At 59.0% G+C, this 230686-nt stretch carries 211 protein-coding genes and 3 riboswitches (1 of these 214 cut by a window edge); of the genes, 152 read left to right on the top strand and 59 right to left on the bottom strand.

Annotation, left to right across the window (positions count from 1 at the left end; genetic code table 11):
* The 3 genes in view from HNR38_RS11250 to dnaA are tightly spaced (at most 49 nt apart) and all read right to left on the bottom strand, a layout consistent with a single transcriptional unit that may run on beyond the window.
* On the bottom strand, positions 1 to 1224 hold the 5' portion of the coding sequence (locus tag HNR38_RS11250) for an ABC1 kinase family protein (protein WP_183704017.1). Its footprint begins 60 nt before the window's first position; only the first 1224 of its 1284 coding nucleotides appear in the window; its start codon is at positions 1222 to 1224; its stop codon lies beyond the left edge, outside the window.
* Positions 1225 to 1241: 17 nt separating this feature from the next.
* On the bottom strand, positions 1242 to 2345 hold the full coding sequence (dnaN, locus tag HNR38_RS11245) for a DNA polymerase III subunit beta (protein WP_183704014.1): 1104 nt from the start codon (positions 2343 to 2345) through the stop codon (positions 1242 to 1244).
* 49 nt (positions 2346 to 2394) lie between these two features.
* Positions 2395 to 3846, bottom strand: coding sequence for a chromosomal replication initiator protein DnaA (gene dnaA / locus HNR38_RS11240; protein ID WP_221275792.1), 1452 nt, complete (start codon positions 3844 to 3846; stop codon positions 2395 to 2397).
* Positions 3847 to 4499: 653 nt separating this feature from the next.
* Between dnaA and rpmH the strand changes: the two genes are divergently transcribed.
* The 5 genes from rpmH (at position 4500) to mnmE (ending at position 8501) form a co-directional block, all read left to right on the top strand.
* A complete protein-coding gene (gene rpmH / locus HNR38_RS11235; protein WP_091704626.1) occupies positions 4500 to 4634 on the top strand; it encodes a 50S ribosomal protein L34 in 135 nt (44 codons plus the stop codon).
* A gap of 14 nt (positions 4635 to 4648) precedes the next feature.
* A complete protein-coding gene (gene rnpA / locus HNR38_RS11230; protein WP_183704008.1) occupies positions 4649 to 5035 on the top strand; it encodes a ribonuclease P protein component in 387 nt (128 codons plus the stop codon).
* A gap of 11 nt (positions 5036 to 5046) precedes the next feature.
* Positions 5047 to 5340 (top strand): membrane protein insertion efficiency factor YidD, encoded by a 294-nt coding sequence (gene yidD, locus HNR38_RS11225; RefSeq protein WP_221275774.1) that lies wholly within the window; start codon positions 5047 to 5049, stop codon positions 5338 to 5340.
* Between the two features lie 4 nt (positions 5341 to 5344).
* Positions 5345 to 7060, top strand: coding sequence for a membrane protein insertase YidC (gene yidC, locus HNR38_RS11220; RefSeq protein WP_183704003.1), 1716 nt, complete (start codon positions 5345 to 5347; stop codon positions 7058 to 7060).
* Positions 7061 to 7130: 70 nt separating this feature from the next.
* The gene (gene mnmE / locus HNR38_RS11215) at positions 7131 to 8501 is read left to right on the top strand and encodes a tRNA uridine-5-carboxymethylaminomethyl(34) synthesis GTPase MnmE (protein WP_183704000.1); all 1371 of its coding nucleotides are present in this window, start codon (positions 7131 to 7133) and stop codon (positions 8499 to 8501) included.
* A 247-nt stretch (positions 8502 to 8748) separates the two neighbouring features.
* Here the strand turns inward: mnmE and HNR38_RS11210 are convergent, their stop codons facing one another.
* Positions 8749 to 9651 carry a LysR substrate-binding domain-containing protein gene (locus HNR38_RS11210; RefSeq protein ID WP_183704344.1) on the bottom strand — a complete coding sequence of 301 codons (903 nt, stop codon included), beginning with the start codon at positions 9649 to 9651 and terminating at the stop codon, positions 8749 to 8751.
* Between the two features lie 88 nt (positions 9652 to 9739).
* Between HNR38_RS11210 and HNR38_RS11205 the strand changes: the two genes are divergently transcribed.
* On the top strand, positions 9740 to 10816 hold the full coding sequence (locus tag HNR38_RS11205) for an NAD(P)H-dependent flavin oxidoreductase (protein WP_183703997.1): 1077 nt from the start codon (positions 9740 to 9742) through the stop codon (positions 10814 to 10816).
* Here HNR38_RS11205 and HNR38_RS11200 read toward each other — a convergent pair.
* The gene (locus HNR38_RS11200) at positions 10800 to 11321 is read right to left on the bottom strand and encodes a cytochrome b (protein WP_183703994.1); all 522 of its coding nucleotides are present in this window, start codon (positions 11319 to 11321) and stop codon (positions 10800 to 10802) included. The two genes, HNR38_RS11205 and HNR38_RS11200, sit on opposite strands and share 17 nt — an antisense overlap.
* 36 nt (positions 11322 to 11357) lie before the next feature.
* Positions 11358 to 12179, bottom strand: a complete 822-nt coding sequence (locus HNR38_RS11195) for a DODA-type extradiol aromatic ring-opening family dioxygenase (RefSeq protein WP_183703991.1) — start codon at positions 12177 to 12179, stop codon at positions 11358 to 11360.
* 114 nt (positions 12180 to 12293) lie between these two features.
* Between HNR38_RS11195 and HNR38_RS11190 the strand changes: the two genes are divergently transcribed.
* Positions 12294 to 13205 carry a LysR family transcriptional regulator gene (locus HNR38_RS11190; RefSeq protein WP_183703988.1) on the top strand — a complete coding sequence of 304 codons (912 nt, stop codon included), beginning with the start codon at positions 12294 to 12296 and terminating at the stop codon, positions 13203 to 13205.
* Here HNR38_RS11190 and HNR38_RS11185 read toward each other — a convergent pair.
* Together HNR38_RS11185 and HNR38_RS11180 are read right to left on the bottom strand one after the other, a co-directional pair.
* Positions 13202 to 14431, bottom strand: coding sequence for an MFS transporter (locus HNR38_RS11185; protein ID WP_183703985.1), 1230 nt, complete (start codon positions 14429 to 14431; stop codon positions 13202 to 13204). The two genes, HNR38_RS11190 and HNR38_RS11185, sit on opposite strands and share 4 nt — an antisense overlap.
* 78 nt (positions 14432 to 14509) lie before the next feature.
* The gene (locus tag HNR38_RS11180) at positions 14510 to 15763 is read right to left on the bottom strand and encodes a gallate dioxygenase (protein WP_183703980.1); all 1254 of its coding nucleotides are present in this window, start codon (positions 15761 to 15763) and stop codon (positions 14510 to 14512) included.
* A gap of 116 nt (positions 15764 to 15879) precedes the next feature.
* Between HNR38_RS11180 and HNR38_RS11175 the strand changes: the two genes are divergently transcribed.
* Complete coding sequence (locus HNR38_RS11175; RefSeq protein WP_183703977.1) at positions 15880 to 16803, top strand: LysR family transcriptional regulator; 924 nt, start codon at positions 15880 to 15882, stop codon at positions 16801 to 16803.
* A gap of 182 nt (positions 16804 to 16985) precedes the next feature.
* On the opposite strand, the gene HNR38_RS11170 is transcribed toward HNR38_RS11175, so the two are convergent.
* The 4 genes from HNR38_RS11170 to HNR38_RS11155 are packed head-to-tail and all read right to left on the bottom strand — an operon-like array spanning position 16986 to position 20378.
* Positions 16986 to 17447, bottom strand: coding sequence for a MarR family winged helix-turn-helix transcriptional regulator (locus HNR38_RS11170; RefSeq protein WP_183703974.1), 462 nt, complete (start codon positions 17445 to 17447; stop codon positions 16986 to 16988).
* A gap of 41 nt (positions 17448 to 17488) precedes the next feature.
* On the bottom strand, positions 17489 to 18808 hold the full coding sequence (locus HNR38_RS11165) for a TRAP transporter large permease (protein WP_183703971.1): 1320 nt from the start codon (positions 18806 to 18808) through the stop codon (positions 17489 to 17491).
* On the bottom strand, positions 18805 to 19323 hold the full coding sequence (locus HNR38_RS11160) for a TRAP transporter small permease (RefSeq protein ID WP_183703968.1): 519 nt from the start codon (positions 19321 to 19323) through the stop codon (positions 18805 to 18807). The genes HNR38_RS11165 and HNR38_RS11160 overlap by 4 nt, the downstream gene beginning before the upstream one ends.
* A complete protein-coding gene (locus HNR38_RS11155) occupies positions 19320 to 20378 on the bottom strand; it encodes a TRAP transporter substrate-binding protein (RefSeq protein WP_221275772.1) in 1059 nt (352 codons plus the stop codon). Before HNR38_RS11155 ends, HNR38_RS11160 begins: the two co-directional genes overlap by 4 nt.
* A 276-nt stretch (positions 20379 to 20654) precedes the next feature.
* On the opposite strand from HNR38_RS11155, the gene HNR38_RS11150 reads away from it, so the two are divergent.
* The 7 genes from HNR38_RS11150 to HNR38_RS11120 all read left to right on the top strand — a co-directional run bounded on the left by HNR38_RS11150 (position 20655) and on the right by HNR38_RS11120 (position 30244).
* The gene (locus HNR38_RS11150) at positions 20655 to 22220 is read left to right on the top strand and encodes an acyl CoA:acetate/3-ketoacid CoA transferase (RefSeq protein WP_183703965.1); all 1566 of its coding nucleotides are present in this window, start codon (positions 20655 to 20657) and stop codon (positions 22218 to 22220) included.
* 38 nt (positions 22221 to 22258) lie between these two features.
* Positions 22259 to 23476, top strand: a complete 1218-nt coding sequence (locus HNR38_RS11145) for a thiolase family protein (RefSeq protein WP_183703962.1) — start codon at positions 22259 to 22261, stop codon at positions 23474 to 23476.
* A 105-nt stretch (positions 23477 to 23581) separates the two neighbouring features.
* Positions 23582 to 24346 carry a crotonase/enoyl-CoA hydratase family protein gene (locus HNR38_RS11140; protein WP_183703959.1) on the top strand — a complete coding sequence of 255 codons (765 nt, stop codon included), beginning with the start codon at positions 23582 to 23584 and terminating at the stop codon, positions 24344 to 24346.
* Between the two features lie 33 nt (positions 24347 to 24379).
* Positions 24380 to 25147, top strand: coding sequence for a 3-hydroxyacyl-CoA dehydrogenase (locus HNR38_RS11135; RefSeq protein WP_183703956.1), 768 nt, complete (start codon positions 24380 to 24382; stop codon positions 25145 to 25147).
* A 15-nt stretch (positions 25148 to 25162) separates the two neighbouring features.
* Entirely contained in the window at positions 25163 to 26926 is a 1764-nt protein-coding gene (locus HNR38_RS11130; protein ID WP_183703953.1) for an acyl-CoA dehydrogenase family protein, read from the top strand.
* 88 nt (positions 26927 to 27014) lie between these two features.
* Positions 27015 to 28874 (top strand): feruloyl-CoA synthase, encoded by a 1860-nt coding sequence (locus tag HNR38_RS11125; protein WP_183703950.1) that lies wholly within the window; start codon positions 27015 to 27017, stop codon positions 28872 to 28874.
* A 143-nt stretch (positions 28875 to 29017) separates the two neighbouring features.
* Positions 29018 to 30244, top strand: coding sequence for an MFS transporter (locus HNR38_RS11120; RefSeq protein WP_183703947.1), 1227 nt, complete (start codon positions 29018 to 29020; stop codon positions 30242 to 30244).
* On the opposite strand, the gene HNR38_RS11115 is transcribed toward HNR38_RS11120, so the two are convergent.
* The 8 genes from HNR38_RS11115 to HNR38_RS11080 form a co-directional block, all read right to left on the bottom strand.
* The gene (locus tag HNR38_RS11115) at positions 30241 to 30936 is read right to left on the bottom strand and encodes a dienelactone hydrolase family protein (RefSeq protein WP_183703945.1); all 696 of its coding nucleotides are present in this window, start codon (positions 30934 to 30936) and stop codon (positions 30241 to 30243) included. The two genes, HNR38_RS11120 and HNR38_RS11115, sit on opposite strands and share 4 nt — an antisense overlap.
* A 99-nt stretch (positions 30937 to 31035) precedes the next feature.
* On the bottom strand, positions 31036 to 32160 hold the full coding sequence (locus tag HNR38_RS11110; protein ID WP_183703943.1) for a porin: 1125 nt from the start codon (positions 32158 to 32160) through the stop codon (positions 31036 to 31038).
* Positions 32161 to 32339: 179 nt separating this feature from the next.
* Positions 32340 to 33179 (bottom strand): class III extradiol dioxygenase family protein, encoded by an 840-nt coding sequence (locus tag HNR38_RS11105; protein ID WP_183703941.1) that lies wholly within the window; start codon positions 33177 to 33179, stop codon positions 32340 to 32342.
* Complete coding sequence (locus HNR38_RS11100; RefSeq protein ID WP_183703939.1) at positions 33172 to 33534, bottom strand: protocatechuate 4,5-dioxygenase subunit alpha; 363 nt, start codon at positions 33532 to 33534, stop codon at positions 33172 to 33174. The genes HNR38_RS11105 and HNR38_RS11100 overlap by 8 nt, the downstream gene beginning before the upstream one ends.
* Before the next feature lie 30 nt (positions 33535 to 33564).
* Positions 33565 to 34437 (bottom strand): amidohydrolase family protein, encoded by an 873-nt coding sequence (locus tag HNR38_RS11095; protein WP_246362639.1) that lies wholly within the window; start codon positions 34435 to 34437, stop codon positions 33565 to 33567.
* A gap of 16 nt (positions 34438 to 34453) precedes the next feature.
* Positions 34454 to 35518 (bottom strand): 4-oxalomesaconate tautomerase, encoded by a 1065-nt coding sequence (locus HNR38_RS11090; protein WP_183703937.1) that lies wholly within the window; start codon positions 35516 to 35518, stop codon positions 34454 to 34456.
* The gene (locus tag HNR38_RS11085; protein WP_183703934.1) at positions 35511 to 36188 is read right to left on the bottom strand and encodes a 4-carboxy-4-hydroxy-2-oxoadipate aldolase/oxaloacetate decarboxylase; all 678 of its coding nucleotides are present in this window, start codon (positions 36186 to 36188) and stop codon (positions 35511 to 35513) included. The genes HNR38_RS11090 and HNR38_RS11085 overlap by 8 nt, the downstream gene beginning before the upstream one ends.
* A 15-nt stretch (positions 36189 to 36203) precedes the next feature.
* Positions 36204 to 37220, bottom strand: coding sequence for an amidohydrolase family protein (locus HNR38_RS11080; RefSeq protein WP_246362637.1), 1017 nt, complete (start codon positions 37218 to 37220; stop codon positions 36204 to 36206).
* Positions 37221 to 37366: 146 nt separating this feature from the next.
* Here HNR38_RS11080 and HNR38_RS11075 point away from each other — a divergent pair, with 146 nt between their 5' ends.
* The 9 genes from HNR38_RS11075 (at position 37367) to pobA (ending at position 46866) form a co-directional block, all read left to right on the top strand.
* Positions 37367 to 38584, top strand: a complete 1218-nt coding sequence (locus tag HNR38_RS11075) for a LysR family transcriptional regulator (protein ID WP_183703931.1) — start codon at positions 37367 to 37369, stop codon at positions 38582 to 38584.
* A gap of 161 nt (positions 38585 to 38745) precedes the next feature.
* Positions 38746 to 39693, top strand: coding sequence for a Gfo/Idh/MocA family oxidoreductase (locus tag HNR38_RS11070; protein ID WP_183703928.1), 948 nt, complete (start codon positions 38746 to 38748; stop codon positions 39691 to 39693).
* Between the two features lie 56 nt (positions 39694 to 39749).
* Complete coding sequence (locus tag HNR38_RS11065) at positions 39750 to 40745, top strand: aldo/keto reductase (RefSeq protein ID WP_246362635.1); 996 nt, start codon at positions 39750 to 39752, stop codon at positions 40743 to 40745.
* Between the two features lie 80 nt (positions 40746 to 40825).
* Positions 40826 to 41854: a TRAP transporter substrate-binding protein gene (locus HNR38_RS11060; protein WP_183703925.1), complete on the top strand. Its 1029-nt coding sequence runs from the start codon at positions 40826 to 40828 to the stop codon at positions 41852 to 41854.
* A 26-nt stretch (positions 41855 to 41880) separates the two neighbouring features.
* Positions 41881 to 42393, top strand: a complete 513-nt coding sequence (locus tag HNR38_RS11055) for a TRAP transporter small permease (protein WP_183703921.1) — start codon at positions 41881 to 41883, stop codon at positions 42391 to 42393.
* Positions 42390 to 43676: a TRAP transporter large permease gene (locus HNR38_RS11050; RefSeq protein WP_183703919.1), complete on the top strand. Its 1287-nt coding sequence runs from the start codon at positions 42390 to 42392 to the stop codon at positions 43674 to 43676. Before HNR38_RS11055 ends, HNR38_RS11050 begins: the two co-directional genes overlap by 4 nt.
* A gap of 1 nt (position 43677) precedes the next feature.
* The gene (locus HNR38_RS11045) at positions 43678 to 44568 is read left to right on the top strand and encodes a helix-turn-helix domain-containing protein (RefSeq protein ID WP_183703916.1); all 891 of its coding nucleotides are present in this window, start codon (positions 43678 to 43680) and stop codon (positions 44566 to 44568) included.
* A 1-nt stretch (position 44569) separates the two neighbouring features.
* Positions 44570 to 45508: an AEC family transporter gene (locus HNR38_RS11040; protein ID WP_183703913.1), complete on the top strand. Its 939-nt coding sequence runs from the start codon at positions 44570 to 44572 to the stop codon at positions 45506 to 45508.
* Positions 45509 to 45645: 137 nt separating this feature from the next.
* Positions 45646 to 46866, top strand: coding sequence for a 4-hydroxybenzoate 3-monooxygenase (gene pobA, locus HNR38_RS11035; RefSeq protein WP_183703910.1), 1221 nt, complete (start codon positions 45646 to 45648; stop codon positions 46864 to 46866).
* A gap of 56 nt (positions 46867 to 46922) precedes the next feature.
* Here pobA and HNR38_RS11030 read toward each other — a convergent pair whose 3' ends face one another.
* Entirely contained in the window at positions 46923 to 48857 is a 1935-nt protein-coding gene (locus HNR38_RS11030) for an FAD-dependent monooxygenase (RefSeq protein ID WP_183703907.1), read from the bottom strand.
* Between the two features lie 123 nt (positions 48858 to 48980).
* Between HNR38_RS11030 and HNR38_RS11025 the strand changes: the two genes are divergently transcribed.
* The 6 genes from HNR38_RS11025 (at position 48981) to HNR38_RS11000 (ending at position 57244) form a co-directional block, all read left to right on the top strand.
* Positions 48981 to 49904 carry a LysR family transcriptional regulator gene (locus HNR38_RS11025; protein ID WP_183703904.1) on the top strand — a complete coding sequence of 308 codons (924 nt, stop codon included), beginning with the start codon at positions 48981 to 48983 and terminating at the stop codon, positions 49902 to 49904.
* Between the two features lie 204 nt (positions 49905 to 50108).
* Positions 50109 to 50207, top strand: a riboswitch (guanidine-I (ykkC/yxkD leader).
* Between the two features lie 58 nt (positions 50208 to 50265).
* The gene (locus HNR38_RS11020; RefSeq protein WP_183703902.1) at positions 50266 to 50991 is read left to right on the top strand and encodes an urea amidolyase associated protein UAAP1; all 726 of its coding nucleotides are present in this window, start codon (positions 50266 to 50268) and stop codon (positions 50989 to 50991) included.
* A gap of 13 nt (positions 50992 to 51004) precedes the next feature.
* Entirely contained in the window at positions 51005 to 51643 is a 639-nt protein-coding gene (locus HNR38_RS11015; RefSeq protein ID WP_183703899.1) for an urea amidolyase associated protein UAAP2, read from the top strand.
* Positions 51634 to 55260, top strand: coding sequence for an urea carboxylase (gene uca / locus HNR38_RS11010; protein ID WP_183703896.1), 3627 nt, complete (start codon positions 51634 to 51636; stop codon positions 55258 to 55260). Before HNR38_RS11015 ends, uca begins: the two co-directional genes overlap by 10 nt.
* 51 nt (positions 55261 to 55311) lie before the next feature.
* The gene (locus tag HNR38_RS11005; RefSeq protein WP_183703893.1) at positions 55312 to 56379 is read left to right on the top strand and encodes a putative urea ABC transporter substrate-binding protein; all 1068 of its coding nucleotides are present in this window, start codon (positions 55312 to 55314) and stop codon (positions 56377 to 56379) included.
* Between the two features lie 238 nt (positions 56380 to 56617).
* Complete coding sequence (locus tag HNR38_RS11000; protein WP_183703890.1) at positions 56618 to 57244, top strand: TetR family transcriptional regulator; 627 nt, start codon at positions 56618 to 56620, stop codon at positions 57242 to 57244.
* Here the strand turns inward: HNR38_RS11000 and HNR38_RS10995 are convergent.
* Positions 57241 to 58578, bottom strand: a complete 1338-nt coding sequence (locus HNR38_RS10995) for a ferredoxin reductase family protein (protein ID WP_183703887.1) — start codon at positions 58576 to 58578, stop codon at positions 57241 to 57243. The two genes, HNR38_RS11000 and HNR38_RS10995, sit on opposite strands and share 4 nt — an antisense overlap.
* Positions 58579 to 58770: 192 nt before the next feature.
* Between HNR38_RS10995 and HNR38_RS10990 the strand changes: the two genes are divergently transcribed.
* Together HNR38_RS10990 and HNR38_RS10985 are read left to right on the top strand one after the other, a co-directional pair.
* Positions 58771 to 59241 carry a MarR family winged helix-turn-helix transcriptional regulator gene (locus HNR38_RS10990; protein WP_183703873.1) on the top strand — a complete coding sequence of 157 codons (471 nt, stop codon included), beginning with the start codon at positions 58771 to 58773 and terminating at the stop codon, positions 59239 to 59241.
* Entirely contained in the window at positions 59223 to 59972 is a 750-nt protein-coding gene (locus HNR38_RS10985) for a siderophore-interacting protein (protein ID WP_183703870.1), read from the top strand. The genes HNR38_RS10990 and HNR38_RS10985 overlap by 19 nt, the downstream gene beginning before the upstream one ends.
* Before the next feature lie 59 nt (positions 59973 to 60031).
* Here the strand turns inward: HNR38_RS10985 and glnT are convergent, their stop codons facing one another.
* The gene (glnT, locus tag HNR38_RS10980) at positions 60032 to 61390 is read right to left on the bottom strand and encodes a type III glutamate--ammonia ligase (protein WP_183703867.1); all 1359 of its coding nucleotides are present in this window, start codon (positions 61388 to 61390) and stop codon (positions 60032 to 60034) included.
* A gap of 149 nt (positions 61391 to 61539) precedes the next feature.
* On the opposite strand from glnT, the gene HNR38_RS10975 reads away from it, so the two are divergent.
* From HNR38_RS10975 to HNR38_RS10960, 4 genes are all read left to right on the top strand, one after another.
* A complete protein-coding gene (locus HNR38_RS10975; RefSeq protein WP_183703865.1) occupies positions 61540 to 62574 on the top strand; it encodes an alpha/beta fold hydrolase in 1035 nt (344 codons plus the stop codon).
* Positions 62575 to 62773: 199 nt separating this feature from the next.
* Positions 62774 to 62887: riboswitch (guanidine-I (ykkC/yxkD leader) on the top strand.
* A gap of 51 nt (positions 62888 to 62938) precedes the next feature.
* Positions 62939 to 63754: an ABC transporter permease gene (locus HNR38_RS10970; RefSeq protein WP_183703862.1), complete on the top strand. Its 816-nt coding sequence runs from the start codon at positions 62939 to 62941 to the stop codon at positions 63752 to 63754.
* On the top strand, positions 63754 to 64539 hold the full coding sequence (locus HNR38_RS10965) for an ABC transporter ATP-binding protein (protein ID WP_183703859.1): 786 nt from the start codon (positions 63754 to 63756) through the stop codon (positions 64537 to 64539). Before HNR38_RS10970 ends, HNR38_RS10965 begins: the two co-directional genes overlap by 1 nt.
* A gap of 421 nt (positions 64540 to 64960) precedes the next feature.
* The gene (locus HNR38_RS10960) at positions 64961 to 67033 is read left to right on the top strand and encodes a hypothetical protein (RefSeq protein ID WP_246362659.1); all 2073 of its coding nucleotides are present in this window, start codon (positions 64961 to 64963) and stop codon (positions 67031 to 67033) included.
* Between the two features lie 79 nt (positions 67034 to 67112).
* On the opposite strand, the gene thpD is transcribed toward HNR38_RS10960, so the two are convergent.
* Positions 67113 to 68048, bottom strand: coding sequence for an ectoine hydroxylase (gene thpD, locus HNR38_RS10955; protein ID WP_183703857.1), 936 nt, complete (start codon positions 68046 to 68048; stop codon positions 67113 to 67115).
* A 244-nt stretch (positions 68049 to 68292) separates the two neighbouring features.
* Between thpD and HNR38_RS10950 the strand changes: the two genes are divergently transcribed.
* The 3 genes from HNR38_RS10950 to HNR38_RS10940 are packed head-to-tail and all read left to right on the top strand — an operon-like array spanning position 68293 to position 73100.
* Positions 68293 to 68853 (top strand): DUF3833 domain-containing protein, encoded by a 561-nt coding sequence (locus HNR38_RS10950; RefSeq protein ID WP_183703854.1) that lies wholly within the window; start codon positions 68293 to 68295, stop codon positions 68851 to 68853.
* Positions 68854 to 68904: 51 nt separating this feature from the next.
* Positions 68905 to 69999: an efflux RND transporter periplasmic adaptor subunit gene (locus HNR38_RS10945; protein ID WP_183703851.1), complete on the top strand. Its 1095-nt coding sequence runs from the start codon at positions 68905 to 68907 to the stop codon at positions 69997 to 69999.
* Positions 70000 to 70001: 2 nt separating this feature from the next.
* Positions 70002 to 73100 (top strand): efflux RND transporter permease subunit, encoded by a 3099-nt coding sequence (locus HNR38_RS10940; RefSeq protein WP_183703849.1) that lies wholly within the window; start codon positions 70002 to 70004, stop codon positions 73098 to 73100.
* A 95-nt stretch (positions 73101 to 73195) separates the two neighbouring features.
* Here HNR38_RS10940 and pcaF read toward each other — a convergent pair whose 3' ends face one another.
* The 3 genes from pcaF to HNR38_RS10925 all read right to left on the bottom strand — a co-directional run bounded on the left by pcaF (position 73196) and on the right by HNR38_RS10925 (position 76024).
* On the bottom strand, positions 73196 to 74407 hold the full coding sequence (gene pcaF / locus HNR38_RS10935; RefSeq protein ID WP_183703846.1) for a 3-oxoadipyl-CoA thiolase: 1212 nt from the start codon (positions 74405 to 74407) through the stop codon (positions 73196 to 73198).
* Positions 74408 to 74433: 26 nt separating this feature from the next.
* A complete protein-coding gene (locus HNR38_RS10930) occupies positions 74434 to 75225 on the bottom strand; it encodes an enoyl-CoA hydratase-related protein (protein ID WP_183703843.1) in 792 nt (263 codons plus the stop codon).
* Positions 75226 to 75379: 154 nt separating this feature from the next.
* Positions 75380 to 76024 (bottom strand): IclR family transcriptional regulator, encoded by a 645-nt coding sequence (locus HNR38_RS10925; RefSeq protein ID WP_183703840.1) that lies wholly within the window; start codon positions 76022 to 76024, stop codon positions 75380 to 75382.
* Between the two features lie 111 nt (positions 76025 to 76135).
* Here HNR38_RS10925 and HNR38_RS10920 point away from each other — a divergent pair, with 111 nt between their 5' ends.
* Genes HNR38_RS10920 through HNR38_RS10910 form a run of 3 tightly spaced genes read left to right on the top strand, consistent with a single transcriptional unit; the run spans position 76136 to position 79387 of the window.
* Complete coding sequence (locus tag HNR38_RS10920; RefSeq protein WP_183703837.1) at positions 76136 to 77302, top strand: CaiB/BaiF CoA transferase family protein; 1167 nt, start codon at positions 76136 to 76138, stop codon at positions 77300 to 77302.
* Complete coding sequence (locus HNR38_RS10915; protein ID WP_183703834.1) at positions 77299 to 78138, top strand: citryl-CoA lyase; 840 nt, start codon at positions 77299 to 77301, stop codon at positions 78136 to 78138. The genes HNR38_RS10920 and HNR38_RS10915 overlap by 4 nt, the downstream gene beginning before the upstream one ends.
* 22 nt (positions 78139 to 78160) lie before the next feature.
* A complete protein-coding gene (locus HNR38_RS10910; RefSeq protein ID WP_246362633.1) occupies positions 78161 to 79387 on the top strand; it encodes an MFS transporter in 1227 nt (408 codons plus the stop codon).
* Here the strand turns inward: HNR38_RS10910 and HNR38_RS10905 are convergent.
* Entirely contained in the window at positions 79384 to 80280 is an 897-nt protein-coding gene (locus HNR38_RS10905; RefSeq protein ID WP_183703830.1) for a LysR substrate-binding domain-containing protein, read from the bottom strand. The two genes, HNR38_RS10910 and HNR38_RS10905, sit on opposite strands and share 4 nt — an antisense overlap.
* A gap of 179 nt (positions 80281 to 80459) precedes the next feature.
* Between HNR38_RS10905 and HNR38_RS10900 the strand changes: the two genes are divergently transcribed.
* On the top strand, positions 80460 to 81536 hold the full coding sequence (locus HNR38_RS10900; RefSeq protein ID WP_183703827.1) for a porin: 1077 nt from the start codon (positions 80460 to 80462) through the stop codon (positions 81534 to 81536).
* Between the two features lie 68 nt (positions 81537 to 81604).
* Here the strand turns inward: HNR38_RS10900 and HNR38_RS10895 are convergent, their stop codons facing one another.
* The 3 genes from HNR38_RS10895 to HNR38_RS10885 form a co-directional block, all read right to left on the bottom strand.
* Positions 81605 to 82501 (bottom strand): alpha/beta fold hydrolase, encoded by an 897-nt coding sequence (locus tag HNR38_RS10895; RefSeq protein WP_183703824.1) that lies wholly within the window; start codon positions 82499 to 82501, stop codon positions 81605 to 81607.
* A gap of 85 nt (positions 82502 to 82586) precedes the next feature.
* Positions 82587 to 84677 carry an acetate--CoA ligase family protein gene (locus HNR38_RS10890; protein WP_183703821.1) on the bottom strand — a complete coding sequence of 697 codons (2091 nt, stop codon included), beginning with the start codon at positions 84675 to 84677 and terminating at the stop codon, positions 82587 to 82589.
* Positions 84678 to 84695: 18 nt separating this feature from the next.
* Positions 84696 to 85844: an acyl-CoA dehydrogenase family protein gene (locus HNR38_RS10885; protein ID WP_183703818.1), complete on the bottom strand. Its 1149-nt coding sequence runs from the start codon at positions 85842 to 85844 to the stop codon at positions 84696 to 84698.
* A 505-nt stretch (positions 85845 to 86349) separates the two neighbouring features.
* Here HNR38_RS10885 and HNR38_RS10880 point away from each other — a divergent pair.
* The 4 genes from HNR38_RS10880 to HNR38_RS10865 all read left to right on the top strand — a co-directional run bounded on the left by HNR38_RS10880 (position 86350) and on the right by HNR38_RS10865 (position 92806).
* A complete protein-coding gene (locus tag HNR38_RS10880) occupies positions 86350 to 87315 on the top strand; it encodes a TAXI family TRAP transporter solute-binding subunit (RefSeq protein WP_183703816.1) in 966 nt (321 codons plus the stop codon).
* A gap of 63 nt (positions 87316 to 87378) precedes the next feature.
* Positions 87379 to 89238, top strand: coding sequence for a TRAP transporter permease (locus HNR38_RS10875; protein ID WP_183703814.1), 1860 nt, complete (start codon positions 87379 to 87381; stop codon positions 89236 to 89238).
* 44 nt (positions 89239 to 89282) lie between these two features.
* Positions 89283 to 90650, top strand: coding sequence for an MmgE/PrpD family protein (locus tag HNR38_RS10870; RefSeq protein WP_183703811.1), 1368 nt, complete (start codon positions 89283 to 89285; stop codon positions 90648 to 90650).
* A 56-nt stretch (positions 90651 to 90706) separates the two neighbouring features.
* On the top strand, positions 90707 to 92806 hold the full coding sequence (locus HNR38_RS10865; protein ID WP_183703808.1) for a 3-hydroxyacyl-CoA dehydrogenase NAD-binding domain-containing protein: 2100 nt from the start codon (positions 90707 to 90709) through the stop codon (positions 92804 to 92806).
* On the opposite strand, the gene HNR38_RS10860 is transcribed toward HNR38_RS10865, so the two are convergent.
* Complete coding sequence (locus tag HNR38_RS10860) at positions 92796 to 94061, bottom strand: EAL domain-containing protein (protein ID WP_183703805.1); 1266 nt, start codon at positions 94059 to 94061, stop codon at positions 92796 to 92798. The two genes, HNR38_RS10865 and HNR38_RS10860, sit on opposite strands and share 11 nt — an antisense overlap.
* A 227-nt stretch (positions 94062 to 94288) precedes the next feature.
* Here HNR38_RS10860 and HNR38_RS10855 point away from each other — a divergent pair, with 227 nt between their 5' ends.
* The 21 genes from HNR38_RS10855 to HNR38_RS10755 all read left to right on the top strand — a co-directional run bounded on the left by HNR38_RS10855 (position 94289) and on the right by HNR38_RS10755 (position 115163).
* Positions 94289 to 95584, top strand: a complete 1296-nt coding sequence (locus tag HNR38_RS10855; protein ID WP_183703803.1) for an MFS transporter — start codon at positions 94289 to 94291, stop codon at positions 95582 to 95584.
* 350 nt (positions 95585 to 95934) lie between these two features.
* Positions 95935 to 97821: a tRNA uridine-5-carboxymethylaminomethyl(34) synthesis enzyme MnmG gene (mnmG, locus tag HNR38_RS10850; RefSeq protein WP_183703799.1), complete on the top strand. Its 1887-nt coding sequence runs from the start codon at positions 95935 to 95937 to the stop codon at positions 97819 to 97821.
* Between the two features lies 1 nt (position 97822).
* Positions 97823 to 98467 carry a 16S rRNA (guanine(527)-N(7))-methyltransferase RsmG gene (gene rsmG, locus HNR38_RS10845; RefSeq protein WP_183703795.1) on the top strand — a complete coding sequence of 215 codons (645 nt, stop codon included), beginning with the start codon at positions 97823 to 97825 and terminating at the stop codon, positions 98465 to 98467.
* Positions 98468 to 98489: 22 nt separating this feature from the next.
* The gene (locus HNR38_RS10840; protein ID WP_183703792.1) at positions 98490 to 99284 is read left to right on the top strand and encodes a ParA family protein; all 795 of its coding nucleotides are present in this window, start codon (positions 98490 to 98492) and stop codon (positions 99282 to 99284) included.
* Positions 99285 to 99344: 60 nt separating this feature from the next.
* On the top strand, positions 99345 to 100220 hold the full coding sequence (locus HNR38_RS10835; protein WP_183704331.1) for a ParB/RepB/Spo0J family partition protein: 876 nt from the start codon (positions 99345 to 99347) through the stop codon (positions 100218 to 100220).
* Between the two features lie 269 nt (positions 100221 to 100489).
* A complete protein-coding gene (locus HNR38_RS10830; protein WP_183703789.1) occupies positions 100490 to 100891 on the top strand; it encodes a F0F1 ATP synthase subunit I in 402 nt (133 codons plus the stop codon).
* A gap of 19 nt (positions 100892 to 100910) precedes the next feature.
* Positions 100911 to 101783: a F0F1 ATP synthase subunit A gene (gene atpB, locus HNR38_RS10825; protein ID WP_183703785.1), complete on the top strand. Its 873-nt coding sequence runs from the start codon at positions 100911 to 100913 to the stop codon at positions 101781 to 101783.
* 87 nt (positions 101784 to 101870) lie between these two features.
* Complete coding sequence (atpE, locus tag HNR38_RS10820; RefSeq protein ID WP_012138088.1) at positions 101871 to 102128, top strand: F0F1 ATP synthase subunit C; 258 nt, start codon at positions 101871 to 101873, stop codon at positions 102126 to 102128.
* Positions 102129 to 102193: 65 nt separating this feature from the next.
* Positions 102194 to 102664: a F0F1 ATP synthase subunit B gene (locus tag HNR38_RS10815; protein ID WP_183703782.1), complete on the top strand. Its 471-nt coding sequence runs from the start codon at positions 102194 to 102196 to the stop codon at positions 102662 to 102664.
* A gap of 15 nt (positions 102665 to 102679) precedes the next feature.
* Positions 102680 to 103216: a F0F1 ATP synthase subunit delta gene (locus HNR38_RS10810; protein WP_183703779.1), complete on the top strand. Its 537-nt coding sequence runs from the start codon at positions 102680 to 102682 to the stop codon at positions 103214 to 103216.
* A 28-nt stretch (positions 103217 to 103244) separates the two neighbouring features.
* Positions 103245 to 104789, top strand: a complete 1545-nt coding sequence (gene atpA / locus HNR38_RS10805) for a F0F1 ATP synthase subunit alpha (protein WP_183703776.1) — start codon at positions 103245 to 103247, stop codon at positions 104787 to 104789.
* Positions 104790 to 104863: 74 nt separating this feature from the next.
* Complete coding sequence (gene atpG / locus HNR38_RS10800) at positions 104864 to 105733, top strand: F0F1 ATP synthase subunit gamma (protein WP_183703773.1); 870 nt, start codon at positions 104864 to 104866, stop codon at positions 105731 to 105733.
* Positions 105734 to 105787: 54 nt separating this feature from the next.
* Entirely contained in the window at positions 105788 to 107179 is a 1392-nt protein-coding gene (atpD, locus tag HNR38_RS10795) for a F0F1 ATP synthase subunit beta (protein ID WP_183703770.1), read from the top strand.
* 48 nt (positions 107180 to 107227) lie between these two features.
* Complete coding sequence (locus HNR38_RS10790) at positions 107228 to 107650, top strand: F0F1 ATP synthase subunit epsilon (RefSeq protein ID WP_183703767.1); 423 nt, start codon at positions 107228 to 107230, stop codon at positions 107648 to 107650.
* Between the two features lie 125 nt (positions 107651 to 107775).
* Positions 107776 to 109140, top strand: a complete 1365-nt coding sequence (gene glmU / locus HNR38_RS10785) for a bifunctional UDP-N-acetylglucosamine diphosphorylase/glucosamine-1-phosphate N-acetyltransferase GlmU (RefSeq protein WP_183703764.1) — start codon at positions 107776 to 107778, stop codon at positions 109138 to 109140.
* A 25-nt stretch (positions 109141 to 109165) separates the two neighbouring features.
* Positions 109166 to 110998 (top strand): glutamine--fructose-6-phosphate transaminase (isomerizing), encoded by a 1833-nt coding sequence (gene glmS / locus HNR38_RS10780; RefSeq protein ID WP_183703759.1) that lies wholly within the window; start codon positions 109166 to 109168, stop codon positions 110996 to 110998.
* Between the two features lie 717 nt (positions 110999 to 111715).
* Positions 111716 to 112246 carry a helix-turn-helix domain-containing protein gene (locus tag HNR38_RS10775; protein WP_183703756.1) on the top strand — a complete coding sequence of 177 codons (531 nt, stop codon included), beginning with the start codon at positions 111716 to 111718 and terminating at the stop codon, positions 112244 to 112246.
* On the top strand, positions 112243 to 112962 hold the full coding sequence (locus tag HNR38_RS10770; RefSeq protein ID WP_183703753.1) for an AzlC family ABC transporter permease: 720 nt from the start codon (positions 112243 to 112245) through the stop codon (positions 112960 to 112962). The genes HNR38_RS10775 and HNR38_RS10770 overlap by 4 nt, the downstream gene beginning before the upstream one ends.
* 4 nt (positions 112963 to 112966) lie before the next feature.
* Positions 112967 to 113314, top strand: coding sequence for an AzlD domain-containing protein (locus HNR38_RS10765; protein WP_183703750.1), 348 nt, complete (start codon positions 112967 to 112969; stop codon positions 113312 to 113314).
* A gap of 173 nt (positions 113315 to 113487) precedes the next feature.
* Positions 113488 to 114099 carry a hypothetical protein gene (locus tag HNR38_RS10760; protein WP_183703747.1) on the top strand — a complete coding sequence of 204 codons (612 nt, stop codon included), beginning with the start codon at positions 113488 to 113490 and terminating at the stop codon, positions 114097 to 114099.
* Entirely contained in the window at positions 114096 to 115163 is a 1068-nt protein-coding gene (locus HNR38_RS10755; RefSeq protein ID WP_183703744.1) for a rhomboid family intramembrane serine protease, read from the top strand. Before HNR38_RS10760 ends, HNR38_RS10755 begins: the two co-directional genes overlap by 4 nt.
* A gap of 99 nt (positions 115164 to 115262) precedes the next feature.
* Here the strand turns inward: HNR38_RS10755 and HNR38_RS10750 are convergent, their stop codons facing one another.
* On the bottom strand, positions 115263 to 115832 hold the full coding sequence (locus HNR38_RS10750) for a porin family protein (RefSeq protein ID WP_183703727.1): 570 nt from the start codon (positions 115830 to 115832) through the stop codon (positions 115263 to 115265).
* 209 nt (positions 115833 to 116041) lie between these two features.
* Here HNR38_RS10750 and HNR38_RS10745 point away from each other — a divergent pair, with 209 nt between their 5' ends.
* From HNR38_RS10745 to HNR38_RS10690, 12 genes are all read left to right on the top strand, one after another.
* Positions 116042 to 116566 (top strand): lipocalin family protein, encoded by a 525-nt coding sequence (locus HNR38_RS10745; RefSeq protein WP_183703724.1) that lies wholly within the window; start codon positions 116042 to 116044, stop codon positions 116564 to 116566.
* A gap of 162 nt (positions 116567 to 116728) precedes the next feature.
* Entirely contained in the window at positions 116729 to 117880 is a 1152-nt protein-coding gene (locus HNR38_RS10740) for an iron-containing alcohol dehydrogenase (RefSeq protein WP_183703721.1), read from the top strand.
* Between the two features lie 72 nt (positions 117881 to 117952).
* Positions 117953 to 118942, top strand: a complete 990-nt coding sequence (locus HNR38_RS10735; protein ID WP_221275769.1) for a helix-turn-helix transcriptional regulator — start codon at positions 117953 to 117955, stop codon at positions 118940 to 118942.
* Between the two features lie 94 nt (positions 118943 to 119036).
* The gene (locus HNR38_RS10730; RefSeq protein WP_246362631.1) at positions 119037 to 121157 is read left to right on the top strand and encodes a TonB-dependent siderophore receptor; all 2121 of its coding nucleotides are present in this window, start codon (positions 119037 to 119039) and stop codon (positions 121155 to 121157) included.
* Positions 121158 to 121485: 328 nt separating this feature from the next.
* Positions 121486 to 121950 (top strand): putative pterin-binding protein, encoded by a 465-nt coding sequence (locus tag HNR38_RS10725; RefSeq protein ID WP_246362629.1) that lies wholly within the window; start codon positions 121486 to 121488, stop codon positions 121948 to 121950.
* Entirely contained in the window at positions 121950 to 123902 is a 1953-nt protein-coding gene (locus HNR38_RS10720; protein ID WP_183703715.1) for a GGDEF domain-containing phosphodiesterase, read from the top strand. Before HNR38_RS10725 ends, HNR38_RS10720 begins: the two co-directional genes overlap by 1 nt.
* Positions 123903 to 124083: 181 nt before the next feature.
* Complete coding sequence (nhaB, locus tag HNR38_RS10715) at positions 124084 to 125589, top strand: sodium/proton antiporter NhaB (RefSeq protein ID WP_183703712.1); 1506 nt, start codon at positions 124084 to 124086, stop codon at positions 125587 to 125589.
* A 243-nt stretch (positions 125590 to 125832) separates the two neighbouring features.
* A complete protein-coding gene (locus HNR38_RS10710) occupies positions 125833 to 127281 on the top strand; it encodes a YfcC family protein (RefSeq protein WP_183703695.1) in 1449 nt (482 codons plus the stop codon).
* 24 nt (positions 127282 to 127305) lie between these two features.
* The gene (locus HNR38_RS10705; RefSeq protein ID WP_183703692.1) at positions 127306 to 128535 is read left to right on the top strand and encodes an arginine deiminase; all 1230 of its coding nucleotides are present in this window, start codon (positions 127306 to 127308) and stop codon (positions 128533 to 128535) included.
* Between the two features lie 18 nt (positions 128536 to 128553).
* Positions 128554 to 129555 carry an ornithine carbamoyltransferase gene (locus HNR38_RS10700; RefSeq protein ID WP_183703688.1) on the top strand — a complete coding sequence of 334 codons (1002 nt, stop codon included), beginning with the start codon at positions 128554 to 128556 and terminating at the stop codon, positions 129553 to 129555.
* Between the two features lies 1 nt (position 129556).
* Positions 129557 to 130465 carry a carbamate kinase gene (gene arcC, locus HNR38_RS10695; protein WP_183703684.1) on the top strand — a complete coding sequence of 303 codons (909 nt, stop codon included), beginning with the start codon at positions 129557 to 129559 and terminating at the stop codon, positions 130463 to 130465.
* A gap of 191 nt (positions 130466 to 130656) precedes the next feature.
* Complete coding sequence (locus HNR38_RS10690; RefSeq protein ID WP_246362627.1) at positions 130657 to 131439, top strand: substrate-binding periplasmic protein; 783 nt, start codon at positions 130657 to 130659, stop codon at positions 131437 to 131439.
* A 3-nt stretch (positions 131440 to 131442) separates the two neighbouring features.
* Here the strand turns inward: HNR38_RS10690 and HNR38_RS10685 are convergent, their stop codons facing one another.
* Positions 131443 to 132066 (bottom strand): DUF3047 domain-containing protein, encoded by a 624-nt coding sequence (locus tag HNR38_RS10685; protein ID WP_246362625.1) that lies wholly within the window; start codon positions 132064 to 132066, stop codon positions 131443 to 131445.
* Between the two features lie 181 nt (positions 132067 to 132247).
* Positions 132248 to 132497, top strand: a riboswitch (cobalamin riboswitch).
* Between the two features lie 101 nt (positions 132498 to 132598).
* On the opposite strand from HNR38_RS10685, the gene HNR38_RS10680 reads away from it, so the two are divergent.
* From HNR38_RS10680 to HNR38_RS10665, 4 genes are all read left to right on the top strand, one after another.
* Positions 132599 to 135394, top strand: coding sequence for a ribonucleoside-diphosphate reductase subunit alpha (locus HNR38_RS10680; protein WP_379919063.1), 2796 nt, complete (start codon positions 132599 to 132601; stop codon positions 135392 to 135394).
* 84 nt (positions 135395 to 135478) lie between these two features.
* Entirely contained in the window at positions 135479 to 136666 is a 1188-nt protein-coding gene (locus HNR38_RS10675) for a ribonucleotide-diphosphate reductase subunit beta (protein WP_343068289.1), read from the top strand.
* A gap of 104 nt (positions 136667 to 136770) precedes the next feature.
* The gene (locus tag HNR38_RS10670) at positions 136771 to 137766 is read left to right on the top strand and encodes a 2-hydroxyacid dehydrogenase (RefSeq protein ID WP_183703670.1); all 996 of its coding nucleotides are present in this window, start codon (positions 136771 to 136773) and stop codon (positions 137764 to 137766) included.
* Positions 137767 to 137829: 63 nt separating this feature from the next.
* Entirely contained in the window at positions 137830 to 138603 is a 774-nt protein-coding gene (locus tag HNR38_RS10665) for a CLCA_X family protein (RefSeq protein WP_183703667.1), read from the top strand.
* A 62-nt stretch (positions 138604 to 138665) separates the two neighbouring features.
* Here the strand turns inward: HNR38_RS10665 and HNR38_RS10660 are convergent, their stop codons facing one another.
* Positions 138666 to 138956, bottom strand: coding sequence for a hypothetical protein (locus HNR38_RS10660; protein WP_183703664.1), 291 nt, complete (start codon positions 138954 to 138956; stop codon positions 138666 to 138668).
* Between the two features lie 400 nt (positions 138957 to 139356).
* Here HNR38_RS10660 and HNR38_RS10655 point away from each other — a divergent pair, with 400 nt between their 5' ends.
* The 4 genes from HNR38_RS10655 to HNR38_RS10640 all read left to right on the top strand — a co-directional run bounded on the left by HNR38_RS10655 (position 139357) and on the right by HNR38_RS10640 (position 142859).
* The gene (locus HNR38_RS10655; protein ID WP_183703661.1) at positions 139357 to 140373 is read left to right on the top strand and encodes a DUF3644 domain-containing protein; all 1017 of its coding nucleotides are present in this window, start codon (positions 139357 to 139359) and stop codon (positions 140371 to 140373) included.
* A gap of 100 nt (positions 140374 to 140473) precedes the next feature.
* Positions 140474 to 141400 (top strand): hypothetical protein, encoded by a 927-nt coding sequence (locus HNR38_RS10650; protein WP_183703658.1) that lies wholly within the window; start codon positions 140474 to 140476, stop codon positions 141398 to 141400.
* Between the two features lie 393 nt (positions 141401 to 141793).
* The gene (locus HNR38_RS10645) at positions 141794 to 142375 is read left to right on the top strand and encodes an Sbal_3080 family lipoprotein (protein ID WP_183703655.1); all 582 of its coding nucleotides are present in this window, start codon (positions 141794 to 141796) and stop codon (positions 142373 to 142375) included.
* Between the two features lie 10 nt (positions 142376 to 142385).
* The gene (locus HNR38_RS10640; RefSeq protein WP_183703651.1) at positions 142386 to 142859 is read left to right on the top strand and encodes a DUF6998 domain-containing protein; all 474 of its coding nucleotides are present in this window, start codon (positions 142386 to 142388) and stop codon (positions 142857 to 142859) included.
* A 58-nt stretch (positions 142860 to 142917) separates the two neighbouring features.
* Here the strand turns inward: HNR38_RS10640 and HNR38_RS10635 are convergent, their stop codons facing one another.
* Positions 142918 to 144060 carry an aminotransferase-like domain-containing protein gene (locus tag HNR38_RS10635; RefSeq protein ID WP_183703648.1) on the bottom strand — a complete coding sequence of 381 codons (1143 nt, stop codon included), beginning with the start codon at positions 144058 to 144060 and terminating at the stop codon, positions 142918 to 142920.
* A gap of 124 nt (positions 144061 to 144184) precedes the next feature.
* On the opposite strand from HNR38_RS10635, the gene HNR38_RS10630 reads away from it, so the two are divergent.
* Entirely contained in the window at positions 144185 to 145057 is an 873-nt protein-coding gene (locus HNR38_RS10630; RefSeq protein ID WP_183703645.1) for an AraC family transcriptional regulator, read from the top strand.
* Between the two features lie 155 nt (positions 145058 to 145212).
* On the opposite strand, the gene msrB is transcribed toward HNR38_RS10630, so the two are convergent.
* The 4 genes from msrB to HNR38_RS10610 all read right to left on the bottom strand — a co-directional run bounded on the left by msrB (position 145213) and on the right by HNR38_RS10610 (position 149064).
* Positions 145213 to 146406, bottom strand: coding sequence for a peptide-methionine (R)-S-oxide reductase MsrB (msrB, locus tag HNR38_RS10625; protein ID WP_183703642.1), 1194 nt, complete (start codon positions 146404 to 146406; stop codon positions 145213 to 145215).
* 101 nt (positions 146407 to 146507) lie between these two features.
* Positions 146508 to 147998 (bottom strand): sensor histidine kinase, encoded by a 1491-nt coding sequence (locus HNR38_RS10620; RefSeq protein ID WP_183703630.1) that lies wholly within the window; start codon positions 147996 to 147998, stop codon positions 146508 to 146510.
* 3 nt (positions 147999 to 148001) lie between these two features.
* Positions 148002 to 148703 (bottom strand): response regulator transcription factor, encoded by a 702-nt coding sequence (locus tag HNR38_RS10615; protein ID WP_183703626.1) that lies wholly within the window; start codon positions 148701 to 148703, stop codon positions 148002 to 148004.
* A 67-nt stretch (positions 148704 to 148770) separates the two neighbouring features.
* Positions 148771 to 149064: a hypothetical protein gene (locus tag HNR38_RS10610; RefSeq protein WP_183703623.1), complete on the bottom strand. Its 294-nt coding sequence runs from the start codon at positions 149062 to 149064 to the stop codon at positions 148771 to 148773.
* Between the two features lie 440 nt (positions 149065 to 149504).
* Between HNR38_RS10610 and HNR38_RS10605 the strand changes: the two genes are divergently transcribed.
* The 9 genes from HNR38_RS10605 (at position 149505) to HNR38_RS10565 (ending at position 155071) form a co-directional block, all read left to right on the top strand.
* Positions 149505 to 150710, top strand: coding sequence for an ankyrin repeat domain-containing protein (locus HNR38_RS10605; protein ID WP_183703620.1), 1206 nt, complete (start codon positions 149505 to 149507; stop codon positions 150708 to 150710).
* A 39-nt stretch (positions 150711 to 150749) separates the two neighbouring features.
* Entirely contained in the window at positions 150750 to 150920 is a 171-nt protein-coding gene (locus tag HNR38_RS10600; protein WP_183703617.1) for a hypothetical protein, read from the top strand.
* Positions 150921 to 150957: 37 nt separating this feature from the next.
* A complete protein-coding gene (locus HNR38_RS10595; RefSeq protein ID WP_183703614.1) occupies positions 150958 to 151290 on the top strand; it encodes a YnfA family protein in 333 nt (110 codons plus the stop codon).
* Positions 151291 to 151387: 97 nt separating this feature from the next.
* Positions 151388 to 151801 carry a hypothetical protein gene (locus tag HNR38_RS10590; protein WP_183703611.1) on the top strand — a complete coding sequence of 138 codons (414 nt, stop codon included), beginning with the start codon at positions 151388 to 151390 and terminating at the stop codon, positions 151799 to 151801.
* A gap of 59 nt (positions 151802 to 151860) precedes the next feature.
* Positions 151861 to 152406, top strand: coding sequence for a nucleotidyltransferase family protein (locus HNR38_RS10585; protein ID WP_183703608.1), 546 nt, complete (start codon positions 151861 to 151863; stop codon positions 152404 to 152406).
* A gap of 75 nt (positions 152407 to 152481) precedes the next feature.
* Positions 152482 to 152973, top strand: coding sequence for a GNAT family N-acetyltransferase (locus HNR38_RS10580; protein ID WP_183703605.1), 492 nt, complete (start codon positions 152482 to 152484; stop codon positions 152971 to 152973).
* A 202-nt stretch (positions 152974 to 153175) separates the two neighbouring features.
* Positions 153176 to 154033 (top strand): hypothetical protein, encoded by an 858-nt coding sequence (locus HNR38_RS10575; protein WP_183703601.1) that lies wholly within the window; start codon positions 153176 to 153178, stop codon positions 154031 to 154033.
* Between the two features lie 32 nt (positions 154034 to 154065).
* Positions 154066 to 154614 carry a hypothetical protein gene (locus HNR38_RS10570; RefSeq protein WP_183703598.1) on the top strand — a complete coding sequence of 183 codons (549 nt, stop codon included), beginning with the start codon at positions 154066 to 154068 and terminating at the stop codon, positions 154612 to 154614.
* A gap of 10 nt (positions 154615 to 154624) precedes the next feature.
* Positions 154625 to 155071, top strand: coding sequence for a hypothetical protein (locus HNR38_RS10565; RefSeq protein ID WP_183703595.1), 447 nt, complete (start codon positions 154625 to 154627; stop codon positions 155069 to 155071).
* Here the strand turns inward: HNR38_RS10565 and HNR38_RS10560 are convergent.
* Entirely contained in the window at positions 155068 to 155781 is a 714-nt protein-coding gene (locus HNR38_RS10560) for an SGNH/GDSL hydrolase family protein (RefSeq protein ID WP_183703592.1), read from the bottom strand. The two genes, HNR38_RS10565 and HNR38_RS10560, sit on opposite strands and share 4 nt — an antisense overlap.
* 159 nt (positions 155782 to 155940) lie before the next feature.
* On the opposite strand from HNR38_RS10560, the gene HNR38_RS10555 reads away from it, so the two are divergent.
* The 4 genes from HNR38_RS10555 to HNR38_RS10540 all read left to right on the top strand — a co-directional run bounded on the left by HNR38_RS10555 (position 155941) and on the right by HNR38_RS10540 (position 161271).
* Positions 155941 to 157029: a sugar diacid recognition domain-containing protein gene (locus HNR38_RS10555; RefSeq protein WP_183703589.1), complete on the top strand. Its 1089-nt coding sequence runs from the start codon at positions 155941 to 155943 to the stop codon at positions 157027 to 157029.
* Positions 157030 to 157173: 144 nt separating this feature from the next.
* Positions 157174 to 158517 (top strand): GntP family permease, encoded by a 1344-nt coding sequence (locus HNR38_RS10550; RefSeq protein WP_183703586.1) that lies wholly within the window; start codon positions 157174 to 157176, stop codon positions 158515 to 158517.
* A 1-nt stretch (position 158518) separates the two neighbouring features.
* Positions 158519 to 159670, top strand: a complete 1152-nt coding sequence (locus tag HNR38_RS10545; RefSeq protein ID WP_183703584.1) for a glycerate kinase — start codon at positions 158519 to 158521, stop codon at positions 159668 to 159670.
* A 128-nt stretch (positions 159671 to 159798) separates the two neighbouring features.
* Complete coding sequence (locus HNR38_RS10540; RefSeq protein ID WP_183703582.1) at positions 159799 to 161271, top strand: DASS family sodium-coupled anion symporter; 1473 nt, start codon at positions 159799 to 159801, stop codon at positions 161269 to 161271.
* Positions 161272 to 161289: 18 nt separating this feature from the next.
* Here the strand turns inward: HNR38_RS10540 and HNR38_RS10535 are convergent, their stop codons facing one another.
* Positions 161290 to 163968, bottom strand: coding sequence for a DUF2339 domain-containing protein (locus HNR38_RS10535; protein ID WP_183703579.1), 2679 nt, complete (start codon positions 163966 to 163968; stop codon positions 161290 to 161292).
* A 182-nt stretch (positions 163969 to 164150) separates the two neighbouring features.
* Here HNR38_RS10535 and HNR38_RS10530 point away from each other — a divergent pair, with 182 nt between their 5' ends.
* From HNR38_RS10530 to HNR38_RS10505, 6 genes are all read left to right on the top strand, one after another.
* Positions 164151 to 164843 carry a LysE family translocator gene (locus HNR38_RS10530; protein WP_221275768.1) on the top strand — a complete coding sequence of 231 codons (693 nt, stop codon included), beginning with the start codon at positions 164151 to 164153 and terminating at the stop codon, positions 164841 to 164843.
* 16 nt (positions 164844 to 164859) lie between these two features.
* On the top strand, positions 164860 to 165282 hold the full coding sequence (locus tag HNR38_RS17510; RefSeq protein ID WP_183703574.1) for an LbetaH domain-containing protein: 423 nt from the start codon (positions 164860 to 164862) through the stop codon (positions 165280 to 165282).
* Between the two features lie 18 nt (positions 165283 to 165300).
* Complete coding sequence (locus tag HNR38_RS10520; RefSeq protein ID WP_183703571.1) at positions 165301 to 165597, top strand: antibiotic biosynthesis monooxygenase family protein; 297 nt, start codon at positions 165301 to 165303, stop codon at positions 165595 to 165597.
* Positions 165581 to 166177: an O-methyltransferase gene (locus HNR38_RS10515; RefSeq protein ID WP_183703567.1), complete on the top strand. Its 597-nt coding sequence runs from the start codon at positions 165581 to 165583 to the stop codon at positions 166175 to 166177. Before HNR38_RS10520 ends, HNR38_RS10515 begins: the two co-directional genes overlap by 17 nt.
* 28 nt (positions 166178 to 166205) lie before the next feature.
* The gene (gene hxpB, locus HNR38_RS10510; RefSeq protein WP_183703564.1) at positions 166206 to 166874 is read left to right on the top strand and encodes a hexitol phosphatase HxpB; all 669 of its coding nucleotides are present in this window, start codon (positions 166206 to 166208) and stop codon (positions 166872 to 166874) included.
* A 107-nt stretch (positions 166875 to 166981) separates the two neighbouring features.
* On the top strand, positions 166982 to 168250 hold the full coding sequence (locus HNR38_RS10505) for an MFS transporter (protein WP_183703561.1): 1269 nt from the start codon (positions 166982 to 166984) through the stop codon (positions 168248 to 168250).
* A 1-nt stretch (position 168251) separates the two neighbouring features.
* Here the strand turns inward: HNR38_RS10505 and HNR38_RS10500 are convergent, their stop codons facing one another.
* Positions 168252 to 168476: a hypothetical protein gene (locus HNR38_RS10500; RefSeq protein ID WP_183703558.1), complete on the bottom strand. Its 225-nt coding sequence runs from the start codon at positions 168474 to 168476 to the stop codon at positions 168252 to 168254.
* A 149-nt stretch (positions 168477 to 168625) separates the two neighbouring features.
* Between HNR38_RS10500 and HNR38_RS10495 the strand changes: the two genes are divergently transcribed.
* Both HNR38_RS10495 and HNR38_RS10490 read left to right on the top strand, forming a co-directional pair.
* On the top strand, positions 168626 to 169546 hold the full coding sequence (locus tag HNR38_RS10495) for a LysR family transcriptional regulator (protein WP_343068288.1): 921 nt from the start codon (positions 168626 to 168628) through the stop codon (positions 169544 to 169546).
* A 46-nt stretch (positions 169547 to 169592) separates the two neighbouring features.
* On the top strand, positions 169593 to 170537 hold the full coding sequence (locus HNR38_RS10490; RefSeq protein WP_221275767.1) for an EamA family transporter: 945 nt from the start codon (positions 169593 to 169595) through the stop codon (positions 170535 to 170537).
* Here the strand turns inward: HNR38_RS10490 and HNR38_RS10485 are convergent.
* The gene (locus HNR38_RS10485; RefSeq protein ID WP_183703552.1) at positions 170516 to 171424 is read right to left on the bottom strand and encodes a LysR family transcriptional regulator; all 909 of its coding nucleotides are present in this window, start codon (positions 171422 to 171424) and stop codon (positions 170516 to 170518) included. The genes HNR38_RS10490 and HNR38_RS10485 overlap by 22 nt on opposite strands.
* Positions 171425 to 171585: 161 nt before the next feature.
* Here HNR38_RS10485 and HNR38_RS10480 point away from each other — a divergent pair, with 161 nt between their 5' ends.
* The 3 genes from HNR38_RS10480 to HNR38_RS10470 all read left to right on the top strand — a co-directional run bounded on the left by HNR38_RS10480 (position 171586) and on the right by HNR38_RS10470 (position 173590).
* Positions 171586 to 172038, top strand: coding sequence for a DoxX family protein (locus tag HNR38_RS10480; protein WP_183703548.1), 453 nt, complete (start codon positions 171586 to 171588; stop codon positions 172036 to 172038).
* Positions 172039 to 172100: 62 nt separating this feature from the next.
* The gene (locus HNR38_RS10475) at positions 172101 to 173048 is read left to right on the top strand and encodes a glutathione S-transferase family protein (protein WP_183703545.1); all 948 of its coding nucleotides are present in this window, start codon (positions 172101 to 172103) and stop codon (positions 173046 to 173048) included.
* 53 nt (positions 173049 to 173101) lie between these two features.
* The gene (locus HNR38_RS10470; RefSeq protein ID WP_183703542.1) at positions 173102 to 173590 is read left to right on the top strand and encodes a hypothetical protein; all 489 of its coding nucleotides are present in this window, start codon (positions 173102 to 173104) and stop codon (positions 173588 to 173590) included.
* A gap of 41 nt (positions 173591 to 173631) precedes the next feature.
* Here HNR38_RS10470 and HNR38_RS10465 read toward each other — a convergent pair whose 3' ends face one another.
* Positions 173632 to 174714 carry an aldo/keto reductase gene (locus HNR38_RS10465; RefSeq protein WP_183703539.1) on the bottom strand — a complete coding sequence of 361 codons (1083 nt, stop codon included), beginning with the start codon at positions 174712 to 174714 and terminating at the stop codon, positions 173632 to 173634.
* Between the two features lie 186 nt (positions 174715 to 174900).
* On the opposite strand from HNR38_RS10465, the gene HNR38_RS10460 reads away from it, so the two are divergent.
* The 9 genes from HNR38_RS10460 (at position 174901) to fhuF (ending at position 184746) form a co-directional block, all read left to right on the top strand.
* Entirely contained in the window at positions 174901 to 175830 is a 930-nt protein-coding gene (locus HNR38_RS10460; protein ID WP_343068286.1) for an AraC family transcriptional regulator, read from the top strand.
* 12 nt (positions 175831 to 175842) lie between these two features.
* Positions 175843 to 176535 carry a DUF4336 domain-containing protein gene (locus tag HNR38_RS10455; RefSeq protein ID WP_183703536.1) on the top strand — a complete coding sequence of 231 codons (693 nt, stop codon included), beginning with the start codon at positions 175843 to 175845 and terminating at the stop codon, positions 176533 to 176535.
* Positions 176536 to 176604: 69 nt separating this feature from the next.
* Positions 176605 to 176931, top strand: a complete 327-nt coding sequence (locus HNR38_RS10450) for a hypothetical protein (protein WP_183703533.1) — start codon at positions 176605 to 176607, stop codon at positions 176929 to 176931.
* A 2-nt stretch (positions 176932 to 176933) separates the two neighbouring features.
* Entirely contained in the window at positions 176934 to 177542 is a 609-nt protein-coding gene (locus HNR38_RS10445; protein WP_183703530.1) for a hypothetical protein, read from the top strand.
* Between the two features lie 113 nt (positions 177543 to 177655).
* Positions 177656 to 178534 carry an AEC family transporter gene (locus tag HNR38_RS10440; protein ID WP_183703529.1) on the top strand — a complete coding sequence of 293 codons (879 nt, stop codon included), beginning with the start codon at positions 177656 to 177658 and terminating at the stop codon, positions 178532 to 178534.
* A gap of 109 nt (positions 178535 to 178643) precedes the next feature.
* Positions 178644 to 180677: an iron ABC transporter permease gene (locus tag HNR38_RS10435; RefSeq protein ID WP_343068285.1), complete on the top strand. Its 2034-nt coding sequence runs from the start codon at positions 178644 to 178646 to the stop codon at positions 180675 to 180677.
* Between the two features lie 11 nt (positions 180678 to 180688).
* On the top strand, positions 180689 to 181633 hold the full coding sequence (locus tag HNR38_RS10430) for an iron-siderophore ABC transporter substrate-binding protein (protein WP_183703527.1): 945 nt from the start codon (positions 180689 to 180691) through the stop codon (positions 181631 to 181633).
* A 77-nt stretch (positions 181634 to 181710) separates the two neighbouring features.
* Positions 181711 to 183903 carry a TonB-dependent siderophore receptor gene (locus HNR38_RS10425; RefSeq protein WP_221275766.1) on the top strand — a complete coding sequence of 731 codons (2193 nt, stop codon included), beginning with the start codon at positions 181711 to 181713 and terminating at the stop codon, positions 183901 to 183903.
* A 75-nt stretch (positions 183904 to 183978) separates the two neighbouring features.
* Positions 183979 to 184746 (top strand): siderophore-iron reductase FhuF, encoded by a 768-nt coding sequence (gene fhuF / locus HNR38_RS10420; RefSeq protein WP_183703524.1) that lies wholly within the window; start codon positions 183979 to 183981, stop codon positions 184744 to 184746.
* Positions 184747 to 184759: 13 nt separating this feature from the next.
* On the opposite strand, the gene HNR38_RS10415 is transcribed toward fhuF, so the two are convergent.
* Complete coding sequence (locus HNR38_RS10415; protein WP_183703521.1) at positions 184760 to 186037, bottom strand: NAD(P)/FAD-dependent oxidoreductase; 1278 nt, start codon at positions 186035 to 186037, stop codon at positions 184760 to 184762.
* Positions 186038 to 186166: 129 nt separating this feature from the next.
* Complete coding sequence (locus HNR38_RS10410; RefSeq protein WP_183703518.1) at positions 186167 to 186847, bottom strand: DUF4396 domain-containing protein; 681 nt, start codon at positions 186845 to 186847, stop codon at positions 186167 to 186169.
* Positions 186848 to 186987: 140 nt separating this feature from the next.
* Here HNR38_RS10410 and HNR38_RS10405 point away from each other — a divergent pair, with 140 nt between their 5' ends.
* The 7 genes from HNR38_RS10405 (at position 186988) to ahpF (ending at position 195130) form a co-directional block, all read left to right on the top strand.
* Complete coding sequence (locus HNR38_RS10405; protein ID WP_183703515.1) at positions 186988 to 187197, top strand: acetyltransferase; 210 nt, start codon at positions 186988 to 186990, stop codon at positions 187195 to 187197.
* A gap of 142 nt (positions 187198 to 187339) precedes the next feature.
* Entirely contained in the window at positions 187340 to 187933 is a 594-nt protein-coding gene (gene betI, locus HNR38_RS10400) for a transcriptional regulator BetI (protein ID WP_183703512.1), read from the top strand.
* 61 nt (positions 187934 to 187994) lie between these two features.
* Entirely contained in the window at positions 187995 to 189470 is a 1476-nt protein-coding gene (betB, locus tag HNR38_RS10395; RefSeq protein ID WP_183703509.1) for a betaine-aldehyde dehydrogenase, read from the top strand.
* 28 nt (positions 189471 to 189498) lie between these two features.
* Positions 189499 to 191184: a choline dehydrogenase gene (betA, locus tag HNR38_RS10390; RefSeq protein ID WP_183703505.1), complete on the top strand. Its 1686-nt coding sequence runs from the start codon at positions 189499 to 189501 to the stop codon at positions 191182 to 191184.
* A gap of 201 nt (positions 191185 to 191385) precedes the next feature.
* Positions 191386 to 192603, top strand: coding sequence for a BCCT family transporter (locus HNR38_RS10385; protein WP_183703488.1), 1218 nt, complete (start codon positions 191386 to 191388; stop codon positions 192601 to 192603).
* Positions 192604 to 192781: 178 nt separating this feature from the next.
* The gene (gene ahpC, locus HNR38_RS10380) at positions 192782 to 193345 is read left to right on the top strand and encodes an alkyl hydroperoxide reductase subunit C (protein ID WP_343068284.1); all 564 of its coding nucleotides are present in this window, start codon (positions 192782 to 192784) and stop codon (positions 193343 to 193345) included.
* Positions 193346 to 193564: 219 nt separating this feature from the next.
* Entirely contained in the window at positions 193565 to 195130 is a 1566-nt protein-coding gene (gene ahpF / locus HNR38_RS10375; protein ID WP_183703485.1) for an alkyl hydroperoxide reductase subunit F, read from the top strand.
* A gap of 89 nt (positions 195131 to 195219) precedes the next feature.
* Here ahpF and HNR38_RS10370 read toward each other — a convergent pair whose 3' ends face one another.
* Positions 195220 to 196251, bottom strand: coding sequence for a histone deacetylase family protein (locus HNR38_RS10370; RefSeq protein WP_183703482.1), 1032 nt, complete (start codon positions 196249 to 196251; stop codon positions 195220 to 195222).
* Between the two features lie 119 nt (positions 196252 to 196370).
* Between HNR38_RS10370 and HNR38_RS10365 the strand changes: the two genes are divergently transcribed.
* On the top strand, positions 196371 to 196913 hold the full coding sequence (locus HNR38_RS10365) for a YgjV family protein (protein ID WP_183703479.1): 543 nt from the start codon (positions 196371 to 196373) through the stop codon (positions 196911 to 196913).
* On the opposite strand, the gene HNR38_RS10360 is transcribed toward HNR38_RS10365, so the two are convergent.
* Positions 196894 to 197805: a LysR family transcriptional regulator gene (locus HNR38_RS10360; RefSeq protein ID WP_183703476.1), complete on the bottom strand. Its 912-nt coding sequence runs from the start codon at positions 197803 to 197805 to the stop codon at positions 196894 to 196896. The genes HNR38_RS10365 and HNR38_RS10360 overlap by 20 nt on opposite strands.
* Before the next feature lie 102 nt (positions 197806 to 197907).
* Here HNR38_RS10360 and HNR38_RS10355 point away from each other — a divergent pair, with 102 nt between their 5' ends.
* From HNR38_RS10355 to HNR38_RS10315, 9 genes are all read left to right on the top strand, one after another.
* Positions 197908 to 199266: an aminotransferase family protein gene (locus HNR38_RS10355; protein WP_183703472.1), complete on the top strand. Its 1359-nt coding sequence runs from the start codon at positions 197908 to 197910 to the stop codon at positions 199264 to 199266.
* 10 nt (positions 199267 to 199276) lie between these two features.
* On the top strand, positions 199277 to 199978 hold the full coding sequence (locus HNR38_RS10350) for a CoA transferase subunit A (protein ID WP_183703469.1): 702 nt from the start codon (positions 199277 to 199279) through the stop codon (positions 199976 to 199978).
* Positions 199968 to 200621 (top strand): 3-oxoacid CoA-transferase subunit B, encoded by a 654-nt coding sequence (locus HNR38_RS10345; protein WP_183703466.1) that lies wholly within the window; start codon positions 199968 to 199970, stop codon positions 200619 to 200621. The genes HNR38_RS10350 and HNR38_RS10345 overlap by 11 nt, the downstream gene beginning before the upstream one ends.
* On the top strand, positions 200621 to 201904 hold the full coding sequence (locus tag HNR38_RS10340; protein ID WP_183703463.1) for an ArgE/DapE family deacylase: 1284 nt from the start codon (positions 200621 to 200623) through the stop codon (positions 201902 to 201904). Before HNR38_RS10345 ends, HNR38_RS10340 begins: the two co-directional genes overlap by 1 nt.
* Positions 201901 to 203079, top strand: a complete 1179-nt coding sequence (locus tag HNR38_RS10335; protein WP_183703460.1) for an acetyl-CoA C-acyltransferase — start codon at positions 201901 to 201903, stop codon at positions 203077 to 203079. Before HNR38_RS10340 ends, HNR38_RS10335 begins: the two co-directional genes overlap by 4 nt.
* A 75-nt stretch (positions 203080 to 203154) precedes the next feature.
* Positions 203155 to 203808 (top strand): amino acid ABC transporter permease, encoded by a 654-nt coding sequence (locus HNR38_RS10330; protein ID WP_183703456.1) that lies wholly within the window; start codon positions 203155 to 203157, stop codon positions 203806 to 203808.
* A complete protein-coding gene (locus HNR38_RS10325; RefSeq protein WP_183703453.1) occupies positions 203805 to 204527 on the top strand; it encodes an amino acid ABC transporter ATP-binding protein in 723 nt (240 codons plus the stop codon). The genes HNR38_RS10330 and HNR38_RS10325 overlap by 4 nt, the downstream gene beginning before the upstream one ends.
* A 3-nt stretch (positions 204528 to 204530) precedes the next feature.
* Positions 204531 to 204989, top strand: coding sequence for a GNAT family N-acetyltransferase (locus HNR38_RS10320; RefSeq protein ID WP_183703450.1), 459 nt, complete (start codon positions 204531 to 204533; stop codon positions 204987 to 204989).
* 28 nt (positions 204990 to 205017) lie between these two features.
* Positions 205018 to 205791 carry a transporter substrate-binding domain-containing protein gene (locus HNR38_RS10315; RefSeq protein WP_183703447.1) on the top strand — a complete coding sequence of 258 codons (774 nt, stop codon included), beginning with the start codon at positions 205018 to 205020 and terminating at the stop codon, positions 205789 to 205791.
* A 59-nt stretch (positions 205792 to 205850) separates the two neighbouring features.
* Here the strand turns inward: HNR38_RS10315 and gabT are convergent, their stop codons facing one another.
* The gene (gene gabT, locus HNR38_RS10310; RefSeq protein WP_183703444.1) at positions 205851 to 207122 is read right to left on the bottom strand and encodes a 4-aminobutyrate--2-oxoglutarate transaminase; all 1272 of its coding nucleotides are present in this window, start codon (positions 207120 to 207122) and stop codon (positions 205851 to 205853) included.
* Positions 207123 to 207148: 26 nt separating this feature from the next.
* Positions 207149 to 208615 carry an NAD-dependent succinate-semialdehyde dehydrogenase gene (locus tag HNR38_RS10305; protein WP_183703441.1) on the bottom strand — a complete coding sequence of 489 codons (1467 nt, stop codon included), beginning with the start codon at positions 208613 to 208615 and terminating at the stop codon, positions 207149 to 207151.
* 123 nt (positions 208616 to 208738) lie between these two features.
* Between HNR38_RS10305 and HNR38_RS10300 the strand changes: the two genes are divergently transcribed.
* Both HNR38_RS10300 and HNR38_RS10295 read left to right on the top strand, forming a co-directional pair.
* Complete coding sequence (locus HNR38_RS10300) at positions 208739 to 210172, top strand: aminotransferase-like domain-containing protein (protein ID WP_183703438.1); 1434 nt, start codon at positions 208739 to 208741, stop codon at positions 210170 to 210172.
* Positions 210173 to 210244: 72 nt separating this feature from the next.
* On the top strand, positions 210245 to 211552 hold the full coding sequence (locus HNR38_RS10295) for a hypothetical protein (RefSeq protein ID WP_183703435.1): 1308 nt from the start codon (positions 210245 to 210247) through the stop codon (positions 211550 to 211552).
* On the opposite strand, the gene HNR38_RS10290 is transcribed toward HNR38_RS10295, so the two are convergent.
* Positions 211533 to 212351 (bottom strand): TlpA disulfide reductase family protein, encoded by an 819-nt coding sequence (locus tag HNR38_RS10290; protein ID WP_183703432.1) that lies wholly within the window; start codon positions 212349 to 212351, stop codon positions 211533 to 211535. The two genes, HNR38_RS10295 and HNR38_RS10290, sit on opposite strands and share 20 nt — an antisense overlap.
* Before the next feature lie 301 nt (positions 212352 to 212652).
* On the opposite strand from HNR38_RS10290, the gene HNR38_RS10285 reads away from it, so the two are divergent.
* On the top strand, positions 212653 to 213969 hold the full coding sequence (locus HNR38_RS10285; protein ID WP_183703430.1) for a DEAD/DEAH box helicase: 1317 nt from the start codon (positions 212653 to 212655) through the stop codon (positions 213967 to 213969).
* A 112-nt stretch (positions 213970 to 214081) separates the two neighbouring features.
* Here HNR38_RS10285 and HNR38_RS10280 read toward each other — a convergent pair whose 3' ends face one another.
* Together HNR38_RS10280 and HNR38_RS10275 are read right to left on the bottom strand one after the other, a co-directional pair.
* Complete coding sequence (locus HNR38_RS10280) at positions 214082 to 214792, bottom strand: OmpW/AlkL family protein (protein WP_183703427.1); 711 nt, start codon at positions 214790 to 214792, stop codon at positions 214082 to 214084.
* A gap of 180 nt (positions 214793 to 214972) precedes the next feature.
* Complete coding sequence (locus tag HNR38_RS10275; protein ID WP_183703424.1) at positions 214973 to 215410, bottom strand: winged helix-turn-helix transcriptional regulator; 438 nt, start codon at positions 215408 to 215410, stop codon at positions 214973 to 214975.
* Between the two features lie 96 nt (positions 215411 to 215506).
* Here HNR38_RS10275 and HNR38_RS10270 point away from each other — a divergent pair, with 96 nt between their 5' ends.
* On the top strand, positions 215507 to 216613 hold the full coding sequence (locus tag HNR38_RS10270; RefSeq protein ID WP_183704315.1) for an NADH:flavin oxidoreductase: 1107 nt from the start codon (positions 215507 to 215509) through the stop codon (positions 216611 to 216613).
* Between the two features lie 84 nt (positions 216614 to 216697).
* Here HNR38_RS10270 and scpC read toward each other — a convergent pair whose 3' ends face one another.
* Positions 216698 to 218209, bottom strand: coding sequence for a succinyl-CoA:acetate CoA-transferase ScpC (scpC, locus tag HNR38_RS10265; protein WP_183703421.1), 1512 nt, complete (start codon positions 218207 to 218209; stop codon positions 216698 to 216700).
* 153 nt (positions 218210 to 218362) lie between these two features.
* Between scpC and HNR38_RS10260 the strand changes: the two genes are divergently transcribed.
* The 9 genes from HNR38_RS10260 (at position 218363) to HNR38_RS10220 (ending at position 226741) form a co-directional block, all read left to right on the top strand.
* Complete coding sequence (locus HNR38_RS10260) at positions 218363 to 218926, top strand: gamma-glutamylcyclotransferase (protein WP_183703419.1); 564 nt, start codon at positions 218363 to 218365, stop codon at positions 218924 to 218926.
* Between the two features lie 131 nt (positions 218927 to 219057).
* Complete coding sequence (locus HNR38_RS10255; RefSeq protein WP_183703416.1) at positions 219058 to 219942, top strand: LysR family transcriptional regulator; 885 nt, start codon at positions 219058 to 219060, stop codon at positions 219940 to 219942.
* A 116-nt stretch (positions 219943 to 220058) separates the two neighbouring features.
* Positions 220059 to 220850 (top strand): putative hydro-lyase, encoded by a 792-nt coding sequence (locus tag HNR38_RS10250; protein ID WP_183703413.1) that lies wholly within the window; start codon positions 220059 to 220061, stop codon positions 220848 to 220850.
* 32 nt (positions 220851 to 220882) lie between these two features.
* Complete coding sequence (locus HNR38_RS10245) at positions 220883 to 221944, top strand: TRAP transporter substrate-binding protein (RefSeq protein WP_183703410.1); 1062 nt, start codon at positions 220883 to 220885, stop codon at positions 221942 to 221944.
* Positions 221945 to 222007: 63 nt separating this feature from the next.
* A complete protein-coding gene (locus tag HNR38_RS10240; RefSeq protein WP_183703407.1) occupies positions 222008 to 222601 on the top strand; it encodes a TRAP transporter small permease subunit in 594 nt (197 codons plus the stop codon).
* Positions 222601 to 223884 carry a TRAP transporter large permease gene (locus HNR38_RS10235; RefSeq protein WP_183703404.1) on the top strand — a complete coding sequence of 428 codons (1284 nt, stop codon included), beginning with the start codon at positions 222601 to 222603 and terminating at the stop codon, positions 223882 to 223884. Before HNR38_RS10240 ends, HNR38_RS10235 begins: the two co-directional genes overlap by 1 nt.
* 33 nt (positions 223885 to 223917) lie before the next feature.
* Positions 223918 to 224595: a DUF2848 domain-containing protein gene (locus HNR38_RS10230; protein WP_183703401.1), complete on the top strand. Its 678-nt coding sequence runs from the start codon at positions 223918 to 223920 to the stop codon at positions 224593 to 224595.
* Positions 224592 to 225965: an amidase gene (locus tag HNR38_RS10225; protein ID WP_183703399.1), complete on the top strand. Its 1374-nt coding sequence runs from the start codon at positions 224592 to 224594 to the stop codon at positions 225963 to 225965. Before HNR38_RS10230 ends, HNR38_RS10225 begins: the two co-directional genes overlap by 4 nt.
* Entirely contained in the window at positions 225959 to 226741 is a 783-nt protein-coding gene (locus HNR38_RS10220) for a hypothetical protein (RefSeq protein WP_183703395.1), read from the top strand. The genes HNR38_RS10225 and HNR38_RS10220 overlap by 7 nt, the downstream gene beginning before the upstream one ends.
* Positions 226742 to 226783: 42 nt before the next feature.
* Here HNR38_RS10220 and HNR38_RS17615 read toward each other — a convergent pair whose 3' ends face one another.
* From HNR38_RS17615 to HNR38_RS10200, 4 genes are all read right to left on the bottom strand, one after another.
* On the bottom strand, positions 226784 to 226993 hold the full coding sequence (locus HNR38_RS17615; RefSeq protein WP_183704313.1) for an AAA family ATPase: 210 nt from the start codon (positions 226991 to 226993) through the stop codon (positions 226784 to 226786).
* Complete coding sequence (locus HNR38_RS10210; RefSeq protein ID WP_183703392.1) at positions 226993 to 227610, bottom strand: LysE family translocator; 618 nt, start codon at positions 227608 to 227610, stop codon at positions 226993 to 226995. The genes HNR38_RS17615 and HNR38_RS10210 overlap by 1 nt, the downstream gene beginning before the upstream one ends.
* A gap of 80 nt (positions 227611 to 227690) precedes the next feature.
* A complete protein-coding gene (locus HNR38_RS10205; protein ID WP_183703389.1) occupies positions 227691 to 229361 on the bottom strand; it encodes a methyl-accepting chemotaxis protein in 1671 nt (556 codons plus the stop codon).
* 449 nt (positions 229362 to 229810) lie between these two features.
* The gene (locus HNR38_RS10200; RefSeq protein WP_221275779.1) at positions 229811 to 230302 is read right to left on the bottom strand and encodes a 2-thiouracil desulfurase family protein; all 492 of its coding nucleotides are present in this window, start codon (positions 230300 to 230302) and stop codon (positions 229811 to 229813) included.
* Between the last annotated feature and the right edge of the window lie 384 nt (positions 230303 to 230686).

The raw sequence follows: 230686 nt of genomic DNA, 5'->3' as shown, positions 1-230686 counted from the left end.
AACATAACGATCAAAATAAAGAAACTGTTTCAACAACAACGCAAATTCCCGGGGGAAGTGTAACCCGTGCCGTTCTCCGGTGCGGACAATCTCCATCAACAGGTTATTGACCTGATCCTCCGCCTGCCGGGCGGCATTCTCTCCCGGTTCGGACGAGGCGGCGGTGCCCATCGTATCCATGCGCCCATAAAGTTCCTTCAGGTCCTCTGCCAGCGCCGAGGCATCCACCTGATCACGGGTTATCCCAACCCGAACCATCGCATCCGCCATGCCGTCAAAACTGCCGGCCATGATCGCTGCGACAAAGTCATGAACTGCGGCCCAGGTTTCCGGCCGGATCCGGCCCACGATGCCAAAGTCAATAAACCCGACGCGCCCATCATTCAGAACCATCAGGTTACCGGCGTGAACATCCGCGTGAAAAAACTCACAGCCGGTGAGGCTGGCGAACCAGGTGTTCATGGCGGTAATCAGCGCGGCTTCCGGGTCTGCGGTAATGTTCTGAAGTTTTCTGGGATCCGTCAATGAAACCCCGTGAAAACGCTCCATGGTCAGAACACGACGACGACTGAAATCGCTATAGACCTGAGGGACCGTCGCCTGGTCGATGCCATGATCCTGAAGAAACTTCCGGAACACCCGGAGGTTATCGGCTTCCCGGTTAAAATCACATTCCTGGAGCATGGTGCTGCGGATTTCATCCACGACTGCGGACAATGAAGTCCAGGACAACCGGGGTGCCAGGGTTTCCACAACCCGCGACGCAATCTGCAGAAAGCCAAGGTCCGCCTGAAGAATGGTTTCCACCCCCGGTTTCTGAACCTTGATCACCACGTCCTCGCCGGTTACCAGCCGGGCGGCGTGCACCTGGGCTATGGATGCGGAGGCGAGGGCAACCGGATCAATCTCGGCATACACCTGATCAACCGGCTGGCCCAGTTCACTTTCTACAATGTCACGGATCTCGGAGAAGGGGAGGCTGGGCGTGTGATCCAGGCAGCTCTGGAACTCCTCCACGTACTCGGGTGGAAAGAACGTGGGGGAGCTGGCGATGAACTGGCCCAGCTTTATATAGGTGGCGCCAAGCTGCTCAAACGTCTGGCGTAACAGTCGGGGCGCGGGAGGACGCTCCCCCCTCGCCCAGTCGACACCGGTGCGCCCGAGCACGGACAGGGTCTGGCCCATTCGCAAGACCCCTTTCATGCCTTTTGCCAGGGAAACCATCCGTTGAGCAGAATGGCCTAGAGGCGCATGGGCATGACGACGTACAGGCAGCCGTCATCCTGACCGGACTCGATCAGGGCACTGCTGTTCGGGTTGGACAGCGTGATCTTCACCGAATCGTCATCCAGGGCGTTCATGACATCCACCAGATAGCCCACATTGAAGCCAATCTGCAGGGGTTCGCCCTGATATTCCACCGGCAGGGCATCTTCAGCCTGTTCCTGGTCCGGGTTATTGGCAAACACCTGAAGCTCACCCGGCGCCAGGTTCAGACGCACGCCACGGATGTTTTCGTGGGAAAGGATGCCGGCCCGCTGCAAGGTACTCTTGAGTGTCGAACGGTCCGCAATGACTTCCTTATCACCACCCCGGGGAATCACCCGGTTGTAATCGGGGAACTTGCCTTCAATCAGCTTGGAGGTGAAGGTATAGCTGCCCACCGTGGCACGAAGGTGGTTGTCACCAATAACCAGGGTGACGGGCGCCTGTTCATCATCCAGCAGACGGGCCAGTTCCAGAACCCCTTTACGGGGCACAATCACCTGACGCAGCTCCGGACACGCGGTTTCCATGTCCATATGGGCCATCGCCAGGCGGTGGCCATCGGTAGCCACGGTACGGACATGTCCGCTGTCGACTTCCAGCAGCAGGCCATTCAGGTAATAACGGACATCCTGCTGGGCCATGGCGAAGGCGGTGGCGTCCAGCATGCGGCCCAGCTCTTTGCGGGGCAGCTCAAGCCGGAAGCTCTCTTCGTCATCTTCCACATTCGGAAAGTGCTCTGCCGGCAATGTGGACAGGGTAAAGTGGGACTTGCCAGCCCGCAGGTGCAGCCGGTCGCCTTCCAGTGCCAGATCAATCGGTGCTTCGTCACCCAGGGCCCGGCAGATATCGGCCAGCTTGCGGGCCGGTACGGTAATGCGGCCTGGCTGATCCACGTGAACCGGGGCCACCCGCGCCACCAGCTCAACCTCCATGTTGGTACCGGTCAGGGTCAGGGTGTTGTCTTCCGCTTCCAGCAACACGTTCGACAGGACCGGCATGGTCTGTTTCTTTTCCACAACCCCGGCAATGCTCTGCAGCGGGGTGATCAGGGATTCACGGCTGATTGTCAGTTTCATGGCACTCGGTTATCGCTATCGGAAGTGAATGGTCCGCAGCCACCCGGCCTCAGGTGGTCAGCAATCTCATGAAATTCTGGTAGTCCTCGCGGATTCCAGGATCCGATTCCTGGAGTTCCACAATTTTCTTGCACGCATGCAGGACCGTGGTGTGGTCCCGTCCGCCAAAGGCATCTCCAATCTCCGGCAGGCTGTGGTTGGTCAGTTCCTTGGCCAGGGACATCGCAACCTGCCGGGGACGGGTGACTGTCCGGGTCCGGCGTTTGGACAGCAGGTCAGCCACCTTGATCTTGTAATACTCAGCAACCGTACGCTGAATGTTATCGATACTGACCTGTTTTTCGTGCAGTGCCAACAGGTCTTTCAGACTCTCCCGGATAAACGGAGGCGTGATCTCCGAACCGGTGAAGTGAGCATTCGCTATCACCAGTCTCAGCGCCCCTTCTAGTTCACGCACGTTCGAGCGTATTTTCTGTGCGATAAAGAAGGCCGCTTCACTACTGAGTTTGACGTTCGCCTGGTCCGCCTTTTTCATCAGGATGGCGACCCGCGTTTCCAGTTCCGGTGGCTCGACCATCACCGTCAGGCCCCAGCCAAACCGGGACTTCAACCGCTCCTCCATATCGGAAATTTCCTTGGGGAAACGGTCACAGGTCACGATCACCTGTTGCCCACCCTCAAGCAGCGCGTTGAAGGTGTGGAAAAACTCCTCCTGTGAGCGTTCCTTGCGGGCAAAGAACTGGATATCGTCGATCAGCAGAGCATCAACTGAACGATAATAGCGTTTGAATTCATTAATGGCATTGAGCTGGAGAGCCTTGACCATATCCGCCACAAACCTTTCCGAACGCAGGTAGGCCACCTTGGCCCTCGGGTTGCGGCGCACAATCTCATTACCAATGGCATGCATCAGGTGAGTTTTACCCAGGCCGACGCCGCCATAGAGAAACAACGGGTTATAGGCGCCCCCCGGGTTCTCCGCCACCTGCATGGACGCGGCCCGCGCCAGCTGGTTCGATTTACCCTCAACAAAGGTGTCAAAAGTGAAAGTCTCGTTCAGGAAGCTCTGGTGCTTGATGTCACCTTCAACCTGAACATCCCGGCGTTCACTGTTTTCCACAGGCTGCGCCTGAACCGTTGGTGACGGTGGCGCCGGCACCGTGGCCGCCACGCTCTTCTCTTCTTCCGTCACTGTCCGGCCGGCATCCTCCCCTCCAGAGGCCGGTTCGGTTTCCTTGACCGCCGCTTTTACCGGTGCGTCTTTCTTCGGAGCGGAGCCCACTTTCATCATCACACGCGGCGCCTGGCCCCCGTTGATGTCCTTGAGCACTTCCTCTATACGGCGCAGGTACTTCTGATTGACCCAGTCCATGACGAAGCGGTTCGGGGCAAACAGCATCAGCTGCCCCTCCTGCTGATCGGACTGCAGGGGCCTTAACCAGGTATTGAACTGTTGTGCAGGGAATTCATCCCGAAGCACTTCCAGACATTGATGCCACATCGTGTTAGGCACAACCGCCCACTCCTGAAACCTGCTTGGCAGACACCGGCAAAATACCGGCCCGCTGGCGTGAAAGTAATCCCGGATTCTAACCCCTGGTGACCTTCAGTAAAAGCCCGCAATCGAAGGTCATAAACAGCCTGTGGAAAAAATAAACAACGATTTTCAGTCGCTTACCAATGTATCAACAGGGTTGTGTACATAATTCCGGCAAAAAAAGTTACCCACAGGATCCTGTGTAAACCACGGTGACGACCCTGTGTGAACATCCTGTATCAAAACGGGGATAACCTCGACTTTCGGCCGGTTCCGCTTTTTCCCACATTTCACACCAGCGCTTTCCACAGGGCTCAGGACGACTCATCAAGACCCTTGTCCAACATCCAGGACTCTGATGAAAAAAGAAAAAAATGGCTTATCCACAAAAATAGACCTGCCTAATAACAGTAATAAATAATCCTTTAAAAGAATTAAAAAAGACTTACTGACTCTAGTTATTGGTCCATCGGTTTTCCCTGACCCACCCCGTTGATCTCTCTGTCAGATCAGACATTGAACTTGCCACCGCTTTTGACTAGAATGCCGCTCCTGCTTTGGCTGCCTGTTTTTCAGCCAATCAACCATATCCATCGACGATTTGTGAGAAGATCACCATGAAAAGAACATTCCAACCGAGCGTCCTGAAGCGCAAGCGTGCTCACGGCTTCCGTGCCCGTATGGCCACTGCCAATGGTCGTAAGGTACTGTCCCGTCGCCGTGCCAAGGGTCGTGCGCGTTTGTCCGCATAAGCTGACAACGGCTTATGAAGACTTTGGGGTTTCCGAAAACCGTTCGTTTGTTGAAACCTTCGGATTACAGCAAAGTCTTCGATGACGTACAGCTGAAAGTTCCCCACCGGAACTTTCTGATCCTGGCGACTCCGAATGCCCGGGGTTACGCCAGGGTCGGCCTGATTTTCTCGAAGAAGAACCTTCGACAGGCTGTCCAGAGAAACCGGGTCAAGCGGCAGGTGCGGGAAACCTTTCGTCACCAGCAGGACCTACCGGGACTGGATATCATTGTTATCGGGCGACAGGGCCTTGCGACACTGGATAACTCCGTCATCCGGTCATCGCTTAACGAACTCTGGCACCGATTGAAGAAAAAGCACCGCCAGAAACCGCCTGAACACGCCAGTGCACGGCCATGAGGTACGGGTTTATGCGCAAGCTCCTGCTCCTGCCGATCCGGTTCTACCAATACGCCATCAGTCCGATGATGGCCAGCCATTGCCGGCACTATCCAACCTGTTCACAATACGCCATCGAAGCCATCCAGCATCATGGGGCCATCAAGGGTTCCTGTCTTGCGGGTGCCCGTCTGCTCCGGTGTCATCCGTGGGCCGAAGGCGGTTATGATCCGGTACCGGGGACGGAGCCAACGGCATCCGACAGTACCAGCCGGGATACCAGTCCCGTAGAGCGCTCTCACACTACCACCCAGACCAGACATTAAGTTTATGGATATTCAACGTATTGTTCTGTTTGCCGGCCTCGCCATTGTCAGTTATATGATGGTTCTGGCCTGGAACGAAGACTATCACCAGCCAGCACCACAGACTGAGCAGGTTGTCCAGAGCGACTCCGCGGCCGGCACTGACGGTTCCGGTGATGATATGGTCCTGCCGGAGAGTTCGGGCGCCGCCAGCACAAACGACGAGTTCAGCACGCCGGATGCCGATAGCCAGAACCTGCCGGCTGGTAACGCCGACAGCGAGGAATCGGTTGCCAACCGCTACATCACCGTCCGTACCGACGTCTACGAGCTGACCATTGATCGCGTGGGTGGCGATCTGGTTTCCAGCTCCCTGCTGGACTATGACAAATCCCTCGACAGCAAGCAGCCGCTGAAACTGCTGACCAAAGGCAACGGCCGAACCTACATGCTCGAAAGCGGTCTGATTGGCCAGGACGGTCCGGATGGTCGCAACGCAGGCAGTAAACCGGTTTATAACACCAGCGCCGGCAGCTATTCGCTGAGTGAGGGTGAGAACCAACTGAACGTGGACCTGACGTTCACCACCGACAGCGGCGTTAGCATCACCAAGCGTTACGAGCTGGACCGCAGTTCCTATGAGATTCAGGTTCGTTACCTGATCGAAAACAACTCGGATGCGCCCTGGAAGAGTAATTTCACCGGCAAGATTGTCCGTGACCAGTCCGCCGATCCGACGGCGCAGACCAGCATGGGTATCCGTGCCTATCTGGGCATGGTGATCAGCACCCCGGAAGATCCCTACGAGAAACACGATTTCGACGACCTGACCGAAAACCGCATCAACCAGTCTGTGACCAACGGCTGGCTGGCGTTTCTCCAGCATTACTTCCTGACCGCCTGGGTGCCGGACCGGGACCAGCCGGCCCAGTTCCAGACAACCCGTCGTGGGCCGCTGCACGTGATGGGCTTTGTTTACCCCGCCACCACCGTTGCCCCGGGTGAAAGCGCCGAAGTGGGCGCAAAAGCGTACGTTGGTCCCAAAATCATTGAACGTCTGGAAGGCGTGGCCCCGAACCTGGACCGCACGGTCGATTTCGGCTGGCTGTTCTTCATTTCGCTGCCGCTGTTCTACATCCTGCAGTGGTTCCATGGCCTGGTCGGCAACTGGGGTGTTGCGATCATCCTGCTGACGGTTCTGGTGAAGGCGGTGTTCTTCCACCTGTCCGCCACCAGCTACAAGTCCATGGCCAAGATGCGCGCCGTGGCTCCTCAGCTCAATCGCCTGAAAGAGCTGTACGGCGACGATCGCCAGCGCATGTCCCAGGAAATGATGGCGCTGTACAAGCGGGAGAAGATCAACCCGCTCGGCGGCTGCCTGCCAATCCTGGTGCAGATGCCGGTGTTCATTTCCCTGTACTGGGTACTGTTTGAAAGTGTGCAACTGCGCCATGCGCCGTTCATGCTGTGGATCCAGGATCTGTCCCAGATGGATCCGTACTTCATCCTGCCGATCCTGATGGGTGCCAGCATGATGCTGCAGATGCACCTGAACCCGACACCGCCGGATCCGATGCAGGCGAAGATCATGAAGCTGATGCCGCTGGTGTTCACCGTGTTCTTCCTGTGGTTCCCGGCCGGTCTGGTTCTGTACTGGCTGGTGAACAACATTCTGTCGATCTCCCAGCAGTGGTACATTACCCGCAAGATCGAAGCGGAAACCGCAGGCAAGAAATACTGACGCAACGGTATTTCTGACCCGACAAAGGCTCCTGTGTGGAGCCTTTGTTGTTTCAGGAGCAGGAAAAATCATGCAAGCAGCCACTGACACCATTGCCGCCATCGCCACCGCGCCCGGCCAGGCCGGCGTCGGTATCGTGAGAGTGTCCGGCCCGGATGCCCGGGCCATTGCCGCGCGTATGCTCGGCTACGAGCCGAAACCCCGGTATGCCCATTACGGCCCCTTCCTGGACAGTCAGGGTGAGCTGATTGACGAGGGCATTGGCCTGTTTTTCCCCAACCCGCATTCGTTCACCGGCGAGGATGTCTTCGAACTGCAGGGCCATGGCGGCACGGTCATCCTTGACCTGTTGCTACGGGAAGTGTGCAGCCAGGGGGCAAGGCTCGCCCGCCCGGGCGAGTTCTCCGAGCGCGCGTTCCTGAACGACAAACTGGATCTGACCCAGGCCGAGGCCATTGCCGACCTGATTGAAAGCAGTTCGGAACAGGCCGCCCGCTGTGCCGTGCGGTCCATGCAGGGGGTGTTTTCTCAGCGGATTGATCAGTTGGTGGAGGCGGTGACCCACCTGCGCATTTACGTGGAAGCGGCGATCGATTTTCCGGAAGAAGAGATCGATTTCCTCGCCGACGGCAAGGTGGCGGGAGACCTGCAGGGACTGCTGGACCAGGTTCGGGCGATTCTGGCCGAGGCGGAACAGGGCACCATTCTCCGGGACGGCATGAACGTGGTGATTGCCGGGCGTCCCAACGCCGGTAAATCCAGTCTGCTCAACGCCCTGGCGGGCCGGGAAACTGCCATCGTCACGGCCATCGAAGGCACCACCCGGGATGTCCTCAAGGAACATATCCACATTGATGGTATGCCCCTGCACATCATCGATACCGCCGGCCTGCGGGAAAGCCCGGACGAGGTGGAACGCATCGGCATCGCCCGGGCCTGGGATGAAATCCGCCGGGCGGACCGGATCCTGCTGCTGGTGGATGCCACCACCACAGACAGGACCGAGCCCCACGACATCTGGCCGGATTTTATCGATCAGTTACCGGACAATGCCCCGGTAACCGTTATTCGCAACAAGGTGGACCTGTCCGGTGAGACGGTGGGAATCTCCGGGGAATCGGGGGCGTCAGCCCCGGTGATCCGCCTGGCGGCAAAATCCGCCGATGGCCTGGACATTCTCCGGGAACATCTGAAGGAGTGCATCGGCTTCGCCAGCTCCACCGAAGGCGGCTTCCTGGCCCGTCGACGCCATCTGGATGCCCTGGAACGGGCCCGGGATGCCCTGGCACAGGGCCAGTCCCAACTGGAGGGCTACGGCGCCGGGGAACTGCTCGCCGAAGACCTGAGAGCCGCCCAGGACGCCCTGGGGGAAATCACCGGGCACCTGACTCCGGACGATCTGCTAGGCAAAATCTTCAGTTCTTTCTGTATCGGGAAGTGAAAAATATCAACCCGCACTTCGACGCAAACCGATGAACTGCACTAACATCCCAACCGCCGCCACAAAACCGGTGCCGAGGGGCAGTGACCAGATCGGTAGGCTCAGCGCCACACCGCCGATTGCCGCGCCAATCGCGCTTCCCAGATATAGAGCCGATTCGTTGAGTGCCGCCGCCATACGCAAGCTGGAGGCCGGTGCCGTGATAACCGGCTTCCCTCTGTCCACTTGATAATGCGTTGATTCCACATCAACGACCTTGGGTGGCGTGGGCACCTGAAAGGATGCTAATAAGCTCTCTGAGGGCCGGAGTGTCATAGTTTTCCCGCCAAACCAGCCAGGTATCAATCGTTTTCAGTGGGATCTGTTGAATGCCGACTGGTTCGTGCAGCAGCTCAATGACGCTCTTAGGAATGACACAGGCACTGGTCCCCGCGCAAACGCAGGCAATCATCCCGTGATAGGAGCCAACTTCCTGAATGTTGGGAATGGATGATGGGTTAACGCCTCCCTTGCGAAACCATTCTTCTGCTATTGATCGGTAGGTACACCCTGGTCGAAATGTGGCCAGTGAACCAACGGCCACATCAGCAGCAGAGGTTATTGGTGGATGAGCTTCCGGCAGCACCAGCATCAGTTCTTCCCTGAAGACTGGCTGGCCAACCAGGCCCATAGATGACAACTCCGAGTTTTCCTTCCCTTCAGTACCCACCGCTGGCGCAATAAAGGCGCAATCGACCGATCGCGCCTGCACGGCCTCCAGCATTGGGGCGGAAGGGCCCGTGGTTACCGAAAGTGCCACTTCCGGCCACTTGCGGTGATAGCTCGCAAGAGCCTCCGGTAAACGACTCGCGGCGGTACTTTCCATGGCACCAATACGCAAGGATCCCCCTGGTTTATCCGGATGAAGGATCTGGCGGGCCTCTTCGGATACCGAGAGGATTTTTTGCGCATACACAAGAAACTGCTCGCCTTCTGGCGATAGATGCAGGCGCTTGTTTTTTCTTAGGAAAAGTGAAACCCCAAGTTCGCTTTCCAACTGCTGTATGCGGGTGGTGACGTTGGACGGAGCACGGCCCAGTCGTTGCGCGGCAAGGGTAATGCTGAGCTCCCGGGCCACCGTACAAAACAGTTCCAGGGCTTTCAGGTCAATGTTCATTTCTTGATTCCGAAATAAAAATGTAATTTAATTCTTAAATAGAGAATATTGAAAGAATCACCTTTGAGCAATAGATAACATCATGACCCTCTCCAATTCCCTGACCCGCCTTTTGAACATCCAATATCCCATCATCCAGGCCCCCATGGCCGGTATTGCCACGCCGGAACTGGCGGCGGCGGTTTCGAATGCCGGTGGCCTGGGGTCCCTCGGGATAGGGGCCAGTTCCGTGGAAAAGGCGCGACAGATGATCCGGGATACCCGTGCTCTGACCGACAAGCCGTTCAATGCCAACGTGTTCTGCCATCGCGAAGCCGTTGCTGACCCGGAGAGAGAGCAGCGTTGGATCGACTATCTGCAACCGGTTTTTGAAGAGTTCGGTGCGGTACCGCCATCAAAGTTGTCCACACCCTACCGGAGTTTCAACGAGGATCGCGTCGTTCTGGATATGCTTCTGGAAGAACGGCCAGCGGTGGTCAGCTTTCACTTTGGCGTACCGCCCAGGGCATGGGTCAAGTCCCTTCGTGAGGCCGGCATTGTCACCTTTGGCTGTGCCACCACACCGGAGGAAGCGGGGATTATCGAGGCCGCGGGGATTGATGTGATTGTGGCCCAGGGGGCCGAGGCCGGCGGGCACCGCGGTGTATTCGAACCCGAGGCAGGGGACCGGTTACTCACTACGCTCCCGCTGACCCGACTGATCAGCCGTGAGGCGAAAGTGCCGGTGGTTGCCGCCGGAGGCCTGATGGATGGCCAGGGCATCCGTTCGGTCATGGCAGCCGGCGCAGCCGGTGCTCAACTGGGGACGGCGTTTATTCTGTGTCCGGAATCCGGGGCGGATGCCGGCTACCGGGCGACGCTCAGGAGTGAGCACTGTCGCGAAACCCGGATCACCCGTGTGATTTCCGGGCGTCCCGCCCGTGGCATCGTGAACCGTTTCCATACCGGGATAGACAGACCGGATATGCCCGAGCTGCCGGACTATCCCATCGCCTACGATGCAGGCAAAGCACTGATTGCCGCAGCCAGGGCAGCGGACAGCCTGGCGTTCGCCGGATACTGGGCCGGCCAGGGTGCCCCGCAGGCACGTGAATTGCCTGCGGGTGAACTGATCGGATGTCTGGCCCGTGAAGCCGGGCTTGTTACACCATCCGCCTGAGTGTCTCGTCCTTTTTCACGAAGTGATGGAACAGGGCCATCACGATGTGACCGGCGATCAGAGCGGTCAGTGCCCAGGCCAGGGGAGAATGGAGCCCGCCCAGGGTGGAGGCCCAGGCCACTTCTTCACCTTCGGCGATAAGCTGCATACCGAAGGCTGACAGCCCATAACCGCCTCCAACCATCACCAGGATGCCGGTAACAGGCATCAGCAGCAGCACGGCGTAGAGCAGCCCGTGACCGGCTTTGACGAATGTTCGGAGTGCCGGGTCGGGCTCGGGACGACGATTGCGCTGTTGAAGGGCCCAGACGAGGCGGATCACGATGAGCACCAGCAGCAATGTGCCGATGGAGATATGCCAGGGCACCAGCGTCTGCCCGACCCAGTGTTCACCGTCGGCAATCCGGTCTCCGAACTTGAGCAACTGCCATCCCACCAGTACCGCCATCAGCCAGTGCAGGGATTTGCTGAGCGTGCCGTAGGTTTGCCGGGTGTCCTGAAACATGATGAGCTCCTTGAAGAATGGGTAAAGACGTTGGTGTCAGCCGAAACGAAAGGCTGACAACCAGGTTTCGAGTACTTTTTCGGAATAGACCTGCCGGCCCGGATCGGCCCCGGCGGCGCCGGTCGCCACCATCAGGGGCAGCAGGTGTTCTTCCTCACGAGGGGGATGGCAGTGCCGGGCGTGGGGCGCCTGGGTCCAGTGCTGCACAGCAGAGAGTCTTTCCGACGGCTGGTCAGCCACGGTCCGGTTCAGCCACTGATCGAACTCCTTCGACAGTGGTGTAAAGCGTGGATCCCCGTAGCCGCGCATGTTGTGGAAACTCATGCCGCTGCCCACAATCAGGACGCCCTGTTGCCGCAGCGCCGACAGAGCTTGGCCAGCCTGAAGATGGGCCTGGGGATCCAGGTCATAGCGCAGTGACAGTTGCACCACCGGGATGTCGGCTTCCGGGAACATCAGTTTCAGGGGAATGAACATGCCGTGATCGAACCCCCGCGACGGATCTTCATGGACACCCAGCCCGGCCTGTTCCAGCGCCTGATGGACACTGTTTGCCAGTGCCGGTGAACCCGGAGCGGGATAGGTCAGCTGATAGGTGTGTTCGGGAAAGCCGTAATAGTCGTAGATCAGCTCGGGTTGCGAACCACTGGTGACGCGAAAAGTCTCGCTCTGCCAGTGGGCAGAGACCAGCAGAATGGCTTTGGGTGGCTCGGGCAACTGGTTCCGGATGCCACCCAGAAAGCGGGCCATACCATCCCAGGCATCCTTCGGGCGCCACTCCATGAAGAAGCAGGGACCGGCGCCATGGGGGATGAAGTAGACCGGCTGGGTCGCGGTTGGCTGGTTTTCCACAGGCATGGGTTCCCCCTCAGATGACGTTCATCGAATAGACTCCCTTCACTCTAGCTTCCCTTCTATTGGTAGAGAACCTGCTATTATTTGGGAACAGTTTTAACTATGAGTGTTAAATAGATGTTGGACCGGTTCACCGGAATGCGGGTGTTTGCGCAGGCAGCAGCCCTGGGCAGTCTGTCGGCTGCGGGACGGGCGTTGTCGATGTCGCCAGCGATGGCAACCAAGCACGTGGACGCGCTGGAGGCCCGGCTGGGTGTGAAGCTGCTCCACCGCACCACCCGACAACTGACACTGACCGATACCGGTGCCGAATACCTGGAGGCCTGTCAGCGCATACTGCAGGAACTGGACGAGGCGGAATCGGATGTGTCGGCGCAGGGGCACCAGGCCGTGGGCCGATTGCGGATGAATGTACCCCTGTCTTTCGGAACCCGGTTTATTGCGCCGCTGTTGCCGGGGTTTACCCGACGCTACCCGATGGTGGAAGTAGAGCTTGGCCTGAGTGACAGCCGAAAGGATCTGCTCAAGGACGGCTGGGACCTGGTTATCCGTGTCGGACATCTGGCGGACAGCGATCTTCGGGCGCGCCGTCTGGGCAATTTCCCTCTCAGAATCTGCGCCTCGCCGGAGTACCTGGCAAAGCACGGCCGACCGGAGCGGGTGGCAGATCTCTCCGGTCATAACTGCCTGAGCTATACCCTGTCACCGGTTCAGGGCAACGGGGTATGGCGGTTCGGCCATGACGGCGGGATTCAGGTGCCGGTCAAGGGCAACCTCAAGGCAGACAACGGAGATGCCCTGCTTGCGGCGGCTGTCCGGGGGCAGGGGGTCATCTATCAGCCCCATTTCATTGTTGCTGATGCTCTGGCCAGCGGGGAACTGGTGGCACTGGAACTGGATCAACCGCTGGTGGATCTGGGGGGGCTGCATGTACTGTTCGCGCCGGACCGGCGCCTGCCACTGAAAGTCCGGGCGATGATTGATTACCTGGTGGAGGTGTTTGACGACGCCACGGATGTGGGCAACTAGTGTGTGGCGGTTTTTCTGACGGTGAGCAGGGCAAAGCCAAGACCAGCCGCGGAGGTGACCAGCGACAGCGTCCAGCTCCATTGCCAGCCGCCGGCCCATGCAACCAGCGTAGCGAAGGCAGGCGGTGCCACGAACTGCCCCAGTGCTGAGAACTGGAGCATCCAGCCGACGGTTGTTGGTATGGTATGCCGGTCCGGTGCAACCTGGACTGACAGCGCAAACAGGCTGGCGGGCACAATGCCGCCAATGCCGGAGAACATCAGGACCGCCAGGTATTTCAGTACCGGTGAGCCGGTCCAGTTACTGAAGGCCAGAAAGGCACACAACGCCATGCACAGGAAACCCGTTGTCAGCAGGTGTATCGGCGGGATACCACGGTGCATGAGTCTGCCTGCCACAGCATTACCGGCGGCGTTCACCAGGGCTACCAGCGCGGTCAGAACACCCAGTCGGGTACCACTGATTCCGGCCTGTGTATAAATCGACGGGAGAAAGCCAACCACTGACAGCCACTGGCCGGCGTACATGGCAAAGGTTATCCCCAGGTACCAGGGCCCGGAATGGCTCAGCGTTGTCCACAACCTCGCCAGCATATGACCGAGGGCGGGCCTGACACCGGACTGGTGAGTGCTATCGGCTGGTACGGATCGCCAGACGGTGCCAAGAACCACGGCGGTCAGTGCAGCCAGAAGCCACCACCAGGCCTGCCAGCCCAGGGTGTCGAGAATCCAGGGCGCCAGCAGCAGGGCCGAGCCCATGCCCAGACCCATATAGCAGCTCCACCATCCCAGGCGCAGACTGAGGTTTTCCGGCGCCACCAGCTGGCGAATCAAGGCCGGTGCCGATAGCGTGACCAGCAGAAAACCCAGACCTTCCAGGGCCCTTAACCAGAGCAGAGCCTCACCGGATTGTGCCCAGCCGCCGGCCAGGCTGGCCACGGTCAGCAACCCCAGCCCGGCCATGATGCTGCGCCTCAGGCCCGCCGAGTCCGCCAGAAGACTGATCATCAGGCCACCGAGCATGCCCGCCAACTGAACCAGGGACAAAAGGAAACCGGATTGCACCAGAGAGATGCCCAATGCCTGTTGCAGGGCGGGTATGGCAGGCGGCAGCTTACCCACGTGCAGGGCGGCGGTGATGCCCGCGATCAGTACCACAATGTCGGGGGAAACGGCGGGGGATCTGGCCACTACGGCCGGGTGTCTTGCCTCGACAGGCTCCGTCATGAACTGTTGTTGTCCCTGTGGTGTTCACCGTAAGTCCGGAATGGAAACACTACAGGGACGGCATGATGATGGAAAGTCTCAGGATTGGCCGACAGAGTACTTCATGGAAACGTTGCGGGTTTTCTGGAAGGTTTCCAGGTCTTCGCCCCGCATGCTGGCGTAGATCTCGGGATTGGACACACCAACAACCGCACCCATTTTTTCCAGGGAAAAGAAAATGACCCCATAGCGAATCATATCTATCCAGCGGCGTTCCCGAATCATCGTCTGTTCTTCCTCCGTCAGCCTGAACTCCTCGAACAGGGTTTGCGGTTCCTCGAGGAAACGGCGACGGTGCCCGGGCTCAATCAGTCGGTGCAGGAAATCGTTGATCCGATAGGCACGGTGACTGGTTTCAAGGTCGAACGGGTAGGTTCCCTCAAGCTTTTCCACACCCGACAACTGGTGACCCATCAGCCTGCGGTGCTTTTCGGCAGCGTCCGTTGACGGTGTCGGGCCGATATCCTCGTAGATCACCGTTGCAATATTGGTCATCGAAGGCAGATAGGTGACGGAATGAACCTTTCTGACCTGATCCGACAGCGCGCCCCGCATGATCAGCCACATAATCACCTCGGCCCCCTCGTACCCGCCGAGTTCCGCGTATTCAGCAATGCGCATTGCTGCTAGCTGTTCGGGTTTGTTTTCCAGCAGATCGAGAAAGCGCTGGTCCCATTCCTCGTTATTGAATCCGCAGCGTTCACCATGGACCTGGTGCGACAGTCCGCCGGTGGCCACTATCGCCACCCGAAGGTCTTCTGGATAGGAGTGAATGGCCCGTCTCAACGCCTTGCCCAGCTTGTAGCACCGGTTAGCCGTGGGAACGGGCCACTGGAGGACGCCAACCTGGAAAGGAATGATGCTGCCGGGCCAGGCCCCGGCATCGGGGCAGATCATGGACAGTGGCGAAAAGCAGCCGTGATCCAGGGGCTTCTTCTGGAAAACGGAAAGATCGAACTCATCCATCATCAGTGATTCTGCAATGTGACGGGCCAGTGCCGCCTGACCTTTGACAGCCGGGAAATTGCGGGCCCCGCCGCCTTCGTCAGCGGTCTGGTAGCTGTCATCCACACCCAGTGCAAAGGCGGGATAGTGGTCGAAGAAGAACGATGTAATGTGATCATTGAAAATCATGAACAGAACATCAATCTCCCGTTTTTCCACCCATTGCTGGACCTCACGGAAGCCCTCGAAAATCGGGGCCCACGCCGGGTCACCGGATTTATTGGTATCTGCCGCATAACCGATGGTGGGTGAGTGAGAGGCACCAATACCGCCAATGATCGTCGCCATGATGTGCTCCTGTTATTGATTGTTGTGGAGCCACTCACGGTAGGGCTTGTCAGTTTGGTAAACAATACAGCAAAATGGGATGCACTGTTTCCATTAAGAAACAATAACGAGGAACCATGAAATGGTCCATTGATGATGCACCGGTATTCGTGGCCGTTGTGGATACCGGGGGGATCACCCCGGCTGCCACGAGACTGGGCATGTCCAAGTCTACCGTCAGCAAGTCCCTTTCCAGGCTGGAAGATGCCCTGGGTGTGCGCCTGTTACAGAGAAATTCCCGGAACGTTCAGGTGACCCAGGAGGGGAAGACGTTTTATCAACACGCCCGTCGCATCATTGAGCAGGTGGATGCTGCAGACGCGGTCATGTCGGGCATGACTGCTTCGCCAAGCGGGCGTCTGATCGCAGCCCTGCCGGTGGCGTTCGCCCGGGAATTTGTCGCCCCGGCGTTACCGGCTTTCCATGCCCGGTTTCCGGCTGTCGAGCTGGAACTGATTCTGACCAGCCATACTGTGGATATCATCCGTGAAAAAATCGATGTGGCGGTGGTGGTCGGCGCGCTGACCGACTCGGAACTGATCTCGCTTCCTCTATACCATGGCCGACTGATCTGGGTGACCACGCCGGAGTATGCCCGCCGTCATGGCCTCGGCCCGGACTCCGTCGATCCGCTACCTCACGTGCAGATCTGTGAGCAACGCTATGGCGATCGTCAGGTCCGGGTAAATGTGGGCAAACGCACCCAGCGACTGAATCTCCGTGACCGGATGATTCACGCCAATGACCCATTGCTGGTTCGCGAATATATCCTGAACGGGGGTGGGGTCTCGTTTGTTCCAGAACAGTACTGCCGTCGGCATCTGGAAACCGGAGAACTGGTTCGGGTGTTCGAAAATGTCCGCTTCCAGGACACCGCTGCGGTTCTGTCCGTGATCTATCCGGAGCGATCACTGATGCCCGGGAAAACCCGGGTGTTCATTGACTTTCTCAGGGAGCTTGGCGGCAGGGAAGGTGAACTGAATCCTGTGGGTAAAAACTGATCTATGCTTTTTTTGAATGGCTGAGCGTAACATTCAATTTCCCTATCCGGTGCAAAGCGACCACACTGTCACTGTGTTCATAGTCGTTGTTGCACCCCTCTGGGCGGCCTTCTGGCCGCCACTTTTTTCGGCTGACAGGGCGCATCTGTGTGCGGGAGAAAAATCCGTACCTGGCGTTGAATTCAGTCGAACCTGTCCAGGATTGAAAGAAGGGTTTCTTTCTCACCGGGTTTCAAAAGCTTATAGAGCTGCTCTTCCTGCTCACGAACACGCTGGGTTAGTTTCTCGATGAATTCCAGACCGTACCGGGTCATGAACAGGGCGTAGGACCGTCGGTCCTTCTTGGAAGGCCGGCGTTCAATCAGTTTCATCTGCTCGAGTTTGTCGACTGCTCCCACCATGGCGGAACGGTCATTGGCCAGGGCCTTGGCAACCGCTGTCTGGGTCAGGCCCGGATTCTCCTTTACTACTACCAGGACGCCGAACAGACCCGGGCTGATGCCCAGGTCCGAACAGGCCGCTGAAAAGCTATTGAAGAAGGTCAACTGTGCCCGACGGAGCTTGTAACCCAGCATGTGGTCAAGCACCCCGAAGTTGACGGGTTCCTCCTCCGGGGAAATGGTTTTCTTGGCAGCGACGCCCATCGGACCTCCATGGTTCATAGTGATTCAGGACAGTGTATATGTCAGGAAAGAAGGTGGACCAGCCCCAGTGTAATGGGTGGAAAGGCCACCAAAAGTCCAACCCGGACAACATCAGACATAAGAAAAGGCACCACGCCTTTAAAGCCATCCTTCAGTGATATCGTGGGGTCAAAGGATTTGATAATGAATACGTTCATACCCACCGGGGGTGTGATAAGTCCAACTTCCACGACCACGAGCGCGAGTATACCAAACCATATACCAACGTCCGCAGCGGGGATGCCGAAATCCATGGCCATCACCATCGGGTAGTAGATGGGAATGGTCAGCAGGATCATCGCCAGACTGTCCAGGAAGCACCCCATCACCAGATAGGTAAGAAGCATCAGGACCAGAATGGTGTAGGGCGAGAGATCGGAACCCTGGATCAGGTCAACGCCCACATCGGGCAGCCGGGACAGCGCGATAAAGACACTGAACATGTCGGCACCAAAAACGATGAAGAAAATCATGCCGGTGGAAATGGCAGTACGCACCAGGCTTTCACGGAACATCGCCAGTCCCATCTTGCCGTGCCAGAACGCCAGAATGGCAGTCAGGAACACCCCGACTGCAGCGGCCTCCGTGGGCGTAAAGAAGCCCAGATAGATGCCCCCCAGGACAATCAGGAAGATGACGGTGATGTGCCAGACGTTACCGGTGGAACGGAATTTCTCCCGCCAGGTGGTCTTTTCACCCCGGGGACCGGCCTCCGGAAACAGGCGGACATAGATGGCAATCGCCAGCATGTAACCGAATGCTGCCAGAAAGCCCGGTATGAACGCCGCCATGAACATCTTGGAGATGTTCTGCTCGGTCAGCACCGCGTAAATAATCAGCACCATGGACGGGGGAATCAGGATACCGAGGGTGCCCCCGGCCGCCAGGGACCCGATAGAAAGCCCGCCGGCGTAGTTCAGCCGCTTCATTTCCGGCAGGGCAACCTTGCCCATGGTGGAGGCTGTGGCCAGTGACGACCCGCAGATAGCGCCGAAAGCCGCACACCCGGTCACTGATGCCATGGCCAGGCCGCCCCGCATCTGCCCGACCCACTTGTTGCAGGTGCGGAACAGCTCCGTGGTGATCCCCGCCCGGGTAGCCAGCTCGCCCATCAGCAGAAACAGCGGCACCACTGACAGGTCGTAGGTGGAGAACTTGGTGACCGGAGCCGTGCCAAGGTACTGAAGCAGGGCCGGGAAGCCGGCCAGCAGAACGTAGCCCAGGGCACCACTGCCCAGCATGGCCAGCGCAATGGGAATGCGCAGGCCCATGAGCAGAAGCAGCACGCCCATCATGCTGAAGGCCAATTGGATATCAGTCATTTACGCCACCCTCGAATACGCAGATATAACTGGTTCAGGGCACACAGGGCGAGCAGCCCCATGCACACCGTACCGACGGCATACACCCACCACAGAGGCATACCCAGGATCATGGTCTGTTCCCAGTAGTCACGGGATTCGATGCCGGCCAGGGACAGGCGCCACACCAGCACTGCCGCCACGGCGAAGAACAGAAAGTCGGCGACGCCATCAAGGAAGTCGATGGTCCGCTCGCTACAACGGGCGGTGAACAGGTCCACCACCACATGGCCCTGGTTCAGATAGCACTCGGGCAGAAACAGGAAGACGGCCGCAGCCAGCCCCAACTCAACCAGCTCGTAGTCGCCCTCAACCGATACACCGATGGTGGAGCGACCCACGATGCTGACAACCGTCATGGTTGCCAGTGCCAGCATGATGAGACCGCCCGCCAGCGCAAACTGGCGGGACAACCAGGCCAATCCTTTACCCGGAACCGTCTGGACGGTGGATTGATCCAGTTGTGTTTCGGTCATGATTCACCGTCAACCTGCTGCTCGTATTTGGAAATCAGGTCCCTGGCCTTGTTCAGCAGTCGCTCGGCGTCATAGCCCTCATCGTTCATGTCCTCAATCCATTGATCGATAACCGGCTGCATGCCGTCCTGCCAGTGGCTGGTTTCCTCTTTGGTCAGCGTGTAGAAGTCATTGCCATGTTCGACTGCGACTTGACGACCCACTTGTTCCGATTCGTCAAACAGGCGCCCGATGTGGCCTGCCAGTTCGATACCGGAGTTGTCATCGATCACCTTCTGCAGATCCGCCGGCAGGGATTCATAAGCGTCCTTGTTCATGGTGAACAGGAAGAACTGGGCATACAGACCGCGATCGCCCTTGATCTCGGTGTGGTGCTGAACCAGTTCATGGATCTTCAGTGGCGCTGTCACTTCAAAGGGCAGCACGGCGACATCCATCACCCCTTTGGACAGGGCACTGGGCATCTGTGGCACCGGCATGAAGATCGGGTTGGCGCCCAGCTCGGAGAAGGCCTCACCCATGAGTTTGTTGGGGGTCCGGACTTTCAGGCCGTCCAGGTCACCGGCGGTTTCGATCCGTTTATCCCGTGAGTGTAGCGAGCCGGGGGCATGGGTGTGCATGGCCAGCAGATGCACGTCCTTGAGCTCGTCGGCCATTTCCTCTTCGGCGTACTGCTGGATCGCCATGCTGGTAATTTCAGCGGTGGCCGGCATAAACGGCAGTTCGAACGCGGTGGCACTCGGGAAGCGGCCGGGGGTATAGCCACCGACCGTCCAGGAAATATCCACGACACCCTTGCGGGCCTGGTCGTACAGCCGGGGCGCGTTGCCACCCAACTGCATGGCCGGGAAAACCTCGATCTCGATGCGGCCATCGGATTCTTCTTCAATTTTCTCTGCCCAGGGGGTCAGAAACTTCTGGTGCGCCATCGACATCGGCGGCAGAAAGTGATGGAGCTTGAAGGTGAATTCCGGGTCTGCGGCCTGGGCCTGGGAAGCGCCCAGGGCTCCGGCCAGCGACAGTGACATTACTGCGGCGAGAGATTTCATGCGCATGATCAGCACCTGTTGTTGTTGTGATGTGTCAGTTTCAGCGATTTGAGGCGCGGGGTTTTGAAACCACCGACAACAAGTTTATCGCACAAATTGTTTTGTTCGACAACAGATGTCGGATTAAACATAGCCCCGAGCTGACTCACTATAATTATTAGCGCAAAACTGTTGACGTGACAAACTATCTGCTATGTATACTGTTTAGCACTAACCAATAAAAGTACGGTCCGGACCGCCGGGTGCCGGGACTGATCCACAGAACAAAAAGAGGATGGTTGCATGAGCAAGATAATCACCGCTGACCAGGCGGCCGCACTGATCAAGGACGAAGACACCGTCGCCTGGACAACCATCGGTATGTCCTATTTCGCCGAACAGATCGCCCAGGCTCTGGAGAAGCGGTTTCTGGAAACCGGCTCCCCGAAAAATATTACGCCGGTACATGACTGTGGCTGTGGCGACGGCAAGGACGCCGGCATGGCGCACCTGGCCCATGACGGTCTGGTGAAGCGACTGGTATCCGGTCATACCGGGCAGGCGCCGAAGATGGCCCAGATGGTGGCCGATGACCGGATTGAGGCCTATCTCTTGCCCCAGGGCGTATTGGCCACACTCTGGCGCCAGATCGCCGGCCACAAACCCGGGGTGATTACCAAGGTGGGCATGGGCACCTATGTCGACCCCCGCATTGCCGGCGGCCGGGTGACCTCCAGAGGGGCGGACGAACTGGTCAAGCTGATTGAGATCGAAGACGAGGAATGGCTGCTTTACAAGAGCTTCCCGGTCGATGTGGCGGTGATTCGCGGTACCACGGCGGATGAGAATGGCAACCTGACCGTCGAGGAGGAAGCCCAGATCAGCGAGGGCCTGCCCATGGCCCAGGCGGCCAAAAATACCGGCGGTATTGTTATCGCCCAGGTGAAATACCTGGCCGAAGCCCATTCCCTGCATCCCAAGGATGTCCGGGTGCCCGGCTCACTGGTGGATTACGTGGTGGTCGCCGAGCCGGAAAACCACAAACAGACCATCGCCACCGTGTATAACCCCGGCCTTGCCGGCAATACCCGGGTTCCCCTTGGTGCTATTCCGCCCATGGCGTTCAGTGAGCGCAAGCTGATTGCCCGCCGGGCGGCCATGGAGTTGCGTCCGGACACTCTGGTTAACCTGGGCATCGGGGTGCCGGACGGGGTGGCCTCGGTGGCAGCCGAAGAAGGGGTGGTCAAACAGTTCACCCTGACCACCGAACTGGGTACCTATGGCGGTATTCCGGCCTCGGGGGGCGACTTTGGCGCCGCCTGGAACGCCGAGGCGATCATCGAACACCACGCCCAGTTTGATTTCTACGACGGCGGCGGCCTGGACATTGCGTTCCTGGGCCTGGCCCAGGCCGATGCCCGTGGCAACCTCAACGTCAGCAAGTTCGGCCCCAAAGTGGTGGGCCCGGGCGGTTTTATCAACATTACCCAGAGCGCCAAGAAAGTGGTGTTCTGCGGCACTCTGACCGCCGGCGCCAAATTCGCCTTTGACCAGGGCAAGCTGAAGGTCGTCGAGGAGGGGCGGGCCCGGAAGTTTGTCTCGGAAGTGGACCACATCACCTTCAGTGGCGACATTGCCCGCCAGAACGGCCAGCCGGTGCTGTACATCACCGAACGCGCGGTTTTCGAGTTGCGCGAATCCGGCATGACCCTGGTGGAAATCGCGCCGGGTCTGGATCTCGAGAAAGACGTGCTGGCGGCGATGGACTTCCGGCCACATATAGCGGATGACCTGCGTGAAATGCCCGTCGAGCTGTTCGAGGAACACTGGGGCGGCCTGGCCGCACTCATGGCGCGCCACAAACGCTGACATTATTTCTGAACAGACCGGCTAAACAGGAGGCTGACATGCCCATCCAGAATGTTGAAATTCCCTACGGTACCTACTGGTCCACGCCTTTCGCCAAGTGGCAGGGCTCGTTGCAGCACCTGCATGCGATGAAACTCGCGGCCTGGGTGGCGAAACAGGAACTGGCCCGGCGCGATATCGACCCGGTGATCTTCGATTCCGGCGTGCTTGGCATGACGAACGCCCAGTACCAGTCGTTCTACGGCGCGCCCTGGCCGCTGTACGAGCTGGGGGCGGCCACCACGCCCGGGCACCAGCTCAGCCAGATCTGCGCCACCGGCGTGCGGGGACTTTTTTCCGGTGCCTCCGAAGTCGCTCTGGGGCTGGCCGACACCTCATTGCTAATGACGGCAGACCGCTGTTCCAACGGCGCCCATATCTACTATCCGGCCCCGGGCGGCCCCGGTGGCTATGGCCGCTCGGAAGATCAGGTGACCTACAATATGCAGCACGATGCCATCGGTGGCCACTCGATGATTCAGACCGGCGAAAACGTGGCCGGTAAGTTCGGTATTACCCGCGAGGAACTGGACGCTGTGGCGTTGCGCCGCTACGAGCAGTACCAGCAGGCCCTTAAAGACGAACAAGCTTTCCAGAAACGTTACATGACCCTGCCGTTCTCGGTGCCCAATGCCTCGTTCCATAAGGAAGCCGGAACCATGACAGGGGATGAGGGTGTGTTCCCGACCACGGCGGACGGTCTGGCCGGGCTGAAACCGGTTTACGACGGCGGCGTTGTCACCTTTGGCAATATGACCCATCCCGCCGATGGCAACGCCGCGATGATCGTCACGACCCCGGACAAGGCGAGGGCGCTTAGCCGTGACCCTTCCATCCGCATCACGCTCAGCGGGTTTGGCCAGGCGCGGACCGAGCTGGCGCACATGCCGGAGGCGCCGATTGAGGCTGCGGCCCGGGCCCTGTCGGCGTCTGGTATCGGTTATCGGGACCTCAAGGCCATCAAGACCCATAACCCGTTTGCCGTCAATGATGTGGCCTTTGCCAGGGCGACGGGCGTGGATGTGATGACCATGAACAACTACGGCTGCTCCATGATCTGGGGCCATCCCCAGGGGCCGACCGGCATGCGCGCCATTATCGAGCTTATAGAGGAACTGGTGCTGCTTGGTGGTGGCCATGGGTTGTTTACCGGCTGTGCCGGTGGTGACCAGGCCATGGCGGTGGTTGTGAGCGTTGATGATCGGGCCAATGCCTGAGATGTATAGTTTGTCTGATAAACTGTTGTGATATACTATTATATATAATTAAAACAAACTGGCCGGCACCATCGACGGCCGACAGAACTACAAAGAGGGAATTCGATGAGCGACTACCGCTACCTCACTTTCTCCGTCCAGGACGGAATAGGGCACTTGGCGCTGAACCGGCCCGAAAAGAAAAACGCGATCAACGATGCCCTGTGTCTGGAAATCGAGGATATTTTCCGCAACCTGCCCGGTGATCTGGATGTGGTGCTGCTGACCGGTAATGGCCCGGAGTTCTGTTCCGGCCTGGACCTGTCCGAGCACACCGCCCGGGAACCGTTCGAGGTGGTCGAGCATTCGCGCATGTGGCACCGGGTGTTCAGTTACATCCGCAGTTCCGGCCTGCCAGTGGTGGCAGCGCTGCATGGAGCCGTCATTGGCGGCGGTCTGGAGCTGGCGGCCTGTGCCCATGTCCGGGTTTCCGATGACTCCACCTTCTACCGTCTGCCGGAAGGCCGTCACGGTATCTTCGTCGGTGGCGGCGGATCAGTGACGGTTGCTCGCATCATCGGTGCCGGCCGGATGACCGAAATGATGCTGACCGGTCGCACACTGGATGCCACTGAAGGTGAACGCCTGGGCCTGGCCCATTACGTGGTCCCCAAAGGGGAAGCGATTGCCAAGGCCCGGGAGCTGGCCGCGACCATCGCCACCAATTCCCGGTACTCGAACTGGGCCATGACTACCGGTCTGTCCCGGATTGAGAACATGTCGGCGGATGACGGCCTGTACACCGAATCACTGATCACCGGAATCACACAGAGCAGTGGCGAGGTCAAGGAGCGTATCGACAAGTTCCTGAATCGCAAAAAGCCCTCCTGAGCCGGTACAGAAACAACAACAAGGAGTCAGATCATGAATATCCAGAAGCGTCATTTCATCGTAACGGGTGCCAGCTCCGGCATTGGCGAGGCGGTTGCCCGGCGTCTGCACGGCCTGGGCGCCCGGGTCACCCTGGCGGATATCAATGAGGACTGCGGCAATAGGGTCGCTTCCGAACTGGGGGACGAAGCTCAATTCTGCCGCACCGACATCAGTGACGAGGCCTCGGTCAACGCCTGTGTTGACCAGGCCGTGGCGACCTTCGGTGCGATTGATGGTCTGGTGAACTGCGCCGGCATCCCGGGCGCGGAGCGGGTGGTAGGGCGTGAGGGCCCGCACCGTCTGGCATCCTTTGAAAAGGCCTTGCGTGTGAACCTGCTGGGCACCTTCAACATGATCCGACTGGTGGCCGATCGGATGCAGAAAAACGAGCCGGGCAAGGACAGTGAGCGTGGTGTGATCATTAATACCGCCTCGGTTGCCGCCTTTGACGGCCAGATTGGCCAGGCTGGCTATGCCGCTTCCAAGGGGGGCGTGGTCGCCATGACTCTGCCCATCGCCCGTGAGCTGGCCCGCTTTGGTATCCGGGTGATGACCATTGCGCCGGGCCTGTTCAAGACGCCGATGATGGATGTCCTGCCCGAAGAGGTTCAGCAGTCCCTGGGCGCCTCGGTGCCATTCCCGCAGCGCCTGGGTGATCCGGACGAGTTTGCCTCTCTGGCCCAGCAGATCATCGAGAACACCATGCTCAACGGCGAGACCATCCGGCTTGATGGTGCCATCCGCATGGCGGCCAAGTGACCGGGGAGGTGAACCATGAGCCCGTATCACGCACCCCTGGAAGACATGCAACTGCTGGTGAATCAGGCTATCCGCAAGACCGGCCTCGATCAGTGCCAGGCACTTGAGGAGTTTGATGAAGGCCTGGTAGGTGCCGTACTCGAGGAAGCCGGCAAGTTCGCTGCCGGCGAACTGGCGCCTCTCAATCCCGTGGGAGACACCGAAGGCTGTCACTTTGACAACGGCCGCGTGACCACGCCGGCCGGCTGGAAAGAGGCCTACCGTCAGTTCTGCGAGGCGGGCTGGATGGGGCTGGCCTTGCCCGTGGAATACGGCGGCCAGGGCCTGCCAAAGTTCATTGCCCAGCCGGTCAACGAAATGTGGCTGTCCGCCAATCTGGCGTTTGTCATGTTCCATGCGCTGGCCCAGGGCGGCAGTGAAATCCTGCTGAACTTCGGCACCGACGCGCAGAAACAGCGTTATCTGGAGCCAATCATCACCGGCCGGTGGACGGTGGCTATGGCCCTGACCGAGCCGGGTGCAGGCTCGGACCTGGGGGCACTGACTACGCGGGCGGTGCCCCAGGGCGACGGTTACTACCGGATACGGGGCCAGAAGATCTACATCACCTACGGTGATCATGACATGGCCGAGAACATCGTCCACCTGGTGCTGGCCCGGACCCCGGACGCGCCCGCCGGCAGTCGGGGCATCTCGCTGTTCGCGGTCCCCAAGTACCGGATTCAGGACGATGGCAGCCCCGGTGAGTCCAACGACGTGCTGTGTACCGGCATCGAGCACAAGACCGGGTTGCATGGCAGCCCCACCTGCTCGATCAGCTACGGCGAGCAGGGCGACTGTTTCGGTGAACTGATTGGCCAGGAAAACCGTGGCCTGGCCGCCATGTTCGTGCTCATGAACGAAGCCCGCCTCAGTTGCGGCATGCAGGGCGTCGGGCTGGGCGAGCGTGGCTATCAGCAGGCGCTGGACTACGCCCGTGAACGCATCCAGGGCGCCGGTTACGACGGTGGCGGCCGGGTGGCCATTGTCCGGCACCCGGATGTTGCCCGTATGCTGCTGTCCATTCGTGCTGAGGTGATGGGCCAGCGGGCTCTGGGTTATCTGATCGCGGCCCAGATCGACAAGGCCGAGCACACGTCGGATGACGCCGAGCGCACGCGCCTGGAGCAGCGGGTGGCCCTGCTGACACCGGTGTTCAAGGCTTTCGCCACCGAGAACGCCAACCGCATGGCCGGTACCACTATCCAGATCTTCGGAGGCATGGGCTTTGTCGAGGAAACCGGTGTGGCCCAGTTTATGCGGGATGCCCGGATCACCACCATCTACGAGGGCACTACCGGCATTCAGGCCAGGGACCTGGTGTTCCGGAAGATCCGGGGTGACGGCGGGCAGGCACTAACGGCCCTGCTGGATGAAATCGATGGCGATACAGAACAGTCGTTCCTGCAGGAAACGGGCTTTGGCGCGGCGCTGCGTCAGGCGACCGGCCAGTTCCGTGCCCTGATCCCTGTGATCTGCGGTGATAGTGGCGACTCACTGTCGCTCAACGCCGGGGGCGTTCCGCTGCTGGAGGCCCTGGGTACGCTTTGCTGTGCCTGGCAGCTGTGCCTGATCGCCGTTACTGCGCAGTCAAGAAAAGATCAGAATCCGGTGTATTACGGCAACCTGATGGCGCTGGCGGATTACTATTTTGCCTATTCGGTCCCGCGTATCGACGCCGGGTTGAGCACCTTCCAGCAGGCCGGGAGGGGCGTCTCAGCTTACCAGTTTGATCAGTGAGCGCCCTGGCTGCTCACCCCAAAAACAAAGAAAATACTGACATTGCGCGCCCACAAAACCAACAACGGAGCGCCAAGGAGAAGCCAACATGTTATCCGATTTTCACCCGGTGAACGTGGTGAGTCACTCGGTCGACGTCGAATACCGTAACGACGGCAGCCAGGTGGTTCGTTGCGATACCGGCCTGGATGCCTACGCCCGTACGCTGACAGACCGACTGGAATTATTCGCCGAGCAGGCCCCGGACCGCGTGTTTCTGGCCCAACGGGCCTCAGACGAGCACTGGCAGAAACTGACCTATGCCCAGGCTCTGAAAAAAGTGCGTGCCATCGCATCCTGGCTGCTGACCCAGGACCTCAGTGCCGAACGGCCGGTGGCGATCCTGTCCGGTAACAGTACGGAGCACCTGTTGATGGCTCTTGGCGCCATGTACATCGGTGTGCCCTATTCCCCGATCTCAACCGCCTACTCGCTGATTTCAACCGACTTCGGCAAGCTGCGGCATGTGTTCGAGACGATCACCCCCGGTCTGATCTTTGTGGATAACCTGGGGCCCTATCGGGATGCCATCGATGCCGTTGCGCCGGAAACCCAGGTGGTGGCCATCAATTCCGATCATGCCCTGGACGACTGCCGGAATCGGGTCACACCGTTTGCCGATCTGTTGGAGGCAGCCGATACCGAGGCCGTGGATGCAGCCAATGACCAGGTTGATGGCGAGACCATTGCCAAGTTTCTGTTTACCTCCGGCTCCACCGGATTGCCCAAGGCGGTGATCAATACACAGGGCATGCTGTGCGCCAACCAGGTGATGATCAATTCGGTGATGGCCTTCCTGAAGGAAGAGCCGCCGGTGATGCTCGACTGGCTGCCCTGGAACCATACCTTCGGCGGTAACCATAACGCCGGTATTGCCCTGTATAACGGGGGCACCCTTTACATCGACGGTGGCAAGCCTACCGAAAGCGCCATTGGCATCACCCTGAATAACCTCCGGGAAGTGGCGCCGACGGTGTACTTCAATGTGCCCAAGGGCTTTGAGCTGCTGGTCAAGAAACTGCAGGAACATCCCGACATCGCCCGATCCTTCTTTTCCCGGCTGAAGCTGACCTACTTTGCCGCCGCCGGTCTGTCGCAGCATATCTGGGATGCGCTGGATGAACTGGCCATCCAGTACACCGGCAAGAAGGTTCCCATGCTTACCGGTCTGGGTTCGACGGAAACCGCACCGGCGGCGCTCTTTGCCTCCATTGAGGAATGCGCCTCCGGTGTCATTGGCGTGCCGGCTCCCGGGGTGGCCATCAAGCTGGTCCCCAATGGCGGCAAACTCGAGGCCCGGATCAAGGCGCCGACGATCATGCCGGGCTACTGGCGGGCGCCGGAACTGACCGCCAAGGCGTATGATGACGAGGGCTATTACTGCCTGGGGGATGCTTTCAAGTATCTGGATCCGGACCGGCCCGAGCGCGGTTTCCGATTTGATGGCCGGGTCTCCGAAGACTTCAAACTGGACACCGGGACCTGGGTCAGCGCCGGCACCCTCAGAGCGCACGTGATCCATTTCTTTGCGCCCTATGTGCAGGATGTGGTGATCACCGGGCACAACAAAAGCTATGTCGGGGCTCTGGTGTTTCCGGATTGGCAGCACTGCCGGGAACTGGTGCCGGCAGGCAGCGACAGGGATAACCTTGAGCTGGCCCGGCATCCGCACCTGCGGGAGGTGTTCCAGCAGAAACTCGAAGCCATGGCGGAGCATGCAACCGGCAGCTCCACCGAGGTGAAACGGATGCTGCTGCTGACCGATCCACCGGACATCGACCGTCACGAAATCACCGACAAGGGCAGTATCAACCAGCGCGCGGTGCTGGAAAACCGGGCCGGGCTGGTCGACAGGCTCTATTCCACCCAACCGGACGAGGATACTTTCGCTCTCCCCGGGGCCGGCTGATCACGTCCCCGGTACCCTCTGTCTTCCTGAACGGTTCGTTCGACTCTCCGTGGGCCATCAACACCCCTTCATACGGTATACTGGCCCTTTGCGCTGGCAGTGTCTGCCAGCGCCCTTTTTCACGACTTCCCTGAAACGCTTTCATGTCGACTGACACACCTACTGATCCGGACACTACCGCCCGTCCCGGTGCTTTGCGGGATCTGATGGTGGTTACCTGGGCGCTGACCCTGGCCATGCTGGCCAACACCATGCTCATGCTCACCGTGCCCCTCAAAGCCCTGGAACTGAATATCGGGCCGTCGGTGATCGGCCTGGTGGTTTCCGCTCCCTACATACTGCCGCTGATACTGGCCATTCCCATGGGCGGGTACGTCGGGCGCATCGGGGCCAAGAAAACCATCATCGCAGGAGGCCTGGGCATGGCTGCCGGCCCGGTGTTTTCACTGCTGATGCCGAACCTGGCGGGCTTGCTGATCACCCAGATGATCGCCGGCATGTCCAACATGGTTCTGATCATCGCCGCCCAGGCGCTGATCTCCGGGCTGGGCAAGGGTAAGGCGCTGGAGCGGTATTTCGGCTGGTATACCACCGGCATGTCGGGGGGCCAACTGCTCGGCCCCCTGCTGGCGGGGTACCTGATCGACCACCACTCGATCAGCCACTCCTTCGTCGCCATCATGGTGTTCCCGCTGATTTCCGCCGCTTCCGCGTTCGGGCTGTCACCGCTCGCCAATCAGGGCACGCCCGCCGGCAAGTCAACGTCCGGCTATCGGGCCCAGTGGCGCCTGTTGCGACAGAACCGGGGACTGCAACTGTCGATGGTCATAGCGAGTGTGGCCTTGTTCGTTATGAGCGTGCATTCCGGCTTCATGCCGGTGTACCTGGAAGGCCTGGCCATCAGCGCCGCGATGGTGGGGGTTCTGATCAGCTTGCGGGCGCTGACCTCGATGCTGGTGCGGCTGGTTATGTCCCGGGTGATTGACTGGCTGGGCGGGCGCACCCGCACCATCCAGTTTGCGGCACTGTGCGTGACCGTATCGCTGATGCTGACCGGCCTGGCCGGGGATCAGGTACTGTTTCTGGCGGTGCTGGCCATTGCGATGGGCGTTGCCGGCGGTCTGTCCCAGCCCCTGTCGATGGTGATCCTGTCGGAAAGCGTCGACACGGCTCAGCGGGCACCGAGCCTGGCCCTGCGGTTGATGGGCAACCGCCTGGCCCAGGCGGTGGCACCGCTGGTGATGGGGCTCAGCGCGGAACTCTGGGGGTTCCCCGTTGCCTTTGCCCTTTGTTCTGCGGTGCTGTTGCTGTTCTTCGGCCTGTGGGCCCGTTGGGCCGGACTGGGCCGGGACCTGACCGTTGACGACTAGAGCTGCCCGGCCAGGAAGGTGAGTGACCGGCCATGGGCCAGTGCTGCGGCCCGCTGGTCGTAGGCCGGCCGGCCCCAGCAACTGAACCCGTGATCGGATTCGGGATAGTCGCAGAATACCGCCTGATCGTGACCCCCGAAAGCGCGGCGGATCCGGTCAACGTCCTCCGGAGGAATCATTTTGTCCCGGCCGGCGTGATGGAACAGCATCGGAACCTGTACCTGCGCTGCCAGCTCCAGATTCGCGGCAATACCGCCCCCGTAAAAGGACACGGCCGCATCCACCGCCTGGCCGGCGGCCGCACGGTAGGCAAGCTGACCACCGAGGCAGTAACCGACCGCAGCGACCGGCCCCTGAATTTCCGGGCGTTCCCGCAGCACTCTGGTCGCCTGACAGGCGTCATCCCCGGCCCGGGCATCATCCAGTCCGGCCCTCAGTTCCTTCGCCCTGGCAATGCCCGGCTCATCGTAATCCAGGTCCACCTGATGTTCCTGGCGCCAGAACACGTCGGGGGCCAGCACCACAAAGCCAGCCAGGGCATACTGCTCGGCCACGGCCCGGATGTGGTGATTCACGCCCCAGATTTCCTGGAGCAGGACAAGGCCGGGGCCGGTTCCTGCAGGGGGGAGGGTCAGATGGCCGGTGAAACGGCGATCACCGGAATCCGCGATATCAATCCACTGGCTTGCCATGAAAAGCTCCTTGTCTGATAGGGCAGGGGATGTCTGCCATTGAACACAAACAAAAAGGCCGTGCATAGAGCACGGCCCTGGTCACTGAACCCGGCAGGATCAGAAGCTGTACTTGGCAAACAGCTCGACCTGCTGGCCTTTCGGGCGCATGGAGCTTGAGGCCGGGTCGTTGGGGCCTCCGGCCACTCGCGTGCCGGCGTTCTGGTCACGCCACTCGATGCCCAGATCCAGCCCCGGCAGGTAGGTGTAGATCAGGTTCACGTTGACCATCTTCAGGGTATCGTCCACCGGCTGCGGGCCAATGCCGGCGCCAGTGTTGATTTCATCCGATTCCACCTGTCCGTAACGGATGGTGCCGCGCAGGTTATCCATGAATTTCTGGGTAACGCCAGCGGAGAAACCGGTGGTCTTGATCAGGTCACCGGTCTCGGAGTTGACGTCGGTTTCCTGATTCGGGCCGTAGGCGCCATTATAGCCCCAGCCGGCGTAGACACCGGCACCTTCGCCGGTGAAGGCGCTGAAGGCGAGGGTGGTGTCGGCAAACTGCAATTTGGCGGCTGCCGAGATGGCGGCACCGAATTCGGTGTCGTCGCCACCGTTGCCCAGGGCATCGTCGACGCCCACTTCACGGCCGGTTACGGCCAGGTTGAAAGCGTGGCCGCCGGTGCGGTAGGTATAGGCCGCGACCATGTCCGGGAAACCCGCCTGGTCATAGACCGGATCCTGCAGGGTCAGGCGCAGGCCGCCAAGGGTGTAGTGAATACCCAGGTCCGGACGGACCACGGCGCCGTTACCGGCAATGGTGCCGGTACCCAGGCCCCAGAAGTTCACCATTTCCACATCGAAAGGGGCATTGGCGAAGAACTGGCCGTTCCAGGTCTGGCCGATGGTGAAATTGTCGACGCCAATGTAGGCATGACGCAGACGCAGCGCATAGGTGCTGTCGCTGTCGGTCATGTTGTTGTCCCAGAAGTCGCCTTCGACAAAAGCCTTGACGTTGTGTCCCTGGATTTTCCGTTTGGCGGAGACGTTCAGCCGGGTCTGGCGCATGGACCCTTCGAAGTCCTGGTCGCCGTCGTCCGGCATATCGACGATACCTTCGGCTTTGACGTAACCGCCGATGCTGAGTTGGGTGCCATTGAATTCGCCGATTTCCACGGCGGCGGCCTGGGTGGAGATTCCGACAGCGATGATAGCCAGTGCCAATTTGTTCTTGAGCATCATGAGTGCCTTTCCTCTATTGTTGTCGTTCTAGACAGGAAGCTTTTAACGTATTGTTTTAATTGAAATAAGACTGATAGGGTCGATAGCAGATCGATAATCGGGTTCTGTGCACAACCTCCCATTTGTGTTGTCGGGTTTGCGATAGGTAAGGCCGGCGCCGCCGCAGCGGCGCCCGGTCATTACTCGTTGAGCAGAAGCTGGGTGCCGGCACCGGTATTGGAGATGGGCGCGACGTAGTTGCGATGAACTTCCCGCACCTTGCCCAGCATGCAGCCACGCATGGCCAGCCACATGTTGAGCTCGACGCCCTGGGCACCGGCGATTTCGACCAGTTCGTCATTGCTGTATCGGGTCAGCGCCTCGGGGTCGGACACCAGTTTGTTCATGCACTCTTCATCGAAGTCGGCATTGATAATGCCGGCGCGCTCGCCGTCGAGCTGGTGGGACAGCCCACCGGTGCCGAAGACCACTACTTTCTGGTCGCTGTCGAAGGACTCCACCGCCTTGCCGATGGCCTGGCCCAGTGCGTAGCAGCGGGACGGCTTGGGCATGGGGTGGCGTTCGCAGTTGATGCACACCGGGATGACCTTCATGTGCTGGTAGTTATGGCCCGGATACATCAGGGACAGGGGCACGGTCAGGCCGTGATCCACCTTGATGTCCTGGCAGACGGTGGGATCGAAGTCGTGTTCGATCAGCTCATTGACGATGTGCCAGGACAGCTCGGTTTCGCCGGTGACCGGCGGAATGGTGGCGATGCCCCAGCCTTCGTCGGCATTGTCGTAGCTGGGTGCGCAGCCGATGGCGAAGGTGGGTTTCTTGTCGAGGAACATTTCCAGGCCGTGGTCGTTATAGAACACGATGGCAATGTCCGGTTTCTGTTCCCCCAACCACTCCCGGATCGGGGGATAGCCGGCAAAGAAATCCTTCCAGTAAGGGGTGTCCTCCAGACCACGGTCCATGGCGATGCCGATGGCCGGGATGTGTGATGTGGTGATGCCGCCGATGATTTTAGCCATTGTTCTTACCTCTCCCCTGGCTATCCAGGTATGCCTGAAATTCTTCCGTGGTGCGGCCGGTCTGAAGGCCACCCACGTCCTGCACATTCAACCCGAGCAGGCCGGCGAACTTGGCGAGGTAATAGATGCTTCCGCCTTCACGCTCCATGGCCAGAATGTCGCGATTGATGACCGCTTCCTTCTGTTCGGGAGTCAGGCCGAACTTGTCGCAGTAGGCGGCTTCGTCCTGCTTGAACTCCTCACGGGCTTCGGCGTTGTTGAACGAGTAACACATCTTGTTCAGCGCGTAGCCCTTGGTGGCCATTGGTCCATCAAATTTGATGGTGCCCCAGGTTTTGTTTTTGTCATCTGTCATTGGGATCTCTCCTTTCTCAAGTCCTTGGCATCAGGACCAGTAGAGCCGCATGGGGTTGTCCACCAGCAGCTTTTTCTGTAGTTCGGGTGTGGGGGCGATCTGCGGGATCACGTCCACGAGTTTGCCGTCGTCAGGTACATGGGATTTCATGTTCGGGTGTGGCCAGTCGGTGCCCCAGAGCACCCGGTCCGGGTAGGTTTCCACCAGCGTGCGGGCGAAAGGCACAACGTCTGAATAGTCCGGCGGGGTCTGGGTCAGGCGTTCCGGGCAGGACACTTTGGTCCATATCCGCTCGTTGTTCTTCATCAGGTCGATGAAGCGCTGGAAATCCGGATGGTCCACGCCTTTGCTGACATCCGGCCGGCCCATGTGGTCGACCACGATGGTGGTGTCCAGTTCGTTCAGGAAGGGCGTCAGTTCTTCGAGGTCGGGGGCTTCGAAGTAAACCACGATGTGCCAGCCCAGCGGGCGGATTTTCTCAGCAATGGAGACGAAGACCTCCCGCGGGGTGGTGTCCACCAGGCGTTTGACAAAGTTGAAGCGCACGGCACGGACACCGGCTTCGTCCATGCGCCGCAGTTCGTCTTCGGTAATGGCCGGGTCAACCACGGCGACACCCCGGGCGCGCTCTCCGGCAGTGTTCAGGGCATCCACCAGGGCTGCGTTATCGGTGCCATGGCAGGACGCCTGAACAATCACGTTGCGTTCGAATCCCAGGTAATCGCGTAGCTCGAACAGCTTTTCCTTGGGCGCATCACAGGGCGTGTACTTGCGTTTTGGGTGATAGGGAAAGCGGTCAGCCGGACCGAACACGTGACAATGGGCATCCACGGCGCCAGCCGGTGCCCGGAATTCGGGCTTGCTGGGGCTTGAGTGGAACGGAAGGTAGTCTGGGTCCATCATCTTTCGGTACCTGTTGTTAATTCTCTTGTGTAAAAACAGTGCCATCAAACAGCTTGCGGGCAGTGCGTAATATTGCCGCAGAGGCCACGTCTCCGGTGTTGTCCACCTCAAGAATGACGCTCATTTCGCCAATGGGATGTTCCACCGAGAGGGTCTTGCGGGCGCCGTCGGGCAGAATCGCTACGGCATGGGCGGGTGAGCCTTCCAGCACTGCAGCGGTGGCGACACTGACCGCGCCCAGTACGCCGATTGAGGCGTGGCAGCGGTGGGGAATAAAGGTTCTTGTGGATAATGCGCCGCCATCATGCGCCGGACTGACCATGGACATCTTGGGCACTGACTTGGCGGACACGTCCCCCAGGTTCATCATCGGGCCGGCCTTCAGGCGAATGGCTTCCAGTTTTTCCCGCAGTGCGGTGTTGGCTTCCAGTTCTTCGCGGGTTTCCGTGCCGGTGATGCCCATGTCCCCGGCGCGCATCACCACCACCGGCATGCCATTGTCGATCAGGGTGACCTCGATGCCGTCAATCACATCCACGGCATTGCCGGTGGGCAGAAGAGCCCCGCAGCTGGAGCCGGCGGTGTCCTCGAAGGTAATGGGAACAGCGGCAGCGCTGCCCGGCACCCCGTCGATGCGGGCCTCGCCCACGTAACTGACCTGTCCGCCGGGCGTGGCGATACGGGCGGTGGCGATCTGCCCGGTATTGCGCATGAAAATACGGACGTCGGTTTCGTCGCTGTCTGCCGGCACCAGCCCGCGCTCAATGGCGAAGGGGCCCACGCCGGCCAGGATGTTGCCGCAGTTCTGGGCGTCGGTGACGATGGCCTGATCTACAAAGACCTGCAGGAACAGGTACTCCACATCGGCGTCGTCCCGGTCCGAGGCGTTGACCACGGCGACCTTGGAGGTCAGTGGGTCGGCGCCGCCCATGCCGTCAATCTGTCGCGGGTCGGGGGAACCCATGACCCGCAACAGGAAGGCGTCCCGCTCGGCGGTGTCCGCAGGCAGGTCAGAGGCCAGGAAATAGCCCCCCTTGGAGGTCCCGCCCCGCATCCACATGCAGCGAACGCCCTCAGACATACTTCAGCCCCTTTTCTTTCAGGCGCGGGCGCATGTCGTAGATATCCAGGCCCAGTTCGCCGTTGGCCAGTCGCACGCGTTTTTCTTCCTCGCGGGCTTCGCGCTGGCGGGACAGTTCCAGTACCTCGGCGGCATGGTCACGGCGGACCACCACCACGCCGTCATCGTCGGCCACGATGACATCGCCCGGGTTGATCAGCGCGTCGGCGCAGACAATGGGCACGTTGACCGAGCCCAGGGTTTCCTTGATGGTGCCTTCGGCGAATACGGCCTTCGACCAGACCGGGAAGTCCATCTGGCGCAGATCACGGGTGTCGCGGACGCCGCCGTCGATGATCAGGCCAACAACGCCCCGGGCCTGGGCCGAGGTGGCCAGCAGGTCGCCGAAGAAGCCGTGATAGGAGGGGGACGTGGGCGCGAACACCAGCATGTCGCCCTCGCGTGCCTGTTCGATGGCCACATGCATCATCCAGTTGTCACCGGCAGCACCGGAGATGGTCAGGGCAGAGCCTGCCACGCATTTGTCCTGCTGGATCGGTCGCATGTAGTGCGCCAGCAGCCCGACCCGGCCCTGGGCCTCGTGGACCGTGGCAACGCCACACTGGGCGAGGCCTTCGATGACGGCCGGATCCACCCGTTCAATATTCTGGACAACCACATTCTCTCTCATGGATCAGACCCCCGATCAGGCCGGTAGTTTCAGACGGCTGAATACCTGGCGAATGTTGTGCTCGAAAATAGCCTGCTTCTGTTCGGCACTCAGCACGGCGTTGTTGTCGATGTACCGTTTGGTGTCATCGAAATAGTGCCCGGTTTCCGGGTCGATGCCGCGCACGGCTCCGATCATTTCCGAGGCAAACAGGATGTTCTTGGTCGGAACGATATCCAGCAGCAGATCAATGCCGCGCTGGTGATACACGCAGGTGTCGAAATAGATGTTGTTCAGTACCCGCTCTTCCAGATCGAAACCACGATCCTGGGCCAGGCCCCGGAAACGGCCCCAGTGATAGGGCACGGCACCACCGCCGTGAGGAATGATGATCTTCAGTTCCGGGAAGTCCTTGAACACATCCGACATCATCAGTTGCTGGAAGCCGGTGGTATCTGCCCCGAGGTAATGGGAACCGGTGGTGTGGAAGCAGTCGTTGCAGGCGGCGCTGACGTGCACCATGGCCGGAATGTCATACTCCACCATCTTCTCGTAGATGGGGTAGAAGGAGCGGTCCGCCAGGGACGAGCCATTCCAGTGACCACCGCTGGGGTCCGGGTTCAGGTTGATCCCGATAAAGCCCATCTGCTCAACCGTGCGGACGATTTCCGGGACCGACTTGGCCGGATCGACGCCCGGTGACTGGGGCAGCTGGGCGACCGGGGCAAAGTTGTTCGGAAACAGGTCGCAGACCCGGCGGATCAGGTCGTTCTGGTGTTCCGTCCAGAACCGGCTGGTGTGCTCATTGCCGATGTGGTGGCCCATCCAGCTGGCCCGCGGGGAAAAGATGGTCAGATCCGTGCCCCTTTCCTGCTGCAGCCGGAGCTGGTTCTGCTCGATGCTCTCGCGGATCTCGCTGTCGCTGATGCTTATCCGGCCCTTGTCGCCGACAAAATCCGGGTCCCTGGCAACGGCTTCTTTCTGTTTTTCTCGGTACTCACCCACCTGTGGCGGTGTGGTGGTGTAGTGACCATGGCAGTCGATAATCATCATTCAGACCTTCAAAAACGGTGACGTCATTAGGGAAACCTGTTGAACCTAGTATTCTTAAGGGTCCCGGGACTGGCTATTTCAATTTAACCGCAATAATATTGATTTTTGAGAATGCACCGAAAAAGCCCCATGCTTTTGGCACCTTTATGCAACGAGTGATTCCCAATCTCAGACACCTCCGGGTTTTCCTTGAGGTTGCCCGCCAGCGCAGCATCAGCAAGGCGGCACCGCTGGTTTTCCTGTCTCAACCCGCGATCACACAGGCAATAGGAAAACTGGAGTCGCTGCTGGAGACCGAGCTGTTTGAGCGCCATTCAAACGGCATGTTCCTGACAACGGCGGGCCGGGTCTGGAACACCCGGGTGCTGCGTTGTATTGATTATCTGGAACGGGGTATACGGCTGGCCCTCAGAGGCAGTGCCGGCCAGCCAGGCGCAACCACGCTTTTACCGTTGCTGACCACCACCCAGCTGCGGGCATTGATTGCGGTCACCGAGAACCACAGCTTCAGCGTGGCCAGCCGGCAACTGGAGCTGTCCCAGTCTTCGTTGCACCGGGCCAGCCGGGAGCTTGAGGAACTGCTGGGGATCGTGCTGTTCGAAAAGGCCCGGTCGTCGATACTGCCCACCCGTGCAGCCGAGCAACTGGCTCGGGCGGCCAAGCTGGCCTTTGGTGAAATTGAACAGGGTTACTACGAGATTCTGGCGCTGCAATCCCGGGAAGTGGGCAAGATCACCATCGGTAGTATGCCGCTGGCCCGGACCTCGATCCTGCCGGATGTCATCAACCGGTTTACCCTGGCGCACCCGGATATCGGGCTGGATGTGGTGGACGCACCCTATAACGATCTGCTGTTCCACCTGCGCAATGGCGATCTGGACCTGTTGATCGGTGCCCTGCGCTTTCCGCCGCCGGCGGACGATATTGTCCAGGAGGAACTGATTTCACCACCGCTGGCGATTGTGGGTCGCAAGGACCACCCGCTGCACCAGGCTAAGTCCCTGACTCTCGAGCAGCTGGTGGATTATGGCTGGGTTGTACCCCGTAAGGGCACGCCTACCCGTACTTTTTTCGACACCCTCTTTACCGACGAGGGATTGCCGACTCCCTTGCGGCTGGTGGAAACCAGTTCGCAAATACTTATCCGTTCCCTGCTTAGTGGCAGTGATCGTCTGACCCTGATTTCCACCCACCAGGTCGAGCAGGAACTGCGACAGAATGTCCTGAGCGTCATTCCCTACGACCTGAGCCATACCCGCCGCCCCATCGGCATCACGGTTCGCCGGGACTGGCACCCCACGCCCACCCAGAAGCATTTTCTGGATCTTCTGAAGGCAGCTGCCTCTCGTTATCAGGCCGGCTGATTCAACCTTCCTTTGCAAAAATTGAATACCCAGAGAAGTTAATCAATTACTCTGCGCCCGGGCTGAGTGATAGATTTTGGTACAAAAGTGACGTGCCGGATGGGCACTTCGATGTATCTGGCAAGCCAAACCAACGGATTCAAGAATCAGGAGACTATGGCATGAGACTGTGTGTAGCTGGCGCCTCGGGCGCATTTGGCATGAAGCATATGGACGCCATCGCCGCCATTGAGGGCGCGACCGTGACCTCGGTTGTCGGCACCAAAAGTGATGTTATCCGTGAGTTCGCCGAAGAGCGGGGCGTACCCCATTACACCACCGATCTGGCGGAATCCCTGGCCCGGGATGACGTGGATGGCGTCATTCTGGCGACCCCGACCCAGATGCACGCGGCCCAGGCAATCCAGTGTCTGGAAGCCGGCAAGCACGTGATGGTCGAGATTCCCATGGCGGACAACATCGACGATGCCCGCAAGCTGGTCGAGGTCCAGAAAAAGACCGGCCTGGTGGCCATGGCCGGCCACACCCGCCGGTTCAACCCGAGCCACCAGTGGATCCATAACAAGATCCAGGCCGGTGAGCTGAAGGTTCAGCAGATGGACGTGCAGACCTACTTCTTCCGTCGTACCAACACCAACGCCAAGGGCCAGCCGCGCTCCTGGACCGACCACCTGCTGTGGCACCACGCCTGCCATACAGTGGATCTGTTCCAGTACCAGACCGGCGAAACCGCCGACAAGGTGCAGGCGCTGGAAGGGCCGCACCATCCGGATCTGGGCATTGCCATGGACATGAGCATTGGCATGAAAGTCCCCAACGGTGCCCTCTGCACCCTGTCCCTGTCGTTCAACAACGACGGGCCTTTCGGCACTTTCTTCCGGTATATCTGCGACAACGGCACCTACATCGCCCGTTATGACGACCTGGTCGACGGTAACGAGAATCCGGTGGATCTGTCCGGCGTTGCGGTGTCCAACAACGGCATCGAACTGCAGGACCGCGAGTTTATCGCTGCGGTTGAGGCTGGCCGCGAACCGAACGCCAGCGTGGCCCAGTGCCTGCCGGCGATGGAAACTCTCAATCGCCTGGAGCAGTGCCTGCAGGACTGAAACCCGTGGGTGGCTTGGCCACCCCGGCGGATACCGGATCGAAACGGAGACCCCAAATGAGCACCATGCTGAACAAGCATTTTGATCAGCCTGTCATCGGACTGGGCTGCATGAATCTGTCCCACGCCTACGGCACACCGCTGTCCGAGGACGAGGCGGTCCGTGCACTGCACGAGGCGTTTGACATGGGGTACCGCCATTTCGATACCGCCACACTCTACGGCGGCGGCAAGAACGAGGCCGTGGTTGGCCGGGCCATTAAGGACTATCGCCAGTCCCTGTTTCTGGCCAGCAAATGCGGCATGGCCATTGGCCGGGACAGCGGCGTCAAGGAAATTGATGGTCGCCCCGAGACCCTGCGGGCCCAGTGTGAAGAGAGCCTGGGCCGGCTCAATACCGACCACATTGATCTGTATTACCTGCACCGGCTGGACCCCAAGGTTCCGGTTGAGGAAAGCGTGGATGCACTGGCGGACCTGGTCCAGGAAGGCAAGATCGGCGCGATCGGGCTGTCTGAAGTATCGGCTGACACCCTGCGCCGGGCCCAGGCGGTGCACCCGATTGCGGCGGTCCAGACCGAGTATTCCCTGTGGTCCCGTAATGCCGAGATTGCCGTGCTGGACGCCTGTCGCACCAGCGGCACCCGGTTTGTCGCCTTCAGCCCCCTGGCGCGCGGCTTTCTGACCAACGGGCTGCGGGATGTCGATAACCTGGTGGACAAGGACATCCGCAACAACATGCCCCGCTTCCACAAGGACAACTACCGGAAAAATCTGGCGTTGCTGGATGACTACGTCGCCATCGCCGAGGAGGCCGGCTGCACACCGGCGCAACTGGCGCTGGCGTGGATCCGCTCGAAAGGGGATTTCATCGTCCCGATTCCCGGTACCCGTTCCGTTGACCACATGAAGGAAAACCTGGCAGCCGGTTCTGTCCGATTGTCCGACGATATCGTTAACCGGCTCGATGCCCTGATCAATCAGGACACGGTGGCCGGGCCGCGCTACAGCGCAAAACAGCAGACGGAGATAGACACTGAGGAGTTTGCCTGACAGGACTTTTCAGAGCTGGCTCCGGGTTTCGGGGCGCTCTCAGTGACACAACCACAAAAAAACCCGAGAGGTCGATCACAATGAAAACAAAACTGACAAAATCGCTTGTTGCCGCAACGGCGGCCATGGCGTTGGCATCGTCGGTCCAGGCGGCGGATTATACTTTGCGCTTTGCGCATTTCTGGCCGTCCGTCTCGCCCATCCACAAGGAAGTCTTCCAGAAGTGGGCCGATCAGGTGGAGGCGGATTCCGATGGCCGCATCGAAGTGGAAATCTATCCGGGTAGCACGCTTTCCAAGCCGCCGGCCCAGTACGAAGCCGTGATCAACCGCATTGCCGATGTCACGGCCACGGTGCAGGGGTATACCGCCAACCGTTTCCCGTTGACCCAGATCGTGGAGCTGCCGGGCATCGTCAAGAGTGCCGAGCAGGGCTCCTGTGTGATTCAGGGCCTGTATGACGAAGGTCTGACCACAGCGGAATATGACGAAACCCACCCGGTGTTCCTGTTCACCCACGGTCAGGGTCACCTGCACACCACGGATGCCGAAATCCGCAAGCCGTCCGATCTGGAAGGCCTGCGCATTCGCCGGCCGACCCAGGTGGTGGCATCGCTGCTCGAACGGCTGGGTGCGGCCCCGGTCGGTATGCCGGCTCCGGAATCCTATCAGTCCATGCAGCGCGGTGTGATCGACGGCGTGGCTCTGCCCTGGGAAGGCGTGCATTCCTTCCGCATCAACGAGCTGGCCAACAACCATACGGAAATCGGCCTGTACAGCCTGTCGTTCGTGGTCACCATGAACAAGCAGGTCTACAACAGCATGCCTGAGGACCTGCAGCAGGTGATTGATGACAACTCCGGGATGGCCATGGCCACCGCCGCCGGTGAGATGTTCGATGAAGTCGACGCCATGGGCCGCCAGGATGCGGTGGACGCCGGTCACAATATTATCACCCTGGAAAACGCAACGGAAAACGAGGCGTGGAAGCCCGTTCTGGATGCCACCATCGAAGGCTATCTGCAGGACCTCGAAGACAAAGGAATGCCGGCGCGCAAGGTGTATCAGCGTGCTGTCGAGCTCTCTGAGCAGTGCCAGCAACAGTCCTAACGGTTGCCAGAGGCTCAGGAGCTGTCATGTCTCGATTTGCGAGCATAGTCGACGCCATCAGCCGGGTAATGTTGCTGGTCAGTGGCTTCATGATTACGGCAATGATGCTGGTGGTACTGGCTGAGGTGTCGACCCGCGCACTTTTCGGGCTGACCGATGGCAGTCTCGATCTCACCTTCAATGGTGGGATCGAGATCGCCCGTTTCGCCCTGTTATTCGCCATTCTTTATGCCCTGCCCTGTAACGTTGACCGCTCCCAGGTGGTGGTGGACCTGTTCACCAATACCCTGTCCGACCGTTCGATAGCCGTGCTGCAGAGTATCTGTTTCATCGGCTACGGATTGCTGGCGCTGGCTATGAGCTACCGCTTCTGGGGCTCCGTGGGCCATTCCTATGGCAGTGGCGAAACCACACAGGACCTGAACATCCCGATGTTCTATATCTACGCCGCAACACTGGTGGGGACCGGCATGCTGTGCCTGCGCTCCGGGCTCGTGGCGGTTCGTCGAATCCGTGAAGCAATAGGGATCACATCATGAGTTCCGCCGCCATTGGTTTCAGCTGTATTGGCCTGATGCTCGTGTTGATGGCCATCCGTATCCCCATCGCCCTGGCCATGGCCACCTCCGGGTTTGTCGGGTTTTCCCTGATTGTTGCCTTTGACCCGGCGCTGGCGATTCTGGAAAACGGACCCTTTGAGGTTCTGACCAACTACAATTTCACGCCCATCCCCATGTTTATCCTGATGGGGATACTGGCGTCCAAGTCGAAAATGTCCGATCAGCTGTTCGGCGGGGCACGGACCCTGTTCGGCTCCTGGCCTGCGGGCATTTCCCTGGCATCGCTGCTGTCGTGCGGGATTTTCTCGGCCATTTCCGGTTCGTCGGTGGCCACGGCGGCCAGCATGTCCCGGGTGGCGCTGCCGGAAATGCGCAAGCACGGCTATGCCGCCTCACTGGCCACCGGCACACTCGCCGCCGGCGGCACCCTGGGTATCATCATTCCACCGTCCATCGCCCTGCTGCTCTATGCCCTGATTACCGAGCAGTCCGTGGGGGACATGTTCATGGCGGGGCTGCTGCCCGGCATCCTCGGGCTGGTCCTCTATGCCCTGGCGGTGGTGATCCAGGTGAAGCTCAAACCCGGCCTGGCCACCCCCGGCGAGCCCACGACCCTCCGGGAGAAACTGGTGGGGCTGAAGGGGCTGCTGCCATTCACCGGCGTGTTCGTGGTCATCATCGGCGGTATCTACATGGGCATCTTCACGCCCACAGAAGCGGCCGCCGTGGGCGCCTTCTGTACCCTGATGATTGCGGTCAAACGGGGCATGCGCCTGGAGGGCTTTGTGGCCGCGCTCAAGGAAACCCTGATTACCTCCTCCATGATCTTTTTCATGATCATCGGGGCCGAGATCTTCGGTTTCTTCCTGAGTGTGTCGCGGATTTCCTTCGAGCTGGTGGATTTCGTCAACTCGCTGGACCTGTCGCCCTACATGATTCTGTTTTCGGTGCTTGTGCTGTTCATGTTGCTGGGCTGTGTCATGGACAGTATTGCCATGCTGCTGCTGACGGTACCGGTGGTGTTTCCGCTGATTCAGGCTGCCGGCTTTGATCCGGTCTGGTTCGGCGTGGTGGCGGTCATCACTGTGGAGCTGGGGATGATCACACCGCCGGTGGGCATGAACGTGTTTGTGATCAAGGCGTTCACCCACGATATTTCCATCGGCACCATCTTCCGGGGTGTATTCCCGTTCGTGCTCTCGGACCTGGTGCGTCTGGCGCTGATCATCGCCTTCCCGGTGCTGACGCTGGGGCTGCTCTGACATGAACGCCGGGGCCGGGATTTCCACCTACGCCCTGTACCGGGAAGAACCCTCGGTCAGCGACCCGGAGTTCTTCCATATCGAGGACATCAAGTCCCGGGCGCGGCTGTTCAACTGGAGCATCAGTGTCCATTCCCACCCTCGGATGTACCAGTTGGTGTACGTCCGCAGTGGCAGGGTCCGGGCCCGGGTCGATGGCCGGGAGTACGACACCGAAGGACCTTGCCTGTTTACTATTCCGTCTTCGGTGGTGCACGGCTTCGAGTTTGAGCGGGACACCACCCTCGGTTATGTCATTACCCTGTCCCGGGTGCTGCTGGCGGACGATCAGTTCCGTGGCGGCTCCGATGTGCCCGAGGAACTACGCAATGGCGCCCAACTGATTCATCTGCAGGGACGGGAATCGGAGCAGCAGTTCATCGATCAGACCATGCAGCAACTGGTGAATGAATACCGGAACAACGAACCGGGCAAGCAGAAGCTGTTTGAGCACCTGCTGTTCTCCCTGCTGATCAAGCTTGGCCGGTATCTGGAGGTGCCTGGTGACCCGCGCTCCCAGGATCACTACGGGAAGCGGTATCAGCAACTGTGCGAACTGATCGAAAAGTACTATCGGGACCACCGTCCCTGTCAGTACTACGCCGATGCCCTGTGCACCACACCGATCGGTCTTAACCGGGCCTGCAAGGCGGTCTCGGGCAAGAGTGTCGGCGACCTGATCCAGGACCGGCTCGCCCTGGAGGCACAGCGCATGCTGATCTACTCGTCGGCCCCGGTGTCACTGATCGCCTACGAACTGGGTTTCAGCGATCCGGCTTACTTCTCCCGGTTCTTCAAGCGCCGGGTCGGGGCGTCGCCCTCCACCTTCCGGGACCACCGGGAAAACCACTGACATGGCTCAGGTGCTCACCATCACCGGGCCGATCTTCCTGCTGATCGGCATCGGCTATCTGGCGGTCCGGAGCGGGCTGATCCAGCAGAGCGCGCTGCCGGGTATGGGCCGTTTTGTGCTGCACCTGGCGCTGCCGGCCCTGATCTTCACCACCATTTCCCGGCTGGAGTTCCAGGCCATTGTCGAACCGGCGTACCTGCTGGTTTACGGCGTGGCGTCGGTGGTGACACTGGCCCTCGGTATCGTTTTCAGCCGTTTCATTCGTGGCCAGAGCCTCGCCGCCAGTGGCGTCATGGGGCTGGGCATGTCGATGTCGAACAGTGCCTTCATCGGCTATCCGGTGCTGCTGCAGGTCTTTCAGGACCCGCCGGCCCAGGCGTTTGCCATGTCCCTGATGATCGAAAACATACTGGTGATGCCGCTGGCGCTGGCCATCATCGAGTATGGCAGCAGTGAAGGCGGTGCCGGGCCGTCGTTTGGCGAACGAATGCAGGCTGTGGCTGGTCGATTGGTCAGAAACCCTTTATTACTGGCCATTGCTGCCGGTATGCTGGTGTCCCTGTTGGACCCACCGATGCCGGCCGGCGTGCTCAGGACCCTGGACATGCTGGCCGGTGCTTCGGTTTCCGTGGCCCTCTTCACTATTGGCGGGACGCTGGTGGGTAACCCGATCCGCAGTGATCTCGGCAGTATCGCCCCCGTTCTTGCCGGGAAACTGCTGATACATCCCCTTCTGGTTTTTGTTCTTCTGATGCTGGCCCCCGGACTCTCCGGGCAGCTCCGGCTGTCGATGATCCTGCTGGCGGCCATGCCCATGCTCAGTGTGTTTCCCATCATCGGTGGTCACTACGGGCTTGGCAGGCTGTGCGCCAGCACCCTGCTGTTGACCACCGTGCTCTCCTTTGCCTCCCTCTCGGCCCTGATCGCCTTACTGACTTGACAGAGCGTCCGCTGGCGTCGGCTCAAAGTGTCGAAAAAGTACAACTGAGCGTTTTGATTTTCCATTCATGGAAGGGCGGCGATCATCAATCATGACTACCTGAACAGACCCACTAACAAGACAATAACAGGATCACTATGAAAACCATTCAGACTCAGGTAGCCATCATCGGGGCGGGTCCGTCCGGCCTGCTTCTGGGCCAGCTTCTGGCCCGAAAGGGCATCAGTAACATCATTCTGGAACGGGTGACCGGCGATTACGTGCTCGGCCGAATCCGTGCCGGCATTCTGGAACAGGGTTTTGCTGATCTGGTCCGTGAGGCCGGTGTCAGCGAACGCATGGACGCCGAGGGCCATGTGCACGAAGGCGTCGAACTGGCAATCAATGGCAAACGTACCCGCATCGATCTCAAGGGCCTCACCGGGGGTGATGAAGTGGTCTGCTATGGCCAGGTTGAGATCACCCGAGACCTGATGGACGCCCGCCGTGAAGCCGGCCTGGAGACCTATTACGAGGCCTCCGGCGTGCAGCCCCATGACGTGAAGAGCGACCAGCCGTACCTGACCTTTGACCATGGCGGCGAGTCCTACCGGCTGGACTGCGATTTCATCGCGGGCTGCGACGGCTTCCATGGTGTGTCCCGCCAGACCATCCCGGAAGACATCCGCACCGAGTATGAGCGGGTCTATCCCTTTGGCTGGCTGGGCCTGATGGCGGACACACCGCCCTGTCATGAAGAGCTGATCTACGCCAAGAGCGAGCGGGGATTTGCCCTGGCCAGCCAGCGCTCACCGACCCGCTCCCGCTACTATCTGCAGGTGCCCCTTACCGACAAGGTGGAGGACTGGAGCGATGAGGCGTTCTGGGAGGAACTGAAAAAACGGCTGCCAGCGGAGATCGCCGACAAGGTGGTGACCGGCCCGAGCATCGAGAAAAGCATTGCGCCGCTGCGCTCCTTCGTGTGTGAGCCCATGCAGTACGGCAACCTGTTCCTGGTGGGGGACGCCGCCCACATCGTCCCGCCCACTGGCGCCAAGGGCCTGAACCTCGCAGCTTCTGATGTGGCCGCCCTGTACCGGATCCTGACCCGCGTCTATGACACCGGCGACCGGCGCTACATCGAGCAGTATTCGGAGATCGCGCTGCGCCGGGTCTGGCACGGCGAACGCTTTAGCTGGTGGATGACCAACATGCTGCATAACTTCGATCAGGAAGTCAGCAACAACGGCCTGGACGGGCAGATGTTCGAGCGCTTCATGAAATCGGAGGCGGACTACTTCCTGAATTCCGAGAACGGCCGCCGGGTCATCGCCGAACAGTATGTCGGTCTGCCTTACGAGGAAGTAAAGGAATACTGAACCTGCCGGCCATTGCCGGGCAGAGAAAAAGGGCCACCTGCGGGTGGCCCTTTTTTTCAGGCTTCGGTGAGTACCTGGCTGAAGAAGCCGACCAGGCCATCGTAATCATCCAGCGGCAGGACTTCGGCCACGTACTGGTCCGGGCGGACCAACACCATGCAGCCCTTGTCCCTGTCGATCCCGCGCATGTCGTAGATGTTCTGGCCGCCACCGGACGAGGCCGGCCGGTTGTCGACACAGAACACCTTCTCATGGTCGTGCAGCCCGTATTTCCCTTTCGCCGGCGTCAGTACCGGGTGCAGGGTATCGGTCTCGACCTCCTGGTGATGGGGCTGGAAGATGGCCCGGACATCAATCACCGAGTCCGGGTCGGCATCGGCCGGGGTATAACGTTTCAGGGGCGAGCGGGCATCACTGGCCAGGAACTCGCACAGGGCCTTGACCCCGCAGCTATCGGACATGGGCTCGGCACTGCCGGCGAAAGCGTACAGCCGGTAGGCGCCGTCCGCCAGGTGGCAGTGCCCCAGTTGCACCGGTTTGGCATCGGCAAGCCGGACCACCGGTGCGGAATGGAAGCGCTTGCCGACGGTCAGGCCGGATGCCAGCGCCTGATGTTTGCCATCGCTGACCACAATGCTGGGTCGATACTGGATGGACACCCCGGCGGTGTATTCCCCGAACAGCTGGAAATAGCGCTGGAATTCTTCCGGATCGACCCCGTCCGGATAGTCCGGGGATTTCGGCTTGGCGCTGAACATGCGTGAGAATTCCCGATCGAAATCGATCAGGGCCTGGCCATACTCCCGACGTTCGGCCGAGTAGGTCTCCAGCAGGCTCTCATCGGCCCGGCCGGTGAGCACGTGGGCCAGTTTCCAGCCCAGGTTCCAGGTGTCCATCACCGAGGTGTTCAGGCCCTGGCCGGCTTTCGGGCTGTGGGTATGGCAGGCGTCCCCGGCCAGGAATACCCGGGCGGCACGGCCCACTTCGGAGTCGTCGAACGCGGTGGTGATGCGCTGGCCGATCTCGTAAACGCTCCACCAGGCCACTTCCTTCACGTCGAGGGTGTACGGCTGCATGATCCGGTTGGCGGCAGCAATCAGCACTTCCGGGGTCATCTGGTCCCGGGCCACCCGTTCGTTTTCCTTGAGTTTGTCCAACTCGATGTACAGACGCACCATGTAACCGCCCTCACGGGGGATGATCAGCATGTTGCCTTCGTTATTCGAGTGGATCAGGGACTTCAGACGAATGTCCGGGAAATCGGTGTTCAGAAGCACGTCCATCACGCCCCAGGCCTGGTTCAGGGCATCACCCACCAGCTCCTTGCCAATGGCGGTTCGGACGCTTGAGCGTGCGCCGTCACAGCCGACCACGTATTTGGCCCGGACGGTCTCGATCACCTGGCTGTACTGGGAGAAGTTCACCAGCCGCTCGATTTTCGCGGTGACCGGGTACTCGCCGGCTTCCGGGTCCACGTCCAGATCCAGCAGTTTGCGCTGGTAGTGGGGTTCAAGCTTGCCCGGGTTCTGGCGCATCACATCCAGGAACATGTCGTGCACCCGGGCCTGGTTGATAATCAGGTGGGGCATTTCCGAAAGATCGTCGGCGACATCCTGAACCTTGCTGCTGCGGGCAATCTGGTTCGGCTTGTCGGCATCCGGTTTCCAGAAGGCGGCCTCGTTGACCTGATAGGCCTCCTGGATGATCTGGTCGGCGAACCCGTAGGCCTGGAACATTTCCATGGTCCGGCAGGCTATGCCGTCGGCCTGGCCGACCAGCAGCCGATCGTCTTTCTGATCGACAATGGCTACGCGGAGGCCGTCGAATTTGGTCAGTTGTGCCGCGAGATTCAGGCCGGCGGGGCCGCATCCCACAATCAGCACATCCACAGTGTCCGGCAGGGGCCGTTTCAGGGGTGGCGGAACCACACGGTCCTGGGGATCGGAAAAACGGGGGTCGCCCGGATGAAAACCATCAACATGAAACTGCATCGGAGAAACTCCTACAATTTATTGTTTTATTGAAAAAGGCGGCTTAGGGCCGATCTTTACTTTAAAGAAAGCCAGATATCAGGAAAAATAGAGTTTTATCCACAGACTAAAAGAATATGAATAATGAACCCCAACCTCTTGAAGCAGTTGGCCATTGTGGTGAACCAGGGCTCGCTTACCCGGGCCTGTGAGCAGTTGCACGTCAGCCAGCCGACCCTGACCCGGAGCATCAAACAGCTTGAGATGAAGGTAGGTGGCGCGGTGCTGACCCGCACCCGGCACGGGGTGGTGCCCACGGAGATCGGTGCGCGCCTGGCCCGTCTCGGCGAACGGATTCTGGCCGATGCCGACCATGGCGACGAGATGATCCGGCAGTGGCACAGTGGCTATCGCAACGAATTCAGCATCGGCATTGATCCGCTCTGGGAATTCGCCACCGTGGACCGGATGACGGAAGCGTTTCTGGAAGAGAGCCGGGTGGTGTTTCACCTGCGGACCGGTTCCGCCGCCACCCAGATTGAGCTGCTCAGAAGCGGCAAACTGGATTTCCTGATCGCTCCGGCGCACCTGTCGGTGTCCCAGAAATTCCTGAAAAGGGAACTCCTGTTCCGGGACCGGGCCGGCATATTTGCCGGCAGGCAGTCACCACTGGTTGGCGCGAGGCAACCGGTCAGCCGGGACCAGGTCGCCAACCGACAGTGGGTGGTCGCCGGTGCCCACGCCGGCTTCCTGGATCGCCAGGACGATCTGATGGGCAGCCGGGCGGCAAGGGTGGCACTGACTGGCAGCATACGGTCGCTGCTGCACCTGCTGAAAACCACGGACATGCTGGTGTGCCTGCCGGCGCGGCTGGCCCTGATGACCGGGGAAGTCTCGCCGCGCCAGCTGCTGGCGGTGGAAGGGTATGAGGGCACACGCCGGGACATTGCGCTCTGGTCCCATGAAGAGCAGGGCGAACGCCCGGACCGGCTGATGGTGGAAGAACTGATCCGCGGGGCGATCACGGGCATGGATCAGAGCGCTGATACCTACGGTCTGGACCTGTAACAGGCTCCCCAAAGGTGCGAGCTCGCCCGGTCATGCACCGTCAGGGTGCGTTGTGGCGGTGCCGTTGTCTGCCCCGGGCGCCGTCAATCACCGGGAAAACAACGGAGAATCAGATCGTTGGCATATATGGCACAGGCCTTGAATTTATTACGGTACGCAGCGAGACGTCGGTTCTGTAACCACTATCAAAGCGCGACAATCTGACAAATGGTCAACTAGGGTTCCGGCCTGCTCTGCAGGCGACTGGTCCGAGAGTTGACGGCCTTTTCCAAGGCTACACGGCGGGACAAAAGCCCGGGAGGATCGTTCAGTTACTGACGCCTCTCGTTTTTTTAAACGCCAAGCCAGCGAGGAAAAGGCCATGCTTGATACAGCCACGCCCCTCTACGACGATCTGATTCCCGGCGGATCCCACTGGTCCTTCATCATGCGCCGCGGCCATGTCCTGCGCCTGATTGACGAGACCGGCCACGCCAATGTCGGCATGTTGATGTACAACCCCGAGAACCCTCTCGAACGCTACAACATGCCGGATACCCTGAAAAACCAGCACACCTTCAAGCTCACCCGGGGCCATGTTCTGCTGTCCGACATGGGCCGTGTGTTCGCCTCCATCATCCGCGATGACCTGGGCTGGCATGATACCGTCAGCGGCACCTGCAACGCCGATCTGGTGGAGCAGCGCTGGGGCCGCAAGACCTATCAGGAAGCCCATAATCACTACCATCGCAACGGTTTTAACAGCTTTCTCAACGAACTGGCCAAGTATGGCCTGGGCAAGAAAGACCTGACCGCCAACCTGAACTGGTTCAGTCGGGTGAAAACCGATGACGACGGCAACATGAGTTATGTCAGTGACCACTCCCATGCCGGTGCCACTGTCGATCTGCGCTTCGAGATGGACACCATTGTGGTGCTGCATACCTGCCCGCACCCACTGGACCCGTCCGCCGACTACCCGAGCCATCCCCTGCGGTATCAGCTCTTCAGGGCCGCACCGGTGACCGATGCCGACCCCTGCAAGATCTCGTCGCCGGAGGCCACCCGGGCCTTCGCCAATACCGCCCTGTACCACCTGATGCAGTAATCGGAGGCCGGAGATGATCAAACAAAGCGCACTGAATCCTGACAACGCTAGCTTCCGCGAAACCGTGCCTGCCGGCGAGTATTTCCTCAAAGTGGTGAAAGCGGGCGAGACGATCCGCATCCTGGATCTGGAAGGCAACCAGGCCGCCGACACCCTGTTCTACAACGCCCACAACCCGACCGAACGTTACAGCGTGACGGACACCATCCGTGCCCAGGGCAATGTCTACCTGACGGCCGGCTCCGTACTGATGTCGTCGGAAAACAACCCGATGCTGGAGATCACCGCCGACACCTGCGGACGCCACGACACCCTGGGCGGCGCCTGCGCGGCGGAAAGCAACACCACCCGCTATGCCCTGGAGAAAAAGTGCATGCACGCCTGCCGTGACAGCTGGCTGGTGGCGGTCACAGAGCATGAGGAACTGGGCATGACCAAACGGGATATCACCCACAACATCAACTTCTTCATGAACGTACCGGTGACCGCCGAGGGCGGCCTGACCTTTGCCGACGGTATTTCCGATGCCGGTAAGTACGTGGAACTGGAAGCCAAGATGGACGTACTGGTGATGATTTCCAACTGCCCCCAGCTGAACAACCCCTGTAATGGCTGGAACCCGACACCGATCGAGGTGCTGGTATGGAGCTGAATTCCCCCATCACCAAGGTGCTGATCGCCAATCGCGGCGCCATTGCCTGCCGGATCACCCGGACACTCAAGGCCATGGGCATTGCCTCGGTGGCGGTCTATGCCGACGCGGATTTTGATTCCCTGCACGTGCGCCAGGCGGACGAAGCCTGGTCGCTGGGAGAGGGCAATGCGGCAGCGACTTACCTGAATCAGGAACGGCTGTTCGAGGTGATCCGCCAGAGCGGCGCCCAGGCCGTGCACCCCGGCTATGGTTTCCTCAGCGAAAACCCGGACTTTGCCCGCCGCTGCGAGGCCGAAGGCATCATCTTCCTGGGCCCGACGCCGGAGCAGATGGAGCAGTTCGGCCTCAAGCACACCGCCCGTGCCCTGGCGGAGCAGGCCGGCGTGCCGTTGCTGCCGGGTACGGAACTGCTCACCAGCCTGGATGAGGCGGTCGAGGCGGCCCGGGCCATTGGCTACCCGGTGATGCTGAAAAGCACCGCCGGTGGCGGTGGCATCGGGATGTCCCGCTGTTACAGCGAAGACGAGCTGCGCTGGAGTTTCGAATCGGTGCAGCGTCTGGGGCAGAACAACTTCAGTAACAGCGGTGTGTTCCTGGAGAAGTTTGTCGAACATGCCCGCCATATCGAGGTTCAGCTCTTCGGCGATGGCGCCGGCCAGGTGGTGGCTCTGGGTGAGCGTGACTGCTCTGCCCAGCGCCGCAACCAGAAAGTCATCGAGGAAGCACCGGCGCCGGGTATCACCGATGAGGTGCGCACCCGGATGCACGACACCGCCCGCCAACTGGGTGAAAGCATCGCCTATCGCAGCGCCGGCACAGTGGAGTTCATCTACGATCCGGATACCGCGGATTTCTACTTCCTGGAGGTAAACACCCGCCTGCAGGTGGAGCACGGCGTCACCGAGCAGGTCTATGGTGTCGACATCGTCCGCTGGATGGTCGAGCTGGGCGCCGGCACCCAGGGGGACCTGGCCACGTTGGCCGGCGACCTGAGCCCGTCCGGTCACGCCATCCAGGCCCGGATTTACGCCGAAGACCCCAACAAGGATTTCCAGCCCAGTGCCGGCCTGCTGACCGACGTCCGCTGGCCCGAGGATGCCGGCCTGCGCATTGACCACTGGATTCAGCCAGGCTCCGAGGTTTCGCCGCTGTTTGATCCCATGCTGGCCAAGGTCATCGTTCATGAATCCGATCGGGAGGCCGCCCGCCGGCACCTGGCGGAGGCCCTGGCAGACACCCACCTCTATGGCATCGAAACCAACACCCTTTATGTCCGCCAGGTGCTGGAGGACGACCGTTTCCGTGAGGCCCGCCTCTACACCCGGACCCTGAATGAGTTTGTCTACCAGCCGGCGACGGTGGACGTGATGTCCGGCGGTACCCTGACCACCATCCAGGACTATCCGGGGCGTCAGGGCTACTGGGAAGTGGGCGTGCCGCCCTCCGGCCCCTTTGACAGCTATTCGTTCCGCCTGGGCAACCAGTTGCTGGGCAACGATACGTCGGCCGCCGGCCTGGAAATTACCCTCAAGGGTCCGACCCTGCGTTTCAACCGGTCTACCCAGATCGTGCTGGCCGGTGCGGAACTGGATGCCCGCCTTGATGGCAAACCGCTGCCGTTCTGGCAGGTGACGGAGATTCCCGCCGGTGCCACCCTGACACTGGGGGCGGTCAGCGGCGAAGGCGCCCGGGCTTATGTGCTGTTTGCCGGAGGCCTGTCCTGCCCTGATTACCTGGGGTCGCGCAGCACCTTCACCCTCGGCCAGTTCGGCGGCCACTGTGGCCGCGCCCTGCGCGCCGGGGATGTGCTCCGGCTGCCGGAGTGCCTTTCGGTGCCGGCCAGGACCCTGGACGCCGGTCTCAAACCCGGCCTGGGCCGGGACTGGACCCTGCACGTGACTTACGGCCCCCACGGCGCGCCGGACTATTTCACCGAGCAGGACATCGAGACCTTTTTCGACAGTGAGTGGGAAATTCACTACAACTCCAGCCGCACCGGTGTCCGCCTGATCGGGCCCAAGCCCGAGTGGGCACGCAGCGACGGCGGCGAAGCCGGCATGCATCCCTCCAACATTCACGACAATGCCTACGCCGTGGGTACCGTGGATTTCACCGGTGACATGCCGGTGATCCTGGGCCCGGATGGCCCAAGCCTGGGTGGTTTTGTCTGCCCGGTGACCGTGATCAGCGCGGACCTCTGGAAGCTGGGTCAGCTCAAGGCCGGGGATAAGATCCGCTTTGTGCCGGTCAGCCAGTTGCAGGCGGTGGCCCTTCGGGAGGCCCAGGAGGAAGCCATCGACGCCCTGATTCCCGCCAACGTTGAGGTCACACCGGCACGCCCGGACACTCCTGTACTACGGACCCTGTCGACGGAGGAACATGAAACCGGGGTGGTCTACCGCGCTGCCGGCGACAATTACCTGCTGGTGGAATACGGGCCGATGGAGCTGGACATCCGTCTGCGCTTCCGTGCCCACGCCCTGATGCTGTGGCTCCGGGACCGGTCGCATCCGGCCATTCTGGAGCTGACCCCCGGCATCCGGTCGTTGCAGGTGCACTATGACAGCCTGCGCCTCGGGCAGCAGGCACTGCTTGATCTGCTGGTGGCCGCCGAGCGCGAACTGGAGCAGCAACCGGAGTGGGACGTGCCGGGCCGTATTGTCCATCTGCCCCTGTCCTGGAATGACGAAGCCTGCCAGCAGGCGATTGCCAAATACATGCAGTCGGTCCGCAAGGACGCCCCCTGGTGCCCGAGCAACCTGGAATTCATTCGCCGCATCAACGGCCTGGAGAGCATCGACGAGGTCAAGAAGACCGTGTTCGACGCCAGCTATTTGGTGATGGGCCTGGGCGATGTCTACCTGGGTGCCCCGGTCGCCACGCCCCTGGACCCGCGCCACCGTCTGGTGACCACCAAATACAACCCGGCCCGCACCTGGACCGCCGAGAATTCCGTGGGTATCGGCGGTGCCTACCTGTGCATCTACGGCATGGAAGGGCCGGGCGGCTACCAGTTTGTAGGCCGCACCCTGCAGATGTGGAACCGCTACCGCACCACCGAGTACTTCCAGCCGGGCCAGCCGTGGCTGCTGCGCTTCTTTGACCAGATCCGCTTCTACGAAGTCAGCGCCGAGGAACTGCAACAGATCCGCCGGGAGTTCCCCAATGGCGATTACCCGATTCAAGTGGAGGAAACCCGGTTCAATCTGAAGGACTACGAGCAGTTCCTGGCGGACAACCAGGATGACATTCAGAGCTTCACCGATCACCGCAAGCAGGCCTTCGACGAGGAACTGCAGCGCTGGATCGAATCCGGCCAGATCAATTTCAGTGCCGAAGCCCCCATCGAGGACACGGGTGAGGACGACATCATCGATCTGCCCGCCGGGCAGCACGCCATTGAAAGCCATGTGGCCGGCAATGTCTGGGAATGCCTGGTGAAGCCCGGCGACATGATTGAGGCCCAGCGCCCGGTGGCGGTGGTGGAGTCCATGAAGATGGAAATCGAATTGCTGAGTCCGGTGGCGGGCAAGGTGATCGAAGTCCGGCGGGAGGCCGGTCAGGCCGTTGCCCCGGGAGCGCCGGTGGTGATCGTCGAAGAACTCGAAAGTTGACACAACAAGTTTCAGTCATGACCAGACGGGCCATGCCCGAGGAGAGAAGCCATGAAAACACGTAACCTGAGCAAACCCCTGGTCGCCGGCGTGCTGGCGGCCGCCCTGTCTCCTGCCGCGCTCGCTGCGGAAAAGGATTCGTTCAGCATTGCCTGGACCATTTACGCCGGGTGGGTGCCCTGGCAGTACGCCGAAGACAGCGGCATCATGAAAAAATGGGCCGACAAGTACGATATCGAAGTGGATATCGTGCAGGTGAACGACTACATCGAATCCATCAACCAGTACACCGCCGGCCAGTTTGATGGCGTGGTGGCCACCAGCATGGATGGTCTGTCGATTCCGGCGGCCTCCGGCCTGGACACCACCGCCCTGATCGTGGGCGACTACTCCAACGGCAACGACGGCCTGGTGTCCAAGGACGCCACCTCCATCGTGGAACTGGAAGGCGAAACCGTGCACCTGGTGGAACTGTCCGTCTCCCACTACCTGCTGGCCCGTGCGCTGGAAAGCGTGGGCCTGTCCGAGCGTGATCTGGACGTGGTCAACATCTCCGACGCCGACCTGGTGTCTGCCTTCCAGACTGACGACGTGCGCCACGTGGCCACCTGGAACCCGCTGCTGAGTGAAGTGGAAGCCTACCCGGGTGCCACCAAACTGTTCGATTCCAGCCAGATTCCGGGCCACATCAAGGATCTGACCCTGGTCAGCACCGAAACACTGGAAGACAACCCGAAACTGGGCAAGGCCCTGGTTGGCGCCTGGTATGAAACCATGAGCATCCTGGAATCCGACTCCAAGAAGGGTGAGGAAGCCCGCGCCCATCTGGGTGAGCTGTCCGGTACCGACCAGGCCGGCTATGAAGCCCAACTGGCGGGCATGAAGATGTTCTGGGAGCCGCAGATGTCGGTGGACTTCATCAACAGCGACGAAGCCTTTGAGGCCATGGACAGCGTGCGCCAGTTCTCCTTTGACAAGGGGCTGCTGGGCCAGGGCGCCATGAGCCCGGACTTTGTCGGCATCGAATTCCCGGACGGCACGGTCATGGGTGATTCCGGCAACGTGAAGCTGCGCTTCAACGATGACTACATGCAGATGGCGGCGGACGGCGAGATCTGATTGCCGCACCGCTTGTTTCATCAGGCACCTGAGGGCACGATAGTCGTGCCCTTTTTTTCGGGAGTTAACCAGTGACTCCCAGGATATAGGAAGGGTTGGTGTGGGGCTCCCTCACAAAACTGTGCGGAGCCAGGGATGGCGGAGCCCAAGCGTCACATGGACGTGCCGAAGGAGCGTGTTTTGGGAGGGAGCCCCACACCAACCCGTACTCCCATGTCAGCTCGTGAGAAGACTTTAGATGCGTCGAACCAAGGAAGAGGCCGAGAAAACCCGCCAGACGGTGCTGGAAGCAGCCTTAACGCTGTTCAGCCGGGACGGTTATTCATTGACGACGTTAAGCCGGATCGCCAAGGAAGCCGGCTGCAGTCGCGGGCCCATATACTGGCACTTCCAGAACAAGGATGACCTGTACGAAGCGGTGCTGGCCTACTCCCAGGAACCGCTGGAAGCGCTGGTGGATGAATGCCAAAGCATGGCCGATCAACCGGTGGCGGCCATGGAGCATTTTCTGGAGCAGTGGCTGTCACTGCTGGCCAATGACCGGCGTTACCGGCAGTCGTTCGAAATCCTGCTCAACAAGACCGAACTCACCGACGCCATGAGCCGGACCCTGAAGCGGGAACGGGAACTGACCCGCTCGATTGTGGCCCTGTTTGGCGAGCTTTCGGGCAAAGCGCGGGAGCAGGGCGACCTGAAAAGTGACGAACAGCCCGAGGACCTGGGGCTGCTCTGTTACACCTTCCTGATGGGCATCACCCAGACCTGGTTGTTTGCGCCGGGGCTGTTCTCGCTGGAACAGCAGATTCCGTTTTTCCAGCGCCAGTTCCGGCACCTGCTGTCGCTGCCGCCGGAACCGGCCGGTTAGCGCATCTGGAACAGTTCCTGGTGGAAGCGGCTGGCGGGGTAACCCAGGGCGGTCAGGCCCCGGCGCAGTTGCTGGCCGAAACCCGCCGGGCCGCAGAACCAGACACTGGCCTGTTGCCAGTCCGGAACCAGTGACCGCAGCCTGTCGGCATCCAGCCGGCCATCCCGGGGGCTGATGATCAGGTGCAGGCGGATGCCCGCAGCGGCGGCATCGGCCCTGAGTTTCGCCATGGCCTCCGGGTCGGTATCCGACGTGACGTGGAAAAGATCCACCGGCTTGTCACCGGGTTCTGCCGCCAGTTCCTTCATGCGGGCAACAAACGGGGTGATGCCGATGCCGGCGCCAATCCACACCTGCCTTGGCCGGTCATCCCGGAAATCAAAGCAGCCGTAGGGGCCTTCGATCTCCAGCGTCATGCCTTCCCGGAGTTCCTCCGGCAGCCGTGAGGTATAATCACCCAGGGCCTTGGTAATGAACACCACCCGGCGCTGTTGCGGATCCCAGCCGGAGGCAATGGTGAACGGATGGGCGCCTTCCCGGCGGTCCGAGGTGACAAAGGCAAACTGCCCGGCGGCATGGCCCGGCCAGTGGTTATCCACAACCGCCGAGATTTCCAGAGCCTGTAGGCTCGGATACCGGGTCAGGCGGTCGACGGTTGCCGTGGAGCGGCGCACAGCCCCGATGCGACCAGTCAGTGAGTAGACCGAAGCCACGGTGCCGCCGGCCAGCAGCAGCGCCATCAGAATGCCCACCGGTTGCAGCCAGTAATCAAACTCCATCAGCACCACGGTGTGGAACACCATCAGCAGATAAAGTGGTGGGATGAACCGGTGGGCCTTGCTGAACAGCCGGTAGGGGAACCGTTTGATCAGGGCCAGAACCAGGAGGATGGCAAAGGCATAGAACCCCCATTCCCCCACGGTTTCCGCCAGCCCGCGCTGGCTGCGCAGGGCAGCTTCCAGGGTGCCGAGGGTTTCCTCCGGGCGCGGGCCGCCCCGGGCGGGCTTGTCCAGCCAGCCCCAGCCCACCATCCATTTGGTGCCCCGGGCCCACCACCAGTGCAGGGTGGCCATCACCAGCGCGGTGATTCCCAGCCATTTATGCAGCCGGTACATCTTGTCGAGCCCGTTGAGCCGGGTTTCCAGCCACTTGGGCCGCAATGCCAGGATCATGGCCAGGCTCATCACGCCCATGGCAATAACGCCACTGTACTGAACAAAAACGTGGCGGAAGGAAAAATAGGTGAACGGCTCCGGCCAGAGGGAGTCGGCCAGGAGCCAGGCCAGGGTCAGTACGGCCACAAAAGCCATAAAGAAGATATTCGCAGGTCTCATCAGGATTCCATCCGGGAGCGGGTAATTCCGTTGCTTTTCCCGGATTGTATCGCCGCTTTTGACGTCAGGGACCGCATGTGGGGCGGCTTTACAAGGGTTTTACGCGGCATTGACAAAACCCGCCCGACTAATGGTTGACAGTGTCTACTTTTATGGCTGATGATTGACAGTATCAACCAACGAGGGAGCATCATGGCCACCGACTCCATCGGCGACACCCTGCATCAATTGATGCATGCCTACCGTCGTCAGCTAAGGCGCTCGATACGGGACCAGGGCATCACGCTTCCGGTCACCCATATCCGCATTCTCAAGGCCATTGGCAGCCTGAAGGCGACCACTGCACGTGAAGTGGCCCGCCGGATTGGCACTGACAAGGCCCAGGTGACCCGGGCTCTCAATGAGCTCGAGGCAATGGCACAGATCAGCCGGCAGCGGGACCCGGAAGACCGGCGCAGCCAGATTCTGGCGATCACCGAGGACGGGCGTAGCACGCTGGACCAGATTCTGACGGCCGAAGCCCAGGCCGCAGGGGTGATGTCGGACTCGCTCAGTGACGCCGAGCTGGATGGCTTTCGTGAGATGGCCTCAACCATGATCCGCAATACCCTCAAAGACACCTGCGACACAGAGACCGAAACACCATGCCCAAACCGAAACTGAATCCCCGGCAACTGGAGGTGCTCGATAGCACCCGGCTGACTCCTCACATGGTCCGGGTCACCCTTGGCGGAGCCGCCCTTGAGGACTTCCCCGAGCAGCAGGAAAGTGCTTACGTCAAACTCGTGTACCCACAGGAGGGCAGCGATCATCCGTTGACGCGTACCTACACCATTGCCCGCCAGCGACCGGGGGAGATTGATCTGGATTTCGTACTGCACGAGGACAGTGGCCCGGCGTCGGCCTGGGCGGCCAGCACCCGGCCGGGCGACCGGATACAGGTGGGTGGTCCCGGCCCCCGCAAGCTCATCAATCCGGACGGGGACTGGTTCCTGATTGCCGGTGACATGACGGCGCTGCCCGCCATCCGGGTCAATCTCGCCAGCCTGCCCGCTGACGCCAGGGGACATGCGGTCCTGGAAGTACTGGACGAAGGCGACATAACGAATTTGCCGCACCCTGAGGGGGTAAGCCTGCACTGGGTGGTGAACCCGGAACCGGGCGGGGACGACAGCGCGCTGGTGCGGACCGTGCGCGATCTGCTCTGGGATGAGGGTGAGCCGGCCATCTGGGCGGCCTGTGAGTTCAGCTGCATGCGGGCGCTGCGCCGGTATTTCCGCCAGGAGCGGGGCGTGGACCGGATGAAGATGTATGTATCCAGTTACTGGAAGCAGGGGCAGTCCGAGGATGAGCACAAGGTGATCAAGCGCCGGGATGCGGACGCCGAGGGATAACGCTGGCCCCCCCCGGGAGGGCGCACCGGCCCGGGTCTGGCCCGGGCCGGTGTGACTCATCAGAACATTTTTAGGTAGCGCTCGACTTCCCACTCCGAGACGTGGTTGTGGTAGCTCTCCCACTCATCCTTCTTGAAGTCCACGAACGCCCGGAACATGGCCTCACCGAAGACCTCTTTGGCCAGTGGGTCGGCCTCAAAGGCTTCGATGGCTTCGCCCAGATTGCGGGGCAGGTATTCAATGCCCTGTTTGGCAATGTCGGCGTCACTGTAGTTGTACATGTTCTCATGGTGCGGCGCGCCCGCATCCAGGCCTTCGCGAATACCTTCCAGACCAGCCGCCAGGATCAGGGCCGAGCCCAGATAGGGGTTACAGGCAATGTCGGCGGCCCGGCATTCGATGCGCTCGCCGACACCGGGAATGCGGATCATGTTGGTGCGGTTATTGGAGCCGTAACACATGAACACCGGCGCCCAGGTTGAGCCGGACATGCTGCCCTGGCGCACCAGTCGTTTGTAGCTGTTCACGGTGGGAGCAATCACCGCGCTGATGGCGGCACCGTGCTTCAGCACCCCGGCGATGAACTGGTAAGCAATGCGGCTGATGCCACAGTTGTGGGTATCGTCTCCGTCCGGTTTGAACAGGTTTTTGCCGGTTCTGGCGTCGGCCAGTGACATGTTGTAGTGGGCGCCGCTGCCGGTGCGATCACTGAAGGGCTTGGGCATGAAGCTGGCGAAGGCGCCGTGCTTGCGGGCAATTTCATTGGCCATCATGCGGAAGAATACCAGGCGGTCGGCCATGGTCAGGGCATCGGCATATTTGAAGTCGGTTTCGAACTGGCCGTTGGCGTCTTCGTGGTCGAAGGAATACACATCCCAGCCCAGCTCGTTCATGGCCTCCACCAGTTCGTCCATGATCGGCAGATTGTCCATCAGACTGCGGGGGTCATAGCAGGGCTTGCCGAGGCTATCCCGGTCGCTGAACGGAGCGAAACCGCCATCGTCGGTATCCCGGAACACAAAAAACTCGGTTTCGATGCCCAGATTGAACTGGTAGCCCATGCTGTCCGCCGCCGCCAGCTGTCTGCGCAGGATATTGCGGGAGCAGGCTTCAAACGGCTGGCCGTTCAGGTACAGGTTGCCGGGGAACCAGGCGAGCTGGCGGTTCCAGGGACAGATGGCAAGGTTGGCGGCGTCCGGCATGGCGGCCACTTCGTCATCGGAGATGTCCTGGGGTACGCCATCCAGGGCGGCACCGGTGTAGAGCTCGGAGCCTTCCATCATCTGGCCCAGATGAGCCACGGGGACGAATTTTCCCTTGCTGACACCGTGGATATCCACGTAGCTGGCCATGGCGTATTTCACGCCCGCGTCGGTCAGTTGCTGCTTCAGGGCCTGGGTGTCGGTCGGTTCAGTCATGTTTTTTCCTCATGTCGGCCCGGTCGGACGGGCGGGCTGTTTGAATCTCTGGCACGGATCTTTCATTCAACTTACATGCCAGCATGTATGTAAAAGATCGGAGAGGCCGTCCAGGCAATGCCGGACCAGGGCCCGAGGAATAAATGCAGATGACTGATCCACAATGGATTATCCGGGATTTCAGGGCCGGGGAACTGGCGCTTTCGGGCGGTGCGGTCCTGCACGATGCCCGTCTTCGTTACCACCAGATCGGTGAGCTCAATGCACCAAAAGACAACCTGGTCCTGTTGCCCACGTACTACGGTGGTGCGGCGGCCGGCAACCATCCCTGGGTAACCCCGGGTGGGCCGCTGGACCCGCAGCGCTATTGTATTGTGGTGCCGGCCATGCTCGGCGCCGGCGAGTCCTCGTCCCCCTCCAACACCGCCGGGACCCAGGCCGGCCCGGGATTCCCGGCGGTATCCCTGTATGACAACGTGCGGCTCCAGAAGCGGTTACTGGACGAGGTGTTCGGGGGCGCAACCCTGGCGCTGGTCATGGGCTGGTCCATGGGCGGCATGCAGGCATTGCAGTGGGGCTGCCTGTATCCGCAGCGGGTCCGATCGGTGCTGGCGGTGTGCGCCACCGCCCGCTGTTATCCTCACAATCAGGTGTTTCTTGAAGGGGTCAAAGCGGCCCTGACCTGTGATCAGGATTACCGGGGAGGCCACTATCAGGCCCCGCCGGAACGGGGGCTGAGGGCGTTTGCCCGGGTCTATGCCGGCTGGGCCTATTCCCAGGCGTTTTTCCGCAATGAGAGCTACCGGGCTCTGGGGTTTGCGTCGCCGGAAAGTCTGCTGGCGTTCTGGGAGCAGGATCACCTTCAGCAGGATGCCAACGATCTGCTTGCGGTCCTGGAAACCTGGAAGGCCGGGGACATCAGTGACAACCCGGTATTCCGTGGCGACTATCGCCAGGCGCTTGAGCGGTTGACTATGCCCACCGTGCTGATGCCTTCGAGTACTGATCTCTACTTCACCATGACCGATGCCCGGGACGATGCCGCAGCCATGCCCGGCGGCAGTTGTCAGCCACTGGTTTCCGACTACGGCCATGTGGCTGGCGGCCCCGGGCGGGAGCCGGATTCCCAGCAGCGCATACTGAGTGCTGCCGCCGCTTTGCTGAAGCGGGGCGCCTGCTCATGACGCATAAAATCGGAAACCGCACTGTTGTGGTGCGAGAAAACCTGCAAATGCTATCGGAAATCCCCCAAACCCGGGAAAAAAGCAGGGATGGCACAGTGCCTGCAAAGTTCCCCCTGTCAGGCCCGGGTTGTCGGGTGCTGGCAGATTACCCATATCCGTTCACAGCAACACCGCCCATCGTGCGGTCAGACAAACGGACACAATGGGTGACTAGGGTTCCGGTCCGGTGGCGCAGCGACAGCCCCCGGATGGCTGGTCCGAGAGTCACCGACCTCTGGCAGAGGTTACACGGCGGGACAAAAGCCCGGGAGACTGGATTGCACGTGATTCCATTGCCGTGTTCTGTGACCAGAGGAGAGCGTTCATGCGATTGATAAACCGCACCCCCGGCCGGCTGACCGCCACCGCGCTTGGCGTGCTTCCCTTCCTGATCCTTTTGTTGATCTACGGGCTGGCCTCGCAGCAGCGGCTGGCGGAAAACCCCAACGACAAACTCCTGCCCGGTCTGGAACAGATGACCGCCGCTGTCGACCGCATGGCGTTCCAGGAAGATCGACGCAGCGGTGATTACCTGATGTGGGTCGACTCCCTGGCCAGTCTGGAGCGACTGGGTATGGGCGTGGGTGTTGCCGCACTGATGGCCCTGGTGGTGGGGCTGGCCAATGGTGTTCTTCCGCTGGTGCGCGCCAATCTCGCGCCTCTGGTGTCGGCGTTATCCATGGTGCCACCGCTGGCCATACTGCCGATTCTGTTCATTGTCTTTGGCCTCGGGGAACTGTCCAAAGTGATGCTGATTGTCATCGGTACCGCCCCCATCATGATGCGGGATGTGGCCCAGCGGGTCCGGGAACTGCCCACCGAACAGCTGATCAAGATCCAGACCCTGGGCGCCAACAGCTGGCAGGTGGTCACCCGAATGGCCCTGCCACAGGTGTTGCCGCGTCTGATTGATGCGGTTCGCCTGAGCCTGGGACCGGCCTGGCTGTTCCTGATTGCTGCCGAGGCCATCGCCTCCACCGAGGGCCTGGGCTACCGGATCTTCCTGGTGCGCCGTTATCTCGCCATGGATGTGATCCTGCCTTACGTTATCTGGATCACCGTCCTTGCCATTGTTATCGACCAGTGTCTGCGGCTGACCAACCGCAAACTGTTCCCCTGGTACAACGCCGGAGGCCACTGATGAGCTTTATCAGCGTCAACAAATTGTGGAAGCAGTACGGCGATCAGGTCGTGCTGGAGAACCTGAACCTGGACGTCGAGCAGGGGGAATTCTGCACCCTGGTGGGTGCCTCCGGCTGCGGCAAATCCACGTTCCTGAAAATGCTGCTGGGTCAGGAAACCCAGACCCGCGGTGACCTGCTGCTGGAAGGGCAGACCTTCCCGGCCGAGCCGGACCGTAACCGGGGCATCGTATTCCAGCGCTACTCCGTTTTCCCGCACCTGACGGTGCGCCAGAACGTGTTGATGGGGCTGGAGCTGGAGCAGAGGCCGTTACTGGGCAAACTGTTCGGCAGCGCCCGGAAAGAAGCGCTTGAGAAGGTGGATGACATGCTGGCGCGGGTCGGTCTGACGCCGTCCGCCAACAAATGGCCCCATGAACTGTCCGGGGGCATGCAGCAGCGACTGGCCATTGCCCAGTCCCTGATCATGCGTCCGCGGGTGTTGCTGCTGGATGAACCCTTCGGCGCCCTGGATCCGGGTATCCGCAAGGACATGCACGAACTGCTGCTGCAGCTCTGGCAGGAAATCGGCATTACGATCTTCATGGTCACCCATGACCTGCACGAAGGCTTTTACCTGGGCACGCGCCTGCTGGTATTCGACAAGGTGCGCAACGATCCCCATGATCCCAACGCCTATGGCGCGACCATCACCTACGACCTGCCCATCGGACAGATGGATCGCAGCCTGCTGCAGGACATTGATCAGTCGGTTACCAATACCGCCCGCCACCAGGCGGCCTGATCCGGATGTTCCGGGCAGAGGGGAGAAACCCTTCCTGCTGCCCGGTCAATCGCCCGGAAAAGGCGGCATGATCAGCCCGGGAACTGTTTAAAATTGTAACCAGTAGCCCTTACAAACATATTTGTGCTGGCTATTCTGTGATCCGTTGGTATCTTGTGTATTAAATTTAAGAAATTTATACGCATATGCCGGATGTCCTGTTATGAGCAATAAATACCCCTCAGATATGGACCAGAATAACGACAACACGAATCAGGGTGGGGGCGCTGACAATGCGTCAGCCGTGGCATCGGAACCTAGGGTGGTCAAAAAGGCGGCCAGCAGCGGACAGCCGCGGGCCAAAGGCGCTAATGGCTCCGGTCGCAAGTCCTCCAAATCCCCCGCGAAGAAAACCCAGGACAATCAGGTGACAGATCCGTACATGTATTTCACCGAAAGGGATCTGGACCAGATACTGTCGAACCTGGATCACCTCCGGGAGTCGGTCTTCCCCCGGGTCTTTACCGATCATCAGAAAGAAGAGCCGAAACAGCAGTTTTTTCCGTCGGTCTGCCTGATCGGCCTGGGTCGCTGCGGCTCGAACATTGCCCTGGATGTTGCCGAACTCGTTCACAGCGCCCGCTCCTACTACCTGCAGGAACTCGACAACGATGAGCGCCGCAGCCGTGAGAAGGAAATCGGCCCGCTGCGCTGGATCCGCCAGAGCCTGAACCTGCCCCCGGCCAACAGCGTCAAACCGGTGTTCCTGATCGAGCCCATGGTGATGCTGGGTGACCTGGACAAGGACATAGAAGGGCGCATCCGTTTCTCCCGCCGGGCGGACGAAAGCACCTTCCTGGAAGACTATAACAAGATGAAGATCATGGACCTGTCCGAGGTCCATGCCGGTGGTGCCGGTAACGCACCGATTCTGGGCCAGTACCTGGCGCGGATCATCCTGAACAAGGACACCGATCATTTCTCCAACGAGGACTGGAAATTTATCCACAGCTATCTGATTGATTCCTGTGGCATCAAGGCCAACCAGTCCCGGCTGTATTTCTACATCTTCAGTGCCGGCGGTGGTACCGGCTCCGGCATGGCGTCGGAATTCGGTCTGGCGCAGCAGTATTCCTACATGCGCAAGACCTTCGATCCCAAGCTCGAGGACCGGGAGCTGGAAAATCACGATCACTCGTTCGTGTTCGAGCCCATCTTCACCAGCGGTATCTGCATCCTGCCGAACATTCAGGACAACCGGGTGGAAATGTCCGAGGCCCTGCACATCAATGCCGGCCGGCTGTTGTGCAAGTACCTGGCCGAGGAGTGGGACTTCTCCTACAACTTCGATGCCGACGAAACCCGCGATGCGGACATGATGCACCGCATCCGGCCCTGGAACGCCATGATGCTGATCTCCAACGACATCATGCGCTACGCCGAGCAGCAGGAAGAAAGCAAGATCCGCGATGTGGATGTTAACGCCATGGAGAAGTACGCCAACCAGTACATCTCCCAGCAGATCTTCAACATCCTGACCGCCCAGGCGGTGACCACGGACTACGACGAGGATTACTTCCGCCGGGCGGGTGTCGATATCGGCGAAACCATCCGGCTGGATGCCAACGATCTGTTCATGAGTCTGGCCGGGCCGGTGGCGGTGGCCTATGCCGAGTCGGTGGTGCCCAACGATGCCCACGCCAACGAGTTCCGTTCCATCAACGAAAACTCTCGGCTGGACATCGACGACCTGTTCTTCCGTTCCATCGATCTGCCGCACTTCAACAAGGTGACCGAAGCCATCGAGGGCGTGAGCCTGCTGCCCATCGAGGCCAGCCGCTACCGGGAAGCCCTGCGTCAGTACAAGGAATCCGGCTACGATGCGAGCCACCTCAAGGACCTGCATTTCTTCAAGAACTGCTCGTCCATTGTTTCCATCGTTTCGCTGCCGAAGGACTACAAACTGTCCTATATGGACCTTAACCGCCTGAAGACGCACCTGAACGCGCTCTTCCCGAACACCACGCTCAAGCGCTATGCCCTGGTGATCGGCGCCTCGGCCAACCTGTCGCTGACCACGCTGGTGGTGAAAAGTCCGTGTCTGAGTGATGACTTCCTGACCCTGATCGTCGCCTACATCAAGCGTTGCTTCGCCAACGACAAGGCCCGATACGATGACACTCTGGACGAGGCCATGCTGGACTTCATCCGGTCACCGGAACTGGATGAGGAACTGGTGGACAGCGTGCTCAATGAGTATGAGGACCCGGCCAAGATCCTGGACACCAACTGGTACGCCATCAAACCCATGTACGAGAAGAAGTACCGGGAGATGTGCCACGATCAGGACAATTTCGTGTCCATTAATGACATTCGCCTGAGCCGGGCGAACGTCAAGAAAGCGATCAAGTACCTGCGGGAAATCTATCGCCACCGGATCAGCAAGACCCGCATGATCAGCCTCAATGGTGACGAGGACATCGGCAGCGGTATCACGCTCTCCGGTGACGACTGATCCACCGCGGGAACGTCAGGCCAAAGAAAAAGGGAAGCCCGCGGGCTTCCCTTTTTTTATCGGCGCTTGCGTGGCTGACTCAGCCGGTTTCGCGCAGGTCCGGTGAATCAATGGGCACCAGCGGTTCGGTGTGGGTGCGGTTACCCAGGAAATCCGGGCGGGCCCGGTTACCGCAGTACGGCTGCTCCAGCTTGTTCTCTACGCTGTTGTAGACGAAGAACAGGTTACTGCGTGGCCAGGGTGACATGTTGGCGTTGGAGCCGTGCATCACGTTGCACTCGAAGATGATCAGGGAACCGGCGCCACCGGTGGCGCTTTCAATGCCGTTTTCCCGGATCATCCGGTCCAGATCCTTCTGGCTGGGCACACCCAGCTCCTGATTTTTCAGGGAGGACTGATAGTTGTCCTCGGGCGTGCGGCCGACACAGGGAAACCAGGTCTTGTGGGTGCCGGGCACCAGCATCAGCGGTCCGTTGAACGGATTGTTGTCGGTGAGGGAAATGGAAAAGCTCACCGCCCGCATCCGCGGCATGCCGTCTTCGGCGTGCCAGGTTTCAAAGTCGGAATGCCAGTTAAAGCCCTTGCCGTTGAAGCCCGGCTTGTAGTTGATGCGCGACTGGTGGATGTAAGCGTCGCTGCCCAGCAACTGGTGCACCATGTCGAGGATGCGCCGGTCCCGGGTCAGCCGGTCAAACCGGTCGGACAGCTCATGGATGCCGAAAATAGAGCGGATTTCCTGCTTGCCGGGCTCGGTAATGGTGCCCTCGGAGCGCAGAATGCTTTCATCGTCTTCGTAGTTGCGCAGGTCTTCCCGGAAGCGCTGTACGGTTTCCCGGTCCAGGAAGTTATTGAACACCAGAAAGCCGTTGCGCTCATACTGCTCGAGTTCACTTTCGCTGAGCGGGCCGTTGCTGCGGTCAGCGCCCTGGCTGTGGATAACCGGATCCTTGCGTTCAAAGCTGGGAACAGGGCGTTCCAGTCGGGTCGGATAAAAGTCGTCAGTACGAGTATCCATCTTCGAACCTCCTTCTTTTATGCACGGTACTCGCGGTGCGCGTCTGTTGCTGTCTCGACGGGCACGCGATGGTCTGAAAATGTCCTCTTGTTGCCTTGTTGGGGGAGCCTCTGTCTGGCCTAGGTGAGGTTGCCGGGGTTTATTTCAACCCCTGTCCCGCCGGCTTCTGATCGGTCCGGCCATCCCGGGCGTAGACACTCCAGTGGCCTCCTGGCCCTCCCATGCGTTCTGGAGTGTAAAAGTCATGCAAACACGGTGTTTTTCGAGCGTTTTCGGTGGCCGGTGGCGGCCCGGTCTTATACTTTTAACCCTGGTGTGGCTCGCCGGTTGTGCCGGCCCCTCACTGGAAGATTACCAGTCCCGCAGCCCGGCGCTGGTGCCCAAAGACTTCTTTCAGGGCGAACTTTCCGCCCGTGGGGTGGTCAAGGACTTTTCAGGTGAAGTCATTCGCACCTTCGATGCCGATATCCGGGCCTCCTGGAACGGCGAGGGCGTAGGCACGCTGGATGAGGTTTTCCGTTTCAGCGATGGTGAGGTCCAGACCCGCGTGTGGACGCTGACCCCGGCGGCGCAGGGCTACCATGCCACCGCCGGTGATGTGGTGGAGCCGGGCATCATGCGATGGCGGGGCAACGCGATCCACATGAACTATGTGCTGGCGGTGCCCTACGGTGACGGCACGCTGGACGTGCGGATGGATGACTGGATGTACCTGATCACGCCAGACACCCTGATCAATGAAACCACCATGAGTAAATGGGGCATTGATGTGGGCGAGGTGGTACTGGTGATCCAGAAAAAGTAGCGGTAGCTCCGGCTTCCGCAGACGGTGAAATCGCAGAGGATTGGTCTCCCCATGTGGAAGCAATGGATGGTTGCGATCGTACTGGTCGCGCTGGCGGCTGGTGGTGCCTACCTGTACACGAATCTGGATTCGGGGGAGGGCGAGGCCTCTGCCGGAGCCCAATCCGCCACGGCGGTTGCCACTGTGCAACCCGGGTGGGAAGCGGTCCGTGATGAGGTCCGGGCCGTGGGCACCCTGAACGCCATCCATTCCGTGGAGGTGACCACGGAGGTCAGTGGCCGGGTGGTGGAGCTTGACCTGGAGCCGGGCCAGCGGGTTGCCGAAGGGGAACTGCTGGTGCGTCTCGATGACCGCCAGGCCCGCGCCGATCTGCAGGTCATCGAGGCCCAGTTGGCGGATGCCCGCCGGCAACTGGAACGGGCCCGTCGGTTACGCTCGAACAACAGCATTTCCCAGTCCCAGGTGGACGAGCTGACCACGGCGGTCGATGTTGCCCTGGCCCAGCGCGAGTCGGCGAGGGTGCGCCTGGAGAACCACCGTATAACAGCACCTTTTGCCGGTGTTGTCGGGTTGTCCGACATCAGTGTCGGAGCCTACCTGTCCGACGGCACCAGTATCACCACCCTGGATACCACCGAGCGCATGGAGCTGCGGTTTGCCGTGCCCGAGCGTTTCATTGGCGAGGTTGGCGTGGGGCAGGGGGTTCAGGCCACCTCCCCGGCATTTCCGGGGGAAACCTTCGAAGGGCAACTGGCGGAACTGGGTACCCGAATCAGCGAACTCAGCCGCACCTTGCCGGTCCGGGCGCTGATCGATAACCGGGACGGCCGCCTGCGACCGGGCCAGTTCATGTCGGCCTCGCTGACCCTGCGGGAGCGCCAGGGGCTGGTCATTCCCGAGCAGGCGGTGATCATCCGGGGTGACGAAACCTATGTGTTTGTGGCCGAAGAGGGCGCCGCCCGCCGGGTGACGATCCAGACCGGGGCCCGTCTGCCCGGCTGGGTCGAGGTGACGGACGGATTGGGCGAGCAGCAGGCGGTGGTGATCACCGGCCAGGATCGCCTGAGCAGTGGTGATCCGGTACGCATCACCGAAGATGGTTCGTCCATTCCGGATAACCGGTTCACCGGTTCGTCGGAGTCCTGATCATGGTGCTCTCTGATGTGTCGATCAAGCGGCCGGTTTTTGCCACGGTTCTCAGCCTGCTGATTGTGGTGTTCGGGATCGCCGCCCTGATGGGCCTGCCCGTGCGGGAATACCCGGACATTGATCCGCCGGTCGTATCCATTTCCACCGATTACACCGGCGCTGCCGCCGAAGTGGTGGATACCCAGATTACCCAGGTGATCGAGGGGGCCATCAGTGGTATTGAGGGCATCCGCACCATCGAATCCTCCACCGAGCAGGGGGAATCCCGCACGTCCATTGAATTCAGTACCTCCCGGGATGTGGATATCGCCGCCAACGATGTCCGGGATGCCGTGTCCCGGGTGGCCAACGAGTTACCGGAAGAGGCCGATCCGCCGGTGGTGCGCAAGGCCGATTCCGACGCCCGGCCGATGATGTGGGTCACCCTGCAGAGCGATGTCTGGGACGCCGCCGAACTCAGCGACTACGCGGACCGGGTACTGGCGGACCGGCTGTCGGTGCTCGATGGTGTGGCCGATGTCCGGATCGGCGGCGAGCGCCGGTATGCCATCCGGGTCTGGCTGGACCGGACCCGACTGGCTGCCCGCAATATCACCGTGGCCGAGGTTGAACAGGCCCTGCGGGCCAACAATGTGGAACTGCCGGCCGGGTCGGTGGATTCGTCCACCCGCAATTTCACCGTCCGTACCGAAGGGCGCCTGTCCCGGGTGGAAGAGTTCCGCAATCTGGTGGTTCGCCGGGATGGCAACGATCTGGTCCGCCTGGGCGAGGTGGCCAACGTCCAGATGGGGGTGGAGTCCGACGTGGGCCGGCTCCGGGCTGGCGGCCGCACGGCCATTGGCATGGGGGTGATCCGCCAGTCCAAGGCCAATACCGTGGCGGTTTCCGATGCGGTTCAGGCGGAACTGGACAACATCCGCCAGACCCTGCCCCCGGAAGTCCGTATTGCCGAAAGCTATGACGAATCCATCTTCATCCGGGCCTCCATCCGGGAGGTGCTGACCACCCTGGCGATTGCCGTGTCACTGGTTATCCTGGTGATCTTCCTGTTCCTGCGCTCCTGGCGGGCCACGCTGATTCCGGCGGTGACCATCCCGGTGGCGGTGATCGGGGCGTTCATCGGCCTGGGCTTTCTGGGCTTTTCCATCAACGTGCTGACGTTGCTGGCGATCATTCTGGCCATTGGTCTGGTGGTGGATGATGCCATTGTCATGCTCGAAAACGTCCAGCGCCGGGTGGACGACGGCGAGCCGCCACTGCTGGCCGCCTACCGGGGCGCCAAGCAGGTGGCCTTCGCCATTATTGCCACCACCCTGACTCTGGTGGCGGTGTTTGTGCCCATTTCCTTCATGGGCGGCAACATCGGCCGGCTGTTTGCGGAATTCGGTTTCACCCTGGCCGCCGCGGTGATCTTCTCGAGTGTGGTGGCACTGACCCTGACGCCCATGCTCTGCTCCAAGTGGCTCAGCCACAGCCCGGAGTCGGAGGAGGGCCACCGCTTGTGGGCGTTCAGCGAAAAGATTCTGGACGGCCTGGCCAATGGTTACCGCCGGCTGCTTCAGTTCTCCCTGAGCCAGCCGGGGCTGTTGCTCGGGTTGGGCCTGGTGGGGCTGATCGTGGCGGGAGTGATTTATCCGAAATTGCCCCAGGAGCTGGCGCCCACCGAGGACCGGGGTGTCATCATCATGCCCACCAGTGCTCCTCGCGGCTCCACCGTGGAGTACACGGATCATTTTGTTCGCCAGGCAGAAGAAAAACTCGTGCCCTATCTCGATCAGGGCATTGCCGAGCGTTTCCTGTCCATCGTTGGCTTTCGGGATGAGGAGGACAACGCCTTCATGATCATGGGGCTGACACCCTGGGAAGAGCGCAGCGTCAAACAGCAGCAGATCGCCACCGAGATCCGGGGCAAGCTGGCGGATATTTCCGGTGCCACCATTCATGTGATCAACCCGCCGGGGCTGGGCCAGCGTGGTTTCAGCCAGCCGGTCGAGTTTGTGGTGGCCGGGCCGGATTACGACTCGGTGCAGCAGTGGAGTACCGGGATCGTTGAACAGGCCCGGAACAATCCGAATCTGCTGAATGTGGATACCGATTTTGAACTGACCCGGCCCGAGCTTCTGGTCAACATTGACCGGGATCGCGCGGCGGATCTGGACATCACGGTCGAGGATGTCGGGCTGACGCTACAGACCATGCTGGCCTCCCGGCAGGTGACCACCTACCTGGACCGTGGCCGGGAATACGATGTGATTGTCCAGGCGGACGATGCCGACCGGGCCACACCCTCGGACCTGGAGCAGATTTTCCTGCGGCCCCGCAGCGGGGGTGAACTGATCCCGCTCAAGGCCCTGGTATCGGTGCAGGAAATCGGTGCCAATCCGGATCTCAGGCGGATTGACCGGTTGCCGGCCGTGGTGATCAGCGCCAACCTGGCGGAAGGCTATGACCTGGGTTCCGCCCTCGAATACCTCAATACCCTGGCGGTGGATAACCTGCCACCGGAGGCCCGCGTGAGTTATCAGGGCCTGTCGCGGGAATTTGAGGAATCGTCGGCTGCGATCTACGTGACCTTCGGGCTCGCCTTTGTGATTGTCTTTCTGGTGCTGGCGGCCCAGTTCGAGAGCTGGATTCACCCGCTGATCATCATGCTGACCGTGCCCCTGGCGGTGACTGGAGCCCTGCTGGGACTGGCCTGGTCGGGCATCAGCCTGAATATCTACAGTCAGATCGGCATCATCATGCTGTTGGGGCTGATGGCCAAGAACGGCATCCTGATCGTCGAGTTCGCTAACCAGCTGCGGGATCAGGGCTATGAGGTCCGCGAGGCCATTCTGGAAGGGGCGACCCTGCGTTTCCGGCCGGTTCTGATGACGACCATTTCCACGGTGTTCGGAGCTGTGCCCCTGGTTCTGGCCACCGGGGCCGGTGCTGAAAGCCGGGCCGCGATCGGCATTGTCATCCTCGGCGGGCTGTTGTTCGCGACCACGCTGACCCTGTTCATCATTCCTGTGCTGTATAACCTGCTGGCCCGTTTCGCCAAATCCTCCAACGCGGTGGAGAAAGAACTCGAGCGGCTGGAGGAACAGGTTCGATAGGACTTCAGCCGGGTCAGAAAGTGATGCATCCTGATGTAGGCGGGACAAAAAAGCCCCCGGTTTAAGGGGGCAAAGGAGGCACAACGATGATGTGGTTAGGGTTGGGGGATCCGTTCAATAATCATGGCGATACCCTGGCCGACGCCGATACACATGGTACAAAGTCCGTATCGCCCTCCCGTGACTTCCAACTGGTTCAGAGCGGTTGTTACAAGCCGGGCACCACTCATGCCGAGGGGGTGTCCAATCGCAATGGCGCCGCCATTTGGGTTAATACGGGGATCATCGTCGGAGAGTCCCAGTTCACGCATTACCGCCAGGCCTTGAGCAGCAAAGGCCTCGTTCAGTTCAATGGTGTCCATATCCGTCAGTGACAAGCCTGTCATTGCCAATACTTTTTTCACCGCAGGTAGTGGGCCGATACCCATTATGCGCGGTGGTACTCCCGCAACGGCTGTCCCTACTATTCTGGCGCGAGGCACAAGTCTGTGTTTCACGAGGGCTTCGTCCGAAGCTATCAAAAGGGCACATGCACCGTCATTGATTCCCGAGGCATTGCCCGGTGTCACCGTGCAGTCGGGTCCATTGATGGGTTTCAGTTTGGAGAGAACCTCAAGCGTTGTTGAGGGGCGGGGGTGTTCATCCTGATTAATGATACGGGTTTCGTCTCGTCCAACGGGGATCGTGACAGGTACGATCTCTTCCTTGAAGAAGTCTCTCGAGAGGGCGCGGGCGTAGTTTGACTGACTCCGCAAGGCGAATTTGTCCTGATCTTCCCGGCTGATACGGTATTCGAAGGCAACATTATCAGCCGTTTCCGGCATGCTATCGACACCGTACCGCTCACGTAACGATGGATTGATAAAACGCCAGCCAATGGTTGTATCTTCCAGCTGACTGTTACGCGAGAACGGTTTTTCTGACTTGCCCATCACGAAGGGCGCACGCGTCATCGATTCAACGCCTCCGGCCAGCGCCAGGCCAAGCTCGCCGGCCTTAATGCCCCTTGCGACGGTGCTAACGGCATCCAAACCGGACCCGCAGAGCCGGTTTAAAGTGGTTCCCGGGATGCGATCTGTTAAGCCTGCGAGCAATACCGCCATGCGGGCGACGTTTCGATTGTCCTCGCCGGCCTGATTGGCACACCCCAGGACTGTATCGTCGATACAGGTCCAGTCCAGTTGAGGATGGCGTTCCAGGAGCGCTTTTACAGGCATTGCGGCGAGGTCATCGGCCCGGGTCCTTGAAAACAGGCCGCCGAAGCGGCCAACTGGAGTTCTTACTGCGTCAACTATGTAAGCGTTCATGGAGTGACTCGTCGGAAGGTGATGATTTATCGGTCCTTAAAGACCGGGGAGCGTTTTTCCAGGAAAGCCCGCACGCCTTCCCGGTAGTCGGAGGATTCGCCACAGTATTTTTGGTACTCCGCCTCCAGGGCCAGTTGCTCCTCAAAAGTATTTTCTGGGGCTTTTGTTATGGCAGTCTTGATCGCGGATAAGGCTCTGGCGGGTTTTTGGGAGAGAGCAAGGGCAAGCTCAAGGGAAGCCTGTCCAAAGGACTCATCGCTATAGCACCGCCAGATCAGGCCCCAATCAGCCGCCTGTTCGGCGTGTATGGCTTCTCCTGTCATGGCCAGACCGGTAGCGCGGGCCTGGCCAACTTTGTGAGCCAGGGTCCAGGTGCCTCCGCAATCCGGAATCAGGCCAATGTTGATAAAGCTTTGTATGAAGCGGGCGGAACGTTTTGCGACGACAAGGTCACAAGCGAGCGCCAGGTTGGCACCGGCTCCAGCAGCAACTCCATTGACTGCACAAACCACCGGCTTGGGAAGGTTTCTGATGGCTGTGGCAATGGGGTTGTAGCCTCGCCGTAGTGAGTCTCCCAGATCAATGGGAGTTTGCTGCCGGGGCAGATTTCTTTCGCCAAGATCCTGGCCCGCAGAAAATGCCCGTCCGGCGCCGGTAATCAATACCGCTCGTACGTCGGTATCATCTGCAACGGCCTGTATGGCCGATAGTAGTTCCCGGCGCATAATCGCGTTTATGCTATTCAGGCGATCAGGCCGGTTGAGCGTCACGATGGCGAGGGACTGCTCTTTATCCAGTTTGATAGTTTCAAACGTCACTTTTGTGGACTCACCTTGTCGATAGGAACAATGACGATGGCTAATAAGTCATTGGCTGTTCTTCAGGGTAAGCATGATTGGCGCAGAGACAACTTCGCGCTAGTTATGCGGCTATGACGAAAGGGAATGGTGGGGAGAGCCCGAGGGCATCCGGTCAGAGCTGGGTGCGGATTTGGCGGGCAACATCCTTCAACTGCAGGGCAAAATGGCGGCTCTGGGCCGGGGTAATGGATTGGGTACTTCCTGAAAGTGTGACGGCACCCAGTAGTTGGTCCCTGTCGTCATACACAGGGACTGCAATTGCTGCTACGCCTGCAATACGCTCTCCGAATGACATGTGCACGCCATCGTTGTCGTCTGGGGTAGTCAGTGCCCTTGCTGCTGCACCCCGGTCAAGTTCAAGTCGGGACCCCTCTTCGACGTAGTGTCGCAGCTCGCCATTACCGATTTCCCGAAGCAGGCAGATCCGATCATCACCATCCCGAATATAGAAAGACGCGGTTTGTCCGGTCTCGTCTCTAAGCATTTTCAAATAGGGACGAATCACGGCTTCGAAATTGATTCCCGTGTTGGTGCTCCGCTCAAGCCGGAACAAGGCAGGGCCAGGACGATGCAGGCCATCTTCACCCCGGGCAACATAACCAAAACGTTCCAGGGAGCCCATGATCCTCAAGATAGTGCTCTTGTAGAACCCGGTTTTTTCAGCGAGCTGAGCCAGCGTCCAAGCGTCATCCTCTGTTCTGAAGGTGTTCAGGAGCTTCAGTGCCCGCTCCACGGATTCCACTCTGTTCTTGGTCATGTCAAACGCCTCTTTGAATGCTCTGCAATATAAACATCGTATAGCTGCGTTGCAAAAACTGAACTCCCAAGTGTATTCTGTTAAATAGAATGCGTTCTATCAGGGGGAATTATGGCGCAGCCGCTTTCCGGTTACCGTGTTTTGGATTTGACCAATGTTCTTGCCGGGCCTTTCTGCTGTCACCAGCTTGCCCATCTCGGGGCAGAGGTGATCAAGGTGGAAAACCCGAAAGGGGGAGATCTGGCCCGTCAGTTGGGTGCGGATCCTTCTCTGAACCGCGCTTTTATGGGAGCGTCTTTTCTGGCACAGAACGCAGGAAAGAAGTCGGTCACCCTCAACCTGAAGGATAAGGGGGACCGGGAACGTTTTCTGGAATTGGTAAGAACTGCAGACGTCCTGGTGGAAAACTTCCGGCCGGGAGTCATGGCGAGATTGTCACTGGACTATCCGGTGCTTAAATCAATCAATTCCCGGCTTGTGTACTGTGCCATATCCGGATTTGGGCAGGATGGTCCCTTGGCAAATTATCCGGCTTACGACCAGATTATTCAGGGTATGGCCGGCGTCATGAGCATCACGGGAGAGCCGGATACTGCGCCCTATCGGGTCGGCTATCCCATGGCGGACACGGTAGGCGGCCTGACGGCTGCGCTTGCTATCAATGCAGCCCTGGCGTCAAAGCATCGAGAAGCTTCGTTTATTGATGTCTCCATGCTGGAGTCTGTCCTTGCAACAATGGGGTGGGCTGTCTCTAACCTGCTGGTCGCTGGAAAACCTCCTGCTCCCATCGGGAACAATAACGTCACGGCGAGTCCGTCTGGCACATTTCGGACCAAAGATGGGTTGCTGAATATTGCTGCCAATAAACAGGAGCAGTTTGAAGCCCTGTGCAGGCTCCTTGAGTGCCAGGAGTGGCTTGATGATCCCCGTTTCAACCAGCGTCAGGCCCGACTGGAACACCGTAATGAACTGACAGCGCTGATTGAGTCCAGGTTGCGGGCTGAGAAGACCGACTTTTGGTGGAAGCTATTTGTTGAAAATGGCATCCCTGCGGGCCCGGTTTACACCATTGAGGAGGTTCTGAATCACCCACAGATCCAGTCGAGAGGTTTGGTTGAGCAATTTGGTGCGGAATGTATTGGCCGACCGCTACGTGTCGTCAGCGGGGGCTATCGCTTTGATGGGGAGCCGCCCCGTGTAAGTACACCACCGCCAGAATTAGGGCGTGATAATGAAACCATCTTCGCCGGTTTCGCTCAGCAGGAGGAACAAGTATGACCAGAGATACAGTTGGTGGAGGTGATCGTCAGGCAGCGGCGGAATGGTGGCACACTGACATAATCGATATGGAGCCAAACAGGATAACGTTTCGGGGTTATCCGGTTGAAGATCTGATAGGGCGAGTCTCATTTGTGGAAATGATCTGGTTCATGGTCGTTGGCGTTATGCCAACGCCGGGGCAGGCAAAGTTGATCGAGGCCGCCCTTGTTTCCGGAGTGGACCACGGCCCCCAGGCGCCCAGCATTGCCATTGCAAGGATGTCGATGACGTGTGGCGGCTCCCTGAATAACGCTATGGCTTCCGCCGTTAACGTTCTTGACGATATTCACGGTGGTGCAGGGGAGCAGGCGATCGGGCTGTTCCGGGATATTGAACAAAGAACGAATGAGAGAGTGGATATCGCTGGCGCTTGCCGTGAAGGACTGGCTGCCTGGAGGCATGCGCATGGGCCCATCGTGCCCGGGTTTGGCCACCGGTTTCATCAGATCGACCCTCGCGCGCCTCGGTTGATGGGACTGGTTGCGGAAGCTGCTGAGACTGGTGACGTATCCGGGCGTTTTGCCGCCGTCGCGAAGGAAATCGAGACGCAGCTGGGCGAAGCTAAAGGCCGTCCTATCCCCCTGAATATCGACGGTGCCACGGCGGTGATTTTCTCAGAGCTGGGACTTCCAGCCCCTTTGGGCCGAGGATTGTTCTGCCTTTCCCGAAGTGTGGGCATACTGGCCCATGCCTGGGAGCAGCAAACCCAGGGAGGCAGAAACAAAGGGCCTTTACCAAAGGGCTGGCTATGGCAATACGACGGTCAATCCACCAGACCTTACCCATCGCGCTGAATAATCTATAGCGGGAGAGCGCATGCAGAACCCCCATCCGGAGGTGTCCAGAAACGATGTAATAACCAACATGGTCGCCATCTGTTTTGGCTTGACCAGTGCCTTTATGGTCCAAACCATGTTGCTGATAGCAGTCCCGCTGTATGCGCTTGAGCTGGGGGCCACACCATTGTTGGTGGGGGGGATTCTTTGTGTACCTTACCTCTTGCCATTGGTACTCGCGATACCTCTGGGGGGGGTGATAACAAGGTTAGGCGGAAAGAAAGTGATCATCGTCGGGGCGGTGGGGATGATGGCCGGTCCCTGGGCCATTCTTTGCCTACCCGGTTACGGGGGAGTTGTTCTGGCCCAGTTGATTGTGGGTATTGCCCACATCGTCATGGTGCTGGCGGCTCAATCCATTATCTCCGGATTGGGCCATGGCAAGGCTTTGGAGAGATATTTCGGGTGGTATACCACCTGTCTCTCTGGCGGCCAACTGATTGGCCCCCTACTTGCGGGGTGGCTGATTGATGCGCATAGCTCGATTCTTGCGTTTGGAGTCATGGGAAGCATTGCATCGATCGGTGTCATCAGTGGCTTTTTTCTCACCGGCAGTGCAAAGGTAGGGCAGCCGACCGAAAAATCGCTGATTGGGTATCGGGCACAGGCGAGGTTGCTCAAAACAAATTCCGGGGTCCGGGTTTCCATCGCGTTGACCGTTGCTGTCATGTTTGCGCTGGGCGCCCATGGCACTTTCCTGCCAGTCTATCTGGAAAGTCTCTCCGTGTCGGCCACAGTTATTGGAGGATTGGTCAGTCTGAGGGCGCTTTTTGCGATGGGCGTTCGTCCCTTCATGTCACCCATTATTGCCTTCCTGGGAGGTCGGGCGCCGGCGATGGTATGGTCGGCTGCAATCGTTGCCATTGGCCTTATGTTTACCGGCCTGACCGGCAATGCCTATGTCCTTGGGGTATTGGCGGTGTTGGTTGGTATTGGTTCTGGCATCTCCCAGCCCCTGTCCATGGTTGTACTTGCCGAGCATGTATCAGCAGCTCAACGTTCAAGCGCCCTTGGAATGCGCTTGATGGGAAATCGTGGCGTTCAGTTCCTTGCGCCCCTGATGCTTGGTTTTTTGGCAGAAATTATGCCTTTCAATATGACCTTCTTTATTGCAGGTCTCGTTGTCTTATTCTTTGCCGGTATTATTATTTATTTGATTCCTGATTTTAAAAAACAGGAGCAGGACTTCAATTTAAAGGATGGCTAAAGAACATCTTCTTCAATTTCCTTTATAAGCCATTCACGGAAAATCCTCATTTTTGGAGATATTAGTTGTCCTTCCGGATAAATAAGAAAGTAGGCAAGAGAACGAGTTAATGGTTTTTCAAATGGACGAACCAGAATTCCTGATTTAAATTCATCCTGAAGCATTCGGGTCTGCCCCATGGCAATGCCTAAGTTGTCGATAGCACCCTGATAGGCTAATAATGAACTCGGGAATTCTGTTATTTCATTTTCATTATTGAATCTGCTTCCCATAAACCGAAGCCAATCTCCGAAATCTGTCTTTCTATAATGAGATTGAAGCAGCGGATATTTCAGAATATCTTCTGGTTTTTCTAGTGGAGCGTCATCCCGAATAAGGTTTGGGCTGCAAACCGGCTCTATAATGTCATCAAATAGATGCTCACCTTTTTCACCTTGAGAATTTCTGTCACAAAGTTGGATTGCTGCATCCGCATTAGACTTGGAGAAATTAATTGGGGCAACACTTGTTGATATCCGGACAGGAATTTCAGGGTGATCTTGATTGAATCGATTTAGCCTTTTAATCAACCACTTGGCAGCAAAAGTTGTATAAACCTGGATTCTTAGAGGGGATGTTAAAGTTGTTGTCTGAAGGCGCTCGGTTGCCGACGCAATCGCCGAAAACGCTGGGCCGATCTCTTGCTGGTAGGCTTCCCCGGCATCGGTCAGAAAAACCCCGCCCTGTTCCCTTATAAATAACTTGACGCCCAGATACTCCTCCAGGGTTGCAATCTGTCGGCTAACTGCAGACTGGCTGACAAAAAGTTCAGCTGCTGCTCTGGTAAAACTTCCCTGTCGAGCCACACATTCGAAAACACGTAACGGATTGAGAGGTGGAACTTTTCTGCTCATTTTTTCAATTTCATGCGTTTAATGAATGACGGGATTACAAATGGGAAGTAGTAACCCAGCGTCTAAACAGTTTAACTGAACTTGGTTGAATTTGGAAACAGATAAAAGCTGTAAAGTCTGCCTTGGGTTTTCGGTTTCCAGATTCTTAGTTTAAAAACAAATCATGTTGGGGAATATAAATGCCAAAACAAAAAAGGTTGGTCGCGTGCCTCTCAGTATTTGTCGGTTCTTCATTTGCTCTGCCTGCTTTTTCACAAATGAAACCTTCAGACGTTGATGTGGATGTCTATGGCCAGGTAAACCTTGGTTATATGTACGGAGATACGGGAACTGGCTCCGAAAGCTACGTGGTTGATAATGACAATAGTGCCAGCCGGATTGGTGCAAAACTGAGTGGTCAGGTTGATGATCTGGGTATGACCGTAGGTGCGCATGTTGAGCTGGAGTACCAGCATAACCCATCGAACGTGGTGACACCGGATGGTCGAAACGTTGACGGTGATTTTAACGAACGTCAGCTTAACCTCTTTGCCCAGGGGGATTTCGGTAAGGTATCCCTTGGCCAGGGTGATGGTGCCGCAAATGGCAATGTGGAGATTGACCTTTCCGGAACGAAAGTGGTGTCTTTTACCAACCCGGCTTTGATTGGTGGCGCTCTTGCTTTTGACGATTCCGGTAGCCAGGTTGCCTTGAAGTCAGCCGTCAGCGACCAGGATTTTGAGAGCAGGTACGATCGACTCCGTTACGATACTCCCTCTTTGGGTCCCTTAAAGCTTGCTGTCAGCCAAGGGGTGAAGGACAGTAATGATGTTACCGAGATTGGGGGCAGGGTTACGGTTCCTTTTGCCGGCAAGCTGGCAGCAGGGTTTGGCTACTCAGTGAAGGACGCTGGTGGCGCTGCCGGGGATGTTTCCACGATGGGGGGATCTGTGTCATGGCTTCACCCAAGCGGGGTTAACCTAACCGGCGCATACTCCCATGTGGAAGATGATGACAATGCCAACCCGGATTCCGATTTCTATCTTGCCAAGCTGGGTTATAAGGTTGGCAGGCATGCGATGGATATCCACTTTTCAGAAGTGAAAGACCGTGTCCTGGAAGGAGATAGTGCGGAGACGCTTGGCGTTGGCTATGTGTACACTCCAGTCAAGTGGTTGAATCTGTATGCAGGGTACAACAATCATTCCCTGGACAGTGACAATGGGAACTATGACGATGTGAGCACGGTATTGCTGGGCTCCCGGGTCAAGTTCTGATTGGGTTGTGTCGTATGCAGGAATGGAAAGAGGGGCTTTTAAAGCCCCTCTTTTTGTAAGCAGGCGTGTTATCTGGAGGCTGGAACCGTTAGGCCGTTGCTGCTCGCCCAGTCGATGATAGCCTTGGCCACTTCAGAGGCTGAGTTTGGTTCCAGGTGCAGATGGTGGCCCCCTTCGAGTGACACCTGGGTCAAATCGGATAATGCCTGGCGGCAGGTGTTGTCGGGGTCCCGGGAGGGGATGATTCCTTCGTGGCCCTGCACCAGTAGAGCCGGGCACTTTATGTTCTGCAGGATTGCAATTGCCTGTTCTTCTGAAAATGATACAGGCTTGGTCGATGTTACCTGCCGATCAAGTCTGAGCCGATATCCCGTATCGGGGCTACCTTTCAGGTTGCGAAGGGCGATGGGGCGTACAGTCTCGGCATCGATTGGCAGGATACTCTTGCGGACGCGGACTTCGATGGCGGACTCCGTGCTGTCGTAGTGTGGCGGACTGGAAGATGTCCGTCTCTGGTCTGACAACCCTTGTTCAAGTTGCCTCAGAAACCGGGAAGGACTGGATAGACGACCCAAAAGCCCGTCAATCAGTATCAGATGATCGACCCGCTGCGGATTGATGGCTGCAATGATACTGGCTACTCCGGCACCCAGGGAGTGGCCAATGAGGGTAACCTGGTCCAGTGCAAGTGTATCCATGACATCAAGCACGTCGTGACAATAGCTCCACATCGAATATTCGCTTCGTTGAGGTCTATGTCCTGAATGACCATGTCCTGAAAAGTCCAGTGCGATGATACGTATTCCGAGTTTTTCGGCAATGAGTGGGGCAAGTCGGGAAAAGCTGGCAGCATTGTCCATCCAGCCATGAAGCGCCAACCAGGTAGGGGCTTCTCTGTGTCCCCAGCATAGTCCTGCCAGATGCAGGGGCTTTGATGTCAGTTGTAGAGCTTCAGGATATTTCATAGGAGGTTCCAAAAAAGACCCTCGCCAATGTGGCGAGGGTGCAATCTCACCCATCAATACCGGCGAGTTTCTGGTGATTTTGAGCCTATTCGGAAATGGTAATCAGGGCGTCCACCGCCAGGGCACCCTTACCTTCTTCCAGAACGAATAGTGGGTTGATTTCTGCCTCAACGATGTCATAGGCGTCGGAGACCGCCATCCGGGACAGCTTCACAATGGTATCGGCGACCGCCTCCAGATCGCCGGCGGTGTGTCCTCGGTAGCCCTTCAGCGCCTCAAATGCCTTGACCTCATTAACCATTTCCCTGGCCACCTCAAGTGTGACGGGGGCAAGGCGCAGACTCCGGTCTTTATAGATTTCCGTGTAGATGCCGCCAGCAGCAACCATGACAATGGGGCCAACATCCGGGTCCCTTTTGATGCCGACCAGGGCTTCACCTACCGCTTTTTCCATTCGCTGTACCAGAACCTGGTTGACGATTTCTCCCGGAACGTTCTTTTCCACGTTGTAGCGAATGTTGCTAATGGCTTCCTTTAGCTCTCCATCATTCCGAACTGAAAGCATCACACCACCAACGTCGGTTTTATGGGTGATATTCTCATTCAGTAGTTTCACCGCTACCGGGTAGTCGAATGGAAGTGCCGGAATAGGGGCATCTACGTCAAGGACGACGAAATCGGCGTGAGGCAGTCCAATGCCGGCGAACAGCTGGTAGGCAGCGGCTTCATCAATAGGCCGCGAGCTTTCGGGCATGGCCGGCACAGTGTCCCCGAGATCCGGGTTCGGCGCTCGGCGATTGAGGGCTGCAGCTATGACGTCACCGCAGGTTTCCGGTGTCCTGAAGTTTGGAACGCCAGCTTCTGAGAGCAGGTTCAACGCCTCCGGTGCCTCGGGCACGATAAAGCAGGCCAGTGGTGTTGGCTGATCAATGCTGTCGCTGACAGGTTTAACGGCCAGGTGTGGGTGGTTCCTCGCAGAAGAGCCGACTGTGGCCAGAACGAGATCAAATTCCGGAGCCTGACATAGAATGTCCAGCGCGGGTTTCATTACCTCATAGCGGGTGCCTGCCAGTGTCAGATCAAGGATTCGGCCTGTACCACTGTCGATCCCTGCTTCCCTCAGTTTTTCACGGGTGGTATCGGAGGGAGGGATAACGTCAATGCCTCGGATACCCAGCTGATCCACAGCCATTGCTGCACCACCACCAGTCGTTGTTACCACACCGACTCTGGGAGCACGACTTCCGGCATGTCGGAACGGTGTTCTGGCAAGTAGTGGTAGCGACTCCAGCAAGCCCTCAAAGGTATCAACCCTTGCGATACCGCAATCCCTCAATAGTGCATCCGTGACGCTGTCTTCACCTGCAAGTGCCCCGGTGTGGGAAACTGCAAGCTCAGCTGCGATCTGGGATCGACCCAATCGATAGGCCACCACAGGCTTTCCTCTTCGGGCTGCGGCAAGAGCAAAGTGTCGGAGTTTATCGGCGTTCCTGGAGGTTTCCAGAAACAACAGGTAGCCGGTAATGTCGGGGTTATCCAGCGTGGACTCACAGATTTCCCCGATTGAAAGGTCGCTTTCTCCGCCGACGGACACCAGGGAATGAAAGCCGATATTGCGAGTTCTTCCTCTGGAGGTTAGAGCTCCGATCAGGCTGCCGCTGTGGGAGGCGCAGAAAATCCCGCCTGGGGGCAGTCCCGGCTCACCAAAGGCGGCATTTGCAGTCAGGGTGAGGTTGTTGTGGACGTTAACCAGGCCAATACTCGAGGGGCCGAGAAGGCGAACACCGCCTCTTCGGGCCACCGCCTTCAGACGTATTTCCCGTTCCTGTCCGGCGGGGCCACTTTCTGAGAAGCCTCCAGCCAGGACAGTGGCTACCGGAATACCGAGCACGCCGCACTCTTCAACGGCCTCAATGGCATGTTCGGTGTTGGTCAGGATGAAGGCATGGTCCGGGATTTCCGGCAAGTCACTGAGAGATGGGTAGGCCTTTTCATTCTGAACTTCTTTCCGGGTCGGGTTGACGTTATAGATCCGCCCCTTGAAACCTGCCCGCCGAAGAAACTGAAGAGGCCGGGCGGCTGTTTTTTCAAGGTTGTTGGAAATTCCTACCAGTACCACGCTGTCCGGGTTCAGCAGTGCCTTCGCCAGCGCGGGGCCTGTGGTTACATTCGACATAACGGGGTCCCTCGGTGATCAGTTAGCGCGCTGGTTAAAACGGCGATCAAAAACGGATTCTGCAATGCGGTTTTTCAGGACCTCCAGCGAACCGCCGGCTATCATCCATCCCCGTGTTCTTTTAACACAATACTCCACCAGTGATTCGGTCGAGAATCCGTAAGCGCCCATCGCCTGCATGGCTTCATTGGCGACCTTGAAGCCTGCCTGGTTGCAGGCGAGTTTGGCAATCGCGGTGTCAAATGCCGTGGGAAGCGCATTCTCACCCTGAACGGCAGCGCGATACAGCAGCAACTGAGCGGACTCGAGTTCCAGCGCCATTTCGGCGAATTTCCACTGCAGTCCCTGAAACTCGCATAGAGGGCGACCGAATTGGGTCCGGGTGAGGCAATGTTCTTTGGCCACATTGTAGGAGTAGCGTCCGAGTGCCAATGCACGGGAGGCATTACCGATACGCTCCACATTGAATCCGGAGATTTGTTTTTTAAATCCGCCCGGACCAAGTAGGACATTGGATTTGTGGATCCTGCAATTGTCGAAATACAGTTGGCACCACTCCTCGCCGCTCATAAAGCTTGAGGGTTGTCCAACCTGTAGTCCCGGTGTTTCGCGATCAATGACGACGGAGCCGATGCCTTTCAGCCCGGGACCAAATCGGACGTAAACAAGGTAGGCTGTCGCATCGACACTGTGGGTGGAAAATACCTTGGTGCCATTAATCACGAAGTGATCGCCATCTTCCGTTGCGCTGGTTTTCAGCTCCGTTACCGCAGAGCCCGCTTCCGGCTCACTCATGCCCAGGCCAAGAAGGGCCTTGCCAGCGAGCAGGTCCGGCAGATAGCGTTCTTTCAGTTCCGGTGAAGCGTATTCGGCAAAGGTTCGAATGGCCCCAAAGTTGCCGGCCTGGACGATGTCCGCGCTTTTGGGGCAAGAATACGCAAGTTCCTGAATGGCGATGACGGCATCCATAAGTGTACCGCCGATACCCCCATCCTCTTCGCTGATCAGGATTCCGATGAGTCCCTGCTCTGCCAGCATCTTGGCGACATCCCACGGGTAGCTGTTGGAGTGGGCGCGTTCCAGGGCACCGCTGGCCAGGTGAGCCTGGCCGAAACGTCGGACGCTATCGGAGAAGGTTTGTTGTTCTGGAGTTAGTTCGAAGTTCATATGATTGCCTGGATCAGGTGACTTTGGTTATTGAGATCAAGTAACCATAGAGTCGCTCCAACCCGGGAAAACAGGCAACTTCGTATAAGTTGGTCTGCCATGACTTATTTGAATGCAGGTAGTCGCATGTGTCGGCGAGAGTTCATGGCGTGATCGCGGAAGGAGGCATACCTTTCTGATAAATAGATATTTTTTTGTCGTCCGGGGCGGCGTTTCGGGTTCTGATGAAGGTCGCGGTTTTCGCACCATTACGATTGGTCATGCCTGCATTCGAAATGGTTTGTACTCACCGAGCGAATATCTGGTTAGTCTGCGGATCAGCTGTTCGTTGGCCTTTGGAAGACTTTCCGGTGTCAACGAATAATGCCGGCATGCCGGGCTGGCAAGGAAGGCTACGGTCTATCCGGGGCTGAGTTCCTGACCGGTTGTTCCCTACGGCAGGGCTGCCCGACCGCCCATTTGCTGAGAAAAGAGATACAACAAAAGAGCACATAAGAGGTCTGCTATGAAAACAAGAACGTTCCTTAAAACTGTCGCTTCCTTTGGTTTGTCTGCGTCCATCTGTTTTGGTGCTGTCGCCCAGGCGGACGAATATCGGAAGATCGCAACCGGGTCGACAACCGGCGCTTTCTATCCAATCGGTGGGATTATCGCTTCAATACTCAACGATGAGATGGATGGGTATAACTTTACGGCGGAATCCACCGGCGGTTCGGTAGAGAATGCCCGACTGGTTGGTTCAGGCGAGAGCGACATCGGGTTTTTCGGTGGGGACACCCTGTGGAATGCGACTCATGGAACAGGGCCTTTCGAAGGCCGCCCCCATGTCCCATTGGCCCCGATTGGAAAGATTTACGGTATGCCGCTGCATTTCGTGGCACTTGAAGGAAGTGGTATTGAGACGGTTTCTGACCTGGAAGGCAAGACGGTGGCGGTCGGTGCGCCCGGGTCCGGAACCGGCAGTAAGGCCAAGGTTGTTCTGGAAGGTGCAGGCTTGACCTATGGCGAGAATATTGAACCTCGCTACCTCAACTTCAGGGAGGGATCTGATGCTCTGGTTGACGGAAATGTCGATGCCGTTGTTATTTCTGTAGGTATGCCTTCAGGCAATGTTCAGGAAATAGCCGCGACCCACGATATCGTGTTGGCCAGCATTGGTGATGAAGACCTTGAGCGGATGGTTAAGGCAGCCTCTTATCTGGAACCTTTCGTTATTGAGGCCGGAACCTATCCAAGCATTGATGAAGATGTTCAGACGATCAGCACCTCTACCTATGTTGCGGTCAGTGAGGACATGGATGAGGAGGAGGTCTACCAGATCTGCATGGCCCTGTTCGACAGGAATCTGGAGCGTTTTAAAAACGGCCATTCAGCGCTGAAAAGCACCCCGATTGAGTCCTATGCCAAGGGTATTATGCCCCTCCATCCCGGTGCCAAGCGCTGCTATCAGGATATTGGCGTAATTCAGTAACAGCTTCAGATACATACGTTCCCGCCGCCTGGCGGGAACGGTACCGCTTGTCGAGGTGACACTATGGTGCGGCGATCCACCATTTTCATATTTGCGATGCTTGTCTCCGGATTCAGCCTGTATACGGGCATATTCGGCAGCCTTACCCCGGTTCTGCAGCGTGGAATTCACGTAACACTGATTGTTGCGCTTATATTCCTCGTGCATCCCTCCGAGCGTGGGGGCCTTTTCGGTCGTATGCTCGACCTGGTTTTCTTTGTGCTTATCATTGCCTCCGGGGTTTATCTATACGAGGCCTATCAGACCATTAACCAGAGGATTGGCTACCTTAACGTCTGGGATCGGCTGTTTGGCTCCCTTTACATTGTGGTGCTGTTGGAGGCCTGTCGTCGTGTGGTGGGGTGGCCGCTGACAATCATAGCCGCCCTGTTCCTGGGATATGGCTTTTTCGGTTACGTCGTTCCGGGCACCTTTGGACATGGTGGGTATAGCCTCGACCGCATCACGACCACCATGTACCTGACCACAGAAGGTATCTTTGGTCCGGCGGCTGCGGCTGCGGCCACTTTCGTGGCTATTTTCATTATATTCGGCACCTTTCTGGAGAAGACCGGAGGCAGTCAGATCTTTATTGATCTTGCCACCACCATTGGCGGTCGCCGGCGCGGTGGTCCGGCCAAAGTCGCGGTGTTTGCCAGTGCCCTGACGGGCTCAATCAATGGTAGCCCGGTGGCTAACGTGACCACGACGGGTATCTTTACCATTCCCTTGATGAAACGGGTTGGGTACAAACCTCACGTGTCCGGTGCCATTGAATCTGTGGCGTCATGTGGTGGTTCGGTGCTTCCTCCGGTCATGGGGGTGGGCGCTTTCGTGATGTCAGAGATGGCAGGTATTCCCTATTCAGAGATTGTGATCGCGGCTGTTTTACCCGCTATTCTCTACTTTCTCTCCATCTTTTTTGTCGTGGATTTCGAGGCCGCCAAGCGCAACCTGCGTGGAATGAGTCGGGATGAGTTGCCCGACCTGAAGCAAACCCTGAAGCGCAGCCTCGTTCTGCTGATTCCGCTGGCCGTATTGGTCTATTTTCTGGTGTTTGCCAAAGTCTCGGTTACGCGAGCGGCGCTATACGCCATCGTGGCTTCTATCGTTGTCGGTATGCTGAGCCCCGGCCAACGCCTGACCTGGAGGGGCATCGTTGACATTCTCGAGGTTTCTGCCAAACGTATGCTGCTGGTTTCCGTAGCCTGCGCAGCAGCAGGTCTTGTTGTGGGCATCATTACCCTAACCGGTATAGGGCTCAAGCTGTCAGGCGTGTTGTTGAGCCTTGGTGAGAACTCTCTGTTTCTTAGCTTGAGCCTCGTGATGCTTGGCACGCTGGTTATTGGTATGGGTTTGCCGCCTACACCCGCTTATATCGTGTTCTCTGTACTGTCTGTGCCTGCCTTGCTGGAACTGGGTGTCGGTACGCTCGCGGCTCATCTCTTTGTTTTCTATTTCGCGTCGTTTGCTCCGATTACACCACCGGTGTCGTTGGCGGCCTATACCGCAGCCGGGATATCCGGTAGTAAGCCAATGAAAACAGGGTTGACTGCGTTCCTGTTTTCGCTGCCGGCATTCATTATCCCATTCCTGTTTATCTATGGGCCGGGTCTTTTGCTGGAAGGCGAGGCGGTTTCAATCATTCTGACTTTCCTGACTTCAGCCCTGGGCATTGTCGCATTCGCGACGGTCACAGTTGGTTGGTTCCTATCGGAGTTGAAATTCTGGCAGCGGTGTCTGATCGCTGTCGGGGCGTTGACACTGATTGTTCCCGGAGCGCACTCCGATGCCATTGGCCTGGCCATCCTGGGTGTCGCGTTATTTCAGGTGGTCATAGCCCGTAGGCGCAATGCGGCCAGCTCTGTCCGGAGCTGCGTGTAATCGCGGCTCCTTTCCCAACTGTAGAATCCGTGAAGGATGGAATAATGTCCCTTCTAATTGATGTCTGTGAACGGGCGTGTGCTATTGGCCGGGGAGATGTCCCTCCCAGGACTTTGCATGAGACCAAACGTGTCATTCTTGATTGGTTTGCGGCAACAGTGCCCGGCTCGGAAACACCTTTAATCCAGGCGCTGAAAGACGCCGTTTGTGAAGATCTCCATGACCGAAAAGCCCAAGGCGCGACCATCCTGGGGGATGGCAGAAGGGGCTCGTCCCGAACGGCCGCGCTGGTTAACGGTAGCGCCTCTCACGTTGTGGAATTCGACGATATCTTCCGGGATGCGATATACCACCCGGGGAGTCCGGTAGTCGCCGCGGCACTGGCAGTTGGTGAGACTCGCAATGCAACGGGGCTTGATTTGATTCGGGCGGTTATCAATGGCTATGAGGTTTCCACCCGAATCGGTGCTGCAGTGCAGCCCGCTCACTACAAGCACTGGCATACCACTGGCACTGTGGGGTGCTTTGGTGCGGCGGCGGCGGCGGCGACTCTGCTGGAGTTATCTCCAGAAGCATTTGCTCATGCCCTGTCAACGTCGGGCACTTTTGCAGCGGGCTTGAGAGAGGCGTTCCAGTCGGATGCCATGAGCAAACCACTGCATGCAGGCCGCGCGGCTGAGGCGGGAGTAACTGCAGCTTTGCTGGCAGCCAGGGGGTTTACAGGTGCCAGTACTATCCTTGAAGGCAAGTCCGGCTTTGGTGCTGCGATGGCAGATGGCGATATTGATTGGGATCGTGCTCTCGAGGGTATTGGCGAGACATTCAATATTGAGTCAGTCACCCTTAAGAATCATGGCTGTTGCGGTCATACCTTTGCGGCTATTGATGGTGCGCTCGCGCTTATCAAGGAGCACGACTTTACCTGGAAAGATATTGAACACGTGGAAGTCGAAACCTATCGAACAGCAGTTCAGGTTGTGGGTCGTAGCGATGTTGCTACACCGTTCGATGCCCGGTTCAGTGTTTTCTTTACGGTGGCGACAGCGCTGGTTTACGGCAGTGTACGATTGAATGCCTTTAGTGCCGAAAGGCTGTCCGACCCGGCAATTCGGTCGGTAATGAACCGGATAAGCCTGGCGGTAAATGATGAGCTGGATCGCAGTTATCCCCAAAAGCGTGGGGCTCTTGTCCGGATTACCTATCGTGGTGGGCAAATTGTTGAACATCTGCAGAAGTATCGCCATGGCGATCCGGAGGAGCCACTAACCGATACCGAACTGTCGGATAAGTTTTATGAGCTGGTCTCGCCTGTAACTGGCCGCCCCGATGCTGAAGCTCTATGGTCAAAAGTGATGGAGCTTGAGCAGGGTAACGTATCGGATTTGATGGCTGTTGTCCGTCGAGCCCATTGAGCTGACCGCCGATACCCCCCCCCATTGTCATTCCATCTTTATCAGGGAGCTCCATCGTGACTAGTCAGGTTTATTATGAGCGTCACCAGAGCCTAGCGGTTATTCGTATCAATAACCCGCCGGTCAATGCACTTAGCCAGAGCGTTCGTGAGGGTATCCTTCATGCGCTGGAAGAAGCCTTGGCGGATGATCGTATCAGTGCCATCGGGTTGTTGTGCGAAGGGCGGACCTTTATTGCCGGTGCGGATATTCGCGAATTCAGTCAACCGCCGCAGGCCCCTTCGTTGCCAGAGGTAACCAATGCCATTGAGGCGAGTGAAAAGCCGGTTATTGCCCTGATTCACGGGACCGCCCTCGGTGGCGGCCTGGAAATCGCTCTGGCGAGTCATTATCGCCTGGCAACGAAGGGTGCTCGGTTTGGCATGCCAGAGGTAAATCTGGGTCTGATTCCAGGAGCGGGTGGAACCCAGAGGTTGCCGAGGCTTGTCGGTGTGCCTCTTGCCATTGAAATGATTGTTCATGGCCGGAAAATCGATGCTGAGCAGGCATACGCCAGTGGGCTGGTGGACGAGATTCTGAAAGGGGATTCGTTACTGCAGTCGTGTCTGGATTTATGCCCATCCCTGACGAATATTGGCGTTGCCGGTCGTCGCGTTAGCGTGCGGAGTATCCCGAAACCGGTAGAAGCCCTCGCGTGCCTGGAGGCCGAGGAATCCAGGATGAGGGCGTCCGGAGCCAAACGTCAGGCGCCGGTGCAGTGCCTTAGAGCTATCCGGGCTGCTGTTGAACATGTGTTTGCTGAGGGTGCCAGGGTTGAGCGCGAATTATTCCTTGAATGTAAGGGGTCAGATGAGCACCTCGGATTGGCCCATGCATTTTTTGCAGAGCGTCGGGCAATAAAAATTCCGGAACTGGCACATGCGAACCCAGAGCCCATCCGTTCGGTTGCCGTGCTGGGGGCGGGGACGATGGGCAGGGGAATTGCAATCAGTTTTCTCGATGCCGGCTTTCCCGTCTGTCTGTTTGATATCGATCAGGCCGCTCTTGAAAAGGGCCTCAATGCGATATCGAAACATTATGACCGGTCGGTGGCAAAAGGAAGGCTGTCGCGGGAAGCTGCGGACAATCGTATTCATGGACTTAACTCGACGCTCAACTATGATGCGTTGTCTGACATCGACCTGATTGTTGAAGCGGCCATCGAGAGCATGCAGATCAAGTGCGCGATCTTCAAGGAATTGGATCGGGTATGTCGTCCCGGCGCAATATTGGCATCGAATACATCAACACTGGACATAGATCAGATTGCCGCATCTACCGGGCGGGCTGCCGATGTTATCGGCCTCCACTTTTTCAGTCCGGCCAACATCATGCGATTGCTGGAGGTGGTCACCGGAACAAATACCAGCAACACAACAAAGGCGACAGCCATGGCGCTCGCCAAGAGTATCGGCAAGGTTGGGGTGCTGGTCGGTAACTGCTATGGCTTCGTAGGGAACCGAATCCTTTACCGGCGCTTGCCTGAGGCTATCTCACTGGTGACTGAGGGGGCCACTCCCGAGCAGGTTGATCGGGTTATGACGGAGTTCGGCTTCCCCATGGGGCAATTTGCAATGTCAGACCTTGCCGGACTTGATGTCGGGTATCGAGCCAGGGAGGAGCGCAGGCAATCTGGAGAGGAGGTGCCGAGGAGCTGGCTGGATGTGCTTGTCGAGCATGGTCGGTTGGGGCAGAAGAGCGGCGCTGGTGTCTATCGGTACGAGGCTGGCGATCGAAGGCCTAAAGAGGATGAAGAGGCGCTTCGGTTGATTGCCGCATTCAGGGAAGCGCAGGGAGTTGTGCCCCGCCGGGTGGAGGATAGTGAAATTCGGGAGCGTTGCCTCTACGTAATGGTGAATGAGGCTTTCAAAATCCTCGATGAAGGTGTTGCCCGTTGCGAGTCTGATATTGATGTGGTTTGGAATTGTGGATATGGCTTCCCTGCCGATAAAGGAGGGCTGATGTACTGGGCAAGGAAGGAGGGGCTGCCGTTTATTCTTGAACGGATTCGTTCTTTGTACGGTGAAACGGGTCTGGAGCAGTGGCAGCCGGCGCGCGGATTATTGGCAGCGGTTGACCAAGCCAACTTTGACGCCACGACCAGTTCTACAGGGTAACCGGAAACACCAACTGCCCACCCATGACGTCGTCCGGGTGGATATCGATGCAGAAGATGACCTGGTGATGCTCGCTGCTCACGCAGGTTGACAGGGTAATGGTGCGTTTGGCGTCCGGCAGGCCAACGTAGGGGCGGCTGCAACTGATCTGCTGGGGTTTCTCCAGGGCGTTGCGGAAATACTCCCGATGGTTCCAGCGGGCGCCCGAGGAGTGGTAAAGGGGATTGAAGGTTCGTCTCTGGTCCGCGCCGGAACGGGCCAGGCTGCCTTGCTGGATGCCCTGACCATTGAGGACAAAACATCGCTGGACGCCTTCCAGGGCCAGTAAGTCATCACAGACCTGGTCCAGCGGCTCGCCCCGGGCCAGTTGGTGACAGGTGTCCAGGATTTCAAAGCGCAGCAGTTGCAGGTAGGTTTCCTGGTTATTGTGGTCATCAAGGGACCACTGGCGGGAATTATCCACCACTTCCTTCACGGACTGCTCTGCGTTTCGGGAAAGCAGCCGGGAACAGATCGAGGGCTCTTCGAACAGAAACCCCTGAACCAGGTCCGCTTCCGAATCCAGTGCGATGCGGGCCTGGGCCTCATCCTCGATGCCTTCGATCAGCACCAGGCTCCCGCTTTCCCGGATCATCCGGACCAGGCTGTCCAGTAACAGGCGGGCACGCTGATTGCTGGCGGCGTTGACCAGCAGGCTTCGGTCGATTTTCACAATCAGTGGATCGATGCGCCACAGGCGCTCGAAATTGGAATCGCCCATGCCGAAATCATCAATGGCGATCCGGAAGCCAAGGGCTTTGGCCTGGTCGACAAACTCCAGCAGGGTGCCGGTGTCGCGGGATCGGGTTTCCACCAGTTCCAGCACCACCTTCTCCGGCGCCATACCGTTTCGTTCACAGTGCTCGGCCAACTGCTCCAGATACCCTTCGTGCTGGATCAGCGTATCGGGGTTGAGATTGATGAACAGCCACGCCGGCTGGTCGGCAAACCCGAAGTTGTCCAGGTGCAGTCCCAGCAGGTGTTTGTCCAGTTCCGCCGTGACACCCTGGATGTTGGCCTGCTCGAACAGGGCGGGTGGACTGATGCGTTTGTCACCCCGACGGATGCGCACCAGGGCCTCATACCCAACCAGTTTCTGGTGGGTGGGGCTCAGGATCGGCTGGTAAACCGACGTAAACCGGTGATGCTCGATAAAACTGGCGGCTTTGCCAGAAGTCCGGTGTCTGTGTTCCGCCAGCTTGAGTACGCTTTTCATGGAAAGGAACCCTATACTGCGACCTTGAACCGTCCCGATCAGGCAGAGACGATGTGTGAACCTGTTAGGTAAGCGAGTTTTGTGCCAATCTGCCGGTTGTTTGACGCCTAAAGCCGCCAATACGCGTCGTTAAAGTATCCATAAGACAGGGGCGCCCGATGGGCCCGCCCCAAAGGCGGGCAGATTGTCGGTCTTGTTCGAAGCCATGCACCCTGAATGAGCGCATTATGAGTGAGCAAAGCCAGTTCCGGCTTCTGGGCCAGCGGCGTTTCCTGCCCTTTTACCTGACCCAGTTTTCCGGCGCATTCAACGATAACCTGTTCAAGAATGCCCTGTTGCTGCTGATCACCTTTCAGGCGGGTGGTCTGATGGGGCTTTCTGTCAATCTGGTGGTCAATCTGGCGGCATTCCTGTTTATCCTGCCATTCTTTCTGTTCTCCGGCATCGCCGGACAACTGGCCGACCGTTACGAAAAGGCCCGGATCATTCGCGTGGTCAAAGTGGCGGAGATTGCCATCATGGTGGCGGCGGCTGTCGGGCTCTGGCTAGGCTGGTATGAATGGCTGCTGCTGGTACTGTTCCTGATGGGCGTGCAGTCCACCTTCTTCGGGCCGGTCAAGTACGCCATCCTGCCACGGGTGCTGCATGATGATGAACTGGTGGGCGGCAATGGGCTGGTGGCCATGGGCACCTTCATTGCGATCCTGCTGGGTACCATCGTGGCGGGTGTGATCATGGCCGGGCCTGTGTCCGCCCCGGTAACGGCCGTGGCGGTGATGCTGGTGGCAATACTGGGCTATCTGGCGGCCCGGCGGGTGCCCGATATCGGCGATGAGGCAGCGGAACTGGAGGTGCGTCTCCGGCCACTGCAGGAAACCTGGCATCTGATGCGCGTGGCCGCCGAGCGCCGCCGGGTGCTGTGGGCTGTCCTGGCCATTTCCTGGTTCTGGTTCCTCGGTGCTGCCTACCTGACCCAGTTTCCGAACTTCGCCAAGACCTGGCTGGCCGGTGATGAAACCGTGGTGACACTGTTGCTGGCGCTGTTCATTGTCGGCATTTCCCTCGGTTCCACGCTCTGTGAACACCTGACCCGACACCGGGTAACACTCAAGCCCGTGCCCTGGGGCGCGCTCGGACTGACCCTGTTTGGTGTTGATCTGTACTTCGCCGTGCCCGATTCGCCGGCGGCCACCACCTGGCTGGTCATGCTGACGGATCCGGCCTATCTGCGGGTGGTCGCCGATCTTGTCGGCATCGGAACCAGTGGCGGGTTGTTCATTGTGCCCCTGTATGCGTTTATCCAGCATGAAACGCCGGATCACAAGCGGGCACGGATTATTGCAGCGCTGAATGTCATCAATGCGCTGTTCATGGTCTTTAGCGCTCTCGCCGGGATGGTCCTGCTGGGTATTGCGGGCGTGGGCATTCCCGGATTTTTCCTGATCCTGTCCCTGGTGAACCTGGGGGTGTGGTTGTTCGTGATGGCTCTGCGAAGGCGCGCTGCCGGATCTGTGGATAAATAATTGCAAAACCCTCGGAAAACCCATGAATTTCTCAGGTTTAAATTGTCAACTTGCTGATATTAATGGTTAATTCTGATCGTTTATAACTTGCTCGACTTGTGGATAAGTTCTTGAACAATTCATGAATATTCGATGACAAGCCACTGATAAAGCGCGGATTTCGGTTTTTACTGAGCCGCTTTGGCCGGCCCAAAAGGCGGCTTTGGCCCCCTTGCCGGCCGGGGCCGCTTCCTGACGCACCAATGTCTGGTTAAAATTTGCACATTCTGACTGCATTTTCCCGGGTGAGGCGTTATACTCGCCGCCCTGTTTTTATACCCTTATTTCAAGCCCGATTTCCGAGGTGAAGAGTGGAGTTTCCGAACCGTTTCGATGTCATCGTCATTGGTGGTGGTCATGCCGGCACCGAAGCCGCGCTGGCGGCTGCCCGCATGGGGTCCCAGACCCTGCTGCTGACCCACAATATCGAGACCCTGGGCCAGATGTCCTGTAACCCGGCGATCGGCGGTATCGGCAAAAGTCACCTGGTGAAGGAAATCGATGCGCTGGGTGGTGCCATGGCGCACGCCACCGACCAGGCGGGGATCCAATTCCGGGTTCTGAACAGCCGCAAGGGCCCGGCGGTGCGGGCGACTCGTGCCCAGGCGGACCGGGTGCTGTACAAGGCGGCCATCCGGCACATGCTCGAGAACCAGCCTAACCTGACGTTGTTCCAGCAGGCAGCGGACGACCTGATCGTGGAAAACGACCAGGTGACCGGAGTGGTCACCCAGACCGGTATCCGCTTTCGCGCCCAGACGGTGGTGCTGACGACCGGTACCTTCCTGGGCGGGGTTATCCACATCGGCATGCAGAATCACGCTGGCGGCCGGGCCGGAGACGCACCGGCCAATGCCCTGTCCCAGCGACTGCGCGAGCTGCCGTTTACCGTGGGCCGGCTGAAAACCGGGACACCGCCACGTATCGACGCCCGGTCTGTGGATTTTTCGGTAATGGACGAGCAGTGGGGCGACAACCCGACCCCGGTGATGTCGTTCCTGGGCAGCCGGGACGAGCACCCGCAGCAGGTCTGCTGTTACGTGACCCGTACCACCGAACAGACCCATGACATCATTCGCAGCGGTTTTGATCGCTCGCCCATGTTTGCCGGGGAAATCGAGGGCGTCGGCCCGCGTTACTGCCCGTCCATTGAGGATAAGGTGAACCGCTTTGCCGACAAGGACTCGCACCAGATCTTCGTGGAGCCCGAAGGGCTGACCACCCACGAGCTTTACCCGAACGGCATTTCCACCAGCCTGCCGTTCGATATCCAGCTGGCGGCGGTGCGTTCCATTCCCGGCTTCGAGAATGCCCACATCACCCGGCCGGGTTACGCTATCGAGTACGATTACCTGAACCCGCAGGATCTGCGTCATACCCTGGAAACCAAGTTTATCCAGGGTCTGTATTTTGCCGGCCAGATTAACGGCACCACGGGTTATGAAGAAGCCGGTGCCCAGGGGCTGCTGGCAGGCGTCAATGCTGCGCTCCGCGCCCAGGAGAAAGACGAGTGGTACCCGCGCCGGGACGAGGCCTACCTGGGTGTGCTGGTGGATGATCTGATCACCATGGGTACCAAAGAGCCCTACCGGATGTTCACCAGCCGCGCCGAGTACCGCCTGATCCTTCGTGAAGACAACGCGGACCTGCGTCTGACCGAAACCGGCCGCAACCTGGGGCTGGTGGACGACGAGCGCTGGCAGAAGTTCAATGCCAAGCGCGAAGGTATCGCGGCCGAGCGTCGCCGGCTGGAATCCACGCGCATTCACCCGAACACCGAGGCAGCCGAGCGCGCCAACGGCTTTCTGAAGCAGCCCATGGCCCGGGATCATTCACTGGCGGAGTTGCTGCGCCGGCCGGAGATCGTCTACGAGCACGTGGCCGAGATTGGTGGCGAGCGGGCGGAGGATCCGAACGTCGCCGACCAGGTGGAGATCGAGATCAAATACGAGGGTTACATCTCCCGTCAGGCGGATGAGATTGAACGCCTGCGGCGTAACGAGAACACCGAGTTGCCGGTGGATCTGGACTATGACGTCATTGGCGGTCTGTCCAACGAGATCAAACAGAAGCTCAAGGAAGTGCGCCCGGAAACCGTGGCCCAGGCCTCCCGTATCCAGGGGGTGACCCCGGCGGCGGTCAGTCAGATCCTTGTGCATCTGAAAAAGCGGGACCTTCTGAAGAAACAGAGCGCGTAATATGAGCCAGTCACAGTGGCCGGCGCAGCTCCGGCAGGGGCTGTCGGCGATGGAGTTGTCCGTCACTGATGGCCAGCAGGAGCAGTTGCTGGCATTTCTGGCCCTGCTCAGCAAATGGAACCGGGCCTATAACCTGACCGCCGTCCGGGATGAGCGTGTGATGGTGTCCCGCCAGTTGCTGGACAGCCTGAGCCTGTTGCCCTGGGTAACCACCGAACACCTGCTGGATGTGGGCGCTGGCGGCGGCCTGCCCGGTGTTCCGCTGGCTATTGTCTGTCCGGACAAGCGGTTCACGCTGCTGGACAGCAATGGCAAGAAGACCCGTTTTCTCAATCAGTGTGTGCTCGAGCTGGGGCTCGACAATGTGCAGGTGATCCACGGCCGTGCCGAGGACTGCCAGCCGGAGCAGCCGTTTTCCCAGATCAGCAGCCGGGCCTTTACGGCCCTCGACAATCTGGTCAACTGGTGCGGCCAGTTGCTGGCCACTGACGGCCAGTTCCTTGCCATGAAAGGCCAGTACCCGGATGATGAGGTCTCTGCCCTTCCGGCCGGATGGCAGGTAGAATCCAGTCATTCCCTCAAGGTTCCCGGTGCAGATGGCGAGCGGCACCTGCTGATCGTCACCCGGGCAGAATCAAACCGGTAAAACCCGCAACAGGAGTCGAAACATGGCGCGCGTGATGGCAGTGACCAATCAGAAAGGCGGTGTCGGCAAGACCACCACCTGCGTCAACCTGGCTGCCTCCCTGGCCGCGACCAAACGCCGTGTGCTGCTGGTGGATATGGATCCCCAGGGTAATGCCACCATGGGCAGCGGCGTCGACAAGAATGCACTGGAGCTGTCCGGCTATGACGTGCTCACCAAGCGTGCCGAACCGCGCCAGGTGATCATTCACGCCGAGGCATCGGGGTTTGACCTGCTGCCCGCTAACGGCGACCTGACGGCTGCAGAAGTCGAGCTGATGAACGAGATCGGGCGTGAGCATCGCCTGCGACTGACCCTCAATACCGTTCGTGAAGACTACGATTACATCCTCATCGACTGCCCGCCATCGCTCAACCTGTTGACGGTGAATGCCCTGTCCGCCGCCGATTCGGTACTGATTCCCATGCAGTGCGAGTACTATGCCCTGGAGGGGCTGGCGGCACTGATGAATACCGTCGAACAGATCCGCGAGACCGTGAACCCGAACCTGGAAATCGAGGGGATCCTGCGCACCATGTACGATCCGCGCAATAGCCTGACGCTCGATGTGTCCGGTCAGCTGAGTGAGTATTTTGGCGACAAGGTCTACCGGGCGGTGATTCCGCGTAACGTTCGGCTGGCGGAAGCGCCCAGTTATGGCGTGCCGGCCCTCAAATATGACCGTGCCTCCAAGGGTGCCGTGGCTTACCTGGCCCTGGCTGGAGAAATGGTGCGCCGGCATGGATCGAAAAAGACATCCGCCGCCGTTGCGGTGTAACATAGCGCGCCTTCAGGCGACCATGCATCCACAATTTCAACAGGAAGAATGACAGACACCATGGCGGCGAAGAAACGAGGCTTGGGCGAACGGGGACTGGGGGCGCTGCTTCAGGGCTCCAAGGTCAATCTCGACCAGGAAGTCCCGGATCACGATGGTGAGCTCCGGGAAATCCCCATCGACCTCATCCAGCGCGGGCGTTATCAGCCCCGGCGTGATATGGATCCGGCGGCCCTGCAGGAGCTGGCGGACTCTATTCGTCAACAGGGTGTGATGCAGCCGGTGGTCGTCCGCCCGGTTGCCGAGGGCCGGTACGAGCTGATCGCCGGTGAGCGGCGCTGGCGTGCCACCCAGCTGGCTGAGCTGGACAGCATTCCGGCCATCGTTCGCGATGTACCGGACGACGCGGCCATCGCCATGGCCCTGATCGAGAACATCCAGCGGGAAAACCTCAATCCGATCGAGGAAGCCTTCGCACTGCAGCGTCTGCAGGAAGAATTCGGGCTGACCCAGGCTCAGGTGGCCGAAGCCGTCGGTAAATCCCGCACCACCATCACCAACCTGCTGCGTCTGATCGGCCTGGCCGAGGACGTGCGTGTCATGCTCGAGCATGGCGACCTGGAAATGGGCCATGGCCGGGCCATGCTGACCCTGCCCCCGGAACAGCAGGCCCAGGTGGCCCGTCAGGTGGTGGCCAAATCCCTGTCCGTACGCCAGACTGAAGCACTGGTGCGCCGCGTTCAGAGCGAGCAGCCGGACAAGACGTCACAGCAGGAGAAGGCGGTGGATCCCAATATCCGGGCCCTGCAGGATGATCTGTCCGACCGGCTCGGCGCCCGGGTATCCATCGCCCATGGCAAGCGTGGCAAGGGCAAGCTGGTGATCGAATACAGCTCTCTGGATGAATTGGACGGCATTCTGGGTCACATCCAGTAAATCCTTCCAGAAAAGTGGTGCCTGCAATCTGCGACCAAAGTCCGTAATGTGTTTTTTGCACAATATCTAGTGTTGCGGAACCGGTGCCATACCTATTTGTGTCCGATCCGCCTGAAGGCCAGAAATAGTGCGGGATCGGACCCTTTCACAGGTGTTCACATTTGTTGATTCGTTACCGGTGAACACATATAATCTGCGCGCTCGTATCGGTGTATTTGCTTATTTTTTCAACCGGCAAAGAGCCGGGGCACCGAACATTCGGAATCGACATGGCGAAGGCAAATTCAAGCGGCATACGCCGCCCGCCCATAGCAAAATGGTTTCTGGCTGAAGGGGTGGTTCTTGCCGTCGTCAGCCTGGCCTTTCTCGGGTTACGTGGCCAGGTAGCAGGTTTATCAGCGTTGTTGGGCGGGCTTATTTTTCTGTTGCCCCATGGTTACTTTGCGCTGAAGGCATTCCGCTATACCGGCGCGCGGTCTGCCAGGAAAATCATGAGTTCTTTTTATCAGGGTGAGGCCGGCAAGCTCATCCTGTGCGCCATCCTCTTCACGATGGTGTTCAAATGGATTCAGCCGCTCGACGTGGCGGCACTTTTTTTAACATTTGCGATCATGCTGATCACCAACTGGATAACACCCCTACTGTTGGGCAGCTATACGCAGCAAAGCTAACTGGACCTGGGAACCCGTTATGGCAGGAAGTGCATCCGAATACATACAGCATCACCTCCAGAACCTGACCTACGGTAAACTGCCGGCAGGCTACGAGCGCGCTGATGGTACCGTAATCGAAGAAGCAACCTGGACACTGGCGCACAACGGCCAGGAAGCCTCCGACATGGGCTTCTGGGCTCTGCACCTGGACTCGCTGGGCTGGGCCATTGGCCTGGGCGCCCTGTTCCTGTTCATTTTCCGTCTGGCGGCCAAGCGTGCCACCTCCGACCAGCCGGGTGGCCTGCAGAACTTTGTCGAAGTGATGATCGAGTTCGTCGACAACAGCGTCAAGGAAACCTTCCACGGCAAGAACAAGGTGATTGCACCGCTGTCACTGACGATTTTCTGCTGGGTATTCCTGATGAACCTGATGGACCTGGTGCCGGTAGACTTCCTGCCGCAGCTGTTCCATGCCATGGGTCTGGAATACATGAAGGTCGTTCCGACCACTGACGTGAACGTGACCCTGGGTATGTCCCTGTCCGTGTTCGCGCTGATTATCTACTACAGTCTGAAAGTGAAGGGCGTGGGCGGCTTCGTGGGCGAACTGACCCTGCACCCCTTCTCTTCCGACAACCTGTTCCTGAAGATCCTGCTGGTACCGGTGAACCTGCTGCTCGAGGGCGTGAGCCTGATCGCCAAGCCGATCTCCCTGGCGCTGCGGCTGTTTGGTAACCTGTACGCCGGCGAGCTGATCTTTATCCTGATTGCACTGCTGCCGCTGTGGGCACAGTGGACACTGTCTGTACCCTGGGCGATCTTCCACATTCTGGTTATCACCCTGCAGGCATTCATTTTCATGATGTTGACGATTGTGTACCTGAGCATGGCTCATGAGGACAACCACTGATCGCGCACCATCGACATTGGTTTCAATAAACCCTAAACCCTAAACCCTTAAACAAACTGAAAACCTAACTGAAAACTGGGAGTTATCATGGAAACTGTAGTTGGAATGACCGCTATTGCTGTTGCACTGCTGATCGGCCTGGGCGCCCTGGGTACTGCAATCGGCTTTGGTATCCTCGGTGGCAAATTCCTGGAAGGCGCTGCGCGTCAGCCGGAAATGACTCCGATGCTGCAGGTTAAAATGTTCATCGTTGCTGGTCTGCTGGACGCCGTAACCATGATCGGTGTTGGTATCGCTCTGTTCTTCACTTTCGCCAACCCGTTTGTCGGCCAGATCGCCGGTTAATCAAGTCTCCCGCCGGGGGAGACCCCGGTCCATGAGTCTTAACAAAACAGGCGAGAGGTGAAGACGTGAATATTAATTTGACGATGATTGGTCAAGCCATCGCGTTCTTTATCTTTGTCGTCTTCTGCATGAAATATGTGTGGCCGCCGATCATGGCCGCACTGCAGGAGCGTCAAAAGAAGATCGCTGACGGCCTGGCTGCTTCAGACCGTGCTGCGCGCGATCTGGAACTGGCTCAGGAGAAGTCAGCCCAGGAACTGCGTGAAGCCAAGCAGCAAGCCTCGGCCCTCATTGAGCAGGCCAACAAGCGGGCCAACCAGATCGTGGAGGCCTCCAAGGAGGACGCCCGGAAGGAAGGTCAGAAGCTGATTGAGCAGGCCAAGGCCGAAATTGAACAGGAGCGTAATCAGGCTCGTGACGCCCTGCGTGCAGAAGTTGCCGCAATCGCCGTCACCGGTGCCGAGAAGATCCTGGAAACCTCTGTCGATGCTTCCAAGCACAACGAGATGTTGGACAAGCTGGCGGCGGAACTCTAAACGACGAGGTTCATCATGGCAGAACTGAGAACGCTGGCCCGTCCATACGCAAAAGCAGCATTTGCTGCCGCTCAGGAGCATAAAGAGCTGGCTGAGTGGGCGCAGGTACTGACAATTGCCGGACAGGTCACTGCGAACGCAGACATTCGACAGCTTCTCGCAAATCCGGGTCTGGAAGAGCAGAAGAAAGCCGAACTGATTCTCGAAGTCGTCCAGGACGGCCTGACGGATCAGATTCGCAATTTCTTTGCCGTTCTGGCGGAAAACCGTCGGCTGACTCTCCTTCCTGAGATTGCAGCGCTCTTCAACACGTATCGGGCTGATCTGGAGCGCACTGTTGATATCGACGTCACCGCCGCATTCGAGTTGACGGACGAACAGCAACAGAAGCTCGCCCAGGCGCTTTCACGCAAACTTGAGCGGGAAGTGTCACTCGCGGCGTCAATGGACAAGTCTCTGATCGGGGGGGTGGTCATCCGCGCCGGCGATCTGGTTATTGACGCATCTGTACGCGCAAAGCTGAACAAGCTGGCGGACGCTCTGGGCTCCTGATTTCAGCACAAGGTTTGAGGATATTGGCATGCAGCAACTGAATCCATCCGAGATCAGTGACATCATCAAGAAGAGAATCGAGAAGCTCGATATCTCTTCCGAAGCAAAAAACGAAGGTACGATCCTGTCCGTTTCTGACGGCATCGTACTGATCCACGGTCTCGCCGATGTTATGTACGGCGAGATGATTGAATTTGCCAACGGCACCTACGGCATGGCTCTGAACCTGGAGCGTGATTCCGTTGGTGCGGTTGTGCTGGGTGAATACGAAGGTCTGGCGGAAGGTCAGAAGGTTCGTTGCACCGGTCGCATCCTGGAAGTTCCGGTGGGTCCGGAACTGATGGGTCGTGTTGTCGACGGTCTGGGTAACCCGATCGACGGCAAGGGTGACCTGGGCACCGACCTGACCTCCCCGGTCGAGAAAGTGGCGCCGGGCGTTATCGCCCGTCAATCGGTTGATCAGCCGGTCCAGACCGGTCTCAAGCCGATTGACACCATGGTGCCCATCGGTCGTGGTCAGCGTGAGCTGATCATCGGTGACCGTCAGATCGGTAAGACCGCGGTTGCGATCGACGCGATCATCAACCAGAAGAACACCGGCATCAAGTGTATCTACGTCGCCGTTGGTCAGAAGCAGTCTTCTATCGCCGCCGTTGTGCGCAAGCTGGAAGAACACGGCGCCATGGACCACACCATCGTGGTTGCTGCCGGCGCTGCCGATCCGGCCGCCATGCAGTTCCTGGCTCCTTACTCCGGTACCTCCATGGGTGAGTACTTCCGTGACCGTGGTGAAGACGCCCTGATCGTATACGATGACCTGTCCAAGCAGGCCGTCGCCTACCGTCAGATCTCACTGCTGCTGCGTCGTCCGCCGGGCCGTGAAGCCTTCCCGGGTGACGTATTCTACCTGCACTCCCGTCTGCTGGAGCGCGCCTCCCGTGTGAACGCGGATCACGTAGAGCAGCTCACCAACGGTGAAGTGAAAGGCCAGACTGGTTCTCTGACGGCTCTGCCGATCATCGAAACCCAGGCCGGTGACGTGTCGGCATTCGTACCGACCAACGTAATCTCTATCACCGATGGTCAGATCTTCCTGGAAACCAACCTGTTCAACTCCGGTATCCGTCCGGCGATGAACGCCGGTATATCCGTATCCCGGGTGGGTGGTTCTGCCCAGACGAAGATCATGAAGAAGCTTGGCGGTAACATCCGTCTGGCCCTGGCCCAGTACCGGGAACTGGCGGCGTTCGCCCAGTTCGCTTCCGACCTTGACGAAGCAACCCGTAAGCAGCTGGAGCACGGTCAGCGAGTCACCGAGCTGATGAAACAGAACCAGTACAGCCCGATGACCGTTGCGGAAATGGGTACCGTACTGTTCGCAGCCAACGAAGGCTTCCTGGAAGATGTCGAAGTTAACGACGTTGTGAAATTCGAGGCACAACTGCTGGACTGGATGCGGTCCGAGCAGAAGGATCTTCTCGACAAGATCGGCCCCGAAGGCAACTACAACGACGACATCACTGCCGGCCTCAAAGCTGCACTTGAGAAATTCAAGACCACTCAGAGCTGGTAAGGATCGGGGCCTGCGGCAGACGTCGCGGGCCGCTTTCGTAGCAACGAGTGTCTAACTTGAGAAGGCAGTGAGTTATGGCCGTCGGCAAAGAAATACGTAACCAGATATCGAGCATCAAGAGTACGCAGAAGATCACCAGCGCCATGGAAATGGTGGCTGCGAGCAAGATGCGTAAAGCTCAGGAGCGCATGCAGGCGACTCGCCCGTATGCCGAAAAGATGCGTCAGGTGATCGGGCACATTGCCAAGGCGAATGCTCAGTACAAACACCCGTTCATGGTCGAGCGCGAGGTCAAACGCGTGGGCTATATCGTGGTGTCAACTGACCGTGGCCTCTGTGGTGGTCTGAACATCAACCTGTTCAAAGCGCTTGTCCGTGAAATGAAAGCGTGGAAAGAAAAGGGCGTGGAAACCGATCTGTGCGCTATCGGGCAGAAAGGCAACGCCTTTTTCCGGAACTACGGTGGCAGTGTCGTTGCGGCGCTGACTCACCTGGGTGATGCCCCGAGTTCCGAAAAGCTTATCGGCAACGTCAAGGTCATGCTGGACGCGTTCTCCGAAGGCAAGATTGATCGGCTTTATCTTGTCTCCAACGAGTTCGTCAACACCATGACCCAGAGCCCGAAGGTGGAGCAGTTGCTGCCCCTGCCTCCGAGCGAGAATGACGACGAGGAAGAAAGCAAGAACCAGTGGGATTATCTCTACGAGCCTGATGCCAGACAGATTCTCGAAGGCCTTTTGCCGCGCTTTATTGAGTCCCAGGTTTACCAGGGTGTGGTAGAGAACCTGGCCTGTGAGCAGGCAGCCCGAATGATCGCCATGAAGAGCGCAACTGATAACGCCGGCAACATCATCGACGAGCTTCAGTTGGCCTACAACAAGGCGCGTCAGGCAGCCATTACCCAAGAGATTGCGGAGATCGTTGGCGGCGCTACTGCGGTTTAATGCAGCCACGATCCAACTGGTTTTATTGACTATCAAGATAACGAGGAACCGAGCATGAGTAGCGGACAAATCGTTCAGATCATTGGCGCGGTTATCGACGTGGAATTCCCGCGTGACGCCGTCCCCAACGTATATGACGCACTGCTGCTTGAAGGTGGCGATACAACTCTGGAAGTCCAGCAACAGCTGGGTGACGGCATTGTACGTACCATCGCCATGGGCAGCACCGAAGGCCTCAAGCGTGGCCTGAAAGCAGAGAACACCGGCAAGGCAATCTCGGTACCGGTTGGTACCAAGACCCTCGGCCGTATCATGGACGTTCTGGGTCGTCCCATTGACGAACAGGGCGACATCGGCGAGGACGAGCGCTGGGCCATCCACCGGAAGGCTCCGGGCTATGCCGATCAGGCGGCGTCTGCCGACCTGCTGGAAACCGGCATCAAGGTTATCGACCTGATCTGCCCGTTCGCCAAGGGTGGTAAGGTTGGCCTGTTCGGCGGTGCCGGCGTGGGCAAGACCGTCAACATGATGGAGCTGATCAACAACATCGCGAAAGAGCACTCCGGTCTCTCCGTATTCGCGGGTGTTGGTGAGCGGACCCGGGAAGGTAACGACTTCTACTATGAAATGAAGGAGTCCAACGTTCTCGATAAGGTGGCCATGGTTTACGGCCAGATGAACGAGCCCCCCGGAAACCGTCTGCGTGTGGCCCTGACCGGCCTCACCATCGCCGAGAAGTTCCGTGACGAAGGCCGTGACGTTCTGCTGTTCGTTGATAACATCTACCGTTACACCCTGGCGGGTACCGAGGTATCGGCACTGCTGGGTCGTATGCCGTCTGCGGTAGGTTACCAGCCGACCCTGGCCGAAGAGATGGGTCAGCTTCAGGAGCGGATCACCTCCACCAAGACCGGTTCCATCACCTCTATCCAGGCGGTTTACGTGCCGGCGGATGACTTGACGGATCCGTCTCCGGCAACCACCTTCTCGCACCTGGATGCGACGGTGGTACTGAGCCGTGACATCGCTTCCAAGGGTATCTACCCGGCGATTGATCCTCTGGATTCCACCTCCCGTCAGCTGGATCCGCTGGTCATCGGCGAAGAGCACTACGAAGTGGCTCGTGGCGTGCAGACCACTCTGCAGCGCTACAAAGAGCTGAAAGACATCATCGCCATCCTGGGTATGGACGAGCTGTCGGAAGACGACAAGCTGACCGTCGCCCGTGCCCGTAAGATCGAGCGTTTTCTGTCCCAGCCGTTCCACGTTGCTGAAGTCTTCACCGGTTCCCCCGGTAAGTACGTTTCCCTGAAGGAAACCATCAGCAGCTTTAAGGGCATCCTTGGCGGCGACTATGACGACATGCCGGAGCAGGCATTCTACATGGTCGGTACCATCGAGGAAGCGGTCGAGAAAGCGAAGGAAATGAAGAGCAAGGGCGAGTAATACTGAACCCTTGCGCTAATTTCCGGATCGATCAAAGAGGCAACTGACATGGGTATGACCGTGCATTGTGACGTGGTAAGTGCCGAAACAAAGATCTACTCCGGATTGGTTGAAATGCTGATCGCAGCGGGTTCAGAGGGTGACCTGGGTATTGCCCCGGGTCACACTCCGCTGCTGACCCAGCTGAAGCCTGGTCCGGTCCGGATTATCAAGCAGGGTGGTGAAGAAGACATTCTTTACGTATCCGGCGGGTATCTGGAGGTTCAGCCTGATCTGGTGACTTTGTTGGCCGATACAGCCGTCCGCGCCAAGGATGTGGACGAAGCTGCCGCGCTCGAAGCCCAGAAAGAGGCCGAGAAAGCACTTGCCGAGAAGAGCGGTGAATTCGAGTATTCACGCGCTGCTGCCGAACTGGCCGAGGCTGTTGCACAGCTTCGAACCATCCAGCAGTTGCGGAACAAAGTGCGCTAAGCATTTCGTTTCGGATTTGCCGAACATCAAGCCGCAGTCTGCGCGGCTGGAGGGTTAGCGCCCTCCGGCCCGGGGATGCGGCTTTTTTCGTTGAAAACCACAGGACACCGGGAGCCTGAATCGCCATGAGCCCTCTTCACGTCGTCATCCTGGCCGCTGGCCAGGGTTCCAGAATGAAATCCGCCCGGCCCAAGGTACTGCATCCGGTGGCCGGCAAGCCCATGCTCCATCATGTCATCGACACCGCCCGGCAACTGGGTGCCGATCGCATTCACACGGTGATTGGGCATGGCGCGGAACAGGTGCGGGAGTCCCTGCCGGATGACTCGGTGAACTGGGTACTTCAGGAGGAGCAGTTGGGGACCGGCCATGCCGTGGCCCAGGCCCTGCCGGACCTGCCCGACGACGCCCGGGTGCTGGTGCTCTATGGCGATGTACCGCTGACCCGGACAGCGACCCTGGAGGCGATGGTCGGTGATCTGGATGACCACAGCCTGGCGCTGTTGACGGTCGACCTGGACAACCCTCACGGTTACGGCCGGATTGTCCGCAACCAGGCCGGCCGGGTTCAGGCCATTGTTGAACAGAAGGACGCAAACGCCGAGCAGCAGCAGATCCAAGAGGTGAACACCGGCATTCTCGCCGTCTCCTCGCGCCGCCTGAAAGAGTGGCTGCCGGCGCTGTCCAACCGCAATGCCCAGGGCGAGTACTACCTCACCGATATCATCGCCATGGCCGGGGAGCAGGGGCTCGATATTACCGTGTCCCAACCGCTCAATCCCTTCGAGGTCCAGGGCGTCAACAATCGCCTGCAACTGGCCGAGCTGGAGCGCTGGTACCAGCATCAGCAGGCTGAACGTCTGATGACCGAGGGCGCGTCACTGGCCGACCCTGGCCGGCTGGATGTGCGCGGCGAACTGAGTGCCGGGCAGGACGTCTGGATCGATGTGAACGCCGTTTTTGAGGGTGACGTGACTCTGGGCGATCGGGTGGTCATCGGCCCCAACTGCCTGATCCGCAACGCCCGTATCGGAGCCGGTACCACCGTCGAAGCCAACAGCGTGATCGACGGCGCGGTTATCGGCGAGAACGCCCAGATCGGGCCTTTTGCGCGACTGCGCCCGGGCACCGAACTGGCGGCTCGCACCAAGGTGGGCAACTTCGTGGAAACCAAGAAGGCGGTGGTTGGCGAAGGCAGCAAGATCAATCACCTGAGCTACGTCGGCGATGCCTTGCTGGGCTGTAATGTGAATGTGGGTGCAGGCACCATTACCTGCAATTATGATGGAGTGAACAAGCACCGGACGGTGATCGGTGATGAGGTGTTTGTCGGCTCCAACACCGCGCTGGTTGCGCCAGTCACGCTGGGCGAGGGCGCAACGGTGGGGGCCGGGTCAACCGTCACCCGCGATGTTGCCGGGGGCGAACTCACCGTGGCCCGGGGCAAGCAGCGTAATATCGCCGGCTGGCAGCGGCCCCGGAAAGGTTAATCAGGTATCAACAGGTGACAACAAGATGTGTGGCATTGTAGGTGCGATTTCGGAAAGGGACGTCCAGGGCATTCTGCTTGAGGGCTTAAGGCGCCTGGAATACCGGGGCTATGATTCTGCCGGCATGGCCGTGGTTGATGGCGGTCAGGCCGTTCAGCGTGCCCGGGAAGTGGGCAAGGTGGCGGCGCTTGTCGACGCCATCGAAGGCAACCCGCTCAAGGGCCACCTTGGCATCGCCCATACCCGCTGGGCCACCCATGGTGAGCCGTCCCGGATCAACGCCCATCCCCACATGTCCGGTGACCGCCTGGCGATTGTCCACAACGGCATCATCGAGAACTACCAGGAACTGCGCCAGGAACTGAAAACCGACGGCTTTGCCTTCACGTCCCAGACCGACACCGAGGTGGTGGCGCACCTGATCGAGAAAAACTACCGGGAACTCGGTGACCTGTACTCGGCTGTCAAAGCCACCATCGCCCGGCTGCGCGGCGCCTATGCCCTGGCCGTCGTACATGCTGATGAGCCGGATCATCTGGTGGTCTGCCGCGAGGGCAGCCCGCTGGTGGTGGGTGTGGGCATTGGCGAGAATTTCATTGCCTCCGACCAGTTGGCCCTGTTGCCGGTGACCGACCGTTTCATGTTCCTGGAAGAGGGCGACATCGCCGACATCCGCAAGGACCGGATCGACATCCACGACCGTGAAGGGACCCCGGTTGAGCGCTCGACCCATCGGTTCGAGCATGGTGCGGACTCCGCCGACAAGGGGGAATACCGTCACTTCATGCTCAAGGAGATTCACGAGCAGCCCCGGGTCATCAAGGCCACCATGGAGGGCCGGGTAACGGCCAGCCGGGTTCTGGAACAGGCTCTGGGCACCGATGCCGAAAACCTGCTGGACCATGTCCGGCACGTACAGATCATTGCCTGCGGGACGTCCTACCACGCGGGGCTGGTGGCCCGTTACTGGATTGAGGAAGTGGCCGGCCTTCCCTGCTCGGTGGAAGTGGCCTCGGAATTCCGTTACCGCAAACACGTCATCCAGCCGGATACCCTGTTCCTGTGTATTTCCCAGTCCGGTGAGACCGCCGATACCCTGGCCGCGTTGCGCCAGGCCAAACAGGCCGGGTTCCGCGCGGCACTGGCCATCTGTAACGTGCCGGGCAGTTCCCTGGTGCGGGAATCCGATCTGGTGATCATGACCCAGGCCGGCCCGGAAATCGGGGTGGCGTCCACCAAGGCCTTCACCACCCAGCTCACCTCTTTGCTGATTTTCACACTGGCCCTGGCGCGCCATAACGGCCTGAGTGAAGAGAAAGAGAGCGAGATCGTCCAGGCGCTGCACCTGGTGCCGGGCCAGGTGAACGATGTGCTGTCGCTGGATGGCGAAATCGAGGAACTGGCCCGCGGCTTCATGGACAAGAACCACACCCTGTTCCTGGGCCGTGGCTCCCTGTACCCCGTGGCCCTGGAAGGGGCGCTCAAGCTCAAGGAAATCTCCTACATCCACGCCGAAGCCTATCCCGCCGGCGAACTCAAGCACGGCCCCCTGGCCCTGGTGGACAGCGAGATGCCGGTGGTTACCGTGGCGCCCAACAACGATCTGGTGGAAAAGCTCAAATCCAACCTGGAAGAAGTCCGGGCCCGTGGCGGCGAGCTGTTCGTATTCGCCGACAGGGAGGCCGGGGTCGCCTCAGAAGACAGCCTGCATGCCATGCAACTGCCCCCGGTGCACGAGATCACGGCGCCGATTGTCTATACCGTGCCGCTACAGCTATTGTCTTACCATGTGGCGGTTCTTAAAGGGACTGATGTGGATCAGCCCCGGAACCTCGCAAAGAGTGTGACCGTGGAATAACGGACTGGGTGCCTGGGTGGCAACTGCCAACCCGGGCCTTCACTCTGATGCCTTTTTTGCGCTTCTTTCATCATTGTTTGACGGGGAACTGACGGTTTTGTGCTGTTGCAGCGAAAGCAGTCCGCTATCGATATGAAATAACGCTTCCCTTCTGAATCGAATACCATCACAGACATCCCTCTCTTCCACAGATACAGAAGCCCGAATTCACAGATTGTTACGCCAGTTCTTCCTGTCACTGTGCTGCCGCTCAAAGTAGAGCCAACCCTATAATATCGGTGGATTCGGGGGGTGGGCTATGTTCAACACGCTAGGTAATGGAATGCAGGTATGGCTTCGGCGCTACAGGTTCAGATCCTGGATAAGACATCAGTTGAGGGAGCCGGGGGGAGATAAATACTTTGAAATGCTTGAGAGGGATATAGGTGTGCAGCGCGGCTACTTTAAAGAACAGGCAACTAAATTCGTATTCGAAGAGTAGCCGGTAAATCGATGGCTGCAGAAAAGAGTCTATCTGTAACCAGTTGTGACCCGTCCAGAGCTCAACGATAACGCCCATTTTCCCGGGGCAAAGCCTTCACCCTTCATTCTTCGGCCTGTGGGCCGTCATCGATCGATACTCTTTGGGGACGATTAAAGACCGGGTAGGGGCCGATTGACATCGGCGTGTTCCTTTTGTAGAACGTTCTATTAAAGGAACAGCTGGGGAGTGCTCAAATGGACCGTCTTTCACTCGAAACTCTGGGGCGACATCTCCAGTCTCTACGTATGGCTCGTGGATGGTCGCTTTCGGGACTGGCTGCCGCAGCGGGTGTCGCCAAATCGAATCTTTCCCGCCTGGAACAGGGGAACGGAAATCCGACCCTGGACACCATCTGGCGACTGGCCGTTCAACTCAATGTGCCCTTTGGCAATCTGGTTGCACCGATTCGTGTGCCGGTTGGCGAGGAAGGAGTGCAGGTTCGGCTTGTGGATCAGGGGGGAGACGACCCGCGGGTAGACGCTTACTGGATGTCCTGTGCCCCCAACACCACTCGCATGGCTGAGGGGCATACGCCAGGAAGTGTCGAGTCCGTTACGGTCATCAGTGGTGAGTTGGAGGCTGGTGTCACCGGGAACAGCCAATATATGAGAGCTGGTGAGAGCCATACTTTCGCGGCTGACAGCCCTCACCTTTACCGCACCCAGGATGCCTGGGCAACGTTGCTGGTTACTATCGTGTACCAGAAGGGAGATCAGGAATCATGAAGGATCAGGTGACCGTCATTCGCGGCCGCCCCTGGCTGAGGGGCGTGCGGGATGCGGTTCCGTTGCTGGGCGGATACATCCCGGTGGCCGTTTCTTTTGGTCTGATAGCCAATCAGGCCGGTTTCAGTAGCTGGGAAGCCATTATCATCTCCCTGGTGATCTATGCTGGCGCCTCCCAGTTCCTGTTTGTCGGCATGGTGGCATCGGGCGCGCCGCTGTGGCTGGTGGTTGTGATGACACTGCTTATCAATGCCCGGCATCTGGTTTACGCCCCGAATCTTGCCCCCTGGTTAAGCGGAAGCCGATGGTGGCCCTGGTTGATGCATGGCCTGACGGATCAGATCTTCGCATTGGCACATACGCGTCTGCCGGAGTTGTCACCTTCGGAACGCATGGGATGGTTCACCGGCGCAATGCTAATGGCCTGGTTCAGTTGGGTGGGTGGCACAGCCCTGGGGGCAACGGCAGGGCAGGAGTTAACCGGGCGCTGGCCATTGCTGAACGATGTTATGCCTTTCGCGCTTCCGGCCCTGTTTCTGGTACTGCTGGCGCCGAGATTCACTTCCTGGTTGTGGACCGCCGCGTTGGGCTGCTCCATCTCGGTGGCGTTGGTGTTTGCCATTAATGGCCTCCCCAATGTGGCGATACCGGTTGCCGCACTTATAGGTGCCATGGCGTTTTTCCTTGTGCAATCAAATACCAGGGCGGAGGTTTAAAACCGTGACCACCGAACTTTGGGGCGCCGTAGCGGTTGCGGCAGTGGGGACGTTGTTGCTTCGTCTGTTGCCGCTGGTATGGATGCAGCGGCATCTCGGCCGGAAAGACGGTCAGGGCGGTTCAGCCAGCATGCCCGGCTGGCTGGGTGTGCTTGGGCCCGTTATGATTGCAGCCATGTTGGGGGTCTCGCTGGTCCCCCCAGCCAACACCCTGAATGCCTGGCTGGCAACGGTGGTCGGGGTAGGGGCGACACTGTTTGTCTGGCGCAGAACAAGATCACTGGGTTGGCCCGTTGTCTGGGGCGTTGCGGCTTTTGGGGTGGTCAGGCTTCTCAGTTTTGTCGTGACTTAACCTGGCCGGGCAACGCAGTGGATGTCTGTATCGCTTCTTATAGAAAACGGGGTGGCATTCTCGAGGTGTCAGACTAAAAATTTAACCAACTATGACCTTCGGTGTTGCTTGTTTAGGTTACCAACTTTATTGTTCTCCCTCTCGCCCCCACCAGCTCCATAGGAGAAATCGTCATGGAAGATAAAGAAAGACGGCGGCCGTTGCACCGCCGCCTGGACAATTCCGAGTTGATCAAAACCGGATTCTGGGTTGGCCAGATGTTCATGATCCTGGCCACCGTGCTGGGGGTTTACCTGGCCGCCCAGGAGGGCCTCGAGCAGGCCATTCGCTTTAACGAAATCGACGACATGCAGAACAACTACTTTCTGCGTCGGTCCCTCTATGACGAGGTGGCCGACAATGTCGGAATCATTCGCGACTACGCAACCTTCGTGAAGTCGGAAAATCCTTACGACCTGAAGCGGTTTCATCCCAATCTGCAGACCTACGTCTGGGACACCATGCGTTACTCCCGCCATACGCTCCAGACGCCTTCGCGTTTCCTGTCCGATATCCGCCGTTTTTACGCCAGGGTAGACGAATTGATTACCAAGGGTGAGGCCCGGACCTATGGCCCGTCCTACTTCGTGCCCAAGCTGACAGAAGCCGCCGATAAGATGGAGAACCGGACGCTCAAACAGCTCCACGCAAATATCGAGGCCTTACGGGCCACACTGGAAGAGCATGGTGTCGAGATCGAAGAGCCTTCCACACCGAACAACGAGAATGGAAAAGCCACGCAATGAAACAATGTCCCCAATGCCGCCATAAGGCCCTCAAAATCACCCGTTACCAGGACCAGGAAATTGACGTCTGTCCCTCTTGTCGTGGGCTCTGGTTTGAAGCTGGCGAGTTCGACGCTGCGCTGGGAAACGATGAAAAAGAGCCGGTCATCGAGGGCAAGCACCGTAAGGCCCACGAGTCCACCGACATGTCCTGCCCGGACTGTGACGCTACCCTGGACCGCCACCACCTGTTGAAGGGCTATGAGGTCGAGATTGAGCGATGCCCGGCAGGCCACGGTATCTGGATTGAGCGGGAGGAACTTGATGAAGCGCTTGCGGCCGAGCACCTGCATGAGCCCCTGGAGCGACTGAACGACAAAACCAGTTGGCGTACCTGGCTGTTCCAGTTCGTGACCCAGATGCCGGTGGAGTACAATATTCGCCCCCGCCAGCGGCCCTGGGTAACCTGGTCGCTGATCCTCGTGAACACACTGATTTTCGTTGCATCGATGGTGGATCTCCGGTTTGCGGAACTCTCGATGCAGGGCGCAATGATTCCGGAGCAGATCAGCACCGGTAACCATCTCACGACCTTGCTGACCAGTCAGTTTCTGCACGGCGGTTGGATGCACCTGATCGGCAATATGTACTTTTTGTGGATCATTGGGGACAACCTGGAGGATGCCCTGGGACACAGGCGATTCCTGTTGGCCTACCTTGGTTGTGGAACCGTTGCCGCCCTGGCCCAGACCCTGATCGAGCCGTCATCCACCATTCCGGTGATTGGTGCTTCGGGTGCCATTGCCGGTCTGTTCGGGCTTTATCTGCTGTGGTTCCGCAAGGCCAGCCTGACGTTCATGATCTTTGTGTATCAGAAAAAAGTCGCGCCCTGGGTGTTCTTCCTGATCTGGTTGGGCATCAATGTGTTCGGGATGGCAACCGGAGCCCAGGGCGTTGCCTACATGGCGCATATTGGTGGGTTCGTCTGCGGCCTGGTGCTGGGCTACCTGCTGCTGAACTGGGTGAGACAGAATTATCCTCTGTTGCAGTTGCTCAATAGCGACAAAGTGGTGGTCCAGCGCTGACAGTTCAACGACGGGCGCGGCTTTGCCATAAAAAAGCCCCGCATGCCGGAGCATGCGGGGCTTCTGCCTGGGACAGCCCAGTTATGCAGTGGCCACCGGTTAGAACTGGAAGCGCATACCCACGCGAGCAGTATCGAAGTCCGGGCCATCGTTGTTGACCTGGCCGTTGAAGTCGTCTTCGTCCACTTCCACGTTATACCGGTTGTATTCCACGAACGCAGTGAGCGAATCGGTCATCCGGAAGTCGGCACCGGCACCAACGAACGGGCTGACTTCATCGTAGGTTTCGGATTCATCAAAGGCATCCACATCCAGTGAGTAGGCATAGACACCGGCACGACCGTATACACCAAAGGTGTTGGTCAGTGGCAGACGGGCCTTGGCAGCAACGCCAACGCCTTTCAGGTCGCCATTGACCTCGTCATCGTTACCAAACTCACTGAAATCCAGATACTCCGCTTCAGCTGCGAAATACTCGTTGAACTGATAGCCGAGTGTGCCGGCAAACAGGTCATTGTTGTCGTCGAATTCCCCACCGTGGGACTTGAACCAGCCGTAACTACCGCCAAGGTAGAGCCCGGAATTGTTGCGTTTGTCGGCCAGCGCCGGGGCACTGAGTACGGAAGCGGACAGTACGGTGGCAAACATGATCTGGGTACGGGTATTCATAAAGAAATCTCCCTTACTTTTGCTCAGGCTTTCGGGCCGTTGTCCGACCCGTCTGGCAAACACCCTAACGAATAAAACGGCCGTTCGGGATTAAAACTCCACTAACATGTTGTCATGAAAAGGAAATGTAAGACGCGTTAGGGACTGATACAGACAGGGGAAAGACACGTACCTGTCCGCATATTTCCATTCACGACAAGGATCTACCCGTGAGAAAAGCACCGTTAATTATTCTGGCACTTGCGGCCCTGCTGTCTGCCTGCACCGGCGTCCCGGATGGCATCGAACCCGTTTCCGGGTTTGACCAGTCCCGCTATCTGGGCACCTGGTATGAAATTGCCCGTCTGGATCACTCGTTCGAGGAGGGCTTGAGCCAGGTGACGGCCGAATACACCCTCAATGACGATGGCAGCATTGGTGTGATCAATCGGGGCTACAACGCTGAAACCGGAGAATGGGAAGAAGCCGAGGGCCGGGCGGTGTATGTGGATGATGAGAACACCGGGCACCTGAAGGTCTCCTTTTTTGGTCCCTTCTATGCGTCCTACATCGTTTTTGGCCTGGATAAGGACTATCACACGGCCTACATCACCGGTTACAACCGTGACTATCTTTGGCTGATGTCCCGAACCCCACAAGTCAGCGACCAGACGCTGTCCGAGTTCCGGGAGATTGCACGGACCAAAGGTTTCGATCTTGATGAACTGATCCTGGTTGATCATTCACCGGACTGAGCCCTGGAGAGCTTTCTCAAATCTGACGTGCGTCAACACGTCAGTTTTAACATACAGCCTATCCTGACGCCCTGCCTTTGATCGTAAAGGAGGTTCACGCGTGCCTGAGGGTTTTCCAGCAAATCGGGATAACAGGGCACATCAACAGGAGGTTAGGAGATTATGGCCGTACAGGAATTTTTTATCCCGAACGTATCCCTGCTGGGGGAGGGCGCCTTTGAGACCGTGCCGTCCCGCATTGCCATGCTGGGTGGTAAGAAGCCGCTCATCGTGACCGACAAGGGCATGACCAAGCTCGGTGTGACCGCCCAGCTCACGGAACTGCTTGGCAGCGCTGACATCGCCAGCGTGGTGTTCGATGAAACCGTGCCCAACCCGACCGATACCAACGTGGCCGATGGCCTGAAGGTCTATCAGGACAACGGCTGTGACATGCTGATTTCACTCGGTGGTGGCAGCGCCCACGACTGTTGCAAAGCCATCGGCCTGGTGGCCACCAATGGCGGCCAGATCCATGACTACGAAGGCCTGGACCAGGCGTCTGAAGCCCTGCCGCCCTATATTGCCATCAACACCACGGCCGGCACGGCCAGTGAGATGACCCGTTTCACCATCATCACCAACACCTCCAACCACGTCAAAATGGCCATTGTTGACTGGCGGGTTACGCCAGATGTGGCGGTGAACGATCCGGCGCTGATGGTGGGCATGCCACCGTCACTGACCGCTGCCACTGGCATGGATGCGCTCACACACGCCATCGAAGCCTACGTGTCCACGGCCGCCACCCCGATTACCGACGCCTGTGCGTTGCAGGCCATTGATCTGATCGGCAAGTACCTGCGCAAGGCGGTCGCCCGGGGCGATGATATGGAAGCCCGGGACCGTATGGCTTACGCCGAATACCTCGCCGGTATGGCGTTCAACAACGCCAGCCTGGGCTATGTGCATGCCATGGCGCATCAGCTTGGCGGTTTCTACGATCTGCCCCACGGTGTCTGCAACGCGCTGTTGCTGCCCCATGTCTGTCAGGTCAACCTGATGGCCCGGCAGGAGCGTTTTGCCGATATCGCCGCTGCCCTGGGCGAAGAGGTCGAAGGGCTGTCGGTACGGGACGCCGGTGAACTGGCCATTGAGGCCATTCGGGTACTGGCCGACGATGTCGGTATTCCCAAATCCCTGGCTGAACTGGGGGTCAAGGAAGAAGACATCGAGACCATGGTGGGTAATGCCCAGAAAGACGTCTGTGCCCTGACCAACCCGCGCTGGCTGAGCGACAGGGAAGTCGGCGACATCTTCCGCGCCGCGCTCTAGGAGCGCCTGTTCAATCCGCTGCGGGAAAGGCGGTAGTATAGGGCACTTCAGTCATGACTCCTGAGCGTGCCCTTGTCATCAATCCCTTCTGAAAGCGGCAATCAGGAAGTACGCGGCCAGCGTTACCGGGTCCGCGACTTCCTGGAATTCGGCGCCCACTACGCCATCGACTACCGTTTTCCCGATGCCCCCCACCATGATGGCAACGCAGAAGATAGCGTGGTCGCCGAAGGCTGTATTGACGAGCACTCGCTGAGCTCCGGCTTCCGCTTTACCTTCTCCGACCTGGCCATTCACCAACCCTACGAGTCGGTTTCCTTTGGCCATGCGCCGTTGCTGGTGCTGGTGGTCCTGGCGGGGCAGGTTCAACTGAGAATTGGCGCCATGGAGCGCGAACTGCAGCCGGGAATGGCCGTGACCATGCAGCTGCATTCGGAATATGCCCTGCAGGCCCTGCAGCAGCCACAGGCTTCTCTGAACACGGTGACCCTGGCGTTTGATCCCAGGGGGGCCGATGTGGGCCGGGCAGCGCCACCGACGCTGCATCAACTGCTGTCACGGGTCCAGGACCCACTGCATGTCTGGCATGTGCCACCGGCCCTGATGGCGCAGTTGTCGGACAGCGATCTGTCCACGCTGGCGGATCTGCAGCGATCGCTGGTCCTTGAAGGTCTGGCCCTGCAACTGGCCGGTCGGGCGATTCCCGAGGGTAGTCCCCGTAGCTCCGCTGCGGCTCCCGTTTCCAGCCAGCAGCGGGAACGTCTGGAACTGGTTCGCCAGCGGCTGGCGTTTGCGCCCCATAGGGAGTATTCCTTTGACGAGCTGGCCCGCCTGGCCGCCATGAGCCCGAGCAGTCTGCGCACCAAATTCCGGGCGACTTACGGCTTGCCCCTGTTTGACTATCTGCGCCGCTGCCGCCTGGAGCTGGCCCGGCAATACCTGGAACAGGGGCTCAGTGTGCAGCAGACCGCACACCGTGTGGGCTATCGCCATTCCACCAATTTCGCCACCGCCTTCCGGCGTCAGTTCGGCGTGTCCCCCCGGCAGCAGTCCAAAGACTGAACAGGTTTGCTGTTTGGCATAGCTTTCTTGTTTTTCCGAATACCAATTTGAGGATCTAAACGACAATAATTCGCATTAAATAAGTGAAATCCACATGAGGTCGTTCATGTTCACCCGTTCAAGACTGTCACTTTCCATTGCATTCTGTCTTTCCGGCCTGGCCGTCACCCCCGGGGCCTGGGCTCAGGAGACCTCCGGTTCCGAAGCACAGGAGCTGGACGCACTCTCGGTCACCGCTGTCCGAGGGGCCACCAAGACAGAAACCCCGGTCATGGAAACGCCGCAAACCGTCAACGTCATCGACAGTGAAGAATGGCAGGAGCGCGGCGCCGAGTCTGTCCAACGGGCAGCCGCCTATACACCGGGTGTGGGCACCAACCAGGTCGGCTCTTCCAATCGTTATGATTACCTGATCCTTCGTGGTTTCTCCGGTGGCAGCATCAACAACACCTACCTGGACGGCCTGCGGGTGATGAACGATGGCGGCTCCTACAGCTCGTTTGCCATTGATCCCTGGTTCCTGGAACGCATTGAAATCGTCAAGGGCCCGACTTCCGTACTCTATGGCCAGAGTTCCCCCGGCGGTATCGTCGCCCTGACCAGCAAACGCCCGGAGTTTGAAAGCGGTGGCGAAGTGCGGGCTACCCTGGGCAACAACAACCAGCGTGGCTTTGCCTTTGACCTGACCGGGCCGGTGGACGAGGACCGCCGGGTGGCGTATAGGCTGACCGGCCTGATGTCGGCCTCCGATGCCCAGCAGGATTACATCGAGCGTGAGCGCCGGGCCATTGCGCCTTCCCTGACCTGGGATGTCACCGACCAGACCTCGCTGACCCTGCTGGCCTATGTGCAGCAGGACCCGGAAGGGGGGTACCACAGTGGCCTGCCTTATGAAGGCACGGTCGAATCCCGTAATGGCCAGAAGATCGATAACACCTTTTTCGAAGGCGAGCCGGACTACGACGAGTTCACCCGGGACATGATCATGGCCGGGTACGATCTGGAACACGACTTCAGCCCGGCCTGGACGGCACGGCAGAAGTTCCGTTATCTGGAATCGGATGTGAGCCTCAAGCAGGTGTATGCCTATGGCTGGGCCAATGACAGCGAGTTGATCCGGTACTATTCCGGCGGCGAAGAAGACCTGGAAGCCATCACCGTGGACAACCAGCTCGAAGGGTCCATTTTTACCGGTGCTGCCGAGCATCGGGTGCTGGTTGGCCTGGACTACCAGCAGCGGGATAACGAGGTGGTCTGGCCGTCCGGTGCTTTCCCCAGCATCGACGCCTTTGATCCGGTCTACGGGGCCGGCCCGAGCGCGATGTACCCTGCAGAACGGAACGAACGCAAACTGAAACAGACCGGCCTCTATGTTCAGGACCAGGTGACCCTGGGCGGGTGGCACCTGAGCTTTGGTGGCCGGCATGACTGGGTGGACATTGAGAACACCAACCAGGACACCGGGGTGGCCTCGGAAATGGATGAAACCCAGTTCACCGGCCGCGCTGGCCTGCTGTACCAGTTTGAGAACGGGGTGGCGCCTTACCTGTCGTACTCCACCTCCTTCTCGCCCAATGCCTATGTGGATGAGAACGGTGACCTGCTGGAGCCGAGTACCGGCAAGCAGATTGAAACCGGTCTGAAGTTCCAGCCGGTCGGCACCCAGGATCTGTACACCCTGTCGGTGTTCCGGATCACTCAGGAGGATCTGGCCACCAAGGTGCCGAATGAACAGTTTTACCGTGCCATCGGTGAACTCCAGTCCCAGGGTGTGGAACTGGAAGCGAAAAGCCACCTGACCGACAACCTGACGATTCAGGCCGGCTACGCCTATACCGATGTCACCTTCGAGAAGGCCGAGGCGTACCGCGAGGGCAACCAGGCCAGCCAGTCGCCGGAACATCAACTGACACTCTGGACCGGTTATCGCTTTGATCAGGGTGTTCTGGACGGTGCCCGTGCCGGGGTTGGCGTTCGTTACGTTGGCGATATGCAGGCGGACGATGCCAACACCGAGGAAGTGCCGGATTACACCCTGGTGGACATGGCACTGGCCTACAACTTTGCGCGCCAGGGCCTGCCGGGTGTTACCGCACAGCTCAACGTCAACAACCTGCTGGACAAGGAATACGTGGCGTCCTGCTACAACAGCCTGGACTACTGCTACTACGGGGCTGAACGCGAGGTCACCGCGAGCGTCTCCTACCGTTTCTGACGGCTTTCCGGTAACCTGAACCGGGTCTGTTTCGACAGGCCCGGTTCATTTCGTTCGGAAAACAGGAGGGGTACTCATGACAACCCTGACCCTCAATGCCGATATGGGTGAAAGCTTCGGGCCATCGCCGGGGGCGAAGCAATCCGCAAACCCTTCTTGAGTAACCTGACTATGGCAGCTTAACTCCGGCTAGGCGCGCTGCGGGCTGGTTTGGCAGTTTTTCACATCCTCGAAGCTCTTCGTTACGCAATTAGTATGGAGCCTTTTTGTACATATCTGTAAAGTGTGCAAAAGGCATATTAATTCAGGCGAGCAATGAGGTAATGCTATGAGTCGGTTTCTGATGATCGTGTTGGTGGTTTTGGCCCTGCCAGGACATGTGCTGGCAGGGCCGGAACTGAAGGTAACCAATGGCGAGCGGACACTGGTACTGGACCGCGCGGAACTGGAGGAAGCGCTGCCGCAAACGGTGATCGAAACCACCAGCCCCTATTATGATGGAACCGTCGAATTTTCCGGCCCGAGTCTGAAGGCGGTGATTGAGCACCTCGGGATTGCCAGCGAGTCAGAGATTACCCTGGCTGCACTCAATGATTACCGGGTAACCGGCAGTCTTGATCAGATGCTTGCCATGGATGCCATTGTGGCCACCCGGCGTAATGGCAAGGTGATGAGTGTCCGTGAGCGCGGTCCGTTCTGGGTCATGCTGCCACTGTCGCAACGCACGGAACTCGACAACGAGGGTTATCATCGCTTCATGGTATGGCAACTGAGCCGGATTGAACTGCACTGATGTTGCAAGGTGGCCTCGTCCTCAAGAAGCTGTTTTCAAGAACGACGACCGTTTTTCTGTTCCTTGTGGTCGTTTTTCTGCTTGGGGCGAGCTTTTACACCTATATCCAGGATCGCAAGCTCCAGTCGGTATCGCTCAATTCCCTGAGAATGGCGTCCTGGAATCTGGCGCAGCTCGACAACGAAGCCGGAGAACTGGATTTCCAGATCCGCCTGATGGCCAGCGGTGTGGGTGATCCGGATAACCTTTTGTTGCGTTACGACATCCTCTGGAGCCGGTATGACTACCTGATTAACAGCGAGGAATCCGCGCCCACCCGGGAGCACGACAACAACGAGGAGCGACTGCAAGACCTGTTTGCCGAGCTCAGGGAGTTGGAGGGGCCGATTCAGGCGCTCGCAGAGCAGGGCGACGGCAGGTGGGTCGAGGTGCTGGCGGCCTGGGAACCCCAGAAAGACGAGATCCGTGACCTGGTGACGGACAATTTTGTCGGTGACGAAACCAGCCGCTTGATGACCAGTGTCCAGGCGTCCCGGAACCGGCTTGCCAATCTCCGTTTCATGACGCTCGGGGCGCTGATTGCGGTCTTCATCTACTTTGCCCTGGCGATGGTATTTGTCCGCCGCCAGTCCCGCATGGATCCGGTCACTGGTCTTCCTAACAGTAACTATCTGCGCACGGTGCGGCAGGTTTCCCCAGACAAACTCATCGTTGCCTGCGAAATCCGGCGGTTCCAGTTGGTGCTCGGTGATTACGGTAACGAAGGGGCCAATGAGCTTACCCGCCTTTTTGTGCGCAAGCTTCGCAAATGCCTCTCCTCCGGGGATGAGCTGGTGCAGATTTCCCAGAGTGAATTTGTCATGTTTCTTTCCCCCCGGGAGGGCATCAGTCTCGAGCAGACAGCTCGTCTTCTGGTGGAAGCCACCACTTTCGACTGGCGCCAACCGGAGTCGGTCCTGCACATATCGGCGATTTTCGGCATTGATCCGCCCTGTGTCGGGGACGGCTCTGGCTGGTCGATCCGGTATCAGCAGGCTCATCGGGCACTGGCTCAGGCCCATGAGGAAGGCCATTCCTATTTTATCAACGGTGAGAACCTCCGGAAACGGATTGAAGAGGAAACCCAGATTCATTCCGGTCTGAGCCGTTTCTTCAACCATGAGCCCTGTCCGTTGAAACTGCATATCGTCTACCAGCCCATCGTCAGTACGATGGATCGAAACTACGTCACCGGCGCGGAGGTGTTGCTGCGTTGTCAGCACGAGTCGCTGGGCGCCATCCCACCCAATCGGGTGGTGGACCTGTGCGAGCGTCTGGGCCTGGGCGGGCATTTGGGCCGCTGGCTGTTTCGCCGGATTGCCCGGGAAACCGCAGAGCTCTATAAGGATCTGGGTTTCCATGGCAACCTGTCGATCAACCTGAATCCGTCCATGCTGACGGACCAACTGGTGGATCAGGTTCAGAGCCTGCTGATCGACGCGGGCGTTCCGGGCAATGCGCTTTGTATGGAAATCACCGAAGACAACGCGGCGCTGGAATTTGAAACCATCAACCGGTTGATCGGCCAGTTGCGTGACCTGGGCGTGTCTTTTGCCCTGAACGATTTCGGCACCGGCCATTCCTCGCTGGAGTATGTGCGTGAGCTGAAGGTGCAGCGGCTCAAGATTGATCGCTGTTTTGTGGATGGCATCGAACTCTCGGAAGACAAGGCCCGGTTTCTGGGATCCATCATTGCCATGGCCGAACAGGCTTATATGAAAAGCGTGATTGAAGGTGTGGAGAACGAGGCCCAGTGGCAACTGGTTGAGCAGATGGGCGGCAGCCTGATTCAGGGCTATCACGCGCATCGACCCATGCCGCTGGCGGATTTGATTGCGCTCCTGCAGGACCCTGCGACTTCCTACCCGCTCGACCTGCCTGTGTCGACCGCGTCCAGGCGGTTGGTTGAGTAACACACTCGTAACCATCCCCAAATACCAGTAAAATGCTGGTCGCACCGGCTTCGCCTGTCCCCGCGCCTGCTGAATGCGTTGCGACCTTCGGCTATCACCCGGTGCACATATATCAAGGAAGTCCGCAGCCTGCTGCTGCATGCTTTCATGGCAGCCACCCTCGTCAGACAAGAAACGCGTCATGCCCAGTAGCGTCCTATCCGGTTTCACCAGCAATTTTCTTGGTAAGGCTCCGGTCTGGTACAAGCAGGTGATCCTGCTGTTCCTGATTGCGAACCCGTTTGTCATGTACATCCTGGGGCCGGTCACTGCGGGTTGGCTGCTGATCGCTGAGTTCATCTTTACCCTGGCCATGGCGCTGAAGTGCTATCCCCTGCTGCCCGGCGGGCTGCTGGCAGTGGAAGCATTGCTGATCGGGCTGACCACCAGTGAGGCGGTGTATAACGAGGTTCTGACCAATTTCCCCGTGATCCTGCTGCTCATGTTCATGGTGGCCGGCATCTACTTCATGAAAGAGCTGCTGCTGGTGACCTTTACCCAGATTCTGGTGGGGGTACGCTCAAAATCGGCGCTGTCCCTGCTGTTCTGCAGCGCTGCCGCACTGCTGTCAGCGTTTCTCGATGCCCTCACCGTGACCGCTGTTATCATCAGTGTTGCGGTGGGCTTTTTCTCCGTTTATCACAAGGTTGCCTCCGGCAAGGGGTATCAGCAGAAGGACCACAACGCCAACAGCGACGACGAGGTCATTGAGCTGCACCGGGGGGATCTGGAGGATTTCCGAGCCTTCCTGCGCAGCCTGCTGATGCACGGGGCCATCGGTACCGCCCTGGGTGGTGTTGCCACCATGGTGGGTGAGCCACAGAATCTGCTGATTGCCAAGGTGGTGGGCTGGGATTTTGTCAGCTTCTTCCTGAACATGGCACCGGTGAGCCTGCCGGTGCTGGCGGCGGGTCTGGCGACTTGCTGGCTGCTGGAGAAACTGCGCTGGTTTGGCTACGGCGGCCGCCTGCCCCGTCCCGTACGCCGGGTACTGGAGGAATTCGCCGAGAACGAAAGGGCCCGTCGTACCAAATCCGATCAGGCGGCGCTCTGGGTGCAGGGCATTGCCGCGGTGATCCTGGTATTCGGCCTGGCTTTCCATATTGCCGAAGTTGGCCTGATCGGCCTGCTGGTGATCATCCTGATTACCTCACTGACCGGGGTAACAGACGAGCACCAGATCGGCAAAGCGTTCCAGGAATCCCTGCCGTTCACCTCGCTGCTGGTGGTGTTCTTCGCCGTGGTGGCGGTGATCCACGAGCAGCATCTGTTCAAGCCCATCATCGATCATGTGCTGGCCCTGCCGGAGGGTCAGCAGCCGGGGATGTTCTTCATTGCCAATGGCCTGCTCTCGATGATCAGCGACAACGTCTTCGTGGCCACCGTCTACATCAGTGAGGTGAAGCAGGCGCTGGAAGCCGGCAGCATCGACTACGATCACTTCCAGGCCCTGGCGGTCGCCATCAACACCGGTACCAATCTGCCCAGCGTTGCCACACCCAATGGCCAGGCAGCCTTCCTGTTCCTGCTGACCTCTGCCATCGCACCCCTGGTGCGCCTGTCCTACGGGCGCATGGTGATCATGGCACTGCCGTATACCGTGGTGATGGGCGGTGTTGGGCTTTTCATGGTGGTGAACCACATTTGAAGCATCAATCATGCGGGGATTGATGCCCACTTCTCATCAAGCACAAGCCTCTCTGGTCCGGCTAACCAGTAATTGTAATACTGCAACTCCTCTTATGGAGGTATGATTTAAGCTGTTGTGTTGCATGGATGCAGTGGTGTGTAGCCTTTGCGTGCGCACTTATGGATTTCCGAGCATCCCGGGAAACTCTGCCTGCACCATGCGATGGGTTCGTCATGTGCGTTCAAGGAGAGGAGGTGCACCATGGATAATGTTCCCAATCCCCCGGAAAACCCCGAAAGCGACCTTGCCTCGCGATTCCCCACCGCCTACACCATTCTTTTCTGTCTGATCGCCGTGGTTGCGGCGCTTTCCTGGATCATCCCGGCAGGCCAGTATGAGCGGGTCATGAATGACGAGGTTGGTCGGGAAGTGGCGGTACCGGGTACCTATGAGACAGTGGCCCCTAACCCCCAGGGCTTTGTTGATGTCATTCTGGCGCCAACAGCCGGGTTCTACGATCCCGACAGCTATACCGCCAATGCCATCGATGTCGCACTGTTCGTGCTGTTCCTGGGTGGCTTTCTCGGCGTTATGAACGCGACCGGTGCCATCGATACCGGTATACGCAGCGCCATGCGTCATTTGAAAGGCCATGAAATCTGGATGATCCCTATCCTGATGACGCTGTTTGCCCTGGGTGGCACCACCTACGGAATGGCAGAGGAAACCCTGGCTTTCTATGCGATTCTGGTTCCCGTCATTCTGGCCGCCGGGTACGACGCCGTCACAGGTGTTGCCATCATCCTGATCGGGGCCGGCATCGGCGTGCTTGGCTCCACCATCAATCCCTTTGCTACCGTCATTGCGGCCAATGCGGCCAGCATTCCCTTCACCGACGGTATTATCCTGCGATTTATTCTTTTGATTGGTGGTTTGCTCATCTGTATTGCCTACGTCATGCGGTATGCCCGGCGGGTGAAGGCCGACCCTTCCCGCTCGGTGGTATCAAAACAGTGGGCTGCCCACCGGAAGCTGTTTCTGGAAGCACACGAAGAAGAAATGCACAGCGCGAGCCTAACCAGAACCCAGATCATTTCACTGATCATCTTCGGCATAACCTTTGCCGTGATGATCTGGGGGGTGTCCTCACAGGGTTGGTGGATGGCCCGAATGGGGGCCCTGTTCTTCGGGGCTGCGATTTTGATCGGGCTTATTGCACGGTTGGGTGAGAAGGAACTGACCGGCAGCTTCGTGGATGGTGCCCGGGATCTGCTGGGCGTGGCCCTGGTGGTTGGGCTTGCCCGTGGCATTGTGGTGATCATGGAGCAGGGCATGATCGCCGACACCATTCTGCACAGCGCGGAAACCTCCCTGGGGGGGCTACCGGAGTTGGCCTTTATCAACCTGATGTTCTGGATCGAGGTCGGTATGAGTTTCTTCGTGCCCTCGTCCTCTGGTCTTGCCGTTCTGTCCATGCCGATTCTGGCGCCGCTGGCTGACTTTGCCAACGTTGGGCGAGACCTGGTGGTTACCGCATACCAATCTGCCAATGGCCTGGTGAATCTGATCAACCCGACCTTTGCCGTTGTGGTAGGTGGGCTTGCCATAGGGCGGGTGTCCTATGATCGCTGGCTTGCCTTTATCTGGCCGCTGCTGCTTATTCTGACCGTGTTTATCAGCGTTGTTATCAGCCTGGGCACCATGCTGTAAGCATGCAAAAAAAGGAGTTTTGTTATGTCTGAACAATCACTTGGAGTGTATTCGGAAACCGGGAAGCTGCGTCAGGTCATCGTTTGCCGGCCGGGACTGGCTCACCGCAGACTGACACCTTCGAATTGTGATGCGTTGCTGTTTGATGATGTTTTCTGGGTCAAGCAGGCACAGAAGGATCATGACGTATTTGCCTCCGTCATGCGCAGCCAGGGCGTCGAGGTGCTGGATGTTAACGAGCTGCTGGCGGAAACCCTGGCGATCCCCGAGGGCCGGGCCTGGATTCTGGACCACCGGATCAACTGGAACCACATCGGCGTGGGCATGGTGTCGGATCTGAAGGCCTGGATGGAGGAACTGCCCGGGGAAAGACTGGCGGAATTCCTGATCGGTGGCCTTGAAGTGGGGGATTTGCCTTTTGATCCGGTTGGACTGTTTGGCAACCATCTGGGACGTTTCGGGTTTGTGTTGCCGCCGCTGCCCAACTTCCTGTTCACTCGCGACAACAGCGCCTGGGTGTATGGTGGGGTCACCCTGAATCCCATGTTCTGGGCTGCCCGCAAGCCGGAAACCCTTCTGATGGCCGCCATCTACAGGTTCCACCCGAAATTTGCCGGCAAGGTGACCGTGCATTGGGGCGATCCACTTGAAGATCATGGCCTGGCCACCCTGGAGGGCGGGGATGTCATGCCTCTGGGGAATAGAACGGTTCTGGTGGGCATGGGCGAACGATCCTCACCCCAGGCCATTGGGCAGTTGTCAAAATCCCTGTTTGATAGCGGTATGGTGGATCGGGTGATCGCCTGCCAGTTGCCGAAAGCCCGTTCCGCCATGCATCTGGATACCGTCTTTACCTTCTGCGGTGGCAACGTGGTTACTGCCTTCAAGGAGGTGGCCGATGGGGTAACCTGTTATGACCTGCGCCCCGGCGAGGGCGGCAAGACACTGTCCTTCAAGCGGGACTCGCGCCATCTTTTTGAGGTAGTCGCGGAGATCCTCGGTTATCCGGCCCTGGAAGTCGTGCCAACCGGCGGCAATACACCAGAGGAGCGGGAACGGGAACAGTGGAACGATGGCAACAATGTGCTGGCCCTGAGCCCTGGACTGGTTGTCGGTTATGACCGCAATGACGATACCAATGCGGCGCTGTCGGCGTCGGGCATTGAGGTGTTGGCCATACCGGGTGCCGAACTCGGCCGTGGTCGGGGCGGTGGTCGCTGCATGAGTTGCCCAACCATCCGGGACGCGGTCTGACAGCAAAGGAGATGTTTCATGGCTTTCAACCTAAAGAACCGACACTTTCTGACGCTTCGGGATTTCAGCCCCACGGAAATTGCTTTCCTGCTGAAGCTGTCTGCGGATCTTAAGACCGCCAAGTATGCAGGTACCGAAGTACCTAATCTCGCGGGTAAGGATATCGCGCTGATCTTCGAGAAAAACTCCACCCGAACCCGGGTCGGGTTCGAGGTCGCCGCCTTTGATCAGGGCGCCCGGGTAACCTACCTGGGCCCGACCGGAACCCACATCGGGCACAAGGAGTCGGTCAAGGACACGGCAAGGGTGCTTGGCCGGGTATACGATGCCATTGAATACCGTGGTTTCGGGCAATCGGTTGTGGAAGAACTGGCACAGTATGCGGGCGTGCCAGTCTATAACGGATTGACCAACGAATTTCATCCTACCCAGATACTGGCGGACTTTCTGACCATGCAGGAGCATGTGGAAAAGCCGCTGCGGGAGGTGGCCTATGTGTTTATTGGCGATGCCGCCAACAACATGGGCGACAGCCTGCTGATCGGCGGTGCCAAGATGGGCATGGACGTGCGTTTATGCGCACCCAAGGCCTGCTGGCCCAAGCAGGCTGTGCAGGAGGAGGCCCGCGCACTGGCGGCGGAAACCGGGGCCCGCATCACCATTACCGATGATATCGATGCCGCTGTTGCCGGGGTTGATTTTGTGTATACCGATGTCTGGGTCTCAATGGGTGAGTCGAAGGAAAAATGGGCCGAGCGCATCAAGTTGCTGATGCCTTACCAGGTCAACGCCTCCCTGATGGCAAAAACCGGCAATCCCCGGGCGCGGTTTATGCACTGCCTGCCAGCCTTCCACAACACCGAAACCGTGGTGGGCAAGGAGATCCAGGAGACCTATGGCATTGACGCTATGGAGGTCACGGAAGACGTTTTCGAAAGCCCCGCTTCGATTGTGTTTGATCAGGCCGAGAACCGCATGCACACCATCAAGGCCGTCCTCGTGGCGACTCTGGGAGGCTGACATGCTGGTGGTCGCAGCCTTGGGGGGCAATGCCCTCCTTAAACGCGGGGAGCCGCTTACCGCGGGGGTCCAGCGCAACAATGTGCAGGTTGCGGCCCGATCCCTGGCCGCCGTTGTCCGGGCCGGCCACGATCTGGTGGTCACTCACGGTAATGGGCCACAGGTCGGGTTGCTGGCCTTACAGGGCGCGTCCTATAAACCGGATGAGGCCTATCCGCTGGATGTCCTGAGTGCCGAAACCGAGGGTATGATCGGCTACATGATCGAGCAGGAGCTGGAAAACGCCCTGGCGCATGACCGGCCGGTCTCGACGCTGCTGACCCAGGTGGTGGTGGACCCGAAAGACCCGGCGTTCGATAAGCCGACCAAGTTCGTGGGTCCGGTCTATGAGCGCGAGGAGGCCGAGCGCCGGGCCGCCGGCGCCGGTTGGAGCATTGCCCCGGACGGCGACAAATGGCGCCGGGTGGTGCCTTCCCCGAAACCTCAGGAAATACCGGATCTGCGCGTACTGAAGCTATTGCTCGAGCAGGGCGTGGTCGTGGTCTGTGCCGGCGGCGGTGGCATACCCGTGTTGCGCCGGGAAGACGGCAGCATGGTCGGCATTGAAGCGGTCATAGACAAGGACGCCGCCAGCGCGTTGTTGGCCAGACAACTGGAGGCAGATGCGTTGCTCCTGTTAACCGATGTGGATGCTGTCTATCGCGATTTCGGGACCGAACACTCAGCGCCGCTTGCTGAATTGACAGTAACCGAGGCGCGGGGACTGGATATGCCTGCCGGTTCCATGGGGCCGAAACTGCAGGCCGCCTGTGATTTTGCCCAGGCGGGCGGGCTCAGCGGCATTGGTCGTCTGCAGGATGCAGTGACCATCCTCGAAGGATCAGCGGGCACTCGCGTGTCGGCGGGTTAACAGGCACTTATCCCCTCCCACTATGCATCATTAGAAGCATACGCCGGGTTTTAGAGATGAATTTCCGCTTTGGGCTCTATTGGTGAATGGGCATCTGGTCCATATCAGTGCAGGTCGCTTCGGCTCTGATAATCTTTAGAACATTCAGACGAAAGCGGGCGGGTATGCTGGGTCGTTTCTGGGGTAGCGGTATGCGAGTGGTTTTCCTGGGTTTTTTATTGGTGCTGGTGATGATGCCGGGGTTGTCGCCCGCGGGCACAATCAAGGGCAGGTTACTGCGCATTGCCTATGTGGAATTCCCGCCTCTCAGTTACCGGGACGAGTACGGCAAGGCGGCCGGTACCATGGTGGATATTACCCGCAAGGTGGCAGAGGAGGCCGCGTACGAGGTCGAGTTTGTCTACCTGCCGATCAGCCGTGTCTATCTATACCTCCGTAACGGCAAGGTGGATCTTTGGATGGGGATGACCAATATCCCCTCGCTCTCCATGGAAGTGTTGGAAAGCTGGGTCAGCCCGCTGCCTGTCAGACTCAGCGCCTGGTATCTGGACGGCTCGCCGCCCGTGGACCATCTTGATCGGCTGCGTAACACAACCGTTATCCTGCATGCGGGGTATACCTACGGCGATTTTCGCAAATGGCTGGAATCACAGAGTGATATCCGGGTTCTGGATGCGCCCAATCATCGCGCAGCCATCGACATGCTTGAGCGCGGCAGGGGGGATTATGTGCTGGACTATCACCAGCCGGTGAGGGAAGTGCTTACCGAACCCGACGATGATCGGGTCCATGAATCCCGGATACGCAGTCGAAATACAGCCTGGCTGTTTTCATTGGCCCGCCCTGACGCTGCCCTGGTCCGGGACGATTTTGACAACGCCTACATTGAGCTGGCGGCCCGGGGGGCAGTTCCGCCCCTGCGGTCGTTCGGGAGGAACAGAGTGGTGCCCGGCTTCCCGGAGGGGCTCCAGTAAGTTCTAGCGGTCATGAAGCGTCAGGTCCCCATACCAGGCTGTCGCTGTGGCACCGGTGTTGTCGGAGTCGGTCATGATGGCAATGCCCACGATGGGCGGCGGTGATTCCCCGAACGCCTGTCGGTAATCGGCCACGATGTCCCGTTCCACGGTCTGCCATTGCCCGGTGTCCTGCGGCCCGGAGTTGACCGCCACCATCACCGTTTTATCGGTATAGGCATTGGCAATGAATTCCCCCTCGGGCAGGCGGTTGGCCCAGATGTAATTAAGGGCATTGCCGGGCAGGGTCTCACCGAACAGCACCTCCACGGCTTTGCGTTTGGCCCGCTCGAAGAAACCGGCCTTGTCCGGCTGGAACTTGAAAGCCACGTAGATCCGTGCCGGGTAATCGTCTCCGGATTTCTGGCGGGCGTCTCCGTCCTCGAATACCCTGGAAACCTTCCAGCGCCAGCGCAGCATCAGTGAATCCCTGGGCGCCAGCGACAACCGGCTGATCAGCCCGGAGGCGCTGTTATCCGCGGTGGCCCGCACGACCTGCTGCCCGTCTTCCTGGACCAGGTCATAGCGCGTGTGCCGGTCGAGCTTGGGAAACTCCAGTGCCTCCCAGCCATCATTGAGTGAGCTCATGGCAGAAAAAGGCGTTAGGTGGCCCTCGCTTGCAATAATGAGGCCCGAGAAAACCAATGCCGATAGTAACGTGCTGCGAAGTACGCCGTTTGCTTTCAAATGGAACTCCTGAAAATCAGTGACTGCCATTAGCATAAATCAAAAATGCCAGGCCCATCTTGTAGCTTTGAATTGACCCGTATATAGTGACGGTATCCTTGGTTAGCTACCAGATGTTGTGATCAAACACTGAGCAATGATTGCAATCGGTAGCCGGGAATCCGGTGAGAATCCGGAACTGACGCGCAGCGGTATTGGGGAACGAGCGTGGCACAAAGACACTGGTAAGGAGTCCTGTTTCAAGGGGCCCAAGCCGGGAAGTCGCCACGCAAGGCCGAACCAACAGGTTCACGCCCCTGAGTCCGAAGACCTGCCAGGGACCAGAAGCCCCATAAAACGGGTTCTGAACTGCACCTTCGCGACTCAGGGTGAGCAGACCGGTACCTCCTGCCCATGCCATGGCAAGGTGTGCCCCTGCATTCGCGACGGTGATATGGAATCGACGCGAATTCAGGAGAACATCATGACTGCCAGCACCCTCGCCGAACCTTCGGCCGCCGCAACTGACGACACCCCGGCCCTGCAGGTCATCAAACGCAACGGCACCCTTGTGGACTTCCGTGCCTCGAAAATCAGTGTGGCCGTCACCAAGGCCTTTCTTGCCGTGGAAGGTGACGAAGCGGCCGGGTCCTCACGCATCAACGCCGCCGTACAGGACGTCACCGAACAGGTGGTGCAGGCCGTGTCCCGGCGACTGAAGGCGGGCGGCAAGGTGCACATCGAAGACATCCAGGACCAGGTGGAACTCGCCCTGATGCGCGCCGGCGAACAGAAAATCGCCCGTGCCTACGTACTCTACCGGGAAGAGCACGCCCGCAAACGCGCCATCGACGAACCGGTGGAAGCCCACCCGCACCTGACCGTGAAAAAAGCCGATGGCAGCATCGCCCCGCTGGACCTGGGCCTGATGAAACTGCAGGTGGAACAGGCCGCCACCGGTCTGGAAGGCATCGACGGCGAATCCCTGGTGGACGACGCCGTGCGCAACCTGTTCGACGGCATTGAAGAAACCGAAGTGCTTTCGGCCCTGATCATGACCGCCCGTGGCCGCATCGAACGGGAACCGGACTACAGCGCTGTCACCGCCCGCCTGCTGCTGGAACAACTGCACCTGGAAACCGCCGGCGCCCTGGAATTACCGCGCGACACATCGCTGGCGGAGCTTTATCCACAGGCGTTGACGGCGTTCATCCATGCCGGTATCCGCTACGAACTGCTGGACGATGCCATGGCGGCCTTCGACCTCGAAGCCCTGGGCCAGGCGCTCAAACCCGAGCGCGACCACCAGTTCGGCTTCCTCGGTCTGCAGACCCTGTACGACCGTTACTTCCTGCACTGGAACAAGGCCCGGCTGGAGCTGCCGCAGGTGTTCTTCATGCGCGTGGCCATGGGCCTGGCCCTGCGCGAAGAAGAACCCGATGTCCGTGCTATTGAATTCTATGAGCTGCTCTCCAGCTTCGACTACATGGCCAGCACCCCCACGCTGTTCAACAGCGGCACCCGCCATTCCCAGTTGTCCTCCTGCTACCTGACCACCGTGCAGGACGATCTGGAAGGCATCTACGGCGCCATCCGCGACAACGCCATGCTCTCCAAATGGGCCGGCGGCCTGGGCAACGACTGGACACCGGTGCGCGCCCTGGGCTCCCACATCAAAGGCACTAACGGCCAGAGCCAGGGCGTGGTGCCATTCCTGAAGGTGGTGAACGACACCGCCGTAGCGGTGAACCAGGGCGGCAAGCGCAAGGGCGCGGTGTGCGCCTACCTGGAAAGCTGGCACCTGGACATCGACGAATTCCTGGAACTGCGCAAGAACACTGGCGACGAACGCCGCCGCACCCACGACATGAACACCGCCAACTGGGTGCCGGACCTGCTGATTGAACGCATGCGCGACGACGCCGAGTGGACCCTGTTTTCCCCCAGCGACGTGCCCGACCTGCACGATCTGACCGGCAATGCCTTCCGTGAACGCTACGAGCATTACGAAGCACTGGCGGAGCAGGGTGAGATCACCCTGTACAAGAAAGTTTCCGCCAAGCAGCTCTGGCGCAAAATGCTCACGGTGCTGTTCGAAACCGGCCATCCGTGGATCACCTTCAAGGACCCCTGCAACCTGCGCTCGCCGCAGCAGCACCAGGGCGTGGTCCACAGCTCCAACCTGTGCACCGAAATCACCCTGAACACGAGCGCCGATGAAATCGCCGTGTGCAACCTGGGTTCGGTGAACCTGGCTGCCCATATCCACAACGGCGAGCTGGACGTACAGCGCCTGGAACGCACCGTCACCACCGCCGTGCGCATGCTCGATAACGTCATCGACATTAACTACTACGCCGTGCCCCAGGCGAGGAACTCCAACCTCAGGCACCGGCCCGTGGGCCTGGGCCTGATGGGCTTCCAGGACGCGCTCTACCAGCTCGGCGTGCCGTACTCCAGCCCGCAAGCCGTGGAGTTCGCCGATGTGGCCATGGAACAACTGAGCTACTTTGCCCTGCGAGCCTCCGCCACCCTGGCCGGTGAGCGTGGTGCCTACGAAACCTACCAGGGCTCCCTGTGGGATCAGGGCATCCTGCCCATCGATTCCATCAACCGGCTCAAAGAGAACCGCCGGGAAGGGGAACTGGAGGTGAACACCGAAACCCGACTGGACTGGACCCCGGTCCGGGAGCTCATCGCCCAAAACGGCATGCGCAACAGCAACGTCATGGCCATCGCGCCCACGGCCACCATCTCCAACATTGTGGGCGTGTCCCAGTCCATCGAACCGGCGTACCAGAACCTGTTTGTGAAATCGAACCTCTCCGGCGAATTCACCGTGGTGAACCCCTCGCTGGTGCGGGATCTCAAGGCCGAAGGTCTGTGGGACAACGTCATGGTCAACGACCTCAAATACTTCGACGGCAGCGTACAGCAGATCGATCGCATCCCGGACGAGCTCAAAGCCAGGTACGCCACCGCCTTCGAGATCGACGCCCAATGGCTGGTGGAAGCCGCCGCAAGACGGCAGAAGTGGCTGGATCAGGCCCAGAGCCTGAACCTGTACATGGCCGAGCCCAACGGCCGTAAGCTGGACGCGCTTTACCAACTGGCCTGGGAACGTGGTCTGAAAACCACCTATTACCTGCGCTCCCTGGGCGCCACCGGTGCCGAAAAAACCGCCCCGGTCCCCGCGCCCCAGCCGCAGGTGTGCTCAATAGACGACCCGGACTGTGAGGCGTGTCAGTAACCACTGACAAACGTTAAGGGCGGTAACTGCCAAGCCTGAGGAACCGGGCTGGTATCCCCCTCCCGAAAATGTCTGTAGCCAAGGATGGCTACAGCCAAGCTCCCCATGGACGGGTTCACGAGCGGTTTTCGGGAGGGGGATACCAGAGCGGTTCAGGCTCCAAGTCCGGCAAACTCCAAATCCAGCAGGCGACAGAACCAAAGGACATCCACAATGCTCGAATGGGACGACGAACCAAAAGCGCAACCCAAAGCCACCAACCCGGATGCCCCCGCTCCGGTCAATGTGGACGACAAACGCGTCATCAACGGCGAAACCGACATCAACCAGCTGGCGCCGTTCAAGTACCCCTGGGCCTGGGAGTACTTCATGAACGCCAACAAAAACCACTGGACGCCCCTGGACGTGAACATGGCTCAGGACGTCCACGACTACCATCACCGTTTAAGTCCGGCGGAAAAACACGTGTACGAAAACGTGGTGGCCTACCTCACCACCTCCGACATCCTGGCCATGCGCAACATAGGCCTGGCCGTGATGGAAAAAATGAGCGCGCCGGAACTGCAGATCTACCAGGCCCGCCAGGTGTATGAAGAATCCATGCACACCTGGGCCTACCAGCACTGCATCGAAACCCTCAACCTGGATCAGAGCGAAATCTACAACCGCTACCGCGTGGTGCCCGAAATCAACGGCAAGATCCAGATGGCCAACCGCCGCCTGGACGCCGCCCTGAGGTCGGACCTGGATCTGCACAAGCCGGATGACCTGCACGAATTCGTCATGTCCTACCTGTTCTTTGCTGCCGTGTTCGAGGGCTGCTGGTTCTACAACGGCTTCAGCCCCATCTTCGCCCTGCAGCGCCGGGGCCTGATGCGCGGCACCGGTGAACAGTTCCAGTACATCCTGCGCGACGAAGCCATGCACTTCTCCTTCGGCCTGAAAGTGGTGAACCAGATCCTCGAAGAGGAAAACATCACCCTCGACCCCAAAGCCGTGCGCGACATGTGGGAAGAATCCGAAGCCAAAGAGACGGCCTACGCCAACTACATCCTGCGGGACCCGATCCTGGGCTACTCGGCGGAATACCACATCGAACAGTTCCGCTTCGTGGCCAACCGCCGGGCCCGCACCGTCGGCCTGGAAGAGCCGTTCCCGGGCGCACGCAACGTCTCGCCCTGGCTGGACGAGCAGGCTAACCTGCGCAAGGAAAAGAACTTTTTCGAAACCCGCGTGATTGAATACCAGACCGGCACACAGCTGGAGTGGTGAGCGACTGCCACTTTTGTGGGGCACCGGCCCGGACAGGATCTGGTCTATGCTAACGGGTGAAATTGTTGATCATTGACACCCGACCAAGCCCGAGGCCGATTCCCATGAAAGTGGCTGTTTTCAGCACCAAACCCTACGACCAGACCTTCCTCACCCAGGCTAACGACGAAGCCCACGCGCACGAGCTGACCTTCCTGGAAACCCGCCTGAATGAGGCCACGGCGGCTCTGGCCAAAGGCTTTGAGGCCGTCTGCGTGTTCGTGAACGACCAGGTGGACGCGCTGGTGCTGGAACAACTGGCGGCGGGCGGCACCCGCGTGGTGGCCCTGCGCTGTGCCGGGTTCAACAACGTGGACCTGAAAGCCGCGCAACGCCTGGGTATGAAGGTGGTTCGGGTGCCGGCCTATTCCCCCTACGCCGTGGCGGAACACACCGTGGCGCTGATGCTGACACTGAACCGGCAGATCCACCGGGCCTACCACCGTATCCGCGATGGCAATTTTGCCCTGGACGGCCTGCTGGGGTTTGATCTGCGTGGCCGCACCGTGGGCGTCATCGGTACCGGCCAGATTGGCGTGGAAGTGGCCCGCATCATGCGCGGGTTTGGCTGCCGCGTGCTGGGTCATGCCCCGGCACCCAACCCGGAGGCGGAAGCTCTGGGCGTGGAGTATGTATCGCTGGATGAGCTGTTTAGCCTGTCAGACATCATCACCCTGCATTGCCCGCTCACCCCGGAAACCCACCATCTGATTGATGCCAACGCGATGGCAAAGATGAAAGACGGCGTGATGCTGATCAACACCAGCCGGGGCGCCATTGTCGACACCAGCGCGGTGATTGAAGGCCTGAAATCCGGCCACATCGGCTACCTGGGGCTGGACGTGTACGAAGAGGAAGGCGACCTGTTTTTCGAGGACCAGTCCAACCTGGTGCTGCAGGACGACGTCTTCGCCCGTTTGCTGACCTTCCCGAACGTGGTGATTACCGGCCACCAGGCGTTCTTCACCCGCAACGCCCTGGAAAGCATCGCCCACACCACCCTGGGCAACCTGACTGAGCTGGAAGAGAGCGGCGAGTGTGAAAACCGGGTGGCCGGCTGAGCCGGGCCATCGGTTGTTCCCGGATGTGTAGATTCCGCCGGTGTGTGTCCTTATGATTGGCCCATGCCAAGAACCTTCTACCGCCGGGGCCCGGACCACCGGGGCGGCCAGCCTGTTACCTTTCTGGACGTTCGCCGCCGCTTCCAGTTCCGCTCGGTGGAAATCGGCCGCTGGGTGACCGAGCCGGAAAAACAGGCCAGCGCCGGTCTGTTTTACGACGCCCTGTGCGATCTGATGACTATCCTCGGCGGCACTGAAAGCCTGATCTCCCTGCGCGGTACCCTGGCTTTGCAATACGGTATTGGCGGCAGGCGCGGCGTGTCTGCCCATTACACCCCGGCTACCCGCAGCTTCGCCCTGGCCAAAAACGCCGGCCCCGGCAGCATTGCCCACGAATGGTTCCACGCCTTTGATCACTACATCGCCGATAAACTCTACCCAACCGTGGGCAAGGGCGATTTTGGCTCCAAGCTCTGGCTCACCCGGGAAGATGCCATAGAGCACCCGCTGAACGATTACCTGCAGGCCTGCTACCGGGCGGTTCTTCTGGACCCGACTGGCAACCAGCCCAGCCAACTATTCCGCCATTCCGCCCGGGCCGATAAAGCCGCCGGCGTGCATTACTACAGTCAGCCGGAAGAACTATGCGCCCGCGCGTTCGAAGCCTTCATACAGGACGCAGGCCTGAAAAACGCCTTTCTGGTGCGCGGCACCAAAGAAACTGAAGAAGCAAAATTGGGGCTGTATCCGCAGGGGGACGACAGGGAGAGAATCAATCAGGCATTTGGCCGCTACTTTCAGGCATTGGGGGCAGCCCTGCGGCGCAGTGAGGGGTAAAGCCAGTGTGCCCGGCAGACCAGAACGGCCCCGGGCACACCTGACGAGAAGCTCAGCGAACCTTAGTTGGTGGCTTCATCGTAGCTTTCTTCCATGGCGTCGCCGGCCTCATCGGCGGCTTCACCCATTTCTTCGCCGGCGTTCTCAACGCCTTCTTCCATCTCGCCCATGACGCCTTCGTCCTGGCCGGTGGCTTCTTCATAGCTCTCTTCTACAGCATTGCCGGCATCATCCACCATGTCTTCGGTGTTTTCGGCGGCATCTTCAAAATCCGTGCTTTCGTCTTCGGAGCTGCAAGCTGCCAGGCCCAGAGTCAGAACCATAATCAGTGCACTGAGGGTAAGCTTGTTCATAACGTGTCTCCTTGCTGTAAACGATAAGTCCATGCAAAGGTAAAGCGCTCGCCCCTCAGACACAATTACCCACCAATTACCCTTTCGTTAAGCCGTTGGCCGGAGTTATACGAACGCGTTCGTAAAACCCCGCTGCAAACCATAGAAAGCCTGCTAACCTTATGAAAACAAAGTGGTGAAAAATACTGCCTTTGGAGTTATATGCCCCTGCGGGTGAAGACCAGGGGCGTATAACAGCGGAGCCGAAATTTCGGGCGTGTGGCTAAGCTATGGTTTTCAGAGTGGAAATTGACGGAGCGCATGCGGAAGGGGAGGAATTATGCGAACGTGGGATATATGAACGTGTTTCTATAGCTAGCTGCTATGAGTTTTCCGAGAATTGAGAATCTAAGTAGAAAAGATGGCTAAAAAGAAGAGGCAGCGCCGAGAATACTTGCGATTTCTAGATAAATCGAAGGAATCGGCTGAGTGTGCAATTGATAATTTCAATCGCGCAAAGGGGCCCTTTCGTACAGAAGCGACCCTTATGCTGCTCGGTGTTGCATGGGAGCTGCTTGCCAAAGCTATTTTGATACAGATGAAGAAGCCGATAAAAAAGGCTAACTCGGAGGATACCATTTCAGCAGAGGTGGCTGTTTCAAGGCTTCTTTCCGAAAAGAAGATTGAAAAGCATCATTCCGATATTGTTCAGCAGATCATTTCTCTGCGAAATGCGTCAGTTCATGATGTGCTGCCTGAAATTCCAATTGAAGTACAGCATCATCTTATGTACTACGCATGTAAATTCTATCGGGAGGTGGTAACAAAGCATTTCAAAGGACACGCATCCGATCTCAGTCAGCACTATTTAAGTCTATCATTTGATGAGATGACAACTTATGCAGATAAAGTCCATAAAACAGTGTCAAAAGTAAGAAAAAGTGACGCTGCCAAAAAATTGGTCTGGCTATTGGAGCGTGGTATTACTTTCGATGGAGGAAAGTATTTAACCCAAAAGCAATTTGATGCAAAGATTAAAGGAAAAAGTAGAACATTACCGTACCTTGAACTTGGCAAGCACATGAAAGAATCAGATATGGTTCGAATAATACCGGTTGAAGCCCCCAAAAATTACACAGCTGATTTGACTTTAAGAAAGGGTAGTCCTAATGATTCATCGCTGCCGGTCGTAGTAAAGCGTACAGATCTTGAAAAGGACTACCCATACCTTACCAGCGAGCTGGCAAAGATTATTGGCAAAAGTACTCAATTTGTGGCAAAAGCGGCTGCTGTTTTGGGGCTGAAGGGAAACGATAAGTTTCACCAAACTATTAGAACTTCCAAGTCAGGCGAAATTCAGCGTTACAGTGAGGCTGCAAAATCCAGACTGCAGCAAAAATTAGCAGAAGATCAAGCGTTCAACCCTTATCAGAGCTGATGTCCATGACTCATAACAATCGCAGGCAATCCGACAGCTTTTTCGTTACGCCTTCGGATCTACTACCAAGCAGCGGTTGCTGCGGGCGTCAGGTATACAAATGAACCTTCCGAAATTTATGGAATCTAATTGGTTGAAAGCTTCTTTCCTCCTTTACGGGGTCGGGCTGGTAGTTCATAACTCTTACTTAGCGCAGTTTGGGATCCAGGAGTACGAGCTTGTTGAAGCTCGCTATATCGTCTCTGGTGTCGGGTTTATTGGCTTCGTAGTTGTTTGTTGTACCTACATGGCTATCAAAGTAAATCTTTCGTACATCGGAGACTCTCTCAAACCAAAACAACTCTTGCCTTGGCTATTTCGCATATTTTCATTGCCATACGTCGTTCATCTGGCTTTGTTCGGGAACACATTGAAGGATACTTTCGGTTCCGATTTATTGCTGACGAACTTTGTAAATGGTTTTACCGCATTAGCCCAATTTATGGTTCTTTTCTCTGTCTCCGATCTGGTTTTCATGACTTCGGATGGCGATAAAAAGCCTGCTCGGGTCGTCCGATCATTGATAAGGGTTTGGTCCGTGCCGTTTTTGCTTTTCACTGCGTTTTTAGCTTATAGTAACGCAGAATTCAGAGGTACTGTATGGGCGACTACTTATTTCTTCTTCTTGTTTTTGGGACTGGCCCTAGTGCAATCTGACTCGCGCCATGGGGTCGATCCAAAATACTTGGATCCTAACACATCTAAAGAGCATGAAGATCGATTTCAGATAATTTTCGGATTGCTTGCCTGCTTTTATATATTTTGGCTAGTCGTCACAAACTACACCGAAAACATCTATCAGAGAATGCCCGCTAGTTTAGGCGGAGCAAAGACTTTCGAAGCGAAAATCTATACTGAAGAAGGGTCTTATGAGGGAATTGTTCTCTACGAGACGGATAGCTGGCTTGTTTTTCGGGCAGGTGGAGATAATATAAAAATTGTCAAAATAAAGGCTGACATCGTGGAGAAAATTGAGGTGACCAAGTGATTTTGAGACCTAACAAGTGACTGTGGTGTCAATTCCATAAATTAAGCCATTTCAGCCCGCCATGGTTCCTGGTTTTTGATCATGGTATTGAGCACCAAAATCATCTTTCACATGCAGGCAATGAGCGCGACTTTCGGGATCTTTCCCTGAGCCTTCAGGCATTCGAAAAAGCGCTTTAACACCGGGTTGCACTGGATCGATGAGAGCATGGCCATGAACATACGGTTCGGACTGAAGCTCCGTATAATGGTAACAAAAGCTTTGTCGATTTAACCGACAATATATAATGACAGAATTTATGATGATTATAAGCCTTAGCATGCTTATAGCAATTATAATGTTGGTATGTTCTACTCAATTTGCTTTAGAAAATGCGGCGTTTCAGGAGGAAGGATGAAGCAAGTTTTTTTGGTCTTGTTGCTTGCGAGTGTCTCTGCATGCACCAGTGTTAAGGTAAGCTCACTCAACCCGCAAGAATATAAAGTACATCACATCTGTATCGAGGAAAACCCAAAGGTTATTGTCGAGGAGTTTCCGGGCATTATTGAGCAAGGCTTGCATCGACACGGAATTACCTCTGAAGTATACGAAGGCGAAAGGCCTCAGCATTGTGAGTACTATTTGACCTACACTGCTTTCAAGACGTGGGATATCGGAATGTATCTTCACCACGCAGAACTTCACCTTTTTGAAGACCGGAAAAAGGTTGCGTATGCCGAATACCACCTGAATGGAAAAGGCGGGCTTGCATTGAATAAGTGGGCGAGTGTGGAATCAAAAATGAATCCCGTTATTGATGAGTTGCTTGCTGGCTATTCGCCTGAGATTGTTGATGCGTATAGAAAACCGGTGTCTGACTCTGGGTCATCAGATGACATAACTGAAGAGCTTGAGAAGCTTAAAATGTGGCATTCGAGAGGTCTAATTACAGACGAAGAATATTCGACCAAGAAAAAAGAGCTTCTGGAACGGTGAGCCTAGCACTATGCAACTCACTGACCTGACCGTCAAAGAGCTTCTGCAGTTGCAGGCATCTGTAACCAAAGAGCTGAAAGCCAGGGGCGTCGTTCGAACCCAGAACAACCCGCTGGGTGATTACACGGAGTGGCTGGTGGCGAGGGCGTTGAACCTGGACCTTCAGGCGAATTCGCAGGCGGGATACGACGGCATCGGCAACGATGGCTTGCGAGTGCAGATAAAAGGGCGCCGGGTGACGCCCGCCAATCAGTCACGCCAGCTCAGCGCGATCAGAAAATACGCGGAAAAAGATTTCGATGTGCTGGCAGCAGTGATCTACGACGAGGATTTCAGCATTCTCGAGGCTTTGCTGATACCCCATGAGGTTATTGGGGACTACGCTTCCTACCGGCAGCACGTGAATGCCCACATTCTGATTCTGAAGGGGGCTATCCTTACTGACCCAAGGGTGCAATCCATCAAGGAAACCCTTTGCAGGTAGCAGAGCTGCCAGCCCCCCCGCTTGGAAAGGTGATCTGGTCACAGCGGTGGCACCTGTTCTATACCAATGCGCTTGCCAAACGGCGAACCGCTGTCCTCAGGGTATCAGGGGCTTCGTGACTGAAGTTCAGGCGTATGGCCGAATCCGGCGCAGTGTCGTTGGGATAAAACGCATTAGCGGGAACAATTGCAACGCCTTTGGATAACGCGGCTTTGGCGACGGTGAGCGGATCAAAGCCGGGTAGTTTAAGCCAGATAAACATGCCTCCCTTAACCGGTTCAAACTCACATCGCCTTCCCAGCGATTCAGACAATGCTGATGCCAGGGCCTGATAGCGACCGCTATACATCTGGCAAAGCTGTTGGATGTGCGTCGGGAATTGCGGGTGAGCAATCAAATCCAGCAGCAACGCCTGTATCGGTAAGCTTGAGTGCAGATCGGACGCCTGCTTTATCTTGATCAACGGTGCGAGCCAGTCTTCGGGGGCGCTGAGCACGCCCAACCGCAGCCCGGGTGTCGATACTTTCGAAAAAGAACGCAACACCAGCGAGCATTCGGGACAGAAGGATGCCACAAGAGGCAGCGCCTCACCGGCAAAGCGGAGTTCCCGGTAAGGCGCGTCTTCGACAAGTGCGACGCCATATTGCCGGCATAGCGCCGCCACTTGTTTCCTGGTTTCCAGCGTCCAGCTGATTCCGGTCGGATTATGAAAATCAGGCACTGCATAGAACAGCTTCACCTTGCCGGAGGCAAACAGTGCTTCCAGTTCGCCCAGGTTCGGGCCGGTGGCCTGTTGTTGAACGGTGTGGATACACGCCGTTGCCATTGCAAATACCTGCAAGGCTCCGGGATAACAGGGGGCCTCCATCGCAACACCGTCCCCCGGATTCAGGAACGCGCGAGCGATAATATCGAGCCCTTGCTGGGAGCCGCTGCAAACCAGCATTCGATGTGTGGGTGCAACTTGATAATGCTCTTCCAGGTAGGCCAGCAATGGTCTGTAACCTGCTGTTTCACCATATTGGAACAAGGCAGGAGTGTTCGGCAGCTGCGCGATGCTCTCTGCCATTAATGACAACGGAAACCCATCAGACGCAGGTAACCCGCCTGCCAGTGAAATAACGCCTTCTGCCGTTGCCGCCGCGAGGATTTCGCGAATGTAGGACGGCTGAATCTGCTGTAAGTGTCTGGCTTCTTGCATGGTAATTTCTCCTTGTGCAGCCATACTACGTATGTCCCGCCATCCGTGATGGTCCGTTTGTGATGTACTTTGTGCCTATTTATGCTTAATTAATTGTCCATTTATGCTTTTTGTGTGACCGGATATGGCGACTGAACAGCAGATTGCCCGAATCAATGATGTGTTGTACGAGATACATCGGGATACTTCCGCCGAACTCTCCGGGCGCGCGCTCGCACAGATTGCGGCCTATTCTGAGCAGCACTTCCACCGTGTTTTCCAGGAGGTGGTCGGCGAACCCGTGCATCAATATGTTCGGCGCACCCGGCTTGAACAGGCCGCCAATCAACTGATGTTTGACCGTAAGCGCCCTGTTTTGGATGTGGCTGAGCAATGTGGTTTTGCATCCCTGTCTTCGTTTAGCCGGGCGTTCAAGGCGACTTTCGGTGTCACTCCCGGGCGATGGAGGGCGGAAGAGCAGGATACGAAATCTCGGCCTTACCTGGCCGATGATGAGATAGCGACGGCTTACGAACGCTTGCAGTCGGTCGCCTTGCCGGTTCCGGATCTGGTGGAGTTGCCGGTTCAGCCAGTGGCTTATGTACGACACCAGGGGTACGGCCGGGATATCCGCTTGGCCTGGCAAACCTTGCAGGTCTGGGCCGAAGCGGAAGGCCAGCCTTTCGAAACTCAGCTTGGTTTGCACCATTCGAACCCCGCTTGGGTTCCACTGGATCAATGCCGCTACGTTGCCTGTCTCGCGATCGATAAACCGGTTCTAAGGCGAGGGGTCGTTAACAGCATGTGCATACCCGGCGGACTGCACGCTGCTTTTGACCTATCTGGCAGGTATGGAGAGCTGCTGCCATATCTGAGCAAAATTCTGGATAAATGGGTGCCCTCTTCCGGCTTCAGAGCCAAAACAACACCGGCCTTTGTACGTTATCGGAAGAACCATTTTTTAGCGTCCGATGAACGTTTTGATCTGACTTTTTACTTGCCTGTCTCGCTTTGGTAAGCGCAGTAGCACGGTGCGCAACATCGCAAAACTGGAAAGTACGGACACTTGGCGGCTAAGGGGTACTGCAGCTCTGGGCCAACTTTGTCGCGTTTCCTCCTGCCCACGCGACTCAGCCAAGAGCCACGCGGGCAGCAAAACCAATCAGGCGCTGATCAGCTCCTCGGCGGCCCAACCTCGTCCAGATAGGCGCCATACCCGGCCGCCTGCATCTCGTCCTTGGGGATAAATTTCATCGCCGCCGAATTCATACAGTACCGGAGCCCGGTAGGCTGAGGCCCATCGTTGAATACGTGGCCGAGGTGCGAGTCCGCCACCCGGCTGCGAATCTCGGTGCGGGTCATAAACCACGATTTGTCCTCTTTTTCGACCACCGCATCCGGCTCGATCGGGCGGACGAAGCTAGGCCAGCCGGTGCCGGATTTATACTTGTCCGCTGACGAGAACAGGGGCTCGCCAGAGACGATGTCCACATAGATGCCTTCCTGTTTGTTATCCCAGTAGGCGTTGTCGAACGCGGGCTCGGTGGCGTCTTCCTGGGTGACCTCGTACTGCATGTCGGTCAGTGTCTGCTTGAGCTCCTCGTCACTGGGCATGACGAAATCCGCCTCGCTGAATCCGTTGCTCTGGCGGTTATCAGCCTGTTCGTCCCCACCGTTATCGATAGCGGATTCAACGTTTTCCGGGCTGTATTGGGAGAAATCGATCTGCTGATCCTCGCCCCAGACGTCATCGATAAACTGGTAGCGCCCGGAGTTGTAGGTATAGAACTTGTAGCGGACCGGATTTTCCTTGTAGTAGTCCTGGTGGTAATCCTCGGCCACATAGAAGGCCTTGAACGGTGTGATTTCGATGGTCACTGGTTTGTCGTAGCGGCCGGATGCCTGCAGGGATTTCTTGGACGCTTCCGCCAGGCGCTTCTGTTCCTCGTTCTGGTAGAAGATGGCCGGGCGGTATTGCTTGCCACGGTCAACGAACTGGCCGTTGGCATCTGTCGGGTCCATGAAGCGCCAGAAGCCCTGAAGCAGGCCCTGGTAGGTAATGACGTCCGGGTCGTAATAGACCTGTACCGCTTCCGTGTGGCCGGTGGTTCCGGAAGACACCTGCTTGTAGGTGGGGTTCTTCTCGTCGCCGCCGCTATAGCCGGACACAGCCTCGACCACGCCGGGAATCTTCTCGAAGCCCGCTTCCACACACCAGAAGCAACCACCGGCGAAGGTCGCCACGTTCAGGGACGGATCGTCCGGGGCGTACTTGCTGTCGTTCTTCCCTTCATCGGCCATGGTTACCTGCAGGCCGGCAAGGCCCGCCAGCGTGATCACCACAGCGCCAAAAAACATGCGTTTCATACCGCTCACCTCTCTTCGGTCTCAATTCTGAGACTCCACTATGGCGAAAAAGATTCACGCCATTTTCGCCAGGGTATTACGAATTCATAACGGTGATGGGATCACCCGCCCGCCGGGGCCGCTCGGTGAAAAGGCAGGGTGATTTCAAAGGCCGCGCCGCCCTCGCTGCGATTGGCAACGCGGATGCGTCCGCCCTGCATGTCCATGATGCGCCGGGCGATCGCCAGCCCCAGGCCGGCGTGGCCGGGGGTTTCGCGGTTGTCGGCCCGGTAGAGCGGGTCGAATACATGCGGCAGATCCTGTTCGGCGATGCCGGGGCCGCTATCGTTAACCGTCACCTTGAGGCCGTCCTCGACTTTGGCCAGGTGCAACTCGACCTCTGCGTTCTCCGGGCTGTACTCCAGGGCGTTACGGATCAGGTTGTCCAGCACCCGCTCGGTCATGCCGAGGTCGCCGACCACCATGGGCAGTGCGGGATCGCCGGTAACCTTCAGATCGATGGCCTTGCGGGCAGCTTCGGGGCCGTGTTTCTGGGCGACGTCGTGGATCAGTTCCGCGGGCGCGAAGGGTTCCAGGCGGGGCTGTTTTTCCCGGGCTTCCAGGGCCGCCAGTTCGAACAGTTCGTCCACCAGGTGAGCCAGGCGCCGTCCTTCCTGCAGGGCAATGTCGAGGAAGCGGGCCTGTTCGTCCGGGGACAGGCGGTCGCGTTTCATGCGCAGGCTTTCCACGTACCCCTGCATGGAGGCCAGGGGCGTGCGCAGGTCGTGGGACACCTGGGCGACCAGTCGGCGGCGCAGGGTGTCTTTCTCCCGTAACTGTTCGATCTGCTGGGCGATGCGGTCGGCCATGTGATCAAACGTCATACCCAGGTAGTCGATCTCGTCGTGGCTGCGGCTGCGTTCGTCCGCCCAGCGCAGGCGTTCGCCGTCAGTCGCTTCGCCGCGTTCAAACTGTTCGACGATGCGGGTCAGGCGGGTGAGCCGGCGGGTCAGCAGCCGGAATGCCGCCAGCCCCGCGATCAGGCCGAACAGCAGGCTGGCGCCCATGGCCCAGGCGCTCATGGTGATGAAGTGCCCTTCCCGCGCCATCATTTCCACGCTGTCGTATTCCTCGCCGCGCAGGACAACGTACAGATAGCCGTCGATGTCCTGGGCCGAGGGTACGGGCGTGACGGAGAAGACCTTCTGGCGGTCGTGGCTGCGCGGGTCATCGCCCAGTACGGGGTAGGCGGCCATGTCGTCGAGCAGTTTGTGGATGGGCTCGAGGGAGACACTGTTGCGCTTGATCTTCTCTGGGTCGGCGGAATAGGCGAGGATCTTACCTTCTTTATCCAGCAGGTAGATCTCGATGCTGGGGTTGATGGTCATGTAGAGCGTGAACAGCTCCTTCAGGGCGCTCTGGTCGAGTTGACCCTCGTCGACCAGGTTGCGGTCAGACACCAGGTTGCGGGCCAGGTCGCGGTTCAGCTCCTGGTTTACCGAGGCGTAGTAATCCCGCAGTGAGAGGGTGCTGACAACGGTGTAAACCAGGCCCACCGCAATCAGCAGGACGAACAGTCCCAACGCCAGGCGGGTGTATAAAGACTTCAGCATGATTCAGTCCCGGAAACGATAGCCCACCCCCCAGACGGTCTGGATGTAGAAGGGGTCGGAAGGATCCTGCTCGATCTTGCCCCGCAGGCGGTTGATGTGGGTGTTAACGGTGTGTTCGTAGCCTTCGTGGTTGTAGCCCCAGACCGCATCCAGCAACTGGGTGCGGCTGAATACGCGGCCCGGATGGCGGGCGAAGTGGAACAGCAGGTCGAACTCGCGGGCGGTCAGGTCGATCTCCTGGCCCTGGATCGTGACGCGGCGTCGGGCGGGGTCGATGCTCAGGCCTTCGTGCTCGATGCGTTCTTCGGTGGCGTCCTCCTGGGCCGGGGAAGCCATCGCATCCACCCGGCGGAACAGGGCTTTGATCCGTGCGCCCAGCTCGGCCACGGAGAAGGGTTTGGTCAGGTAATCGTCGGCGCCCATTTCCAGCCCGAGCACCCGGTCCAGTTCGGTGCTCTTGGCGGTCAGCATGAGCACCGGCACGTAGCCGGGGCCGGACCGGATTTCACGGCACACAGCCAGGCCGTCCATGCCGGGGAGCATCAGGTCCAATACCACCAGATCGATACCGCCCTGCCGGTAACGGGCCAGGCCTTCGTCGCCACGGGTGATCAGGATGGCCTCGTAGCCGAGGTCTTCCACATGCATTTTCACCAGTTGGCCGATGCCGGGATTATCCTCGACGATCAGTACGGTTCGACTCATCAAGCAGCCTCTTTGCGGACGGGCCGATCATCACCGGCAGGGTCAGCCGGTGGTGATCGGTCAGCCATTACTTCATTTCGTGGGTCATCTCGTCGGACATCTTGTCCTGTTTCATTTCGTCCTTCTTCATGCTGTCATCCATTTCATCCTGCATGGCGTTGTCCATCATGCCTTCCTTTTTCATGTCGTCGTGCATGGGTTCGGACTGCATGTCGTCCTTGTGCATACTGTCGTCCTTCATCTCGTCATGCATCATTTTCTTTTCGCCCATATCGTCCTTTTTCATGTCATCAGCCTGGGCCGGGGCCACCACGAACAGGGCGGCGGAAAGGGCAAGTAGCAAAGCTGTGAGTGTTTTCATTGTGCATTCTCCGTGTCAGATACATCCGGTTAGGGCGCGCACCCACCCGGGATAGGCGGGCGGCGTCAGGATGTAGAATGCACGGGCACACTCACGGGGCCGTCACAGCCCGCTAAAGAGTCTATAAAGGAAAGATCACAAAATCGTCACGGGCAAGGTGGCCCGTTTATATCGACTTGCACGGCCACTCCCGGATATGGAGACCTGATCCTGTTTGGAGGTGTGCTCAGTGAGGGCCCTCTGGTTCGCCGTGTTTCTCCACGGGCTGGCCGTGAACTCACGTCATGGACGCTGGCAGGTGCAATGGGGCTAAAAACAATGCGATGATCCTGCACTACGTGCTCTTATGGTCAGGGAATGGCGCGCACCTCATTTCCCGCCAGTGACAGCGACACTGTTTGAGCCCCGGAGCCGGGGTGGTGGGGAATGGATAGGATTCTATGAGATACCTTATTGTTTTTATTGCGCTATTTTCAGGTTTTGCGGGAGCCGATGAGAACCCATTGGCGGATCGCAACGTTACCTGCGAGGAGATGGAGCAGTATCCCGAGATCGTGTTCCAGCTAAATGACCTTGGGTCAGGCCATATGTCTCCCACGGATGTTGACTATCAGTGCCCCAAAAGCCTGGACCAATTGGCATTTCTTGAAGAAATCATTGATCAGGCAAGCCACATCAGAAGTCCTTCAAGACTGCCTCAGTTTTGCACGGGCTCGATCATTTATGCCCAATGGCGTTACTACCATTTCGACCTGGCAAAGCTCGGATATTACCCCCAGGGCTATTCCCCACGAAAAACAGGGAAAACCAGGGGCATGGCGTATTTTGAAGAATGGAGTTATCAGAGCTTATACAATCGAAGAATCTACAAGGATTATATGAGGGCCCTGGAAAAAGCGAGGCCGTTATTAACAGACTGGTACAGCAAAACGCATTCGGTTAGCCGCCAGGTTGCTCAGGCGTATGCAGACAATGCGTTGAGCAGAATTTCTGACTATGGCTTCGGCAGCTACTTTTATTACTGGGAGCCTGAAGAGCTTGTGCCTTATACCGATCAGGCGGTAACGGGCGATTACACCCAGTTCCTGGCTTCAATAGACAGTGCTTCGGACCCTCAGAAAACCAACAGTCTGCGTCGGCTGTTGGCACACGATGCTGAAACAGACGTTATTGAGCGGTTGGCGTCTTCTATTAAGACTTTCCCCGTGGAAAGCCGGTCTGAGCCCATTATCGCCAATGCCGTATATAGCCCGGCTAATCTTCAGGTACTTCTGGATGCCGGATACCCGCCCGACCAGCAGAATGAATTTGGTAAAACCACACTGTATTACGCCGTTCAGTTCGGACAACATGAGTCTGTTGAGGTGCTGTTGGCCCATGGGGCAAATGTGAACCATAAGTATCAACAGGAAAATGAGGATCCGTTTGATTGCTCCGGGATCGAGCACTGGGGAAGAACACCCTTGATGCATGCCGCACAGCACTCTGACCCTGAAATGGTGAGTGTGTTGCTGGCCGCCGGTGCCGATCCCGAAGACACAGATGTAAAAGGTTTAAGTGCGCTTGATTATGCGAAACAGGGTCGAAACCCGGAAAACGAGCAGCTCCTGAGACAAGCGTTGGAGAAAGGTGAGCCCGGGAACTAGAGGCCGTTGTCGCATTCCGTTCAGAGCTTGGGAGAAAGGATGTTTATTCGTGAAGAGACGTTAGAGGGCCAGCATGTCGCCCTGGAGCCCCTGTCTGCGGCTCATGTGGACCCGTTGCGGGAAGCCGTGCTTGATGGTGAGCACTGGAAGCTAGGGTATGCCAATGAATGGCCCGCTCTTAAAGCCAACCTTGAGAGTAAGCTGAGTTAAGGCGCGATGTCCGAGCCATCATCAGAGGCCAATCCCCTTGCCTGAACTGAAAACCATCGCTCTTTTCGTGATCACCGCTCTGGCTGAGATTGTGGGGTGTTACCTGCCTTACCTCTGGCTGCGCGAGGGCAAAACCATCTGGCTTCTGGTGCCCGGTGCCTTGAGCCTTGCTGCATTTGCCTGGTTGCTGTCGCTGCATCCCACCGCGGCCGGTAGGGTCTACGCTGCCTACGGGGGTGTGTACATTTTTATGGCCATCCTGTGGCTGTGGGCGGTCGATGGCATCCGGCCTACGCTCTGGGATATGGTGGGTTCGGCGGTCGCATTGTTGGGTATGGCGATCATCATGTTTGCGCCACGCTCCGCATAATCAACATTCAGCGCCTGCGCCCGGCCTTGTCCTGATTTGATGGCTGGCGCACTCCTTGCTTTGTACTGGCAATGCCAGGGCATCAAGGAGGTTGACCATGAATATCGCACCTTTAGGGCCGGGTTATTCCGCACCCAGCACCGCTAGCGGCAACGCCTTGCCGCAGACTGAGAAGACGGGGCCGTCCGGTCTCCCGGAGAGTGGCGGGCGGGGTTCGGCGCCAACGGACCTTCGCAATGTCTCAATCGATGAGATCAATACGCTGATAAAATCCGGGAAAACGGAGCTTCTGGATGTGGTTCCCTTTATTCCTATGAACACTCTGGGGCAATATAAATACGACTCGGAATCCATCGGGAGCCATCGTGTCGATCTGTTGGGACAGGTCGAAAAGAGCATGGAATTCAAAGCGAGTCGCGGCGAGGATACGTCGGCTTTGGAAAAAGTACTGGAAAACCTTAAACAGATCGACGGCTCCTACCTGCCTGCAAAGATCGATATAATGGCGTAGCCGGAACGTTTCCGGAGCATTCCCCATGGGGCTGTCATACAAGGGCATGAGCCAGTTCGATGAACTCCGAAGCCAGAATCAGACAGTGGATTGCCAGCGATTCCTACCGGATGCAGGCGCTTTTCGCCGCTGCCAGTCTGGGCTTGCCGGACTGGTGCCTTGCGGCGGGTTTCGTACGCAATCTGGTCTGGGATCATGTGCATGGTTTTTCACGAGCCACCGCCCTGAACGATATTGACCTGATTTACTTTGATCCGTTCGACGCCTCTGAAAGCCGGGACCGGGATCTGGAGCGCCAGCTTGCCCGCGCCATGGATGCGCCCTGGTCGGTGAAGAACCAGGCCCGGATGCACAAGCGCAACGGTGATGAGCCCTACCGCTCAACCTTGGATGCCATGAGCTACTGGGTGGAAGTGGAAACGGCGGTTGGCGCGGCTTTGAGCGATAGCGGCGAGGTTGTGCTGGTGTCGCCGTTCGGCTTCGACGCCCTGTTCAAGTTCACAGTGACACTGAACACGAAAAGGCCAAAGCCCCAGGCCTTCGGTGATCGCCTGGCCGCCAAGCAGTGGCTGAAGATCTGGCCGGGATTGAGAGTCAGATCCTGACCAGACCTCGCAGTAGCCGGGCTGCATTGGTGACCCAGTGCCCGGTGTCATTTGTCTTATTCTGGATAACGAACCATGCGAATCGCCAATCCAAAGGATCTTCCCCGGATCGTCGACATCTACAACTCCACTATTGCCGGCCGTAAGGCGACGGCGGATACCCAGGCGGTCACCGTGGAGCAACGACAGGGCTGGTTCGACAGGCACAATCCTGATCGCCGCCCGCTGCTGGTGGAGGAGGATAAAGGGCGGGTGATCGGCTGGCTAGGTTTTGAGGATTTCTACGGCCGCCCGGCCTATGGGGCAACGGCGGAGCTGAGCATCTATCTGGACCCGGCGTATCGTGGCACCGGTCTTGGTTCTCGCATGCTTCAGGAAGCCATCGACAGGGCGCCATCCCTGGGGCTACACAACCTTGTGGCGTTTGTATTCAGTCATAACGCTGAATCGATCCGCTTGTTTGAAAAGTTTGGCTTTCAGACATGGGGCGAGTTGCCGGATGTCGCCTGTATGGATGAAAGAGAGTACTCACTGACCATTCTGGGATTGCGGGTTTCGGCAGCCTAGCCAGATACCCTCCTGCTCACCGGCGATACCTTGGCCGCCTATCCTGCCCCTATTGCCGTACATTTCTTGACAGTTAACGTCATGTCGCTGACCTATACTGTTTAAAGGGTGGCGTGTCCGGGCTCTCGCTCCCGGCCCGGCGACGGCCGCAGAAAACACAAAAAGAGTGCAGCAAGGCACCCTTCCGTCCAGGTTCAATGCAATGATGGCCAAAACGCTGGTTATGATCCTGATGATGCTCACGGCCAGCTTGAGTGCTCACGCTGAAGTGTTCCGGTTTGGTGTACCTGCCACCCATGGATTTGAGTACGAGCTGGCGGTGATACGCCTGGCTTTGGATAACGCGGAGGGTGACCATCGCCTGGAAGTGGTCCCGCTACCCGTTGTTTCGGCCCAGCGATGGCGCCAGATGGTGATTGATGGCGAGCAGGGCATCAATCTTGTGCTCAGCGGGTATGAGCCGGAACTCGAAGGTGTTCTGGCGCCGGTAACCATCCCGCTGACCCGGGGCCTGCTGGGCTATCGGTTGCTGGTGGTCAAGCAGGACAGGCTCCATGAGCTGTCACACATTGATACGCTCAGCGAACTGCGCAATTTTCAGATTGGTTCCGGCTACCGATGGCAGGAAAACAGCATCCTGCGGGACAATGGTCTGTCGCTGGAGCTTGGCCACTACCAGAATCTCTGGGCCATGCTGACCTGGGAACGGTTTGATATTTTTCACCGGGGCGTTCACGAAGTCTTCGATGAACTGGAGGCCCGCCACCGTGACCGTTTCGCCATCCTGCCCGGGGTGGCGCTGGCGTTCCGTTTTGACTACTTTCTCTACGTTCCCGCAGACCGCCAGGACCTGCAACGCATTCTGTACCAGGGGCTGGCCAATGCATACGCCAACGGCAGCTTCATGGCGTTTTTCGAGAGCCACCCGGTCATCCGAAAAACCCTGGAACTGGCTGACATGGATAGCCGCCAAGTGATCCGGCTGAAAACGCCGGACGACCGCCTCATCCTCAATGAGGTCCCGGATCGGTACTGGCATGAGGCGATTCTGCAGCCGTAAGGTGGTCTTGTGTTTTGGGGATAGCCTGCAAGATGAGCAGCTATCGCAGAGAAGTGACCGTCATTGGCTTCCGCGATATTAATAAAAGTGAGAGAATCAGGCTTATGAATGGTTCGGGACTGAACTGTTCGTCAGGTCGTTGGCTACTGAATAAGGAGGTTTACATGCCAGCAATTCCAGGGAAGGTCAACGGTGTAGTTGTTGAGTTTTCTTCAAATGTTAATAGAAGCGTAGATGAAAAGATCATCAATGCTCTCAAACATATTCTGCATACTGACATTTCTTCTGGCCATAAATTAAATAGAGTTTTCATTTCCTCTGCTAATGATCAGCATAAATTTCCGAGTCGCCATGTGCAAGGCAATGGAAAAGCTGTGGATATATCGAGAATAAATGGAATGAAAATGTCTGTTTTTTATCCTTCAAATCCAAGTGTTAAAGCGATAACTGACGCTATACAATCTAAATTTGAGACCTTCCCAAAGAAAAGAGAGAACTTTGGCCCTTTTTTTCAAAAGAAATTGGGGCAACCATACAGCGTTGGAGGCCATAAAGATCATATTCACATTTCGGTTAACTAGGAAGATTCTGATGAGGTTGTTACTATTTTTTGTTATCACACTGTTAACTTCTTGTGTTTCATACAACTCGGAGTTTTCCAAAGCTGCTTCATATGGCCAGATTCAGGAGCTCAATAGCTTTTCTCCAGACATTGATAAGTCATTATTCATCCGGTTATATCAGTCGCCTGTCTACGGCGAAGACTGTTTTGTAGAAACCCATGGTGTATGCCAGTACCAATACTTTTTGACCGTTTCGACATACGATGAGTACCCGGAGATCAATAGGTATGAGCTCGCAAAAAAAGGAGAAATAACGAATATTGAGTGGGTCCCGGATGATCGTATGGATTCGGCAACCATAGAATTCCAGTTTAGAAAATATACTGAAGAAGCACTGGCAAATAATGCTTCATTGTCTGCTGATCCACAGACTTACCGTGTAAAGATCACGCCGAGTGATATCGAAGAGTTCTAGTGGCCGGGAAACTCGTTACTCAACATCTCACCGATATAGGCATAACCCTCCGGCCCCGGGTGATAGCCGTCGCTGGCCAGCAGGTGCGGGTCTGTGACGGTGGGGTAGGTCAGGTGTTGGAATTTGCCCGGGCAGTCTTTCGCCAGTTGGCTGTATATCTGGTCCAACTGCCGGGCTCGCCAGCCCATGATGTGGCGCAGGGGCACAGGCAGGGCGGTGAACCGGTGCATCGGGGGCACGCTGATCAGGTACAGCGGCGCCGGGTATCGGCTGGCCAGTTGCTGTTGCAGGTCGATGAGTTGCTGGTGAAAACGATGCCGGGGCGTGAAGCCGGTGGTGTCGTTCACTCCCATACTGAGTAATACCCTATCCGCGTCGGGCAGCTCGGCGTTTGCCAGGCGTTTGATCAGCCCGCCCAGGCGAATGCCGTTGATACCGAAAGTATGCCAGGCTACGGTCTGCCCGGTGCGTTGGTGAAGGTGTCGGGCCAGTTGGCTGGCCAGCCCCTGATCATGGGTTTCGGCGCCCACGCCAGCGGCGGTGGATTCGCCAATGACCAGAAGCGTCGTTGCGGGCTGCCCCTCGCCATATTGGCCGGAGGACGGGCCGCCCGCTTCCGGCAGCCTGGGCGTTGTGCGGCGCACACGCCGGCCCTGATAGGCAATCAGCGGGAACAGCAGGGCGGTGGTCAGCCAGAAGGGCAGGTGCATGGGCAGGCTCCGGGTTGGCAATGACGACACTTACCATACGCCAACCTGTTGCCTGCGCCCATCACGTTTTTTGCGCATTTGGTGCGCATAAACACTGTTCGGGACGGCCCAGCAGGGTTATGGTTCGGCCATCACTCAATTTTATCTGGAACGCAACAGGTGCTCGTACTTGATCAGCTAACGGCGCAGCGGATTGTGGAGCGCACGATGCTCGCCATCGGCCATTCCGTGAATGTGATGAGCCCGGGCGGGTTGATCATTGCCTCGGGGGATTCAACCCGGGTCGGCTGCCAGCATGAGGCGGCCCGGCTGGTGGCCGAGCGTGGCCAGGCTCTGGTGATTGATGTCGGCGATGCTGACGGTTATCCGGGTGTGCGGCCCGGCGTGAACCTGCCGGTGACCGTGAATGGCGAGTTGGCTGCCGTGGTGGGCATTTCCGGTATCCCGGATGAGGTCGGGCAGTTCGCGGATCTGGTCTGTATGACCGCAGAACTGATGCTGGAGCAGGCCGCGCTTATAGAGGCCGGCCAGCATCGCCGGCGCCAGGTTGAGGATACCCTGATGGCAGCCTGCGAGGGCAAGCCGGTGCCAGCCCAGTGGTTTGAGCAGTTGGGCATCGATGCCCATCACCATCGTGTCGCCATGATTCTTGAGGCAACCACCCAGGAGGCGGTGGATCAGGTGCTGGTGCCGCTGGTGCCAATGATCGAGCAGCGGCAGAAGGCGGTGATTGCCGTTCGTCTGTCCCCTTTCCAGTTGCTGCTGTTCCATGAAACCGGGGAGGCGCCGCCCACCCCGGAAGAGGTGAGGCGCCTGCTGAATCTGCCGCCGCGTGAGGACCTCTTTCTGGCCATTGGGCAGGTTTTCTCCGGCCGTTTCCAGATGGGCTACCAGTCGGCCAGGGCGACCCTGGCGGTGGGCCGGCGCAAGGCGCCAAGCCGGCAGATTCTCTATTACGGTGATTTCCGGGTGGCGGCGCTCTGGCATAGTCTGTCCCCTGCCTGGCAGCATGATGAGATTCAGGCACCGGTCACCGCCCTGCTGAGGCAGCGCCAGGGAGAGCTGTACCTGAAAACCCTCCGCCGGCTGATTGAGTGTGACGGGCAGATCCAGCGTTGCGCCGATGAGCTTCACTTGCACGCCAATACGGTGCGCTATCGCCTCCAAAAGGTGCAATCGATTACCGGCTTGTCGCCCTTTTCCCTGCAGGACCTTTTCATACTGCAGTTGGCGCTGTGCGCATACTGAGCACTGTTTTTGTGCGCTCCCATAAAATATTGGCTTATTCTGCCCCATTTTTTGTCAATCCGTCTGACGACGTTGTTGGGTGTAGCTCCTAAACTGTCCTTCTACGCTCCATTCCTAAAACAATACCGTTCATAGGAGAGTCTCATGCACCTGGTCCTTATTCTGGTGGCGCTGATCGTGTTTATCGTTCTGGCGACCAGCAAGCTCAAGCTGAACCCTTTCATTACGCTGCTACTGGCTTCGTTTCTGGCCGCTTTTGCCTTTGGTCTGCCGCTCGATTCGATTGAATCCACCATCCGTGGCGGTTTTGGCAACATTCTTGGTTACATCGGCCTGGTCATTGTGCTGGGTACGATCATCGGTGTGATTCTCGAGCGCACGGGCGCCGCGATCGTTATGGCCGAAAGCATCATCAAGTTGCTCGGCGGCCGGTTTCCGACCCTGACCATGTCACTGGTCGGCTTTATCGTATCCATTCCGGTGTTCTGTGACTCCGGCTTTGTGATTCTCAACAGTCTCAAGCGCTCCATGGCCCGCTCCCTGTCGGTCTCGCCGGTGTCCATGACGGTGGCATTGTCCACGGGGCTGTTTGCGACCCATACGCTGGTTCCGCCCACACCCGGTCCGATTGCCGCAGCCGGTAACCTGGGGCTGGAGAACAACCTGGGGCTGGTTATCGGTGTCGGTTTTGTGTTCGCGATTATTGCGGCGGCGGCCGGCCTGTTCTGGGCGGCCCGGTGTCGGAACCTGCCGAGTACGGAGCTTGAGCAGGCTGAAGAAGCCTTCCAGGAAGCCCGGGAGCACTATGGTGAACTGCCTTCTCCGATGGCGGCATTTGCCCCGATTTTCGTACCCATCATCCTGATCTGCCTGGGCTCCATTGCCAGCTACCCGACCTCCCCGCTGGGGCAGGGCATGGTGTTCGAACTGCTCAACTTCCTTGGCAAACCGCTGAACGCCCTGATGATCGGCCTGGGTTTTGCGGCCTTCCTGCTCAAAGGTGAAGGCAAGCTGGAAGAGTTTTCCCGCCATACCAAAAAGGGCCTGGAAGTGTCCGCGCCCATTATCCTGATCACTGGTGCTGGCGGTGCCTTCGGTAGCGTGCTGGCGCAGACGCCGCTGGGCGATTATCTGGGTGACACTCTCTCAACCCTGGGATTGAGCGTGATCATGCCGTTCCTGGTGGCCGCTTCCCTGAAGTCGGCGCAGGGCTCTTCAACCGTAGCGTTGGTGACCACCTCGGCACTGGTTGCGCCACTGCTTACCCAGCTTGGGCTGGATAGCGAACTGGGCCGCGTGCTGGCGGTGATGGCCATTGGTGCCGGTGCAATGACCGTGTCCCACGCCAACGACAGCTACTTCTGGGTGGTTTCCCAGTTCAGCAAAATGAGCGTGGCCACCGCCTACAAGTCCCATACCACGGCAACGCTGATCATGGGCCTGGTCACCATCGCCTGTGTCTGGCTGGTTTCACTGGTGGCGCTCTGATATGCGGGTTGTGATCGCTCCGGATTCTTTCAAGGAATGCCTCAGTGCCAAGTCTGTCGCAGCGGCTATTGCCCGCGGCTGGCAGCGTGGAGCACCGCACCACGAGTTGGTGCAGGTGCCTCTGGCCGATGGGGGCGAGGGCAGCACGGCTGCCCTTGTGGATTCCCTGGGCGGTCGTTTGCATGAGGTGAGTGTGACCGGCCCGCTGGGCGAGGAAGTCTGCGCAAGCTATGGGCTTGTCGGTGACGGCGAGACGGTCATCATCGAAGTGGCTGAAGCCAGTGGCCTGCAACGGGTAACGGCCGATAGCCGCGATGCCATGCGCGCCACCAGCTATGGCACCGGCGAACTGATCAACGCTGCGGTTGCGCACCGGCCCCGGAAACTGATTCTGTGTCTGGGTGGCAGTGCCACCACCGACGGCGGTGCGGGCATTCTTCGTGCCCTGGGTGCCCGGTTGCTGGACGCCGCTGGGCAGGACATCCCTCCCGGTGGTGAGGGTTTGCTGCAACTGGCCAGCCTGGATGCCGCACCCGCGCTTGAGAAGCTTGAAGGCATCGAGCTGACGGTAGCCTGTGATGTCTCCAGCCCGTTACTCGGTGCCGAGGGGGCTGCGGCCGTGTTCGGGCCCCAGAAAGGAGCGACGCCGGCACAGGTTGACGTTCTGGATGAGGCGCTGGGCCATTTCGCCACCATTGCCGGACAGTCCGGCCATGATATCCACTCTTTCGCCGGTAGCGGCGCGGCGGGTGGTATCGGCGGGATGACGGTGGGCATTCTTGGCGCCAAGGCCCGGCCCGGTATCGAGCTGATCATGGATGCGGTCGGCCTGGCGCAACAACTGGGCGGTACTGATCTGGTGATTACCGCAGAGGGTGCCATCGACAGCCAGAGTTCCTCCGGCAAGACGCCAGTTGGCGTTGCAGCGCTGGCCCGGCAGTCCGGGATTCCGGTGGTGGGGCTGGCGGGGCGCGTGGGGGATGACCTGAGCGCTCTCCACGAAGCCGGCCTGACGGCCGCCTTCTCCATTACGCCCGCGCCTGTGTCCCTGGCTGAGGCGATTCACGAGGCTGAAAACAACCTTGTGACAACATCGGAGCAGTTGGCGCGCCTGGCTGAAGTACTCATCGACAGAGGGCATTCAGGTACTTGACTGTCTCCGGGAACTGTCCCGGATCATTTACAGTCCCGGTCGTCGGCACATAGTCTGAAAGGGTCCCCACCTGTTCCAGGCCATTGGAATGGCGTGGCAGCCCCTGCCCAAACCGATAAGGACTGTTCGTGAAACCGACTGCGACAAGTGATTTCCGTCTGATTCCCGCTCTCATCGCGATCGCCATCGGGATCGTGATCGGATTCCTTCCCACGCCGGAAGGTGTGTCTTCCCAGGGCTGGCTGATGCTGGCTATCTTCGTGGCGACCATCGCCGCCATCATCGGCAAGGCCATGCCAATCGGGGCCGTGTCGGTTGTGGCAATCACGGTGGTGGCGGTCAGCGGTGTGACCAGTGATAACCCCGGCACTGCCATCCGCGATGCCCTGGGTAGTTTCAGTAACTCATTGATCTGGCTGATTGCCGTGGCCATCATGATTTCCCGTGGCCTGATCAAGACCGGTCTGGGCGAACGTATCGGCTACTACTTTATCGCCCTGTTCGGCAAACGGACGATTGGCATTGGTTACGGCCTGGCCCTTTCGGAACTGGTGATTGCGCCGGTAACGCCCAGCAATACCGCCCGCGGTGGTGCCATCATCCACCCGATCATGCTGTCCATCGCCAAGAGTTTTGGCTGCACACCGGATAATGACAACACCAACCGGATCGGCAAGTACCTGGCGCTGGTGAATTACCATTCCAATCCGATCACCTCGGCGATGTTCATTACGGCCACGGCGCCCAACCCGCTGACGGTCAAGCTGATCGCGGATGCCACCGGCGCTGCGATCAGTCTGAGCTGGACGACCTGGGCACTGGCCATGCTGCTGCCAGGGCTGGTGGCCATCGCCCTTATGCCACTGGTGATCTATCTGATGTACCCCCCGGAGATCAAATCCACTCCGGATGCCGTCAATTTCGCCCGTGAACGTCTGGACAAGCTGGGCAAACTGACCCGGGATGAGGGCATCATGCTTGGGGTGTTTCTGGTGCTGCTATTGCTGTGGGCGGATGTGCCGGCCTGGATCCTGGGCGATGCCTTCAAACTGAATTCCACCACCACCGCGTTTGTCGGCCTGTCCATCCTACTGGTGACCGGCGTGCTGAACTGGAAGGATGTGCTCGCTGAAAAGAGCGCCTGGGATACGCTGGTCTGGTTTGGTGCACTGGTGATGATGGCCACCCAGTTGAACACGCTGGGTGTGATTGACTGGTTCTCCGGGGCCATTCAGCAGGGCATTGTCAGCACCGGCCTTGGCTGGCCGGCCTCCACCGCCCTTCTGGTGCTAGTGTTCCTCTATTCCCACTACTTCTTCGCCAGCACTACGGCGCACATCACCGCGATGATGGGCGCATTCCTAGTGGTTGGCCTGGGCCTGGGCGCGCCGCCCATGGCATTTGTGCTGATGATGGCAGCCACCTCCTCCATCATGATGACACTGACCCATTATGCCACCGGTACCTCTCCGGTGATCTTTGGCTCCGGGTACGTCGGCCTGGGTGAGTGGTGGAAGGCCGGTTTCGTGATGAGCCTGGTCAACCTCCTGATCTGGGTGGTCGTCGGTGGCCTGTGGTGGAAAATCCTGGGCTACTGGTAATCACCGTAGCCCTCTGGATTACTCCAGCCCGCCCTCCAGCTGTGTCGGGGCGGGTTGCAGGTTTTTCCGGATGATCTGGTGGATATAGGCCAGCCCCAGCAGACAAAGCCCCAGCCCCATGAATGAGGCAACACGCCACAGCCCGGTCACGTCGGACATATCAAACAGGAAGATCTTGGCGATCACCAGCATCAGCAACAGCATTGCGGCCCGGTAGAGCCGTTGGGTCTGGAACCGGATGCCGGCAATGGTGCCGGCCACCGACATCAGCAGCCATACCATGGAATAGGTGTAGTGTTCGCCATCACTGATGACGTTGTGGATGCTCAGCTCTCCCTGCCACAGGTGATGGATCTCAATGGACACGAAATACAGCAGGGCGGCCCCGGCGCTGGCCGCAGCAATTTTGCGAAGCTGGCCTTCCAGCAGGAAATAGCTGATGGCAGCAAGAACCACCGGCAGCCCATAGGCGAGCAGCAGGCTGTTAAAGATGGGCATGGAGGAAATAGCGGCCGGCTCCCAGAGCGGGTTCTTTAACAGCAACAAAGCACCCACATAGGTCAGGCCGGCGACAGCGAGCAGCAGGTGCCCACAAACCCGATAGTACTTCTGAAGGTGGTGTGATGCTCTGGCCCGGTACAGGTAGACGTTCCCAACCAGGCCCGCGGCCGCCATATTGAGGGCCGCTTCCAGGTAGCTATAGGTGTGGCGGAAGATGTCACCGTCGTACAACTGGTAGCGGGTTTCGTAGATCAGTGTCAGCGCCAGCAGGTGCAGGCTTGCGCCCTGCAACCACTGGCGCAGGGGATCGTCCGGCCGCGTGAAGTAGGCGGCCACCCAAACCACCAGGGCGGAGCCCCCGCACACCCACAGGCTCCAGTGGAAATCGGTGGGGTAGCTCAGCAGCCATGGATTCATGGTCAGCCGTACGATGACGATACCCAGTACCAGTTTTATCAGGTAAGGCAGCACCGGGAGGGCAAACCGTTGGTGGAGCCGGGACAGGGTGACGACCTGAAGAGCCAGCGCCAGGGTAAGGGTTGCTTCCCGCAGCACCATGACCGCCGCCAGTGAGTAGGCCAGGTGAGCACTGATGACCAGCGCTGCGGTGACCGAAGCCGGAACCTCTTTAGCTGTCTGCCGGTTCGCAATAGAAAGATAGGCCGCGCCCAACACCAGCATGGCAGCGGCCCACTGCCAGTGTGTGTCCATGTCCGTCAGTCCGATATAGGCAATGGACAGGGCCACCACCGGCGCCAGAAACGCCAGGGAGGACCAGTACCCTTTGTGCTCGCTGACTTTTATGTTCCACAGGGCACCCGGGGTGAACAGGCCGACCAGAACAGCCAGTGCTCCGGCGAACAGGGTGGCTTCACCCGAGGACAGGTGGCGCACATGTACGCTGGTATCCGAAGCCAGTGCTGATACCAGTATGCCGATGGCCGTTACAGCGAACGTCGGCCAGGCGATCAGGCTGAACCCGGGATGATGACGGCAGACCCAGAGAACGAGTGCAGGCAGGATCGACAAAGCGATCACCGGTGAAGGTTGAGATACTGCGATGCTCAGACCGGCGGCGGCAACGAAGGTTACCAGCGTATAGAAGTTCCGCGTGAGAGTGGAAGCGAACATGTTCTGGTGGCAGCAGGCCATCAGGGGCGGCTCTTCCTTCACCTGGCTGTTGACCAGGCGCCAGTCGGAGCCGGGGATGGCCAGGAAACCATAGGTGACCAGCGCCAGATAGATGAGCTGTATCGAGGGCTCGACAGGCGCGGTGAATGACAGGGCCCACCAGCCTGCGGCGCCCGCCATGATGCCCAGCCACAGCCAGTTGCGATAGACATAGCGCAGCAGTGCCAGTGACGAGCCCGTGATCACCAGGCTGTAGATCAAGGCTCCGAGCATGTTCTGGCTGCCGGTGTCGACCAGTATCGGAACCACATAGGCGCCCAGCATGCCGAGGGCGGCCAGTACCGGGCCATGGATCAGTGACAGGCCCATGGTGACCAGGGACACCACAAGCAACAGACTGAAGATCAGCCCGGCCGGCCACAGGTGATAAAGATGGAGCGCAGCCAGCAGTGCGGCGTACAGGATAATGCTTGCGCCACCGGCCAGCGCGGCCAGCACGTCGTTGTAGTGCTCCAGCTGGCGTCGCTTCCAGAGCGCCACACCATGGAAAGCCAGACCAAACAGGATGGCGAGTGCGATGCGGGTGGTTGGCCCGAGCAGCCCGGCGTCGATCGAATATTTGACCAGGAAAATACCCGACAGGCCGACGCTCACGCCACCCAGCCACACCATCCAGTTTTCTTTCATGTGGGCGAGCCAGGGCGCGTAATCCGCCAGGGTTTCAGTCTCGGCGCCGTCGGCCTCAGTGGTCTCCGGCTCATACGCGGCGTAAACCGGCTTGTCGGCCGCAGGTTGTGGCGGCTCCGGCACATGTTCGGGGGGCGGGCTTTCTTCCGGCTGGAATGCGCTGACAGTGGTTTCCGGGGAAGGTGAATCGTTGGCGGGTTGCCCGAGAGGTTGCGATCGAGTGGCAACGCGATCGTGGTCGGGTTCCTTCAACTGCGCCTGCAAAGCCGCGATCTGGTCGCGCAACTCACGTTGGCGAAAAAAGGCGATCCATCCCAGAATCGATCCCGGTATTATGATGCCAAATAGAACAATGGCAAAAACAGCAATACCTTCCATGGTCACACTCCCTGTCAGTCGGGTAGGCAGTGTACCGCAAGTTCCCGGGCAGTGTGTACGCCAGGAAAAGAATGACACCCGGCTTTATGAGGTTGGTGTTTTACCCTCGAACTGGGAGACAATACGCTTGCTATTTAAATCCTGGCTCATTGTGACAGGTGTTTGCCGGGCATCGTTGCGGAATGGCGTTCAGCTTATCAAGTGGCTGCGTGATCAATGGTTTTCATGACGGGGGCTCCGTGGAAATACAACTCTGGTTCTATTATGTGGTTGCTGTTCTGGTTTTGACGGCCTCGCCGGGGCCCAGTGTTCTGTTGTGTGTGAGCAAGTCGGTCACGCGAGGGTTCAGGTCGTCGGTGTTGGCGGCTTTGGGAAGTCTGAGCGCTATATACGTGATACTGACGCTATCGTTTACGGGCCTGGGAGTGATCATTGCCCGCTCGGAGGTGATTTTTGAGGTGATTAAGTGGCTTGGTTCTGCTTATCTGGTCTATTTGGGCATTCGGGCCCTAACCTCAAAAGATACGGGATTTCAGTCACCGGAAACCGAAGGCAAGACTGTCCATTCGCCATTTTCGGATTATGCCAGTGGCTTTCTGGTCGGGGCGAGTAACCCGAAAGCCATCGTCTTCTTTACCGCGCTTTTCCCCCAGTTCATCAACCCTGAGGAATCCCTGTTGATTCAGTACGCCATTCTGGCGGGTACCTTCGTTGCCCTGGAGCTTTCCTGGCTGATGTTCTATTCGTACCTTGGCCGGCGCTCAACGGAATGGTTGATGCAAGAAGGGCGAGCGCGGTGGTTTAACCGGATTACGGGCGGTGTGTTTGTGTCGGCCGGCGTGTTGTTGTCCAATACGACAAGGGCCAGCGGATAACAGAAGACTAAAGCAGATGTTATTGAAAGACTTACTGGATCACTTCAACGCGGGCCTGCCTGTCGAGGCCGGGGATTCCGCGCACCAGTTGCTGGTGGAGTACAGCAACGAGGCCATGCGTATTGCCGCCGAACTGAACAACGCCTATCACACGCCCGAGGAGGTGAGACGGCTGTTTTCCAGTCTGATCGGCAAGCCGGTGGACGACACCTTCATGTTGTTCCCGCCGTTCAATTCGGACTTTGGCAAGAACATTACCGTCGGGAAAACGGTCTTCATCAACTCAGGCTGCAAGTTTCAGGATCAGGGCGGTATCACCATCGGAGACGATGCTGTCATTGCCGCCGGTGCGGTGGTCACATCGGACGTCGCGGCCGGGACGATCGTTGGTGGAGTGCCAGCCAGATTCATCCGGGAAATCGATGCCGACGACGAATAATCAGGGAGGAGAATGACCATGATTCGGGTTGTATACCGGTGGCGGGTCAAGGAGGAGGATTTTGATCGCTTCCAGGCCATGTGGACCCGCACCACCAATCAGATCCATGAAACCGTTCCGGGCGCGCTTGGCAGTTTCATGCTCCGCAGCCCCGATGACCGGACCGAAGTGCTCACCATCGCCAAGTGGGATTCGATGGCAAGCTGGGAAGCTTTCTGGGGCGCGGCGAACCCGTCTCAGATGACCGGCATGCGCGAACTTGGCGAACGTATCTCGGCCACGGTGTATGAGGAAGTGGATGACTTCACACGGTGACACGTCAGAGCTGAGCGGGCTCCTTGCCGAGCTGGAGCGACTGGGGGAGAAAAACGACGCCGCCGAGGATCGCCGGGCGTTCAGGTACCTCAACATCACCCGCGACACCGGGGAGTTCCTGGCGGTGATGATCCGCTCCGCTGGCGTAAAGCACATTCTTGAAGTGGGCACTTCCAACGGCTATTCCACGCTCTGGCTCGCCTCGGCGTTGCCGGAAGACGGGCATGTTACGACGCTGGAAGTGGCCGATCACAAGGTGCAGCAGGCTGCGGACAACTTCCGGCGGGCAAATCTGGCTCATCGGATCACCCTGCTGCAGACTGACGCCAGCGCCTATCTTGGCCAGAGTGAAGACCAGTTTGATCTGGTGTTTCTGGATGCTGACCGTTCCAGCTATGCGGTAATGGCGGACCGGATCATTGACCGGGTCAGGCCCGGTGGCCTGCTGATCTGTGATAACGCGATATCCCACGCCTCCGAGATGGCGCCTTTTGTCCGATGTATCACTCAGAGCGGCGAGTTTACCGTGGTGACCGTCCCCGTGGGCAAAGGTGAGTTCGTGGCGTGCAGGAGTCGTTGAATCGTGCGAATGAGCAACCTGGGGGCAAATGCTTAAAGCCGCAATTTTCGATATGGATGGCACGCTGATTGACTCCGAGCCCATGTGGCAGGAGGCGGAACGGCAGGTGTTTTCGTCTGTGGGGGTCGACGTCAGTGAGGAACTGTCGGCCATGACCGCCTCAATGACCACCCGGGCGGTGACGGAATTCTGGTTCAGCCATTATCCCTGGTCCGGAAAGAGTCTGGAGCAGGTGGAAGGAGAGGTGATAGACCGGGTCGCCACGCTTATTGCGGAGCAGGGCCAGCCACTGGCGGGTGTCCGGGAGATTCTGGACTTCTTCCGGCAGCGGGACTTCCGCATCGGGCTGGCCACCAATGCGCCCTACGAGTTGATACCCGTGGTGCTGGACAGGCTGGGCATCACTGAGTATTTCCATGCGGTTTCCTCCTCGGAGCACGAGGCCGAAGGTAAGCCGGATCCGGCTGTCTATCTCGCCACTCTGGACAAACTGGGTGTAACGGCGGCTGAGTGCCTTGCCTTTGAGGATTCCCTGTCCGGCATTATGGCGGCCACCCGTGCCCGAATCCGAACTGTGGCCCTGCCTCCGGCTGCGCAGTCTGCCGATGACCGTTACGGCCTGTCCCACCTTCGCCTTCCGCATCTGGGCGCCTTTACCCACCGCCATCTTGAACACCTCCGGAACGCCGCTATCTGAGCTTGCGGCTGCTACAGTGACCATCAGGATTGAGACAAAGACGGGTGAGCGTTAGGCTTGCGCGCCCGGTTCTCCCACATGCTCACAGATCGGCCGGAGGAGGTGACATGAAGTTCCCCTCAAGCACCACGTTTGCGTTGCTCGGCGCTGCCCTGATCGCTATCAGTTATGGCCTGGCCCGTTTCGCGTTTGGCCTGTTTGTGCCCCCCATCCGGGAGGATCTGGCGCTGACACCCTATATGGTGGGGGTGATCGGGGCCCTGCCCCTGTTGAGCTTTGCGCTTGCCAACCTGGTGGCGCCTCTGGCGTCGGTACGCCTGGGCGCACGTAACACCGCCATGCTTTCAGGCGCGTTTGGTGCGACCGGTCTGGGCCTGATCAGCCAGGCTTCGGGTGCGGTGTCGCTTGGCCTCGGGGTGGTTGCCTGCGGTATCTGTACCGGCCTGATGATGCCGGCGCTTACCGCTGCCATGCAGGCGCTGGTTGACCGCTCGGTGCATGGCCGGGTGAGTTCGGTCATGAATGCCGGCACCAGTATCGGGGTGGCCGTGTCTGTGCCCACGGTGCTGTTTCTTGCCGGTGAGTGGCGTTACACCTACATGGTGTTTGCGGCGCTGGCGGTGATCGGCGTGATCGCCACCTGGTCTTTTATTCCCTCCGTGTCGCGGGTGACGCCGGCCAATGCGGCCCTGCCACCGATCAGCGTGATGCAGTGGTGGCGGCTGTTTCGGCTGTCGCTGTTCGCGTTTGCCATGGGGTTCGTGTCTTCCGCCTATTGGATTTTTGCGCCGGACCTGGCCTCAACACTCGGTTCCCTGTCGGCCGGTGACACCGGCTGGCTGTGGCTGGGCGTCGGCATTGCCGGCCTGGGTGGCGCGGTGGTTGCGGATCTGGCGGATCGCAACAACCCACCTATCACCCAGGCGCTGATGCTGATGATGCTGGCCTCAAGTCTCGCGCTGCTGGCGGCCAGCCCCGGCCAACTGGTTATTGCGGTATTCTCCGCGCTGGTGTTCGGCCTGGCCTACATGAGCCTGACCGGTCTGTATCTGATGACCGGCATCCGGCTTTTGCCCGGCCGCCTGTCCATGGGGCCGGTGCTGCCATTCATGGCCGTGTCACTGGGCCAGGCCGCCGGCTCACCGGTGGTCGGCCTGTTGGTGGACGTCGCCGGCTATGCCGATGCGTTTGCCGTTTTTTCCGCTGTTGGCATCCTGGTCGCCCTGTTGTCGCCCCTGTATCCCCGCTATATCGATCATCAGGAAGAGGAAGACGTTGAGGAAGAAACCGGGTTGCAGGCCGCTTACGATTACCAGCTTCAGGACGAGGAGGGGGACCCCCTCTCTCAGCCTTCGGAGGAAGAACGGCCGGAATGATTCAGCGGAGCCAGTGACGCAGCCAGTGAATCATGGCCCGGATGCTCTGTTGGCGAGCCCGGCGTTGGTCCTGCCGGACCCGCTCAAGGTTGATGCCGCCACGGCCGTCCCGGTAGCGCCGTGGAATCGTGTCCTGACCCCTGACATCGCGCTCTTTCCTGCCAGCGCCATCACGCGTCAGCCGGTTGTCGGTGTAAGTCTGCTGGATTGGTGCTGAAGCATGCATGTCTGATCTCCACTGCGAGGCGTTCGGTAACCGCCGTTGCTGTTCAATGGGTTCAGGTTCATGCTATGTCTGTTCTATACTGCAAACTATTCCCTGTGGGTGAAAAATGAGTTTGCAGAAATGAAAAGTCAGTGGAGCGATTAGCCTTGGTGCCCACCGTCAAAACACGCAGCCACCTGGCCTGGAACGACTTTGAGGTGATTCTGGCCATTGCCGATTCGGGCTCGCTCTCGGGTGCCTCGCGTCAGCTCGGCGTCAGCCACGCCACGGTCTTTCGGCGCCTGGGGGATATTGAGCAGCGCCTGGGTGTTGCCTTGTTCGAGCGCCAGCGCAAAGGGTATCAGCCGACGCTGGCTGGTGAGGAACTGGCGGAAACGGCCCGGGTGATGGATCAGGCCGCCCTGGCCGCCGAGCGCAAGGTGGCCGGGCGGGACCTGGAGCCGACCGGGGAAATCTGGGCCACCACGACGGATTCCCTTTTGATGGGGCTGCTGGCGCCTCTGTTTACCGATTTCCGGCAGCAGTATTCGGGTATTGTTCTGGATGTCGCCATCTCCAATCAGTTGTTCAACCTGACCCGGCGGGAGGCGGATGTGGCCATCCGCCCCTCCAATCATCCTCCGGAACACCTGATCGGCCGACCCCTGGCGCAGATTGGCCAGGCGGTGTACGGTCACCGGTGTTTCAAGCTTACTCCGGGAACACCGATTGAGACTCTGGCCGATCTCCCCTGGATCGGGGCTGGGCCACGCCTGCAGGATTCATCGGTGGATCAGTGGATGAATCAGAATGGCTTGAAACCGGCCTGTGTTTATCGGGTGGATACGCTGGTTGGCATACTCAGTGGCATCCGCGCCCAAATGGGGCTGGGGGTGCTGCCGTGTTACCTGGCGGATCAGGACCCGGACATCGTCCAGCTCAGTGATCCAATCCCCGAACTTGAGTACGGCCTCTGGTTCCTGATGCACCCGGACCTGCGTGGCGTGGTGCGTATCCACGCGCTCATGGATTACCTCACCCGGGCGGTCCGTGCCCAGGCGCAACGTCTGGCCGGGCGCACACTCGGATAACCGGCATTCGCCATTCGTTGACAGGGGTAAAAAAGGAGAAGGCTCCGTGAAAGCGTCCCATCCGGCACTGCCTGATAACACCCGTCTGGCGGTGTTTGTCATTGTCGTCACGGTGTTTGCCCTGGCCCTGGGGGATGCCGTCATCAAGGGGCTCAGCGCAGATTTCACGCTCTGGCAGATCTTCACGATTCGTTCCCTTCTGGTGCTGCCGGTTTTGTTCGTCATCATCCGGCTTCGCCGCCGGGCGGTCTCGATCTGGCCGCACCAGCCTGTCTGGACGATTCTGCGCAGCGTCCTGCTGACCCTGATGTGGGTTACCTATTATGTTGCGCTACCGCACGTTGATCTGTCTATTGCCGCTGCGGCCTACTACACGTCGCCTCTGTTCATCACTCTGTTTGCGGGGTATTTCCTGGGGGACAGGGTCGGCCGGTCCGGTTGGGCCGGTGTTGTTCTGGGGTTTGTGGGCATGTGGCTGATTCTTCAGCCCGAAGCAGAAGGCTTCAACGGGTTTACCCTGTTGCCCCTGCTGGCGGCGGTTCTGTATGCACTGGCGATGATTCTTACCCGTTCCCATTGCCGGACCGAAAATGTTCTGGTGCTCTCGGCATGGCTGAACCTCTCCATGCTTTTCGCCGGAGCTCTGGTGTCCGGTTTCCTGGTGGTGTTTGGCCTTGTGGGCGATGGCTCGGGCGATCAGACATTCCTTTGGGGGCCCTGGACCGACATGGGGCCGATTGAGTGGGGCACGCTCGGACTGCTCTCAGTGGCCATCATTGTTGGCAGTGTCGGGGCCGCCATTGCCTACCAGGTCGGGCATTCCTCCACCGTGGCCACCTTTGATTTTGCCTATGTGGCCTTTGCGGCTATCTGGGGATTTGTCCTTTTTCAGGAAGAACTCAACCTGCGGGCATTGACCGGTATTGTCCTGATTGTCTGTGCCGGCATCCTGGCGGTTCACCGTTCGGCTCAGTCGAACCGGTCCCAGTAGGGTGGTTCGCCGAAATAACCGTCGAGAAAGTCGATAAAGCTGCGGACCTTGCTGGCCAGTAACTGTCGGTGGGCATAAACTGCATACAGCGCCATGGGGGCAGGCTCGTGCTCGGGCAGGACAATCCTGAGTTTTCCCTCCCGGATGGCCTGGCCGGCAAGGAAGGAGGGTTGCAGCGCAATGCCGGCGCCGTTGATGGCGGCTTCTACCAGCACATCGCCGTTGTTGCTGACCAGATCGGCCCCGGGTTGGTCTCCGTTAGCCTGCAGCCAGTGGTGTTCCTGCCCGGTGGTGTCCATGTCGATGTAGCTGTACCGGAGGTAGCGATGGCGTTGCAGGTCTTCCGGACTCCGGGGCGTACCGTGCCGGGCCAGATAGTCGGGCGAGGCGCACATCACCAGTCGCACCGGGGCGATGCGCCTGGCGATCAGTGACGAGCTTTTCAGGTGACCGATGCGCAGGGCAATATCGAAGCCCTCCTCGACGATGTCCACTTTCCGGTCGTTCAGTTGCAGATCAATGTCCACGGCGGGGTGCCGGTTCTGGAAGTCTGTCAGCAGTGGTGCCATGTGCCGCGTGGCAAACGATACCGGCGCGCTGATGCGCAGTTTTCCCCGGGCTTCGGTCTGCAGATCCCCCAGTTGGTTTTCCATATCCTCGATATCGTCCAGTACCTGGCTGGCGCGCTGGTGATACCGGCTGCCCGCTTCGGTCAGGTGGAGCTTGCGGGTGGTGCGGTTAAGCAGGCGCACGCCCAGGTGCTGCTCGAGTTGCGACACGTATTTGCTGACCAGTTGAGGTGACAGGTCCAGCCGGTCGGCAGCTCTGGTAAAGGTGCCCTCATTCACCACCGCCACAAAGGCGCGCATGGCATCGATTCGGTCCAAGGTCAGTCTCCCGGGTGGCCTGCAATTCAACTATCAATGAATCGTTGATAATAATCCAACAATAGGCATCTTAGTCTTTTGTTTTGGCGATAGTAAAGTGACCTCATCTTCTGGAGCGATGCTTCAGACACATCAACAGTGAACGATTCGAGGTGACGGTAATGAACAGTGCAATGGCTCAGAAACTCCTGGCTTCCAATGCCGGCTTTGGTTCCCTGGTACTCCGGGTTCCGGTCGGCCTGATTCTGGCAGCGCACGGTGCCCAGAAACTGTTTGCCTGGTTTGGCGGTTACGGTCTGGAAGGCACCGGTCAATGGCTGGCCAGCATCGGCCTGGAGCCCGGCTACCTGATGGCTCTGCTGGCTGGTAGCGCCGAATTCTTTGGGGGCCTGGCCCTGGTGCTGGGGCTGCTGACGCGTCCGGCAGCGATTGTGACGGGATTTGCAATGCTGGTGGCCATCTTTGCGGTCCACATCGGCAACGGGTTGTTCATGGCCAATAACGGTTACGAATACGCACTGACACTCTTCGTGGTGAGCCTGGCCCTGGCGATTCAGGGCGGTGGACGGTTTGCGGTGGACAATCTGCTGCTCAAACGTGTCGGCGGACACTGATTCAACCCGACCGCTTCTGCTCTTTACGGGCGGAGGCGGTCCCGATACAGGAGGATTGAACCATGCTGGTTAACGGAGTCTGGCAGGAAAACTGGCAGCCGGTGCAGGCCAAAGACGAGGACGGGCGCTTTATCCGGCAGACGTCGTCTTTTCGCCACTGGATTACTCCGGACGGGCAGCCTGGCCCCACCGGTAGAGGGGGCTTTCGGGCCGAATCCGGGCGCTATCATCTGTACGTTGCCTATATCTGCCCCTGGGCCTCCCGGACCCTGATGGCACGTGAACTCAAGGGCCTGCAGGATGTAATTGGTGTCACGGTGGTCAACCCGGTAATGACTGATCAGGGCTGGCGGTTCGGCGGCTTTCCCGGCGCACAGGAGGATACCCTGAATGGTGCCCGTTATATGCACGAGCTGTATACCCATGCCGATCCGCAGATTTCCGGCCGGGCAACGGTGCCGGTGCTCTGGGACAAGCATACCGGTACCATCGTGAACAACGAATCCGCAGATATTCTGCGCATGCTGAACTCGGCCTTCGATCACCTTGTGAGTCAGGGGCCGGACCTGTATCCGGCGGATCTGGCGGAGGACATTGACCGGCTCAATGCTCACCTGTACACGGAACTGAATAATGGGGTGTATCAGGCCGGTTTTGCTTCCACCCAGCAGGCCTATGAAGAGGCCTATCACAAGGTGTTCAGGGCGCTGGATGAGCTGGAGACACGACTGGCCGACGGGCGGGACTTCCTGTTTGGCAGTCGGTTGACGGAAACGGACATCCGCCTGTTCGTGACGCTGGTACGTTTTGATGCGGCCTACCATGGGCTGTTCAAGTGCAATCGCAACACCTTGCGGGAGGTGCCTGCCCTCAATGGGTACATGCATCGGATGCTGGCACTTGAGGGAATCGGAAAAACGGTCCACCTTGATCATATCAAGGCGGGCTATTACTCCATCAAGGCGCTCAATCCGGGTGGTATTGTGCCGATGGGGCCGCAGCGGCTTTGAGGACAAATAACAACGAAACCAATAGCGTCATGGAATGAATGTCAGGGGGCTTTATGAAGGCAGCTCGGGTACAGATCGCCACCGCCGTTTTCCTGCTGATCCTGGTCGCAGCGTTCGGCCTGATGATGGTGGATATGAACGGCGAAAAGGATACGTCGGTAAGGATCGGGCTCCAGAGTCCGGGCACCACCTGGTCTTTCGGATCGAAGCAGAAACTGTCCTGGTCGGTGGAGGGCTCGTCTTCCGGCAGCCACCAACTGGTGATTTATCTGGAAAACCGCGATACCGGCCGCAAGGGTTTTATTGCCAGTCAGCCGGTTGGTAACGGTTCGGGAGAGGCCAATTACGTAGTCAACGCCTATACCGGCCCTGAGGGCGAACCCCGGCGCCTGGAAAACGGCAGTTACACGCTGGAGGCCGCCGTATACCGCGCCAGCGATGATGCGACCGTTGACTATGGCTACGGCCAGCCCGGGGACCGGGTCGCCGAACAGGATTTTGGCGAGATCCGGGTGGTGAACTCCGACGTTCGGGCGGAATGACAGGCAGGGCCCCGTCCTGACGGACAGGGCCCGATGCCGGATCAGCCTTTCATCTTCGCCCGGTACTCACCCTGGCGCTCCATCATCCAGCCGGGATACTCGGCTGGCAGACGGCTGACCTCGTCCAGTACGTTGAGTTCGTCGTCGGAAAAGCGGATCTGTGCCGCACGAATGTTGTCCTGCAACTGATCCACCCGCTTGGCCCCGACGATCACACTGGTCACCACACGCTGGTGCAGCAGCCATGCCAGTGCGATCTGGGCGACACTGGCGGGCTGGCCGTCAATGGTTTTGCCGGCTGCGATCTCCCGCATGACCGCGATAACCCGGCCGCCACGCTCCCGGTTGACCGGAGGGAAGTCGAATTTGGCCCGCCGGTTCTCTTCCGACACATCCGGCCCCTCGTATTTGCCGGACAGGTAACCGCCGGCCAGCGGGCTCCAGACCATCAGGCCGATATCCTCGGATTCCAGCATGGGGACCACTTCCCGCTCCAGGTCCCGCCCGACGAGGGTGTAGTAAGCCTGAAGGGACTGAATCGGACAGAGCTGACGGGCACGGGCGATACCCACGGCCTTCATGATCTGCCAGGCTGCCCAGTTGGACAGACCGATATAGTGAACATAGCCCTGCTGGACCAGGGTGTTCAGGGCCTCCAGGGTTTCCTCCATGGGTGTGGCCGGGTCAAAGCCGTGAATCTGGTACAGATCGATGTAATCCGTCTGCAGTCGCTCCAGGCTGGCTTTGCACTGGTGCATGATATGGGCGCGTGAGGCGCCCCGGGCGTTGGGCCCGCTGCCCATGGGCCCCAGGACCTTGGTGGCCAGGACCACGTCCTGCCTTGGCACGCCGAGGTTTTTCAGTGCCTGGCCAACAATCCGTTCGCTGTTGCCGCCGCCATACACGTTAGCAGTGTCAATGAAATTGATACCGGCCTCGAGGGCGGTCCTTACCAGTTCGTCGGCCTGGTCCTGCTGGAGTTGGCCAATCAGGCCCCACATGTCATCGCCACCACCGAAGGTCATGGTGCCGAGGCACAGTTCCGAGACGAACAGGCCGGAATGGCCAAGCGTTCGCATGCGCAGTGAGTCGTCCGGAGACAGGGGAATATTGGGCGTTGTCATAACCGATCACCTCGTGTTGATGGTTGAACCTGCCAGGGCAGGATGCACAGCTTCATGCTAGGGTGTTTAGAGGCTATTCGGGCTGGCAGAAGCTGTCAGGTTCTTGCCCGATCCTCTCAAACGCTGTCGCTGATGCCCGAATAGGCGCATCCTTGTTGGTTCTGAAACCCTGCTCAGGAGATTGCTGTGACTACCCGTTCCAGTGTGGATGTGATGCCCTGTGACCCTCCGGCCATCGTTCGCCTGCGGAATCTGGCGATGCGGCAATGGTCGGCCCACGGGCCGGAAGGCGTGATCGAGGGCCTGCGGCTGACTCGCGCTGATCAACCCAGCGGTACCATCCGGGCGTTGTATGAAACGTCGTTCTGCGTGGTGCTGCAGGGTGCCAAAACCAGTGCCGTTGGCGACAGTGCCTTTCACTATCGCCAGGGCGAGTGCCTGTTTGCTTCGGTCAATGTTCCGGTCAGTTCACGTATTATCGAAGCCAGCGCGAACCAACCCTACCTGGCCATGAGCCTGTCCATTGATCCGGTGATGATTTCCGAGTTGCTGGTGGAACACCCGGAGATGAAGTATCGGGGCCCGGGTCAGGTGGCGCTGGCCACCGCCGGGGTGCCGGAAGAACTGTACGATCCTCTCACCCGCCTGCTGGAGTTGCTGGATCACCCTATGGACCGGCCGGTGCTGGAGCCCATGGTGAGGCGTGAAATCTGCTGGCGTCTGTTGCGTTCCAGTCTGGGGCCGGCACTTCAGCAGACCGGCAACAAAGACAGTGAGACCGCCCGGATCGGCCAGGTGACGGCCTGGATGCGGGCCCACTATCCGCAACCGGTGCCGGTGGCGGACCTGGCGGCCATGGCCAGCATGAGTCCGGCCTCGTTTCACCGGCACTTCAAGGCAATTACGCAGTTGTCACCGGTGCAGTTCCAGAAACAGGTGCGTCTGCAGGAGGCCCGGCGCATGCTATTGGCCAATCAGGATGTGGCCAGTGTCGGCTACCAGGTGGGCTATGAAAGCCCGTCCCAGTTCAGCCGTGATTACCGCAAACTGTTCGGCGCTCCTCCCGGCAAAGACCGGGCGGTGATGCGCTCGACGGTGGCGATTGAAGTTGGCTGAGGGACAGGGCGCATGTTGCAGGAGGCGGATCAGCTCTGGATTTTCGACGGTGATGCCGTGCCCTTCATGGGGCTTCCCTATACCACCCGAATGATCGTGATCCGCTTGCCGGACGGCGGGCTTTGGGTGCACAGCCCCATCAAGCTGACCGACAGGATTGGTGAGCAGTTAGCGACGCTGGGCCCGGTGCGCTACCTGATTGCACCCAATCGGTTACATCACCTGTTTCTGTCAGAGTGGCAGTCACGATACCCGGAGGCCTTGTGTTACGGAACGCCCGGCGTTATCCGAAAACGTGACGACCTGAACTTCCGGGGCTCTCTGGATGGCGACGGCCCCTGGCCCTGGGCGGGTACAATAGACCAGGTTCTGTTCGCGGGCTCACCGGTCATGGAAGAGTGTGTGTTTTTCCACAAACCTTCCCGGACGCTCATTGTGGCAGACCTGGTTGAGAACTTTCCGGAACAAAGCTTTAAGCCCTGGCAGCGCATCGTGGCGAGGGCAACCGGGATTATGGCGCCGCACGGGAAGATGCCGCTGGACTGGCGGCTGAGTTTTGTTTTTCACAAATCACAGGCCCGGCGTAGTTTTGCTGTCATCATGGACTGGCAGCCACAGAGACTGGTGATGGCCCATGGCTGTATCGTGCGTCAGGATGCCACCCGGTTTCTGACCCGATCCTTTCAATGGCTGGCTGGCGGCTAAACTGCGGAGCCTTCCGGCAGTCTTTGCTAGAATCGGTGCTTTGTCATCCCACCCACGCGCAGAGGTTTCATGGAGACGTCACTGTTTCAGGCGACCAAACTGTATCTGGTAACCACCACGGGCCTGTCCCGGGATGCCCTGCATATCTGTGTGGGGCTCGCCGTGTTTCTGGTGGCGGCGGTGATTTTCCGGAAGTCCCTGCGCTCTTTCCTGCCAGTACTGATCGTGATGGCGGTGGCCATCCTGGGTGAGTTGCTGGATATGCGGGACGACTTCCGGGTGTTCGGCTACTGGGACTGGCAGGATAGCCTGGGAGACTTCATCAACTCCGTATTCTGGCCATTGGCGATCTGGAGCGCAGTACGCCTGGGGCTGGTGGATGACGGGGGAGGGTGACCATGCCCTGGCGGGAGATTCTCAGTGTTTCGGCGATCATACTGACCTTTGTTGCTTTCGGCCCGTACATAGGGTCGATCCTGCAGGGCAAAACCCGGCCACATGTGTTTTCCTGGGTGATCTGGGGGTCAACAACGTTTGTGGTCTTCCTGGCGCAACTTCAGGGAAATGCCGGCGTGGGAGCCTGGCCAATCGGGGTGTCCGGTGGTATCGCGGTATTTGTTGCGCTGTTGGCCTACCGCACGACGAAAGATCATTCCATTACCCGCACCGACTGGTGGTTCTTTTCCCTGGCCATGTCGTCGCTGCCGTTATGGTATCTGACATCGGATCCGCTCTGGGCGGTACTGGTGTTGACCACCATTGATGTTCTCGGGTTTGGCCCCACCATTCGCAAGTCATTCCATGCGCCGTTTGAGGAACAGCTACGTTTCTACCTGCTGTTCGCAACCCGGAACCTGCTGGCGATTGCGGCCCTGGAGCATTTCTCGGTGACGACCGTGCTGTTCCCTGCCGCTACCGGCGCTGGTTGCCTGGTTCTGATTACGGTCATTGTGATCCGGCGCTGGGTTTATCCGGCTTCCGGGGGAAAGGTATTCCCCCTGGACTGACCCCGAGGTCTTAACGCGCTGCTCATACCGAAATGGTCTTATCGGGTGTAGACTTATGCCAGTATTAAACCCTGGCTACGTCGGCCCAGTCATCTAAACGGCAGTGTCCCTTCATGATCCAGCAGTTGTCTCAAGCGCTCGTCCCTTTGGTGTCCCTGATTGTCCTGGGCGCCGTGCTTGGCCGTAAGACCGATTTTTTTGATGGGCGCGCCCTGTCCGGGCTGGTCACGACGGTGGGCATTCCGGCATTGTTGCTTCACTCGGTACTGAGCATGGACATGGATCTGTTCCAGATGGGGGAACTGGTTGCTATTACCGTGCTCTGGCTGGTGCTGATGGCCGCGGTGACCGCGCTGGTGCTGAAAGTGGTGGGCCTGCCGGTGCGCTCCTATCTGCCGGCGCTGGTGCACCCGAACACCGGGAATACCGGCGTGCCGGTCTGTTTTGCATTGTTCGGGCCCCAGTCGCTGGGTCTGGCGGTGGTGGTGTCCTCGGTAATTCAGGTCAGCCATTTCACGCTTGGCGTCGGCTGTCTGTCCAGCCGGTTTTCGTTCGGGGCCATACTGCGTAATGGCCCGGTCCTGGCTCTGCTGGTGGGCGCGGTGCTGCTGGCAACGGAGGTCAGTCTGCCCGGGCCGGTGATGTCCACGCTGGATATGCTCGGCTCAATCACGGTGCCGATCATGCTGATGCAGCTGGGCAGTTCCATTGCCAATCTCAAACTCTCGGGTGGCAAAGACCTGCTCCGGCCCCTGGCATTCAGTGCCTACCGGCCCCTGGGCGGCATGGCGGTGGCCTGGTTGTTGTTGCTGTTCTGGCCCCTGGAGGGGCTGATGGGGCAGGTTTTCCTGGTCCAGTGCGCCATGCCGGTGGCGGTGATGAGTTACGTGCTGGCGGTGCGTTATCAGGGACCGGCCCAGGACATTGCCCTGACCATCCCGATGTCGTTGCTGATCTCACTGAGTCTGGTGTTTGCCCTGCATCTGGGGTGAGGCCATTTACACTGAAAATAATGCAACGCATTATCATTTACAATTCGGCAATTGTTGATTAAGGTGCGTCCTTCCCGGCCTGAGATCCCCTCCAGCAGCAGGATTTGACGTGAACCGAGCATTGCCCGCCCCGTTTGCGGTGTCGTCCGGCACCGATGGCCAACGCACCCGGCTGGCCACCGGTATAGGTCTGCTCCTTTTGCTGGCCCTGTCCACCTGGCAGGGTACCCTCCGTTTTGCCTGGCCTGACCTGGACAGTTGGCTGGCGCCCCTGCAGACAAACCCCGACATGGAAGGCCTGTTGCTCTGGTGGTCCCAGATGCCCCGGGTTGTGGCCGGTATTCTGGTCGGGGCCGGTCTGGCGGTTGCCGGAACCCTGATGCAACTGGTCACCCGCAACCCCCTGGTGTCTCCGGATCTGCTTGGCATTACCGCCGGGGCCCAGTTCGGGGTCATTCTTGGCCTGATGCTACCGGCCGCCTTCGGTCTGCCGTTGATTCTGGTTGGCGGCATTCTGGCGGCTACCCTGACCTTTGCCCTGGCCGGCGGCAGCCGTACCACGCCGTTGCGTCTGGTGCTGGCGGGCCTGGCCATGGCCCAGTTGCTGTATGCGCTAATCACACTTTTCCTCAGTCTGAACCAATACGTGGCCATGGTGCTGTCGATCTGGGATACCGGGTCACTGAGCCAGTTTGGCTGGGGCCGGCTGCAGCCGGCCCTCTGGCTCATGCCACCCCTCCTGGTGCTGTTGTTCCTGCTGCGCCGGCTTCTGAACATGGCCCTGCTGGACGACCCCCAGCGCCAGAGCCTCGGTCTGTCGCCGCGCCTGTTCAAGGCGCTGGTGATCATGGTTGGCACGGTGATTACCGCCCTGGCGATTAATGTGGCGGGCCCCCTTGGCTTTATCGGTCTGGTGGCGCCGAACCTGGTGCGTTATGGCTTCGGTGTGCGCTGGCCTTCCCGGTTGCTGCCGCTTGCAACGCTCTGGGGAGCGGTCCTGACGCTGGCAGCGGATGTGGTGGTTGCGGCGTTGGCCGACGTGATCGAGTTACCCCTGGCCACCTTGTCGGCGGTGCTCGGGGGCCTGGCGGTGATCCTGCTCCTCCGGTTTGCCAGTGCCGCTACCGGTGGGGGTGGGCTGGGCGCCCATGCCATGACGGGCGTGCCTTCCCTGCGCGTGCCTTTGTCGGTCATGGTCATGATCCTGCTGGTGTCCCTGGTCCTTGTACTGGGTTTTGGCCTGACGGGCGTTGATGGCTTGTCCCTGCTGACCGGGGTGTGGCAGGGCCAGCCCCTGGCCTGGCAACTGGCAGAGCTGCGTTTGCCCCGGTTGCTGGTGGATGCCGCAGGCGGCGCGCTGTTTGCCACGGCCGGGCTGATACTGCAGGCGGTGACCCGCAACCCCCTGGCCAGCCCGGGAGTGCTCGGGGTCAGTCAGGTGTCGGCCCTGGCAGTGCTGGCCAGTCTGTTGCTGATGCCGGAGCTGGGTGTGGCCTGGCGCCTGCCTTTTGCCTGGATGGGTGCGGCGCTGGCACTGGCGTTGGTGGTTCTGCTCAATGTCCGTCACAACCTGGAGCCGTTGCGGCTGATCCTGACCGGCTTCGCCCTGACCGGTATGGCATCCGGGGCCATCAGTCTGTTGATCGGTTTTTACAGCCTGAATGTCACCCTGGCACTCACCTGGATGTCCGGTAGCAGTTATGGCGCTACCTGGTCGGATGCCATGGCCCTTCTGCCGTGGCTGGTGCTGGGGCTGAGCCTGGCGGTACTGGCCAGACGCTGGATGGACCTGTTGGCGCTGGGGGACGGTGTTGCCGACAGCCTTGGTGTCGGCGCGGCGGGCAAACGCCTGATGCTGCTGGTGCTGGCCAGCCTGCTGATCGCTGCCGCCGTCAGTGTATTGGGCCCCGTCGCCTTTGTTGGCTTGCTGGTGCCTCATGCCGTCAGGCTGCTGGGGTTCTATCACTACCGGGACCGGCTGATTGTGACACCCCTGATGGGGGCGGTGCTGTTGATGCTGGCCGATGTAGGTGGTCAGCGTCTGCTGGCACCGCTGGACCTGCCCTTGGGCATCATGACAGCGACCATTGGCGGGCCGGTGTTTCTGTACCTGCTCAGCCGAACCTATCTGGGCCGGTCATGAAGGGAGCCATCATGAATCTGCGTGCCTGCTTTTTGACATTGCTGCTGGCCTCCCTCTGCCTGCCGGGGCAGGGGTGGGCGTCCGAAAGCGTGGTGTTTCGTCAGTCAGAAAGGTTGCAGGGTCAGCCGCTGCGGATTGTCAGCCTCGAAGACATCACGACGGAAATGTTGTTGTCGCTGGGCATTGTGCCGGTCGGTGTTGGTGGTCTGGAATCCTACCAGAGCCAGGGCCGGCCTTTGGGGGAACGGCTGGAGGGCAGTGTGTCGCTGGGCACCAGCCAGCAGCCAAACCTGGAGCGGCTGGTCCGGCTGGAGCCGGATCTGGTGATTGGTACCTCCAGTCTTCACTCCGGGCTGTTTGAGCGGCTCGATTCACTGGCGCCGACCCTTCTTTACCGGGTGGCCATGACACCGTCTAAGCGGGACGCGATAGAGCAGGGCGCCGATATGCTGCGCCATCTGGCTCGCCTGACCGGGCGCGAAGCCAAGGCCGAGCAGGTGCTCAGCAACCTGGACCGGAGCATTGCCGAGGGGCGGCGGGTAGCCCGTCTTGCTGGGGTTGAAGGAAAGCCGCTGGCGGTCCTGTATCCGCTACCGGATCAGGGGCTGTTTATCGTCTCCAATGAGCAGACCTTGGTGGTCAGCCTGGCCAACCGACTGGGGGGAAGCAATCCCTGGCCCCTGCGGGACGGGGCGACCATACATCAGCGCATTGAGGTCCACGAACTGGCCCGGATTCCGGACCTGCATCTGATGTTTATCGGTGACTTCCGGGGGAACGCCATGTTTGAGTCACCGCTCTGGCGGGCCCTGCCGGTTGCCCGGAATCACGACGCCGGTTTCCTGCCCAGTCGCTACTGGTCCTTTGGGGGGCCGCTCTCGGCCAGGATTCTCATGCAGCAGATGACCGCGTTGATTCGTGAACAGTGGGGAAGCGGTACTTTATCAGAGAATTAAGAATGTGATACATTCTCATTAACAATTGATAATGATGCTTGTTCTGTAAAGTGGCCCCCCAAAAGAGGATCAGTAGTGTGACACAACCCTTGACTGCACGACGGACAGCGCTCTCAGTGGCCATCGCCTTGTCCCTGGCCAGCATGCCAGGCTTTGCCCAGGAATCGACGGATGGCTCTGATGGAGAAGTTTCCAGCCCCACCACCCTGGAGGCCATTGAGGTGACAGCGGACGGCGAGCGCCGCAGCACCGAGAATTCCGACTCCTATACCACCGAAGTGATGCGCACGGCGACGCCGTTGTCGATGTCCATCCGGGAAACACCCCAGTCGGTCAGTGTCGTGTCCCGTCAGCAGATTGAGGACCGCAATCTGGAGGACGTGACAGATGTGGTGAAAACCGTCACGGGGCTGCACAGCCGCCAGTACGATACCTCCCGGGCCCGCTTCAACGCCCGGGGGTTCGAGATCGGCAACCTGATGGTTGATGGTGTGCCTACCAGCTGGCGTCCGGGCTGGTCGGCTGGCGAAACCCAGCGCAGCATGGTCATGTATGACCATGTCGAAGTGGTGCGCGGTGCCACCGGCCTGACCACGGGTTTCGGCAACCCTGCGGCGGCCATCAACCTGGTCCGCAAGCATGCCGACAGTCGCGAGCTGACCGGTGATATCTCAGTATCCGGCGGTCGCTGGAGTACCTACAGCACCACCGCCGACGTTACCACGCCGCTTAACAGCAGCGGCTCGGTACGTGGCCGTATCGTCGCCAACTACAAGCAGGCAGATTCCTACCAGGACCTGCTGGAGGATGAGCAGTCCGTGTTTTATGGCGTGGTGGATGCAGACCTCACAGACGCCACCACCCTGAGTCTGGGTGTCAGCTACCAGGATAACGATCCTTCCGGCTCCACCTGGGGTGGGTTGCCGCCCTGGTACACCGATGGCAGCCGCACCGACTGGGATCGTGACAAGACCACCGCCGCCGACTGGACCTACTGGGCCTCCGAGGATACCGGTTATTTCGCCACCCTGAACCATCGCTTCGCCAATGGCTGGAGCGTGGAAGCCCGGTATGATCGGTCCGAAACCGACGGTGACATGAAACTGCTGTATCTCAGCGGTCAGCCGGACCGGGTGACCGGTCTGGGAATGGGGCGTTCTACCTCCTATTACCTGACCGAGCGGGTTCAGGACACCATCACTTTGTCCACCTCCGGTCCCTTCCAACTGGCGGGCCGAGAGCATGAATTGGCCTTTGGCTATATTCACAGTGACATGGATTTCGAATCCATTGGCCATGCCAGCACCAACACTCCGCCGGGCAACTTCAATACCTGGGACGGCAGCTATCCCGAGCCGGTCTGGGGTGCCACCAGCATTGCCGACGCCCGCGACACCACCGAAGACAGCTTCTACGCGGTTACCCGGCTGTCCCTGGCGGATAACCTGACAGCCGTACTTGGTGGTCGCCTGGCCAGTTATGAAATTGACGGCCAGACCTGGCAGGGCCCGTTTGGCTACGAACACAATGACGTGTTTACGCCCTACGGTGGCCTGATTCTGGACCTGAACGAAGAAGTCTCCGCGTACGCCAGCTATACGGACATCTTCAACCCCCAGGACAGTTTCGATATCGACGGCGAGGCGCTGGATCCGATCAGTGGTCAGACCTACGAAATGGGTCTGAAAGGCGAGTTCTATGAAGGTCGCCTGAACGCCTCCCTGGCCCTGTTCCGTATCGAGCAGGACAATGTGGCAACCCAGGCCGGCACCCAGCCTGACGGCAATGGTGGAACCGTGGCCTACTATCGCGGCCAGGAAGGTGTGGAAAGCGATGGCTACGAGATTGACGTAGCCGGCCAGGTGGCGCCGGGCTGGGAGGTCAGTGCCGGGCTGTCTGTGTTCTCTGCCCGTGATCAGGATGGCGATGAGGCGAACACCGAGTTCCCCCGCCGGTCACTGAAGCTGTTTACCCGCTACCAGTTCCAGAACACGCTGCGCCCGCTGACCATCGGCGGTGGCGTGACCTGGTTCAGCGAGGGTTACAAAGAGGTGAGCAATCCGGTCAGCTCTGAAGACGAACGCCTGGAGCAGGGCGCCTACAGCCTGGTGAGCCTGATGGCCCGCTATCAGTTCACACCGGAACTGTCGGCCCAGGTCAATGTGGACAACCTGCTGGATGAGAAGTACTACAGTCAGGTCGGCTTCTACAACCAGTACTCCTACGGTGAGCCGCGGAACGTGACAGCAACCCTGAAATACAGCTTCTGACCCTGACACCCTCTCCGGTTAACCCCCGGAGAGGGTGTACACTGGTTGGAGTCATTCAACAGTGCCGATGTGTTTATGAGTATACCCGCCCTTGCCCCGCTGTTTGTCGGGGATTTTGAGCATTACCGGGATGTGCTTGTCCTGCCGGGTCAGGACGATCGTCCGGGTGTGCCCGGTCGCGAACTGACGACCCCGGAGGGCGTGGAAAACCTGCTGGAGACGTATCGCCAGTTCCAGCCCGGTGATGATCGCCGGGCGCTGATGTCGCTTTGGTCACGCTACTATTTTGTGCGGCTGATGGTGCCGGTGGTGGCCGCCAACCTCGTGCTTGGGCGGGAACTGCCGGTCAACCTGGACCGGATCGAGGTCATCCTGGGAGAAGGTGGTGTGCCGGAGTCCTTCCGATTGCCTGACGAAGGGAGCGCTTTCAGTGAGGCGCCGACGGATCCCTTTGAGCGTTTCCACGAACTGCTGGACCAGAACCTGGAGCCGATGATTGACGGCTGGAACCGGGAAGTGAAGATCTCCCGCAAGGTACTCTGGAACAACGCCGCCAATTATCTGGAGTGGCTGATCGGAGCGCTGGGGGGCCTGGGCCTGCCGGAGTCCATGCTGGCCGATGGCCAGGCTCTGGTGCGCACGGAAATCCGTGGCGACGGCCGGACCAACCCGCTGGCCAATCCGGTGCGTTATGTCGAGCGGGGCGAGGACCGGGAAACACTGCGGCAGCGGCGGTACTGCTGTATCCGCTATCGCCTGCCGGACATGCCTTTGTGCGCCAACTGCCCGCTGATTGACCGTCCACCGAAAGGCGCCCGCCTGCCGGAGCCGGTCACCGGCTGACCGGTCGTTCCGGTTACTGACTCTTGAGCTTGTCGATGCCCAGCGTTTTCATCACATAACGTTCATAGATCGGGTCGCTGGTGCCGGCCCGCACCTTGTGCATGAAATACTTCTCGAAGGCGATCTTGCCGTAGTGCACCCACTTGCCCTTTTTCATCCAGTTCACGTTGCGGGGTGGAATCTGCGGAATGGCCACGAAGGCAATACCGGTATCGCCCATATCGGCCAGGCAGACCGCGTTCCAGGTCGCCTCGCTTTCCGGCGACTGTTCATCCAGTACCGCCCGGATGTTACGGGCCGTCGCCGTCACCATGCTTTCGATCATGAACCCGGTTTTGGGCACACCCACCGGTAGCGGTGTCTTGCCCGGAGGCGCGATGGCCACCGCCACGCCGATGCCCCAGATGTCCGGGTAGGTGGGGTTGCGCTGGTGCTCGTCGATAATGATGAACCCGCGCGGATTCACCAGTCCCTCAATGCCTCTTACCGCCTCGATACCGGTGAAGGCCGGCAGCATCATGGAATAGTCAAAGGGCAGTTCGTGCCGGGCTTTCTCACTGCCGTCGTCATTCACTTCCACCACATGCATCAGGCCGTCCTCGATCTTCTCGACCCGGGCGTTGCAGATCCAGTTGATGTGGTGCTGGCGCAGCTCGGATTCGAGCATGCTCTTGCTGTCACCCACGCCGCCCAGGCCCAGGTGGCCAATATAGGGTTCCGGTGTCACAAAGGTCATCGGGACCCGGTCGCGGATTTTTCGCTGACGCAGGTCCCGGTCCACCACAAAGGCATACTCGTAGGCCGGGCCAAAACAGGAGGCGCCCTGCACGGCACCGACCACGACGGGCCCGGGTTTTTCCACAAACGCCTGCCACTGATTGCGTGCCTTGTCAGCGTGGTCCACGTGGCAGATGGACTGGGTAAAGCCGCCCTCCGGCCCCAGGCCCTCGACTTCATCGAATGCCAGCCGCGGCCCGGTGGCCAGGATCAGGTGGTCATACTCAACCGTGCTGTCGTCCGCCAGAATCAACCTGTGGCCTTCCGGGTCCACCCGGGTGACGGCATTGACGATCAGCTCCACGTTACGTTTGGCCAGAACGTCGGCCAGGGGAATCTTGATGTCGTCCGGCTGCCGCCAGTCCACCGCTACCCAGGGATTGGAGGGCACGAAGTGGAAGTAGTCCTTGTCGGAAATCATCACGATGCGATCGGTTTTTCGGGCCTGTTCGCGCATCTCGAACGCCATGGGCATACCGCCCAGGCCGGCACCCACAATCACGATGGTGGCCATCTTCTGCTCCTGTTCTTGTTATGACCTTCTTGAATAAGGTTAGAACAATAATCCAGGGAGCGCTACTGGATGGTTGAAGACCCCGGAGCTGGTGGCCAGTCGGGTAGAGAGGAGGGGCTCCAGGGCCCCTCAATGGCAATGGGCGTGCTGACTGTGCTCGTCGCGAGGGTCGCCCATGCCGCCTTTCAGTCCGAAATGGATCAGCAGCAGGTTGGCGGGCCATGCGGCAAAAAGCCCCAGGGTCAGAGAGACATACAGAGAGGTCCAGAAAAGGGCATCTGCCATGGTGGCCTGGCCGCCAAGATAGAGCCCGACAGTGATCGCTACGGCCTCCATCACCGAAATGCTGATGGTTTCCGCCACGAAAGCGCCCTTCACCGCGTCTTTGAATGCCATACCATTCTGCATCATGGGGCCGACGTTCAGGGCGAAGCCGAAAACATAGGCCAGAACAAAGGTAATAATGGAGGCCCAGAGATTGCCGGTTGCCAGTAACCCAACCGCGATGATGACGCCGAGCACTTCGCCCATACCACAGCCCGAATAGCAGTGGGCCACCGAGCGGAAGCCCTTCCTCGACAGGTTATCCGTTGCGATCTGTTTGCGTCCGGAATACCGGTAGACGGCAACCCCGATCGGCCCGGAGTAGAGCACAGTCAGTATCCAGACCCACTGCATGATGGACGGGATGTGGCTGTTACTGGTTTTCAGGTCATAAATGACCCAGACAACACTGGCTACAACCAGTGCCAGCCAGATACTCAAACCTGTCCAGGTGTCGAGGACGGATTGAATCTGGTCAATGCTCATGGTGACGTTGGTCCTGTCGTTGAAGAATAAAGTCGGCCTGTCAGTAGAGGTTTGCGCGATCAGCCTGTTTTTCAACCGACCGGCAGTTTGGCCGTTTGTCTGTTACGGTAGAGGAAAGTCCGTCAGAAAGGAGTGCAGCCATGTTTGTTGCCGACAGGAGTAACGGCCACCTGATTGAAGTGCTGGACACGGCCACGCTGTTTGATCCGCACGCACATCACATCGAAGGGCGTCTGCATTACGGCGAGGAAGTCCAGGACACCGAGCTGTTCGACAAGAGCGGACTGGTGTTCCCTTCCGGTGAATCCCTGCCGGCCTGCTGGACCGATCCGGACTACCGGCGTCGCTAACCTGCTCCTTCCGACTTCCCCTCTCCATGCCAATAACACCACCCGGTGCTCCGGGTGGTTTGAAACCCGGTCATATTTTCTGTACTCTTTTTATTAATTGAACGTTCAATTAATAAAAATGCCGGAGCAGAGAAGCCGCGTCATGCCAAAAGTCGGAATGAAAGATACCCGTCGCCAGCAACTGATTGACGCCACCATGGCGTCCATTGCCGAGCTGGGAATGCAGAACACCACGATCGTCAGCATCAGCAAACGGGCCGGGCTGTCGTCGGGCATCATCAGCCATTACTTCGGTGGCAAGCAGGGCCTGATCGAGGCCGCCCTGCGTCACCTGCTGGATCAGTTGGGCAAGGAACTGCGCGAGCGGATGAAGCAGACCGACGGCTCTGTGGACCAGCGACTGGATTGCATCATTGAATCCAACTTCTCGGAATTTCAGCGTTCGGCCCTGGCCGCCAAAACCTGGCTCAGCTTCTGGTCCCGAGCCATGCATGAACCCGGCCTGCAGCGCCTGCAGCAGATCAACAACGCAAGGCTGTACAGCAACCTGCGCTATTCCTTTGCCCAGGTGCTGTCACCCCGTGATGCCACGGAAGCGGCCCGGCAGACGGCGGCGATGATTGACGGTTTCTGGCTGCGCAGTGCTCTCAGCCTGGACCCATCGGAGCATTTCCAGGCGGGTGAGCGCCTGTGCAAGAAATTTGTCCACGAGACGCTGGCCCAGGCAAGAGCCTGAGCCATGACGAATGAACCGGCCGGCAAGGCCTGAATACACGAATTGAGGTAAGTCACGGATCATGTCCGAATCAGCATCTCTTCCTGTTGTCCGTAACTTTGTTCACGGTCGTTTCCTGGCCAACACGACGGGAGAAACCTTCCCGGTGGTGAATCCGGCCACCGGCCAGACCATCTATGAAGTGGAGGTGGCCGACGAGGCCATCCAGCAGGCCGCCATTGAAAGCGCCCGCGCCGGTTTTGCCCAGTGGTCTGCCATGCCGATGGTCGAACGCAGCCGGATCCTGCTGCGCGCTGTGGCCCTGCTGCGTGAGCGCAATGACGAACTGGCCGAAGTGGAAGTGAAGGACACCGGCAAACCCTGGCAGGAAGCCCAGGCCGTGGATGTCACCACCGGTGCGGATGCCATTGAATTTTTTGCCGGCATAGCGCCTTCCATTGAAGGCAACCAGCAGGACCTGGGGGGCGATTTCTACTACACCCGCCGCGAGCCGCTGGGCATCTGTGCCGGTATCGGCGCCTGGAACTACCCCATCCAGATTGCCTGCTGGAAGTCGGCGCCGGCGCTTGCCACCGGCAACGCCATGATTTTCAAGCCGTCCGAAGAGACACCGATGGGCGCCGTGAAGCTGGCGGAAATCTTCACCGAAGCCGGCGTGCCGGCGGGTGTGTTCAATGTGGTGCAGGGCGCTGCCGGGGTGGGTCAGTGGCTGACCCATAGCCCCGATATCGCCAAGGTGTCGTTCACCGGCGAAGTGGGCACCGGCCGCAAGGTGATGGAAGCCTCCGCCTCCACCCTCAAAGACGTGACCATGGAACTGGGGGGCAAGTCGCCACTGATCATTTTCGACGACGCGGATCTGGAGAACGCCATTTCCGCCGCCATGGTTGGTAATTTCTACACCCAGGGTGAGATCTGCACCAACGGTACCCGGGTGTTCGTGCATGAGGATCTCTACCCGGCGTTCATGGAGCGCCTGCTGGAGCGCACCCGCAAGAACATCCTGCCGGGCGACCCCATGAACCCGGACACCAACTTCGGCGCGCTGATCTCCAAAAAACACCAGGATCTGGTGCTGGACTACATCGCCAAGGGGCTGGCTGAAGGGGCCACCCTCAGCCACGGCGGTCGGGCCATCGAGCCGGAAGATGCAAAAGGTGGCTACTTCGTGGAGCCAACCATTTTCACCGACTGCACCGACGACATGACCATTGTGCGCGAGGAGATTTTCGGCCCGGTGATGTCCGTCCTCACCTTTGCCGACGAGGACGAGGTGATTGCCCGGGCCAACGGCACCGATACCGGTCTGGCTGCCGGCGTGTTCACCAACGACATCCGCCGTGCGCACCGGGTGATTCACCAGATCCAGGCGGGCATCTGCTGGCTCAACAGTTATGGCGAGTCGCCGGCGGAAATGCCGGTGGGCGGTTACAAACTGTCCGGCGTCGGCCGGGAAAACGGCCGCGTCACCCTGGATCACTACACCCAGATCAAGTCCGTCTATGTCGGTATGAAAGACATAGATGCACCTTTCTGATTCCCGTGGGCCACAGAGGAGCAAGTGTATGAAAGAAGCACAATACGACTACATCATTGTGGGCGCGGGATCGGCCGGTTGTGTGCTGGCCAACCGGCTCACCGAGGACAGCAATAACCGGGTACTTCTGCTGGAGACCGGCGGCAGTGACAAGAGCATCTTCATCCAGATGCCGACGGCCCTGTCCATTCCCATGAACACCAAAAAGTACGCCTGGCAGTTCCATACCGAGCCGGAGCCCTACTTGGACAACCGGGTCATGCACTGCCCACGGGGCAAGGTACTGGGCGGCTCGTCGTCCATTAACGGCATGGTGTATGTGCGTGGCCACGCCCGGGATTTTGACGAATGGGAATCCGGGGGCGCCACTGGCTGGGATTACGCCCATGTCCTGCCGTATTTCAAAAAGGCGGAAACCTGGGCCTTCGGTGGCGACGACTACCGCGGGGATTCCGGCCCGCTGGGTGTGAATAACGGCAACAACATGCAGAACCCGCTGTATAGCGCCTTTATCCGGGCCGGGGCCGATGCCGGGTATTTCGAAACCGAAGACTACAACGGTGCCCGCCAGGAAGGCTTCGGGCCCATGCACATGACGGTGAAGAACGGCCGTCGCTGGTCCACTGCCAATGCCTACCTGCGCCCGGCCATGGCACGGGACAACCTGACCGTGGTGACCCATGCCCAGGTGCACCGGGTATTGCTGGAGGGCAAGACCGCCACCGGAGTGCGCTACGAGCAGGGCGGCAAGGTGCACGAAGCCAAAGCCGCTTCAGAAGTAATCCTGTCTGCCGGCTCCATCGGGTCGCCCCATCTGCTGCAACTGTCCGGTATCGGCAACCCCGAGGTCCTGGAGCAGGCCGGAATCGACGTTGCGCATGAACTGCCCGGCGTGGGCGAGAACCTGCAGGATCACCTGGAATTCTATTTCCAGTTCCGCTGTAACCAGCCGGTCTCCCTCAACCGCAAGCTGGACTGGTGGAACAAGCTCAAGATCGGCGTGCGCTGGATACTGCGCAAGGACGGCCTGGGCGCCACCAACCATTTCGAGTCCTGCGCCTTCATCCGCTCCAAGGCTGGCGTGGAGTGGCCGGACCTGCAGTACCATTTCCTGCCCGCCGCCATGCGTTATGACGGCAAGGAAGCGTTTTCCGGCGATGGTTTCCAGCTCCACATCGGTCACAACAAGCCGAAAAGCCGCGGTTTTGTGCACGTGCAGTCGGCCGATCCGAAGCAGTCACCGCGTATCCGCTTCAACTATCTGCAGCACGAGGATGATCGCGAAGGCTTCCGGGACTGTGTGCGCCTGACCCGTGAAATCATCAACCAGCCGGCCATGGATGAGTTTCGCGGTGCCGAAATCCAGCCCGGTGAACAGATTACCAGCGATGAAGACATCGATGCCTTCGTCCGCCAGGCGGTGGAAAGCGCCTATCACCCGTCCTGTACCTGCAAGATGGGCACCGACGAGCTCGCGGTGGTGGACCCGGACACCCGGGTACGCGGCATCGACAATCTGCGGGTCGTGGATTCTTCCATCTTCCCGACCATCCCCAACGGCAACCTGAACGCGCCCACCATCATGGTGGCCGAGCGGGTCGCCGATCTCATCCGGGGCAAGGAGCCCCTCAAGCCCTCGGCAGCACCCGTCGACATGGACGCCGAATGGCAGGTGCATCAACGCCCGGGCCAAGCAAAACGGGCGCACCCCTAGCGACCGCAATCCCCGCCCCGGGCACGTCCGTGCCCGGGTAGCAAGCCCTCAGGATTTCCCTATCAGCGCGACGGCCCCGTGCCGTTTCCGGGCGCCCGATAGGCAAGTCCTGGGTTTGTGTCCGATTCGAAATCAATTGAGTAGAGGAGGAACACCCATGCTGTGCATTACTACGTCTGAAAACAACCGGAGGACCCTGTCATGACACTGTGGTTATCCGCCGGTCTGATCTTCACCTTCGCCGCCATTGCCCTGATTCTGTACAAATGGTGGGACATGCAGTGTATCGGTGTCACACCGGTACGCACTTTGACCTTTATCGCCATACTGTTCACCTCCGGGCTGGACGTCGGGCTGATCATGTTCCCCCTGACGGAGTTCGGGGGCTATGGCGACGTTTCCAGCAACCCGGAATACGGTTTCGCTAACCCGCTGGCGATCGAGTTCGGTTTCTGGGCCTTCCTGATCTGGGGGTTCTACTTCCTGACCAGCTTCTATTTCGCCATTATTGAACCGAGGGTGCAGTTCTTCGAGATTCCCCTGGTAAAACTGGTGAACAACGTGGTGATCATCGGCACCTGTGCCTTCACCGCCTACCTGTTGCTGGTTAACCTGCCCTGGTACCTGCCCCAGTTGGGTGATGGGGAGTCGGTCGTGCCGGCGTTTTACGTGATCGTGTTCCTGTCGATTGCACTGGCGGTCTACTCCAGCTCCAAGATCAAGTATGTGCGCATCCTCAGTGTGGGCTCGAGCATCCTGTTCATCACCCTGATCCTGGGTATGTGGTTCCGGGCGTTCGTGCTGGGCAAAGGCTCCCCCATGGATTTCCTGGGGACCGCCGGCATGCTGGGCGATTACTTCGCCAACATCCACCAGTTCGTGCTGCCCATCAATGACTATCACGAGTTTTACCTGTTCTGGTGGTTTGCCTGGAGCATCATGATTGGCCAGTTCACCGCCCGCTTTGTGTCCGGTATCAAGACCTGGCAACTGCTGCTGGCCATGCTGGTGGTGCCGTCCATCGCCATTGGTGTCTGGTTCAGTGTGCTCTATTACTACCATGCCGAAGGTCTGCAGATTGCTGCCTTCACCAATATCGCGATGATTTCCGTCGGGGTACTGATGGTGGTGAACTCTCTGGATTCGCTGATTCGCCTGTACACCGACAACCTCAACCTGACCGCCGAGCGGCTGGGGAGGGTGAATTACGTCATCTTCAACCTGGTGGCGATGGTCGGGCTGACCATGCTGTTCCAGCTGGACTTCCTGCGTATCCAGTGGGTCGGCGCTCTGGTGATTGCCCTGTACTTCACGTGCTTCGCCTACATTCTGATGAAGAAGCGCAATGAGGTGTTTGCCATCAATTCGTCACCTCGGGAAAACATACTGGATTTCCACAGGATTGATCTTGTGAGCTGAGGCCCCATGTAGGGTTTCAGTGGCCGAGTCGTTAGCAAAGCGGCCCCGGCTTGGCAGGTGATAGAGGACTTCTATCAATAGATTGGAAATTATCAATTTTTGCTGAGCCGGATTAGCCGCTATTGTTACGGGTACATTTTCATTGGCACTTCAATCCGACAAACAGGAGTTGACTCAAGTGGGTATTATTAACAGCGAAATCCAACCGTTTAACGCAACTGCATTCAAGCAGGGCGAGTTTGTTGAAATCTCCGATGCGGATGTGAAAGGCAAGTGGGCCGTATTCTTCTTCTATCCGGCTGACTTCACTTTCGTATGCCCGACCGAGCTTGGCGATGTTGCAGACAAATACGAAGAGCTGCAGAAGCTGGGTGTGGAAGTGTTCTCCGTGTCCACCGACACGCACTTCACTCACAAAGCCTGGCACGATTCCTCCGAAACCATCGGCAAGATCAACTACTACATGGTAGGCGACCAGACCGGCACCATCACCAACAACTTCGGTGTGATGCGTGAAGGTCAGGGCCTGGCCGACCGTGCCACCTTCCTGATCGATCCGGACGGTGTTATCCAGGCCATGGAAATCACTGCCGAAGGTATCGGCCGTGACGCCGACGACCTGCTGCGCAAGGTCAAGGCTGCCCAGTACGTTCGCAACCACCCCGGCGAAGTTTGCCCGGCCAAGTGGAAAGAAGGCGAAGAGACCCTGGCTCCGTCACTGGACCTGGTCGGCAAGATCTAAGTTTTACCCTCAAGGTGAAACTCGAGAGAAAGGCCCGCACTGCGGGCCTTTTTCGTATCTATCAATCGCAGAAGAAGAGTGAGATAGGGGGTGTCTATCAATTGGTTTGCTTCAATCAATTTGAGCTTTTGATAGCCAGTCCTTATCTTATTCCTATCTTCAGATAGCAAGCATTGCTGAATTCATACAGAGCTGGAATACGCAAAGGGGATAGCAAACATGTTGGATGCCAATATCAAGGAACAGCTGAAAGCCTACATGGAAAAGCTGCAGCAGCCGATCGAGCTGGTGGCAGCGTATGACGACAGCGACAAGTCCCGTGAGCTGAAAGAACTGCTGGAAGAAATCGAGCCGATGTCCAGCAAGATTGGCCTGCGCACCGAGAGCGACCAGCGCGTTCGCCGTCCGTCTTTTGCGATCCAGCGTGTGGGTACGGACATCAGCGTACGCTTCGCCGGCATCCCGATGGGCCACGAGTTCACATCGCTGGTTCTGGCCCTGCTGCAGGTGGGTGGTCACCCGTCCAAGGCATCCCAGGAAGTGATCGAGCAGATCCAGGATCTGGATGACGAAGCGGAGTTCGAAACCTTCTTCTCCCTGTCCTGCCAGAACTGCCCGGATGTGGTTCAGGCCCTGAACCTGATCAGTATCCTGAACCCCAAAATCAAGCACACCTCCATTGATGGTGCGCTGTTCCAGGACGAAGTCGAACGCCGTGAGGTCATGGCCGTGCCCAGTGTGTTCATGAACGGCGAGCCCTGGGGCCAGGGCCGGATGACGCTGGAAGAGATCGTGGCCAAGCTGGATACCAATTCCGCCGCCAAGGAAGCCAAGAAGATCAACGAGCGTGATCCGTTCGACGTGCTGGTCGTCGGCGGTGGCCCGGCGGGGGCTTCGGCCGCCATCTATGCAGCACGCAAGGGCATCGCTACCGGTATTGCCGCCGAGCGCTTTGGTGGCCAGGTGGCGGACACCATGGGTATCGAGAACCTGATTTCCGTGCCGTATACCGAAGGCCCGAAACTGGTCTCCGCCATGGAACAGCATGTGAATGAGTACGACGTGGACATCATGAACATGCAGCGCGCGGAGAAACTGATTCCCGCCAAAGAGAAGGGCGGCCTGCACGAAGTACGCCTTGAGAATGGCGCCACTCTGCAGTCGAAAACGCTGGTGCTGTCCACCGGTGCCCGCTGGCGCCAGATGGGCGTGCCGGGCGAGGAAGAATACCGCAACAAGGGTGTGGCCTACTGCCCGCACTGTGACGGCCCGCTGTTCAAGGGCAAACGCGTCGCGGTTATCGGCGGTGGCAACTCTGGTGTGGAAGCCGCCATCGACCTGGCCGGTATTGTCGGTCACGTCACCCTGATCGAGTTTGGTGAGGAGATGCGGGCAGACGAAGTACTGCAGAAGAAGCTGCGCAGTCTGGATAACGTGAAGATCATCACCTCTGGCCAGACTACCGAGATTGTCGGTGACAACGGCAAGGTCAGTGGCCTGAACTACACCGACCGCAACACCGGCGAGAGCCACCACGTCGAGCTGGAAGGTGTGTTCGTGCAGATCGGCCTGGTGCCCAATACCGAATGGCTCAAAGGGGATATCGAGCTGAGCCAGCACGGTGAAATCATCGTCAATGACCGTAACGAAACGTCCATTCCGGGCGTATTCGCCGCCGGCGATGCCACCACCGTGCCGTACAAGCAGATTGTCATTTCCATGGGTGAAGGTTCCAAGGCCGCCCTGAGCGCCTTCGACTTCATCATCCGGAACTCGGTTGAGTAACCCGGTTCACACAGGCCTGAGGACTTCGGGCTGACCCCTGAACCGGCACCCGCGGGGGGTGGGTGCCGGTTCCTTTTTATCCGCGCCCCTCATGCCTTGCCTTCAAACCCCTGCATCACGTTCACCGCATTGACGCCAATGGCGTCCACGTCATAGCCGCCTTCCATGGTGAACAGGGTGGGCAGTCCCAGCTGTTCCAGCCGACGGCCCAGGGCCAGGTAATCCGGAGACGTGAGTTTGAAGAAGGAAATCGGGTCTTCCTCAAAGGTGTCTACTCCCAGTGCCACCACCAGTGCCTCGGGGGCAAAGCCAGCGATGCGTTCGCAGGCGGTTTCCAGGCCTTCACGCCAGACGCTGAACGGCGTTCCCGGCGGGTAGATAATGTTCAGGTTGTAGCCTTCGCCGTCACCCTCGCCGGTTTCATCCTCGAAACCCAGAAAGTGCGGGAACACCAGGTCCGGATCACCGTGCAGACTGATGGTGAGCACATCGTTACGCCCGTAGAAAATGGACTGGGTGCCATTGCCGTGGTGAAAATCCACATCAAGAACCGCCACCCGTTCATAGCCCTGGTCCCGGAAGGCCTGGGCGGCAATGGCCGCGTTGTTGAAAAAGCAGTAGCCGCCGAACAGATCGGCGTGGGCGTGATGCCCGGGTGGCCGGCACAGGGCAAACGCGGCGCGTTCGCCGCCTGCCACCAGTTTCTGGCCGGTGAGGGCAACATTGACCGACGCCCGGGCGGCCTCCCAGGTACCGTCCGAGATCGAGGTGTCGGCGCCCATGCTGTAGTAGCCCAGGCGGCCGTCAATGTCCCTGGGTTCACGGTGGCGCATGCCGCGCCCGGCCCAGAATACCGGAATCGCCTCGCCCTGCTTGCCATCGGCCAGCCATTCCTGCCAGCAGTTCTCCAGAAAGGCCACGTAGCTGTCGGTATGGACGCGCCGGATCGGCTCCAGCCCGAATTCCTCCGGTTCCAGAATCTCTCCCAGCGCCTGATCCTTCACCCTTGCCAGGATGGTTTCCGCCCGTGAGGGTTTTTCATGGGGCTCAATCAGCAGCCCTCCATCCAGCTCGGTTTTGACGTGACGGCGGCTGTGCAGGGGCGAGAAAACGGTTTTCATGGTTCAGGCGTTCCGAAGGGGTGATGGGGTAAAGGGAAACTGTCGCACAGGGGGCGGCATGGCTCAAGAATGCCTATTGTGGCAGGCTGGGTGCCCGACACGCGAGAGGTTCACCCCGTATGACTGTGGCTGAGATGCTGGGCCAGTTCTTTGGCCTGGTGGCGCTGGCGTTCTGTATTGCCGGGTTCGCCAACAAAAACGACGACCGGCTGATGGTCCTGCTGATTTCGGCCAACGTCGCCTTCGCCCTGATGTTTGCCTGTTTCCAGAGCTGGACTGCCGCCGCACTGACCCTGCTGGTCATCCTGCGCATTGTGCTGGCCCGTCGGTACCAGGGGCACTGGCCGTTGATGCTGCTGTTGCTGTCAGTGAACCTGGTGGTGGCCTGGGCCACCTGGAAATCGGCCACCGATATTTTCCCACTGCTTGCAGCGGTGTTCGGAACCGTGGGCATGTTCCTGCTCCGGGGCGTTCCGCTGCGCATTGTGCTTGGCCTCGCGGCCTTCTGCTGGATGCTCAATAATCTGGTCATCGGGTCGGTGGGCGGTACCCTGGCCGAAGCCATGGTGCTGGTGACCAACTTCATCACCATCGTGCGCCTGCGCCGTATGCAGCAGAAGTACTTCCGGGACTCCCAGGCGCCTAACCCGGATAGGTCCTGAGCAGTTCATTACCGGTGTGCCGGATGGATTCCAGGGCCTGCACGTTTTTCCAGTCCTCCCGGTAAACCATGCCGAAGCTGAAGGAAATGCCGGGCGAAAAAGGCCGCATGACCACGTCTGATCGTCCCACCAGCTGGTCGGTGGCGGTAATCGGATTCATCACGCTGATGCCGACACCACTGGCCACCATGGCGGTGATGGCACCGATGTTGGACTCGGTCTTGCCGGCAATGGCAATGGAATGACTGGCCGCCAGATGCAGCAATGGGTCTGCGCCCACATTGGGCTGGTTACTGATCACCAGGTGCTGGTCGCGCAGGTCGGCAATGTCGATCTCCGCCTGACCGGCCAGGGGGTGTTCAACTGGTAAAAGGCACTGGGCCCGTGTGCTCAGCCATTCCTCGATTCGCAACAGACGGGAGCTGACCGGCAGGGTGACAAACCCGATATCGGCATGCCCGGATTCCACCTCCCGAAGCACATCATGGCTCGACATCATGTCGAAACTGATGCTGAACCCCCGATTTTCTTCCAGCAAAGTGCCGATCAGGCGGGGCACAAAACCGAAGGCCAGGCCGGGAATCGCCGCGATTCGCAGCCGCGAAGTCCCGAATTCCTTGAGTGCCAGAACGCTGTGCCGGAGCTCCTCGATGTTGCCCATCAGGCGCAGGATTTCCTCGTAGAGTTCGTGCGCTTCCGGCGTCGCAATAAGCCGGTTTTTTTCCCTTAGAAACAGCTGGATACCCAGGTTTTCCTCAAGCTGGGCCAGGGACCGGCTAACCCCCGATTGGGTGATGCCCAGGGTGCGTGCCGCCTGGGATGCACTGCCGGCTTCAATCAGTGTTTTGAAGATGGCCAGGGACTTCAGGGAATGCAGGTTGATATCAGGCATGAGTGAAAGTCATCGAATTCGGTGAAAAAATCATATCTTGAAATACTTTTACCTATGTTTCTAGACTGAATTTTAAACAGTACAACGATAGCGGATCACAACATGTCATCTTCTCCACTTTTCTACCAGGCTGGTCCGGCCATGCCTGAGGTTTCCCATGCCCGTGGTGTCTTTCTCTGGGACACCGAGGGACGGGATTATCTGGACGGCTGTTCAGGCGCCATCTCCTGCAATCTGGGCCATCACCATGAGGGCATTCGGGATGCCATGCTGGCCCAGTTGGACAAGGTCGCGTTTACCTACCGCACCCAGTTCGAGAATGGCCCGGCGATGGCGCTGGCCCAATCACTGGTGGACATGACCAATCAGGATCTGGAGAAGGTGTTCTTCGTGTCCAGCGGCTCCGAGGCCGTGGAATCGGCCATCAAGCTGGCGCGTCAGTATTTCTTTGCCCGGGGCGAGAGCCAGCGCCGCCACTTTGTATCCCTGCGCCCGTCCTACCACGGCAGCACCCTGGGTGCGCTGGGTGTCACCGGGTACCAGCCGCTGGAAGTACCGTTTGCCGATATCACCCAGGGCTCCATCAAGGTGCCGGGCCCGGATTTCTTCCGCCGGGCCGAAGCAAGTGATGACGCGCACGTGCGTGAACTGCTGCGTCAGACCCGTGAACAGATCGAGGCCGCCGGTGGCGACAGCATCATCGCCATCGTGCTGGAACCGGTCGGCGGGGCCAGCACCGGCGCGCGTATGGTCAACAAGGCCTACCTGGAGGGTGTGCGCGAGCTGTGTGATGAGTTCGGTTGCCTGCTGATCTTTGATGAGGTGCTGTCCGGCGTTGGCCGTACCGGCGCCTGGTTTGCCTACCAGCACTGGGGCGTTGTCCCGGACCTTCTGACTACCGCCAAGGGCCTCGGTGCCGGCTATTACCCGGTGGGCGCTCTGCTGTGCCGGGCCGACATCGTCGATACGGTGATGGCCAATGGCGGCTTCCAGCATGGCCACACCTACGCGGGCAATCCGCTGGCCTGCGCCACGGGCCTGGCGGCGGTGGAGGCCATTCGCAAAGAGAATCTGCTGGATAACGTGGCCATCCGCGGTCAGCAACTGCGGGAAGGGCTAGACGCCCTGAAGGCCCGGTTCGGCTTTGTGGGCGATGTCCGTGGTATCGGCATGCTCTGGGGTGTGGAACTGGTGCAGGACCTGTCCAGCAAGGCGCCGTTCCCGGCCGAGGCCAACCTGTTCGCCCGGGTTACGGCCCTGGCCAAAGAGGAAGGGCTGCTGATCTATCCCCGACGGAGCCTGGATGGCCTGGCCGGCGACCATTTCCTGGTATGTCCGCCCCTGACCATTTCCGAGCAGGAAGTCTCTCTGCTTCTGGAGCGTCTGTCTGTGGCCCTTCAGCGCCTTGAGTCTGAAGTCATTGAGCCATTGATGGCCTCTCCTGCCGAAACCAACGCATAGGCTGATCTTCATGACCTCCCTGAACAAGAAACACACATCGATTGAAGAGGCCATTGCCCGCATCCCGGATGGCGCATCCATCATGGTGGGCGGCTTTGGCTCTCCCGGTACGCCTTTTGCGCTGCTGGATGAATTGCTGGCCCAGGGCCAGAAGGGCCTCACCCTGATCAAGAATGACGCCAACGAGGCAGACATCGGCATTGGCCGGCTGATCAAGGCTGGCCGGGTTGACCGGCTGATTGCCTCGCACATCGGACTGAACCGGGTGGCGATCGAGGAAATGAACGCCGGCCGGCTGGCCGTGGAAATGTATCCCCAGGGGCTGCTGGCGGAAAAGATCCGTTGTGCCGGGGTGGGCCATCCCGGCTTTCTGACCGACATCGGTCTGGATACCGAAATCGCCAGTCACCGCCGGGAAATCGAACTCGACGGCCGGACCTGTGCCATCGAGCCGGCCATCCATGCCGATTTCGCGCTGGTGCACGCGGATGTTGCCGACACCTACGGCAACCTGACCTACCGAGGCACCGCCATCAACTTCAATCCACTGATGGCGATGGCGGCAGACACGGTGATTGCCCAGGCCTTCCGTCTGGATGCGCCGGGCAGCCTCAAACCGGAATACATCCACACGCCGAGCGCCTTCGTGAACCACGTTGTGCAGGTTGATCCGGCCACCAGTGAACAGGGGATCCGTGAACATGCCGTCTGATCAGGAACGCATTCTTGCCCGCGCTGCCCGGGAAATCCTGCCCGGGCAGATCATCAACCTGGGTATTGGCCTGCCCCAGCGTCTGTTTCATTACATGCCGGAAGACCAGCAGGTGCTGGTGCATTCCGAAAACGGCATTCTCGGCTGCCAACCGCTGCCGGATGACGCCACGCCGGACTACGAAATGATCGACTCCGGCGGTGCCTATATCGGCGCAAGCCCCGGTGCGAGTGTGTTCGACAGTGCCCTGTCGTTTGCCATGATCCGCCGCAGCCGGGTGGACGTCACCTTCATGGGCGCCTTCGAAGTCGACCAGCAGGGTAACCTGGCCAACTGGAAGATTCCGGGCAAATTCTCCCCGGGCATCGGTGGCGCCATGGAACTGGCACAGAAAGTGGACAAGCTGGTGGTGCTCTGTTCCCACAACGACAAGCGTGGCAACCCGAAGATTCTCCAGCAATGCCGGTTGCCCCTGACGGCGCCGAACTGTGTCTCCCTGATCATCACCGAGAAGGCCGCCATGGAGGTAACGGACCAGGGGCTGAAGGTGATTGATATCGCCGAAGGCCTGGCGGTGGACGAACTGCGGGCCGCAACCGAGGCAGATCTGATGATCGATGAAAGCCAGGTGGGGCGGTTCTGATGCTGACCGGTCAGGAAAAGCGCATTGTGGAATGCTGCGACGAGCTGATGGACGAGACCCTGGAGCTGACCCGGGAACTGGTGCGTGGCTACAGTGTTCTGGGCGCCGAGCAGGGCGCCCTGTCGACCATGGAAAGCTGGCTGCAGCGACTGGATCTGCCGGTGGAGCGGGTGGCCCTGGATGCTCCCGGGTTTGAAGACCACCCGCACCGTGCCCCCACCGAGTGGTCTGCCGAAGGCCGATATAACGTTGTTTCCCGCCTGAATCCCGCTTCCTCCAAACCGCACCTGATCTTCAACGGCCACCTGGATGTGGTTCCGGCCGAACCGACAGACATGTGGACCCGTCCGCCTTGGGAGCCCTGGCAGCAGGACGGCTGGCTCTACGGCCGGGGAGCCGGCGATATGAAGGCCGGCATTGCCGCCATGGTGATGGCGGTGGCCGCTGTTCGCCGGGCGGGCATCGACATCGATTTCCCGCTTACCCTGCAGACCGTGATTGAGGAAGAGTGCACCGGCAATGGTGCGCTTGCCTGCCTGCATCAGGGCTACACCGGCGATTTTGTGCTGATTCCCGAGCCGTTTGGTGCGCAGATCTACAGCGGCCAGGTGGGCGTGCTCTGGTTCCGCATGCGTATTGATGGCGTGCCGGCCCATGTGCTGGATACCAGCGCCGGCCAGAATGCCATCGAGGCGGTGCAGGCCTACATGCCGGCGTTGAAGGCGCTGGAAGAAGAGATCAACCAGATGCCACGGCCGGCGGAGTACGAAGACCGTGATCACCCGTTCAACCTGAGTATCGGGCGGATCGAAGGGGGCAACTGGGCCTCCAGTGTGCCGGCCCACGCTGTGCTTGAGGGCCGCGTCGGCTTCCCGCCCGGCGTCTCGCCGGACACCATCATGACCCGGGTACGGGATGTAATCGCCGGGCAGCACCGGGCTTTGGCGGACGGCTCGCCGGAACCCCGCGTGGCATTCCACGGTTTCCGGTCCGAGGGCCACCTGGTGGATCTGGAAGCGCCGGGCATCCGTCTGCTGTCCCGCTGCCACGAAGACCTGGTGGGTGAACCACCGGCGCATTATCTCTCCACCTGTACCACGGACCTGCGCGCCTTTCATGTGTCCGGGGGCATCAATGGCACCTGTTACGGCCCGGTGGCCGAGCGCATTCACGGTGTCGACGAGTGCGTGAACATCGAATCCATCCGGCAGGTGCTGACCACCTACGCCCTGTTCCTGAGTCGCTGGTCCGATAACCCTGAATCTGCAAGGAGTGTGCTATGACCACTGCCTATCTGGTCGACTACGCCCGTACGGCTTTCACCCGTGCCCATCCCCGCAAACCCGAGGTGGACGCCTGGTCCGGTGATCGTGGCGACGTTCTGCTATCACAGGTTATCGACGGCCTGCTGGACCGCGCCCGTGTGCCCGGCACCGAGATCGAGGATCTGAGTGTGGGCTGTGCGCTGCCGGTCAAGGAACAGTGGAGCTTTGGTGGCCGCTATCCCCAATGGCTGTCGTCCGTCGGCATCCAGTGCCCGACCCGGCAGATTGATCAACAGTGTGGGTCCGGCCTGGCGGCTCTGCGCACCACGGCGCGGGAAATCGAGGCCGGCGCGATCGACATGGGTCTGGCCGGTGGCTACGAGAACATGTCCCGGGTGCCCATGGGCCCGACGCTGTTCCAGGAAGGCGTGCTGACGGTGCCTGAGGCGTTGCAGGGCCGTGAGGATCTGGACCTGACCGTGGCCATGAACATGGGCCTGACCGCCGAGCGGCTGGCCCGGGAAAACGGCCTCAGTCGCGAGGACATGGATGCCTTTGCCGTGCAATCCCACCAGAAAGCGGCGCGGGCGGAGCAGGAAGGCTGGTTTGCCGGTGAGCGTTTGGCCCTGCGTAACGCCGAGGGTCAGCCGGTGGAGACGGACGCCAATATCCGCCCGGACACCACTGCCGACAAACTGGCTGAACTCAAGCCGGCGTTTTCCGAGGACGGAGATGTCACCGCGGGCAACAGCTCACCCCTGACCACCGGCGCTGGTGCCGCCCTGCTGATGTCGGAAGCTGCGATGAAGCGTCATGGTCTGGCACCGATGGCCCGTGTGGTTGCGGTTGCCGATTGCGGCGTGCCCCCGGAGACCATGGGAGCCGGTGCCGCTGTGGCGGCGGAGCGCGCGCTGCGGATCGCCGGGCTGACGGCTTCGGACGTGGATGCCTGGGAAATCAACGAGGCATTCAGTGCGGTGCCGCTCTACGCCATTCGCTCACTGGGGATCGACCCGGACCGGGTCAACCTGTTCGGTGGTGCCCTGGCGCTGGGGCATCCCCTGGGCGCCACCGGCATTCGCCTGGCCGGCACGCTGGCGCGCGCCTTGCAGCACCGCGGCGGACGCTACGGCTGCGCCACGGCCTGTGTGGGCGGCGGCCAGGGCATTGCCATGATTATCGAGCGCTGCTGACACCCATCCCGTTGCCACGGGGTGATTCGATGAACAAAAAGACTTGCTGCTACAACGACCTACAGGACACGAACAATGACGTCGTTTTTTGAAAATCTCATATCGACCTTTCCGGCTTTCATGGAAGCCGCCTGGATGACCCTGCGCCTGACCGGTGTGTCACTGGTATTGGCCCTGGTCATCGGCCTTGTCTTTGCACTGATGAAGGTCACCGGCGTGCGCTGGCTGAGCTACATCTACAGCGGCTACGTGGGCATTATCCGGGGTACGCCGCTGATCGTTCAGATCATGTGGCTGTATTTCGGGATTACCCACATTGTCGTGCTGTCGGCATTCTGGGCCGGCACCATCGCGCTCGCCATCCACAGCGGTGCCTACATCGCCGAGATCTTCCGTGGCTGTATCCAGTCTGTCGACAAGGGCCAGATGGAGGCGGCCGAGTCCCTGGGCATGAAACCGGCCCTGGCCATGCGCCGGGTGATCCTGCCCCAGGCGCTGAAACGGGCCATCCCGCCGCTGGGTAACCAGTTCATCATCGGGCTGAAGGATTCCTCCCTGGTGGCCTTCATCGGTATCACCGAGATTTTCAGTCTGTCCATGGACAACGCTGCCGTGACCTTCAAGCAGCTCGAGTTCTACACCATTGCCGGCCTGTATTACCTGGCCATGGTAGCGATTGTGACCTTCATTCTGAGCCGTGTTGAAAACCGGATGGATACTGCCAAATGATCAAAGTCGAACAACTCCACAAGTACTTCGGTGACCTTCACGTACTCAAGGGTGTGGACCTGGATGTCGCCCCCCAGGAGGTCGTCGTCATGATCGGTGCCAGTGGCTCCGGCAAGAGCACGCTGCTGCGCTGCCTGAATTTCCTCGAGATGAAGGATGACGGCCGCATCCTGATTGACGGCGAGGAAGTCGACCCGGCCACCACGCCGCTGAACAAGGTGCGTGAGCACGTGGGCATGGTGTTCCAGCACTTCAATCTGTTCCCGCACATGACCGTGCTGGAGAACGTGATTGAGGCGCCGGTGCACGTCAAAAAGACACCCAAAGCCGAGGCCATCAAACAGGGCCAGGCGCTGCTTGAGAAAGTGGGCCTGGGCGACAAGGGCGATGTCTACCCGGAAAAGCTGTCCGGTGGCCAGAAACAGCGGGTGGCCATTGCCCGGGCGCTGGCCATGGAGCCGTCGGTGATGCTGTTTGATGAGCCCACCTCCGCGCTCGACCCGGAACTGGTCGGGGAGGTGCTGGAAGTCATGAAAGGCCTGGCGGCCGATGGCATGACCATGGTGGTGGTCACCCACGAGATGGGCTTTGCCCGCGAAGTGGCGGACCGGGTGGTGTTCCTGGACAGCGGGCAGATTGCCGAACAGGGCGATCCGGAAACCTTTTTCGAAAAACCGCAGCACCCGAAAGCCCGGCAGTTCCTCAGCCGGGTGCTGTAAGACATGGCACTGGCGATCCAGGCACTCGAACCCCGCTTCATTGAACAGCTGGCGGCCTGGCACCAGGCCGAGTGGTATCACCTGGATGAGTCGGTGAATGAATCGGTCCGCCGGCAACGGCTGGCAGCACACTGTGACACCCGGTCGCTACCGGCCACCTACGTTGCCCTGCTCGACGGGGAACTGGTGGGCAGTATCTGCCTGGTCAGCCATGACGTGCCGGACCGGCCACAGTACTCGCCCTGGCTTTCGCGGGTGTTTGTGGCAGAGCAATACCGGGGCCGGGGGATCGGCAAAGCGCTGATCGACCGCGCCCGGGTTGAGATGCGCCGTCAGGGCCACGGCGCGCTGTATCTGGTCACGGAAGACAAAGGCCCGTATTACGCCCGGATGGGCTGGCAGACAATCGAGAACTACAAACTGAATAACCACTCAGTGGAAATAATGAAGCTACCGCTCTGACGGTCTTCTTAAACGAAAGGAGAGCACCATGAAAAAACTGATCCGCAACCTGGTCGGGGTGACCAGTGCGCTGGTGATCGCCGCCACCATCAACCTGGGGCAGGTGAGCACGGCACAGGCCGCCGATGAGGGCGTTTTCACTTACGCCATGACCGGCCTTTACCCGCCGTTCAGCTTCCGCCAGGCCGGCAGCCTGTCGGGCTTCGACAAGGAAATCGGTGAGGCCCTGGCCGAGGAAATGGGCATGCAGGCCAACCCGGTGGCCAACCCATGGCAGACCCTGATTGCCGCTCTGAAGTCTGACCGTTTCGACGCCATCATCGGCAGTATGGCCATCACCGAAGAGCGCCAGAAACAGGTGAACTTCACCGATCCGTACTACAGTTCCGGCGCCCAGGTGTTCATCAGCACCAACAATGATGAAATCACCGAGGTTGAGGACATCCGGGGCAAGACCATCGGTGTACTGGTTTCCAGCAGCTTTGCCGATGCCGCCCGTGAGTACACCGACGACCTGACCACCTATACCGACGATGTAACCGCCCTGCGCGACCTGACCATCGGTGGCCGTGTCGATGCGGTGATCACCGACCAGCTGATCGGTGAAAACGCCATCCTTAACGCCGGTCTGGAAGTGGAGCCGCTGGGCGATCCTATCTACGTTGATGACATCGGCATCGCCGTCAACAAGGGTGACGAAGCGCTGCTCGAGAAGCTCAACAAGGCTCTGGCCGCCATCAAGGAAAACGGCAAGTACGCCGAGATCAGCAAAAAGTACTTCGGCCGCAACATCGCCGAATAAGCCGGTCGTTGTCTTTCGCGGACGTTACCGGGTCGGGGTTACCCCGACCCGGTAGTCTCTCAGCACAGCGCTTCCAGCGCGCCTTCAATCACGTTCAGACCTTCCTCAAGCACACTCTCTTCGACGGTGATGGGCACCAGAATCCGGATGGTGTTGCCGTAGAATCCACAGGACAGCAGGATCAGGCCATGCTCGCGGGCTTTCGCGCAGACCGCACCGGTCAATTGCGGGTCCGGGTTGCCGTTCGCGTCCAGCAGTTCAAACGCAGCCATGGCGCCCAGATTGCGGCTGTGGCCCACCCGGTCAAACTGTTGCTCCCAGCGTGCGAAGCGCTCGGCCAGGCGTTCACCCAGGGCGGTGCTGCGGGCCAGAATGTCTTCTTCCTCAATGGCTTCGATCACGGCCAGGGCTGCGGCGCAGGCCAGCGGGTTACCGCTGTAGGTGCCGCCCAGTGAGTTGGGCCCGGAGCTGTCCATGACCGAAGCGGTGCCCACCACGGCAGACAGGGGCATGCCGTTGGCCAGGCTCTTGGCGGTGGTAATCAGGTCCGCTTCCACGCCGCTGTGCTCCAGGGCGAAGAGTTTGCCGGTGCGGGCAAAGCCGGACTGGACTTCATCCACGATCAGCAGAATGCCATGCTCATCGCACAAGTCTCTCAGGGCCTGCATGTAGGCCGGGGAGGCCGCGTAGAAACCGCCTTCGCCCTGAACCGCCTCGATCACAATGGCCGCTGTGCGGTGCGGAGCGATGTCGGTCTTGAACAGGGTGTGCAGCGCCTTCAGGGAATCCTCATCGCTGATGCCATGAACCGGGTTCGGGAAAGGCGCGCGGAAGACATCCCCCGGCATGGGGCCGAAGTCGTTCTTGTAGGGCAGCACCTTGCCGGTCATGGCCAGGGTCATCATGGTGCGGCCGTGGAAAGCACCGTCAAAGGTGATGATGCCGGAGCGACCAGTGGCAGACCGGGCAATCTTGACGGCGTTTTCCAGCGCTTCGGCGCCGGTGTTGATCAGCAGGGCCTTGCGCTTGGGCCCGCGTACCGGCGCCAGTTCGCACAGCTTCTGGCACAGCTGCACATAGGGCGCGTAGGAGATGACGGCGGCGCTGGTGTGCATCACCTTGTGCAACTGGTCCTGGACCGCGCTGACGATTTTCGGGTGGCGATGGCCCAGGTTGAGCACACCGATACCCCCGGCGAAATCAATCCACCGACGACCGTCGGCATCCCACAGTTCGGCGTTTTCCGCCCGGTCGGCAAACTGGGTGGTGGGGGTGGCGGCACCGGCAGCCACGTACTCTTCTTTCAGGGCGTTAAGTTCTGCGTTATTCATGCTTGGTTCTCTCGTTATCCGGGGAATTACAGTCCGCCCAGGCAGACGTATTTGAGTTCGGTGAATTCATCCAGGCCGTGGTGTGAGCCTTCCCGGCCCAGGCCGGATTCCTTCACCCCGCCGAATGGCGCCATTTCGGTGGAAATCAGACCCTCGTTGACGCCCACCATGCCGTATTCCAGACCTTCCAGCGTGTGCCAGATTCGGCGGTAATCGGTGGCGTACAGGTAGGCGGCCAGTCCAGACGGTGTATCGTTGGCCATGGCGATGGCCTGCTCCATGGTGTCGAAGCGGAACACCGGCGCCAGCGGGCCGAAGGTTTCCTCTCGCGCCACGATCATCTCCGGTGTCACATTCGCCAGAACGGTGGGTGTGAAGAAGTTCTCGCCCTGGGCGTGTGGCTGGCCACCGGTGATGATGTCGGCGCCCTTGGCGACGGCGTCGTCGATGTGACTTTTCACCTTGTTGATGGCCCCTGCGTTAATCAGCGGGCCGATGGTGACGCCGTCTTCCAGGCCGTTGCCCACCTTCATCTGCTCAACCCGCTCGGCCAGCTTGCGGGTGAAGGCCTCGTAAACCCCGTCCTGGACCAGGAACCGGTTGGTGCAGACGCAAGTCTGCCCGGCGTTGCGGAATTTGGAGGCGATGGCGCCGTCCACCGCAGCATCCAGATCGGCATCGTCGAGCACGATGAAGGGCGCATTGCCCCCCAGTTCCATGGCGGTCTTCTTGACGGTGGAAGCGCACTGGGCCAGCAGGGTTTTACCCACAGCAGTGGAGCCGGTGAACGACAGTTTCCGGACCCGGGGATCGGTGCTCAGCACCTCGCCAATGGCAACCGGAGAGGCGGCAATCACGACATTGATGACACCGGCGGGAATACCTGCATCCCGTGCCAGTCGCGCCAGGGCCAGGGCGGTCAGCGGCGTGGCTTCGGCGGGCTTGATCACCACGGTGCAACCGGCGGCGATGGCCGGGGCGCATTTGCGGGTAATCATCGCCAGCGGAAAGTTCCAGGGCGTGATGGCGGCGACCACACCGACCGGTTCGCGCAGAACCAGGGTGCGCTTGTCGGGCCCGTGCCCGGGCAGGGTTTCCCCGGCCATGCGCTTGGCTTCCTCGCTGAAGAATTCGATGAACGAGGCGCCATAGCCCACCTCGCCCCGGGCCTCGGCCAGCGGTTTGCCCTGTTCCAGAGTCATCAGCCGGGCCAGGTCGTCGGCGTGATCGGTGACCAGCTCAAACCACCGGCGCAGAGCCGCCGCCCGCTGTTTGGCCGGGACCTTTTTCCAGCTTTTGCCGGCTTCCTCGGCGGCGGCAATGGCTGCGCGGGTGTCATCGGCGCTGCATTCGGCAACCCTGGCCAATACCTCGCCAGTGGCGGGGTTGGTCACCTCGAAACGGGATTCGCGTTGGCACCACTGATCGCCGATCAGGACCGGTACCTCGTTGTTCAGTACGCTCGCCAGCAAAGGGGTCTGTGCTGTGGACATGGGCGGGCTCCTCTCAAATTGACTGGAATGCGGGGGACACTAACAGGTAGGCTAGGGCCTGGATATGAACCAATTTTTACTTCAATTGGACCAATTGCAGGTTTCGACATACCAGGGCACGCCATGACCACCGAGGACACCGACATTGACCCGCTCGCCAGCCTGACGCGGCGCTACCGGCAGCAACCCAGAAGCCTGAGCAAACAGGTCCGGGTGCAGCAGGCACTGAGGGTTCTGATCGAGCAGGAGTGGCCGTCCGGGATGAGGCTGCCGCCCCACCGGCGGATCTGCCAGGCTCTGGGGCTGGCTCGCAATACCCTGGCCGGTGCGATCAACCACCTGTTGGAGGAAGGCATCCTGATGACCGGCCACGGCCAGGGCACCTGGACCCATCGTCCGCCCCAGGAGCCGGCTGTACCTTCACGGCCGGCGCTCAGCGGCCTGTCTGGCCGGGCCCGGTCACTGCTCAGCCAGCCGGGCGCGGCGGAAGTGCAGAGTGGTGCCTTTGTGCCGGGTATTCCCGATATCGCGCAGTTTCCCATGCGCAAGTGGCGCCAGCTTTACGCCAGCGTAACGGTCCCCCGCAACGCGCTGCTGCTGTCTTATTCCACGGGTGGCTATGGGCCACTAAAGCGCGCGATCCGGGATTTTCTGCAACGTTGGCGTCATTTTGACTGCGATACCGAACAGATCATCATCACCGAGGGCACCCATAACGGTCTGGAACTCTGTGCTCTGGCGCTGGCGGATACCGGTGACCGGGTCGTAATGGAATCGCCCTGCTACTGGGGCGCACGCAATGTGTTTACCGCCTGTGGTCTGACGCCCGAACTCCTGCCCTGGGTGCCGGGGCAGGGCCACCGGGGGACACTGCCGGCCAACCCCCGGTTGCTGTATCTGACCGGGTCCCAGCACTACCCCCTGAGCGTACCCACCTCCGAGCATGACAAGCAGGCGCTGTGCGATTCGCTCCGGCCGGATTACGTTATTGAGGATGACTACGAGTTCAACGGCCAGCGGGATACGCATCTGGTGTTCGATCCCCGCTCGGAACGCCACATTCTGGCCGGTTCCTTCTCCAAGCTGCTGTTTCCCGGTTTGCGGCTGGGTTATCTGGTGGTGCCCCGCCATCTGGCAGGCGCTATCAGCCGTCTGCGCAGCGAGGTGTTTCGCGAGGGCCGGATGCTGGATCAGGCGGTACTGGCCACATTTCTGGCCAACGGCGACCTGGATGACTGGTACCAGCGTATCCAGAAAGAGTACCTGGCCCGGCAGCAGGTGCTGCATGATCAGCTCAGCCAGGTGGCGGCGATTACCGATATCTCGGCACCCAGCCATGCCATCAGCCTGTGCGCCCGGTTCTCCGAGGATGTGGATGACGTGGCCATTACCCGCCAGTTGTTCCGGCATCATTTCATCGTCAAACCACTGAGTGCGGTCTGCTCCCGGGACGACAACCGAAAAGGGTTGATCATGGGGGTGGGGATGCTGAACCGGGAGTCCCTGCGCAAGGAAGCGTTGCGGTTCCGGCAGGTGCTGGGTGGATTATTGCCATAAATGCGGATAGGGTTTGGAGGTTAGCTTCCTTACTATAACCGTTCTCTTTTCTGCTTCACTGAAGGATACCCTGTGCAGGTTCGCTTACGTTCCCTGTTTTCCTACCTGGCGCTGCTGGCCGCTGTGTTTTCGTTCCTGCCCGGGGCTGCCCTGGCCGGTGCGGCCGCGGTCTGCATTGCTGTGGCCCTGGGCTGGCAGGAGTTGCGGATGGTTCCCCGGGCGGTTTTTTCGGTGGCGCTGCTGGCCTTTTTCTATGCCCTGGTTGCGGAACCGTCGCTGCTGACCGACGGCATGGTGAATGTCACCCGGCTGGCGGGGCTGATTCTCTCGGTGATGCTGCTGTCCCATGTGTTGTCCCGCACCCGTGACCTGAAAAGCATATCCGTCAGCCTGTTTGGCGGTCGCCCTGCCACCCGGTATCTGAGCCTGGCCTACGGCACAACCCTGGTGTCGATACCGCTCAACTTCGGATCGGTGGCGGTTGTGGGCAGCCTGGTGGCCGAACGCCTTCGTCAGGACGGCGACTCGCCGGCCACCCGAAATGCCACCCGGGCAGTGTTGCGGGGTTTTGGTGTCGCCCCGATGTTTTCACCCCTGTCCATTTCTGTAGTTCTGACCCTGACGCTTCTGCCGGGACTGGGCAGCCTGGAACTTCTGACCCTGGCGGTGCCCTTTGCGCTGATCTTTGTACTGGCCGGGTTGCTCTGGCGCGAACCTGAGCCGGCAGCGGATGTTCCGGACCGGGAAGGCGCGGCCGGAGCAGCCAGTTGGCTGAGGTTCACCGGCATTATCGTCGGCATATGTCTGGGTGCTTTTGTTCTCACCCATCAGTTCCAGCTCAGTTATGCCCATGCCGTGACACTTAGTTGCCTCGTGGTGGTTGTTGGTGGCCGACTGTGGGGCTGGTTGCGGGGTGATCGCACGCCGGCGGCCAGTATGGCCAATGTCAGCAATGAGCTGGCCATTGTCGGCGGCTCTGCGTTTATCGGCGCGGTCATCAGCGGCCTGGTGCTGGGCGGCCTGAATGGCAACCCGGATCTTCCCGGCTGGGCCTGGCCGCTACTGGCGGCGGTGCTCCCCTGGGTGTTCTTTGCAGCCGGCCTGGGTGGGGTGAACCCGATCGTGGTTGGCTCTCTGGCGGGTGGCATTCTGGGTTCCATCTGGCCGGAGAGCGCCCTGATCGGCCTGGGTATTGCCATGGTGACCGGCTGGGGGATTACCGCCTTTGGTACGCCCTTCGCCGCCAATGCCCTGCTGATGGAACGCCTGACCGGTTATCGGGCGGTGGATGCGTCTTTGCGCTGGAGTCTGGGGCTGTCCGTACTGGGGCTGCTGATGGCCAGCGTGATGGCGGCCGGGCTCACGGCTGCGCTGGCCTGATTGTCTCCAGGCCACGGGCCAGCGTTGCCCGGGACAGTGCGCCGAAGTGTGTATCCACCAGCTGGCCATCGGCGTTGTAGAACAACGTGGTGGGCAATCCCTGACTGCCAACGGCACTGGCCAGTTCTCCGTCCGGGTCACGATACAGGTTGTTCAGATCCAATGGCTGCTCGTCGATGAACGAACGGATGGTTTCCGCCTGTTCCCGCTGGTTGGCGAAGACAAAGACAATGCCGGTATTGTTCTTCTGGGCCTCCTGCAGGATGGGCATTTCCCGGATGCAGGGCGGGCACCAGGTGGCCCACAGGTTGATCACCATGGGCTTGCCCGGTGCTATGTCGCTGACCGCTGTGGATTTTCCATCAAGGGTGTCCAGAGCCACCGCTGGCAGCCCTCGTGCCTGCTGCTCGATGAGCGTAATGGTTCCAGCTGTGGCGGCCCAGAACAGGGTGCCGGACAGCACGGCAATGCTCAGTGGTCTGCGCGCAGCGGGCCGGCGCCAGAGCAGGAAGGCCACCATGGCAAGGGCACCAATCAGTCCCCAGGTGACATCGAAACCGCCATCCCGGATATCGATGATGCCCAACAGGTTGTCCTGGTATTCCCCGAAGTAGCTCACTACAAACCCCGTCCGGGCCATCACCAGAGCGGCCAGGAAGACATCCGAGACGGGGCCGGCCACCGGCACGCCATAACGCCGGCCGAGCAGGCCGCCCACCACCAAAGCCAGTGCGAAGGCCAGCAGCACCAGAAGGTGTCCGATCGAAAGGCTGATAGGGCCGAGGCTCAGGCTTAACATGGTGTCTCCTGCGATGGGGGTCAGCCCTCTGTGACGTCGCGCGCCCCTGCAAGTTCCCGAAACCTCTTATAGCTATTGCCCGGAGCCTCTGTTATCTTGGCCCCATCCTGCCTCTAGGGATTCCGCAGTTTCCGGCTTCAAGGCCGCCTTGCGAACCATCCAAACGACCTGTCAGAGGACGTCACCCCAGATTTGGCGCGTGACCGTAGTCGTCTTTTAATTCCATGACTGTTCATGGCATCTGCCCGCATTCGTCGACGATGGCGTTCGCGGAGGCAGAACAATCAAGAGTACGCCCTATATGAGTTTTTCTTCCCTCGGCCTGTCCGAGCAACTGGTCCGTGCAACCGCTGACCAGGGTTACGAAACCCCGTCCCCCATCCAGCAACAGGCCATCCCGGCGGTACTGTCTGGCAAGGATGTCATGGCCGCAGCCCAGACCGGCACCGGCAAAACCGCTGGCTTTACCCTGCCGCTGCTGCAACGCCTGGCGGAAAAGCCGCGCACCGGCAAGGGCCCCCGTGCCCTGATCCTGGCGCCGACCCGGGAACTGGCGGCGCAGGTACATGACAGCGTGCACCTGTACAGCCGCTATGTGCCGACCAAAGCCGCCGTCGTCTTTGGTGGCGTCAAAATCAATCCACAGATGATGAAGCTGCGCAAAGGGCTGGACGTGCTGGTCGCCACGCCGGGCCGCCTGCTGGATCTTTACCAGCAGAACGCCGTGCGCTTCGACGAAGTGGAGATCCTGGTGCTGGACGAAGCCGACCGGATGCTCGACATGGGCTTCATCCGGGATATTCGCAAGATTCTCGGCATGCTGCCGGCGAAACGCCAAAACCTGCTGTTCTCGGCCACCTTCTCCAATGAAATCCGCAGCCTGGCCCAGGGCCTGCTGGACAACCCGGTGCAGGTGGAAGTGGCCGCCCGCAACACCACGGCTGAGAAAGTGAAGCAGTCGGTGTATCCGGTAGACCAGAGCCAGAAAACGGCACTACTGAGCAAGCTGGTGCGCGACAACAACTGGGAGCAGGTGCTGGTCTTTACCCGTACCAAACATGGCGCCAACCGCCTGACCCAGAAGCTCGAAAAGGATGGCATTACGGCCGCCGCGATTCATGGCAACAAATCCCAGGGCGCACGCACCCGGGCGCTGGCCAATTTCAAGGCTGGTGAGGTTCGCGTGCTGGTGGCCACAGACATCGCTGCCCGTGGGCTGGATATCAAGCAGTTGCCCCAGGTGGTTAACTTCGAACTGCCCAATGTGCCGGAGGATTATGTGCACCGTATCGGGCGGACCGGCCGTGCCGGCGAGAGTGGCCATGCCCTGTCACTGGTCAGTGCCGATGAAGGCAAGCAACTGGCAGGCATTGAAAAGCTGATCAAAAAGCAGCTACCGCGCCGGGAAGTGGAAGGCTTCGAGCCGAAGAACAATCTGCCCCTGAAGCCAAAGGCGAAAGCCGATCCGTCCAAGGCACGCAACAGCAAACCCCAGGGTGGCAAAGGTCGCAGTTTTGGCCCCAAGCCGTCAGGGCGTAATGGCGGCGGTCGTGGCCGGAGTGGTGGTCAGGGAGGTAACCGGGGGCAGGGCGGTCGTTCCGCTCAGCGCACTGGCTGAAAACCGTTCCCCATAAACAAAAAAGGCGGGGCCGAAGCCCCGCACAGGAGAACGCACCGACCGGCGGTCAACAGACCGTGGAAACCGCCGGAGGTACGGGGATCACAAAGGATCAGAAGTTGTAAGTGAAGCCGATCATGTAAACCATCGGGTCAATTTCAACTTCAAATTCGTCAGTCTTCACTTTGCCACCGGTGCCGTCGTACGCAGTTACTGTGGCGTCGGTGTCGATGTCAGCCCACCATACGGCAGCGTTCAGGCCGAAGTTTTCTGTCAGCATGTAGTCCATACCCACTTCAACGGCAGCACCGATGCTGTCGTCCAGCTCCAGGTCGCTGTAAGCAGCGCCAACAGCACCGTTCAGAGTGTCGCTGGTCTGCTCGTCGAAGAACATGGTGTAGTTAACACCTACGCCGGCGTACGGCTGGAAAGCCGAGGAGGCAGGCATCGGGTAGTACTGCACGGTGATGGTCGGTGGCAGGTGCTTGGTTTCACCCAGGTTTACATCGCCGGACAGATCACCGCCGCCGTTAATGTTGTGGGAGAACGGAGTTGCTGCCAGAACGCCCAGGCCGATGTTGCTGGTGAACATGTAAGTGGCACGCAGACCGAGCTGGGTGTTGGAATCTACAGAAACCTTGGTGTCGGTGCCTGCGCCCAGAAGCGGAGCGCCACCAACGGTGATGGAATCACTGGAATCGTCCGGTGCAACGTGAACCGCGCCACCACGAACGACGAAATCGCCTGCTTCAAAAGCTTGAGCAGCCGGGGCGACAGCCATTACTGCTGCTGCCAGAACGCCAATTTTGAAACCACGGGACATAGCCTTCTCCTCGAATTAATTACTAGCTGATGACTGCAATGTAATGACATCTGTCTTTGGAATCTTGATTTAGCGCAATATTTGCCGGCGGTGGGCTGCAGTTTCTGCGGCGGGTTGATCCACCTCAAGAAAATGGATCTGCTGTGGCTAGTGCGGATAGGCAGGTTTGGGGTGACGTGCCTATTCGGGCACAAAGACATCGCGGATGGTGACTGGGTTGCCCTCGGCGTCACGCACCTGTACGGGCTGAATGGGGCGGCCGCTGGCGCGATCCCTCAGGTCCAGAGGTGAGGGTTCCGGCGCCGGGCTCCATTTGTCACCCCACTGGCGCAGGGCAATCACCACCGGGAACAGGTCCCGGCCTTTCTCCGTCAGGCGGTACTCGAAACGCGACCCATGCTCACCCACATCCACCTTGTGCAATACCTGGTGCTCCACCAGGCGGCCAAGGCGGTTGCACAGAATGTTCTTGGCGATGCCCAGTTCATGCTGGAAATCCACAAAACGGCGGGTGCCGTGCATGGCGTGCAGCACAATCAACAGGGACCACCAGTCGCCCACTTCATTGAGGGCGCGGGCGACGGAGCAGTTGGAGTCATCGAAACGTTTTCTGGCCATGGGGGCAGTGTACGCAAAAAGGGTTGCATCGTGAAACCTTATTGAATAAGGTTGCGTAACGAAACCAGATTAGCGAGGTTGCAAATGACCACAGAGATGAATCTAGGCCCCCTGTTTGAACCGTTTGAGCTGCGCGATCTCAAACTGCGCAACCGTGTGGCCATGGCCCCCATGACCCGGAACTTCTCCCCCGGCGGTGTGCCGGGCGAGAACGTGGTGGACTACTACCGCCGCCGGGCCGAGGCCGGTGTTGGGTTGATCATCACCGAAGGCACCGTGGTCAATCACCCGGCAGCCAACGGTTACCCCGATGTGCCCGCATTTTATGGTGAGCAGGCCCTGGCAGGCTGGAAGAACGTGGTAGATGCCGTGCATAAAGCCGGTGGCACCATTTTCCCCCAACTCTGGCACGTAGGTGCCGTCCGCAAGGAAGGCATGGAGCCGGACCTCTCCGTACCGGGCTACAGCCCCTCCGGCCTCTATGGCCCGGGCAAACCCAACGGCAAGGCAATGACCCGGGAAGACATCCAGGACGTAGTCAAAGCCTTCGGCGAAGCGGCTGCCAACGCCCAGAAGCTCGGCTTTGACGGGGTTGAGATCCATGGTGCCCACGGCTACCTGCTGGACCAGTTCCTGTGGGAAGGCACCAACCAGCGCGATGATGAATACGGCGGCAGCATGGCCAATCGACTGCGCTTCGTGGTGGAAATCGTAGAGGAAGTGCGCCGTCAGGTGGGGCCGGATTACCCGGTGATGCTGCGTTTCTCCCAGTGGAAGATGCAGGATTACGAAGCCAAACTGGCGACCACGCCGGAAGAGCTGGAAGCTTTGCTCAAGCCGCTGTCCGATGCCGGTGTGGATATTTTCCACGCGTCCACACGCCGGTTCTGGGAAGCCGAGTTCGAGGGTTCCAACCTGAACCTGGCGGGCTGGACCCAGAAACTGACGGGCAAACCGGCCATGTCTGTAGGCAGTGTCGGCCTCACCGAAGACTTCATCAGCGGCACCTTTGCCAGCGACAAGCCGTCTGTTCAGCAGTCCGGCATTGATGAGCTGGTTGAACGCATGAACAACCACGAGTTCGAACTGATTGCCGTCGGCCGCGCCCTGCTTCAGGACCCGGAATGGCTGGTCAAGGTTCGTGAAGGTCGGCTCAGTGAAGTGAAGGACTTTTCCAAGAGCGCCCTGGGCGAGCTTTACTGATCCTTCCCGCACACCGGAACTCAAAAAAGCCGCAGACTCCATGAGAGCTGCGGCTTTTTTGTGGGTTCTTGCGCGAAAGGCCCGTTACATCTGGCCGTTTTGCTCGAAGTGGCAATGCCAGCTCAGGGCTTCCTCGAGCAGGTGAGGCGTGTGCATACCCCGGCCGCTGGCGCAGGCGCGTTCGAAGTAGTCCTTGAGCCTGGGCCGGAAATCCGGATGGGCGCATTTTTCGATGATCTCCAGCGCCCGGCGGCGCGGTGGCAAACCGCGAAGATCCGCAAGGCCCTGCTCGGTCACCACGATCTGGACGTCATGCTCGGTATGATCCACGTGGGACACCATGGGCACGATCGTGGAGATGGCTCCGTTGCGGGCGGTGGACGGCGTCATGAAGACCGACAGGTAGCCGTTACGGGCAAAATCCCCGGAACCACCAATGCCATTCATGATGCGAGTGCCCATGACATGGGTTGAGTTGACGTTGCCATAGATGTCGGCCTCGATCATGCCGTTCATGGCAATCACGCCCAGGCGGCGAATCACCTCCGGGTGATTACTGATTTCCTGGGTGCGCAGCACAATCCGGTCCTTGTAGAACTCGATGTTGTCCGCCAGGTCCTGATTGGCTTCCGGGCTCAGGGAGAAGGCCGTGGCCGACGCAGTGGCCAGCTTGCCGGACTTGAGCATCGCCAGCATGCCGTCCTGCAGCACCTCGGTATAGGCGCTCAGGTTATCGAACGGCCCCTCATTCAGCCCCGCCATCACCGCATTGGCGATGTTGCCGACGCCGGATTGCAGCGGCAGCAGGTTTTTCGGCAGTCGCTTCTGCTCGACTTCCTGCTGGAAGAACTTCAGCAGGTGATCGGCGATGCGCCGGGAATTGTCGTCCGGGTCGGCGAATTTGGAGTTGCGGTCCGGGGCGTCGGTTTCCACCACCGCGATGACCTTTTCCGGCGGGCACAGCAGGTACTTCTCGCCAAACCGCTCGTCGGGATGGGTGATGGGAATCGGCTTGCGACGGGGTGGCAGGGCGGTGCCGTAATAGACATCGTGCATGCCTTCCAGACCGGCACTCTGGCCATAGTTGACCTCCAGGATCACCCGGTCGGCCTGATCAATCCACGTCTTGTTGTTGCCAATGGAGGAAGAGGGAATCAGTCGGCCATCCTCGGTAATACCGGCCACCTCAATAACGGCAATGTCCAGCTTGCCGAAAAAACCGGACCACACGTGCTGGGCCACGTGGGACAGGTGAATGTCCATGTAGCTCATCTGGCCGTCATTGATCTTCTGCCGGCAGACCGGGTCGCTCTGATAGGGCAGGCGCATTTCGATGCCGTCCACCTCGGCCAGGGCGCCGTCCAGTTCCGGGGCGGTTGAGGCGCCGGTCCAGACGCTGACGCGGTAATTCTCACCATCTGCCCGCTGCCGGCGAATGTGATCAGCCAGCGCCACTGGCACCGCCTTCGGGTAACCCGCTCCGGTAAACCCGCTCATGCCGACGTTCACGCCGGAGGGGATGAGGGTGGCGGCTTCATCCGCGCTCATCACGCGCTTGCTGAGTTTCGGACAACGGATTCGGGAGGGCGTGGTCATCTGGGCTCCGGTTACTGGTATAGAAAAAACGGAAAATAGCTCGTAATACTACCATATCCGTAGCCAGCTAAGATTATCCATTTGGCTAAGCCCGGTTTGCCGTGAGCCGCCCCGGCTGGGACAATTGAGCCTCATTTCAGAGATCGGGTCGTCATGTCTGCGAATACCATTGAACACAATCGCCAACGCTTTGATTTCGAGGGAGTAGAGGCGATCTGGCTGTTTGGCTATGGTTCACTGATCTACAAGGTGGATTTCCCCTACCTTGAGAAGCGGCCGGCGGCCATTCAGGGCTGGGTACGCCGCTTCTGGCAGGCCTCTCACGACCACCGGGGCACGCCGGAGGCTCCCGGCCGCGTGGTCACCCTGGTGAAGCAGCCCGGCGCCACCTGCCGGGGCATGGCTTACCGGGTATCGCCGGATGTGTTTGAACACCTGGATGTGCGCGAGAAGAACGGCTACCTGCGCTTCAAAACGCCCATGACATTTGATGACAGCAGCCAGGCCGAGGGGCTGGTCTACATCGCCACGGAGGATAACGAAGCCTTCCTGGGAGATGCCCCGGCAACTGATATTGCCCGCCAGATTGCCTCCGCCCACGGGCCTAGCGGCCCCAACAGCGAATACCTGCTGAACCTGGCGTCTTCACTCCGGGAGCTTGGGGCGGAGTGTGAGCATACCTTTGCTATTGAGGCTTGTCTGCCGAGGGAAGCATAGTCACGTCAATCGGCAATAATGCGGGTGCGGGTATTGAAAAAACAGACCTGTTATTTTCCGCCAGCGGGACTTATTGTGAGCTCAGAGTCCAAATCACAGTTCTCCTAACATGCGCTCTTAACAGGCCATCAATGAATATTCGATCCCTCGAAACCTTCTTCTGGATTGCCAAACTGGGCAGTTTCCGCGCTACGGGCGAAAAGCTGTACGCTTCCCAGCCTACCATTTCTTCCCGTATTTCAGGCCTGGAAGACGAACTGGGTGTGGAACTGTTTGATCGCTCCGGGCGCAGTGCAGTTCTCACGGCCAAAGGCCGGGAGTTGCTGATTTACGCTGAGAAAATTCTGGAGCTGCATCAGGAGCTGCTGGAAAAAGTGGCTGACCCGGAATCCATCCATGGCACCATCCGGCTCGGCGTTGCAGAAACCATCGCTTACACCTGGCTGCCCAAGCTGATTGAACGGATCAACGAAACCTATCCTGCGATCAATCTGGAGCTGGATGTGGATATCTCCGTCAGCCTCGCCGAGAAGCTCATCAAGCGGGAAATAGACATCGCCTTTCTGATTGGCGACGTTCGTCACGAGGGGGTTGTCACCAAGCCCTTCTGCAGCTATTCACTCACCTGGGTCGCTAGCAAAAAAATAGCTTTGCCGGAAACGCAACTCAGCCTCGCGCAATTGGCTGAGATCCCCATCATCACTTACCCCCGCATGAGTGAACCCCACACCCATATCCGCTCACTGATCCACCCGGTGGGGCGTTCCATTCAGTTGCATTCCAGTTCTTCGCTTTCCACCATTATCCGGATGACAGTAGACGGCATGGGTGTCAGCGCCTTGCCACGAGAGATTGTTACCAGCGAGCTTGAAGCGGGAAAACTGCGTGAGTTCGAAGTGGAAGCCAGTGTTCCCGATCTGGAGTTCAACATTGCCTATATGACCGCTCCCGGCGGCTATGTGGTGCGGGCCATTGCCGACCTTTCGCTCTCTCTGGTCGCGGCTGAGCACGAATAATAATGATGCAATGTTCAACTAATCAGCTTTTTTAATCACTTTAAATTTTAAATATCGATTGGAACTGATCATTACTTTTGCCTTAATGTAGGTATAAACCATTACAAGGCGAAAAAATGAACAGCTCCAACCCATCCCCAGCTCGCACTGTCCGGCTTGAGGCTCGTGATGGTCGCCTAACCGGCCCAACCGCCGGTCTGGCCAGCGGCTTCGTTCAGGTCAATCTGGTGATCCTGCCGGAAGCCCAGGCGAATGGTTTTTTGCGTTTCTGCCAGGCCAACCCGAAGCCGTGCCCGCTGATTGCCGTCAGTGAACCCGGCCAGCGAAGCTGTGAGGTTCTGGCGAAGGAGCTGGATATCGCCCGCGATGTTCCGGCTTACTGTGTTTACCGCCATGGTGAGTTAGCCGCTACACCTGTCGATGTCTCTGACCTCTGGCAGGACGATCTGGTGACCTTTGCGCTGGGCTGCTCGTTCAGCTTTGAGCATGCCCTGGTACAGGGCGGCGTTGCGGTTCGTCACATTGACGAGGGGCGCAACGTGCCGATGTTCAAAACCTCCATTCCGCTGCAAACCGCCGGAGGATTTTCCGGTCAGACGGTGGTATCAATGCGCCCATTCCTGGCCACTGAAGCAATTCGCGCCATTCAAATCACCACGCGGTACCCGCAGGCCCATGGCGCGCCCGTGCACTTTGGTGATCCGGCGCAAATTGGCATTTCTGATCTAATGAAACCGGACTATGGTGACCCGGTATCTGTTCATGCAGATGAAACGCCGGTTTTCTGGGCATGCGGGGTCACTCCCCAACAAGTACTGATGGATGCCGGCGTTCCGTTTGCCATTACCCACAGTCCCGGTCATATGCTGGTAACCGATATTCCAGAGAGCCAGGTTGCCTTGCTGTAGTCCCTGACAACAGAAAGAGAAGAGGAAATTTTATGATCAATAAAAAACAAACCATCGCTGCGACCGCGTTTGCACTTGCATTGGCGGGTCAGGCTTCTGCTCAGGAAATAGACAACACCAGCATTGCCTATGTTGGCAGTTGGAGCAGTCTGTCGTTGTATCAGAATTTCGAGAATCCATTCTGGAGCTCGCATATTCCCGAGGCGTCCGGTGGCAACATTTCCACCACCGTGACCACCTTTGACCAAATGGGTCTCGGTGGTGGAGAGGTGTATCGCCTCATGGCACGCAACGTCATCGAAGTGACCTCTACCGTGGCAGACTATGCGGTTCAGGACGCACCAGAGCTCGAGGGGCTGGACATGCCCATGATCGCACCGGATGTGGAAACCGCCCGCAAAGTTGCCGAGGCTTACAAGCCGGTTCTGGACGAAGCCTTCAGTGAACGCTTTGACGGCGCCAAGGTCCTGGCCGTCGCCCCGTATCCGTCACAGGTCGTGTTCTGCAACGTTGAAATAAGCAGCCTGGCCGACCTCAAAGGCAAGAAAGTACGTGCCAGCGGCCGGACAACCGCCGAGTTCCTTGAGGCACTGGGCGCCGAGGGCATCACACTTAACTACAGTGAAGTGCCGGGTGCTCTTCAGCGTGGCGTTATCGATTGCGCCGTCACCGGCTCGCTGTCTGGCTATAGCTCTGGTTGGTATGAAGTGGCTACGCACCTGTACCCCCTGCCGGTCGGTGGCTGGGACCACGTGGTGACAGCGATGAATGGCAAGAAATGGCAGTCCCTGTCTCCGGAGACCCAGGAATGGCTGCTCAAGGAAATGAAGGAAAACTACGAAGCGCCCGTCTGGGCCTCTGCGGTTGATGAGACCAAAGAAGGTATTGCCTGCCTGACCGGTGAGGGCGAATGCACCCGCGGTGAGCCGGGCAACATGGTGCTGGTAGAGGCAACGGACAGCGATTTCGAGCAAGTATCCCGGCATCTGGAAGAAACCCTGCTGCCAAACTGGGCGGCCCGGGTTGACCAGCGCTGGGTGGATCGCTGGAACGAAACCATTGGCAGCGTCACCGGCCTCAAAGCCTCCAAGTAACTTCTCCCAATCCCGCAGAAACAAAGAACGGGCTGTGTGTATCAGCCCGTTCTGGAGACCCCTATGTTGGAACAGATCACTTCCGGGCTAGACCGGATTCTTCAGGGCGTTCAGTCAGGGTCTCTCTGGTTGGCCAGAGCGGGCGGCGTTCTGATTCTTCTGACGGTGATCCTGGTGACCCTGGAAATCCTGTCCCGGCAATTTCTTGGTCGCTCAAACCTGCATGCGACCGAGATCACCGGTTATGTGATGGCCATCAGTACCAGTTGGGCCTTTGCTTACACCCTGGTGCGAAAGGCCCACATCCGTATTGATGCACTTTACCTGAAGTTGCCCGTGGGCGTTCGGGGTGTGCTGGATCTGATCGCCTTGCTGTCACTGGCGCTTTTCTGCGTTCTGGTGGTGGGTGCCGCCTTCGGGGTTGCTGAGCACTCATACACCGGCGGGGCCCGGGCAAACACGCCGCTGGGCACACCGGTCTGGATTCCCCAGGCGCTTTGGTTGCTTGGCCTGGTCTGGTTCTCCATCGCGGTAATGTTGATGTCATTGCGTGTCATTCTGAGCCTGCTGGGCGGCCAGATGAACGACGTTCAGCACCTGGCAGGCAGTCCGACGCTGGATGAGCAAATCAGCGAAGAGAACAAGGAAACTTACTGATGATTCTGATCACTCTGATTGTGCTGCTGGTGCTTCTGCTGCTGAGTGTTCCGGTAGCCGCCACCCTGATTGTCCTGGGCTTGTTTCTTGACGAGTTTTTCTCACCGTTCCCGCTGGTTAACGCCATGGGCGACGTACTCTGGTCGGCCTCCAACAGCTTTCTGTTGATTGCCATCCCGCTGTTTATTCTGCTGGGCGAGATTCTGGTGCGTACCGGCATCGCCAAAGGCACTTACCAGGCGCTTGAGAGTTGGTTCTCTTGGCTTCCCGGTGGCCTGCTGCACGCCAACCTGGGCACCGCGACGCTGTTCTCTGCCACCTCCGGTTCGAGTGTGGCGACGGCTGCCACGATTGGGACCGTAGCCATCCCTCAGGGCAAGGAACTCAACTACGACCAGCGTCTGTTCACCGGGTCCATCGCTGCAGGTGGCACCCTTGGCATCATGATTCCGCCGTCAATCAACCTTATTGTTTACGGCTTCCTGACCGAAACCCCCATCCCCCAGCTGTTCGCTGCAGGCATGATCCCCGGGCTGTTACTGGCCTTGTTGTTCGTGGTTGGCACCGCGATGATTTGTCTTTGGCGACCCTCTCTGGGCGGCCCGAGCACCCATCACACCTGGGGCGAAAGGTTTTCCGGTCTGAGGCATCTGATCCCGGTTCTGGTGCTGTTCGGTATTGTTGTGGGGTCGATCTACGCCGGCTGGGCAACCCCCACAGAAGCAGCGTCCCTCGGCGTTATCGGTGCCATGGTGATTGCTGCAATCATGGGCAAACTGAATAAATCGGTGATCCTGGAAGCCTTGGAAGGCACCATGCGAACCACCGGCATGATCATGCTGATCATAATGGCATCCTACTTCCTGAATTTTGTATTGGCCTCTGCCGGTATTACCCGTGAGCTGACCTCATTTCTGGAAGCGGCCGGTCTTGGCCCCTATTTAACGCTGCTGTTGGTCATCGCCCTGTACATCATCCTGGGTTTCTTCATAGAAACGCTATCGCTGATGGTGATCACAATTCCGATTGTGGCTCCGATCATCATCGGCATGGGTTTTGACCCCGTCTGGTTTGGCATCCTGCTGATCCTGCTCATTGAGATGGCACTGATTACACCGCCCGTCGGGCTCAACCTTTATGTGGTTCAAGGCGTGCGCCAGGGCGGCTCCTTCAACGATGTGATGGTCGGAGCTCTGCCATACGTCGCAATGATGCTACTGATGGCGGCCGCGCTGGTGCTGTTCCCCTCAATCGCCCTGTTCCTGCCGGAACTGCTGAATTAACCCTGATCAACGCACAACAACAGGAGACTTGTGATGACTGAGTTCCAACTGGCTGAGACCGGTGAAACGCTGAAGGTTGCCATCAACCAATTGATTATTGCCGGCTGGGCGGGGCGTGAGCAGGCCGGCATTGATGAACATATTGAAGAACTCAAAGCCATCGGGGTTGCCCCGCCTTCCAGCACGCCATTGTTCTACCGCGTATCGGCGGGGCTGGCGACCAGTGATGGAAACGTGCAATTTCTGGGTAATGAGACCAGTGGTGAGATCGAGGTTCTGCTGATTGGCACCAAGCGCGGCACCCTCGTAGGCATCGGCTCTGATCATACCGACAGGGAAGCTGAGGCCTGGTCGGTTGCCCACTCCAAACAGGTGTGTGCCAAGCCGGTTGGCTCTCAGGTCTGGTGGCTGGCCGACGTTATTGAACATTGGGACCAGTTGCAGTTGGCGTCCTTCGCCACCATCGATGGCGAAGAGGTGGCGTATCAGGAAGGCAGTGTAACTGGCTTGCTGCACCCGAAGGATCTGCTTGGCCGTTTTGGCCTGGATAAAACCGAGTTGCCCGAGGGCCAGGCAATGCTCTGTGGCACCCTGCCGGTAATGGGCGGCGTTCGCCCGGCCCAGGCCTTCCGGATGGTGCTGACAGACCCGGTCAAAGGTCGTGCTCTGGAACACGCTTACAACATTGAAACCCTATCGGTGGTGAAATGACGCAGTCTGGATCCAAGCCTCTCAAGCCGTTACCTGCGGAGTCCCTCGCAGACCTTCTGGAGGGCCTGAAAACCGGCCAATGGCAAGCGGCTGACCTGTTGGAAACCTGCCTGAACAACATCGACAATGGCGATGACCCGGACCGGCAGATCTACACCAGCCGTTTTGATTGCCAGGCGGTAGCGCAAGCCCGGTCGGTGGACACTTTGCGGAGTGCACAGGCGCCGGTAGGCGAGCTGGCTGGCCTGCCCATCGCCCTGAAGGTGCTGTTTGACGTGGCCGGCGAGGTCACCCACGCAGGCAGCCGATGGTGGAAGAGCCCGGCCGAGGCCGATGCCCTTATCGTATCCCGCCTGCGCAGCGCCGGAGCCGTGATCACCGGGCACACGAACATGACCGAGTTTGCCTATTCCGGGCTGGGCATTAACCCCCACTACGGTACGCCAGACAACCCCATCGCACCGGGCCGGATTCCCGGAGGCTCCTCCTCGGGGGCGGCGGTCGCCGTGGCCCGCAACATGGCCGCCGCCGCCATCGGGTCTGACACCGGCGGTTCCGTCCGCATTCCAGCCGCCTTCTGTGGCCTGGTCGGTTTCAAACCCTCACAGCAACGCATCCCACGCAACGGCTCGTTCCCGTTGTCCGACAGCCTGGATTCAATTGGCCCCATGGCTCGAACCGTGGACTGTTGCGCCCGGCTTGATGCCGTCCTTGCCGGCCAACGCACACAGCCGCTGATGCCGCGGTCACTGGCCAGCCTGCGCTTCGCCGTTCCGGCCAATTACATGCTCGACGACGTTTCGCCGGAGATTGCAGAAGCCTTCACCGCGAGCCTGAAGCGGCTTCGTGAGGCCGGCGCGCGCATCGATGAGGTAGCGGTTCCTGTGCTCGATAGCTTGCCAGAGCTGCTGGAAGGTGGCGGCTTTACCGCTGCAGAAAGTTACCATCTTCACCGGGAATGGCTGGCCACGCACGGAGACCAGTACGACCCCCGGGTTCGCGTCCGGATCGAGCGCGGCGCTGCCCTTAGTGCCGCCGATTACATTGAGTTGCTCAAGTGCCGGCAACACCGCACTCAACAGGCAGACCAATGGCTGTCTGCCTACGACGGACTGCTCGCGCCCACCGTGCCGGTTGCGCCGCCTCGCATTGACGAGCTCATTCAGGACGAAGATTATGGCCGCCTGAACCTCCTGGTGCTGCGCAATCCAACCGTCGCCAACCTGTTGGATTTGAGCGCGATTACCATCCCGAACCACCAGCCGGGGGCGCTGCCGTCAGGCCTGATGCTGGTTGGCAGGAACGGCGCGGACCGGGACCTGCTCGCCATCGCAGCCGGACTTGAGAAGACCCTCGAAACCGCATGCTGAGCGTTCTGGTTGCAAAACTGGTGGCGACCGCCGCCGTGGTGATCGGTGTGTCGGTGGCGGTCGGCAGGATGGGCCCACGGCTTGGCGGCATTCTGGCAGGAACGCCGATCATTCTGGGCCCCGGCTATTTCTTCATGCTGCAGGAGCGTTCCACCGACTTCCTGCAAGCCGCCGCCCTGTCGACGCTGCATGCGCTCATTGCCACGCTGGTGTTTGCCATCTGTTTTGTCCTAGTCGCCGGACGCTTTGGCATTTTCACCAGCCTGGTCCTGGCAACGGGCAGTTGGATTCCCGCCTCCCTGTTATTTTCCCTGCTCCCCGGGGGAGTCTGGGGCGGTCTCCTGGTCTATGGGCTGGTGCTCCTGATTGCCGAAATGATCCGCCGCCGATTGAACCTGAAACAAACCGTCGTGGTTGCCAGATCCGGCTGGTTTGATTTGTTACTGAGAGGATTGCTGGCCGGTATCCTGGTGAGCATTGCAACCACCGTGGCCGCAAAGTCCGGGCCTTTCCTTTCCGGTATATTGGTCGGGTTTCCGGTGGGGCTGTTCACCATTGGCTGGACACTGTATGAACGTTACGGCCCCGATGTCGCGAGGGCGACCGTGAGCATGGCCCAGAAAGGCATGCTTAGCCTCGTGGCCTTTGCGGTGGCATTGGCACTGACGGTAGAAATCTTGCCACCAATGGCCACCTTCGCCACGTCCCTGTTGGCCTCCATTGCGGTGACCCTGGGTATTTTTGCCATTAGCCGGTGGCGGACAACGGTTCGTTGACTGGCTGGAGGCTGAAGCGCAGCGCTTCTGGCAGCAGATGACCTAGTCGTTTATATGCCGCAGAATGAAGGCAATACGCGCATCAATATTGCATCGTGGGACTTCCAGCGTTTTATATCCCCATTGCGAATACCACCCTTTCATACCCTCGAATACCTCGACAGACTCCGCAAACGTTTGGTCACGTTCGGAATCTGTCTCGTAAATGTCCTTCCAGGGCGGCAGAGGAAAAACAACGCTGTAGGAGTGGATTAGGCCCGTTCACTTAACGCCAATTTCACTCCAAGCGCAGCGAAACTGCCCGCAAAGAATTTTTGAATAACCAGGCTTAACGTTTCCGAGCCGACAATGAATCGGCTAAAGCTATTGGCTAAAAGGCCATAGGCCACGAATACCACGAATGTCATCAGCATGAACGCCCCCCCAAGCACTAACATGCCAATAAGCGGCTGCTGGGCGGATGAAGGGATAAATTGCGGTAAAAAAGCAAGGAAGAAAATGGACAACTTCGGGTTGAGGATATTGATTAAAAAACCTTTTGCCGCGATGGAAGCGGCTGAGCTTTCATTATCGTTGTGCTTAACCGACAAAGGAGAAGACGATCTCCACATAACCCAGGCCAGATAGAGTAAGTACAAAGCGCCGATATACTTAACGACCTGAAAGGCGAGGGCGCTGGCATGAAATAGGGCTGCAAGGCCAAAAGTACTGGCGAGCAGAGCGGGGAGGATTCCACACGTACAGCCCAGAGCCGCAAAAAGGCTGGCACGCTTATTAACGAATAAACCGGTTGCAACCGTATAAAGCACACCGGTGCCGGGAATAAGGACAACGACAAGTGAGGTGAGCAAAAATTCGATGGAGATCATCTTATAAACATCCCTGTTTCCGTTGCGCAGCTGATTAGAGCTTTCCGCCCGTTGGCGTCTCGACAAGTATTCCCATGGTGTCAGGTCCGGAACTGAACAACAATCGATTGAAGCTCGCTCGCCATCCGGGTGAGATCCCGCCCCGCCGTGGCCGTTTCCTCTGCGCCCTGGGCGGTTTGTTCGGTCATACTGTTGAGCCGGACAATGTTCGAGTTGATCTCCTCCGTCACGCCGACCTGCTGTTCCGACGCGCTGGCGATCTGCGTGGCCATGTCGTTAATCGACGACATAACCTGGGTAATAGTCGCAAGCTTGGTGCCTGCTCCGGCGGCAAACTCCACCGTTTTGCTGACCTGCTTGCGGTTATTGTCCATCGAAATGACGGCTTCCTGAGAGACCGACTGCAGCTTGCCGATCATGTCATCAATTTCCTGGGTCGATGTATGAGTCCTCGAGGCCAGCGCCCGGACTTCGTCGGCAACAACCGCAAAGCCACGACCATGCTCGCCTGCCCGCGCCGCCTCAATGGCAGCATTAAGCGCCAGCAGGTTCGTCTGTTCGGCAATGGACTGGATCACCTGAAGCACGCCGCCAATGGTCGAACTGGTCTCTTCCAGCCGTTTTATGGCCTGAGTTGATGCTTCTATCTCGTCGGAAAGCAGGGAGATTTGATCAATGCTTCGTTCAACCGTTGACCGGCCTTCGCTGGCGTGTTCGTTCGCCTCGGCGACGGCGTTGGCCGTGTCGCTGATATTACGGGCGATCTCCTGGGCGGTCGCAGACATTTCGTGTATAGCGGCGGAAAGCTGACCGGTTTCGCTGCCCTGGCCGTTGATCGTCCGGGCGGTCTGTTCGGTGATCACCGACATTTCCTCAGAGGCAGCCGCCAGCTCCGCTGTGATGTTTTTAATCTGGTCGATCATCGCCAGCAGTTGCTGACGCATGCCATTCATCGCGTCCAGCAACTCGCCGACCTCGTCGCTGCTGTCTACGACGATTTCCTGGGACAAATCACCCGAAGCCGTGAGGATGGCTTTCCGGATGCCTTTTATAATGGCATTGGCCACCACCCAGCTCACCAGAAGACCCAGAACAATACTGGTGACAACCAGGATCAGCGTCATGTTGAGTGCGCTCTTCTCGTGGTCCGTCGCAACGGCGGCGCTCCGTTGAGTGAAAGCAACGATCTCGTGCTGCAGATCCTCCAGGGCATTATCAAGCTCTTCGGCATGGGCATCGATCTGCGCCGACAACGAGCGGAGGGCATCAAAGTCCATCCTCAGCAGCGCCCCAAAGGCCTGCTCGACCTCCCGTTCAAATGCCTTATGGCTTTCAGTAATGGTGGTGATCGCGCCGTCAATCTTCTCGAACTCCTGTCTGGAGCGCCCATTCGAGGTTTCACCCGCTGCCATCGCAATGTTGTGCGCGCGCTCGAGTTCCTCATCGACAGCCACCGATAGCGTCCGGAATCTATCCATCGAGTCTTTCACTGACGTACTGTTCGCGCCGTCGGAGAAAGCAAAGCGCACCGCGTTCCCGTAGGCAATCGTCTGCTCCAACTGGTGAACCGTCACTCCAGAGATGACCTGGGTGAGGGGAAGGTCTTTCTCGGATATCAGGGTCAACTCCTTTCCGATACTCGCCATGGAATAAAGGGTGTAACCAGAGCTGATTGAGAAGATCAGAAGAATCAGGACGGCGGTCCCGACAATTTTTGTTCGGAGATTCAGGGCGTTAAGAAAATGAGTCACGGGCTCTACTCCAGGGCCACGCCCGACAACTCAATTTCCTTGCATCCGATCTATCCGGCTTGTTGCCTGGAAGTTCCCCAAATCCCTCTAGCCCCTCGTGTCGGGCCTGAGAGGGCGATATCTTGAGATTATCCCGGCCGGTAATAGTTTGTAAAACTAATTAGTGCAATCTTTTGTGGATTAAACGCAAAACATTGTGAAAGCCATAACAACCTAAACAGGTTTTCCTGGTAGCGCTGGACTTCCCGCAGTTGGCGCGGGGTAACTATCGCGCTCTTGGAGCCAAAGGTGAGGGCAGGCCACATGATCGGGTACGGAAAGCTGGCATTAGGCAAATGGTTTGATTCAGGGAATGGATACCACAGCCGCCTGTTATAACGCTCTACCCCGTTTACACTTTGAGCATGCGCGGCAATCAACTGCTCAGCTTCGCTTGAGACCGGGGGCAACTAGCCTGGGCCAGCGTGGATGGCCTTGTCAGCATCCTTTATCTCATGTTGGCTAAAAACCTGAATACCATGCCGACGCAGCAACGCGACCGTAACCCCGATACCAGGAGTCCGATTACCTGAAAAGCTACCATCATAGATGAAAGAGCTGCCGCAAGAAGGACTAGACTCAGCCAGTACGGCTATCTCAATGTTGAACTTTTTGCACAGCTCCAAGGCAATGGAGGCACCTGCAATGAAATCGTCGGTGACGACATTTCCGCCTTTTTCAATAACGTCGGTTTCACCATCTAACACCGTGTTCCCGTTACCCTGGACAATCTCGGCGGGTTTCCTGGGAATGCTCATCCCAGCCTCAACTTCCGGGCAAACTGAAACGATCCGGCCTTCAGATACCCACCTCTCCACAAGTTGATCATGCACCGAAAGGCTTCCACCGTCATATCTAACCTTTTTCCCTAAAAGGCAGGCACTCATTAGTACTTTTTTCAAATTACTAGCCCCCAGGGTTGCGGTGCTCACGTTGTTATGTGCTGGCGGATTGGTACCGACGTCTAGATCACTTGGTACTCGCGGCAAGACGCACACCTAAGGTCACGAATAGAGCGCCAAGGCCTCGATCCAGCCAAAGCCCAACCTGCCGATTTTTATTAAGGAATGAACCCAGCCGAGACCCTGCCAGAACCAAGGGCGGTTCTATAAAAGCGGCCACAACGATTATGAGGCTCCCGTGAAGAAAGAGCTGAGCGCCACTGGAACCAGCCCCCTCGACAACGAACTGTGTAGTGGTCAACTAATCCCGGACAGTATTTTAAGGTTTTCCTCAGCAACAACGGGCGAAATGCCGTCATTGAATGTGTGAGGTCGCTGCCGGTT

It is taken from the genome of Marinobacter oulmenensis (genome assembly GCF_014201735.1).
GTDB classification, from domain to species: domain Bacteria; phylum Pseudomonadota; class Gammaproteobacteria; order Pseudomonadales; family Oleiphilaceae; genus Marinobacter; species Marinobacter oulmenensis.
Note: the sequence above shows the minus strand (reverse complement) of the source record. Positions and strands in the feature narration are given on the sequence as shown.

Excerpts from the sequence above, each read along its gene's own strand:
- dnaN (WP_183704014.1), bottom strand. The coding sequence starts at position 2,345 with ATGAAACTGACAATCAGCCGTGAATCCCTGATCACCCCGCTGCAGAGC.
- dnaA (WP_221275792.1), bottom strand. The coding sequence starts at position 3,846 with ATGTGGCATCAATGTCTGGAAGTGCTTCGGGATGAATTCCCTGCACAA.
- rpmH (WP_091704626.1), top strand. The coding sequence starts at position 4,500 with ATGAAAAGAACATTCCAACCGAGCGTCCTGAAGCGCAAGCGTGCTCAC.
- rnpA (WP_183704008.1), top strand. The coding sequence starts at position 4,649 with ATGAAGACTTTGGGGTTTCCGAAAACCGTTCGTTTGTTGAAACCTTCG.
- yidD (WP_221275774.1), top strand. The coding sequence starts at position 5,047 with ATGCGCAAGCTCCTGCTCCTGCCGATCCGGTTCTACCAATACGCCATC.
- yidC (WP_183704003.1), top strand. The coding sequence starts at position 5,345 with ATGGATATTCAACGTATTGTTCTGTTTGCCGGCCTCGCCATTGTCAGT.
- mnmE (WP_183704000.1), top strand. The coding sequence starts at position 7,131 with ATGCAAGCAGCCACTGACACCATTGCCGCCATCGCCACCGCGCCCGGC.
- HNR38_RS11205 (WP_183703997.1), top strand. The coding sequence starts at position 9,740 with ATGACCCTCTCCAATTCCCTGACCCGCCTTTTGAACATCCAATATCCC.
- HNR38_RS11200 (WP_183703994.1), bottom strand. The coding sequence starts at position 11,321 with ATGTTTCAGGACACCCGGCAAACCTACGGCACGCTCAGCAAATCCCTG.
- HNR38_RS11195 (WP_183703991.1), bottom strand. The coding sequence starts at position 12,179 with ATGCCTGTGGAAAACCAGCCAACCGCGACCCAGCCGGTCTACTTCATC.
- HNR38_RS11190 (WP_183703988.1), top strand. The coding sequence starts at position 12,294 with ATGTTGGACCGGTTCACCGGAATGCGGGTGTTTGCGCAGGCAGCAGCC.
- HNR38_RS11185 (WP_183703985.1), bottom strand. The coding sequence starts at position 14,431 with ATGACGGAGCCTGTCGAGGCAAGACACCCGGCCGTAGTGGCCAGATCC.
- HNR38_RS11180 (WP_183703980.1), bottom strand. The coding sequence starts at position 15,763 with ATGGCGACGATCATTGGCGGTATTGGTGCCTCTCACTCACCCACCATC.
- HNR38_RS11175 (WP_183703977.1), top strand. The coding sequence starts at position 15,880 with ATGAAATGGTCCATTGATGATGCACCGGTATTCGTGGCCGTTGTGGAT.
- HNR38_RS11170 (WP_183703974.1), bottom strand. The coding sequence starts at position 17,447 with ATGGGCGTCGCTGCCAAGAAAACCATTTCCCCGGAGGAGGAACCCGTC.
- HNR38_RS11165 (WP_183703971.1), bottom strand. The coding sequence starts at position 18,808 with ATGACTGATATCCAATTGGCCTTCAGCATGATGGGCGTGCTGCTTCTG.
- HNR38_RS11160 (WP_183703968.1), bottom strand. The coding sequence starts at position 19,323 with ATGACCGAAACACAACTGGATCAATCCACCGTCCAGACGGTTCCGGGT.
- HNR38_RS11155 (WP_221275772.1), bottom strand. The coding sequence starts at position 20,378 with ATGCGCATGAAATCTCTCGCCGCAGTAATGTCACTGTCGCTGGCCGGA.
- HNR38_RS11150 (WP_183703965.1), top strand. The coding sequence starts at position 20,655 with ATGAGCAAGATAATCACCGCTGACCAGGCGGCCGCACTGATCAAGGAC.
- HNR38_RS11145 (WP_183703962.1), top strand. The coding sequence starts at position 22,259 with ATGCCCATCCAGAATGTTGAAATTCCCTACGGTACCTACTGGTCCACG.
- HNR38_RS11140 (WP_183703959.1), top strand. The coding sequence starts at position 23,582 with ATGAGCGACTACCGCTACCTCACTTTCTCCGTCCAGGACGGAATAGGG.
- HNR38_RS11135 (WP_183703956.1), top strand. The coding sequence starts at position 24,380 with ATGAATATCCAGAAGCGTCATTTCATCGTAACGGGTGCCAGCTCCGGC.
- HNR38_RS11130 (WP_183703953.1), top strand. The coding sequence starts at position 25,163 with ATGAGCCCGTATCACGCACCCCTGGAAGACATGCAACTGCTGGTGAAT.
- HNR38_RS11125 (WP_183703950.1), top strand. The coding sequence starts at position 27,015 with ATGTTATCCGATTTTCACCCGGTGAACGTGGTGAGTCACTCGGTCGAC.
- HNR38_RS11120 (WP_183703947.1), top strand. The coding sequence starts at position 29,018 with ATGTCGACTGACACACCTACTGATCCGGACACTACCGCCCGTCCCGGT.
- HNR38_RS11115 (WP_183703945.1), bottom strand. The coding sequence starts at position 30,936 with ATGGCAAGCCAGTGGATTGATATCGCGGATTCCGGTGATCGCCGTTTC.
- HNR38_RS11110 (WP_183703943.1), bottom strand. The coding sequence starts at position 32,160 with ATGATGCTCAAGAACAAATTGGCACTGGCTATCATCGCTGTCGGAATC.
- HNR38_RS11105 (WP_183703941.1), bottom strand. The coding sequence starts at position 33,179 with ATGGCTAAAATCATCGGCGGCATCACCACATCACACATCCCGGCCATC.
- HNR38_RS11100 (WP_183703939.1), bottom strand. The coding sequence starts at position 33,534 with ATGACAGATGACAAAAACAAAACCTGGGGCACCATCAAATTTGATGGA.
- HNR38_RS11095 (WP_246362639.1), bottom strand. The coding sequence starts at position 34,437 with ATGATGGACCCAGACTACCTTCCGTTCCACTCAAGCCCCAGCAAGCCC.
- HNR38_RS11090 (WP_183703937.1), bottom strand. The coding sequence starts at position 35,518 with ATGTCTGAGGGCGTTCGCTGCATGTGGATGCGGGGCGGGACCTCCAAG.
- HNR38_RS11085 (WP_183703934.1), bottom strand. The coding sequence starts at position 36,188 with ATGAGAGAGAATGTGGTTGTCCAGAATATTGAACGGGTGGATCCGGCC.
- HNR38_RS11080 (WP_246362637.1), bottom strand. The coding sequence starts at position 37,220 with ATGATGATTATCGACTGCCATGGTCACTACACCACCACACCGCCACAG.
- HNR38_RS11075 (WP_183703931.1), top strand. The coding sequence starts at position 37,367 with ATGCAACGAGTGATTCCCAATCTCAGACACCTCCGGGTTTTCCTTGAG.
- HNR38_RS11070 (WP_183703928.1), top strand. The coding sequence starts at position 38,746 with ATGAGACTGTGTGTAGCTGGCGCCTCGGGCGCATTTGGCATGAAGCAT.
- HNR38_RS11065 (WP_246362635.1), top strand. The coding sequence starts at position 39,750 with ATGAGCACCATGCTGAACAAGCATTTTGATCAGCCTGTCATCGGACTG.
- HNR38_RS11060 (WP_183703925.1), top strand. The coding sequence starts at position 40,826 with ATGAAAACAAAACTGACAAAATCGCTTGTTGCCGCAACGGCGGCCATG.
- HNR38_RS11055 (WP_183703921.1), top strand. The coding sequence starts at position 41,881 with ATGTCTCGATTTGCGAGCATAGTCGACGCCATCAGCCGGGTAATGTTG.
- HNR38_RS11050 (WP_183703919.1), top strand. The coding sequence starts at position 42,390 with ATGAGTTCCGCCGCCATTGGTTTCAGCTGTATTGGCCTGATGCTCGTG.
- HNR38_RS11045 (WP_183703916.1), top strand. The coding sequence starts at position 43,678 with ATGAACGCCGGGGCCGGGATTTCCACCTACGCCCTGTACCGGGAAGAA.
- HNR38_RS11040 (WP_183703913.1), top strand. The coding sequence starts at position 44,570 with ATGGCTCAGGTGCTCACCATCACCGGGCCGATCTTCCTGCTGATCGGC.
- pobA (WP_183703910.1), top strand. The coding sequence starts at position 45,646 with ATGAAAACCATTCAGACTCAGGTAGCCATCATCGGGGCGGGTCCGTCC.
- HNR38_RS11030 (WP_183703907.1), bottom strand. The coding sequence starts at position 48,857 with ATGCAGTTTCATGTTGATGGTTTTCATCCGGGCGACCCCCGTTTTTCC.
- HNR38_RS11025 (WP_183703904.1), top strand. The coding sequence starts at position 48,981 with ATGAACCCCAACCTCTTGAAGCAGTTGGCCATTGTGGTGAACCAGGGC.
- HNR38_RS11020 (WP_183703902.1), top strand. The coding sequence starts at position 50,266 with ATGCTTGATACAGCCACGCCCCTCTACGACGATCTGATTCCCGGCGGA.
- HNR38_RS11015 (WP_183703899.1), top strand. The coding sequence starts at position 51,005 with ATGATCAAACAAAGCGCACTGAATCCTGACAACGCTAGCTTCCGCGAA.
- uca (WP_183703896.1), top strand. The coding sequence starts at position 51,634 with ATGGAGCTGAATTCCCCCATCACCAAGGTGCTGATCGCCAATCGCGGC.
- HNR38_RS11005 (WP_183703893.1), top strand. The coding sequence starts at position 55,312 with ATGAAAACACGTAACCTGAGCAAACCCCTGGTCGCCGGCGTGCTGGCG.
- HNR38_RS11000 (WP_183703890.1), top strand. The coding sequence starts at position 56,618 with ATGCGTCGAACCAAGGAAGAGGCCGAGAAAACCCGCCAGACGGTGCTG.
- HNR38_RS10995 (WP_183703887.1), bottom strand. The coding sequence starts at position 58,578 with ATGAGACCTGCGAATATCTTCTTTATGGCTTTTGTGGCCGTACTGACC.
- HNR38_RS10990 (WP_183703873.1), top strand. The coding sequence starts at position 58,771 with ATGGCCACCGACTCCATCGGCGACACCCTGCATCAATTGATGCATGCC.
- HNR38_RS10985 (WP_183703870.1), top strand. The coding sequence starts at position 59,223 with ATGCCCAAACCGAAACTGAATCCCCGGCAACTGGAGGTGCTCGATAGC.
- glnT (WP_183703867.1), bottom strand. The coding sequence starts at position 61,390 with ATGACTGAACCGACCGACACCCAGGCCCTGAAGCAGCAACTGACCGAC.
- HNR38_RS10975 (WP_183703865.1), top strand. The coding sequence starts at position 61,540 with ATGACTGATCCACAATGGATTATCCGGGATTTCAGGGCCGGGGAACTG.
- HNR38_RS10970 (WP_183703862.1), top strand. The coding sequence starts at position 62,939 with ATGCGATTGATAAACCGCACCCCCGGCCGGCTGACCGCCACCGCGCTT.
- HNR38_RS10965 (WP_183703859.1), top strand. The coding sequence starts at position 63,754 with ATGAGCTTTATCAGCGTCAACAAATTGTGGAAGCAGTACGGCGATCAG.
- HNR38_RS10960 (WP_246362659.1), top strand. The coding sequence starts at position 64,961 with ATGTATTTCACCGAAAGGGATCTGGACCAGATACTGTCGAACCTGGAT.
- thpD (WP_183703857.1), bottom strand. The coding sequence starts at position 68,048 with ATGGATACTCGTACTGACGACTTTTATCCGACCCGACTGGAACGCCCT.
- HNR38_RS10950 (WP_183703854.1), top strand. The coding sequence starts at position 68,293 with ATGCAAACACGGTGTTTTTCGAGCGTTTTCGGTGGCCGGTGGCGGCCC.
- HNR38_RS10945 (WP_183703851.1), top strand. The coding sequence starts at position 68,905 with ATGTGGAAGCAATGGATGGTTGCGATCGTACTGGTCGCGCTGGCGGCT.
- HNR38_RS10940 (WP_183703849.1), top strand. The coding sequence starts at position 70,002 with ATGGTGCTCTCTGATGTGTCGATCAAGCGGCCGGTTTTTGCCACGGTT.
- pcaF (WP_183703846.1), bottom strand. The coding sequence starts at position 74,407 with ATGAACGCTTACATAGTTGACGCAGTAAGAACTCCAGTTGGCCGCTTC.
- HNR38_RS10925 (WP_183703840.1), bottom strand. The coding sequence starts at position 76,024 with ATGACCAAGAACAGAGTGGAATCCGTGGAGCGGGCACTGAAGCTCCTG.
- HNR38_RS10920 (WP_183703837.1), top strand. The coding sequence starts at position 76,136 with ATGGCGCAGCCGCTTTCCGGTTACCGTGTTTTGGATTTGACCAATGTT.
- HNR38_RS10915 (WP_183703834.1), top strand. The coding sequence starts at position 77,299 with ATGACCAGAGATACAGTTGGTGGAGGTGATCGTCAGGCAGCGGCGGAA.
- HNR38_RS10910 (WP_246362633.1), top strand. The coding sequence starts at position 78,161 with ATGCAGAACCCCCATCCGGAGGTGTCCAGAAACGATGTAATAACCAAC.
- HNR38_RS10905 (WP_183703830.1), bottom strand. The coding sequence starts at position 80,280 with ATGAGCAGAAAAGTTCCACCTCTCAATCCGTTACGTGTTTTCGAATGT.
- HNR38_RS10900 (WP_183703827.1), top strand. The coding sequence starts at position 80,460 with ATGCCAAAACAAAAAAGGTTGGTCGCGTGCCTCTCAGTATTTGTCGGT.
- HNR38_RS10895 (WP_183703824.1), bottom strand. The coding sequence starts at position 82,501 with ATGAAATATCCTGAAGCTCTACAACTGACATCAAAGCCCCTGCATCTG.
- HNR38_RS10890 (WP_183703821.1), bottom strand. The coding sequence starts at position 84,677 with ATGTCGAATGTAACCACAGGCCCCGCGCTGGCGAAGGCACTGCTGAAC.
- HNR38_RS10885 (WP_183703818.1), bottom strand. The coding sequence starts at position 85,844 with ATGAACTTCGAACTAACTCCAGAACAACAAACCTTCTCCGATAGCGTC.
- HNR38_RS10880 (WP_183703816.1), top strand. The coding sequence starts at position 86,350 with ATGAAAACAAGAACGTTCCTTAAAACTGTCGCTTCCTTTGGTTTGTCT.
- HNR38_RS10875 (WP_183703814.1), top strand. The coding sequence starts at position 87,379 with ATGGTGCGGCGATCCACCATTTTCATATTTGCGATGCTTGTCTCCGGA.
- HNR38_RS10870 (WP_183703811.1), top strand. The coding sequence starts at position 89,283 with ATGTCCCTTCTAATTGATGTCTGTGAACGGGCGTGTGCTATTGGCCGG.
- HNR38_RS10860 (WP_183703805.1), bottom strand. The coding sequence starts at position 94,061 with ATGAAAAGCGTACTCAAGCTGGCGGAACACAGACACCGGACTTCTGGC.
- HNR38_RS10855 (WP_183703803.1), top strand. The coding sequence starts at position 94,289 with ATGAGTGAGCAAAGCCAGTTCCGGCTTCTGGGCCAGCGGCGTTTCCTG.
- rsmG (WP_183703795.1), top strand. The coding sequence starts at position 97,823 with ATGAGCCAGTCACAGTGGCCGGCGCAGCTCCGGCAGGGGCTGTCGGCG.
- HNR38_RS10840 (WP_183703792.1), top strand. The coding sequence starts at position 98,490 with ATGGCGCGCGTGATGGCAGTGACCAATCAGAAAGGCGGTGTCGGCAAG.
- HNR38_RS10835 (WP_183704331.1), top strand. The coding sequence starts at position 99,345 with ATGGCGGCGAAGAAACGAGGCTTGGGCGAACGGGGACTGGGGGCGCTG.
- HNR38_RS10830 (WP_183703789.1), top strand. The coding sequence starts at position 100,490 with ATGGCGAAGGCAAATTCAAGCGGCATACGCCGCCCGCCCATAGCAAAA.
- atpB (WP_183703785.1), top strand. The coding sequence starts at position 100,911 with ATGGCAGGAAGTGCATCCGAATACATACAGCATCACCTCCAGAACCTG.
- atpE (WP_012138088.1), top strand. The coding sequence starts at position 101,871 with ATGGAAACTGTAGTTGGAATGACCGCTATTGCTGTTGCACTGCTGATC.
- HNR38_RS10810 (WP_183703779.1), top strand. The coding sequence starts at position 102,680 with ATGGCAGAACTGAGAACGCTGGCCCGTCCATACGCAAAAGCAGCATTT.
- atpA (WP_183703776.1), top strand. The coding sequence starts at position 103,245 with ATGCAGCAACTGAATCCATCCGAGATCAGTGACATCATCAAGAAGAGA.
- atpG (WP_183703773.1), top strand. The coding sequence starts at position 104,864 with ATGGCCGTCGGCAAAGAAATACGTAACCAGATATCGAGCATCAAGAGT.
- atpD (WP_183703770.1), top strand. The coding sequence starts at position 105,788 with ATGAGTAGCGGACAAATCGTTCAGATCATTGGCGCGGTTATCGACGTG.
- HNR38_RS10790 (WP_183703767.1), top strand. The coding sequence starts at position 107,228 with ATGGGTATGACCGTGCATTGTGACGTGGTAAGTGCCGAAACAAAGATC.
- glmU (WP_183703764.1), top strand. The coding sequence starts at position 107,776 with ATGAGCCCTCTTCACGTCGTCATCCTGGCCGCTGGCCAGGGTTCCAGA.
- glmS (WP_183703759.1), top strand. The coding sequence starts at position 109,166 with ATGTGTGGCATTGTAGGTGCGATTTCGGAAAGGGACGTCCAGGGCATT.
- HNR38_RS10775 (WP_183703756.1), top strand. The coding sequence starts at position 111,716 with ATGGACCGTCTTTCACTCGAAACTCTGGGGCGACATCTCCAGTCTCTA.
- HNR38_RS10770 (WP_183703753.1), top strand. The coding sequence starts at position 112,243 with ATGAAGGATCAGGTGACCGTCATTCGCGGCCGCCCCTGGCTGAGGGGC.
- HNR38_RS10760 (WP_183703747.1), top strand. The coding sequence starts at position 113,488 with ATGGAAGATAAAGAAAGACGGCGGCCGTTGCACCGCCGCCTGGACAAT.
- HNR38_RS10755 (WP_183703744.1), top strand. The coding sequence starts at position 114,096 with ATGAAACAATGTCCCCAATGCCGCCATAAGGCCCTCAAAATCACCCGT.
- HNR38_RS10750 (WP_183703727.1), bottom strand. The coding sequence starts at position 115,832 with ATGAATACCCGTACCCAGATCATGTTTGCCACCGTACTGTCCGCTTCC.
- HNR38_RS10740 (WP_183703721.1), top strand. The coding sequence starts at position 116,729 with ATGGCCGTACAGGAATTTTTTATCCCGAACGTATCCCTGCTGGGGGAG.
- HNR38_RS10730 (WP_246362631.1), top strand. The coding sequence starts at position 119,037 with ATGAGGTCGTTCATGTTCACCCGTTCAAGACTGTCACTTTCCATTGCA.
- HNR38_RS10725 (WP_246362629.1), top strand. The coding sequence starts at position 121,486 with ATGAGTCGGTTTCTGATGATCGTGTTGGTGGTTTTGGCCCTGCCAGGA.
- HNR38_RS10720 (WP_183703715.1), top strand. The coding sequence starts at position 121,950 with ATGTTGCAAGGTGGCCTCGTCCTCAAGAAGCTGTTTTCAAGAACGACG.
- nhaB (WP_183703712.1), top strand. The coding sequence starts at position 124,084 with ATGCCCAGTAGCGTCCTATCCGGTTTCACCAGCAATTTTCTTGGTAAG.
- HNR38_RS10710 (WP_183703695.1), top strand. The coding sequence starts at position 125,833 with ATGGATAATGTTCCCAATCCCCCGGAAAACCCCGAAAGCGACCTTGCC.
- HNR38_RS10705 (WP_183703692.1), top strand. The coding sequence starts at position 127,306 with ATGTCTGAACAATCACTTGGAGTGTATTCGGAAACCGGGAAGCTGCGT.
- HNR38_RS10700 (WP_183703688.1), top strand. The coding sequence starts at position 128,554 with ATGGCTTTCAACCTAAAGAACCGACACTTTCTGACGCTTCGGGATTTC.
- arcC (WP_183703684.1), top strand. The coding sequence starts at position 129,557 with ATGCTGGTGGTCGCAGCCTTGGGGGGCAATGCCCTCCTTAAACGCGGG.
- HNR38_RS10690 (WP_246362627.1), top strand. The coding sequence starts at position 130,657 with ATGCGAGTGGTTTTCCTGGGTTTTTTATTGGTGCTGGTGATGATGCCG.
- HNR38_RS10685 (WP_246362625.1), bottom strand. The coding sequence starts at position 132,066 with ATGAGCTCACTCAATGATGGCTGGGAGGCACTGGAGTTTCCCAAGCTC.
- HNR38_RS10680 (WP_379919063.1), top strand. The coding sequence starts at position 132,599 with ATGGAATCGACGCGAATTCAGGAGAACATCATGACTGCCAGCACCCTC.
- HNR38_RS10675 (WP_343068289.1), top strand. The coding sequence starts at position 135,479 with ATGGCTACAGCCAAGCTCCCCATGGACGGGTTCACGAGCGGTTTTCGG.
- HNR38_RS10670 (WP_183703670.1), top strand. The coding sequence starts at position 136,771 with ATGAAAGTGGCTGTTTTCAGCACCAAACCCTACGACCAGACCTTCCTC.
- HNR38_RS10665 (WP_183703667.1), top strand. The coding sequence starts at position 137,830 with ATGCCAAGAACCTTCTACCGCCGGGGCCCGGACCACCGGGGCGGCCAG.
- HNR38_RS10660 (WP_183703664.1), bottom strand. The coding sequence starts at position 138,956 with ATGAACAAGCTTACCCTCAGTGCACTGATTATGGTTCTGACTCTGGGC.
- HNR38_RS10655 (WP_183703661.1), top strand. The coding sequence starts at position 139,357 with ATGGCTAAAAAGAAGAGGCAGCGCCGAGAATACTTGCGATTTCTAGAT.
- HNR38_RS10650 (WP_183703658.1), top strand. The coding sequence starts at position 140,474 with ATGAACCTTCCGAAATTTATGGAATCTAATTGGTTGAAAGCTTCTTTC.
- HNR38_RS10645 (WP_183703655.1), top strand. The coding sequence starts at position 141,794 with ATGAAGCAAGTTTTTTTGGTCTTGTTGCTTGCGAGTGTCTCTGCATGC.
- HNR38_RS10640 (WP_183703651.1), top strand. The coding sequence starts at position 142,386 with ATGCAACTCACTGACCTGACCGTCAAAGAGCTTCTGCAGTTGCAGGCA.
- HNR38_RS10635 (WP_183703648.1), bottom strand. The coding sequence starts at position 144,060 with ATGCAAGAAGCCAGACACTTACAGCAGATTCAGCCGTCCTACATTCGC.
- HNR38_RS10630 (WP_183703645.1), top strand. The coding sequence starts at position 144,185 with ATGGCGACTGAACAGCAGATTGCCCGAATCAATGATGTGTTGTACGAG.
- msrB (WP_183703642.1), bottom strand. The coding sequence starts at position 146,406 with ATGAAACGCATGTTTTTTGGCGCTGTGGTGATCACGCTGGCGGGCCTT.
- HNR38_RS10620 (WP_183703630.1), bottom strand. The coding sequence starts at position 147,998 with ATGCTGAAGTCTTTATACACCCGCCTGGCGTTGGGACTGTTCGTCCTG.
- HNR38_RS10615 (WP_183703626.1), bottom strand. The coding sequence starts at position 148,703 with ATGAGTCGAACCGTACTGATCGTCGAGGATAATCCCGGCATCGGCCAA.
- HNR38_RS10610 (WP_183703623.1), bottom strand. The coding sequence starts at position 149,064 with ATGAAAACACTCACAGCTTTGCTACTTGCCCTTTCCGCCGCCCTGTTC.
- HNR38_RS10605 (WP_183703620.1), top strand. The coding sequence starts at position 149,505 with ATGAGATACCTTATTGTTTTTATTGCGCTATTTTCAGGTTTTGCGGGA.
- HNR38_RS10600 (WP_183703617.1), top strand. The coding sequence starts at position 150,750 with ATGTTTATTCGTGAAGAGACGTTAGAGGGCCAGCATGTCGCCCTGGAG.
- HNR38_RS10590 (WP_183703611.1), top strand. The coding sequence starts at position 151,388 with ATGAATATCGCACCTTTAGGGCCGGGTTATTCCGCACCCAGCACCGCT.
- HNR38_RS10585 (WP_183703608.1), top strand. The coding sequence starts at position 151,861 with ATGAACTCCGAAGCCAGAATCAGACAGTGGATTGCCAGCGATTCCTAC.
- HNR38_RS10580 (WP_183703605.1), top strand. The coding sequence starts at position 152,482 with ATGCGAATCGCCAATCCAAAGGATCTTCCCCGGATCGTCGACATCTAC.
- HNR38_RS10575 (WP_183703601.1), top strand. The coding sequence starts at position 153,176 with ATGATGGCCAAAACGCTGGTTATGATCCTGATGATGCTCACGGCCAGC.
- HNR38_RS10570 (WP_183703598.1), top strand. The coding sequence starts at position 154,066 with ATGAGCAGCTATCGCAGAGAAGTGACCGTCATTGGCTTCCGCGATATT.
- HNR38_RS10565 (WP_183703595.1), top strand. The coding sequence starts at position 154,625 with ATGAGGTTGTTACTATTTTTTGTTATCACACTGTTAACTTCTTGTGTT.
- HNR38_RS10560 (WP_183703592.1), bottom strand. The coding sequence starts at position 155,781 with ATGCACCTGCCCTTCTGGCTGACCACCGCCCTGCTGTTCCCGCTGATT.
- HNR38_RS10550 (WP_183703586.1), top strand. The coding sequence starts at position 157,174 with ATGCACCTGGTCCTTATTCTGGTGGCGCTGATCGTGTTTATCGTTCTG.
- HNR38_RS10545 (WP_183703584.1), top strand. The coding sequence starts at position 158,519 with ATGCGGGTTGTGATCGCTCCGGATTCTTTCAAGGAATGCCTCAGTGCC.
- HNR38_RS10535 (WP_183703579.1), bottom strand. The coding sequence starts at position 163,968 with ATGGAAGGTATTGCTGTTTTTGCCATTGTTCTATTTGGCATCATAATA.
- HNR38_RS10530 (WP_221275768.1), top strand. The coding sequence starts at position 164,151 with ATGGCGTTCAGCTTATCAAGTGGCTGCGTGATCAATGGTTTTCATGAC.
- HNR38_RS17510 (WP_183703574.1), top strand. The coding sequence starts at position 164,860 with ATGTTATTGAAAGACTTACTGGATCACTTCAACGCGGGCCTGCCTGTC.
- HNR38_RS10520 (WP_183703571.1), top strand. The coding sequence starts at position 165,301 with ATGATTCGGGTTGTATACCGGTGGCGGGTCAAGGAGGAGGATTTTGAT.
- HNR38_RS10515 (WP_183703567.1), top strand. The coding sequence starts at position 165,581 with ATGACTTCACACGGTGACACGTCAGAGCTGAGCGGGCTCCTTGCCGAG.
- hxpB (WP_183703564.1), top strand. The coding sequence starts at position 166,206 with ATGCTTAAAGCCGCAATTTTCGATATGGATGGCACGCTGATTGACTCC.
- HNR38_RS10505 (WP_183703561.1), top strand. The coding sequence starts at position 166,982 with ATGAAGTTCCCCTCAAGCACCACGTTTGCGTTGCTCGGCGCTGCCCTG.
- HNR38_RS10500 (WP_183703558.1), bottom strand. The coding sequence starts at position 168,476 with ATGCATGCTTCAGCACCAATCCAGCAGACTTACACCGACAACCGGCTG.
- HNR38_RS10480 (WP_183703548.1), top strand. The coding sequence starts at position 171,586 with ATGAACAGTGCAATGGCTCAGAAACTCCTGGCTTCCAATGCCGGCTTT.
- HNR38_RS10475 (WP_183703545.1), top strand. The coding sequence starts at position 172,101 with ATGCTGGTTAACGGAGTCTGGCAGGAAAACTGGCAGCCGGTGCAGGCC.
- HNR38_RS10470 (WP_183703542.1), top strand. The coding sequence starts at position 173,102 with ATGAAGGCAGCTCGGGTACAGATCGCCACCGCCGTTTTCCTGCTGATC.
- HNR38_RS10465 (WP_183703539.1), bottom strand. The coding sequence starts at position 174,714 with ATGACAACGCCCAATATTCCCCTGTCTCCGGACGACTCACTGCGCATG.
- HNR38_RS10455 (WP_183703536.1), top strand. The coding sequence starts at position 175,843 with ATGTTGCAGGAGGCGGATCAGCTCTGGATTTTCGACGGTGATGCCGTG.
- HNR38_RS10450 (WP_183703533.1), top strand. The coding sequence starts at position 176,605 with ATGGAGACGTCACTGTTTCAGGCGACCAAACTGTATCTGGTAACCACC.
- HNR38_RS10445 (WP_183703530.1), top strand. The coding sequence starts at position 176,934 with ATGCCCTGGCGGGAGATTCTCAGTGTTTCGGCGATCATACTGACCTTT.
- HNR38_RS10440 (WP_183703529.1), top strand. The coding sequence starts at position 177,656 with ATGATCCAGCAGTTGTCTCAAGCGCTCGTCCCTTTGGTGTCCCTGATT.
- HNR38_RS10430 (WP_183703527.1), top strand. The coding sequence starts at position 180,689 with ATGAATCTGCGTGCCTGCTTTTTGACATTGCTGCTGGCCTCCCTCTGC.
- fhuF (WP_183703524.1), top strand. The coding sequence starts at position 183,979 with ATGAGTATACCCGCCCTTGCCCCGCTGTTTGTCGGGGATTTTGAGCAT.
- HNR38_RS10415 (WP_183703521.1), bottom strand. The coding sequence starts at position 186,037 with ATGGCCACCATCGTGATTGTGGGTGCCGGCCTGGGCGGTATGCCCATG.
- HNR38_RS10410 (WP_183703518.1), bottom strand. The coding sequence starts at position 186,847 with ATGAGCATTGACCAGATTCAATCCGTCCTCGACACCTGGACAGGTTTG.
- HNR38_RS10405 (WP_183703515.1), top strand. The coding sequence starts at position 186,988 with ATGTTTGTTGCCGACAGGAGTAACGGCCACCTGATTGAAGTGCTGGAC.
- betI (WP_183703512.1), top strand. The coding sequence starts at position 187,340 with ATGCCAAAAGTCGGAATGAAAGATACCCGTCGCCAGCAACTGATTGAC.
- betB (WP_183703509.1), top strand. The coding sequence starts at position 187,995 with ATGTCCGAATCAGCATCTCTTCCTGTTGTCCGTAACTTTGTTCACGGT.
- betA (WP_183703505.1), top strand. The coding sequence starts at position 189,499 with ATGAAAGAAGCACAATACGACTACATCATTGTGGGCGCGGGATCGGCC.
- HNR38_RS10385 (WP_183703488.1), top strand. The coding sequence starts at position 191,386 with ATGACACTGTGGTTATCCGCCGGTCTGATCTTCACCTTCGCCGCCATT.
- ahpF (WP_183703485.1), top strand. The coding sequence starts at position 193,565 with ATGTTGGATGCCAATATCAAGGAACAGCTGAAAGCCTACATGGAAAAG.
- HNR38_RS10370 (WP_183703482.1), bottom strand. The coding sequence starts at position 196,251 with ATGAAAACCGTTTTCTCGCCCCTGCACAGCCGCCGTCACGTCAAAACC.
- HNR38_RS10365 (WP_183703479.1), top strand. The coding sequence starts at position 196,371 with ATGACTGTGGCTGAGATGCTGGGCCAGTTCTTTGGCCTGGTGGCGCTG.
- HNR38_RS10360 (WP_183703476.1), bottom strand. The coding sequence starts at position 197,805 with ATGCCTGATATCAACCTGCATTCCCTGAAGTCCCTGGCCATCTTCAAA.
- HNR38_RS10355 (WP_183703472.1), top strand. The coding sequence starts at position 197,908 with ATGTCATCTTCTCCACTTTTCTACCAGGCTGGTCCGGCCATGCCTGAG.
- HNR38_RS10350 (WP_183703469.1), top strand. The coding sequence starts at position 199,277 with ATGACCTCCCTGAACAAGAAACACACATCGATTGAAGAGGCCATTGCC.
- HNR38_RS10345 (WP_183703466.1), top strand. The coding sequence starts at position 199,968 with ATGCCGTCTGATCAGGAACGCATTCTTGCCCGCGCTGCCCGGGAAATC.
- HNR38_RS10340 (WP_183703463.1), top strand. The coding sequence starts at position 200,621 with ATGCTGACCGGTCAGGAAAAGCGCATTGTGGAATGCTGCGACGAGCTG.
- HNR38_RS10335 (WP_183703460.1), top strand. The coding sequence starts at position 201,901 with ATGACCACTGCCTATCTGGTCGACTACGCCCGTACGGCTTTCACCCGT.
- HNR38_RS10330 (WP_183703456.1), top strand. The coding sequence starts at position 203,155 with ATGACGTCGTTTTTTGAAAATCTCATATCGACCTTTCCGGCTTTCATG.
- HNR38_RS10325 (WP_183703453.1), top strand. The coding sequence starts at position 203,805 with ATGATCAAAGTCGAACAACTCCACAAGTACTTCGGTGACCTTCACGTA.
- HNR38_RS10320 (WP_183703450.1), top strand. The coding sequence starts at position 204,531 with ATGGCACTGGCGATCCAGGCACTCGAACCCCGCTTCATTGAACAGCTG.
- HNR38_RS10315 (WP_183703447.1), top strand. The coding sequence starts at position 205,018 with ATGAAAAAACTGATCCGCAACCTGGTCGGGGTGACCAGTGCGCTGGTG.
- gabT (WP_183703444.1), bottom strand. The coding sequence starts at position 207,122 with ATGAATAACGCAGAACTTAACGCCCTGAAAGAAGAGTACGTGGCTGCC.
- HNR38_RS10305 (WP_183703441.1), bottom strand. The coding sequence starts at position 208,615 with ATGTCCACAGCACAGACCCCTTTGCTGGCGAGCGTACTGAACAACGAG.
- HNR38_RS10300 (WP_183703438.1), top strand. The coding sequence starts at position 208,739 with ATGACCACCGAGGACACCGACATTGACCCGCTCGCCAGCCTGACGCGG.
- HNR38_RS10290 (WP_183703432.1), bottom strand. The coding sequence starts at position 212,351 with ATGTTAAGCCTGAGCCTCGGCCCTATCAGCCTTTCGATCGGACACCTT.
- HNR38_RS10285 (WP_183703430.1), top strand. The coding sequence starts at position 212,653 with ATGAGTTTTTCTTCCCTCGGCCTGTCCGAGCAACTGGTCCGTGCAACC.
- HNR38_RS10280 (WP_183703427.1), bottom strand. The coding sequence starts at position 214,792 with ATGTCCCGTGGTTTCAAAATTGGCGTTCTGGCAGCAGCAGTAATGGCT.
- HNR38_RS10275 (WP_183703424.1), bottom strand. The coding sequence starts at position 215,410 with ATGGCCAGAAAACGTTTCGATGACTCCAACTGCTCCGTCGCCCGCGCC.
- HNR38_RS10270 (WP_183704315.1), top strand. The coding sequence starts at position 215,507 with ATGAATCTAGGCCCCCTGTTTGAACCGTTTGAGCTGCGCGATCTCAAA.
- scpC (WP_183703421.1), bottom strand. The coding sequence starts at position 218,209 with ATGACCACGCCCTCCCGAATCCGTTGTCCGAAACTCAGCAAGCGCGTG.
- HNR38_RS10260 (WP_183703419.1), top strand. The coding sequence starts at position 218,363 with ATGTCTGCGAATACCATTGAACACAATCGCCAACGCTTTGATTTCGAG.
- HNR38_RS10255 (WP_183703416.1), top strand. The coding sequence starts at position 219,058 with ATGAATATTCGATCCCTCGAAACCTTCTTCTGGATTGCCAAACTGGGC.
- HNR38_RS10250 (WP_183703413.1), top strand. The coding sequence starts at position 220,059 with ATGAACAGCTCCAACCCATCCCCAGCTCGCACTGTCCGGCTTGAGGCT.
- HNR38_RS10245 (WP_183703410.1), top strand. The coding sequence starts at position 220,883 with ATGATCAATAAAAAACAAACCATCGCTGCGACCGCGTTTGCACTTGCA.
- HNR38_RS10240 (WP_183703407.1), top strand. The coding sequence starts at position 222,008 with ATGTTGGAACAGATCACTTCCGGGCTAGACCGGATTCTTCAGGGCGTT.
- HNR38_RS10235 (WP_183703404.1), top strand. The coding sequence starts at position 222,601 with ATGATTCTGATCACTCTGATTGTGCTGCTGGTGCTTCTGCTGCTGAGT.
- HNR38_RS10230 (WP_183703401.1), top strand. The coding sequence starts at position 223,918 with ATGACTGAGTTCCAACTGGCTGAGACCGGTGAAACGCTGAAGGTTGCC.
- HNR38_RS10225 (WP_183703399.1), top strand. The coding sequence starts at position 224,592 with ATGACGCAGTCTGGATCCAAGCCTCTCAAGCCGTTACCTGCGGAGTCC.
- HNR38_RS10220 (WP_183703395.1), top strand. The coding sequence starts at position 225,959 with ATGCTGAGCGTTCTGGTTGCAAAACTGGTGGCGACCGCCGCCGTGGTG.
- HNR38_RS10210 (WP_183703392.1), bottom strand. The coding sequence starts at position 227,610 with ATGATCTCCATCGAATTTTTGCTCACCTCACTTGTCGTTGTCCTTATT.